Origin of the sequence: Curtobacterium sp. NPDC087082 (genome assembly GCF_044745045.1) — a bacterium.
Classification (GTDB): Bacteria; Actinomycetota; Actinomycetes; order Actinomycetales; family Microbacteriaceae; genus Curtobacterium.
Genome location: NZ_JBIUZN010000002.1, coordinates 265,951 through 466,418, shown reverse-complemented (window position 1 = coordinate 466,418; position 200,468 = coordinate 265,951). Strand labels below are relative to the sequence as shown.

Annotated in this window: 202 protein-coding genes and 2 pseudogenes (1 of these 204 running past the window's edge); 146 read left to right on the top strand and 58 right to left on the bottom strand. The window is 71.4% G+C overall.

Going from position 1 to position 200,468, the window contains the following annotated elements; genetic code table 11:
• Nucleotides 1-276 precede the first annotated feature (276 nt).
• From uraH to ACIPEP_RS07565, 4 genes and pseudogenes are all read right to left on the bottom strand, one after another.
• The gene (gene uraH, locus ACIPEP_RS07580; RefSeq protein ID WP_402717069.1) at nt 277-615 is read right to left on the bottom strand and encodes a hydroxyisourate hydrolase; all 339 of its coding nucleotides are present in this window, start codon (nt 613-615) and stop codon (nt 277-279) included.
• Nucleotides 616-1,074, bottom strand: a pseudogene (gene uraD, locus ACIPEP_RS07575) (2-oxo-4-hydroxy-4-carboxy-5-ureidoimidazoline decarboxylase); the annotation flags it as partial.
• Between the two features lie 206 nt (nt 1,075-1,280).
• Complete coding sequence (locus ACIPEP_RS07570; RefSeq protein ID WP_071302396.1) at nt 1,281-1,763, bottom strand: FBP domain-containing protein; 483 nt, start codon at nt 1,761-1,763, stop codon at nt 1,281-1,283.
• Between the two features lie 180 nt (nt 1,764-1,943).
• Nucleotides 1,944-2,675: a class I SAM-dependent methyltransferase gene (locus tag ACIPEP_RS07565; protein WP_402716904.1), complete on the bottom strand. Its 732-nt coding sequence runs from the start codon at nt 2,673-2,675 to the stop codon at nt 1,944-1,946.
• A gap of 38 nt (nt 2,676-2,713) precedes the next feature.
• Between ACIPEP_RS07565 and ACIPEP_RS07560 the strand changes: the two genes are divergently transcribed.
• The gene (locus ACIPEP_RS07560; protein ID WP_402716903.1) at nt 2,714-2,950 is read left to right on the top strand and encodes a hypothetical protein; all 237 of its coding nucleotides are present in this window, start codon (nt 2,714-2,716) and stop codon (nt 2,948-2,950) included.
• A gap of 18 nt (nt 2,951-2,968) precedes the next feature.
• On the opposite strand, the gene ACIPEP_RS07555 is transcribed toward ACIPEP_RS07560, so the two are convergent.
• The 3 genes from ACIPEP_RS07555 to ACIPEP_RS07545 form a co-directional block, all read right to left on the bottom strand.
• Complete coding sequence (locus ACIPEP_RS07555; RefSeq protein WP_070417554.1) at nt 2,969-3,874, bottom strand: helix-turn-helix transcriptional regulator; 906 nt, start codon at nt 3,872-3,874, stop codon at nt 2,969-2,971.
• A 164-nt stretch (nt 3,875-4,038) separates the two neighbouring features.
• Nucleotides 4,039-5,298 carry a hemolysin family protein gene (locus ACIPEP_RS07550; protein ID WP_071294176.1) on the bottom strand — a complete coding sequence of 420 codons (1,260 nt, stop codon included), beginning with the start codon at nt 5,296-5,298 and terminating at the stop codon, nt 4,039-4,041.
• A gap of 83 nt (nt 5,299-5,381) precedes the next feature.
• Nucleotides 5,382-6,353, bottom strand: coding sequence for a M23 family metallopeptidase (locus tag ACIPEP_RS07545; RefSeq protein ID WP_402716902.1), 972 nt, complete (start codon nt 6,351-6,353; stop codon nt 5,382-5,384).
• A gap of 162 nt (nt 6,354-6,515) precedes the next feature.
• Here ACIPEP_RS07545 and ACIPEP_RS07540 point away from each other — a divergent pair, with 162 nt between their 5' ends.
• On the top strand, nt 6,516-7,010 hold the full coding sequence (locus tag ACIPEP_RS07540; protein ID WP_070417557.1) for a hypothetical protein: 495 nt from the start codon (nt 6,516-6,518) through the stop codon (nt 7,008-7,010).
• Nucleotides 7,011-7,013: 3 nt separating this feature from the next.
• Here ACIPEP_RS07540 and ACIPEP_RS07535 read toward each other — a convergent pair whose 3' ends face one another.
• Complete coding sequence (locus tag ACIPEP_RS07535; RefSeq protein ID WP_402716901.1) at nt 7,014-8,705, bottom strand: cation:proton antiporter; 1,692 nt, start codon at nt 8,703-8,705, stop codon at nt 7,014-7,016.
• Nucleotides 8,706-8,733: 28 nt separating this feature from the next.
• Nucleotides 8,734-9,099 carry a hypothetical protein gene (locus ACIPEP_RS07530; protein WP_139219768.1) on the bottom strand — a complete coding sequence of 122 codons (366 nt, stop codon included), beginning with the start codon at nt 9,097-9,099 and terminating at the stop codon, nt 8,734-8,736.
• Between the two features lie 191 nt (nt 9,100-9,290).
• Between ACIPEP_RS07530 and ACIPEP_RS07525 the strand changes: the two genes are divergently transcribed.
• A complete protein-coding gene (locus ACIPEP_RS07525; RefSeq protein WP_402716900.1) occupies nt 9,291-11,501 on the top strand; it encodes an NADP-dependent isocitrate dehydrogenase in 2,211 nt (736 codons plus the stop codon).
• Between the two features lie 132 nt (nt 11,502-11,633).
• On the opposite strand, the gene ACIPEP_RS07520 is transcribed toward ACIPEP_RS07525, so the two are convergent.
• Nucleotides 11,634-12,104, bottom strand: coding sequence for a DUF3817 domain-containing protein (locus ACIPEP_RS07520; RefSeq protein WP_402716899.1), 471 nt, complete (start codon nt 12,102-12,104; stop codon nt 11,634-11,636).
• Between the two features lie 89 nt (nt 12,105-12,193).
• Here ACIPEP_RS07520 and ACIPEP_RS07515 point away from each other — a divergent pair, with 89 nt between their 5' ends.
• Together ACIPEP_RS07515 and ACIPEP_RS07510 are read left to right on the top strand one after the other, a co-directional pair.
• Entirely contained in the window at nt 12,194-12,970 is a 777-nt protein-coding gene (locus ACIPEP_RS07515; RefSeq protein WP_402716898.1) for a ThuA domain-containing protein, read from the top strand.
• Nucleotides 12,967-14,097 (top strand): GAF domain-containing protein, encoded by a 1,131-nt coding sequence (locus ACIPEP_RS07510; RefSeq protein ID WP_402716897.1) that lies wholly within the window; start codon nt 12,967-12,969, stop codon nt 14,095-14,097. Before ACIPEP_RS07515 ends, ACIPEP_RS07510 begins: the two co-directional genes overlap by 4 nt.
• A gap of 19 nt (nt 14,098-14,116) precedes the next feature.
• Here ACIPEP_RS07510 and ACIPEP_RS07505 read toward each other — a convergent pair whose 3' ends face one another.
• Complete coding sequence (locus tag ACIPEP_RS07505; RefSeq protein ID WP_402716896.1) at nt 14,117-14,542, bottom strand: hypothetical protein; 426 nt, start codon at nt 14,540-14,542, stop codon at nt 14,117-14,119.
• A gap of 90 nt (nt 14,543-14,632) precedes the next feature.
• Here ACIPEP_RS07505 and ACIPEP_RS07500 point away from each other — a divergent pair, with 90 nt between their 5' ends.
• The 8 genes from ACIPEP_RS07500 (at nt 14,633) to ACIPEP_RS07465 (ending at nt 21,609) form a co-directional block, all read left to right on the top strand.
• A complete protein-coding gene (locus ACIPEP_RS07500; protein ID WP_071302407.1) occupies nt 14,633-15,295 on the top strand; it encodes a ScbR family autoregulator-binding transcription factor in 663 nt (220 codons plus the stop codon).
• A gap of 129 nt (nt 15,296-15,424) precedes the next feature.
• Entirely contained in the window at nt 15,425-16,303 is an 879-nt protein-coding gene (locus ACIPEP_RS07495) for an aminoglycoside phosphotransferase family protein (RefSeq protein WP_402716895.1), read from the top strand.
• A 60-nt stretch (nt 16,304-16,363) separates the two neighbouring features.
• A complete protein-coding gene (locus ACIPEP_RS07490; RefSeq protein ID WP_139199256.1) occupies nt 16,364-16,975 on the top strand; it encodes a hypothetical protein in 612 nt (203 codons plus the stop codon).
• Complete coding sequence (locus tag ACIPEP_RS07485) at nt 16,972-17,667, top strand: DinB family protein (protein WP_071302410.1); 696 nt, start codon at nt 16,972-16,974, stop codon at nt 17,665-17,667. Before ACIPEP_RS07490 ends, ACIPEP_RS07485 begins: the two co-directional genes overlap by 4 nt.
• Before the next feature lie 208 nt (nt 17,668-17,875).
• Nucleotides 17,876-18,523, top strand: coding sequence for an ABC transporter permease (locus ACIPEP_RS07480; protein WP_070417568.1), 648 nt, complete (start codon nt 17,876-17,878; stop codon nt 18,521-18,523).
• On the top strand, nt 18,510-19,778 hold the full coding sequence (locus tag ACIPEP_RS07475) for an ABC transporter ATP-binding protein (protein WP_070417569.1): 1,269 nt from the start codon (nt 18,510-18,512) through the stop codon (nt 19,776-19,778). Before ACIPEP_RS07480 ends, ACIPEP_RS07475 begins: the two co-directional genes overlap by 14 nt.
• Nucleotides 19,775-20,536: an ABC transporter permease gene (locus ACIPEP_RS07470; protein ID WP_402716894.1), complete on the top strand. Its 762-nt coding sequence runs from the start codon at nt 19,775-19,777 to the stop codon at nt 20,534-20,536. Before ACIPEP_RS07475 ends, ACIPEP_RS07470 begins: the two co-directional genes overlap by 4 nt.
• Nucleotides 20,533-21,609, top strand: a complete 1,077-nt coding sequence (locus ACIPEP_RS07465) for a glycine betaine ABC transporter substrate-binding protein (protein ID WP_402716893.1) — start codon at nt 20,533-20,535, stop codon at nt 21,607-21,609. Before ACIPEP_RS07470 ends, ACIPEP_RS07465 begins: the two co-directional genes overlap by 4 nt.
• Before the next feature lie 138 nt (nt 21,610-21,747).
• Here ACIPEP_RS07465 and ACIPEP_RS07460 read toward each other — a convergent pair whose 3' ends face one another.
• Both ACIPEP_RS07460 and ACIPEP_RS07455 read right to left on the bottom strand, forming a co-directional pair.
• On the bottom strand, nt 21,748-23,337 hold the full coding sequence (locus ACIPEP_RS07460) for a glycosyltransferase family 39 protein (protein WP_402716892.1): 1,590 nt from the start codon (nt 23,335-23,337) through the stop codon (nt 21,748-21,750).
• Between the two features lie 31 nt (nt 23,338-23,368).
• A complete protein-coding gene (locus ACIPEP_RS07455; protein ID WP_336698725.1) occupies nt 23,369-24,001 on the bottom strand; it encodes a helix-turn-helix domain-containing protein in 633 nt (210 codons plus the stop codon).
• An 80-nt stretch (nt 24,002-24,081) separates the two neighbouring features.
• Here ACIPEP_RS07455 and ACIPEP_RS07450 point away from each other — a divergent pair, with 80 nt between their 5' ends.
• The 3 genes from ACIPEP_RS07450 to ACIPEP_RS07440 are packed head-to-tail and all read left to right on the top strand — an operon-like array spanning nt 24,082 to nt 26,637.
• Complete coding sequence (locus ACIPEP_RS07450; RefSeq protein WP_070417572.1) at nt 24,082-24,810, top strand: ABC transporter ATP-binding protein; 729 nt, start codon at nt 24,082-24,084, stop codon at nt 24,808-24,810.
• The gene (locus tag ACIPEP_RS07445) at nt 24,807-26,084 is read left to right on the top strand and encodes an ABC transporter permease (protein WP_261646861.1); all 1,278 of its coding nucleotides are present in this window, start codon (nt 24,807-24,809) and stop codon (nt 26,082-26,084) included. The genes ACIPEP_RS07450 and ACIPEP_RS07445 overlap by 4 nt, the downstream gene beginning before the upstream one ends.
• A gap of 25 nt (nt 26,085-26,109) precedes the next feature.
• Nucleotides 26,110-26,637 (top strand): GNAT family N-acetyltransferase, encoded by a 528-nt coding sequence (locus ACIPEP_RS07440; protein WP_070417574.1) that lies wholly within the window; start codon nt 26,110-26,112, stop codon nt 26,635-26,637.
• Nucleotides 26,638-26,669: 32 nt separating this feature from the next.
• Here ACIPEP_RS07440 and ACIPEP_RS07435 read toward each other — a convergent pair whose 3' ends face one another.
• Nucleotides 26,670-26,945: a hypothetical protein gene (locus ACIPEP_RS07435; RefSeq protein ID WP_229084846.1), complete on the bottom strand. Its 276-nt coding sequence runs from the start codon at nt 26,943-26,945 to the stop codon at nt 26,670-26,672.
• A 103-nt stretch (nt 26,946-27,048) separates the two neighbouring features.
• Between ACIPEP_RS07435 and ACIPEP_RS07430 the strand changes: the two genes are divergently transcribed.
• From ACIPEP_RS07430 to ACIPEP_RS07415, 4 genes are all read left to right on the top strand, one after another.
• Nucleotides 27,049-27,720 carry a hypothetical protein gene (locus ACIPEP_RS07430; RefSeq protein ID WP_071294162.1) on the top strand — a complete coding sequence of 224 codons (672 nt, stop codon included), beginning with the start codon at nt 27,049-27,051 and terminating at the stop codon, nt 27,718-27,720.
• A 364-nt stretch (nt 27,721-28,084) separates the two neighbouring features.
• Nucleotides 28,085-29,530 carry a phytoene desaturase family protein gene (locus ACIPEP_RS07425; RefSeq protein WP_402716891.1) on the top strand — a complete coding sequence of 482 codons (1,446 nt, stop codon included), beginning with the start codon at nt 28,085-28,087 and terminating at the stop codon, nt 29,528-29,530.
• Nucleotides 29,531-29,532: 2 nt separating this feature from the next.
• On the top strand, nt 29,533-29,976 hold the full coding sequence (locus ACIPEP_RS07420; RefSeq protein ID WP_092385440.1) for an SRPBCC family protein: 444 nt from the start codon (nt 29,533-29,535) through the stop codon (nt 29,974-29,976).
• 122 nt (nt 29,977-30,098) lie between these two features.
• Nucleotides 30,099-30,608 (top strand): hypothetical protein, encoded by a 510-nt coding sequence (locus ACIPEP_RS07415; protein WP_402716890.1) that lies wholly within the window; start codon nt 30,099-30,101, stop codon nt 30,606-30,608.
• A gap of 213 nt (nt 30,609-30,821) precedes the next feature.
• Here the strand turns inward: ACIPEP_RS07415 and ACIPEP_RS07410 are convergent, their stop codons facing one another.
• Nucleotides 30,822-31,184, bottom strand: a complete 363-nt coding sequence (locus ACIPEP_RS07410) for a hypothetical protein (RefSeq protein ID WP_070419333.1) — start codon at nt 31,182-31,184, stop codon at nt 30,822-30,824.
• A 238-nt stretch (nt 31,185-31,422) separates the two neighbouring features.
• Between ACIPEP_RS07410 and trpS the strand changes: the two genes are divergently transcribed.
• Nucleotides 31,423-32,463 (top strand): tryptophan--tRNA ligase, encoded by a 1,041-nt coding sequence (trpS, locus tag ACIPEP_RS07405; RefSeq protein ID WP_083413858.1) that lies wholly within the window; start codon nt 31,423-31,425, stop codon nt 32,461-32,463.
• Here trpS and ACIPEP_RS07400 read toward each other — a convergent pair.
• On the bottom strand, nt 32,444-33,265 hold the full coding sequence (locus tag ACIPEP_RS07400) for a shikimate 5-dehydrogenase (protein WP_402716889.1): 822 nt from the start codon (nt 33,263-33,265) through the stop codon (nt 32,444-32,446). The two genes, trpS and ACIPEP_RS07400, sit on opposite strands and share 20 nt — an antisense overlap.
• Before the next feature lie 135 nt (nt 33,266-33,400).
• On the opposite strand from ACIPEP_RS07400, the gene ACIPEP_RS07395 reads away from it, so the two are divergent.
• Both ACIPEP_RS07395 and ACIPEP_RS07390 read left to right on the top strand, forming a co-directional pair.
• Entirely contained in the window at nt 33,401-33,592 is a 192-nt protein-coding gene (locus ACIPEP_RS07395) for a PspC domain-containing protein (RefSeq protein ID WP_071302423.1), read from the top strand.
• A gap of 34 nt (nt 33,593-33,626) precedes the next feature.
• On the top strand, nt 33,627-35,000 hold the full coding sequence (locus ACIPEP_RS07390; protein WP_402716888.1) for an L-serine ammonia-lyase: 1,374 nt from the start codon (nt 33,627-33,629) through the stop codon (nt 34,998-35,000).
• An 18-nt stretch (nt 35,001-35,018) separates the two neighbouring features.
• On the opposite strand, the gene ACIPEP_RS07385 is transcribed toward ACIPEP_RS07390, so the two are convergent.
• Genes ACIPEP_RS07385 through ACIPEP_RS07365 form a run of 5 tightly spaced genes read right to left on the bottom strand, consistent with a single transcriptional unit; the run spans nt 35,019 to nt 39,781 of the window.
• Nucleotides 35,019-35,855, bottom strand: coding sequence for a class II fructose-bisphosphate aldolase (locus ACIPEP_RS07385; protein WP_402716887.1), 837 nt, complete (start codon nt 35,853-35,855; stop codon nt 35,019-35,021).
• Complete coding sequence (locus ACIPEP_RS07380) at nt 35,852-36,856, bottom strand: 1-phosphofructokinase family hexose kinase (RefSeq protein WP_402716886.1); 1,005 nt, start codon at nt 36,854-36,856, stop codon at nt 35,852-35,854. The genes ACIPEP_RS07385 and ACIPEP_RS07380 overlap by 4 nt, the downstream gene beginning before the upstream one ends.
• Nucleotides 36,853-38,001, bottom strand: a complete 1,149-nt coding sequence (gene nagA / locus ACIPEP_RS07375; protein WP_402716885.1) for an N-acetylglucosamine-6-phosphate deacetylase — start codon at nt 37,999-38,001, stop codon at nt 36,853-36,855. Before nagA ends, ACIPEP_RS07380 begins: the two co-directional genes overlap by 4 nt.
• Nucleotides 37,998-38,903 carry an ROK family protein gene (locus tag ACIPEP_RS07370; protein ID WP_402716884.1) on the bottom strand — a complete coding sequence of 302 codons (906 nt, stop codon included), beginning with the start codon at nt 38,901-38,903 and terminating at the stop codon, nt 37,998-38,000. The genes nagA and ACIPEP_RS07370 overlap by 4 nt, the downstream gene beginning before the upstream one ends.
• Nucleotides 38,903-39,781 carry an SIS domain-containing protein gene (locus tag ACIPEP_RS07365; protein WP_402716883.1) on the bottom strand — a complete coding sequence of 293 codons (879 nt, stop codon included), beginning with the start codon at nt 39,779-39,781 and terminating at the stop codon, nt 38,903-38,905. The genes ACIPEP_RS07370 and ACIPEP_RS07365 overlap by 1 nt, the downstream gene beginning before the upstream one ends.
• A 132-nt stretch (nt 39,782-39,913) precedes the next feature.
• On the opposite strand from ACIPEP_RS07365, the gene ACIPEP_RS07360 reads away from it, so the two are divergent.
• The 14 genes and pseudogenes from ACIPEP_RS07360 to ACIPEP_RS07295 all read left to right on the top strand — a co-directional run bounded on the left by ACIPEP_RS07360 (nt 39,914) and on the right by ACIPEP_RS07295 (nt 54,664).
• Nucleotides 39,914-40,702, top strand: a complete 789-nt coding sequence (locus ACIPEP_RS07360) for a DeoR/GlpR family DNA-binding transcription regulator (protein ID WP_070419335.1) — start codon at nt 39,914-39,916, stop codon at nt 40,700-40,702.
• 160 nt (nt 40,703-40,862) lie between these two features.
• Nucleotides 40,863-42,077 carry a Gfo/Idh/MocA family protein gene (locus ACIPEP_RS07355; protein ID WP_402716882.1) on the top strand — a complete coding sequence of 405 codons (1,215 nt, stop codon included), beginning with the start codon at nt 40,863-40,865 and terminating at the stop codon, nt 42,075-42,077.
• A 22-nt stretch (nt 42,078-42,099) separates the two neighbouring features.
• Nucleotides 42,100-43,425: a sugar ABC transporter substrate-binding protein gene (locus ACIPEP_RS07350; RefSeq protein WP_092385414.1), complete on the top strand. Its 1,326-nt coding sequence runs from the start codon at nt 42,100-42,102 to the stop codon at nt 43,423-43,425.
• 10 nt (nt 43,426-43,435) lie between these two features.
• On the top strand, nt 43,436-44,425 hold the full coding sequence (locus ACIPEP_RS07345) for a carbohydrate ABC transporter permease (protein WP_402716881.1): 990 nt from the start codon (nt 43,436-43,438) through the stop codon (nt 44,423-44,425).
• Entirely contained in the window at nt 44,422-45,282 is an 861-nt protein-coding gene (locus ACIPEP_RS07340) for a carbohydrate ABC transporter permease (RefSeq protein ID WP_071295636.1), read from the top strand. The genes ACIPEP_RS07345 and ACIPEP_RS07340 overlap by 4 nt, the downstream gene beginning before the upstream one ends.
• On the top strand, nt 45,279-46,160 hold the full coding sequence (locus tag ACIPEP_RS07335) for a hypothetical protein (RefSeq protein ID WP_402716880.1): 882 nt from the start codon (nt 45,279-45,281) through the stop codon (nt 46,158-46,160). The genes ACIPEP_RS07340 and ACIPEP_RS07335 overlap by 4 nt, the downstream gene beginning before the upstream one ends.
• Nucleotides 46,157-46,399 (top strand): hypothetical protein, encoded by a 243-nt coding sequence (locus ACIPEP_RS07330; RefSeq protein ID WP_402716879.1) that lies wholly within the window; start codon nt 46,157-46,159, stop codon nt 46,397-46,399. The genes ACIPEP_RS07335 and ACIPEP_RS07330 overlap by 4 nt, the downstream gene beginning before the upstream one ends.
• A 91-nt stretch (nt 46,400-46,490) precedes the next feature.
• Nucleotides 46,491-46,640 (top strand): annotated as a pseudogene (locus tag ACIPEP_RS07325) (YegP family protein); the annotation flags it as partial.
• 55 nt (nt 46,641-46,695) lie between these two features.
• A complete protein-coding gene (locus tag ACIPEP_RS07320) occupies nt 46,696-48,381 on the top strand; it encodes a bifunctional 3'-5' exonuclease/DNA polymerase (protein ID WP_402716878.1) in 1,686 nt (561 codons plus the stop codon).
• A gap of 113 nt (nt 48,382-48,494) precedes the next feature.
• A complete protein-coding gene (locus ACIPEP_RS07315; RefSeq protein ID WP_070417601.1) occupies nt 48,495-49,301 on the top strand; it encodes a phosphatase PAP2 family protein in 807 nt (268 codons plus the stop codon).
• Nucleotides 49,302-49,311: 10 nt separating this feature from the next.
• Nucleotides 49,312-50,937, top strand: coding sequence for a protein kinase (locus ACIPEP_RS07310; protein ID WP_402716877.1), 1,626 nt, complete (start codon nt 49,312-49,314; stop codon nt 50,935-50,937).
• 47 nt (nt 50,938-50,984) lie between these two features.
• Nucleotides 50,985-54,149: a GH92 family glycosyl hydrolase gene (locus ACIPEP_RS07305; RefSeq protein ID WP_402716876.1), complete on the top strand. Its 3,165-nt coding sequence runs from the start codon at nt 50,985-50,987 to the stop codon at nt 54,147-54,149.
• A gap of 34 nt (nt 54,150-54,183) precedes the next feature.
• On the top strand, nt 54,184-54,414 hold the full coding sequence (locus ACIPEP_RS07300) for a hypothetical protein (protein ID WP_402716875.1): 231 nt from the start codon (nt 54,184-54,186) through the stop codon (nt 54,412-54,414).
• A gap of 46 nt (nt 54,415-54,460) precedes the next feature.
• A complete protein-coding gene (locus ACIPEP_RS07295; protein ID WP_139201893.1) occupies nt 54,461-54,664 on the top strand; it encodes a hypothetical protein in 204 nt (67 codons plus the stop codon).
• Nucleotides 54,665-54,986: 322 nt separating this feature from the next.
• On the opposite strand, the gene ACIPEP_RS07290 is transcribed toward ACIPEP_RS07295, so the two are convergent.
• The 4 genes from ACIPEP_RS07290 to ACIPEP_RS07275 form a co-directional block, all read right to left on the bottom strand.
• Nucleotides 54,987-55,508 (bottom strand): GNAT family N-acetyltransferase, encoded by a 522-nt coding sequence (locus ACIPEP_RS07290; protein ID WP_402716874.1) that lies wholly within the window; start codon nt 55,506-55,508, stop codon nt 54,987-54,989.
• A 23-nt stretch (nt 55,509-55,531) separates the two neighbouring features.
• On the bottom strand, nt 55,532-56,470 hold the full coding sequence (locus ACIPEP_RS07285) for an aldo/keto reductase family oxidoreductase (protein WP_402716873.1): 939 nt from the start codon (nt 56,468-56,470) through the stop codon (nt 55,532-55,534).
• A 126-nt stretch (nt 56,471-56,596) separates the two neighbouring features.
• Entirely contained in the window at nt 56,597-57,208 is a 612-nt protein-coding gene (locus ACIPEP_RS07280; RefSeq protein ID WP_402716872.1) for a hypothetical protein, read from the bottom strand.
• Between the two features lie 18 nt (nt 57,209-57,226).
• Entirely contained in the window at nt 57,227-57,982 is a 756-nt protein-coding gene (locus tag ACIPEP_RS07275) for an SDR family NAD(P)-dependent oxidoreductase (RefSeq protein ID WP_402716871.1), read from the bottom strand.
• A 35-nt stretch (nt 57,983-58,017) separates the two neighbouring features.
• Between ACIPEP_RS07275 and ACIPEP_RS07270 the strand changes: the two genes are divergently transcribed.
• A complete protein-coding gene (locus tag ACIPEP_RS07270) occupies nt 58,018-58,827 on the top strand; it encodes a putative RNA methyltransferase (protein WP_402716870.1) in 810 nt (269 codons plus the stop codon).
• Between the two features lie 7 nt (nt 58,828-58,834).
• Here ACIPEP_RS07270 and ACIPEP_RS07265 read toward each other — a convergent pair whose 3' ends face one another.
• Together ACIPEP_RS07265 and ACIPEP_RS07260 are read right to left on the bottom strand one after the other, a co-directional pair.
• The gene (locus ACIPEP_RS07265) at nt 58,835-59,338 is read right to left on the bottom strand and encodes a hypothetical protein (protein WP_402716869.1); all 504 of its coding nucleotides are present in this window, start codon (nt 59,336-59,338) and stop codon (nt 58,835-58,837) included.
• A 122-nt stretch (nt 59,339-59,460) separates the two neighbouring features.
• The gene (locus ACIPEP_RS07260) at nt 59,461-59,880 is read right to left on the bottom strand and encodes a VOC family protein (protein ID WP_402716868.1); all 420 of its coding nucleotides are present in this window, start codon (nt 59,878-59,880) and stop codon (nt 59,461-59,463) included.
• Between the two features lie 61 nt (nt 59,881-59,941).
• Here ACIPEP_RS07260 and ACIPEP_RS07255 point away from each other — a divergent pair, with 61 nt between their 5' ends.
• The 5 genes from ACIPEP_RS07255 to kdpC all read left to right on the top strand — a co-directional run bounded on the left by ACIPEP_RS07255 (nt 59,942) and on the right by kdpC (nt 65,616).
• Complete coding sequence (locus tag ACIPEP_RS07255; RefSeq protein WP_402716867.1) at nt 59,942-60,886, top strand: helix-turn-helix transcriptional regulator; 945 nt, start codon at nt 59,942-59,944, stop codon at nt 60,884-60,886.
• A gap of 227 nt (nt 60,887-61,113) precedes the next feature.
• Nucleotides 61,114-61,203: a K(+)-transporting ATPase subunit F gene (gene kdpF, locus ACIPEP_RS07250; RefSeq protein WP_070417610.1), complete on the top strand. Its 90-nt coding sequence runs from the start codon at nt 61,114-61,116 to the stop codon at nt 61,201-61,203.
• Nucleotides 61,203-62,888: a potassium-transporting ATPase subunit KdpA gene (gene kdpA / locus ACIPEP_RS07245; protein WP_261646722.1), complete on the top strand. Its 1,686-nt coding sequence runs from the start codon at nt 61,203-61,205 to the stop codon at nt 62,886-62,888. Before kdpF ends, kdpA begins: the two co-directional genes overlap by 1 nt.
• A gap of 11 nt (nt 62,889-62,899) precedes the next feature.
• Nucleotides 62,900-65,014: a potassium-transporting ATPase subunit KdpB gene (kdpB, locus tag ACIPEP_RS07240; RefSeq protein ID WP_402716866.1), complete on the top strand. Its 2,115-nt coding sequence runs from the start codon at nt 62,900-62,902 to the stop codon at nt 65,012-65,014.
• Complete coding sequence (kdpC, locus tag ACIPEP_RS07235) at nt 65,011-65,616, top strand: potassium-transporting ATPase subunit KdpC (protein WP_402716865.1); 606 nt, start codon at nt 65,011-65,013, stop codon at nt 65,614-65,616. Before kdpB ends, kdpC begins: the two co-directional genes overlap by 4 nt.
• Before the next feature lie 8 nt (nt 65,617-65,624).
• Here the strand turns inward: kdpC and ACIPEP_RS07230 are convergent, their stop codons facing one another.
• The gene (locus tag ACIPEP_RS07230; protein WP_402716864.1) at nt 65,625-66,389 is read right to left on the bottom strand and encodes an Abi family protein; all 765 of its coding nucleotides are present in this window, start codon (nt 66,387-66,389) and stop codon (nt 65,625-65,627) included.
• A 233-nt stretch (nt 66,390-66,622) separates the two neighbouring features.
• Between ACIPEP_RS07230 and ACIPEP_RS07225 the strand changes: the two genes are divergently transcribed.
• The 3 genes from ACIPEP_RS07225 (at nt 66,623) to ACIPEP_RS07215 (ending at nt 70,416) form a co-directional block, all read left to right on the top strand.
• Nucleotides 66,623-69,115, top strand: coding sequence for an ATP-binding protein (locus ACIPEP_RS07225; RefSeq protein WP_402716863.1), 2,493 nt, complete (start codon nt 66,623-66,625; stop codon nt 69,113-69,115).
• Between the two features lie 13 nt (nt 69,116-69,128).
• The gene (locus ACIPEP_RS07220; RefSeq protein ID WP_402716862.1) at nt 69,129-69,821 is read left to right on the top strand and encodes a response regulator; all 693 of its coding nucleotides are present in this window, start codon (nt 69,129-69,131) and stop codon (nt 69,819-69,821) included.
• 109 nt (nt 69,822-69,930) lie between these two features.
• Complete coding sequence (locus ACIPEP_RS07215) at nt 69,931-70,416, top strand: helix-turn-helix domain-containing protein (protein ID WP_402716861.1); 486 nt, start codon at nt 69,931-69,933, stop codon at nt 70,414-70,416.
• A 67-nt stretch (nt 70,417-70,483) separates the two neighbouring features.
• Here the strand turns inward: ACIPEP_RS07215 and ACIPEP_RS07210 are convergent, their stop codons facing one another.
• Both ACIPEP_RS07210 and ACIPEP_RS07205 read right to left on the bottom strand, forming a co-directional pair.
• A complete protein-coding gene (locus ACIPEP_RS07210) occupies nt 70,484-71,485 on the bottom strand; it encodes a hypothetical protein (RefSeq protein ID WP_402716860.1) in 1,002 nt (333 codons plus the stop codon).
• A 63-nt stretch (nt 71,486-71,548) separates the two neighbouring features.
• Nucleotides 71,549-72,424: a LuxR C-terminal-related transcriptional regulator gene (locus ACIPEP_RS07205; RefSeq protein WP_402716859.1), complete on the bottom strand. Its 876-nt coding sequence runs from the start codon at nt 72,422-72,424 to the stop codon at nt 71,549-71,551.
• Between the two features lie 110 nt (nt 72,425-72,534).
• On the opposite strand from ACIPEP_RS07205, the gene hxlB reads away from it, so the two are divergent.
• The 7 genes from hxlB to ACIPEP_RS07170 all read left to right on the top strand — a co-directional run bounded on the left by hxlB (nt 72,535) and on the right by ACIPEP_RS07170 (nt 79,999).
• The gene (hxlB, locus tag ACIPEP_RS07200) at nt 72,535-73,095 is read left to right on the top strand and encodes a 6-phospho-3-hexuloisomerase (protein WP_402716858.1); all 561 of its coding nucleotides are present in this window, start codon (nt 72,535-72,537) and stop codon (nt 73,093-73,095) included.
• Between the two features lie 11 nt (nt 73,096-73,106).
• Nucleotides 73,107-73,745: a 3-hexulose-6-phosphate synthase gene (gene hxlA / locus ACIPEP_RS07195; RefSeq protein ID WP_070417617.1), complete on the top strand. Its 639-nt coding sequence runs from the start codon at nt 73,107-73,109 to the stop codon at nt 73,743-73,745.
• Nucleotides 73,746-73,812: 67 nt separating this feature from the next.
• Nucleotides 73,813-74,901, top strand: coding sequence for a GNAT family N-acetyltransferase (locus tag ACIPEP_RS07190; RefSeq protein WP_402716857.1), 1,089 nt, complete (start codon nt 73,813-73,815; stop codon nt 74,899-74,901).
• On the top strand, nt 74,898-75,638 hold the full coding sequence (locus ACIPEP_RS07185; protein ID WP_402716856.1) for an alpha/beta hydrolase: 741 nt from the start codon (nt 74,898-74,900) through the stop codon (nt 75,636-75,638). The genes ACIPEP_RS07190 and ACIPEP_RS07185 overlap by 4 nt, the downstream gene beginning before the upstream one ends.
• Before the next feature lie 130 nt (nt 75,639-75,768).
• Nucleotides 75,769-76,536, top strand: coding sequence for an HAD family phosphatase (locus tag ACIPEP_RS07180; RefSeq protein ID WP_092385370.1), 768 nt, complete (start codon nt 75,769-75,771; stop codon nt 76,534-76,536).
• A 79-nt stretch (nt 76,537-76,615) separates the two neighbouring features.
• Nucleotides 76,616-79,126: a glycoside hydrolase family 65 protein gene (locus tag ACIPEP_RS07175; RefSeq protein ID WP_071295176.1), complete on the top strand. Its 2,511-nt coding sequence runs from the start codon at nt 76,616-76,618 to the stop codon at nt 79,124-79,126.
• 105 nt (nt 79,127-79,231) lie between these two features.
• Nucleotides 79,232-79,999, top strand: a complete 768-nt coding sequence (locus ACIPEP_RS07170) for an SDR family NAD(P)-dependent oxidoreductase (protein ID WP_070417621.1) — start codon at nt 79,232-79,234, stop codon at nt 79,997-79,999.
• A gap of 30 nt (nt 80,000-80,029) precedes the next feature.
• On the opposite strand, the gene ACIPEP_RS07165 is transcribed toward ACIPEP_RS07170, so the two are convergent.
• Nucleotides 80,030-80,416: a VOC family protein gene (locus ACIPEP_RS07165; RefSeq protein WP_070417622.1), complete on the bottom strand. Its 387-nt coding sequence runs from the start codon at nt 80,414-80,416 to the stop codon at nt 80,030-80,032.
• A complete protein-coding gene (locus tag ACIPEP_RS07160; protein ID WP_402716855.1) occupies nt 80,413-80,928 on the bottom strand; it encodes a DUF1697 domain-containing protein in 516 nt (171 codons plus the stop codon). The genes ACIPEP_RS07165 and ACIPEP_RS07160 overlap by 4 nt, the downstream gene beginning before the upstream one ends.
• 72 nt (nt 80,929-81,000) lie before the next feature.
• Here ACIPEP_RS07160 and ACIPEP_RS07155 point away from each other — a divergent pair, with 72 nt between their 5' ends.
• From ACIPEP_RS07155 to ACIPEP_RS07145, 3 genes are read left to right on the top strand one after another with little or no spacing between them, the layout of a single operon-like run.
• Nucleotides 81,001-81,477 (top strand): prevent-host-death protein, encoded by a 477-nt coding sequence (locus ACIPEP_RS07155; RefSeq protein ID WP_336698678.1) that lies wholly within the window; start codon nt 81,001-81,003, stop codon nt 81,475-81,477.
• Nucleotides 81,478-81,480: 3 nt separating this feature from the next.
• Nucleotides 81,481-81,822: a hypothetical protein gene (locus tag ACIPEP_RS07150; RefSeq protein WP_070417625.1), complete on the top strand. Its 342-nt coding sequence runs from the start codon at nt 81,481-81,483 to the stop codon at nt 81,820-81,822.
• Between the two features lie 44 nt (nt 81,823-81,866).
• Complete coding sequence (locus ACIPEP_RS07145) at nt 81,867-82,334, top strand: hypothetical protein (RefSeq protein WP_070417626.1); 468 nt, start codon at nt 81,867-81,869, stop codon at nt 82,332-82,334.
• A gap of 122 nt (nt 82,335-82,456) precedes the next feature.
• Here the strand turns inward: ACIPEP_RS07145 and ACIPEP_RS07140 are convergent, their stop codons facing one another.
• Nucleotides 82,457-83,929: an NCS2 family permease gene (locus ACIPEP_RS07140; protein WP_071295179.1), complete on the bottom strand. Its 1,473-nt coding sequence runs from the start codon at nt 83,927-83,929 to the stop codon at nt 82,457-82,459.
• 145 nt (nt 83,930-84,074) lie between these two features.
• On the opposite strand from ACIPEP_RS07140, the gene folE reads away from it, so the two are divergent.
• The 5 genes from folE to ACIPEP_RS07115 all read left to right on the top strand — a co-directional run bounded on the left by folE (nt 84,075) and on the right by ACIPEP_RS07115 (nt 87,721).
• A complete protein-coding gene (gene folE, locus ACIPEP_RS07135) occupies nt 84,075-84,698 on the top strand; it encodes a GTP cyclohydrolase I (RefSeq protein WP_402716854.1) in 624 nt (207 codons plus the stop codon).
• A complete protein-coding gene (gene folP / locus ACIPEP_RS07130; protein WP_070417628.1) occupies nt 84,695-85,633 on the top strand; it encodes a dihydropteroate synthase in 939 nt (312 codons plus the stop codon). The genes folE and folP overlap by 4 nt, the downstream gene beginning before the upstream one ends.
• Nucleotides 85,630-86,397 (top strand): pyrimidine reductase family protein, encoded by a 768-nt coding sequence (locus ACIPEP_RS07125; RefSeq protein WP_402716853.1) that lies wholly within the window; start codon nt 85,630-85,632, stop codon nt 86,395-86,397. The genes folP and ACIPEP_RS07125 overlap by 4 nt, the downstream gene beginning before the upstream one ends.
• A gap of 27 nt (nt 86,398-86,424) precedes the next feature.
• Nucleotides 86,425-87,078, top strand: coding sequence for an HAD-IA family hydrolase (locus ACIPEP_RS07120; protein WP_071302454.1), 654 nt, complete (start codon nt 86,425-86,427; stop codon nt 87,076-87,078).
• 100 nt (nt 87,079-87,178) lie between these two features.
• The gene (locus ACIPEP_RS07115) at nt 87,179-87,721 is read left to right on the top strand and encodes a type 1 glutamine amidotransferase domain-containing protein (protein WP_402716852.1); all 543 of its coding nucleotides are present in this window, start codon (nt 87,179-87,181) and stop codon (nt 87,719-87,721) included.
• 27 nt (nt 87,722-87,748) lie between these two features.
• Here the strand turns inward: ACIPEP_RS07115 and ACIPEP_RS07110 are convergent, their stop codons facing one another.
• Nucleotides 87,749-88,318: an MOSC domain-containing protein gene (locus tag ACIPEP_RS07110; RefSeq protein WP_402716851.1), complete on the bottom strand. Its 570-nt coding sequence runs from the start codon at nt 88,316-88,318 to the stop codon at nt 87,749-87,751.
• 110 nt (nt 88,319-88,428) lie between these two features.
• Between ACIPEP_RS07110 and ACIPEP_RS07105 the strand changes: the two genes are divergently transcribed.
• From ACIPEP_RS07105 to ACIPEP_RS07085, 5 genes are all read left to right on the top strand, one after another.
• Nucleotides 88,429-89,988, top strand: a complete 1,560-nt coding sequence (locus tag ACIPEP_RS07105) for an AlkA N-terminal domain-containing protein (RefSeq protein ID WP_402716850.1) — start codon at nt 88,429-88,431, stop codon at nt 89,986-89,988.
• On the top strand, nt 89,985-90,497 hold the full coding sequence (locus ACIPEP_RS07100; protein WP_070417632.1) for a methylated-DNA--[protein]-cysteine S-methyltransferase: 513 nt from the start codon (nt 89,985-89,987) through the stop codon (nt 90,495-90,497). The genes ACIPEP_RS07105 and ACIPEP_RS07100 overlap by 4 nt, the downstream gene beginning before the upstream one ends.
• A gap of 159 nt (nt 90,498-90,656) precedes the next feature.
• The gene (locus ACIPEP_RS07095) at nt 90,657-91,475 is read left to right on the top strand and encodes an alpha/beta fold hydrolase (RefSeq protein ID WP_402716849.1); all 819 of its coding nucleotides are present in this window, start codon (nt 90,657-90,659) and stop codon (nt 91,473-91,475) included.
• A gap of 17 nt (nt 91,476-91,492) precedes the next feature.
• Nucleotides 91,493-92,374 carry a hypothetical protein gene (locus tag ACIPEP_RS07090; protein WP_070417634.1) on the top strand — a complete coding sequence of 294 codons (882 nt, stop codon included), beginning with the start codon at nt 91,493-91,495 and terminating at the stop codon, nt 92,372-92,374.
• Between the two features lie 144 nt (nt 92,375-92,518).
• A complete protein-coding gene (locus tag ACIPEP_RS07085) occupies nt 92,519-93,994 on the top strand; it encodes an amino acid permease (protein WP_402716848.1) in 1,476 nt (491 codons plus the stop codon).
• Nucleotides 93,995-94,135: 141 nt separating this feature from the next.
• On the opposite strand, the gene ACIPEP_RS07080 is transcribed toward ACIPEP_RS07085, so the two are convergent.
• Entirely contained in the window at nt 94,136-94,870 is a 735-nt protein-coding gene (locus ACIPEP_RS07080; RefSeq protein WP_071302460.1) for a LysE/ArgO family amino acid transporter, read from the bottom strand.
• Nucleotides 94,871-94,939: 69 nt separating this feature from the next.
• Between ACIPEP_RS07080 and ACIPEP_RS07075 the strand changes: the two genes are divergently transcribed.
• Complete coding sequence (locus ACIPEP_RS07075) at nt 94,940-95,863, top strand: LysR family transcriptional regulator ArgP (protein WP_070419344.1); 924 nt, start codon at nt 94,940-94,942, stop codon at nt 95,861-95,863.
• Here the strand turns inward: ACIPEP_RS07075 and ACIPEP_RS07070 are convergent.
• Nucleotides 95,845-96,390 (bottom strand): TetR/AcrR family transcriptional regulator, encoded by a 546-nt coding sequence (locus tag ACIPEP_RS07070; protein WP_083295158.1) that lies wholly within the window; start codon nt 96,388-96,390, stop codon nt 95,845-95,847. The genes ACIPEP_RS07075 and ACIPEP_RS07070 overlap by 19 nt on opposite strands.
• Before the next feature lie 116 nt (nt 96,391-96,506).
• Between ACIPEP_RS07070 and ACIPEP_RS07065 the strand changes: the two genes are divergently transcribed.
• The 8 genes from ACIPEP_RS07065 to ACIPEP_RS07030 all read left to right on the top strand — a co-directional run bounded on the left by ACIPEP_RS07065 (nt 96,507) and on the right by ACIPEP_RS07030 (nt 105,900).
• Nucleotides 96,507-97,541, top strand: a complete 1,035-nt coding sequence (locus tag ACIPEP_RS07065; protein WP_070417638.1) for an aldo/keto reductase — start codon at nt 96,507-96,509, stop codon at nt 97,539-97,541.
• Nucleotides 97,542-97,886: 345 nt separating this feature from the next.
• Complete coding sequence (locus ACIPEP_RS07060) at nt 97,887-99,647, top strand: glycosyltransferase (protein WP_071302464.1); 1,761 nt, start codon at nt 97,887-97,889, stop codon at nt 99,645-99,647.
• On the top strand, nt 99,644-100,384 hold the full coding sequence (locus ACIPEP_RS07055; RefSeq protein WP_092385340.1) for an HlyD family efflux transporter periplasmic adaptor subunit: 741 nt from the start codon (nt 99,644-99,646) through the stop codon (nt 100,382-100,384). The genes ACIPEP_RS07060 and ACIPEP_RS07055 overlap by 4 nt, the downstream gene beginning before the upstream one ends.
• Nucleotides 100,385-100,388: 4 nt before the next feature.
• Nucleotides 100,389-102,494: a glycosyl hydrolase gene (locus ACIPEP_RS07050; RefSeq protein WP_402716847.1), complete on the top strand. Its 2,106-nt coding sequence runs from the start codon at nt 100,389-100,391 to the stop codon at nt 102,492-102,494.
• A 72-nt stretch (nt 102,495-102,566) separates the two neighbouring features.
• A complete protein-coding gene (locus tag ACIPEP_RS07045) occupies nt 102,567-102,983 on the top strand; it encodes a hypothetical protein (protein ID WP_402716846.1) in 417 nt (138 codons plus the stop codon).
• Between the two features lie 90 nt (nt 102,984-103,073).
• Nucleotides 103,074-103,976 carry a hypothetical protein gene (locus ACIPEP_RS07040; RefSeq protein WP_402716845.1) on the top strand — a complete coding sequence of 301 codons (903 nt, stop codon included), beginning with the start codon at nt 103,074-103,076 and terminating at the stop codon, nt 103,974-103,976.
• Nucleotides 103,967-105,244 carry a hypothetical protein gene (locus ACIPEP_RS07035; protein ID WP_402716844.1) on the top strand — a complete coding sequence of 426 codons (1,278 nt, stop codon included), beginning with the start codon at nt 103,967-103,969 and terminating at the stop codon, nt 105,242-105,244. The genes ACIPEP_RS07040 and ACIPEP_RS07035 overlap by 10 nt, the downstream gene beginning before the upstream one ends.
• On the top strand, nt 105,241-105,900 hold the full coding sequence (locus ACIPEP_RS07030) for an ABC transporter ATP-binding protein (RefSeq protein ID WP_402716843.1): 660 nt from the start codon (nt 105,241-105,243) through the stop codon (nt 105,898-105,900). The genes ACIPEP_RS07035 and ACIPEP_RS07030 overlap by 4 nt, the downstream gene beginning before the upstream one ends.
• A 3-nt stretch (nt 105,901-105,903) precedes the next feature.
• Here ACIPEP_RS07030 and ACIPEP_RS07025 read toward each other — a convergent pair whose 3' ends face one another.
• Both ACIPEP_RS07025 and ACIPEP_RS07020 read right to left on the bottom strand, forming a co-directional pair.
• Nucleotides 105,904-106,683, bottom strand: a complete 780-nt coding sequence (locus ACIPEP_RS07025; RefSeq protein ID WP_402716842.1) for a DNA-formamidopyrimidine glycosylase family protein — start codon at nt 106,681-106,683, stop codon at nt 105,904-105,906.
• A gap of 20 nt (nt 106,684-106,703) precedes the next feature.
• The gene (locus tag ACIPEP_RS07020; protein ID WP_402716841.1) at nt 106,704-111,485 is read right to left on the bottom strand and encodes a DEAD/DEAH box helicase; all 4,782 of its coding nucleotides are present in this window, start codon (nt 111,483-111,485) and stop codon (nt 106,704-106,706) included.
• A 170-nt stretch (nt 111,486-111,655) separates the two neighbouring features.
• Here ACIPEP_RS07020 and ACIPEP_RS07015 point away from each other — a divergent pair, with 170 nt between their 5' ends.
• Nucleotides 111,656-112,294: a PadR family transcriptional regulator gene (locus ACIPEP_RS07015; RefSeq protein ID WP_070417644.1), complete on the top strand. Its 639-nt coding sequence runs from the start codon at nt 111,656-111,658 to the stop codon at nt 112,292-112,294.
• Between the two features lie 367 nt (nt 112,295-112,661).
• Here the strand turns inward: ACIPEP_RS07015 and ACIPEP_RS07010 are convergent, their stop codons facing one another.
• Nucleotides 112,662-113,279: an alpha/beta hydrolase gene (locus tag ACIPEP_RS07010; protein ID WP_402716840.1), complete on the bottom strand. Its 618-nt coding sequence runs from the start codon at nt 113,277-113,279 to the stop codon at nt 112,662-112,664.
• 85 nt (nt 113,280-113,364) lie between these two features.
• Between ACIPEP_RS07010 and ACIPEP_RS07005 the strand changes: the two genes are divergently transcribed.
• On the top strand, nt 113,365-113,907 hold the full coding sequence (locus tag ACIPEP_RS07005) for an NUDIX hydrolase family protein (RefSeq protein ID WP_070417646.1): 543 nt from the start codon (nt 113,365-113,367) through the stop codon (nt 113,905-113,907).
• An 80-nt stretch (nt 113,908-113,987) separates the two neighbouring features.
• Here ACIPEP_RS07005 and ACIPEP_RS07000 read toward each other — a convergent pair whose 3' ends face one another.
• Both ACIPEP_RS07000 and ACIPEP_RS06995 read right to left on the bottom strand, forming a co-directional pair.
• The gene (locus ACIPEP_RS07000; RefSeq protein WP_070417647.1) at nt 113,988-114,191 is read right to left on the bottom strand and encodes a CsbD family protein; all 204 of its coding nucleotides are present in this window, start codon (nt 114,189-114,191) and stop codon (nt 113,988-113,990) included.
• A gap of 181 nt (nt 114,192-114,372) precedes the next feature.
• Nucleotides 114,373-115,980, bottom strand: a complete 1,608-nt coding sequence (locus ACIPEP_RS06995; protein ID WP_402716839.1) for a DEAD/DEAH box helicase — start codon at nt 115,978-115,980, stop codon at nt 114,373-114,375.
• Nucleotides 115,981-116,253: 273 nt separating this feature from the next.
• Between ACIPEP_RS06995 and ACIPEP_RS06990 the strand changes: the two genes are divergently transcribed.
• Entirely contained in the window at nt 116,254-117,078 is an 825-nt protein-coding gene (locus ACIPEP_RS06990; RefSeq protein WP_402716838.1) for an endo alpha-1,4 polygalactosaminidase, read from the top strand.
• 19 nt (nt 117,079-117,097) lie between these two features.
• On the opposite strand, the gene ACIPEP_RS06985 is transcribed toward ACIPEP_RS06990, so the two are convergent.
• The 4 genes from ACIPEP_RS06985 to ACIPEP_RS06970 all read right to left on the bottom strand — a co-directional run bounded on the left by ACIPEP_RS06985 (nt 117,098) and on the right by ACIPEP_RS06970 (nt 119,350).
• Nucleotides 117,098-117,457: a GntR family transcriptional regulator gene (locus ACIPEP_RS06985; protein WP_071302511.1), complete on the bottom strand. Its 360-nt coding sequence runs from the start codon at nt 117,455-117,457 to the stop codon at nt 117,098-117,100.
• A gap of 10 nt (nt 117,458-117,467) precedes the next feature.
• Complete coding sequence (locus ACIPEP_RS06980; protein ID WP_071295230.1) at nt 117,468-118,037, bottom strand: DUF1684 domain-containing protein; 570 nt, start codon at nt 118,035-118,037, stop codon at nt 117,468-117,470.
• Between the two features lie 118 nt (nt 118,038-118,155).
• Nucleotides 118,156-118,647, bottom strand: a complete 492-nt coding sequence (locus ACIPEP_RS06975) for a hypothetical protein (RefSeq protein WP_070417649.1) — start codon at nt 118,645-118,647, stop codon at nt 118,156-118,158.
• 70 nt (nt 118,648-118,717) lie between these two features.
• A complete protein-coding gene (locus ACIPEP_RS06970; protein ID WP_402716837.1) occupies nt 118,718-119,350 on the bottom strand; it encodes a GNAT family N-acetyltransferase in 633 nt (210 codons plus the stop codon).
• Nucleotides 119,351-119,446: 96 nt separating this feature from the next.
• Here ACIPEP_RS06970 and ACIPEP_RS06965 point away from each other — a divergent pair, with 96 nt between their 5' ends.
• Both ACIPEP_RS06965 and ACIPEP_RS06960 read left to right on the top strand, forming a co-directional pair.
• Complete coding sequence (locus tag ACIPEP_RS06965) at nt 119,447-120,055, top strand: 2-phosphosulfolactate phosphatase (protein WP_402716836.1); 609 nt, start codon at nt 119,447-119,449, stop codon at nt 120,053-120,055.
• Nucleotides 120,056-120,109: 54 nt separating this feature from the next.
• Nucleotides 120,110-120,412 carry a DUF427 domain-containing protein gene (locus tag ACIPEP_RS06960; RefSeq protein ID WP_070417652.1) on the top strand — a complete coding sequence of 101 codons (303 nt, stop codon included), beginning with the start codon at nt 120,110-120,112 and terminating at the stop codon, nt 120,410-120,412.
• On the opposite strand, the gene ACIPEP_RS06955 is transcribed toward ACIPEP_RS06960, so the two are convergent.
• From ACIPEP_RS06955 to ACIPEP_RS06930, 6 genes are all read right to left on the bottom strand, one after another.
• Nucleotides 120,409-121,659, bottom strand: coding sequence for an Nramp family divalent metal transporter (locus ACIPEP_RS06955; protein ID WP_071295194.1), 1,251 nt, complete (start codon nt 121,657-121,659; stop codon nt 120,409-120,411). The two genes, ACIPEP_RS06960 and ACIPEP_RS06955, sit on opposite strands and share 4 nt — an antisense overlap.
• A 105-nt stretch (nt 121,660-121,764) precedes the next feature.
• Complete coding sequence (locus ACIPEP_RS06950) at nt 121,765-122,460, bottom strand: CGNR zinc finger domain-containing protein (RefSeq protein ID WP_402716835.1); 696 nt, start codon at nt 122,458-122,460, stop codon at nt 121,765-121,767.
• A gap of 47 nt (nt 122,461-122,507) precedes the next feature.
• Nucleotides 122,508-122,984 (bottom strand): SprT-like domain-containing protein, encoded by a 477-nt coding sequence (locus ACIPEP_RS06945; RefSeq protein WP_139199261.1) that lies wholly within the window; start codon nt 122,982-122,984, stop codon nt 122,508-122,510.
• Nucleotides 122,981-123,823 (bottom strand): hypothetical protein, encoded by an 843-nt coding sequence (locus ACIPEP_RS06940; RefSeq protein WP_070417655.1) that lies wholly within the window; start codon nt 123,821-123,823, stop codon nt 122,981-122,983. Before ACIPEP_RS06940 ends, ACIPEP_RS06945 begins: the two co-directional genes overlap by 4 nt.
• A 135-nt stretch (nt 123,824-123,958) precedes the next feature.
• Nucleotides 123,959-124,714 (bottom strand): hypothetical protein, encoded by a 756-nt coding sequence (locus tag ACIPEP_RS06935; RefSeq protein WP_336697340.1) that lies wholly within the window; start codon nt 124,712-124,714, stop codon nt 123,959-123,961.
• A gap of 126 nt (nt 124,715-124,840) precedes the next feature.
• Nucleotides 124,841-125,683: a spermidine synthase gene (locus ACIPEP_RS06930; RefSeq protein WP_070417657.1), complete on the bottom strand. Its 843-nt coding sequence runs from the start codon at nt 125,681-125,683 to the stop codon at nt 124,841-124,843.
• Nucleotides 125,684-125,816: 133 nt separating this feature from the next.
• Between ACIPEP_RS06930 and ACIPEP_RS06925 the strand changes: the two genes are divergently transcribed.
• The 6 genes from ACIPEP_RS06925 (at nt 125,817) to rpoC (ending at nt 136,875) form a co-directional block, all read left to right on the top strand.
• Nucleotides 125,817-126,326, top strand: a complete 510-nt coding sequence (locus tag ACIPEP_RS06925) for a hypothetical protein (protein ID WP_402716834.1) — start codon at nt 125,817-125,819, stop codon at nt 126,324-126,326.
• Nucleotides 126,323-127,534 (top strand): histidine kinase, encoded by a 1,212-nt coding sequence (locus ACIPEP_RS06920; RefSeq protein ID WP_229085558.1) that lies wholly within the window; start codon nt 126,323-126,325, stop codon nt 127,532-127,534. Before ACIPEP_RS06925 ends, ACIPEP_RS06920 begins: the two co-directional genes overlap by 4 nt.
• The gene (locus tag ACIPEP_RS06915) at nt 127,531-128,196 is read left to right on the top strand and encodes a response regulator (protein WP_402716833.1); all 666 of its coding nucleotides are present in this window, start codon (nt 127,531-127,533) and stop codon (nt 128,194-128,196) included. Before ACIPEP_RS06920 ends, ACIPEP_RS06915 begins: the two co-directional genes overlap by 4 nt.
• A 348-nt stretch (nt 128,197-128,544) precedes the next feature.
• A complete protein-coding gene (locus ACIPEP_RS06910) occupies nt 128,545-129,072 on the top strand; it encodes a hypothetical protein (RefSeq protein WP_402716832.1) in 528 nt (175 codons plus the stop codon).
• A gap of 390 nt (nt 129,073-129,462) precedes the next feature.
• On the top strand, nt 129,463-132,951 hold the full coding sequence (gene rpoB, locus ACIPEP_RS06905; protein ID WP_070417662.1) for a DNA-directed RNA polymerase subunit beta: 3,489 nt from the start codon (nt 129,463-129,465) through the stop codon (nt 132,949-132,951).
• A gap of 42 nt (nt 132,952-132,993) precedes the next feature.
• Entirely contained in the window at nt 132,994-136,875 is a 3,882-nt protein-coding gene (rpoC, locus tag ACIPEP_RS06900) for a DNA-directed RNA polymerase subunit beta' (protein WP_070417663.1), read from the top strand.
• A 70-nt stretch (nt 136,876-136,945) separates the two neighbouring features.
• Here the strand turns inward: rpoC and ACIPEP_RS06895 are convergent, their stop codons facing one another.
• Nucleotides 136,946-137,341: a VOC family protein gene (locus ACIPEP_RS06895; protein ID WP_402716831.1), complete on the bottom strand. Its 396-nt coding sequence runs from the start codon at nt 137,339-137,341 to the stop codon at nt 136,946-136,948.
• A gap of 79 nt (nt 137,342-137,420) precedes the next feature.
• Between ACIPEP_RS06895 and ACIPEP_RS06890 the strand changes: the two genes are divergently transcribed.
• The 20 genes from ACIPEP_RS06890 to ACIPEP_RS06795 all read left to right on the top strand — a co-directional run bounded on the left by ACIPEP_RS06890 (nt 137,421) and on the right by ACIPEP_RS06795 (nt 159,073).
• Complete coding sequence (locus ACIPEP_RS06890) at nt 137,421-138,443, top strand: GNAT family N-acetyltransferase (RefSeq protein ID WP_402716830.1); 1,023 nt, start codon at nt 137,421-137,423, stop codon at nt 138,441-138,443.
• A gap of 208 nt (nt 138,444-138,651) precedes the next feature.
• Complete coding sequence (locus ACIPEP_RS06885; RefSeq protein ID WP_071295202.1) at nt 138,652-140,322, top strand: GspE/PulE family protein; 1,671 nt, start codon at nt 138,652-138,654, stop codon at nt 140,320-140,322.
• A 16-nt stretch (nt 140,323-140,338) separates the two neighbouring features.
• A complete protein-coding gene (locus ACIPEP_RS06880; RefSeq protein ID WP_402716829.1) occupies nt 140,339-142,009 on the top strand; it encodes a PilT/PilU family type 4a pilus ATPase in 1,671 nt (556 codons plus the stop codon).
• The gene (locus tag ACIPEP_RS06875) at nt 142,009-143,232 is read left to right on the top strand and encodes a type II secretion system F family protein (protein WP_402716828.1); all 1,224 of its coding nucleotides are present in this window, start codon (nt 142,009-142,011) and stop codon (nt 143,230-143,232) included. The genes ACIPEP_RS06880 and ACIPEP_RS06875 overlap by 1 nt, the downstream gene beginning before the upstream one ends.
• A gap of 201 nt (nt 143,233-143,433) precedes the next feature.
• A complete protein-coding gene (locus ACIPEP_RS06870; protein WP_402716827.1) occupies nt 143,434-143,898 on the top strand; it encodes a type II secretion system protein in 465 nt (154 codons plus the stop codon).
• An 83-nt stretch (nt 143,899-143,981) separates the two neighbouring features.
• Nucleotides 143,982-145,346, top strand: coding sequence for a prepilin-type N-terminal cleavage/methylation domain-containing protein (locus ACIPEP_RS06865; RefSeq protein ID WP_402716826.1), 1,365 nt, complete (start codon nt 143,982-143,984; stop codon nt 145,344-145,346).
• A complete protein-coding gene (locus tag ACIPEP_RS06860) occupies nt 145,346-146,020 on the top strand; it encodes a type II secretion system protein J (RefSeq protein ID WP_402716825.1) in 675 nt (224 codons plus the stop codon). The genes ACIPEP_RS06865 and ACIPEP_RS06860 overlap by 1 nt, the downstream gene beginning before the upstream one ends.
• Nucleotides 146,017-147,939: a hypothetical protein gene (locus ACIPEP_RS06855; RefSeq protein ID WP_402716824.1), complete on the top strand. Its 1,923-nt coding sequence runs from the start codon at nt 146,017-146,019 to the stop codon at nt 147,937-147,939. Before ACIPEP_RS06860 ends, ACIPEP_RS06855 begins: the two co-directional genes overlap by 4 nt.
• Nucleotides 147,936-148,766: a prepilin peptidase gene (locus ACIPEP_RS06850; RefSeq protein ID WP_402716823.1), complete on the top strand. Its 831-nt coding sequence runs from the start codon at nt 147,936-147,938 to the stop codon at nt 148,764-148,766. Before ACIPEP_RS06855 ends, ACIPEP_RS06850 begins: the two co-directional genes overlap by 4 nt.
• Before the next feature lie 34 nt (nt 148,767-148,800).
• Nucleotides 148,801-149,853 carry a type IV pilus assembly protein PilM gene (gene pilM, locus ACIPEP_RS06845; protein WP_402716822.1) on the top strand — a complete coding sequence of 351 codons (1,053 nt, stop codon included), beginning with the start codon at nt 148,801-148,803 and terminating at the stop codon, nt 149,851-149,853.
• The gene (locus ACIPEP_RS06840; protein ID WP_402716821.1) at nt 149,850-150,578 is read left to right on the top strand and encodes a hypothetical protein; all 729 of its coding nucleotides are present in this window, start codon (nt 149,850-149,852) and stop codon (nt 150,576-150,578) included. The genes pilM and ACIPEP_RS06840 overlap by 4 nt, the downstream gene beginning before the upstream one ends.
• A gap of 1 nt (nt 150,579) precedes the next feature.
• On the top strand, nt 150,580-151,341 hold the full coding sequence (locus ACIPEP_RS06835; RefSeq protein WP_402716820.1) for a hypothetical protein: 762 nt from the start codon (nt 150,580-150,582) through the stop codon (nt 151,339-151,341).
• Nucleotides 151,342-151,517: 176 nt separating this feature from the next.
• A complete protein-coding gene (locus tag ACIPEP_RS06830; protein WP_402716819.1) occupies nt 151,518-152,228 on the top strand; it encodes a hypothetical protein in 711 nt (236 codons plus the stop codon).
• Nucleotides 152,229-152,253: 25 nt separating this feature from the next.
• Nucleotides 152,254-152,712 carry a DUF6121 family protein gene (locus tag ACIPEP_RS06825; RefSeq protein WP_070417675.1) on the top strand — a complete coding sequence of 153 codons (459 nt, stop codon included), beginning with the start codon at nt 152,254-152,256 and terminating at the stop codon, nt 152,710-152,712.
• Between the two features lie 34 nt (nt 152,713-152,746).
• Entirely contained in the window at nt 152,747-153,883 is a 1,137-nt protein-coding gene (locus ACIPEP_RS06820) for a hypothetical protein (RefSeq protein WP_402716818.1), read from the top strand.
• Nucleotides 153,884-154,269: 386 nt separating this feature from the next.
• On the top strand, nt 154,270-154,638 hold the full coding sequence (gene rpsL, locus ACIPEP_RS06815) for a 30S ribosomal protein S12 (protein WP_017885540.1): 369 nt from the start codon (nt 154,270-154,272) through the stop codon (nt 154,636-154,638).
• 4 nt (nt 154,639-154,642) lie between these two features.
• The gene (gene rpsG / locus ACIPEP_RS06810; protein ID WP_022903294.1) at nt 154,643-155,113 is read left to right on the top strand and encodes a 30S ribosomal protein S7; all 471 of its coding nucleotides are present in this window, start codon (nt 154,643-154,645) and stop codon (nt 155,111-155,113) included.
• 87 nt (nt 155,114-155,200) lie between these two features.
• On the top strand, nt 155,201-157,315 hold the full coding sequence (fusA, locus tag ACIPEP_RS06805; protein ID WP_070417677.1) for an elongation factor G: 2,115 nt from the start codon (nt 155,201-155,203) through the stop codon (nt 157,313-157,315).
• A 134-nt stretch (nt 157,316-157,449) separates the two neighbouring features.
• Nucleotides 157,450-158,637, top strand: a complete 1,188-nt coding sequence (gene tuf, locus ACIPEP_RS06800; protein ID WP_070417678.1) for an elongation factor Tu — start codon at nt 157,450-157,452, stop codon at nt 158,635-158,637.
• A 178-nt stretch (nt 158,638-158,815) separates the two neighbouring features.
• Complete coding sequence (locus ACIPEP_RS06795) at nt 158,816-159,073, top strand: Rv0909 family putative TA system antitoxin (RefSeq protein WP_071295208.1); 258 nt, start codon at nt 158,816-158,818, stop codon at nt 159,071-159,073.
• Between the two features lie 81 nt (nt 159,074-159,154).
• On the opposite strand, the gene ACIPEP_RS06790 is transcribed toward ACIPEP_RS06795, so the two are convergent.
• A complete protein-coding gene (locus tag ACIPEP_RS06790) occupies nt 159,155-159,721 on the bottom strand; it encodes a GNAT family N-acetyltransferase (protein ID WP_402716817.1) in 567 nt (188 codons plus the stop codon).
• A gap of 273 nt (nt 159,722-159,994) precedes the next feature.
• Here ACIPEP_RS06790 and ACIPEP_RS06785 point away from each other — a divergent pair, with 273 nt between their 5' ends.
• The 26 genes from ACIPEP_RS06785 to map all read left to right on the top strand — a co-directional run bounded on the left by ACIPEP_RS06785 (nt 159,995) and on the right by map (nt 178,698).
• A complete protein-coding gene (locus tag ACIPEP_RS06785) occupies nt 159,995-163,645 on the top strand; it encodes a beta strand repeat-containing protein (RefSeq protein WP_402716816.1) in 3,651 nt (1,216 codons plus the stop codon).
• Nucleotides 163,646-163,815: 170 nt separating this feature from the next.
• Complete coding sequence (locus tag ACIPEP_RS06780; RefSeq protein WP_402716815.1) at nt 163,816-164,793, top strand: DNA topoisomerase IB; 978 nt, start codon at nt 163,816-163,818, stop codon at nt 164,791-164,793.
• A gap of 80 nt (nt 164,794-164,873) precedes the next feature.
• On the top strand, nt 164,874-165,686 hold the full coding sequence (locus ACIPEP_RS06775; RefSeq protein WP_070417683.1) for a DarT ssDNA thymidine ADP-ribosyltransferase family protein: 813 nt from the start codon (nt 164,874-164,876) through the stop codon (nt 165,684-165,686).
• Between the two features lie 521 nt (nt 165,687-166,207).
• A complete protein-coding gene (rpsJ, locus tag ACIPEP_RS06770) occupies nt 166,208-166,516 on the top strand; it encodes a 30S ribosomal protein S10 (protein WP_022903286.1) in 309 nt (102 codons plus the stop codon).
• A 13-nt stretch (nt 166,517-166,529) separates the two neighbouring features.
• Entirely contained in the window at nt 166,530-167,183 is a 654-nt protein-coding gene (gene rplC, locus ACIPEP_RS06765) for a 50S ribosomal protein L3 (protein WP_070417684.1), read from the top strand.
• A 2-nt stretch (nt 167,184-167,185) separates the two neighbouring features.
• Nucleotides 167,186-167,845: a 50S ribosomal protein L4 gene (gene rplD / locus ACIPEP_RS06760; RefSeq protein WP_070417685.1), complete on the top strand. Its 660-nt coding sequence runs from the start codon at nt 167,186-167,188 to the stop codon at nt 167,843-167,845.
• Nucleotides 167,842-168,141, top strand: a complete 300-nt coding sequence (gene rplW / locus ACIPEP_RS06755) for a 50S ribosomal protein L23 (protein ID WP_022903283.1) — start codon at nt 167,842-167,844, stop codon at nt 168,139-168,141. The genes rplD and rplW overlap by 4 nt, the downstream gene beginning before the upstream one ends.
• 18 nt (nt 168,142-168,159) lie before the next feature.
• A complete protein-coding gene (gene rplB / locus ACIPEP_RS06750; protein ID WP_070417686.1) occupies nt 168,160-168,999 on the top strand; it encodes a 50S ribosomal protein L2 in 840 nt (279 codons plus the stop codon).
• Between the two features lie 11 nt (nt 169,000-169,010).
• Nucleotides 169,011-169,292: a 30S ribosomal protein S19 gene (gene rpsS / locus ACIPEP_RS06745; RefSeq protein WP_022906343.1), complete on the top strand. Its 282-nt coding sequence runs from the start codon at nt 169,011-169,013 to the stop codon at nt 169,290-169,292.
• Between the two features lie 25 nt (nt 169,293-169,317).
• Nucleotides 169,318-169,710, top strand: coding sequence for a 50S ribosomal protein L22 (rplV, locus tag ACIPEP_RS06740; RefSeq protein ID WP_022906344.1), 393 nt, complete (start codon nt 169,318-169,320; stop codon nt 169,708-169,710).
• Nucleotides 169,710-170,507: a 30S ribosomal protein S3 gene (gene rpsC, locus ACIPEP_RS06735; protein WP_022906345.1), complete on the top strand. Its 798-nt coding sequence runs from the start codon at nt 169,710-169,712 to the stop codon at nt 170,505-170,507. The genes rplV and rpsC overlap by 1 nt, the downstream gene beginning before the upstream one ends.
• Before the next feature lie 2 nt (nt 170,508-170,509).
• Nucleotides 170,510-170,929, top strand: coding sequence for a 50S ribosomal protein L16 (rplP, locus tag ACIPEP_RS06730; protein WP_022906346.1), 420 nt, complete (start codon nt 170,510-170,512; stop codon nt 170,927-170,929).
• On the top strand, nt 170,929-171,249 hold the full coding sequence (gene rpmC / locus ACIPEP_RS06725; RefSeq protein WP_022906347.1) for a 50S ribosomal protein L29: 321 nt from the start codon (nt 170,929-170,931) through the stop codon (nt 171,247-171,249). Before rplP ends, rpmC begins: the two co-directional genes overlap by 1 nt.
• Nucleotides 171,249-171,533 carry a 30S ribosomal protein S17 gene (rpsQ, locus tag ACIPEP_RS06720; RefSeq protein ID WP_022906348.1) on the top strand — a complete coding sequence of 95 codons (285 nt, stop codon included), beginning with the start codon at nt 171,249-171,251 and terminating at the stop codon, nt 171,531-171,533. The genes rpmC and rpsQ overlap by 1 nt, the downstream gene beginning before the upstream one ends.
• Nucleotides 171,534-171,564: 31 nt before the next feature.
• Nucleotides 171,565-171,933 carry a 50S ribosomal protein L14 gene (rplN, locus tag ACIPEP_RS06715; RefSeq protein WP_017885523.1) on the top strand — a complete coding sequence of 123 codons (369 nt, stop codon included), beginning with the start codon at nt 171,565-171,567 and terminating at the stop codon, nt 171,931-171,933.
• 3 nt (nt 171,934-171,936) lie between these two features.
• Nucleotides 171,937-172,296, top strand: coding sequence for a 50S ribosomal protein L24 (gene rplX / locus ACIPEP_RS06710; protein WP_022906349.1), 360 nt, complete (start codon nt 171,937-171,939; stop codon nt 172,294-172,296).
• A complete protein-coding gene (gene rplE / locus ACIPEP_RS06705) occupies nt 172,296-172,886 on the top strand; it encodes a 50S ribosomal protein L5 (protein ID WP_022906350.1) in 591 nt (196 codons plus the stop codon). Before rplX ends, rplE begins: the two co-directional genes overlap by 1 nt.
• A 153-nt stretch (nt 172,887-173,039) precedes the next feature.
• Nucleotides 173,040-173,438, top strand: a complete 399-nt coding sequence (gene rpsH / locus ACIPEP_RS06700) for a 30S ribosomal protein S8 (RefSeq protein ID WP_022906351.1) — start codon at nt 173,040-173,042, stop codon at nt 173,436-173,438.
• A 6-nt stretch (nt 173,439-173,444) separates the two neighbouring features.
• Nucleotides 173,445-173,981, top strand: coding sequence for a 50S ribosomal protein L6 (gene rplF / locus ACIPEP_RS06695; protein WP_031261772.1), 537 nt, complete (start codon nt 173,445-173,447; stop codon nt 173,979-173,981).
• Nucleotides 173,982-173,983: 2 nt separating this feature from the next.
• Nucleotides 173,984-174,358, top strand: coding sequence for a 50S ribosomal protein L18 (gene rplR / locus ACIPEP_RS06690; RefSeq protein WP_031261773.1), 375 nt, complete (start codon nt 173,984-173,986; stop codon nt 174,356-174,358).
• Nucleotides 174,355-175,155, top strand: a complete 801-nt coding sequence (gene rpsE / locus ACIPEP_RS06685) for a 30S ribosomal protein S5 (protein ID WP_070417687.1) — start codon at nt 174,355-174,357, stop codon at nt 175,153-175,155. The genes rplR and rpsE overlap by 4 nt, the downstream gene beginning before the upstream one ends.
• A complete protein-coding gene (rpmD, locus tag ACIPEP_RS06680) occupies nt 175,155-175,340 on the top strand; it encodes a 50S ribosomal protein L30 (protein WP_022906355.1) in 186 nt (61 codons plus the stop codon). The genes rpsE and rpmD overlap by 1 nt, the downstream gene beginning before the upstream one ends.
• Nucleotides 175,337-175,801 carry a 50S ribosomal protein L15 gene (gene rplO / locus ACIPEP_RS06675; RefSeq protein WP_022906356.1) on the top strand — a complete coding sequence of 155 codons (465 nt, stop codon included), beginning with the start codon at nt 175,337-175,339 and terminating at the stop codon, nt 175,799-175,801. The genes rpmD and rplO overlap by 4 nt, the downstream gene beginning before the upstream one ends.
• A gap of 146 nt (nt 175,802-175,947) precedes the next feature.
• Entirely contained in the window at nt 175,948-177,270 is a 1,323-nt protein-coding gene (gene secY, locus ACIPEP_RS06670; protein WP_022906357.1) for a preprotein translocase subunit SecY, read from the top strand.
• Nucleotides 177,267-177,857: an adenylate kinase gene (locus ACIPEP_RS06665; RefSeq protein ID WP_070417689.1), complete on the top strand. Its 591-nt coding sequence runs from the start codon at nt 177,267-177,269 to the stop codon at nt 177,855-177,857. Before secY ends, ACIPEP_RS06665 begins: the two co-directional genes overlap by 4 nt.
• Nucleotides 177,858-177,918: 61 nt before the next feature.
• Complete coding sequence (gene map / locus ACIPEP_RS06660; RefSeq protein WP_402717068.1) at nt 177,919-178,698, top strand: type I methionyl aminopeptidase; 780 nt, start codon at nt 177,919-177,921, stop codon at nt 178,696-178,698.
• Between the two features lie 250 nt (nt 178,699-178,948).
• On the opposite strand, the gene ACIPEP_RS06655 is transcribed toward map, so the two are convergent.
• Nucleotides 178,949-180,265 (bottom strand): LCP family protein, encoded by a 1,317-nt coding sequence (locus tag ACIPEP_RS06655; protein WP_070417690.1) that lies wholly within the window; start codon nt 180,263-180,265, stop codon nt 178,949-178,951.
• A 289-nt stretch (nt 180,266-180,554) separates the two neighbouring features.
• Between ACIPEP_RS06655 and infA the strand changes: the two genes are divergently transcribed.
• The 8 genes from infA (at nt 180,555) to ACIPEP_RS06615 (ending at nt 188,310) form a co-directional block, all read left to right on the top strand.
• A complete protein-coding gene (gene infA, locus ACIPEP_RS06650; RefSeq protein ID WP_017885509.1) occupies nt 180,555-180,776 on the top strand; it encodes a translation initiation factor IF-1 in 222 nt (73 codons plus the stop codon).
• Nucleotides 180,777-180,846: 70 nt separating this feature from the next.
• On the top strand, nt 180,847-180,963 hold the full coding sequence (gene rpmJ, locus ACIPEP_RS06645; protein WP_022903266.1) for a 50S ribosomal protein L36: 117 nt from the start codon (nt 180,847-180,849) through the stop codon (nt 180,961-180,963).
• 162 nt (nt 180,964-181,125) lie between these two features.
• Nucleotides 181,126-181,500, top strand: coding sequence for a 30S ribosomal protein S13 (gene rpsM / locus ACIPEP_RS06640; protein WP_058728274.1), 375 nt, complete (start codon nt 181,126-181,128; stop codon nt 181,498-181,500).
• Nucleotides 181,501-181,509: 9 nt separating this feature from the next.
• Nucleotides 181,510-181,908, top strand: a complete 399-nt coding sequence (gene rpsK, locus ACIPEP_RS06635; RefSeq protein ID WP_017885507.1) for a 30S ribosomal protein S11 — start codon at nt 181,510-181,512, stop codon at nt 181,906-181,908.
• Between the two features lie 208 nt (nt 181,909-182,116).
• Nucleotides 182,117-183,112, top strand: coding sequence for a DNA-directed RNA polymerase subunit alpha (locus tag ACIPEP_RS06630; RefSeq protein ID WP_022906362.1), 996 nt, complete (start codon nt 182,117-182,119; stop codon nt 183,110-183,112).
• A 66-nt stretch (nt 183,113-183,178) separates the two neighbouring features.
• The gene (gene rplQ / locus ACIPEP_RS06625) at nt 183,179-183,745 is read left to right on the top strand and encodes a 50S ribosomal protein L17 (RefSeq protein ID WP_070417691.1); all 567 of its coding nucleotides are present in this window, start codon (nt 183,179-183,181) and stop codon (nt 183,743-183,745) included.
• Between the two features lie 208 nt (nt 183,746-183,953).
• Nucleotides 183,954-185,072 (top strand): aromatic acid exporter family protein, encoded by a 1,119-nt coding sequence (locus ACIPEP_RS06620; RefSeq protein ID WP_402716814.1) that lies wholly within the window; start codon nt 183,954-183,956, stop codon nt 185,070-185,072.
• Between the two features lie 28 nt (nt 185,073-185,100).
• Entirely contained in the window at nt 185,101-188,310 is a 3,210-nt protein-coding gene (locus ACIPEP_RS06615; RefSeq protein WP_402716813.1) for a BTAD domain-containing putative transcriptional regulator, read from the top strand.
• Here ACIPEP_RS06615 and ACIPEP_RS06610 read toward each other — a convergent pair.
• Together ACIPEP_RS06610 and ACIPEP_RS06605 are read right to left on the bottom strand one after the other, a co-directional pair.
• The gene (locus tag ACIPEP_RS06610; protein WP_070417694.1) at nt 188,292-189,122 is read right to left on the bottom strand and encodes an ABC transporter permease; all 831 of its coding nucleotides are present in this window, start codon (nt 189,120-189,122) and stop codon (nt 188,292-188,294) included. The two genes, ACIPEP_RS06615 and ACIPEP_RS06610, sit on opposite strands and share 19 nt — an antisense overlap.
• A complete protein-coding gene (locus ACIPEP_RS06605) occupies nt 189,119-190,102 on the bottom strand; it encodes an ATP-binding cassette domain-containing protein (RefSeq protein WP_402716812.1) in 984 nt (327 codons plus the stop codon). Before ACIPEP_RS06605 ends, ACIPEP_RS06610 begins: the two co-directional genes overlap by 4 nt.
• A 161-nt stretch (nt 190,103-190,263) precedes the next feature.
• Here ACIPEP_RS06605 and truA point away from each other — a divergent pair, with 161 nt between their 5' ends.
• From truA to glmM, 6 genes are all read left to right on the top strand, one after another.
• Complete coding sequence (truA, locus tag ACIPEP_RS06600) at nt 190,264-191,181, top strand: tRNA pseudouridine(38-40) synthase TruA (RefSeq protein ID WP_402716811.1); 918 nt, start codon at nt 190,264-190,266, stop codon at nt 191,179-191,181.
• The gene (locus ACIPEP_RS06595) at nt 191,178-191,924 is read left to right on the top strand and encodes an MBL fold metallo-hydrolase (RefSeq protein ID WP_402716810.1); all 747 of its coding nucleotides are present in this window, start codon (nt 191,178-191,180) and stop codon (nt 191,922-191,924) included. Before truA ends, ACIPEP_RS06595 begins: the two co-directional genes overlap by 4 nt.
• A 106-nt stretch (nt 191,925-192,030) precedes the next feature.
• Nucleotides 192,031-194,736 carry an ExeM/NucH family extracellular endonuclease gene (locus ACIPEP_RS06590; protein WP_402716809.1) on the top strand — a complete coding sequence of 902 codons (2,706 nt, stop codon included), beginning with the start codon at nt 192,031-192,033 and terminating at the stop codon, nt 194,734-194,736.
• A 237-nt stretch (nt 194,737-194,973) separates the two neighbouring features.
• Entirely contained in the window at nt 194,974-195,420 is a 447-nt protein-coding gene (rplM, locus tag ACIPEP_RS06585) for a 50S ribosomal protein L13 (protein WP_022906970.1), read from the top strand.
• A gap of 38 nt (nt 195,421-195,458) precedes the next feature.
• A complete protein-coding gene (gene rpsI, locus ACIPEP_RS06580; RefSeq protein ID WP_022906971.1) occupies nt 195,459-195,944 on the top strand; it encodes a 30S ribosomal protein S9 in 486 nt (161 codons plus the stop codon).
• Nucleotides 195,945-195,966: 22 nt separating this feature from the next.
• The gene (gene glmM / locus ACIPEP_RS06575; protein WP_070417698.1) at nt 195,967-197,340 is read left to right on the top strand and encodes a phosphoglucosamine mutase; all 1,374 of its coding nucleotides are present in this window, start codon (nt 195,967-195,969) and stop codon (nt 197,338-197,340) included.
• Nucleotides 197,341-197,705: 365 nt separating this feature from the next.
• Here glmM and coaA read toward each other — a convergent pair whose 3' ends face one another.
• The gene (coaA, locus tag ACIPEP_RS06570; RefSeq protein WP_092385261.1) at nt 197,706-198,650 is read right to left on the bottom strand and encodes a type I pantothenate kinase; all 945 of its coding nucleotides are present in this window, start codon (nt 198,648-198,650) and stop codon (nt 197,706-197,708) included.
• A gap of 88 nt (nt 198,651-198,738) precedes the next feature.
• On the bottom strand, nt 198,739-200,468 hold the 3' portion of the coding sequence (locus ACIPEP_RS06565; RefSeq protein ID WP_402716808.1) for a hypothetical protein. The gene runs 208 nt beyond the window's last position; only the last 1,730 of its 1,938 coding nucleotides appear in the window; the start codon falls outside the window, past its right edge; it ends in the stop codon at nt 198,739-198,741.

Sequence of the window (200,468 nt, the reverse complement as noted above, 5' to 3'; positions counted from 1 at the left end):
GGCGGGGGGGGGGGGGGGGGGGCCGGGGGGGGGGGGGGGGGGGCGGGGGGGGGGCCCCCCCCCCGCCGCCCGGCCGGGGGGGGGGGGCCCGCCGCCCCCCCCGCCTCCAGGCCGTCTCGGCGTGCGTTCCGGGCGTCGGTCCGGCGACGGACGCGACACACGCCCGACAGCCCGGCTCGGCGAGCGGGCGGAACATGCGCCGTTCGCCATGGGAGCCGCGCACATTTCGCCCGCTCGTGCGCTGCGGGCGGGACACATGCCCCGCGCGGCATGGGATCAGCTTCCGCGGTAGGTGCTGTAGGCGAACGGGCTGAGCAGGAGCGGCACGTGGAGGTGCTCGGTCCCGTCCACGGTGAAGGCCACGACGACGAACGGGTGGAACGTCGGTACGCCGGCGGCGCGGTGGTACGCGCCGGTGTCGAAGCGCAGCTGGAGGTCGCCTCGCGGCAGGACGTCCGGCCCGAGGGCAGCGCGTCCGTCGGTGTCGGTGGTGCCGGTCGCGAGGACGTCGCCGTCGACGGTGCTCAGCACGAGGCTTACCCCCGCGGCAGGTGTGCCCCGGGTCGCGTCGAGGACGTGCGTGGTCAGCTGGGCGACGGCGAAGGTCGCGCGGATGCGGTGCAGTGCGATGTCCGCGAGGGCACCGGCGGCCTCCGCGACCTCCACGTCGGGATCGTTGCCGAGCCGCCGTCGGAGTTCGGCGAGGAGCTCCTCGGGCGTCCGGCCGGCCGCGCGCACGAGGAACACCCGGCCGAACCGCCGCTCGTACTCGGCGTTCCCCGCGGCGATCGCCCGGGCGACGTCGTCGTCCGCGGTGCGCATGGCCGACTGCTCCCGGGCTGACGAGGCATCGCTGCCCCGCTCACCGATCCGCGGGTGCTGGGCGAGGGCGGCGTCGAGCTCGGCGGCGCCCCACCCCCGGGCCTCGGCGGCGGCACGCGCCAGGAGCGCGGCGACGGAGCCGTACGGTCGTCCGGCGGCGAGTGCGTCGGCCCACGCCGGGACCGCCGCCCACCCGGTGGCCGTGGCGACCGCGTCGGAGACGGTCGCGTCGTCGAGCTCGCCGATGTCCATGCCGCCACGCTACGGAACGCCCGTTTCACGGGGGTTACGCGGCGGTTTCCCGCGCGACGTGGCCCACGGTCCCGGAACGGTCGCAGCTGCGGGACGGGAGGCGCGGGTCGGACCCGCACCGCGCCTCCCGAACCGCAGGTGCGCATCTCGACGACGTCTGCGCGCGCTGCACGCCGCGCACTCGTCGTCCGCGTGCGCAGTCGCGACTAGACCTCCGCGGCGAAGGACGCCGCGCGGAGCTGCAGGTCCTCGATCCGCTGCAGCCGTGCGGCCTCGACGTCGTAGCCCTCGTACGCGAGCGGCGGCGTCCGCCGGACGTTGCGCGAGCACTGGAAGTCCTGGCAGACGAGCGTGCCGACGGTGTTGCCGTTGCGACCCGCCTTGCCGGACCGCTTCGCGCTGTAGAACACGACGTCGTTGGGGAGCTTCACGTCCTGGCACCACGAGCACTGTGCCCGGGCACGGGGCGAGGCCTCGGCCTGCCGGAACAGGATGCCGACGAGGTCGCCCTCGAGGGTCGGCACGACGGCGTACGCGCGCCGGGCGAGCTTCGGGTCGCGCCAGCCGAGGTAGTCGAGCGCGTCCCAGTCGACGGTCTCGAGGTCGGCGGGCAGCGTGAGGTCGCCGGTCTCCTTGCGGGAGGCGTTGACGAAGGACGTGCGGATGGTCTTCTCGCTGATGGGCAGCATGGTGGTTCGCTCTCGGACGGGCCCGGGGCACGCGGACGCATGCCGCACCGGGCGGAGGGTTCAGGGTTCGATGACGGCGGCCGCACCGAACGGTGCGACCGGGGGCATCACGCCCTGATGTCGGCGAAACGGGCGCCGACCACCTCCTGGAAGCTCACCCGACCAGCCTACGTCGACGTGTCAAGCCGGGCGCGGCTGCGCGGTGAGGAGGACGAGCGAGCCCTCGAACGTCGGCTGCGTGCGGAGGGCGCCGTGGGCTCGGTCCCACTCGCCGGACTCGAGGGCCGTGCGGAGCGCGGCGACGGATCGCCGTGCGGTCATCTCGTCGACGGAGCTCCACGCCGGGTCCGCCCGTCGCGCGCCCGGGTCGAGGAGGCGTTCCGGTCGCGCGTAGTACGCCTCGGAGAACCCGTCGACGCACGTGAACGGGATCGGCAGGCGCGTGGTCGTCACCGCGTCGTCGGCGAGGGCGGCCGCGATCCGGGCGAGCGAGGGGTACCGCCGGGCCTCGGTCGCCATGACCTCGGGGGCGTACTCGGCGAGCCAGAAGTCCTCGACACGGTCGGGGTCGCACGTCAGGATCACGATCGGGCCCCGCGTCACCCGGCGCAGCTCGGCCAGCCCACGCTCGAGGTCGCCCCACTCGTGCACGGAGAAGGTCGTCATCGCGGCGTCGAACGTGTCGTCGGCGAACGGCAGGTCCTCGGCGGTGGCGTCGACCGCGGTCACCTCGCGGTCGGTGGGCTCGTAGGACCCGGCGCCGGCGCCCACGTCGAGGACCGTCCGGGCGTCACCGAGGGCCTTCGCGATCGCCCGGGCGAAGGACGGCTCCGGCCGACGGTACTTCCGGTGGTCCTGACCGATGCGGGCGGAGTCGGCATCCCCCGCTGAACCGTCCGTCGTCCTCGTCACGGCCCCAGCCTACGGACCGGGCCTGTTACGGTCGGGCCATGGTCTCCGGGGGATTCGCCGTCGTCAGTGTCCTGTACATCGCGTTCGTCGTGGCGCTCGCCGTGCTGACGGTCGCGCTCATCGTGCTCGTGTTCGCCGCGATCCGCGTGCTGCGGCTGTCCGCGACGGAGCGGCAGCTGCGCATCGAGCGGCTGCGGTACGACGCCGTCGTCGACGGGATCGAGGACGGTGGCGCCGGCCCGGACGCGACCGGTCCCACGACCTCCACCGTCTGACGCCCGTCGGGCGGGGGGTCAGTCGACCGACTCGGTCTCCGACTCGCGCAGCGCCGCGTAGTGCTCGGCACGCTCGGTCGCAGCCCACGACCCGAGGAGCGCCAGGGACCGCTCGGACTCGCTGCCGGGTTCGGCCGAGTACGAGAACATCACCAGGCCCGGGTCCGCGACGAGTTCCAGCGCCTCGTAGTCGAGCCGGAGCTCACCGACGATGGGGTGCACGAGCCGCTTCTTGCCGGTGCGGTGCATCCGGACGTCGTGGGCGGCCCACCACGTGCGGAACTCCTCGCTCCGGGTCGACAGCTCGCCGACGAGGGTCACGAGTCCGGGCTCGCACGGGTTCGAGACCGCGGCCGCACGGAGGATCGCCACCGCGTCCCGAGCGGTCTGCGCCCAGTCCGCGAAGAACTCCTTCGCCGCGGGGTCGAGGAACGTGAAGCGCGCGGTGTTCACCGGGCGACCGGGACCCGCGAACATCGGCGCGTACAGCGCGCGACCGAGCTCGTTCGTCGCGACCACGTCACCGCGCTCGTTCCGCACCCAGGCGGGCGCTCCCGTGATCGAGTCGAGCAGCCGCTGCACACCGGGGCGCACGCGGGTCGGGACGTTGCGGTGCATGACCTTCACGCCGGCGTTCGCCAGGCGGGCGAGGTCCCACAGGTGCACGCGCTCGTCCTCGTCGAGCTGCAGCGCACCGGCGAGCCCCTCGAGCACGCTGTCCGAGACGCCCTTGAGCGAACCCCGCTCGAGCCGCGTGTAGTAGTCGACGCTGACGCCGGCGAGCATGGCGACCTCGTGCCGACGCAGTCCCGGCACCCGTCGGACACCGCCGCCGAACGACGGCATGCCGACCTGCTCGGGAGTGAGCCGCGCCCGCCTCGAGGACAGGAAGTCGCGGATCTCGTTGCGCACGTCGATACCCATGCGACGAGCGTACGTCCCGTGGCTGGTACCGCGGCAGGCCCTGCCCGTACCCGGGACGGGACGGACGGGAGGCGCGGGGCGGGTCCGCGCCGTCCTCCCTCGCAGGCTCGGTCGGCGCGCCCCGCGCAACGCTCCGCGTTGCCGCCGAGCGGGGCGCGCCCGCGTCAGGCGGTTGCGTCGGCCGTGATGCGCACGCGCGCCACGCGGTGACCGTCCATGGCGGTCACCTCGAGCCGGTGGCCGCCGACCTCGACGACGTCCCCGACCTCGGGCACGCGGTCCAGCGCCACCTGCACCAGGCCGCCCACCGTCTCGTAGTCGCCGTCGGGGAGGGCCGGGCCGCCGTCGGCCACGAGGTCCTCGAGCACGGTCGCCCCGTCGACGCCGTCGTGCTCGGCCGCGGGCTCGTCGTACTCGTCGCGGATGCGTCCGACGAGGTCCTCGAGCAGCGCCTCGAGCGTCACCATGCCCGCGCTGCCGCCGTACTCGTCGACGACCAGGGCGATCTGGTGTCCCTCGGTGCGCATGTCCGCGATCGCGCTCGACAGCGACTTCGTCTCGGGCAGCGCGAGCACCGGACGCACGAGGGTCGACACCGGTGCGGTGGGGTCCTCCGGGCGCAGCAGGTCCCGCAGGTGGACGAACCCGTCGACGTGGTCCCGCGTGCCGTCGGTGACGAGGTACCGGGTGTGCCCGAGGTCGATGGCGTGGTCGGTGGCCGCGGCGATCGAAGTGCCCGCGTCGATCGTCGACACGTCGTACCAGGGCCGCATCGACTCGCGGAGGATCCGGTCGCCCGCGTCGAGGGCGCTCCGGGCGATCCGGCGTCCCTGGGCGTCGATGGCGTCGTGGTCCTCGACGAGACCGCGGAGTTCCTCGGTGCTCATCGACTCGCTCCGGGCGTTCGGGTCCCCGCCGAGCAGCCGCACGACGGTGTCGGTCGACTTCGAGAGCAGCCAGATCACCGGGCGCATGAGCGTGGCGAACCGGTCGAGCGTCGGGGCCACGGCCATCGAGAAGCCCTCGGCGCGCTGCAGGGCGAGCCGCTTCGGCACGAGCTCGCCGAAGACCAGCGACAGGTAGGCGATCACGAGGGTCATCAGCACCAGTGCCACCGTCTCGGCAGCACCCTGCTCGAGCCCGAGGCCCGTGAACAGCGGGGCGACGTCCGGAGCGATCGACGACGCGCCGTACGCGGCCGAGAAGAACCCGGCGACGGTCACGCCGATCTGCACGGCGGAGAGGAAGCGGTTCGGGTCGCGGCCGAGCTCGGCGACCCGCATCCCCCGGGACCCGCGGCGCTCGAGCTGCTGCAGCTGCGACTCACGGAGGGAGACGAGGGCGATCTCGGCTGCGGCGAACACGCCACCGACGAGCACGAAGAGGACCACGAGCCCGAAGGCGATCCAGGTGTCGGGTCCCATCAGCGGGCTGCCGGCTCAGATCGGCGACGGGCGGGCGGTCTGTGACAGTCGTCCATGCCTGTGAGCATGCACAGGGAACCTGATCAGGCGGTGAGGGAACGCCCGATGCGCGCTTCGAGCCAGGCTTCCGGGTCGATCGGGGTCTCGCCGTCCATCAGGACCTCGAGGTGGAGGTGCGCCCCGGTCGAGACCCCGGAGGAGCCGACCTTGCCGATGAACTGTCCGGCCTCGACGGTGTCGCCGACCTTCAGTGGCGAGGAGCCGGGGATCATGTGGCCGTAGAGCGTCGAGACCTCGCGCCCGTCGATCACGTGGTCGATGATCACCGCGGTGCCGTACGAGAAGTACGTGCCGGAGACCCGGACGGTCCCCGCGGCCACGGCACCGATCGGCGCGCCCATGCCCGGGTTGAAGTCGAGGCCCTGGTGGAGCGACGAGCAGGCGCCGCACGGAGCCGAGCGGTAGCCGAAGCCCGAGCTCATCCGTACCGGCCCGGGGAACGGCGACCGGACCTCGCCGCCGTAGGACACCGACGTGCCCGGGGCCCCGGCCGAACCGCCGCCGACCGTGAAGCCGTCGCGGTCGAGGGCGGAGGCGGAGATCGCCTGCGTCACGGCGTAGTCCTGCGTGCGGACAGAGGGTGCGAGGGTCGCGGTCGCCATCGAGGTGCCGGCACTGGCGTGCGCGGGCATCGCGGACGCGGCGAACATCGCGAGGGCGGCGAGGGCGCTCGTGAGCGTCACGCGGCTGGCGCGGCGGGACCTGGAGGCGCGGGTCGCCCGGGCGACGGCGGGCACGCTGGGTGCGGGGCGACGGACGACGCGCTGGATGCGGGCGTCGACGTGCTCGGTCGTCGCACGCGCGGCGGCCGCTCGGCGACCGGTGCGCTCGGGCTTCGGCGCGCGAGGCGGCGCGGGCGTGCGCTCGGCCTTCGGCGTCCGCTCGCGGCGGGCCGGCTTGCGGGCTGCGGCGCGCTCGGCCTCGAGGGCGGCGCGACGGGACAGGTGCACCACCGGGGTGTCCGGGTGCTGGTCGAGTTCGCGTGCAGTCGTCATGGCCGCCCACCATTCTGCACGACTCTGTCGCTTTGTACAGGTCCTTTCGTGATCTCATCGTTACCGAAGTGCTGGGAGGCTGCTGATCCCACAGCCCGCCCCGGCCCCGGATGCCGCCCGATCAGTAGTGTCCGCAGTGAGCGAGCGGAAAGGACCCTCCACATGGCCCGAACACCGCGCGAGCGGCACGAACCGGTCGACCTGGCGTCGGCGCACGTCGTGCTCGCCGGGACGCAGGAGCTCCTGCCGGTGCTCCGGACCGCTGCCGTCCGGGCCGGGGTCGACGCCGCCCGGATGCGCGTGGTCGGGGTGGACGACCTGCCCGACCCCGAGGAGACCTGGGACGCCGAACTCGCCGTCATCGCGATCCGTCGGCCCGGTGACGACCCGGCGTTCCACCGTGCGCACGAGGCCGCCGAGATGATCGACCCGCTGCTCGCGCCGCACGCGGTCCGGATCGTCGTGACGGTCTCGGGGCTGACCCGGCTCGCGCCGAAGGTCGAGCGGACGCTGACGTCCGAGGTGCTCCACCAGATCGGCGCGGCGTCGGCACCGTCCGGGTTCGAGCGGCCGTTCCGGAACTTCCGGATGCGCGTGGGACTCGCGGCCCTGAAGACCGCCGGCGTCCGGGTCTTCCGGGTGCGCATCGGCGAGTGACCCTCACCGCGCGGGAGCGCCCCTGAGCTCGAGGGCGATCTGCTCGGCGTCGAGGTTCTGCAGCATCGACTCGAGCACCTCGGCGTCGAAGCTGCCGTCGTCGCGGGCATCGAGGATCGCGGCGCGCTGCGCTTCGAGCACCGCCAGGCGCCGAGCCTTCTCGCGCCCCATCCACGCCCGGAGTTCGGCGGGGTCGGCGGCCTCGAGCTCTTCCCGCGCGCGGGGTCCGGCCTCGCTCGTCCCGGGGACCTGCTCCGCCGCTGCCCGCATGAGCTCGAGGAGCCGCTTGCGTTCCTCGGTGTCCTGCGCGGCGGTGTCCGTCGTCGGTGCGGCGATGCGACGGAGGAGCGGCCCGATCGTCCCGCCCTGGACCACGAGCGACAGCAGTGCGACGGCGAACGCGACGAAGACGAGCAGCGACCGCTGGGGCGTGCCCTCGGGGAGCGTCTGGGCCGCCGCGACGGTCACCGCGCCGCGCATCCCCGCCCAGACCACCGCGGTGCCCTCCCGCCAGCCGAGCGGCGCCTTCGTGTAGTACGCGATGTCCGCCAGGGTGCGACGGACCCGCACCGCGAACCGGTCGAGTTCCCGTTCGGACGGCGCCCGGTTGCCCGGTCGGTGTTCGCGGATCACCTCGCTCATGGCGTCGCGGTCCTGCGCGTGCATCTCCGCGAAGCGGGTCTGCATCCGTTCGCCGCGCTTGGCGCTGGCGGACAGGGCGAGCAGCAGCGGCACGACGTAGGCGGCCCGGACGAGGACGGTGAGCACGAGGGCGCCGACGGCGATGAGGAGCGCCGGCCCGATCCCGGCGTGCTGGTCCTGCACGTCGCCGAGGATCGACGCGAGCTGCAGCCCCATCGTCAGGAACACGGCACCCTCGAGCACGAGCTCGATCGTCTGCCAGTTCTGGGCGTCCGACAGCCGGTGCCCCGGGGGGAGCCTGCGCGGGCCGACGATGCCCGTGAACAGCCCCGCGACGACGGCCGCGACCAGGCCGGACCCCTCGAAGTGCTCGGTCGGGATCGCGGCGACGAACGGCACCGCGAAGGACAGTGCCGTGTTCACCGCGGCGTTCGGCACCCGGGACCGCACCCAGACGTTGAGCCAGCCGACGAACCAGCCGATGACGACGGCGATCGCGACCGCCCGGGCGAAGTCCCCGAGCGCGCCCCAGAACGAGAACGACGCGCCCGCGGCGAAGATCGCGGTGCGGAGCAGCACGAGCGCGGTCGCGTCGTTGAGCAGCGACTCGCCGTCGAGGATCGAGATCGCCCGCCGTGACACCGAGGTCTGCTTGACGATCGAGGTCGCGACGGCGTCGGTGGGGCTGACGATCGCCCCGAGCGCGATGCCCCACCAGAAGCCCAGCCCCGGGACGACCCACGCGAAGAAGAGCCCGAGCACCAGGCTCGACGCGACGACGAGCAGGACCGACAGGCCGCTGATCGCGCCGAACTCCCGCCGGAAGTTCATCGACGGCATCGACACCGCCGCCGAGTACAGCAACGGCGGCAGCACCCCCGCGAGGATCCACTCCGGTTCGATCCGGGCGTGCGGGATCCACGGCACGAGGCTCGCGGCGACCCCCACCGCGACGAGGACGAGCGGCGCGGCGACCCCGATGCGCGGGCCGAGCACGGCGGCGCCCGCGATGGCGACCAGGGCGACCACACCGATGACGAGGAGTTCGTTCACTCCCCCAGCGTGGCACCGTTCCGGGCGATCAGTCCCGGTCCGGCTCCGCGCTGTGGACCGCCGAGGCGTTGACCGCGTGGTGTGGAGGAACGACGTGGGCGACGACCGCGACACTGCCGGCGGCCAGGACGAGCGCGAGCGTGCCCGCGGTCACGGCGGTCCCGATCCGCCGCAGCCGCGAGCCCGACCCACGGTCCCGCGGCGCGAAGCGGGCGAGCCCACGACGCGGCGTCGGACCGACCAACCACGGCCCGGAGCCGTCCTCGTCGTACGAGAACGGCCCGGACCCGTCCGGCGCGTACCGGTACGGCCCGCTGCCGTCCACGGCGTACGCCGAACGGAGGTCCTCCGCGGACCACCCGAAGTCCTCCGGTGTCTGCCGTGTCGTCGACATGCGCGCCTCCTGCGGTCGTGTGGTGCGGAAGACCACTCCACGCGACGTTCCTATGAGTCGACAGTGCGCCTCCAGGAAGCCATCCGAGCATCTGCTCCACGCAGGCGGCACCATGTATCTTGATGTCGAGACATCCCGTTGCGCGAGTAGCGTGGACGTACCGACGGTCGAACAAGGGAGTACCCGCCAGCATGGCCAAGATCATCTACACCCTCACGGACGAGGCGCCGTTCCTCGCCACCCACTCCTTCCTCCCGGTCATCCAGGCCTTCGCCGGCACCGCAGGTGTCGACGTCGAGACCCGCGACATCTCGCTCTCGGGCCGGATCATCGCCCAGTTCCCGGAGCGGCTCACCGCCGAGCAGCGCCTGGACGACGCCCTCGCCGAGCTCGGGGACCTCGCGAAGACCCCCGAGGCGAACATCATCAAGCTGCCGAACATCTCGGCGTCGATCCCGCAGCTCAAGGCCGCGATCAAGGAGCTCCAGGCGCAGGGCTACGACCTGCCGGACTACCCCGACGAGCCGACGACCGACGACGAGCGCGACGCCCGCGCCCGCTACGACCGCACCAAGGGCAGCGCCGTGAACCCGGTCCTGCGCGAGGGCAACTCCGACCGCCGCGCGCCGCTCTCCGTCAAGAACTACGCCCGCAAGCACCCGCACCGCATGGGCGCCTGGAGCCACGACTCGAAGACGAACGTCGTGACGATGGGCACGGACGACTTCCGCTCGAACGAGCAGTCCTGGATCGCCCCCGCCGACGACGTCCTGACGATCGAGTTCGTCGGTGCCGACGGTGCGACCTCGGTCCTCAAGCAGTCGATCCCCGTCCTCGCGGGCGAGGTCGTCGACGGCACGGTGCTGCACGTCCGCGCGCTCGAGGCCTTCCTGCAGGACCAGATCCGCGCGGCGCAGGAGCAGGGCATCCTGTTCTCGGTGCACCTCAAGGCCACGATGATGAAGGTCTCCGACCCGATCATCTTCGGCCACGTCATCCGGGCGTTCTTCCCGAGCGTCTTCGAGCGCTTCGGTGCCGACCTCGCCGCCGCCGGGCTCAACCCGAACGACGGCCTCGGCTCGATCCTCGCCGGGCTCGACGCCGTGCCGAACGGTGCGGAGATCAAGCAGGCGTTCGCGGACGGCATCGACGCGGGCCCCGAGCTCGCGATGGTCGACTCCGACAAGGGCATCACGAACCTGCACGTCCCGAGCGACGTCATCGTGGACGCCTCGATGCCCGCGATGATCCGCACCTCGGGCCACATGTGGGGTCCGGACGGCGAGGAGCACGACACCCTCGCGGTCATCCCGGACTCGAGCTACGCCGGCATCTACCAGGCCACGATCGAGGACTGCCGCGCCAACGGTGCGTTCGACCCGGCCACCATGGGCTCGGTGCCGAACGTCGGCCTGATGGCGCAGAAGGCCGAGGAGTACGGCTCGCACGACAAGACCTTCGAGGTCCCGGCAGCCGGCCGCGTCCGCGTGGTCACGAGCGGCGGCGAGACGGTCATCGAGCACGAGGTCGAGGCCGGCGACATCTGGCGCGCCTGCCAGACCAAGGACGTCGCGATCCGCGACTGGGTGAAGCTCGCCGTGACGCGTGCCCGTGCGACCGGGTCCCCCGCGGTGTTCTGGCTCGACGAGACCCGTGCGCACGACGCGAACCTCATCGGCCTGGTGCGGACCTACCTCGCCGAGCAGGACACCGACGGGCTGCAGATCGAGATCCTCTCCCCCGAGGACGCGATGCGCTTCTCGCTCGAGCGCATCCGCCGCGGCGAGGACACCATCTCCGTCACGGGCAACGTGCTCCGCGACTACCTCACCGACCTGTTCCCGATCATGGAGCTCGGCACCTCGGCGAAGATGCTCTCCGTCGTCCCGCTCCTCGGCGGCGGCGGTCTGTTCGAGACCGGTGCCGGCGGTTCGGCGCCGAAGCACGTGCAGCAGCTCGTCGAGCAGAACTACCTGCGCTGGGACAGCCTCGGCGAGTTCCTCGCCCTCGCGGTCAGCCTCGAGCACCTCGCCGGTGTGACGGGCAACGAGCGGGCGAAGATCCTCGGCGAGACGCTCGACCGTGCGACCGGCACGTTCCTCGACGAGGACAAGTCGCCTGGGCGCAAGCTCGGGTCGATCGACAACCGCGGCAGCCACTTCTACCTGGCGAAGTACTGGGCCCAGGAGCTCGCGGCGCAGACGACCGACGCCCAGCTCGCCTCGGCGTTCGCCGAGATCGCGGCGACGCTCGACGAGCAGGAGTCGACGATCGTCGAGGAGCTGAACAGCGTGCAGGGGCACCCGGCGGACATCGGCGGGTACTACCGTCCGGACGACGCCAAGACGAGCGCCGTGATGCGCCCGTCCGCCACGTTGAACGGGATCCTCGCCGCGCTGTAGACGCGGGACGCACGAACGGGAGGCGCGGTGCCGGCTGGCACCGCGCCTCCCGTCCGTCGTGTGGTCGCGACCCGGGCCGCGCTTCGTGAGCAGGAACGGTCGGGTCCGCATCACGAACCCGACCGTTCCTGCTCACGAAGGCAGCGCGTCAGGACGGGACGGGACGGGCGGGCCGGCGGCCAGCAGCGCCACGAACACCAGGGCGACGGCCACGACGCCGACGAGGATCGACACCGCCGGGTGCCGCACCACGAAGAACAGCAGGCGGTCCCAGAAGCCGACGCGCCCCTCGGCACCGTGGCGCCACGGACCCTCGAGCATCCCGCGCCGGGCCACGGCGACCTCGAACGGCACCGTCGCGTACGGCACGACGGCACTCGCCCACCCGAGCACGAGCGCTCCGGCCGACCACCGCTGGTTCACCGCGACGACGGTCGTCACGACGAGGTACGCCAGGAACACGAACCCGTGCACCCCGCCCCCGATCCGGACGCCCCAGTCGCCGGCACCGAGGCCGTACTTGAGCACCATCCCGGCGATGAGCATGGTCCAGGTCACGAGTTCGGCGACCGCGGCGGCGCGGAACAGGGAGCGGGGAGTCATGCGGACATCGTCGCGGACGCCTCCCGGGAAAGCCCCGACACTCCGATGGTCGTATCGATTCGACGACCAGGCGGACTAGCGTGGGAGCCATGTCGACGCCGACCGAATCCCGTCCCCTGAACATCGTCGTCTGGAACGAGAACGTGCACGAGAGCCGGGGTGACGAGACCGTCGTCGGGCACTACCCCGACGGCATGCACACCGTGATCGCCGCCGCGCTCCGCGAGCACCACCCCGACGCGTCCGTGAGCACCGCCACCCTGCAGGAGCCCGACCACGGCATCACCGCCGAGCGCCTGGCCACCACCGACGTCCTGTTCTGGTGGGGCCACGCCGCCCACGACGAGGTCAGCGACGCCGTCGTCGACCTCGTGGTCGATGCCGTGCACGCGGGCATGGGCCTCGTGGTGCTGCACTCCGGGCACTACTCGAAGCCGTTCAAGCGCCTGATGGGCACGACCTGCTCCCTGAAGTGGCGGAACGACGGGGAGCGCGAGCTCGTCTGGACCGTGGCGCCCGAGCACCCGATCGCCGCGGGCGTCCCGCACCCGATCGTCATCGACCGCCAGGAGATGTACGGCGAGTACTTCGACATCCCGCGCCCCGACGAAGAGGTGTTCCTGTCGACGTTCGCCGGCGGCGAGGTCTTCCGCTCGGGCGTCGCGTACCGCCGGGGCCTCGGGAAGGTCTTCTACTTCTCCCCCGGTGACCAGGAGTACCCGGTGTACCACCACCCGGACATCCAGCGGGTGCTGTCGAACGCGGCCGCGTGGGCGGCGCCGGTGTCCGAGCGACGCGAACTGACCGCCGACCCCCACCCGCGGGACTGGTTCCTGGGCGAGGGTGCGGGTAGACAGGACGGGTGACCCACCTCGACGCCGCAGCGCACCGGTCGGCCGTGGTCGAGGCGCTCGGCGTCCTCGGCAGCGGCCCCGAGGAGCGCTTCGACCGCATCACCCGCATGACGCAGGAGGCCTTCGGGGTCCCGCTGTCCTTCCTCAACCTCGTGCACGACGGGCTCGTCACGGCGCAGTCCACGCAGGGCTGGCGTCAGGGCGGCAGCGCTCCGGCGGAGCAGGTGTTCTGCTCGACGACGGTCCTGACCGACGAGCCGATGGTGGTGCCGGACGCGACGCTCGACCCGCGGTTCGCCCACCTCGCCGCGGTCACCGAACAGGGCATCCGGTTCTACGCGGGCGCGCCGCTGTCGATGCTCGACGGCACGCGCGTCGGCACGCTCTGCATCATGGACGCGACGCCGCGCACGCTGACGGCCGAGGACATCGACCTGCTCCGCGACCTCGCGCGCTGGGCGGAGCGGGAGCTCGGGCACACGATCGAGCGCGACCGGGTCCGGCGGGTCGTGGAGGGCCTCGTCCCCGGACCCGTCGAGGTCCCCGGGTACTCGCTGGAGGTGCTGACGCTCCCCCGCGAGGACTCCGGTGACGTCGCGGACTGGCGGGTCGCCGCCGACGGCCGCCTGCACTGCACCGTCGGAGCCGTCCCGGCAGCCGGTCGCGCCTCGGCACTGCTGGCAGCAGCGGTCCGGGCAGCCGTGATCGCGCGGACCGACATCGACATGGAGACCGCGATCGTCGGCCTGGAGGCGCAGGTCGCCGCCGACCTGTCGGCTGCGGACACCGTCGGGTCGCTCTTCCACCTGCGGCTCGACCCCGCGTCGGGTCACGTCGTGTACGGGGACGCGGGGCACGGCCTCGCGGCCGTCGTGCGCGCCGACGGCGGTGCCACGGTGCTCCGGTCGCACGACCTGCCGATCGGCCTGCAACCGGACGGGACGCCGCGGACCCCCGGTGCGCTCGACCTCGTGTCGGGAGACCGCGTCGTGCTGTGCACCGACGGACTGCTGGCCGCGGTCGGGGACCTCGAGACGCTGATCGGATGGGTGCGAGGCGCCGACGACACCGCGAGCCTGGTCGACCGGGTCCGGGGCGTCGCCACGGCCGGCACGCTCCTCGTCCTCACGCGCGACTGAGCGCCCGCGCCCGCGGTCGTCAGCGCTGCGCGGGCCTCGCGGTCAGGGACACGACCAGCAGCGTCGCGAGCATCCCGAACCCGGCGAGCTCGATCCCGAGGCCGGCGAGCTGCCAGTAGGCGCTCCCCACGACCTGCGGCAGCGTGATCGACTCCGGCCACCACCCGTCGATGAACGGGATCGACGACGGGAACGGATCGAGGCCGAACACGACGAGCCCGCCGAGCAGGAGCACCACCCCGAGCGCCGCCATCGCACCCCGCGACCGTCGGAGCATCCGGGCGACGAGCGCCGCGGCGATGCCGGCCAGCCCGACCACGGCGATCGCGAACGCCAGCACGACGACGGTCTGCGGCGCCAGCGCGACCCAGTCGAGCACGGCGATCGGCAGCAGCAGCCACCGACCCGTCCGTGCCCAGCGCACCGGGTTCCGCCATCCGTCCATGCCGGGAACCGTACGACAGCCCGCCGGGGAGGTTCCCGGACGTCACCCGGACACCGCCTGGGACGGCCGCATCGGTACGCTTGCAGGATCATGGCGCAGGACGGTGGCACGCGGCAGCAGCGGGCGGTCGCCACCCGTGCCGCGATCCTCGACGCGGCGGCGGGCGAGTTCGACGAGCGCGGGTACCTCGGCACCTCGATGGACGCCGTCGCCGAGCGGGCCGGCCTCACCAAGGGTGCGCTGTACTTCCACTTCACGTCGAAGGCCGACCTCGCCGGCGCGGTGATCGCCCGGCAGCACGAGGTCTCCCGGCGGTACGGCGAGGCGGCGGCCGCCCGCGGGACGACCCCGCTCGAGGTGCTCATGTGGATGTCCCAGGGCCTCGCGTCGCAGATGATCCACGAGACCGTCGTGAGCGCCGGCATCCGTCTGTCCACCGAGGCCGCGACGGCGGACGTGGCCCGGCAGGACCCGTACGCCGACTGGATCGCCGTGGTGACCGACCTCGTCCGACAGGGCATCGACGCCGGCGAGGTCGACCCCGCGTGGGACCCCGAACTCGTCGGCCGCGTCGTCATCCCCGCGTACACGGGGGTGCAGACCGTCTCGGACGTCCTCGCCGATCGGTCGGACCTGTACGTCCGGCTCCGTGAGCTCTGGACGGTCCTGCTCGCGGCCATCGTCTCCGACCGGGTACGCCCCGAGATCCCCCGGCTCGTCGCGCTCATCGCCCCGCTGCCCGACGACGCCTGACCCGACCGCCACGCGACGCGGGTCCCCCCATGGACACCCACGTCGCTGGTCCCTCGAGGCTACCGAGCGCCCGCCCCGCCCGGCTCTCCCCAGTTCACGGGTGTGCGCGCCCCCGGCTACCCTGACCCGATGGCCACCCCCGCCGCCGAGGTCGACGTCGACGTCCCGCTCGTCGCCGCCCTGCTCCGCGACCAGCACCCGGACCTCGCGGACCTCCCGCTCGCGATCGTGGCGAGCGGCTGGGACAACGTCGTGGTCCGGCTCGGCGAGCTGCTCGCCGTGCGGCTCCCCCGCCGGGCGGCCGCTGCGGCGCTCATCGAGCACGAGCAGCGGTGGTTGCCGGAGATCGCGCACCGGGTGGCGGCGATCGTGCCCGTCCCCGATCCGGTCCGCACCGGACGCCCGGCCCTCGGGTACCCGTGGTCGTGGAGCGTCGTCCGCTGGCTGCCCGGCACCCCGGCGGGCGAACGCGCCGGCGGCGTGCACGTGGCCGAGGCGCTCGCCGCGTTCGTCGAGCTGCTGCACGTCCCCGCGCCGCCGGACGCTCCCGTGAACCCCGTCCGCGCGGTGCCGCTCGCCACGCGCAGCGACAGCGTCCTGACGCGACTCGCGACGGCGGACGTGCCCCGGGCCCGTGAACTCGCGGCAGTCTGGCGGACCGCGGCGGCGCTGCCCGCGTACGCCGGGCCTCCCGTCTGGGTGCACGGCGACCTGCACCCCTTCAACGTGCTCTTCGACGCCGCGCCGGACGGCGGGACCCGCCTGGCGGCGGTCGTCGACTTCGGCGACGTGACGGCGGGCGACCCGGCCGTCGACCTCGCCACCGCGTGGCTCACGCTCGACCGGGAGGCGCGGCGCACCTTCCGCGCGCGCGTCGCGGCCGACGACGACACCTGGGAACGGGCGCGTGCCTGGGCCGTCTCGATCGGTTCGGCACTCCACCTGTCCGACGACCGCGCGTTCCGCGCGGTCGCACGCCGGGTGATCGGAGAAGTGCTGGACGACTGAGTCCGCGCGGGGCTATCGTGACCGCACCAATCCGTGCACGTGAAGATCGGAGGGGCCGTCATGACCCTCGAGTTCCGCGTCCAGCACGACGTCGCCACCGACGCCTCTCCCGTCCCGTCCACCCCGACCCGCACCGGCTTCCGCGGGCTCCTCGACCGGTTCTCCGCACGCCGTTCCGCTGCGCGCGACCGTCGCGTCGAGGCCCGGTTGCAGGAGCTGGACGACCTCGCCCGGCTGCTCTCCGGGGCGCGCGGCGTCATCGAACGGGGGTGGATCCAGCACGCGTGGTTCGCGTACGTCGACGAGCACGGTCGGATGCGGAAGGCCTCCAGCGCCGCGGCGATGGACGTGCAGGGCCGCCCCCTCGTCGCCGCGTGCCTGGTCGGCTCCGTGGTCTCCGCTGCCGGTGGCCCGCACGCCGTGCACTCGCAGCAGGTCCAGCGTGCCCTCGACCTGGTGTGGCACGCCCTCGCCGTCGACGAGGGACAGCCGGTCCTCTGGTGCCCGGCGCCGGACGTCCGGATGGGACGGGTCCGCGACCTGACCAGCTGGAACGACGCCCCGGCGCGGAACTCCGGCGAGGTCGCCGGGCTCCTCCTCACCGCCGAACGGGTCGCCGTGCAGGAGTCGGAGCGCGTCCGCGAGCGTTCGGTGGCACGATCGAGGGCATGACGAGCGCCGACCCGGTCCCCGAGGTCCACCCCGCACCGGCAGCACCGACCATCGCCTCGAGCGGCGGCTCGATGCTGTCGGACGAGGGGTCGACGACCGGCATCGACGCCGAGGTCCTCAAGCGGACGCTGCACCGGTACCTGCAGAAGCACCGCGCGGCACTGGTCGCCAAGCTCGACGGGCTCGCCGAACGGCAGGCGCGGTGGCCGGTCACGCCGACCGGGACGAACGTGCTCGGTCTCGTGAAGCACGTCGCAGGCGTGCAGGCCATGTACTTCGGCGAGGTCTTCGGACGCCCGCTGCCGGACCCGCCCGCCTGGCTCGAGTCCGAGGACGGCGACGACATGTACGCGACGCTCGACGAGACCCTGGACGACGTCGTCGCGTTCCACCACCGCAGTGCCGCGCACGCCGACGCCACGATCGAGGCGCTCGACCTCGACGCCCGCGGGGTCGTTCCCTGGTGGCCGGAGGACCGCCGGCGGGTGACCCTGCACCGGATCCTCGTGCACATGGGGTACGAGACGGCCCGGCACGCGGGGCACGCCGACATCGTGCGCGAGATGCTCGACGGGCTCGCGGGCGACGGGGACGGCAACCTCGCCGAGAAGACCCCGGACGAGTGGGTCCTCTGGCGCGAGCACCTCGTCGACGTCGCCGAGCGGTCGGGACTCCGCGACCTCGGCGCATAGCCGACGACTGCTCGGGATCGTTACCGTTCTCCCAGGGTCGGGGCGCTGCACCTGTCCTGACCGGGTGTTTCCGGCTTCGCGGATCCGCAGGGAGTCGCTCCGGCGCCCGTCCTCGGTTGTGCGGTGACCTGGCCCCCTGCGTAGGTTCGAACCCACTTGTGCCCCGACCCGTGGGCAGTTCGGCCGACCGGAGGGGAGCGTTCTGCGCGTGTTCCAGTACATCGGGGAGCGGTGGGACCAGATCTGGTTCGCGTCGTGGCAGCACTTCTCACTGGTCGTCCAGTGCACGGTGCTCGCGACGCTCATCGCCGTGGTCCTCGCCACACTCGTCTACCGCAGCGAACGGCTCACCTCCGTCGCGAACGGGGTCTCGGCGATCGGCCTGACGCTCCCGTCCTTCGCGGTCATCGGTCTGCTCATCGTTCCGCTCGGCTTCGGCGTCGTGCCGTCCGTGGTGACGGTCGTCTTCTTCGCGACGCTGCCGATCCTGCGCAACGCCGTCGTCGGCCTCGCCGAGATCCCGCCGACGGTCGTCGAGTCGGCGCGGGGCATCGGCATGAGCCGGTTCCGCACCCTGCTCCAGGTCGAGCTGCCGATGGCGTGGCCGATCATCCTCAGCGGTGTGCGGGTGTCCGCGCAGATGGTGATGGGCATCGCCGCGATCGCCGCCTACGCGCTCGGCCCCGGGCTCGGCGGTTTCATCTTCTCCGGGCTGTCCCGCCTCGGCGGTGCGAACGCCCTCTTCTCCGTGACGGTCGGGGTGGTGGGGGTCGTCCTGCTCGCCCTCGTCCTCGACCTGCTCCTCCTCGGCCTCGGCCGTCTGACCATCTCGAGAGGTATCCGTGTCCAGCACTGACTCCGCCACCACCACCGCTCCCGCCGGCGACGTCACCGGCCGCCGCATCCTGCTCGACGAGGTCACGAAGCGGTACCCCGGTCAGACGAAGCCCGCGGTCGACGGCATCACGCTCGAGATCCCGGCCGGCAAGATCGTCATGCTCGTCGGCCCGTCCGGCTGCGGCAAGACGACCACGCTCAAGATGATCAACCGCCTGATCGAACCGACCGAGGGACGCATCGTCGTCGGCGAGGACGACGTCACGGGGATCGACGCGGACGAGCTCCGTCGCCGCATGGGCTACGTGATCCAGGCCGGCGGACTCTTCCCGCACATGACCGTGGCGGCGAACATCGCGATCGTCCCGAAGATGCTCGGGTGGTCGAAGGAGAAGATCGCGGCCCGCGTCGACGAGCTCCTCGACCTCGTCTCGCTCGACCCCGACACCTACCGCGACCGGTTCCCCCGCGAGCTCTCCGGCGGTCAGCAGCAGCGCGTCGGCGTCGCCCGGGCGCTCGCCGCGGACCCGCCCGTCCTGCTCATGGACGAGCCGTTCGGCGCGGTCGACCCGATCACCCGCCAGCGCCTGCAGGACGAGCTCCTCCGCATCCAGGAGGAGTTGCACAAGACGATCGTCATCGTGAGCCACGACTTCGACGAGGCCGTGAAGCTCGGCGACTGGATCGTGATCTTCACCGAGGGCGCCCACATCGTGCAGTACGACACCCCGGAGCGGATCCTCGCGGAGCCAGCGAACGAGTTCGTCGAGAACTTCATCGGGTCCGGCGCCGGGCTCAAGCAGCTCACGCTGAACCGGGTCCGCGACGTCGAGCTCGCCCCCGCGGTGACCTGCTCGCCGGGCGAGGAGGCGAAGGCCGTGCTGCAGCGCATGCAGGAGGCCGGTGGCCACGGGCACGCCGTCGTCGTCGACCGCCGACAGCGTCCGATCGGGTGGCCGACGCGTCGTCAGCTCGAGCGGCTCGACCGGATCCCGGAGGGCATCGAGCCCGACCTGCCCGTCGTGGGCGGGGCCGCCACCCTGAACGACGCGCTCGACACCATGCTCGTGTCGAGTGCCGGCGCCGCACTCGTGACCGGCCGCGGCGAGGCCTTCCAGGGCGTCATCACCGTCGAGACGGTCATGGACGCGATCACCCGGTCGCGCGCCGCCGCCGCCCAGGAGCAGGCCTACACGCCGGTCGGGACGAACACGAACCCGATCGAGACCATGCCGTCGTCGCCCGTGGTGGCGACCAGCGGGGAGGACCTGTGAGCGCGGTCGCCGCCGGGGCGGGGACGGGCAGCCGCACCGGGTGGAAGGGGCTGCTCGTGCAGCCGATCGCCATCCTCGTGGTGCTCGCCGGGTTCGCGGTCTGGCTCGCCACGGCGAACCTCACGCCGACCGAGCGCACCACGCTCAACCCGGCGGACATCCTCGCGCTCACCGGGCAGCACCTCGTGCTGACCCTCGAGTCGACTGTGCTCGTGCTCGTGATCGGCATCCCGCTCGGCGTCCTGCTCACCCGCGGGCCGCTCCGCCGTGCGAGCGTGTACGTGCTCGCCGTCGCCAACTTCGGGCAGGCGGCACCGGCCGTCGGGCTCATCGTGCTGCTCGCCGCGTGGCTCGGCCTGAACTCGTGGTCAGCCGTCGTCGCCCTCGTGCTCTACGCGATCCTGCCGGTGCTCCGGAACACCATGATCGGCATCCAGAGCGTCGACTCGCGGTTGGTCGAGGCCGGGCGGGGCATGGGCATGAGCGCGTTCAGCGTGCTCGTGAAGGTCGAGCTGCCGCTGGCCGTGCCGGTCATGCTCTCCGGCATCCGCACCGCGCTGGTGCTGCTCGTCGGCACCGCGAGCCTGGCGACGTTCGTCGGCGCCGGTGGCCTCGGACTGCTCATCACCACGGGCGTGAACCTGTTCCTGCCGAAGGTCCTCGTCTCCGGGGCGCTCCTGGTGGCGCTCCTCGCCCTGTCCATCGACTGGATCGGCCGCGTGGTCGAGACGGTCGCACGACCGAAGGGACTCCGATGACCCACGACGCCCCGAACGCGACCCACGACGTGCCGCGCGCCGATCTGCGGGGCGCACGCCGCGCCTCCCGTCCGACCGTCCGTCGCCGGGTCGCGACCGCCACCGCCGTGGCGGGCGCGGCCGCCCTCGTCCTGACCGGCTGCGGCCTGCAGCCGGCGACGTCCTTCGTCCCCGCCGCGGACCCCGGTTCGATCCAGCGCATCGACGACCTGCCGGACGGCGCGCACATCACCGTGACCTCGAAGAACTTCACCGAGCAGCTGGTGCTCGGCAAGATCGCCGTGCTCGCCGCGAAGGCCGCCGGGTTCGACGTCACCGACGAGACGAACGTGCCGGGCAGCGTCGCCGTCCGCGAGCTGATGACCTCGCACGGCGCCGACTTCACGTACGAGTACACGGGCACGGCCTGGCTGACCTTCATGGGCCACAGCGAGGGCATCCCGGACAAGACCGAGCAGTGGGAAGCGGTGAAGGAGGAGGACGCCGGCAACGGCCTCACCTGGCTCGAGCCGGCGCCGATGAACAACACGTACGCCTTCGCCGTCCGCGACGAGGCCGTGTCGGAACTCGGTGACATCAAGACCCTCTCCGACATCACGAAGCTCCCCGTCAGCGATCGCACGTTCTGCGTCGAGTCCGAGTTCAACTCCCGTGCCGACGGCTTCAAGCCGATGCTGAAGAAGTACGGGCTCGAGCTCGGCGGCTCGGGCGACAACGGCATCCCGACGAAGAACGTCAGCATCCTCGACACCGGCACCGTCTACACGGCGACCGATCGTGGCAAGTGCAACTTCGGCGAGGTCTTCACCACCGACGGCCGCATCAAGTCGCTCGGGCTCACCGTGCTCGAGGACGACAAGGGCTTCTTCCCGGCGTACAACGTCGCGCCCGTGCTCGACTCGGCGACGCTGAAGGAGTACCCGCAGCTCGAGGACGTCTACGACCAGATCTCGCCGAAGCTCACGGACGCCGTGCTGCAGGAGCTGAACCGGCAGGTCGACGTCGAGGGTCGGGAGCCCGCCGACGTCGCCTTCGACTGGATGGTCAAGGAGGGCTTCATCACGAAGCCGTGACGGCGGCGCGCGCGCCGCGCGCCGCGCGCTCGCATCGTGAGCAGAAAAGGTCGGGTCCCCGAGCGGCACCCGACCATTGCTGCTCACCATGCGACGGACGGGAGGCGCGTGGCGGCCCCGCCCCGCGCCTCCCGTCCGCTACTGGCCCGTGATGCGCTCCCACCGATCGACCACGCCGGCGCCCACGACGGTCCGGTCCGCGCGCTCGAAGCCGAGGTCCTCGAGCGTCGCCGCGACCTGACGGCCCTCGGCGTCACCGCGCTCGTTGCCGAGGAACCACACCCGGTCGAGGTCGGCCGTCCGTTCGGGGAGCAGTCGTGCCGGGACGCCGTTCGACTCCCAGAGGTGCCCGTCACGGGCCGCGTCGGTCACCGTGCCGAGGTCGCGCATGCCGTCGAACGCCCGCGGGTAGGCGATCGAGACGAGGTGCGAGTTGGCCCAGTGCGCGTCGTCGAGCGAGCCGAACCACACACCCTCGGTGTCGCCCGGGTGGCGCTGCTCGGCCACGGTCGCGGCGGTCGGTGCCCAGTACCCGTCGGCCTTCGTCGCCGGGAGCCGCAGGGCCACGAGGTTCGGGACCGCGGTCGCCACGAGGAGGGCACCGGCCAGGACGCGGAGCCACCGGCGACCGAGCGCGAGCACGCCCGCAGCGAGGAGGACCGCGACGAACGGCGCACTCATCGACGCGTACTGCGGGGCGTAGGTCCGGATGCCGGCAGCGGTGGCGGTGATGAGCAGGAGGCTCGGCAGGAACGCGAGCGGCAGCACGAGCAGCACCGGCTCGACCGGCGCGGCGCCCGTCCGGTCGGGACGAGCCGGCGCCGGGCGAGGGCTCCGGATGCGGATGCGGTGGCGGATCGTCGCGGCCACCGCGATGCCGATCAGGGTCCAGGCGACGGGGACGACGGCGAGCGTCACGATGCCCGCGGGCGTGAAGTCGATCGCCGAGCGGAACCACCCGTCCACGACGAAGAACCGGACGGTCCGCGCGGACACCGACTCGATCCAGGCGACCTGCTGCGCCTGCGACATGAGCACGACGGCGTACGGGACGGTCGCGAGGCCGACGGCACCGGCGGCCACGGCCCAGGCGACGAGGGCTCGAGGTGCGACGCGGACGACGCCCGGGGTCGTCCCGCGCGCCGACGACCGCGCCACGAGCAGCAGCGCGGCACCGTGCGCGACGACGAGCAGCACGAGCCAGAGGTTGAGGAGGACGCCGAGGGCCGCGACCAGCCCGTACACCGCCCATGCCCGGCGCGCCGGGCCTCCGGTGCGTCGTGCAGCGGTGAGCAGCAGCAGGGTCGAGCCGACCGCGACCAGCATGACGAAGCCGTACATGCGGCCCTCGCCCGCTGCCCACACGACGCGGGGAACCAGGGCGAAGGCGAGCCCGCTCGCGAAGCCGAGGCGTGCGCCGCCCAGGGTCCGCCCGAGGACGACGAGCAGCGCGGCGGTGACGGCCACGGCGGCGGCCGAGACGAGGCGGATCGTCAGGATCGAGTGTCCGGCGACGGCCGTGATCAGCTTGACGACGGCGTAGTACAGGCCGTGCACCGCGTCGATCGTGCCGAGCTCGGCCCAGAGCTCGCGCCAGGTCCGACCGGTGCTCGTGAGGGTCGCTGCCTCGTCCGACCAGGCGGACGGTACCCAGATGCCGACGCAGGTGACCAGGAACACGAGGACGCCGATGGACACCGGAGCGCGCCACATCATGTTGTATTTCACATATTGAGTGTGTGGGATATATCGAACTGTGTCAACGGCTGCCCGTGATGCGGGCCGCGGTGTCGCGGATCGTGGCGACCACCCGCGCGCGGACCTCCTCCGGGTCCGACCCCTCGTGGCGCGCCGAGCTCCGCAGCCCGGTCATGCACATGCCGAGCAGCATCTCGGCCGCCTGGGGCGTGGCCGCGTCCGGCCCCCAGGCCGGGTCCCGCTCGAGGATCGTCCGGACCGCGCCCGTCATCGCCTCGGCGACCGTGGTCATCCGGGAGACCTGGCGGCGCATGAGCTGCGGGAAGCGCACGATCACCTCCTTCCGGGCGAGCCGCTCGTGCTCGTCACCGAAGGACTCCCCGAACACCAGGAACGCCAGGTCCACCACGGCCTGTGCCGCGGGCTCCCCCGCGACGGCGGCCAGGTGGGCGTCGAGCGTCTCGGGCGCGAGGTCGAGCTCGGTGTGCCCGAGGACCGCGTCCTCCTTGCTCTCGAAGTAGTTGAAGAACGTGCGCGGGGAGACCTCGGCGCGCGCGGCGATCTGCTCGATCGTGGTGCGGTCGATGTCCTGTTCGAGTGCGAGGGAGCGTGCCGCCTCGGCGATCCGGTGCCGGGTCTCGAGGCGTTTGCGGTCGCGGAGGCCCATCTCGGAGGCGGGCGCGGTGTCGGGCATGGCCCGACTGTAACCGGAACGTCACATCGTTTACAGCAAACGCAAACTTGCAGTCGTGCAGCGGACAGTACGGTGGGCGCATGACCACTCCCGTGCTCGAGGCCCGTGGCCTCGCCAGGACCTACGGCCGCGGCGCGACGCGGTTCGACGCGCTCAAGGGGGTGTCGCTGCAGGTGAACCAGGGCGAGAGCCTCGCGATCGTCGGCAAGTCCGGCTCCGGGAAGTCCACGCTCATGCACCTCCTCGCGCTGCTCGACAAGCCGTCGGCGGGTCAGGTGCTCCTCGACGGCACCGACGCCGCGACGCTCAGCGCGCGGCAGGTGAACCGCACGCGGAACAGCACCTTCGGGTTCGTCTTCCAGCAGTTCTTCCTCACGCCGAAGACCTCGGTGCTCGAGAACGTCGTGCTCCCGTTGAAGATCGCCGGCGTCTCCGGTGCCGAGCGGAAGCGCCGGGGCATGGCCGCACTCGACGCCCTCGGCCTGGCCGACAAGGCGAAGAACGACGCCAACGACCTGTCCGGCGGGCAGAAGCAGCGCGTGGTCATCGCGCGTGCACTCGTCGGGGAGCCGAGCGTCATCTTCGCGGACGAGCCGACCGGCAACCTCGACACGAACACCGGGCAGGTGGTCGAGGACATGCTCTTCGGGCTGCAGCGCGACCGGGGCATCACCCTCGTGGTCGTCACCCACGACGAGGAACTCGCCGAACGCTGCGACCGGCGCGTCAACGTGCGCGACGGACTCATCGTGGGCGGGAGCGACGACGCCGTCGACGCGCCGGCCACCCACGGAAGGCACTCCGCATGAACGTCCTCGACCTCTTCCGCACCGCGGTCGCGAACACCTTCCGGTCGAAGCTGCGCACGACGCTGACGGTCATCGCGATCTTCATCGGCGCGTTCACGATCACCCTGACCTCGGCCATCGGCACGGGCGTCAGCAACTACATCGACACCCAGGTGGCCTCCATCGGCGACACCGGGTCGCTGACGATCACCAAGGCCGTCGAGTCGTCGACCGACTCCGGGCCGGCGAAGTACGACCCCGACGAGTCGAGCCAGAGCGTGGACCGCGGGCCGGCCTCGTTCGCGTACCTGTCCCAGTCGGACGTCGCCAAGATCACGGACGTCTCGGGGGTGAAGAGCGTCCGCCCCGCCGTCGCCCTGAGCACGAAGTGGGTCGAGTACGACGGCAAGGGCAAGTACGTCGTCGACATCGCCGCCAACGCCGGGGAGCTCGACGCCGACCTCGCCGCCGGGAAGCAGCTCGACGACGCGTCCTCCGCCGGCAACCAGGTGCTCCTGCCGACGAACTACCTGGAGAACCTCGGGCTCGGCAGCGCGAAGGCCGCCGTGGGCAAGGAGCTGACGGTCGCGGTCGACGACTACCAGGGCAAGGAGCACACCCTGACCGCCACGATCGCGGGGGTGCAGAACGAGTCGCTGTTCGGCGGCGGTGCCGGTGCGAACGCCGCGCTCACCGACGCGATGCAGGCCGCGCAGGAGACCGGCAAGCCCTCGTCGATCGCCACCTCGTACGCCAGCGCCACCGCCACGCTCGACAGCGGTGCGTCGGCCAGCAGCGTGAAGAGCGCCCTGTCGAAGGACGGCTACACCGGGCAGACCATCCAGGACCAGCTCGGCCAGTTCCAGACGGTCATCAACGGCATCGTCGGCGTGCTCAACGCCTTCGCCGTGATCGCGCTCGTCGCGGCCGGGTTCGGCATCATCAACACGCTGCTCATGAGTGTGCAGGAGCGCACGCGTGAGATCGGGCTGATGAAGGCGATGGGCATGGGCGGCGGGAAGGTCTACACGCTGTTCTCGCTCGAGGCCGTGTTCATCGGGTTCCTCGGCAGTGCGATCGGTGCGGGCGTGGCGATCCTGCTCGGCACGGGGATCTCGAACGTCCTCGCCGGGACCGTCCTCAAGGACCTGCCGGGGCTGCAGATCATGCAGTTCGCGCCGTCCTCGGTGATCACGATCATCCTCGTGGTGATGTTCATCGCCTTCCTCGCGGGCACGCTGCCGGCGCGTCGGGCGGCCCGGCAGAACCCGATCGAGGCGCTCCGGTACGAATAGCGGAGCGCGTGCCTAGTCTCGAGGGGTGGCGGCGTTCGGACGGGACCTCGGGGACGGGTACACGCTGACGCTGCGCGACCTCACCACCGTCCGGCCGCTGCACGAGCTCGTCGTCGCGAACGCCGACCGGCTCCGTGCCGCGGAGCCGTGGGCGTGGCAGGAGCAGACCGTCGAGACGATCGGCCTGCACACCGAACACCTGCTCGGCCAGTACGCGATGGACCGCGCGCTGCCCTGCGTCATCCGGCAGGACGACCGGGTCGTGGGTGCCGCCTCGCTCGCCTTCGACCCCTACCTGGGGCAGGCATCGCTCGGCTACTGGGTGGACGCGGGCCAGGAGGGACGGGGTGTCGCCCGGCGCGCCGCCACCGTCCTCGTCGGGGTGGCCCGGGCGCGGGGCGCCGCGCGTGCCGAGATCCGGACGGCGGTCGACAACGTGCGCAGCCGGGGCCTCGCCGAGCGGCTCGGCTTCACGCACGAGGGCACCCTGCGGAGCGCGATGCCCCTGGGGCCGGTGCGGGTGGACGTCGCCGTGTACGGCCTCGTGTTCTGAGCGGGCAGCCCCGGGGCCCAGGGCCGACCGGGTCAGCGGCCCTGCGTCGCGCCCGACCACACGGCGAACGCGCCGCCCACCACGAGCAGCACGAGCAGCAGGATCCACACCGCCAGTGCGACGAGGTTCAGGAAGATCCCCCACCCGGCACGCCCGCGGGCGAACGGTTCGCGGCTCCGCGAGGCGACGCCGAGGCACAGCCCGACGATCGGCGCGACGAACGTCCAGCCGGCGAGCAACGAGCAGACGCCGAGGACGAGACTCGCCGTGCCGAGCCCGGTGCGGGGGGATTCCGAGTACGTGACCATGCACCCGACGCTACGGGTCCGTGGGAGGCGGGTCGTCCCTCCAGGGCCTGATCCGGGTCCACCTGCGGACGGATGGTCACCGGACGCCGGTATCGTCGACTGCATGGCCTTGTTCGGACGACGCAGCAAGCACGACGTGCGCGACCGACCCGTCAGTCAGGTCGAACTGAAGCGCGCCGTCGACGAGGGCTTCCTCATCGCGAAGGCCGCGGTCACCATCGCCGTGGGCAACCGGATCATCACGAACGCCCTCCGCGACGAGGGGTACTTCGACCACGCCGTCATCGCCGACGCCGCGCGCGAGGAACTCCACCGCATGGCCGAGGAACAGCGCGGCGACGCTGCCCGGATGCGCGAGATCCGCTCGAGGTCGAGCAAGCAGAAGGGCCGTTCGCGGCACCAGCACGACTACCGCCGCGGTGACGACCTCAAGCTCCGCACGCGTGAGGCGACGTACGAGCAGCTCGCGACGATGCTCGACAAGCGCCGGGACGACCAGGGCTTCGTCGACGGCATCGTCCTCGCCGCCCGTGCCCGCGCCTGGGACGACATCGGCACGACCGTCGTCGGGCGGCTCGGGTGGGCGCAGCGTCCGGCGGACGACTACGAGGTCGGGCGCGACGACCGGCTGCAGCAGATGCTCGACGAGGACTTCGCGGCGCTGCTGGCGGAGCACCCGGTGGGGTCGACCCCGGTGGACGCCGACGAGCCCGACGCAGCGGACGCGGGCGACGACGGGTCGGACCCGGCGGACCCGGACGCGGCGCGCGTCTGACCGGACCGGCCATCGGAGCGCAGCGATCTCGACGGCGTTGCGGCCCGTCGCCGGCAACCGGCCCGCGCCTGATGCCCGGCACCTCGGTCCACGCGCTGCGGCTCGGAGCGGATCTGCTGAAGTCGTCCGCGCCGTGACCGTTCCGGTTCGCGGATCACGGGGTTCGCGAACCGGAACGGTCATCTGCAGGACCGGGAACGGCCCTGGAACGGACGCGATGACGGGCTGCACGCGGGGGCGTGGCAGACCCGCGCCTCCAGGGCGCCGAACGGTGCGGAGCGCGCCTCGATCACCGTTCGCCGTGAGGGGGATGCGGGCGCGCTGCCCGAGACGGCGCGCAGCAGCGGTCCCTAGGCTCGGGGGCATGGTGGATGCGGTGGTCGTCGGAGCCGGACCGAACGGACTCGCGGCGGCGGTGACGCTCGCGCGTGCCGGGCTGTCGGTCGAGGTCGTCGAACGCGCCGACACGATCGGCGGTGGTGCGCGGACCGCCGAACTCACGCTGCCCGGGTTCCTGCACGACGTGTGCTCCGCCGTGCACCCGATGGCGCTGCAGTCCGAGTTCTTCCGGCGCTTCCGCCTCGAGGACCGCATCGAACTCCGCTTGCCCGAGGTCCAGTACGGGCACCCGCTCGACGGCGGCCGTGCCGGGATCGCGTACCAGGACCTCGCGCGCACCGCCGAGTCGCTCGGCATCGACGGCCCGGCGTTCCGGCAGCTCATGGCCCCCCTGTCCGGCAACGCCGACCAGGTCGCCGACTTCGCCACCGACGCCCTGCTGCACGTCCCGCGGCACCCGCTGAGCGTCCTCCGGTTCGGGTTGCGGGCGCTGGAGCAGGGCACGAGTGCGTGGAACCTCCGTTTCCGCGACGAGGTCGCCCCCGCCATGGTCTCCGGCGTCGCGGCCCACTCGATCCAGCACATGCCGTCCCTCGCCACGGCCGCCGCCGCGCTGTCCCTCGGCGCCTACGCGCACGCGCGGGGCTGGCCCGTCCCGATCGGCGGCAGCCAGGCGATCGTCGACGCGCTCGCCGCCGACCTCGTCGCGCACGGCGGCCGGATCGAGACCGGGCGCGAGGTCCGCTCGCTCGCCGACCTCACCCCGGCCAAGGCAGTGCTGTTCGACACGAGCGTCCCCGGGATGCTGCGGATCGCCGGGAAGCAGATCCCGACGCCGCGACGGGGTGCCCTCCGGCGCTTCCGGTTCGGCAACGCCGCCGCGAAGGTCGACTTCGCGCTCTCCGACCCGGTCCCGTGGACGAACGAGGCGCTCCGCCGTGCCGGCACGGTGCACATCGGCGGGACCCGCGCCGAGATCGCGGCCGCCGAGGGCGCGGTCGCACGCGGCCAGCACGCCGAGCGACCGTACGTGCTCGGCTCGGAGCCCACCGTGGTCGACCCGAGCCGCGCGCCCGCGGGCAAGCACGTCTTCTGGGCGTACGCGCACGTCCCCGCCGGGTCGGACGTCGACCAGACCGAGGCGATCACGCGGCAGATCGAGCGGTTCGCGCCCGGCTTCCGCGACACCGTCCTGCAGTCGAGCAGCCGCACCGCGGTCGAGATGGGCGCGTACAACCCGAACTACGTCGGCGGTGACATCGCCGCGGGGGCCGCGAGCTTCTGGCAGCTGGTCAAGCGCCCGGTGCTGTCGTCCGACCCGTGGCGCATGGGCGGCGGCATGTACCTCTGCTCCGAGGCGTCCGCCCCCGGCCCCGGTGTGCACGGCATGGCCGGCTGGCACGCGGCCCGGAGCGCACTGCGACACACGTTCGGGCTGCCCGAGCACGTCGATCTCACACCGGAGGACTGACCATGGCGAAGAACGTCCGCATCCTGCACTGCCGCCCGGAGGACGTCTTCGACGTGCTCGCGGACGGCTGGCTCTTCACGACGTGGGTCGTCGGCGCCTCGCGGATGCGCGGGCAGGACCCGGGCTGGCCGGCGGTCGGCACCCGCCTGCACCACTCGTTCGGCGTCTGGCCGCTCGTGATCGACGACGTGACGACGGTCCTCGAGTGGGACGCCCCGCACCGCATGGTCATCCAGCCGAAGGGGTGGCCCCTCGGCGAGGCCCGGGTCGAGCTCGTCGTCGAGGAGCACCGCCGTGGCTGCAAGGTCACCATCGTGGAGAACGCCGTGGCGGGGCCGGGCGCCTGGGTGCCGGACCTCCTGATGCAGCCGATGATCTGGATCCGCAACCGCGAGACGCTGCGGCGGCTCGGCTGGGTGGCCGCGGGTCGCGTCGCGACGTCCTGAGGGACGGGAGGCGCGGTGCGGGCCCGCACCGCGCCTCCCGTCCGTCCTGTGGTCGCCTCGGCACCGGCCCCGCGAACGGGGACGCTGTGGCGGGGTCCTGGGTCCGCCAGACTGACCGGGACATGCTCGCTGCACCCGACCACCACCCCCTCCGGCCCCGACGCACGACCCTCGTGGTCGGCCTGGCGCTGATCGCCGCGACCGCCGTCTCCGGGTGCTCGCACCGAGCCGAGCCCGTGGGCCTCGACGATGCGTTCCCGGACTGGGCGAAGGGCGTGCAGGACCGCTGGGCGGGACAGCCGGGCGAACTCGGCAGCGGCACCGGCTCGAACGACTCGTCGAGCCGACTGTCCCTCGGCACCGGCGAGGACGGGGCACCTGCCCGGGTGAGGGTGTCGATCACGTGCCAGGGCGACGGCACCGTCCACATGGCGGTGTGGGCCGGCCGGATCGTGGACGGGGCCGAGAGCGGCAAGCGGCTCGCCTCGGGCGAGATCCGGTGCGGACACGACGAGGACCTGTACCTGCGCACCCGGAGCGAGTACGTCACCATCGGTCCGACGTCCGGGGACTCGACCGTCGGCTGGTACGCGGCCACCTACAGCGACCTCGCGGCGACCGCCGCCGACTGACCGCGGGGCCGGGGTACACACCGGTCCGCCGCGTGCCCGACCGACCCGATCCGGTGCGGATCCGGCTGCTTCCCCGAGCCGGTGCGGATCGACGCGGCGCACGCGCCGGGGTGGGGTGCCGACCGGACCTGGCGAATGCCTCCGAGCAGGCGCGGCGCGGGTACGTCTTGGTGCGGGTGCGGCCGCGGGTGCGGGGTGCGGGTGTGCTCCGCGCTACGGCCGGGTGTCGACGAGCGCGACGAAGCGGCTGCCGATGCCCTCGACCTCGTGCCGGGTGAAGCCCGCGACGGGGTCCGGCGCCTGGTAGGGCTCGTGGTAGTCGCACATCAGGTGATCCCAGTCGGGCCACCACTTCTTCGGACGTGCCTCTTCCGCGAAGCCGCAGACCACGCACTCGAGGCGGACCCAGACCTTCTTGGTGCCGGTGCGGTTGGCTCGGGACTGCACGAGCCAGGCGGGCGGGTCCTGCTCGATCGCCGTGAGTTCGGCCTCGCTGAGGTGCGAGGGGATCCCGTGCCGGGTCGCCATCTCGAGGGAGATGTCGAGCCGGACGGCGGCGTCACGTCGGGAGAGCATCCGACCAGCGTAGAGCGCCGACATCGAGCGGTGGGGACGGGTGTCGCTGCGCCGACGCTCGCGCTACGATCCCGACATGCGTTCTCCTCGTTCTTCGTGGTGGCTGCGGTAGCAGCCTCCTGACGCATGGTCGCGGGCTGCACGGCAGCTCGCAGACCGCAGACCGCAGGACCGTCGTGCAGCCCTTTCTCTCGAGAGGGCAACTCCAGTGGACACGTTCACCGCCACACAACACCGCATGCACGACCTCGACGCCCGCATCCGGGCGCGACCGGACCGGTTCCGCGTCCTGACCGGCGAACGGCCGACCGGTCGGCTGCACCTCGGGCACTTCTTCGGCACGATCGCCGAGCGCGTCGCGCTGCAGCGGCGCGGCGTCGAGACCTTCCTGGTGCTCGCCGACTACCAGGTCATCACCGATCGAGACACCGCTGACCACGTCGCCTCGAACGTCCGCGAGGCTGTGCTCGACTACCTCGCAGCCGGACTCGACCCGGCCGCGACGACGGTCTTCACGCACTCGTCGGTGCCGGCGCTGAACCAGCTGCTGCTGCCGTTCCTCAGCCTCGTCACCGAAGCGGAGCTGCACCGCAACCCGACCGTGAAGGCCGAGGTCGCGGCATCCGGTCGCGCGCTCAGCGGCCTGATGCTCACCTACCCCGTCCACCAGGCCGCGGACATCCTGTTCTGCAAGGGCAACCTCGTCCCGGTCGGGAAGGACAACCTGCCGCACGTCGAGATGACACGGACGATCGCTCGGCGGTTCAACGACCGGTTCGGCGCGCTGTTCCCCGAGCCGGAACCGCTCGTCACGACGTCCCCCGAGGTCCCCGGTGTCGACGGCCGGAAGATGAGCAAGAGCTACGGCAACGCCATCGCGCTCGGCATGACCGCCGACGAGACCGCGGACGTCATCCGACGGGCACGCACGGACGGTGATCGGCACATCACCTTCGACCCCGAGCGCCGGCCGGGGGTCGCAGCGCTCCTCACGACCGCGGCGCTCTGCACGGGCTCGACCCCGGAGGCCATCGCCGACGGGATCGGCTCAGCGGGCGCGGCGGCGGTGAAGCGTGTCGCGGTCGAGGCGGTCAACGAGCGCTTCGCCGCGTACCGACGCCGTCGTGCCGAACTCGCTCGCGACCCGTCGATCGTCACCGCGGTGCTGGCGGCCGGGAACCGTCGGGCGAACGAGATCGCCGAGGCGACCCTCGACGAGGTCCGCACCCGGATGGGCATGCGGTACACCGACGAGCCGATCAGGCCTCGCTGCGACTGAACTCGCTCGCCCGGCGGACCTGGTCGTCCGTCAGCGCGACGCCCGTGTACCGCTCGAACTGCCGCGCCGCCTGCAGCGCGATCACCTCGGCACCGGTGATGACCTGCTTGTCCGCAGCGCGACCGGCGCGGATCAGCGGGGTCTCGGACGGGAACGCGACCACGTCGAACACGGTCGTCGCCGCCCCGACGCGATCCTGGTCGAAGGCGAGCGTGTCCTGCTGGTCGCCGCGCATGCCGAGGGGCGTGACGTTCACCAGGACGTCGGTGACCGGCGCGTCCCGCTCGTCGGCGACCCACTCGTACCCGTACTGCGCCGCGAGGGCCGGCCCCGCCTGCCCGTTGCGTGCGACCACGGTGAGGTCGTCGAACCCGGCACCCCGGAACGCCGCAGTGACCGCCTTGGCCATGCCGCCGGAGCCGCGGAGCAGCACGCTCGCGGACGGATCGACGGCGTGCGAGGCGAGCAGCGACGCGACTGCCTCGTAGTCGGTGTTCGACGCCGTGAGGACGCCGTCGTCGTTCACCACGGTGTTGATCGACTCGATCGCCGCCGCGGACTCCTCGATGACGTCGACGAGCGGGATGATCGCTTCCTTGAAGGGCATCGAGACCGAGCAGCCGCGGATGCCGAGTGCCCGGATGCCGGTCACCGCGCCGGGGAGGTCGGTCGTGGTGAACGCCTTGTAGACGAACTCCAGCCCGAGCTCGTCGTAGAGGAAGTTGTGGAAGCGGGTGCCGATGTTGCTCGGTCGAGCGGCGAGTGAGATGCAGACCTGCATGTCCTTGTTGAGGATGGGCATGTCGTCAGTCTCCCATGGCAGCAGGGATGGAGCGGTCCACATATGTCAGATGTGGAGGGGGTGGGGTTGTCCCCACCACGGATGCGGGTGTCCCCCGGATTCGATGTCGGATCGATCCTCCGTACCGTCGACGACATGAACACACTCATCCGCCCCCGCACCGGCCGCCTCCTCGCCGGGGTCTGTGCCGGCATCGCCGACCGGTTCGGCTGGTCCCGCACCGTCGTCCGCATCGCCTGGGTCATCCTGAGCCTCTTCCCGGGGCCGCTCTGGATCGCCTACGTCGTCCTCTGGATCCTCATGCCGAACCAGGGATCCCGGCGCTGATCCCCCACCCGTCCGGACGGGTTAGTGTGGCGGGGTGCCGGTCTCCGTCTTCGATCTGTTCAGCATCGGGATCGGTCCGTCGAGTTCCCACACCGTCGGACCGATGCGGGCCGGACGCGCCTTCGCCGCCCGCGTGGCCGAGGCCCCCGTCGCGACGATCGCCGTCGACCTCTACGGCTCGCTGGCCTCGACCGGCCAGGGCCACGGGACGCTCGGCGCGGTCGTCGCCGGCCTGATGGGGTCGGACCCCGAGACCGTGGACCCCGACGCGATGACCCGATCGCTCGCCGAGCTCGAGGAGACCGGCGTGCTCCGGCTCCAGGGTGGGGCGAGCGTCCCGTTCCGGCTCGCCGACATCGTGCTCCACCCGCTGACGATGCTCCCCCGCCACCCGAACGCGATGCGCCTCCGCGCCGACGACGCGTCCGGGGCGACCATCGCCGAGGAGACGTACTACTCGATCGGCGGCGGCTTCGTCACGAACGACTCCGAGGGGGACGTCGCCGAGACCGCGATCCCCGTCGACGACGCCGTGCCGTACCCGTTCTCGAGCGGCGCCGAGCTGCTCGCGGCCTGCGCGGCGAGCGGGCTGCCGGTCAGCGGGGTCGCACTCGCCAACGAGACCGCCACGCGCAGCACCGACGACGTCCGGGCCGGCCTCCTCCGCATCCACGGCGTCATGGAGTCCTGCGTCGAACGGTCCGTCGAACGCTCCGGCACGCTCCCGGGCGGGCTCACCGTGCGACGCCGCGCCGCGAACTGGTTCGAGCAGCTCACCGCCGACGACCCCGGGCACGACCCGCTCTTCGCGATGGAGTGGGTGAACCTCATGGCGATGGCCGTCAACGAGGAGAACGCCACCGGTGGACGGGTGGTCACCGCTCCGACGAACGGTGCCGCCGGCATCATCCCCGCCGTCCTGTACTACGCGCTCACCTACATGCCGACGGTCACGACGGCGAACCGCGACGACACCGTGGTGCGCTTCCTGCTGACCGCGGGCGCCGTCGGTTCGATCTACAAGGAGCGCGCCTCGATCTCCGGCGCCGAGGTCGGCTGCCAGGGCGAGGTCGGATCGGCGGCGTCGATGGCCGCCGCAGGGCTCGCCGAAGTGCTCGGAGGAACGCCCGAGCAGGTCGAGAACGCCGCCGAGATCGCCATGGAGCACAACCTCGGGCTCACCTGCGACCCGATCGGCGGGCTCGTCCAGATCCCGTGCATCGAGCGGAACGCCATCGCCGCGAACAAGGCGATCAACGCGGCGCGGATGGCGCTGCGGGGTGACGGCGTGCACCACGTGTCGCTCGACCAGGTCGTCGAGACGATGCGGCAGACCGGCGCCGACATGTCCACGAAGTACAAGGAGACCGCGATGGGCGGGCTCGCGGTGAACGTCCCGCTCTGCTGAGCTCCGCCCTCGGGCGGGTCAGCCGTGCAGCAGCGTCAGCAGCCGGGCGGTCTCGGTGGCGATGGCGTCGCGCCCCGCGGAGACGTACTTGCGCGGATCGACCACGTCCGGACCTTCGTCGAGCACCGCTCGCAGGGCCCGGGTGAAGAGGCCGTTCAGGTGCGTGGAGATGTTGATCTTCGTCATGCCCGCCCGGACGGCTGCCCGCAGCTCGTCGTCCGACAGCCCCGAGGACCCGTGGAGGACGAGCGGGACCGGCACCGTGGCGCGGAGCTGCTCGACGAGCGTCCGGTCCACCGATGCCTCGCGCGTCTGCATCGCGTGGGACGTCCCGACGGCGACCGCCAGCGCGTCCACACCGGTGTCGGCGACGAAGGCAGCGGCGTCGTGCGGATCCGTGCGCACACCGGGAGCGTGCACGCCGTCCTTGCCGCCCACCTCACCGAGCTCGGCCTCGATCGCGACCCCGGCGTCGTGGCACCGGACTGCGAGTCGACGGGTGGCCTCCACGTTCGCGGCGAAGTCGAGGTGCGATCCGTCGTACATGATCGAGTCCACCCCGAGGTCGATGCCGGCGAGCACGAGCTCGGGGTCCTCGATGTGGTCGAGGTGCACGAGGACCTCGACGTCCGCGGACCGCGCGATCGCCGCGGTCGCCGTCGTGATCGGGGCGAGGCCGCCGTGGTAGCGGACGCAGTTCTCGCTGATCTGCAGGACCACGGGGAGCCCCGCTCGCTCGGCGCCGGCGACGATCGCCTCGGCGTGTTCCAGCAGCACCACGTTGAACGCCCCGACGCCGCGGTGTGCGGTCCGTGCGGAGTCGAGCAGTCCGGTGAGGGCGAGGTCGGTGATCATGCGTGGCTCCAGGTCGGGTCGGAGGGTCGTGCGTCGGACCGGGCACCGTCGTCGTCCGCGAGGAACCGGCGGACGGCGTCGACGTCGACCTCGCCGGCGACGGGCCGGAGGACGGCGGCGGCGCCGAACGCGGCAGCGGATCGGAGCGCGGCGTGGTCGACGCGGGGCGTGGACGGCGCGGTCGTGGTCGTGGTCGGACTCGTCGGGCCGTCGGACGACCCGCGCAACAGCGCGGCGAGGAGCCCGGCGGTGGCCGCGTCGCCGGCACCCGTGGGGTTGCCGGAGACTCCCGGGACGGCGCGCACCTCGGTGACCCCGGTGCGCGTGTGTGCCGCCAGACCGTCCGCGCCACGGGACACCACGACGGCGCCCGCGCCACGGTCGAGCAGCTGCAGGGCGCCGCTCCGCTCGTCGTCGGCGCCGGTCGCCTCGAGCAGTTCGTCGCGGTTGGGCTTGCAGATCGTCGCCCCGGCGTCGGCGGCCGCGAGGAGCGCACCACCCGGACAATCGACGAGGCTCGGCACCCCGCGCATCCGAGCGGCGGCCACCCAGTCCGCGACGACGCCCGGATCGGCGCGGTGCGGCAGGGACCCCGAGACGACGAGGAACTCGACGTCGCCGTCGAGCTGCTGACCGATCACGTCCGTGACGGCGACCCACTCGTCGGTGGTCACCTCGGGTCCGGGCTCGCCGAACATCGTCGGGTGCGCGACGTCGTCGACGACGGTGACCGTGGTGCGGGTCTCCCCCGTCACCGCGATGTCGACGTGCGTGAGACCGAGGGCGTCGAGGCCGTCGGCGATCCACCGACCGGGAGCCGCGCCGAGCGGCAGGACGGCGCGGGACGGGATCCCGACCGCGTCGAGCACCCGCCCGACGTTGAGGCCCTTGCCACCCGGACGACGGGCGACGTCCAGGACGCGCTGCGTCGTCCCGACGTGCTGACGGGCGACACGGTACGTCACGTCCACCGCCGGGTTGGGCGTCACGATGAGGATCACCGGTGCACCGCCGCGGTCGTCTGCAGGTCGAGGACGCGCCAGGGCTCCGACCGCGCGGCACTGCTGGGGCCCTCGTCGATCACGAGCAGGTCGGCGGGAGCGCCGACCGAGAGCGGCGACGGGAGACCGAGCAGGCGTGCCGGTCGCGCCGACGTCGCCGCGACGACCTCGGGCAGCGGGGTGCCACCGTCGAGGAGCCGTCGGGCGGCGTCCTGCACGGTGATGGTGCTGCCGGCGAGGGACGAGCCGTCGGTGAGTAGCGCGACGCCGTCACGGACCGAGACCGCCGAACCCGCGATCGCGTGCTCGCCGTCGCCGCAGCCCGTGGCGGCCATCGCGTCCGAGACGAGCACGAGGCGGTCCGGCGCGGCTCGCCGCACGAGTTCGACCGCCGCGGGATCGAGGTGGTGCCCGTCGACGATGCACTCGACCAGGACGCGGTCGTCGGTCAGGGCGACGCCGACCGGGCCCGGCCGGCGGTGGTGCAGTGGGGGCATGCCGTTGAAGAGGTGCGTGACGAGGGTGGCACCGGCGTCGATCGCCGCGCGCGTCTCGTCGGCGGAGGCATCGGTGTGACCGATCGCGACGACGACACCGGCGTCGACGAGGCGGCCGACGGCGTCGATCGCTCCGGGGAGTTCCGGTGCGAGCGTGACGATCCGGAGCGCGCCGTCCGCCGCTGTGAGGAAGCCGTCGAGCTCCGCCGGGTCCGGTGCGTGCAGGAGGTCCGACCGGTGGGCACCGCGGCGCGCGCGTGACAGCCACGGTCCCTCGAGGTGGAGCCCGGCGAGCGTGCCCTCGGCGACGAGGACGTGGAGGCGTCCGAGTGCTGCGATCGTCTCGGCGACCGGGCCCGTCGCGACGGACGCGATGAGCGACGTCGTCCCGCGTGCGCGGTGGTGGCCCGCAGCGAGCGCGGCACCGTCCGTCGTGGCCGTGGCGAAGTCGTGCCCGAGCGCCCCGTGGGCGTGCAGGTCGACCGCCCCCGGCAGCAGCGTTCCCTCGATCGTCACCGCGGTGTCGGTCCGCGGGGGCGTCCCGGATCCGCTCTCGAGGACCGAGCCGGCGTCGTCGACCGCCAGCCACCCGTCGTGGAGGTCGTGCGTCGCGGTGAGGATCCGCCGCGCACGCACCAGGGTGCTCATGCGTGCACCTCGGCGTCGAGCGCCGTGCGCGCCAACAGCCCGGCACCGATGGCACCGGCCGCATCGCCGTGCCGTGCCGGGGCGAGGACCGGGACGCGCAACCCCGGGAGCCGTTCGACGAGGGCGGTCCGGAGCGGATCGAACAGCAGCGGGCCGGACTCGGCCAGTCCCCCGCCCACGATGATCGTGTGGCAGCCGGCGACCGTCGTGGTCCACGCCAGGGCGTCCGCGAGCACGTCGATGCACTCGTGCCAGACCCTGGTGGCCACCGGGTCCCCGGCGCGGACGCGGAGCATCGCCTCGTGTGCCGAGGTGGAGCCCGACCGACGGGCGACTCCCCCTGCGGACGCGATCTCCTCGACGCGGCGCCCCGCGTGCGGCCCGGCGGGGATCCGGACCTGTCCGATCTCCCCCGCCCAACCGCCGCCCGCGACGACCACGCCGTCGACGACGAGGGCACTCGCGAGTCCGGTGCCGACCGGGACGAAGGCGACGGAACCACGGGTGAGCGCCGGTGCCGCGCCGGAGGTCTCCGCCAGGGCGCCGGCACGCACGTCGTGTCCGAAGGCCAGCGGGACGCCGATCCCCCGTGCGGCGAACTCGGCCCGGACCCGGTCCCGCACCGGGACGTCCCGCCACCCGAGGTTCACCGCGAGGACGACGGTGCCGGCCCCGTCGTCCACGACACCCGGCGTCACGAGGCCCACCGCATCGAGGTCGCCACGGCGCAGCGCCCGTTCGGCGAGCTCCGCCACGACGGTGGCGAGCATCGTCGCGTCGGTGTCGCCGCGCGGCGTCGGGACGCGGGTCTCGTCGAGGACGAGTCCGTCGGCGCCGGTCAGTCGGGCCTTGATGCCCGTGCCGCCGACGTCGACCCCGAGCACCGCGCCTGCACCGCGCATCAGGTGAGGATGACCGAACGGGTGAGCGAGCGGGGGTTGTCCGGGTCGAGGCCGCGTCCCTCGGCGAGGGCGACCGCGAACCGGTGCACCACGACGAGCCCGGCGATCGGGTCGAGGTCGTGCTGGACGAAGCGCGCACCGGTCGCAGCGACCTCGTCCGCGAGCCCTTCCGGCGCGGTTCCGAGCGACCAGACGAGTCGGCCGGGCTGGGCGATCGCGATCGGACCGTGCCGGTAGTCCATGGCGGGGTAGGACTCCGCCCAGAACTGCGCTGCCTCGCGCGTCTTGAGGGCGGCCTCGAACGTGAGGCCGACCGCCGGACCGCGGCCCACGAAGGTGACCTGCTCAGCATCGAGGAGGTCGTCGATCGGGAGGCCGAGGGCGGTTTCGGCCTGTACTGCGAGGGCGTCCACGTCGTCACCGATCGACGCACGGAGGAGCGCGAGCGTGGTCGTCGCGAAGCGCGTCTGCACGACCGAGCGCTCGTCCGCGAAGGGCAGTGCCACGACGACGTCGGCGACGGCGGCGGCCGGGCTGTCCGGGACCGCGGTGACGAGCACGGTGCGTCGACCGCGCAGGGCCTGCAACAGGTCCACGATCTCGGTCGTGGTGCCCGACCGGCTGATCGTCACGACCCGGTCGTAGTCGCGGCCGATCGGGTACTCCGAACCGGCGAAGGCGTCCGTCACGCCCAGACCCGCCTGCTCACGGGCGACGGCGTAGCTCATCGCGATGAACCAGCTCGTCCCGCAGCCGACCACGGCCACGCGTTCTCCGGGCTGGGGGAGCGACGCCTCGAACGACGAGAGGAGCGCGGCGGCAGCGCGCCACGTCTCCGGCTGCGACGTCAGTTCTGCGCTCACGAAGGTGTCGGTCATGGGTGCCTTCCGGTCCGGTTCGATCCGGGTGATCGATGATGAGGAAGCGTAGCGAGCGATCGTGCGCGATGGAATAGCAAAACGTCATTCCCGATCATCAGGGGTGCGCGGTAACGCCATAAGATGGCCGACATGACCCCTCAACAGCGGCTCAACGCCCTGCTCGAACTGGTGAGCGAACGCGGCAACGTGTCGATCGCCGAGATCGGGGAGCTGCTCGGGATCTCGCCCGCGACCGCCCGACGCGACCTCGCGACGCTGGCGGACCAGCGCCTGGTCACCCGCACCCACGGCGGTGCCGCGGCGCTCGGGGCAGGCTACGAACTGCCACTGCAGTACAAGATCGCCCGTCAGGCCGAGGCGAAGACCGCGATCGCCCGCGCCGCCTCGCGGCTGGTGCAGCCCGGCGACACCGTCGGGTTGAACGGGGGGACGACGACGACCGAGGTCGCCCGTGAGCTCGGCAAGAGCGAGCGCTTCACCCGGGCGGACGGCGAGTACGGGGTGACGATCGTCACCAACGCGTTGAACATCGGGTACGAGCTGTCGGTCCGCGCCAACGTCAAGATCGTGGTCACGGGCGGCGTCGCGCGGCGGCAGTCCTACGAGCTCGTGGGCCCGCTCGTCCGGGACACCCTGGACGAGTTCGCGCTCGACGTGGTCGTGCTCGGTGTCGACGGGCTGAGCGGCCAGTACGGCGCCACGACCATGCACGAGGGCGAGGCGGAGGTCAGCCGGCACTTCGCGTCCGTCGGGCGCCGGGTGATCGTGGTCGCCGACTCGACCAAGATCGAACGGGCGACCTTCGCGCGGATCTGTCCGCTCGACCGGATCGACGCACTCGTCACCGACCAGCCCGTCCCGTCGGCGTTCGCCGCGGAGCTCGCCAGTGCCGGTGTGGAGCTCGTCGTCGCCGACTGAGCGGACGAGTCCTCCGGGGGACTCCCCGGCGTAGGTCTGTGCACGACGTTTCGATCGTGTAAAACCATCCACACCCTCCCCATGAGCGTTCGTTGAGCGCCTATTGTGCATTCATGATCGATTCGGCATCATGGGCGTCACAATCACGCAAGGGAGCGAGATGAGCATGGGTGACGCGTTGACAGGACGACCACTACGGGTCGGCATCGTCGGCATGGGGCAGCGTGCGGCGATCGCCCGCCACGTGGCCGAGGCGGCTGCCGCCGCTCCCGACCTGGAGGCGCGGGTCGTCGCCGTCGCCGAGGTCACCGAGCAGGGGCGCGAGCGTGCCCGGGCCGAGTACCCGGACGCCCTCGTCGTCGAGCACCACGGGGGACTCGTCGGGGTCGTCGACGCGGCGATCGTGACGACCCCCGACTGGACGCACGCCGCGATCGCGATCGACCTGCTCCGCGCCGGCATCGCGGTCTACCTCGAGAAGCCCATGGCCATCACGGTCGAGGACGCCGATGCCGTCCTCGACACCGCTGCGGAGACCGGCACGCCGCTGTACGTCGGGCACAACTTCCGTCACGCCGCGGTCGTGCGGCTGATGCGCGAGATCGTCGACCGCGGGGAGATCGGCCAGGTCAAGGCGGTCTGGTGCCGGCACTTCGTCGGCAACGGCGGCGACTACTACTTCAAGGACTGGCACGCCGACCGCACCAAGGTGAACTCCCTGCTCCTGCAGAAGGCCAGCCACGACCTCGACGTCATCCACGCGCTCGGCGGTGGGGACACCGCGCGGGTCGTCGGCATGGGGTCGCTGTCGGTCTACGGCGACGTCACCGACCGTCGCGACCGCAGCGGCAAGCTCATGGGGGACTGGTTCTCCCTCGACAACTGGCCGCCCCTCGAGCAGACCGGGTTGAACCCCGTCGTCGACGTCGAGGACGTGTCGATGGTGATGATGACCCTCGACAACGGTGTGCAGGCGAGTTACGAGCAGTGCCACTTCACGCCGGACTACTGGCGCAACTACACGGTCATCGGGACCGAGGGACGGCTCGAGAACATCGGCGACACCGGCGGTGGCGTCGTGAAGGTCTGGAGCCGTCGTCGCGGCTGGGACGTCGCGGGGGACCGCGAGTACCCGATCGACGGGGTCGCCGCCGGCCACGCCGATGCCGACCTCCTCACGATGACCGAGTTCCTCCGGCACGTCGCGCTGGGGGAGCCGACGACCCTCTCGCCGATCGCGGCCCGTGCCGCCGTCGCCGCAGGAGCGCTCGCGACCCGGTCGCTCCGGAACGGCTCCGTCCCCATCGACGTCCCGCCGCTCGCGGCCGCGACGATCGCCCACTTCACCGACCCCACCCCGGCCGTCACCCGCTGACGGACTCGCGAAAGGACACCCGATGCACGCACCCACCTCTGCCAAGGGCCGCGGCCGTCGCCGTGCGCTCCTCGGCGCCGTCGCCGCGATCGGCGCAGCCGTGCTCCTCGCCGGCTGCAGCACGTCCTCCGGCGCCTCCAGCGCCGGCGGCGACTACGAGAAGGCCGCCAAGGACACCAAGGCGACCCTGACGTACGCCGTCTGGGACGAGAACCAGGTCAAGGCGATCAAGGCGAACCTCGAAGGCTTCAACGAGGAGTACCCGGACATCAAGGTCAACGTGGACGTGACCCCGTTCGCCAGCTACTGGACGAAGCTGCAGACGCAGGGCTCGAGCAACACCCTGCCCGACGTGTTCTGGATGAACGGCCCGAACTTCCAGCTCTACGCGGCGAACGGCAAGCTCGCGCCGATCACCGGTGAGGTCGAGGCCGGCGCGATCGACCCCGCGAAGTACTCGTCCGCCCTCAACGACCTGTACACGTACGACAAGACCCAGTACGGCGTCCCCAAGGACTTCGACACCATCGGCGTCTGGATGAACAAGGCGCTCTTCGAGAAGGCCGGGGTCGCCATGCCCTCGAAGGACTGGACCTGGGACGACTTCCAGAAGACCGGAGCCGAGCTCTCCGAGAAGCTCACGGCCGACGGCGCGTACGGCGCGGCCGGCGGCATGGACGGACAGACCACCTACTACGACACGATCTTCCAGGCCGGTGGGAACGTGATCGACGCGGACGGCACGAAGTCCGAGTACGACACCGCCGCCGCCGAGGCCGGGCTGCAGTTCTGGACCGACCTCATCGCGTCCGGGGCGTCGCCCTCGATCAAGCAGCTGACCGACACCACCGCCGACCAGTGGTTCACCTCGGGCAAGCTCGCCATGTACCAGGGCGGCAGCTGGTTCCGCTCCGCGTTGACCGGCACCGACCTCGAGAAGGACGTCGTCGTGTACCCGCTCCCCAAGGGCAAGGAGCAGGCGACGGTCATCCACGGTGTCTCCAACGTCGTTTCCGCGAACACGAAGAACAAGGCCGCTGCACAGGCGCTCCAGGTCTACCTCGCGAGCAAGCAGGCCCAGCAGCAACAGGGCGACATGGGTGCGGTGATCCCGGCGTACGAGGGCACGCAGAGCGCCTTCACGAAGACGATGCCGGACGCCGACCTGCAGGTCTTCCTCGACGCGGTGGACTACGCCAAGCCGCTCCCGGTCTCGAAGAACACGGCGGCGTGGAACACCCTCGAGACGAACCTGCTGCCGAGTGCCTTCGACGGATCGACCCCGGTCGACGACGTGGCGAAGCAGCTCGCGCAGAAGATGGACGCCGCCCTCACCAAGGAACAGTGAGCCCCACACCGTGACGATCCACACCGAGCGACACCCGACCTCGGACGCCCCGGCCCGGGCGCAGCGCGCGTCCGGGCCCGGGGCCCCGGGCTCCCGGCGTCCGTCCGCCGGCACGACCAGACCTCGGGCGCACCGGACCGACGGGTTCTGGCCGTGGCTGTTCGTCCTCCCGTTGCTCGTCGGCGTCGGGACGTTCTACATCTGGCCGATCATCCAGACGTTCTGGTACTCCTTCACCACCTGGGGTGTGTTCGGCGGCGCCACCTTCTCCGGCATCGCGAACTACGTCCGGCTGGTCTCCGATCCGCAGCTCTACCAGTCGCTGCTCAACACGGTGATCTACACCGTGATCGTCCTGCTCGGCATCCCCGTGGCGGTCTGGCTCGCCAGTCTGCTCAACACCCCGGGCCTGCGGTTCGCGCAGTTCTACCGTGTGCTCTTCTTCCTGCCCTACGTCGCCATGCCCGCCGCGATCGCACTCGTCTGGCGGATCATGTTCAACGGCGACTACGGCATCGTGAACTGGTTCATCGGGCTGTTCGGGATCGATGGGCCGTACTGGATCTCGACGCCCGGCTTCGCACTCGTCGCGGTGAGCCTCGTCGGGCTGTGGTCCTCGCTCGGGTTCTCGATGATCATCCTCGGCGCCGGCCTCAAGGACATCCCGCCCGAGCTGTACGAGGCAGCCGAGCTCGACGGCGCCTCTCGCTGGCGGCAGTTCCGGTCGGTGACGGTGCCGCTCCTCAGCCCGAGCATCTTCTTCGTGGTGATCGTCACGACCATCTCGAGCTTCCAGCTGTTCGACCTGCTCTACGCGATCCTCGGCAGCACCAACCCGGTGATCCCGAAGACGATGTCCCTCGTCTTCTACTTCTACAGCGCCGGTTTCATCGACAACGACAAGGGCTTCGCGGCGGCGATCGCGATGGTGATCTTCGTCCTCATCGGCATCGTCACGCTCGTGCAGTTCCGGTTCCAGCGGAAGTGGGTCCAGGCATGACCGCCACCGTCACACCGACCAGGACCGGCCGCCGGCCGGGGCGCCGCGGCGGCAGCCACTGGTGGATCCACGTCGTCCTCGGCGTCGGCGGGTTCGTCATGGCGTTCCCGTTCCTCTGGCAGATCATCATGTCCCTGTCGACGAACGCGCAGGTGCAGTCCGTCACACCGACGTTCTGGCCGGGGGAGCTGCAGTGGCAGAACTACGCGCAGGTGTTCGAACGCCTGCCGTTCCTGAGCCAGCTCGGGACGTCGGTGATGGTCACGATCATCCGGACGCTCGCGCAGATCGTGCTCTGCACCCTCGCCGGCTACGCGTTCGCCCGCATGCGGTTCCGCGGCCGGGCGATCCTGCTCGCGATCGTCCTGTCGATCCTGCTCGTCCCGTCGCAGGTGTACCTGATCTCCCAGTACCAGATCGTGCAGGGGCTCGGATGGTTGGACACCCTGATGGGCATCGTCGCACCGGGGCTGTTCAGTGCCTTCGGGACGTTCCTGATGCGGACCGCGTTCCTGAACCTCCCCCCGGAGCTCGAGGAAGCCGCTCGGATGGACGGCGCGAACCCGTTCCAGACCTTCTGGCGCATCATGCTGCCGTTGGCCCGCCCGTCGATCAGCGTGCTGGCGATCACCACGGTCCTCTGGTCGTGGAACGAGCTGCTCTGGCCGCTCGTCGTATCGACCCGTGCCGAGGACATGCCGCTCGCCGCAGGCCTCGCGACCCTCTCCAGCGACCGCACGATCGACTACCCCGTGCTCATGGCCGCGAGCCTCATGGCCATGGCACCGGTGCTGATCATGTTCGTCGTGCTGCAACGCCGCGTGATCGACGGCCTGGCCGCGTCCGGACTGAAGTGACGCCCGACCACGACCGGCCCGACCACGACCGGCCCGACCACGACCGGATCGTGCACGACGGGACCGAGCTCCTCGCCGCGGCGATCGGGACCGTCCCCGACCCGGGAGAGCTGGCCGCCGCACTCGAGTCGACCGTCCGCGGTCTGCCCGACAGCGCGATCGTCGACGTCCTCCGCGCCGTCCGACCCCGGACGGCGGCCTGGTTCCGTGCCCACGGCGCCTCGGCCGACCAAGCGGCCGACAGCATCGCGGACGTCGACCGCAAGCTCGCGCGGTACGGCCTCCGGGGAACCGGTCTGGACTGGTTCTGCGCGGTCCTCACCGCCCGCGTGGTGACGGTGGGGCGCCTCCAGTTCGAGATCGGCGACACGGCGGCCGACGGCTCCGCGGCCTGGGGCGTCCACGTCCCCGAGACGGGTCCCCTCGACGCCCCCGCGTGCGACCGATCGTTCGACGAAGCGCCTGCGCTCCTCCGTGCCGTGGCACCGGCGCACGTGGCCGGCTGGTGGCAGTGCCGCTCGTGGATCCTCGACCCCGGGCTCGCCGACGTGCTCGGCCCGGACGCGAACCTCGTACGGTTCGCCCGCCGCTTCGAACTGGGACCGACCTCGTCCGCTGACGCCGCCGAAGGGGACGGCGGTGTCGCGAAGTTCGTCCTCGGCACGACGCTGCCCGACGCCCGCTCGGCGGTGTCACGCGGGTCGATCCCTTCCGGCCGCCTCGCCGCCGGGGTCGCAGCCCGGTGGCGGTCGGACGAGCACTGGACGGCCCGCACCGGGACGATCCGGGTCGCCGACCCGGGGCGACCGCCCGGAGCGCGATCGTCCGGAGCCGCCCGACACGGTGCCAGCACCCCGGGCGTACCGTCCCTCCCATGACGAAGCCCGACCGCGACCACCTCGACGACGGTGTCGACATGTCCTTCGAAGAACGCCGCCAGGACACCTTCCGACGCATGTCCGGCTCCGACGAGCACGACGCCGACCCACGGGTCGAGGTGTCCCGCGCCGAGGACGGCGACGTCCGCATCGACGTCTCCGACAGCGCCGCGGTCCGCCCCGGCGGCGGGACCTCGCAGCGACCCCGCGGTGACGGGGACGCGAACACCGCGGCTTGAGGCTTCCGCGATCCGGTCCCGGCCAGTAGCGTGCGGAGCAGACCGCGTTCCGCGGACAACGGGCACCATCGGATCGACGCGAGGAGTCGACATGGCCGGCAAGTTCGAGATCTGGACCGACGCCAAGGGGGAGTACCGCTTCCACCTCAAGGCGGGCAACGGCGAGGTCATCGCCACGTCCGAGGGGTACGCCTCGAAGGCGGGTGCGAAGAACGGCATCGCCTCCGTGCAGCAGAACGCGCCCGGCGCGGAGGTCGTCGAGCTCGACTGACGGTGGCGCACGGCATGATCGTTCCGTGCACCTCGTCCTCCGCCGCGTCGACGGCGGCGTCCTCGCGACGCCCCTGACCGACGCGGGGACCGCAGACGGCGAGCCGATCCGGGTGGACGAGCCGCGCCTCCCGGCGTTCGTCGCGTCCCGGGACGCGCCCGACGTGCGCTGGGTGTGGGACGACACCGCGCGCTGGTACCCGGCCGTGCTCGCGGCCGGCGGCCGGGTCGGGCGCTGCATCGACCTGCGCCTGTGCCGCCGCATCCTGCGATCGGCCCTCGCGGCACGGGCCACCGCGCTCGCCGCCGCGCCCGTCGACGCGTGGGACGCCGCCGTCCAGGAGGCGCGGGTCACCCGCCCGACGCACGCCCGCCTCTTCGACGACGCGCTCTTCGACGTGTCGCCTCCCGACGACGAGCTGGACCCGGTGGCAGAGCTGCGGGCGCAGCTCGACGCGGTCGCGTCGTCGACCGCGCCGGGTGCGCTGCGGCTCCTGGTGACGGCGGAGTCCGCCGGCGCGCTCGTGGCGGCGGAGATGCTCCACGCCGGGCTGCCCTGGCGCGCCGACGTGCACGAACGACTGCTCGAGGACGCGCTCGGACCGCGGGTGCCGTACGGCGTGCGCCCTCGGCGGCTCGAGGAGATCGCTGCCGTCGTGCGCGAGCGGCTCGGTGACCCGTCGCTCAACCCGGACTCGCCCGCCGACGTCCTGAAGTCCCTGCGCCGGGCCGGCCTCATGGTCACGAGCACGCGGAAGTGGGAGCTGCAGGAGATCGAGCACCCGGTCATCGAACCGCTGCTCGAGTACAAGCGGCTCGCGCGGTTGCTGACCGCGAACGGCTGGACCTGGCTCGACGAGTGGGTGCACGACGGTCGGTTCCACCCGAAGTACCTGGTCGGCGGGGTCGTCACCGGGCGATGGGCGGCCGACGGCGGGGGAGCGATGCAGCTGCCGAAGGGCATCCGCGCCGCCGTGGTCGCGGACGACGGGTGGAAGCTCGTGGTGGCCGACGCGGCGCAGCTGGAGCCCCGGGTGCTCGCGGCGATGGCGGGCGACCGGGCGATGGCGGCGGCCGGCGACGGGCGCGACCTGTACGACGGCGTCGTGGCCTCCGGCGCGGTCGAGACCCGGCAGCAGGCCAAGGGCGCGATGCTCGGCGCGATGTACGGGGCGACCCAGGGCGAGGGCGGGCGGCTCGTCCCGCGGCTCGAGCGGGCGTTCCCTGCTGCCCTCGGACTCGTCAGCCGGGCAGCCCGGGCGGGGGAGCGGGGCGAACCCGTGACGACCTTGCTCGGCCGGACGTCACCGGTGCCGGACGCCTCCTGGTTCGCGGCGCGGAACCAGGCCTACACGGTCGAGGGGACGCCGGCGATGCAGCGGGCGGTGGAGTCGCGGGCACGGAGCTGGGGGCGGTTCACCCGGAACTTCATCGTGCAGGGCACCGCTGCCGAGTGGGCGCTCGCGTGGATGGGCTCGTTGCGCTCGCGGCTCGCCGAGCGCTTCCGGGGGCCGGTGACGGACGGCCCGCACCTGGTGTTCTTCGTGCACGACGAGATCGTGGTGCACACCCCGGCCGAGCACGCCGAGTGGGTGGCCGAGCAGATCCGGGCCGCCGCTGCCGATGCCGGGCGGCTGCTGTTCCGCGACTTCCCGGTGGTGTTCCCGCTCTCGGTGGCGGTCGTCGACGACTACGGCGCCGCGAAGGACTGACGCCGCGCACCTGCGCGCCCGGTGCCCGGCGCACCTGCGCGCCCGGTGCCCGGCGCACCGGCGGCGCCCGGGCGCACCGCACCCGCACACCGGGACTCGGGCAGGGTGGGTCGATGCAGACCGATCACCCCGAGGCCCCCGACCAACGCGTCGGCGACGTCGACCTCACGACGTGGCGCACCCGCGCCGGCCGGGCGTCCGCGGACGGCTGGGCAGCGCTCGGCCACCGATGGGGCGCGCTCCCGCTGCTCGTGGTCACCCTCGCGATCGGCATCGGGGTCGCCGTGACCGCGACCTGGGCGGCCTCCGAGGTCTACGACGCCGTGCGCGAGGCCGACGACGTCGCCGTGCTCGACCGCCCCGTGCTCGACTGGATGCTCACGCTCCGGTCGCCGACGGCCGACACCCTCGTGACCTGGTGGACGGACGTCGCCGGCACCATCGGGATGCCGATCGTCGCCCTGGGGTTCCTCGTCGGGTTCACGATCCAGCGTCGTGCCTGGACGCCCCTCGTGCTGCTCGTCGCTGCCGCGGGCGGGTCCCTGCTCATGACGGTCGCGGGCAAGGACCTCATCGGCCGTGCCCGCCCGCCGCTGCGCGATGCCGTCCCGCCGTACGAGCACTCGCCGTCGTTCCCGTCCGGGCACACGCTCAACGCGACCGTCATCGTCGGGACGATCGTGTACCTGCTGCTCCTCCGGCAGTCGAAGCTCGTGACCCGGGTGCTGACGATCGTCGCCGGCACCTTCTTCGTCGTGTCGGTCGGCATCTCGCGGGTGTTCCTCGGCCACCACTGGCTGACCGACGTCCTGGCGGCGTGGGCGCTCGGGCTCGCCTGGCTGGCGCTGGTGATCACCGCGCACCGCCTCTACCTCACGGCGCTCCGCCGCGGTGCGCGACCCGTCAGGTCGTCCCGGTAGGTTGCCCCGCATGGAAGAACGGGTCTTCGGCGGTCGGTACCGCGTCACGGGAACGCTCGGGCACGGTGGCATGGCCTCCGTCTACCGGGCGGTCGACGAGCAGCTCGGGCGTGAGGTGGCGGTCAAGGTCTTCCGCATCGGAGCGGTCGACCACGGCGAACGCGCCCGTGCCGAGGCGGAGATCCAGACCCTCGCGGCGCTCCGCAGCCCGGCACTCGTGACCCTGTACGACGCCGCGCTCGACGACGTCGACGGCGACTCGTACCTCGTGATGGAACTCGTCCCGGGCAGCGACCTCGCGACGCGACTGCGCGAGGGGCCGCTCGACCGTGCCACCGCCGCCGGTGTCGGGGCGCAAGTCGCGGACGGCCTCGCGGCGGCGCACGCGCAGGGCATCGTCCACCGCGACGTGAAGCCGGCGAACGTGCTGCTCGAGAGCGACGGCGTCCACGTCAAGCTCGCCGACTTCGGCATCGCCCTGCTGCGGGACGGCGCCCGGGCCACCCAGACCGGCACGGTGATGGGCACGGCGGCGTACATCGCACCGGAGCAGGTCCTGGCGCAGCCGATCACCGGCAAGGCCGACGTGTACGCGCTCGGCCTCATGCTCCTCGAGGCGCTCACCGGCAAGCAGCCGTTCCCGGGCAGCGCGGTCGAGTCCGCGACCGCTCGCCTCACCCGCGGTCCGGAGATCGACCCGCACCTGCCCACTGCCTGGCGCACGCTCCTGCACGTCACGACCGCGCAGGACCCGGCGGACCGGCCCTCGGCGGCCGAGGCCGCACAGCGACTCCGTGCGCTCGGCCACGACGACGCCGCTCCGGCCACGCAGCTCCTCCCCGGCGGTCCCGGCACGGTCACGCCGGCCGTGGCGGGTGCGGCGGCCGGTGCCGCGGCGGCGGGCGCTGCGGGTGCCGCCCGTGCGGACGAGGCGACGCAGGCGATGCCGGCGAGTCGCGCCTCCGGGGCCGACGACGCCACGCGAGCCATGCCGACCGCGCAGCCCGGCGGCACCGACGACGCGACGCGTGTCCTGGACGCGCAGCGGCCGAACGCCTCCGACGACGTCGCGACCACGGTGCTCGGCGCGCAGGGGGGCCGCAGTGCGGACGGCGCGACCGGCGCGGTCGGCCGTGCCGGAGGCCCCCGTGGCCCGGTCGCGGCCCCCCCGGCCCCGGCTCCGGACGACCGACCTCGGCGCCGACGCGGGCCGATCATCGCCGCCGTGGTGATCGGTGTGCTCGTGCTCGCCGGCATCGTCGTCGCCGTGTTCGCCCTGAACGGGGACGACGGGTCGACGCCGGTGCCGACCGAGTCGAGCTCGCCCTCGACCGACGACCAGCAGCCGAGTGAGCCGGCGGAGCAGCCGTCCGAGCCGGCTGAGCAGCCCTCCGAACCGGCCGAGCAGCCGTCCGAGCCCGCACAGCAGCCGTCCGAACCGGCCGAGCAGCCGTCCGAGCCGGCACAGCCGAGCGATCCGGCGGACGACCCCTCGGTGGGGCCGCAGCCGTCGAGCCCGGCGTCCAACCCCGTGCAGGCCCCGCAGGACGGCGCCGACCCGGCCGTCGACACGAGCGGTCCAGGCAGCTCCGGTCCCGGGAACTCGGCGAACGCACCGGGGCACAACCGGGGCTGACACGCCGAGGGTTTTCCTCCAGACGGTGGACCAAATACGCTGGGCCGGTGCGAGAACTGCAACGGAGCGGTGGCCCGACGACGGCCGTCGCCGCGCGGAACGGTGTCGGCTTCGGTTCGGCGGAGGGCTGGCTGGTCGAACGACCCGCGGGGGAGCACGTCGCCGCCGCGGTCGTCCCAGAGTTCGCCGGTCGGACGATCGAGTCGGGTGACGAACTCTCGTGGGTGTGGTTCCCGGAGCGCGTGCTGCCGGACGGTGCGACGGAACCCACCGAGGACGACCTGCCGCACTTCTGGGACGCGACGGCGTTCGCGCTCGACCTGGTCTGCACCGACGGCACGCGGCTGAGCGACGCGGCGCGCGACCAGTACGGCGACACGCTCACGCCGGAGGCGCAGGACGCCGCGCGCAAGCAGTGGGTCGACCAGTGGAACCGTCGGGCGGTGGACCTCACGCCGCTCGCGGGCCGGGTCGTCGACCGCCTGGAGGCGCGGCTCGGCTCCGCCCCGCACCCCACGACCGCAGACGGGTCGCGCCCGCACCTCCGCGGCTGGCTCGACGCCGTCCGCATCGGTCCCGCGCGCCCCGTCCCGCGCACCCCGCTCGACCACGTCCGCACGACCCGCGGCACGCAGGCGTCATCCCGGTTCTCCCGCGGCAACAACGCCCCGCTGGTCGGCATCCCGCACGGCGGGGTCTTCGGCCTGCCCATGACGGACGCCTCGAGCAACCGCTGGCCGTACGCCTACCAGGAGCACGACCGCACCGACGCGACCGGCCGGGTCCGCCCGGCGATCCAGGCCTTCGCGACGAGCCACATCCCGTCACCGTGGATGGGGGACCGGGGCGTCTTCCAGGTCATGCCCTCCCCGCTCGACACCCCCGATCCCGACCGGGCCGCCCGCGCCCTCGGCTTCGACCACGACGATGAGCAGGACGGTCCGCACCGCTACCGGGTCGACCTCGACGAGGGCGTCACGGCCGAGATGACCGCGGGGGAGTTCGCCCTCGGCTTCCGGTTCACCGGCACCCGGAGCATCGTGCTCGACCACCACGGCCGGGTCTCGGACGTCTCGGTGACGGTCACGGACGGCACCGCCGTGGTCGAGGCCCTGCTCGACGACCGTCCGGGCACCCCGCCCCACTTCGTGCACGTCCGGGTCCCCGGAGTGACGGCCGACCACACCACCGTCGGCGAGCAGCAGCTCCGCGGCTGGTTGTCGCTGTCCGACCAGGCCGAGGGCACCGACGTGCTGCTCGGGATCTCCACGGTCTCGTTCGAGGACGCCCGCGCGAACCTCGACGCCGCCGGCCCGTTCGACACCATGCGCGCCCGTGCCGAGCGGCTCTGGACGGACGAGCTCGCCACGCTCTCCGTCGAGGGTGCGACCCCCGACCAGCTGACGAGCCTGTACTCGGGGCTCTACCGCCTGTTCCTCTACCCGAACCGTGCCGGCGAGACCGCGCGCGACGGGGTCCCCCGGCACCGCTCCCCGTACGGCTCCGTGCAGGCCGAGCCGATCCGCGACGAGCCCGGACCCGAGGTCGTCGACGGGCCGTTCACCACCACGAACGGCTTCTGGGACACCTACCGGACCGCCTGGCCGCTGCTCGCCCTGCTCACCCCGGAGACGGCGGGCGACCTCGCGCAGGGCTTCGTCGAGCACCACCACGACGGCGGGTGGACGCCCCGGTGGAGTGCCCCCGGCGCCGAGGACTGCATGACCGGCACCACGAGCGACACCGTCTTCGCGGACCTCGCGGTGAAGGGCGTCACCGGGTTCGACCTCGCGCAGGCGTACCGCAGCGCACTGCGGAACGCGACCGTCCCGCCGCGCGACGAGCGTGTCGGACGCAAGGGGAGCCTCCCGGGTGCCTTCCGCGGCCACGTCGACACCGCGACCCACGAGGGGATGAGCTGGACCCTCGACGCAGCCATCAACGACTGGGGCCTCGCCGTCATGGCGGGCCTGCTCGCCTCGCGCGCCCGGACACCCGCCGACCTCGCCCGCTACGAGGCCGAGTCGGAGTGGTTCGCCCGTCGCTCCCTGCAGTACCGGAACGTGTTCGACTCCGAACGGGGCTTCTTCATCGGGCGCGACCCCGACGGGTCGTGGCGGGTCGGCACCGAGTTCGACCCGCGGGACTGGGGCGACGACTACACCGAGACGAACGCGTGGGGGACCGCCTTCACCGCTCCGCACGACGGCGCCGGCGTCGTCGACCTGCACGGCGGCCCGTCCCGCTTCGACGCCGCGCTCGACGCGTTCTTCACCACCCCGGAGACCGGCGCGACCGTCCGCTCCGGCTCGTACGGCTTCCCGATCCACGAGATGACCGAGGCCCGCGACGTGCGGATGGGGATGCTCGGGCTCTCCAACCAGCCCGCGCACCACATCCCGTTCTTCCCGATGTTCACCGGGCGGCACGACGAGGCGCACCGCATCGTCCGCGAGGCGCTGCACCGGCTCTTCGTCGGGTCCGACCTCGGGCAGGGCTACCCCGGCGACGAGGACAACGGCGAGATGAGCGCCTGGTACGTCTTCGCGACGATCGGCCTCTACCCGCTGGCGCCGTCCACGGGCACCTACGTCCTCGTGCCGCCGTCGGTCCGCAGGACGGTGCTGCAGCAGCCGGGAGGCGCGCCCACCGTCATCGAGGTCGCCGACGGCTCCGAGGGCGCGTACGTCGCGTCGGTGACGGTCGACGGCTCACCCTGGACGTCGGTGAGCATCCCCCACTCGGTGGTGGTGTCGGCGTCGCGGATCGTGTTCACGCTGTCGCCCGAGCCGCAGGGCTGGGCATCGGACACCCGCCCGGTGTCCGCGTCCGACGTGCACGGGTACCGGGACACCCCCGTCGACCTGCTGCCGGTCGGCCTGTCGTCCGCCGACCTCCCGTCGCCCGCCTCCTCGCTCGTCGACGACACCGGGCGGACGGTCACGGTGCTCGCCGCGGGGACCTCGGTGTCGTTCGACGTCCCCGACGTCCCGACCTCGCTCTACACGGTCACCGCGGCGGAACCCGGGGTCCACTCGTGGGAGGCCGCGCTCGGGGACACCCGTGTCGCCGTGCAGGACGCCGTGTTCGACTGGGCCGGGCAGACCCGGGTGTTCCGGTTGCAGGGCTCCGGGACGGCCTTCACGTTCACGGCCGTCTCCGACCTGCCGCTCACCCAGCTCGAGCTGATCGCGGCGGACGGACAGCGTTGACCCGCCGTTCACCGGGAGGGGGCATGCTCGGCCCATGTCGATGAGCACACCCTTCGATCCCGAACAGGACGGCCGCTCGATCCCTGTGGACGGCTCCGACGAGGACGAGCTGCAGATCGAGGAGGACCGCGGCGCCGACGTCGGCGAGCACTCCGCCGACCCGAGCGTCTCGCCGGTCCGTCACGACGACGAGGACGAGGCCGGCGGCGGTCCGGTGTTCCGGCGACCGCAGGCCGGCGACCGCCTGCACCCGGACGATCTCTGACGCGCTTCCAGGGCGATTGCCAAGCGGACCGGGCATGCTCGGGCGCATGTCGATCGCGAACTCGTGGGACCCGTCCGGTGGCCGTGCCATCCCCGAGGACCAGGTGAAGGAAGACGGCCTCGAGCTCGACGAGGAGTCGGCCGCCGAGCTCGGCATCACGTTCGACGTCGTCGGCGGAGCGTCGGCCGACCCCGCGGGGGTGTCGCCCGTGGACGTGGCGGTCCCGAGCGCCCCCACCCGCGCCGACTGACCCGCGCGCTGCCCGCGCGGCGCTGCTGCTGCCCGCGCGCCGCGCCCCGCGCGGCTGCCCGCCCCGCGCGCTGCTGCCCGCCCCGCGCGCTGCTGCCCGCGCCGCGCGCTGCCGCCCGCGCGGCAGCGCTCGTGCTGCGCACAACCAAACGCACCACGAACCGCGCGGAACCGCGGTTCGTCGCGCGTTCGGTTGTGCGACGGCAAGCGACGCCGCGGCCGCGGGCCGCGGCCGCGGCCGCGAGCCGCGGCCGCGGCCGCGGGCCGCGGGCCGCGGGCCGCGGGCCGCGGCCGCGGGCCGCGACCGCGGGCCCCGCGCCGCGTCAGCGCCCGGCGGGCACGCGGTACTTGAACCCGACGTGCGAGCCCGTGAACCCCAGCCGCTCGTAGAACCGGTGCGCGTCCGTCCGGTCCGCGTCCGAGGTCAACTGCACGAGCGGCGTCCCGAGTTCCCGGGCGGCGACGTCGACCACCCACCGCATCACCGCGCTGCCGATCCCGCCCGAGCGCACGGCACTGCTCACCCGGACGGCCTCGACGAGCAGCCGGGCGGATCCACGCCGGGCCATCCCGGGGATCCGCGTGAGCTGCAGTGTCCCGACGACGACGTCCCGCTCGTCCGTCACGACGAGGAGCGCGTTCGCCGGGTCCTCGACGATCGCCCGGAGCGCGGCGGCGTACAGCGGCTCGTCCTCCGGCGCGGCGACGTCCCCGCGTGCGGCACTGATCGGGTCGTCCGACAGCAGCGCCATCAGGGCGTCGAGGTCGTCGGGCGAGGCGTCCCGGACGGTGACCGGGCCGGAGCGGGCGACGAGGGTGACGGGCAGGGTGAGGTCGTGGAGCACGGGTCCCACCCTGCCCGATCCGCTCACGGGACGGTGTGCCCCGCTGCGGTGAACACGCGGTACCACTCCTCGCGCGAGAGCACGACGTCCGACCCGGCGGCCGAGTCCCGGACGCGCTGCGGGTTCGTCGTGCCGAGGACGACCTGGAAGTGCGCCGGGTGGCGGGTGATCCACGCCACGGCGATGCCCGTCGGGGTGACCCCGTGCGCGGCCGCGAGCTCCTCGAGCACGTCGTTCAGTTCGGCGTAGTGCTCGCGGTCGCCGAGGAAGACGCCGTCGAAGAAGCCCTTCTGGAACGGCGACCAGGCCTGCAGCGTGATGTCGTTGCTGCGCGAGTGGTTGAGGATGTCGTTGTCGCGGTCGATCGACTGGTCGAGGCCGCCCATGTTCGCCGTGACGCCCTGCGCGATGACGTTCGCGTGCGTGATGCTCAGCTGCACCTGGTTGAACGCGAGCGGCTGCTGCACCGAGCGGCGCAGCAGGTCGACCTGCCCCGGCGTGTGGTTCGAGACGCCGAAGTGGTGGACCTTGCCGGCGGCGTGCAGCTCGTCGAAGGCCTTCGCGACCTCTTCCGGCTCGACGAGGGCGTCGGGACGGTGCAGCAGCAGGACGTCGATGTGGTCGGTCTGCAGCGCCGTGAGGGACTCGTGCACGGACTCGATGATGTGCTCGTACGAGAAGTCGAAGTACGCGCCGTTCGGGGTCGGGCGGATGCCGACCTTGGTCTGCAGCACGATCTCGGCGCGCTCGGCGGGGGAGAGGGTGACGGCTGAGCCGAACCGCTCCTCGCAGCCGTGCCACCCGCCGTACACCGCGGCGTGGTCGAACATGGTCACGCCCGCGTCGCGCGAGGCGCGGTAAAGCGCGCGGATGTCCTCGTCGCTCATGTCGTTGATCCGCATCAGGCCGACGACGACGTCGGAGGCGGTGAGGTCCGTCTGTGGCAACTCCAGTGTCTTCACGCCCTCGATCCTGCCATCGGCGTGCCCGGGCAGGCAGGCCCTGTCCGTACCGGCATCGGCGCGAGCGACGGACGGGAGGCGCGGCTCGGCCCCGCCACGGGCGTCGCGGCCGTCAGGTGGTCCGGTTCAGGGCACCAGGACCGCGAGCACGCCGGTCCCGTCGGACCAGCTGCCGGTGAGCGTGCGACCAGCGGGCAGCTCCGCCCCGACGGCACGGGCGACGACGAGCGTCCCGTGGTCGGTCGCGACGGAGGTCAGGGCGCCGGAGGTCTGCGCGTCCACGGTCGTCACGGTGGGGGAGTCGGCGTCGGACCCGCTGCCCGATGCCGTCCCCTCGGCGTCCCACGCCCCGGATCCGTCGGCGCGCTCGAGGGTGGCCTCGTGCCCGCCCGTGGCGATCGCCCGGCGCAGGACGTCGGCGTACACCGGGTCACCCACGGCGTCGTAGACCCAGCGTCGTCCGAGCACGGAGTGGTCCATCTCGGTCACGAGGAAGGCCTCGGCGCCGTCGAGCGGTGCCCCGCGGTAGGTCAGCGGTGCCTGGAGCACCCGGCCGTCCGTGGTGCGCACGAGCACCGTCTCGACGCCGACCTCGCCCGCGGGGTCGTCGAACCGGAACTTCCCCGCGATCGCGAGGTCGTCGCCGGCGGACACCCCGCTCCAGGGCTGGTCCGGCAGCCAGGCGGCGAGCGCCTCGAGCTTCGACGGGCGGAGTTCTGCACGGTGGATGACGGCCATGCCCCGACCGTACCGGGGTCAGTGCACGGAGAACCCGCCGTCGATCGCGATCGACTGCCCCGTGACGTACGCCGAACCGGGGCCGGCGAGGAACACCGCGGCGGCAGCGAAGTCCGAGGCGAGCCCGTTCCGCCCGACCAGGGTCCGTGCCGCGAGGGCGGCGACGGTCGCGGGGTCGGCACCGAGCCGTTCGTTGAGCGGGGTCCGGACGAAACCGGGGACGAGGATGTTCGAGGTGACCCCGTGCCCAGACCAGGCCTCTGCCTGGGACCGGGCCAGCGCCTCCAGGCCCGCCTTCGAGACCCCGTACGCGCCGCTGGCGGCGAAGGGTCGGTGCGCCTGCTGGGAGCTGATGCCGATGATGCGACCGTACCCGCGGGCCGCCATGCCGGGCGCGAGCCGCTGCCCGAGCACGAACGGCGCGTCGAGGTTCACGGCCATCGTGGCGTCCCAGGTGTCCTCGTCGAGGTCGGCCATGGCCGGCCGCAGGTTGATCCCCGCGGAGTTGACGAGCACGTCGACATCGCCCGCAGTGTCGGCGAGGGCGTGGGCTCCGGCGCGCGTGGACAGGTCTGCGACGATGCCGTCGGCCGAGCCACCCGCCTGCCGGATCGCAGCGACGGTGGCGTCGATGGTCGCCGCGGTCCGGGCAGCGACGAGCACGTGTGCGCCGGCGTCCGCGAGGGCGGTGGCGATCGCTCGCCCGATGCCGGAACTGCCTCCCGTCACCAGGGCGGTGCGTCCGTCGAGGCCGAAGAGCTGCTGCAGCGACATCCGGCCAGGCTAGCGAGGCCCCGTACGCTGGGCCGGTGCGTGACGACCTGCTGCCGATGCTCGCCTGCCCCGTCTGCGCCGAGCCCGTCGGCCGTGTCGACGGTGGCCAGGTCGGCTGTGCGACCGGACACCGGTTCGACGAGGCCAAGCAGGGGCACCTCACGCTGCTGCCCGCGAAGCGTCGTGCGCTGACGGCGGACACCCCGGAGATGGTCGACGCCCGACTCCGATTCCTGGGGCGGGGGCACTACGCGCCGGTCGAACGGGCCGTGGCCCGGGCGGTCGCGTCGGTGGACGTGCCCGGTGTCGTCCTCGACGTCGGGTCCGGGCCGGGCACGTACCTCGCGCACGCGCTCGAGGCCGTCTCGCGGCTCGGGGTCGCGCTCGACCTGTCCGCGGTCGCGATCCGACGGGCCGCTCGCATCCACGAGCGTGCGGGGGCCGTCGTCGGGGACGTGACCGAGCGCCTCCCGGTCGTCGACGGCGCAGCCGCGGTCGTGCTGGACGTCTTCGCGCCACGCAACCAGACGGAGTACGCGCGGGTGCTGCACCCCGAGGGCCTCCTCGTGGTGGTGACCCCGCGCACCGGACACCTGGCGGAGCTGGCCGAGGCGACGATCACGGTGGACCCCGAGAAGGAACGGCGGCTGCACGACTCCCTCACGCCCGCGTTCGAGCAGCGGTCGGCCGAGGACCTCACGTGGACGATGGAGCTGTCCGCCGAGGACGTCCACGACGTGGTGCACATGGGGCCGAGCCACCACCACGTCGACCCGGGGCAGGTGTTCGCGCCGACGAGCGTCACCGCTGCCGTGACGGTCAGCACGTGGAGTCCCGCGCGCTGACCACCCGTCACCGCGGTCGTAGCCGGGCGTCGTGGGCTCGACCACGTGCACGGTCGACCGCGATCCCGATCCGGGCGAGCAGGAGCACGGCGCCGACACCACCCGCGCCGATCGGCGTCACGAACAGCCCGAGGTCCGTCCCCGGCAGCCGCCACCAGTCGATCGACCACGCCGCGACGACGGCAAACCCGAGCAGGAGCGCAGCGCGCCACCACCATCGCCCCGGCAGCCGTCCGACGCCGAGCGTGGCCAGCACCAGGAGCGCCCAGCACCCCTCCGGCGCGAAGGACCGCGGGTCGTTCGTCCCGCAGGTGGACACGGCGCACTCCCACCGGACCTGGTCGGCCACGCCCGCGTACCAGCGGAACAGCAGCACGGCCGCGACGAGGGCGAGGAGCGCCACCGGCGGGCCGGCCCAGCGCCACACCCGGCCGAACCGGGAGCGACGTCGACGCGCGGCCACCCACCCGTCGCCGAGCTCGTAGCCGGGCATCGGACGGAACTCGGGCATGCCGGCACGCTACCGGCGGTCGGATTTCGTGGGGAAGTGGCTCGGAAACGTCGTGGCGTGCGGCCCGGGGGTCGCCCTGGGCCGCACAGCGTCGTTGATCGAGCCGCGCTACTCGGCCGGCGCTACTCGGTCCGCGCCGCGACGTCGAGCGCCCAGATCACGCCGAAGCGGTCGCGGAGCTGTCCGGCCAGCGGCGCCCAGGCCGACGGACCGAGCGGCTGCCGGATCTCGGCGCCCTCGGACAGCGCTGCCCAGTACCGCTCGAGCTCGGCCGCGTCGTCGCCGTGCACGTACACGTAGAAGGCGTTCGTGCCCTGGTCGTACGGCTGCCCCGGCCAGACGTCGAAGGCCATCACGCGCAGCCCGGCGTCGGTGGCGACCTGACCCCAGACGATGCGGTCGGCCCAGTCCGGCTCGTCCGAGGCGCCCATCGCGCCGTAGGTCATGGACGCGACCTCGCCGCCGAAGACCGAGGCGTAGAAGTCGAGGGCCGCGCGGGCCTGTCCGTCGAAGTTGAGGTGGGTTGTCGTTTCGATGCTCATGGGACCAGCATCCCGGGCATTGCGGTCAGATCCTGTCCGCTTCTCCACCGATACTGGAGGCATGTCCGGACCGTCCTCGCGCATGCTCGCGCTGCTCTCGCTGCTGCAGGTGCACCGGGACTGGCCCGGCGACGAGCTCGCCGGACGGCTCGAGGTCAGCCCGCGCACGCTCCGCCGCGACGTCGACCGGCTCCGCGGCCTCGGCTACCGAGTGGAGGCACTGCGCGGCCCGGCCGGCGGGTACCGGCTGGCGGCCGGTGCGGACCTGCCCCCGCTGCTGTTCGACGACGACCAGGCGGTCGCGATCGCCATCGCGCTCGCCGTGGCACCCGCGTCCGGCGCGGACATCGCCGAGTCGGCCGCCCGGGCGCTCGCGACGGTGCGGCAGGTGATGCCCGCGCGTCTGCGCACACGGGTGGACGCGATCGACGCGGTCACGTCAACCGGTCGCACCCCCGTCGACCCGGAGGTCCTCGTCGCGGTGAGCGAGGCCGTCCACCTCGGCGAGGTCCTCCGCTTCGGGTACGGCCCCGACGAGACGCCCCACCGGGTCGAGCCGCACGCGGTGGTCGCCCGGAACGGCCGCTGGTACCTGTTGGACTGGGACCTCGACCGCGATGACTGGCGCACCCACCGCGTCGACCGCATCACCCCGCGGATGCGGACGCGCGTGCCGTTCACACCGCGTCCCGTGCCCGGTGGCGATCCGGCAGCGTTCGTGGCCGCGCGGTTCAAGGGGTCCGACCGCGAGGACGTCTGGCCCTGCACCGGCACCGCCGTCCTCGAGGTGCCGGCCGAGACCGTCGCGCCGTACCTCCCCGACGACGCCGTGCTCGAGCCGCTCGGCCCGGACCGGTGCCGTCTCACGCGAGGCTCCTGGTCGTGGGAGGGCCTCGCGGCGGCGTTCGCCGGTGCCACCGCGGACTTCACCGTCGAGGGGCCCGACGAACTCCGTGCGGCGACGGCCGTGCTCGCCGAGCGGCTGGGGCGAGCGAGCGGGCGTTAGCGACGCGCATGCGTGTGTCAGGAGCGCGTCAGGAAACCGTTAGGGACGGGTCTGGAGGTGCGGTGCCGGATCCAGCATCGGTTCGGCACCACACGTGGTGCTGTCCGCGTCGCCCGGCGCGGACCCCGTGAACCTCTGGAGTCCCTCGTGTTCGACGTCTTCGTCGTCGCCGGTGTCCTCGCCGTGTTCGGCGTGGTGGCACTCATCGCCAAGGCGGTGGAACGGCTGTGATCGTCATCACCATCGCCGCCGCCGTCCTCGGCGTCGCCTCGCTCGTGTACCTCGTCTGGGCCCTCGTGCGCCCGGAGAAGTTCTGATGAGCACCGCGGACACGTGGGCCGGGATCGTCCAGGTCGCCACCCTCGTGCTGCTGCTCGTCGTCGCCTACCGGCCGCTCGGCGACTGGATGGCGCGGGTGTTCACGCCGACGCGGCACAGCCGGATCGAGCGCGGGGTCTACCGGGTGATCGGCGTCGACCCCGACGCTGAGCAGTCGTGGCCCGCGTACCTGCGCGGCGTGCTGCTCTTCAGTGCCGTGGGGCTGCTGCTCGTGTACCTCCTGCAGCGCATCCAGGTCGTGCTGCCCGGCGACCTCGGGCTGCCGAACGTCGGGCCGTCGCTCGCGTTCAACACGGCGGCGTCGTTCGTCGCGAACACGAACTGGCAGTCGTACTCGCCCGAGGTCACCGTCGGGTACACGGTGCAGATGGCCGGCCTCGCGGTGCAGAACTTCCTCTCCGCGGCGGTCGGGCTCGCCGTCGCCGTGGCGCTCGTCCGCGGCTTCGCCCGTCGACGCTCCGGCACGCTCGGCAACGTCTGGGTGGACGTCGTCCGCGGGACCGGCCGGCTCCTGCTGCCGGGAGCGTTCGTGTTCGCGATCGTGCTCGTCGCCGGTGGTGTCATCCAGTCGTGGGGGAGCGGCACCGACGTCACGACCCTGATCGGCGGGACGCAGCACATCCCGGACGGGTTCGTCGCCTCGCAGGAGGCCATCAAGGAACTCGGCACGAACGGCGGCGGCTACTTCAACGCGAACTCGGCGCACCCGTTCGAGAACCCCCAGGCGTGGACGAACCTCGTCGAGGTCTTCCTCATGCTCGTCATCCCGTTCTCGCTGCCGCGCACGTTCGGCCGCATGGTGGACGACGACCGTCAGGGCTACGCGATCCTCGCCGTGATGGGCGCGATCTTCCTCGTCTCGCTCTCGGTGATGTCGATCGCCGAGCTCGGTGGCGGCGGCAGCGCGACCCACGCCGCCGGGGCCGCCATGGAGGGCAAGGAGGTGCGGTTCGGCATCCTCGGCACGACGCTCTTCGGGACGACCTCGACCGCGACGTCGACCGGCGCCGTGAACGGCATGTTCGACAGCTTCACGCCGATCGGCGGGATGATGGCGCTCGTCAACATGATGCTCGGCGAGGTCACCCCCGGCGGCGTCGGCTCCGGGCTGTACGGGATGCTCGTGCTCGCGGTCATCACGGTGTTCATCGGCGGGCTGCTCGTCGGTCGGACCCCCGAGTACCTCGGCAAGAAGATCCGGGCCCGCGAGATGACCTTCGCGTCGCTCTACATCCTCGTCACCCCGACCCTGGTGCTCCTCGGCACCGGCCTGTCCCTGGTGCTCCCGGGCGTCCGCGAGCAGGTCGTCGGCACGTCGATCTTCAACCCGGGCAACCACGGCCTGTCCGAGCTCCTCTACGCCTTCACCTCGGGCGCGAACAACAACGGCTCGGCGTTCGGCGGCCTGACGGCGAACACGACGTGGATGAACTCCGCGCTCGGCGTCGTGATGCTGCTCGGCCGGTTCGTCCCGATGGTGTTCGTGCTGGCGCTCGCCGGATCCCTCGCGACCCAGGACCGGGTGCCGGAGACCGTCGGCACGCTGCCCACGCACCGGCCGCTGTTCATCGTCCTGCTCGGCGGCGTCGCCGTCGTCGTGACCGCACTCACCTACTTCCCGGTGCTCGCACTGGGACCGCTCGCAGAAGCCCTCGCCCGATGAAAGCCGAGACCATGACCACCGCGACCTCCGAGCACGAGGCGACCAGCGCCTCCAGGCCGGCCACACGCTCGTCCGCCTTCGGACCCCGTCAACTCGTGGCGGGCCTCCCGGGTGCCCTGCGCAAACTCGACCCGCGACTGATGTGGCGGAACCCCGTCATGTTCATCGTCGAGGTCGGCGCCGCGCTGACGACGGCAGCAGCCGTCGTCGAGCCGTCCGCGTTCACCATCTCCATCGCCGTGTGGCTCTGGCTCACCGTCGTCTTCGCGAACCTCGCGGAGTCGGTGGCCGAGGGCCGGGGCAAGGCGCAGGCCGACACGCTGCGGAAGACCCGCTCGACCACGAGTGCCCGTCGGGTGCTCCGGTACGACCGGTCCGACGCGGCGGCGACCGGCAACGAGACCGAGGAGGTCGCGTCCGTCGACCTCGCCAAGGGCGACGTCGTGGTCGTCGTCGCGGGCGAGGTGATCCCGGGCGACGGCGACGTCGTGGACGGCATCGCGTCCGTCGACGAGTCGGCCGTGACCGGTGAGTCCGCCCCGGTCATCCGCGAGTCCGGCGGCGACCGGAGTGCCGTCACCGGCGGCACCCGGGTGCTCTCGGACCGCATCGTCGTGCGCATCACGTCGACCCCCGGTGAGACCTTCATCGACCGGATGATCCGGCTCGTCGAGGGTGCCGCCCGGCAGAAGACGCCGAACGAGATCGCGCTGAACATCCTGCTCGCCTCGCTGTCGATCGTGTTCGTGATCGTCTGCCTGACGATGCAGCCGATCGCCGGGCTCGTCGGGGCGACCGTGAGCGTGCCGGTGCTCATCGCCCTGCTCGTCTGCCTCATCCCGACGACGATCGGTGCGCTGCTCTCCGCGATCGGCATCGCGGGCATGGACCGACTCGTGCAGCACAACGTCCTGGCGATGTCCGGCCGTGCGGTCGAGGCCGCCGGGGACATCACGACCCTGCTGCTCGACAAGACCGGGACGATCACGTACGGCAACCGTCGGGCGTCGCGCGTGGTGCCGGTCCCCGGTGTCACGGAGCCGGCCCTGATGGAGGCGGCTGCCCTGTCGTCTGCCGCGGACGGGACCCCCGAGGGACGGTCCATCGTCGACCTCGCCGCGGGAGCGGGCGTCGCCCCGGACCTCCCCGCCGGTGCCGTCGAGGTGCCCTTCACGGCACAGACGCGCATGTCCGGCGTCGACCTGCCCGACGGCAGCTCCGTGCGCAAGGGTGCCGCGTCGGCAGTGCTCGCCTGGGCTGCAACCGGTTCAGCCGGTGTTCCCGATGCGGTCGCGCAGGCCATCGACGCCACGGTCGTCGAGGTCTCGGACCAGGGCGGTACCCCGCTCGTCGTCGGACGCCGCGCACCCTCCGGTGCGGTCACGCTGCTCGGGGTCGTCCACCTCAAGGACGTCGTCAAGGACGGCATGGCGGCACGGTTCGCCGAGCTGCGCGAGATGGGGATCCGCACGGTGATGATCACCGGCGACAACCCGCGCACCGCGAAGGCGATCGCCGCCGAGGCCGGTGTGGACGACTTCCTCGCCGAGGCCACCCCCGAGGACAAGCTCGCCCTGATCCGCAAGGAACAGGAGGGCGGCAACCTCGTCGCGATGACCGGTGACGGCACGAACGACGCCCCGGCCCTGGCGCAGGCGGACGTCGGCGTGGCGATGAACACCGGGACGACCGCGGCGAAGGAGGCCGGCAACATGGTCGACCTCGACTCGGACCCGACGAAGCTCATCGACGTCGTCCGGATCGGCAAGCAGCTGCTCATCACCCGCGGGGCGCTCACGACGTTCTCGATCGCGAACGACATCGCCAAGTACTTCGCGATCATCCCCGCGATGTTCCAGATGGCGTTCCCCGGGCTCGCCGCGCTCAACGTCATGGGGCTGCACAGTCCCGCGTCCGCGATCCTCAGCGCCGTCATCTTCAACGCGCTCGTGATCGTGGCGCTCATCCCGCTGTCCCTCCGTGGCGTCGCCTACCGCGCCGCCTCGGCATCGTCGATCCTCGGCCGGAACCTGCTCCTCTACGGGCTCGGCGGCGTGGTCGTCCCCTTCATCGGCATCAAGCTCATCGACCTCGTGGTCGGTCTCATCCCGGGGTTCTCCTCATGACGTCTGCATCTCGTTCCTCGTTCCGCTCCCTCGGGGTGGCCGTCCGGCTCACCCTCCTCAGCACCGTGGTGCTCGGCATCGCCTACCCGCTCGCGGTGTGGGGCGTCGGCCAGGCCGCGTTCCACGACCAGGCGAACGGCTCGATGGTGACGTCGTCGGACGGCACCGTCGTCGGGTCGTCGCTCATCGGGCAGTCGTTCGACGGCCGCGGAGCCGACCGGTGGTTCCAGTCGCGGCCGAGCGCCGCGGGGGAGAAGGGCTACGACGCCGGGGCGTCGAGCGGGTCGAACCTCGGGCCGTCGAACCCCGACCTCCTCCGCAGCGTGCAGGAGCGGCGTGCGGCGGTCGCGAAGGCCGACGGGGTGCCCGCCTCCGAGGTGCCGGCGGACGCGGTGACGGCGTCGGGCTCCGGCCTCGACCCGGACATCAGCCCGGAGTACGCGCTGCAGCAGGTGTCCCGCGTGGCCGCTGCTCGGGGGATGTCGGAGTCGGCGGTGCGCACGCTCGTGGAGCAGCACACCGAGGCGCGGCAGCTCGGGTTCCTCGGGGAGCCCGTGGTGAACGTGCTCGAGCTGAACCTGGCGCTCGCGAAGGCGTCCTGACCGTGCCGTCACGCCGCTGCCCAAGTCGGCCGCCCGCCGATGCCGACGACCAGGTCGTCGTGCTCGTCGACGAGGCGCCGGACGGCTGCGGCGTGGCGGTCGCACGGTCCGACCGTCTCGGCGAGGTGGGCCAGGAGCTCGAGCGAGTGCACCGGGGTCCGCTTCGGCAGGCTCGACAGTCGTGCGACGAGGTCGGGTGGGGAGCCGAACGTCGGCGGCGGGATCCGGAACTTCCGGGCCCAGATCCGCGTGTGGTGCGCGCAGCAGTTGCGCACGTGCGTCAGGTGCTGCAGGCAGGGGCGGAGCGTCGCAGGTGGGAGCCGGAACGCTGCGGCGATCTCGTCGCGGGTGGCCGGCTCGACACCTGCGGCGATCCGGGACAGTTCGCCGAGGCTGAGCGCTTCGGCGAGCATCCCGAACGGGACGCGTTCGAACCGCCGCTCGCGCCATGCCGACCCGACGGCGGGATCGGCCGCGTGCTCGAGTGCCGATCGAACGCGGCGGAGCATCGCACCGTGGTCGAACGTCGCGCGGAAGGACCGCGGGTCGACGTACCAGCGCGATCCGAAACGGGCTCCGGCTGCGACGTCGAGCCGACCACGGAGCGCGAGTTCGACCTGCTCGACCAGACCGAGCGTGACCGATCGCAGCGAGCTGTCGAAGTCGTGCACCCGCCAGACCGAGGACGCGGAGTCATCGAGCCCCTGCGCCTGCAACGCCTGCCGGAACTGCGCGTGGCGGTAGCGGGACATCGCGACCGTTGGGTCTGGCATCGATCGGCTCCGAGATCGGGGGAACGTGTGATCTCGGGCAAGCCGGCAGCAACTACAGCGCAGGGAACGAACGTGAGCGGGGAAGAACACCGTCCCGCGTCCGAGACGGACGCGGGACGGGACAGTCCCACCCGATTTGAGGAAGCTGATGCTCGAGCCTTGATGGGAACGGTTGTGGGGAGAATATCAGTCGATCGGTCGTGGAGCAAGGGTGGACGCGAGAGGATGAGCACGTGAAGCGCGGGAAGCTGCGGGTCCTGCTCGGTGCGGCGCCCGGTGTCGGCAAGACGTTCACGATGCTCGAAGAGGGGCACCGACTGCGCGCCGAGGGCCGCGACGTGGTCGTCGCCGTCGTCGAGACCCACGGCCGCGCCGCCACGGCCACACTGGTCGACGGGCTCGAGGTCGTCCCCCGACGCATCGTGGAGCACCGCGGCGTCCAGCTCGACGACCTCGACCTCGAGGCCGTGCTGGCCCGCCGGCCCGACATCGCCCTCGTCGACGAACTCGCCCACACCAACGCGCCCGGCAGCACGAACGAGAAGCGCTGGCAGGACGTCGAGGCGATGCGGGACGCCGGGATCGACGTCATCTCCACCGTGAACGTGCAGCACATGCAGTCCCTCGGCGACGTCGTCCGCGAGATCACCGGCACCGTCCAGCGCGAGACCGTCCCGGACGCCGTGGTGCGCGCGGCGGACCAGATCGAGGTGGTCGACCTCGCCCCGGCGGCGCTGCGCGAGCGGCTGTCGGACGGGCTCGTCTACCCGGCGACCCGGATCGACGCGGCGCTGTCGAACTACTTCCGGCTCGGCAACCTCACCGCCCTGCGCGAGATCGCCCTGCTCTGGCTCGCCGACGAGGTCGACGACGCACTCAAGGCCTACCGCGCCGAGCACGGCATCGACCACCGGTGGGAGACCCGGGAACGCGTCCTCGTCGCCCTGACCGGCGGTCCCGAGGGCGAGACCCTGCTGCGCCGCGGCGCCCGGATCGCCGCCCGCAGCGCCGGCGGCGAGCTCGCCGCCGTGCACGTCACGACGAACGACGGCCTCCGCGAGCGCCACCCGGGGGCGCTCGGGAAGCAGCGCACCCTGCTCGAACAGCTCGGCGGGACGTACCACCAGGTGGTCGGCGACGACGTGCCGACGACCCTGGTGCGGTTCGCGAAGTCGATCGACGCGACGCAGATCGTCATCGGGGTGAGCCGCCGCAGTCGGCTCGCCGCGGCGATCACGGGCCCGGGCATCGGCAACACCGTCATCCGCGAGTCCGGCGACATCGACGTCCACGTCGTCACCCACGAGCGGGCCGGCGGTGGCTTCGCCCTGCCGAGGCTCGGCGGCAGCCTGTCCCGCGGCCGGATCGTCGCCGCGTTCGTGCTCTCCCTCGTCGCCGGTCCACTGCTCACCTGGCTGCTGTCGTTCAGCACCGACCCCGACTCGATCACCGTGGACGTGCTCGCCTACCAGCTGCTCGTGCTCGTGGTGGCGCTCGTCGGCGGGATGTGGCCGGCCGTCTTCGCCGCCGTGCTGTCCGGGCTGAGCCTCGACTTCTTCTTCGTGCAACCCCTGCACCGGGTCACCGTGCAGCAGCCGTGGCACCTGGTCGCCCTCGTCATGTACGTCATCAGCGCCGTGCTCGTGAGCTTCGTCGTGGACCGCTCGGCCCGTCGATCGCGAGCCGCCCGCCGCGCCGCCGCCGAGTCGGGCCTCCTGATGGGGATCGCCGGCAGCGTGCTCCGTGGCGACGACGCCCTGCAGGCGCTGCTCGACCGGACGCGCGAGGCCTTCGGCTTCGCCGGCGTCCGGATCCGGCAGGGCGACGAGGTGCCGGCCACGTCCGGGACGTTCGGCGAGACGCCGGACGCCGCCACGTCCCTCCCGTCCGGCGCCGTCCTGGAGTTCGCGGGCGCCCCCGACGACCCGACCCAGCGCCGACTGCTGCGCGTCGTCGAGCAGCAGCTCGACGCCGCCGTCGAGCACCGCGACCTCACCCGCGCGGCTGTCGACGCCGAGCGCATCGCGGCGGTGGACCGGGTGCGGAGCGCGATCCTCGCGGCCGTCGGCCACGACGTGCGGCGGCCGATCGCGGCCGCCTCGGCGGCCGTGCAGACGCTGGGGGCGCCGGACATCGAGTTGTCGGCGGACGACCAGGAGGCGCTGCTCGCCACCGCCGACGAGAGCCTGCGTCAGCTCGCGGTGCTGTTGGCGGACCTGCTGGACGTCAGTCGCGTGCAGGCCGGGGTGCTCGCCGTGACGCCGGTGCCGCTCGCCCTCGAGACGGTGGTGGCCCCCGCGCTCGACGAGCTCGAGCTCGGTCCGGACGACGTCGACCTCGACCTGCCCGCCGACCTCCCGCCGGTGCTCGCCGACGCCGTGCTGCTGCAGCGCGTGGTGGTGAACCTCCTCGCCAACGCCGTGCGGTACGCCCCGGAGGACACCCGGGTCCGCATCGCCGCGAGCGCGTTCGGCGGCGGCGTCGAGCTCCGGGTGGCCGACCACGGTCCCGGCATCCCGTCGGACCGCGTCGACGAGGTGTTCCAGCCGTTCCAGCGCCTCGGCGACACCGACAACGACACCGGACTCGGACTCGGACTGGCCCTCGCCCGCGGGTTCACCGAGGGCATGGGCGGCACGATCGAGGTCGACGACACCCCCGGCGGCGGACTCACCGTCGTGGTGCGGCTGCCGATCGCCGGACACCTGGGAGTGGAGATCCGATGAAGGGCCGTGCGCGATGAAGGTCTTGATCGCCGACGACGACGTGCAGCTCGTCCGGGCGCTCGCCGTGACGCTCGCCGCCCGCGGGTACGACGTCGTCACCGCCCGGGACGGCCGGGCCGCGATCGACGCGGTCATCACCGAGCGGCCCGACCTCGTGCTGCTCGACCTCGGGATGCCCCGGCTCGACGGCATCGGGGTGCTCGAGGGCATCCGGGCCTGGTCGCAGGTCCCGGTGCTCGTGCTCTCCGGTCGGACCGACTCGTCGGACAAGGTCGACGCACTCGACGCCGGCGCGGACGACTACGTCACGAAGCCCTTCCAGATGGACGAGCTGCTCGCCCGACTCCGGGCGCTCGGACGGCGGCAGGTCGCGGCAGCGTCGGCCGCGGGTGCGACGCCCTCGGTGTCGATCGGGGACCTCGTCGTCGACCTCGTCGCGAAGCAGGTCACCCCGCCGTCCGGTCCGGCCATCCGACTGACCCCGACCGAGTGGCGGCTGCTCGAGGTCCTCGTGACGAACCCCGACCGGCTCATGACGCGCGAGATGCTCCTCACCGACGTGTGGGGACCGTCGCACGGCAACGACTCCGGGTACCTGCGGCTGTACATGGCGCAGCTGCGGCGGAAGCTCGAGCCGGACCCGGGACACCCGCGCTACCTGGTGACCGAGTCGGGCATGGGGTACCGCTTCAGCCCCGCCGGGTAGCGCCTCCGCGGGCCGGACACACGCTGTCGTGTCCATGTCGTCTCCTTGTCGTGCAGGTGACGTGTCCGTGTCGTGGTCCGTCGGCAGGCTGCTCCGTAGAGTTCACGACATGAGCGAGATGCGGATCGGCGAACTGCGACGACTGCGTGGGTGGACCCAGGAACGGCTGGCGGAAGCGAGTGGCCTCGCTGTCCGGACGGTGCAACGAATGGAGAGCGGGAAGGACGCGAGTCTCGATTCGCTCTCCTCGGTGGCGGCCGCCCTCGAGGTCACCGTGCGGGACCTGTTCGTCGAGTCGGAACCCGCTTCGCTCGACCCGGGGGTCCGTGGACTCGACGAGCGGGCCGAGCGTGAGCAGGTGCAGCGCGAGTCGGCCCAACGAGGTTGGCAGTTCCTGTACTCCGGCGTCGGGATCGTGGTGACGCTCGGCACCGTCGCGCTGATCGGGACCGGCGCCTGGGTGGGATCGGCGATCTTCGTGATCCCCGCCTACTGGGCAGGCGGGGCGGTGCTCGCCCGGTTCGTGATGGCGACGGTCGTCCACCCTGCGCTCGATCGGCGGTACCCGCTCTCCCGCCGCACCGCGGACCACTGACGGGTCATCGCGGCCGCCACCGTGCCCGGACCCGCGGGAGCGGTACCGGGCACGGTGGGAGCACGTGTCAGAGGGTGTACGTGACCGCCTCGGAGTCGAGTCCGAGCAGGGTCTGGTGGACGGTCAGCGGGCCGGTGAGCCCGGTGATGTCGATGACCCAGCGCTCGCCGTTGCCGGAGGTGCGGGTGGTGCCGTTCGCGTCGGTGATGGTGACGGTGGCGTAGCGCTCGCCGGACCCGACGAGGTTGTCGCCGGACCGGTAGTCGACGGTCGGTGCTGCGGGTGCCTCGCCCCAGGTGACCTTCTCGGAGTCGAGCCCGAGCAGGCTCTGGTGGACGGTCAGCGGACCGGTGAGCCCGCTGACGTCGATCTTCCAGCGATCGGCGTCCGCGGTGCTGCGCGTCTCCCCGTTCGCGTCCGTCACCGTGACCGTCGCGAAGCGCGTCCCGTCGCCGACGAGCAGGTCCCCGGAGCGGTACGACACGACGGGGGCGTCCGGAGCCGAACCGAACTTCACGGCCTTCGAGGTGTGCCCGAGGATGCGCTGCCGGATGACCAGCTGGGCGACCAGGCCGTCCGAGGGGACGGACCAGGAGCCGTCGGCACCGACGGTCGTCGTGAGCCGTGTGCCGTTCGCATCCCGGACGATGATCGTGGCGGACGGGGTGCCGGTCCCGACGACGGCGCCGGTCGTGACCCGCACGTCGGCGACCTTCGCGTCGCCGAAGGCCACGACGGTCGAGGCGGTGCCGAGCAGGGTCTGCCGGATCGCGAGCGGCCCGGTGAGGCCCTTCGCCGACACCTCCCACTCGCCGAGCTTCGAGACCCGGGCCTCGCGGACCTGGTCGTTCGCGTCCGTCACGGTCACCGTGGCACCGAGGACGCCGGTGCCGACCAGCTGCTTGCCGGCCTCGAGCCGGACCGAGCCGACGGGCGCGAGCGACGCCGCGGTCTGGGACTGCGAGGTCGGGGCCTCGGAGGTGGCGGCGGTCGCGGTGACGGCGGGTGCGATCGCGAGCCCGATGCCGAGGACGGCGACGGCGCAGACGCGGGAAGGGCGGATGGTCATGGTGGTGCTCCTTCTGGTGGGGAGCGCCGATCGTCTCGATCGCGGACGAACATATTCCGTGTGTCAGGGTGTCCGGGAGCTGACCGCGGCGAGCTCCGCCCGGGTCCGCGCGCCGAGCTTCCGGAGCAGGTTCGCCACGTGGTACTTCACCGTGTTCGGGCTGATCCCGAGCCCGTCGGCGATCTCCCGGTTGCCGATCCCGGTGGCGACGAGTCGCAGCACGTCCTGCTCCCGCGGCGTGAGGTCGGACGCCTCCGACGACACCGGCGTCCCCGCCGGCGGGTCGAGCGGGATCGCGATGTCGAGCACGGACCCCCAGCCCGCAGTGGACGCCACGTGCAGTTCGCCGTCGAGGGTCGCGACCCGCTCGGCGATCGGCCGGACGGTGTCGTCGTGCACGTCGAGCGTGCCAGCTCCGTCGTCGCGGAGCTGCATGAGCAGGTTCCGGCCGTCGCAGTCCCACTGGATCCGGACGCGCCGCGCAGCTCCCTCGTCCACGAGGGCGAGCACCGCCGTCCGCACGATCGCCCGGGCGCTGTGTGCGACGTCGCCGGGGAGTGCTCGACCGGTCGCCGGCGGTTCCACGAACTGCACGTCGAGGTCCCCGAACCGGACGAGCGGACGGAGGTCGGCCCGGAGCCGCGAGAACGCCCCCGTGACCGGTTCGAGCAGGGCTCCGCGCTGCCGGTCCGTCACGGTCCGGAGGTCGACGAGCGCTGCCGACGCGATCTCGACGGCCTCGGCACGGGCGGCCGCGTCGCCCACGCGCGGCGACCGGAGCACGGCGAGCACCGACTCCAGGGTGAGTGCGTGCCGGTCCGCCTGCTCCGCGACGGTGCGCGCGTGGTCGGCGGCGGCGAGGCGTCCTGCGGGGTCGCGCCGCGCCTCCTGGACGGCCGACGGAGCCGCCGTCCCGTCGTCGCGCGCGTTGTCGGTCACGTGACCAACCGTACGACTCCCACCCGAGCGGGTGGGGCCACCCGATCGGACGGGGACCCCGCCGTGTCGGGTAGCGGCGGCGGACCCGCGTCCCGACCACGATCGTTGGCATGCCCGCTGACACCGTGACCGACGCCCTCGCCCTGATCGTCCGCGAGTCCGCCGACCTCGCCGAGACGGTCCGGGGCGACACCGATGCCGCGCTCGAGCTGCTCGGCGGTGCCGAGCGCGTGTTCGTCCACGGGGCCGGCCGCTCCGGCCTCGCGCTGCGGATGACGGCCATGCGGCTCATGCACCTCGGACTCGACGTGCACGTCGTCGGCGAGGTGACGACCCCGGCCATCCGGACGGGGGACGTCCTGCTCGTCGCGAGCGGCTCCGGCACGACCACCGGCATCGTCCAGGCGGCGCGCACCGCGGTCGACGTCGGCGCTGACGTGCTCGCCGTGTCGACGACCGACGACTCGCCGCTCGGCGCGCTCGCCGCCGTCACCCTCGTCGTGCCCGCCGCGACGAAGACGGACCGGTCGGCCAGCGCCTCCGAGCAGTACGCGGGCAGCCGCTTCGAACAGGCCGTGGTCCTGCTCGGCGACGCACTCTTCCACGCCCTGTGGACCCGGAGCGGACGCTCCGCCGACGACCTGTGGCCCAGCCACGCCAACCTCGAGTGAAAGGCACACCCATGCAGATCCAGTTCGCCATCGACACCCTCACCACCGAGGCCGCGCTCGACCTCGCCGCGAAGGCCGCCCCGAGCGTCGACGTCCTCGAGCTCGGCACACCGCTCATCAAGAGCGCCGGGCTCTCCGTCATCACCGCGATGAAGGAGGCCCACCCGGACAAGACCGTGTTCGCCGACCTCAAGACCATGGACGCCGGCGAGCTCGAGGCGGACATCGCGTTCGCCGCGGGCGCCGACCTGGTCACCGTCCTCGGCGTCGCCGGGGACTCCACCATCGCGGGCGCCGTCGCCGCTGCCGAGAAGCACGGCAAGGGCGTCGTCGTCGACCTCATCGGCGTCGCGGACAAGCCCGCCCGGGCCCGTGAGGTCGTCGCCCTCGGCGCGCAGTTCGTCGAGGTGCACGCGGGGCTCGACGAGCAGGCCGAGGAAGGCTTCACCTTCTCCACCCTGCTCGAGGCCGGCGAGGCCTCCGGCGTCCCCTTCTCGATCGCGGGCGGCGTGAACGCGTCGTCGATCGCGGCCGTGCAGGCGTCCGGAGCGATCATCGCCGTCGCCGGGAGCGCCATCTACAGCGCGGACGACGTCGCAGCCGCGGCGGCGGAGCTGCGTGCGGCCGTCACGGAGGCGGCGGCGGTCTGATCCGGTCCAGGAGGCGCTGGTCGGCCCGGCAGGGTCGGCTCGCACCCGCGGGCGGTAGCGTCGGGGCGTGACGATCGCGCTGCGCCGGGTGACGGCAGATGACTGGGAGACCTGGCGGCCGGTCCGGCTCGCGGCGCTCGCGGACGCTCCCGAGGCCTTCGGGTCGACGCTCGCCGACTGGGCCGACGCGCCCGAGCACCGGTGGCGGACCCGCCTCTCGATCCCCGGAGCGCTCGACCTGCTCGCCCACGCCGAGGACGACTCCGTCGTCGGCATGGCCAGCGGCGTCCCGGGCGAGGACCCCGGCACCGCCGAACTCATCTCGATGTGGGTCGACCCCGCCGCCCGCGGCCGAGGGGTCGCGGCCGCGCTCATCCGTGCGGTCGCGACCTGGGCCGCGAGCGCCGGGGCCGACACCCTCGAGCTGTCGGTCATGCCGGACAACGCCACGGCCCGTCGCACGTACGAGCGCTGTGGCTTCACCGCGACCGACGAGCCCGGTGACCCGCTGCCCGACGGTCGGCACGAGGTCGTGATGCGTCGTGACCTCGCCGCCGAGCGCACGCTGGACGCCTACGAGCGTGCGGCCGACCGCTACGCCGAGCGCACCGACGACCACCGTGCCGGGCTCGTCGACGACCTGCTCGCACTCGTCCCGGTCGGGGCGCGGGTGCTCGAGCTCGGGTCGGGCCCGGGGCGTGACGCCCTCGCGCTCGAGGCGGCCGGACTCGTCGTCGACCGGACCGACGGAGCGCGGTCGTTCGTGGACGCGCTGCGGTCCGCGGGGCATGAGGCGCGCCTCGTCGACGTGCGCTCGGACGCGTTCGGCGGCCCGTACGACGCCGTGTTCGCGAACGCCGTGCTGCTGCACGTCGGGCGGACGGAGCTCGAGGGCGTCCTCGTGCGGCTCCGCGACGCCGTGCACCCCGGCGGTGTGCTGGCCGCCACCGTGAAGCTCGGCGACGGCGACGCGTGGAGCACGCGGAAGCTCGACCTCGCCCGGCACTTCACCTACTGGACGCCAGGACCCCTGGCCGAGGTCGTCACCCGTTCCGGCTGGACCGACGTCGACGTCCGTGAGACCACGCGCCCGGGTGCCGACGAGCGCTGGCTCACCGTCACCGCCCGACGCCCGCAGGAAGCAGGGAGACCATGAACCGAGCACTCCGCTGGACCGCGTGGGTCGTCGCCGTGATCGTGCTGATCGCGGTGGTGTTCCTCGTCTGGGCGAACATCGTCATGCAGGGCACCCGGAGCGCGGCGCTGCAGGTCTGGCGGGACGACCGTGTGGCCGTCCGGGACGCCGGGGACGCCGTGGTGATGACGCCGACCGGCACCGAGAACGGCGCGGGCATCGTGTTCATCCCGGGCGCGAAGGTCGACCCGTACGCGTACATGGCGACGTTCCGGCAGGTGGTCGCCAGCGGGACGACCGTCGTCATCACCAAGCCGACGCTGCACCTCGCCTTCTTCGACACCCGCCCGCTGTCGACCTTCGAGTCCCACGCCCCCGACGTCCGGTCCTGGGCGGTCGGCGGGCACTCGCTCGGTGGCGTGCGCGCGTGCCAGCTCGCGCCGGACGCCGACGGGCTGCTCCTGCTCGGCAGCTACTGCGCGAACGACATCAGCAAGTCCTACATCAGCGTGCTCAGCGTCTCGGGGTCGCGTGACGGGCTCTCCACCCCCGAGAAGGTCGACGCCGCGCGGCACCTGCTGCCGTCGAACGCGATGACGGTCGAGGTGCAGGGCGCGAACCACGCCGACTTCGGTGCGTACGGTGCGCAGCCCGGCGACGACACCGCGACGATCTCGCGGACCGACGCCCGGCAGCAGATCGGTTCGGCGATCGAGGAGTGGGTGCGGACGCTGCCGTCGGGCGCTGCGCTGCGCTGAACCTCCTGCACAGCGAACGAGTGTGTGAACTCTTTCCACAGGGGCCCGGCGCGCCTGAACGCCGGTCCTGGAGCGGTCCTAGACTCGTCCGGAAGCAACGTCGACGACCCCGTCCCCCGGAGGGCAGCACATGACGACGCCGGACCGGCGCACACCCGCGCGACTCGCTGACCAGCGAGCGCTCCTGTTCGACCTGGACGGTGTCCTCACCCCCACCGCCGACGTCCACATGCGTGCGTGGAGCCGGCTGTTCACGCCTTTCCTCGCCCAGCACGGCGTCGCTCCGTACACGGAACAGGACTACTTCGCGTACGTCGACGGCAAGCCCCGGTACGACGGGGTGCGTTCCTTGCTCGAGTCCCGCGGCATCGACCTGCCGCAGGGCACCCCGGACGACCCGCCGGACGCCGACACGGTGTGCGGGCTCGGCAACCGGAAGAACGCCGAGTTCACGGCCGAGCTGACCGAGCACGGGGTGGAGCCCTACCCCGGTTCGCTCCGGTTCCTCGTCGCCGCCATCGACGCCGGGTTGTCCGTCGCCGTCGTGTCGAGCTCCGCCAACGCCGTGCAGGTGCTCCGCACGGCCGGCATCCTCGAGCGCTTCCCCGTGGTGGTCGACGGCCTCGTCGCCCGCGAAGACGGTCTGGCCGGCAAGCCCGCGCCCGACACCTACCTCGACGCCGCGAGCCGGTTCGGCCTGACCGCTGCCGAGTGCGTCGTTGTCGAGGACGCCACGAGCGGGGTCGAGGCGGGACGGAACGGTGCCTTCGGGCTCGTCATCGGCGTCGATCGCGGAGCCGGGGCCGACGCGCTCCGGGCGCACGGTGCCGACGTCGTGGTCGGCGACCTCGACGAACTCGTCGACGAGCTGCCGGAACCGGCCACGAGCACGACGTAGGCGCCAGCGGCCGGGGCGATCCGCGCCTCCAGGCCCTCCCGACCCTCCCCACGAACACCCTCCTCCCCCACGGAGCACCATGAACCCCATCACCTCCGACCCGCTGGACCGCGTCCGCTACCCGATCGACGAGTGGGCCCTCGTCGAGACCGAGTACGCGCCCGACGAGCAGGGCGTCGCCGAGACGAACTTCGCCGTCGGCAACGGGTACCTGGGCCTGCGCGGCAACCTCGACGAGGGTCGTGGCGGCGTGCAGTACGGCACGTACATCAACGGTTTCCACGAGACCTGGCCGATCCGCCACGCCGAGGACGCCTTCGGCTTCGCGAAGACCGGGCAGACGATCATCAACGCGCCCGACGCCAAGGTGATCCGCCTGTACGTCGACGACGAACCGCTCGTCCTGGCCGAGGCGGACATCCTCCGGCACACCCGGCGGCTCGACTTCCGGGGCGGGTACCTGTTCCGCGAGACCGAGTGGTCGACACCCTCGGGCAAGCGCGTCCTCATCCGGTCGCGGCGGCTGGTGTCGTTCACGGACCGGCACCTGGCGGTCATCGACTACGAGGTGACCGTGCTCGACGCGGACGCCTCGATCCTGCTGTCGAGCCAGATCCTCAACCGGCAGGACGTGCAGGACGAGTACCACGCGGGGATGCGTGCGGCGGCGAACGCGTTCGACCCGCGCAAGGCCGAGGCGTTCACCGAGCGGGTGCTCGAGCCGAAGCTCAAGCGCAGCACCGGCGGCCGTTCGCTGCTCGGGTACCAGGCGGCGAGCTCGGGCATGACGATCTGCGTCGGCGTCGAGCACCACCTCGAGACCGAGAACAGCTGGGACGAGTCCTCGTCGATCGAGGACGACCTGGCGAAGCACGTCTACCGCGTGCAGGCGCGCGCCGGGCAGCCGATCCGCCTGACGAAGCACGTGGTCTACCACACGTCCCGCGGGGTCCCGGCGCGCGAACTCGCCGACCGCTGCGAGCGGACCCTCGATCGCTCGCGTGCCGAGTCCGTCGACGCCGCGTTCGCGCGGCAGGCCGAGTGGATGGACGACTTCTGGGCGCGGAGCGACGTCGAGATCGTCGGGCAGCCCGCGCTCCAGCAGGCCGTCCGGTGGAACCTGTTCATGCTCGCGCAGGCCACGGCCCGGACCGACGGGCACGGCATCGCGGCGAAGGGCGTCACGGGCTCCGGGTACGGCGGCCACTACTTCTGGGACATGGAGATCTACGTCCTGCCGTTCCTGTCGTACACGGCGCCGATCGTCGCCCGGAACGCCCTGCGGTTCCGCTACAACATGCTCGACGCAGCTCGGTCCCGCGCCCGCGAGCTGAACCAGCACGGCGCGCTGTTCCCCTGGCGGACGATCAACGGCGAGGAGTCCAGCGCCTACTACGCCGCCGGCACCGCGCAGTACCACATCGACGCGGACATCGCGCATGCGCTCATGCAGTACGTCCGCGCCTCGGACGACCGCGAATTCCTCAAGCGCGGTGCGATCGACATCCTCGTCGAGACCGCCCGACTGTGGGAGGACCTCGGGTTCTGGCGGTCGAACGGCGACAAGAAGTTCCACATCGACGGCGTCACCGGTCCCGACGAGTACACGACGGTCGTCGACGACAACCTCTACACGAACGTGATGGCCCGGGCGAACCTGTGGTTCGCCGTGAACGCCTGCCGCGAGCTCGCAGCCGACGATCCGGAAGAGTACGAGCGCATGGTGCGGCGGACCGGGCTGCAGGCGCAAGAGGTCACCGACTGGGAGCACGCGGCCGAGTCGATGGAGATCCCGTTCGACCCGCACCGTGGCATCCACCCGCAGGACGCCCAGTTCCTCGACAAGGAACTCTGGGACCTCGACAACACCCCCGAGAGCAAGCGCCCGCTGCTGCTCCACTACCACCCGCTGGTGATCTACCGGTTCCAGGTGCTCAAGCAGGCCGACGTCGTGCTCGCGCTGTTCCTGCAGGGGCACGAGTTCACCGCTGCCGAGAAGCGTCGCGACTTCGACTACTACGACGCCCTCACGACGGGCGACTCCACGCTGTCGGCGGTCGTGCAGTCGATCATGGCGGCCGAGGTCGGGTACCACGACCTCGCGCTGCAGTACTTCCAGACGGCGCTGTACGTCGACCTCGCCGACCTGCACGGCAACACGACCGACGGGGTGCACATCGCCTCGACGGGCGGCATCTGGGGTGCGGTCGTGAACGGGTTCGGCGGCATGCGGGACCACGGCGGCCGGATGACCTTCAACCCGCGGCTGCCGAAGGACTGGGAGCGGATCACCTACCGCCTGACGGTGCGCGGATCGCGTGTGCGCGTCGACCTCGAGCAGGACGCCATGACCTTCACGGTCGAGTCGGGCTCCGGGTTCACCGCGTGGGTGCACAACCAGCAGTGGGACGTCACCGCCGGTGAGCCGACCGTCGTGCCGCTGCCGCACCAGGGCCCGCGGATGTCCGGGCGCGCGCCGACGACGGCCGACATCCAGGGCACCCTCCGTGCCGACGGATCGGTCGTCACGGCGTCGATCCCGACGATCTCGCTCGACCGCGACCTGGAGCCGGACGACACGACCGCCTGACACCCTCCGAACGCGCCCAGGCGGGTGCGGGCACCATGGCTCGCCGTGCCCCGCTGGGCCGATGGCGTCTCCCCGGGCACGGATCGTGCAACGAGAGGAGACACCATGGGCAACCGGTTCGAGGGCAGGGTGGCGATCGTCACGGGTGCCGGGTCCGGCATCGGCGAGGCGACCGCGCGGGCGTTCGTCGACGAGGGCGCGTCCGTCGTCCTGACCGACAGCGTCGACGAGAAGGTGCGAGCGGTCGGCGACAGCCTGCCGAGCGACCGGGTCGTGGCGCTCCACGCGGACGTCGCGAGCCCGGCCGACTGGCAGCGGGTCGTCGACACGGCCATCGAGCGGTTCGACCGCATCGACGTGCTCGTGAACAACGCCGGCACCTTCAGCTCCGGCGACATCACGGACATCACGCCGGACGAGTGGCACCGCGTGATCGAGACCGACCTCTCCAGCGTGTTCTACGGCACCCGTGCGGCGCTGCCGTTCCTCCGGGCCACGAAGGGGTCGATCGTGAACACCTCGTCGGTGTCCGGCGAGGACGCGGACTGGCGGATGAGCCCCTACAACGCGGCGAAGGGCGGGGTCTCGAACTTCACCAAGGCCGCCGCGCTCGACAACGGGCAGTTCGGCGTCCGCGTGAACGCCGTGGCGCCCGGGCTCGTGTGGACGGACCTCACGCAGGACCAGGCGGAGGACGAGGAGCTGCAGGAGAAGTTCGAGGAGCGGATCGCCCTCGGCCGCGCGGGTCGTGCGCACGAGGTCGCGGCGGCCGTGCTGTTCCTGGCGAGTGACGCGGCGTCGTTCATCACCGGGGCGATCCTGCCGGTCGACGGTGGCACCACCGCGAGCAACGGGCAGCCCCCGCAGTCCTGATGGTGGCTGTCCGCGGCCGGTCGTCGCCGCTCAGTCGGCGACGAGTTCGACCTTGAACCGTTCGGCGTCCTCGAGGAACGCCGCGTGGTGATCCGGCCCGCCGGCGTGCGGATGGCGGTCCTCGTAGAGGCGTCGCCATCCGTGCGCGGGCGCGGCCGCCCAGATCCGGGCCACGTCGTCGGTGCCACCGGCGTGGAACGCGAGGTGGCTCAGGCCCGGGCGTCGTCGATCGTGCTCGCCCGGCAGCGGGGCGGTCTCGAGCACGACGTACAGGTCGCCGAGCCGCCAGCTCCGCCCGTCTGGCCACCGCTGGAAGGGCTCGTGGCCGAGCTCGGTCAGGAGCCAGTCCCACGCGGGACCGGACGCGTCGAGGTCGGCGGTGCGCAGTTCGACGTGGTGCAGACCACCCCGGCTCACAGGAGCTTCCGGAGCGTGTTCGCGTTGCGGGTCGTCGTCGTCCGCTTGAAGCGTGCGGCACCGGCCCGCTTGGCGAACACCGTGTCCGTGCTCGACCCCTTCGGGCACGACCAGTAGACGACCCCCACGCCGCGTGCGACGCGCTCGACGGACTCGTCGACCTCGAGGTCGGCCAGCAGGTCGTCGAGGGCGTCCTCGTCGGAGCCGAACACGACGTAGTCGTGGTGGTCCTCTGCGGCGGGGAACGGGAAGCCGTCCACGACGGCGGCGAGCTCGTCGTGGGGGACGAGCACGATCCAGGCGTCGTAGCCGAAGCGGTCCCGGAGCGACTGCTCGATGTCGGTCTTCAGGGCGGCGGCCGTGCCGTCCGAGCCGAACACCACGTTCCCGGAGGCGAGGACGGTCCGGACGTCCTGGTACCCGCGTTCCCGGAACAACGCCGCGAGTTCGGCGCTCCTGATCGTGATCCCGTTGACGTTCACCCCGCGCAGCAGCGCGACCCACCTGGTCATGCCCGAACCGTACCGCCCGCGGCCGACCCCTGGCCACTTGTGTTCAGAACGCGTTCTGAATAGCCTTGATCCGTGACGATCCTCGCCCCTGCTCCCGCACCGTCTCGGCCTCGTCGCGCGGTGCAGTCCTCCGACCTCTCGCGCCATGCGAAGGAGGTGTTCGCCGCGGCCGAGCAGGAACCGCTCGAGGTGACCCGTCGCGACGGCAAGCCGCTCGTGCTGACGACGAAGGAGCGCTCGGACGACGACGAGGCCGTGCTCGACATCGCCGCGCAGCTCATCGCCGCGGTGACGATCAACGAGCAGTTGCCGCTGCACGACCGTCTGGCGATCCCCTACCCGTGGCTGAAGCTCCTGAGCCGCGCCGATCAGCAGCGGTTCGCGAAGGAGATCGTCGAGGTCGCACGGGGTTCGTTCTCGCTGCGGCAGCCGCGCCGGCTCCTGCTCGAGATGCAGGCATGGCGGAACTCCGCCGAAGCCATCGCCGCCGGCTGGGACACCTCCGAGGTCGAGGTGACCGACAGCCCCGTCGTCGTCGAGAAGCCCTGACGGGTGGCCCGTCGTTCCGGCGTGGTGCGGCCGGTCCGCACCACCGAGTACACGATCGTCTTCGGGAACCGAGCAGCGGAGCAGGGATGGCGGGACGTCGTCGCCACGCAGCGGAACGCCGTGGCGGCAGCATGGGAACGCCTGACGACCGACCCGCTGACCGAGGACCTCGCGTGTCACGCGCTCCGTGGTGAGCTCGGGTCCGTGACGCACTCCGGGCGGGTGTGGGTCCGCCGGCAGTACGAGCTGCGTCGCGGTGCTCGGCTGTGGTTCACGGTCGACGAAGCGCAGATGGTCGTCCATCTCCTCGCGGTGCACACTCACCACCCGAACGCCACGAAGTGAGGCACCTCGGAGCGGTGGGAGCAGCGGTCCGGTAGACGGGACCCATGACGAACGACGCACCGCACGACGACGCACAGGGCCCCGACGAGCAGCACCGCGTGCCCGAGGGGGTCTCGGACGCCACGGTCGAGGCGCTCGGCACCCTGTCGGCAGCGGTCGAGGTGATCGAGCACGCCCGCGGACTGCTCTACGGGTTCCACCGGCTGACCGGGATGGCGGACCTGAACCTCGGCGAGGCCGTCGAGCAGCTCCGGGACGCCGGCCACACTGAGCTGGCGGACCGCATCGACTCGGAGCTCGTCGGACGCAACGTCATCGCCGGCCGGTGGACGTTCCAGGTCGTCGAGGACTACGACGACGGGTACTACGCCCTCGCGAAGGAGCTCGAACGGACCGCGCGGGACGAGCTCGTGCAGGGACGCAAGCACCTGTTCGAGGCGGGCATGAAGGAGGACCGGCGCTCCCGGGGCCGACGCCACCACGAGGCGACGCCGGCCGACCTGGCGGACTGAGGCCGCGCCTCCCGGGCACGGTGCCCACGCACAACGCAAGTCGCCCCGAACCACGACTGTCCGTGGTTCGGGGCGACTTTCGTTGTGCGAAACGCGAGCGCAGCGAGCGCCCGCGCCGCGCCTCAGCCGACGCCGAGCAGCACCTCGAGCGGCCCCCGCGCGAAGTACAGCAGGAAGCCCGCCGCCACGACGTACAGCAGCCACGACACCTGACGGCCGCGACCGGACAGCAGCTTGATGAGCACCCAGCTGATGAAGCCCGCACCGATGCCGTTCGCGATCGAGTAGGTCAGCGGCATGATCACGATCGTCAGGAACGCCGGCAGCGCCGCCCCGAAGTCGGTCCAGTCGATGTCCTTCACCTGCGCCACCATGAGCGCACCGACGACCACGAGCCCGGCGGCTGCGACCTCGAGCGGGACGACCTGCGTGAGCGGCGTGAGGAACATCGACGCCAGGAACAGCAGACCGGTGACGACGGAGGCCATGCCGGTCCGGGCGCCCTCGCCGATGCCGGCGGCGGAGTCGATGAACACGGTGTTCGACGACACCGAGGCGCCACCACCCGCGATCGCGCCGGCACCCTCGACGACGAGCGCCGACTTCAGGCGCGGGAAGGTGCCGTCGGGGTTCGCGACACCGGCGGCCTTCGCGAGGCCGGTCATCGTGCCCATGGCGTCGAAGAAGTTCGTGAAGACGAGGGTGAAGACGAGCATCGACGCGGCGATGGGGCCGATGCGGGTGAAGGCACCGAAGACGTCCGCGTGACCGACGAGCGACAGGTCGGGCACCGCGAACAGCGCGGAGGGCAGCCCCGGCGCGTTGAGGTTCCAGCCGGTGGGCGAGTCGACCGAGGTCGGTACCTTGAAGATCGCCTGCAGGATGATCGCGATGACCGTGGTCGCCACGATGCCGATGAGCAGGGCGCCCCGGACCTTGCGGGCCATCAGCGTGCCGATGATGACGAGGCCGATCAGGAAGACGATGGTCGGCAGTGCTGCGATGGAGCCGTCCTCGCCGAGCTGCAGCGGCGGCGAGGCGTTCTTCGTGGTGCGGACGAACCCGGAGTCGACCAGGCCGATGAACGCGATGAACAGGCCGATGCCGACGGTGATGGCCGCCTTGAGCTGCGCGGGCACGGCCGTGAAGATCATCGTCCGGATGCCCGTCAACGCCAGGATCACGATCACGACGCCGTTGATGACGACGAGGCCCATCGCCTCGGCCCAGGTGACCTGGTGCACGACGCTGACGGCGAGGAACGAGTTGATCCCGAGCCCCGCGGCGATGCCGAACGGCAGGTTCGCGATGAGGCCCATCGCGATCGTCATGAGCCCGGCGACGAGTCCGGTGGCCGCGGCGACCTGGGCGTTCTGCAGCCAGCCGCCGAGGACGTCCTGCGGCGCCTGGTCCTGGCTGAACCCGCCGAGGATGAGCGGGTTGAGGATGACGATGTAGGCCATCGTCACGAAGGAGACGAGGCCGCCCCGGATCTCGCGAGGGATCGTCGATCCGCGGTGCGTGATGGAGAAGAAGCGGTCGAGGCCGGTCGCGAAGCGGTTCCGGGGCGTGGTGTCGGTCTGCGGGGCGCTCACCGAACAAGCTTAAAGGGCGCTGGGTTTCCGGCACGTCACAGCTTCCTTCCAGGGGATTTCCTGGAGGCGCGGCTCGCCTCGACGGGGTACGTCACGCCCGGTGGCCGGTCGCGTTCTGCGGCCAGGGCTGGTGTTGGATGGACGGGTGAACCAACGTCTGGACCGTGCGCGCATCGAGTCCGCCGTGCGGGAGCTCCTGCTCGCGATCGGCGAGGATCCCGACCGCGCGGAACTCGCCCGCACGCCCGCTCGTGTGGCCGAGTCGTACGCCGAGTTCTTCTCCGGCATCGGGACGGACGCGGTGACGATCGCCCGCGACGGCACGGTACACGCCGAACCGGGCGACCGCGGGCAGCTCGTCATCGTGCGCGACGTGAAGTTCCGGTCCGTGTGCGAGCACCACCTGCTCCCGTTCCTCGGTGTGGCGCACCTCGCGTACGCGCCGGGGGACCGGCTCATCGGCCTCGGCACGCTGTCGCGCGTGCTCGACGCGGTGGCCTCCCGTCCGCAGCTGCAGGAGCGGCTCGGCGAGCAGGTCGCGGCGACCATCGCCGAGGGGCTCGGGGCCGCCGGCGTCCTCGTGGTCCTCGACGCGCAGCACCAGTGCGTGACGACCCGTGGGGAGCGGCAGACCGGGTCGACGACCGTGACCGTGGCGGCGACCGGCACCCTGGCCGAGGCCGCCGGTCGGGCCGAGGCGATCGCCCTGATCGGTGCAGGTGCCGGTGCAGGCGCGGACGTCGGAGCCGGCCGCGGGGCGGACGCGTGACGACCGAGCGAGGCGGGGCGCGCCAGGGCCCCGCTGCCACCGCACCCGGGTGGGTCGTCCCCGACCTGCGCGAGCCCGTGCGAACCATCGGCCGCCGGACCTTCGACTTCGACCACCGCATCGCCGTCATGGCGATCGTGAACCGCACGCCCGACTCGTTCCACGACCGCGGCGCGACCTTCGCACTCGACCGTGCCGTCGAGGCCGCCGTGCACGCGGCCGAGCAGGGCGCGGACTGGGTCGACATCGGCGGCGTGAAGTTCGCGCCGGGGCCGGAGCTGCCCGCCGCCGACGAGATCGACCGCGTCGTGCCCGTCGTCCGGCAGCTCGCGCAGGAGTCCGACGTGACGATCAGCGTCGACACCTTCCGGCCCGAGGTCGCCGCAGCGGCGATCGAGGCCGGTGCGAGCGTCGTCAACGACACGACCGGGCTGTCCGACCCCCGGATGGCGGCCGTCGTGGCGGACTCCGACGCGACGATCGTGATCACGCACTCGCTGGCGGAGCCCCGTCGTCCGCTGCCGGCCCCGCCGCAGTACGGCGACGTGACGACCGAGGTCGTCGGGTTCCTGCGCGAGCGGGTCGACCGGGCCCTCGCGGCCGGCATCCCGGAGTCGCGGATCATCGTCGACCCGGGGCACGACCTCAACAAGAACACGGTGCACACGCTCGAGCTCACCCGACGCCTGCCCGAGGTGGTCGCGCTCGGCTACCCGGTGCTCGCGGCGGTCTCGAACAAGGACTTCGTGGGGGAGTCCCTCGGGCGTCCCCGCGGTGAGCGACTGGCCGGGTCGTTGGCGGTCGCGACCGTGAGCGCGATGCTCGGCGCGCGGATCGTCCGGATGCACGACGTCGCCGAGAGCGTGGACGCGATGCGCATGGTCGAGGCGACGCTCGGCTGGCGGGCACCGGTGGAAGCGCGGCACAACACGTGAGCGTCCTCCCGCCGTCGATCGCCGACCTGTCCGACGACGAGCTGCTCGCGCTGTACACGGCGGGGGCGGTCGCGCCCTGGCTGCGGGTGAACTTCGTGACGACGCTCGACGGCTCGGCGACGGCCGCGGGTGACGGGGTCTCGGGATCGCTCGGCGGGCCGGACGACCTGCGCGTGTTCGACCTGCTGCGCCGGGTGGCCGACGCGGTGCTGGTCGCCGCGGGGACCGTCCGTGACGAGGGCTACGGGCCGATGGTGCTGCACGACGCCGACGTGGCCTGGCGGCGGGCACACGGGCTGCCCGACCACCCGGTGTTCGCGATCGTCTCGGGCTCGCTGTCCCTCGACCCGGCGTCCCGGGTGTTCACCGAGGCGCCGGTGCGTCCGATCGTCCTCACCTCGACGACCGCAGCGTCGTCGCCCCCGGCCGCGGCGCTCGCGGCGGTCGCGGACGTCGTGCCGTGCAGCTCCGACGACGACCCGGACACGGTCGACCCCGTCGCCCTGCGGGACGCCCTGGTGTCGCGCGGCCTCGGCACGGTGCACTGCGAGGGCGGACCGACGTTCTTCGGGGCGCTCGTGGCGGCGGACCTCGTGGACGAACTCACGCTGACGGTCGACCCGTCGCTCGAGGGTGGCGCGGGCCCACGCATCACCCACGGCGGTTCGCCCGACCTCCGGCGCTTCCGGCCGGCCCACGTGCTCCTCGGGCGTGACGGTGTGCTGCTCACCCGGTACGTACGGGCGCCGGACCCCGGCGAGTGACCGGGGTGGCACGCTAGGGTCGGGCGCGTGATCGACATCGTGGCGTCCGGGGTCCTCTTCGACATGGACGGGACGCTCGTCGACTCGACCGCGGTGGTCGAGGCGACCTGGACCCGGTTCGGCGTCGAGCACGGCATCGACCCCGCGGAGATCCTCGCCTTCTCGCACGGCCGCCAGGCGATCAGCACGATCCAGCGCTTCCTGCCCGACCTCGACCACGACGAGCAGCTGCGGATCGCCGCCGGGCTCGTCGCCGAGGAGCGCGAGAGCACCGAGGGCATCTCGGAGGTCCCGGGCGCCGGGGCGTTCGTGTCCCGTCTGGTCGACGCCGGGGTGCCGGTCGCGATCGTCACGAGTGCGCCCCGCGACCTCGCGGTGGAGCGGATGCAGGCCGCCGGGGTGCACGTGCCCGAGGCGCTCGTCGCCTCCGAGGACGTCGAGCACGGCAAGCCGCACCCGGACGGGTACCTGCGCGGTGCGGCGCTGCTCGGTGTCGACGCCGCCGACTGCGTGGCCTTCGAGGACGCACCCGCCGGGCTCGAGGCCGCCATCGCCTCCGGGGCGACCACGGTCGTCGTGGGGACGCTCGAGGCGGACGTCACCGCGGGGCTGTACCGGGTGGGCGGCTACGACGGCATCTCCGTGGAGCGCGAGGGAACGGCCTTCCGCATCCGCGGCTGACCTGACCGCTGCCCGCGGCTGTCCACCTGCGGACGCTTCCAGCGCTCCCCGACGACGCTGGTCGTGCGGCCGGAACGACCGGGCCGCGGAAGGAACGACCATGGCAGCACTCGACGGCAAGAAGATCCTCGTCATCGCGACGAACTACGGCGTGGAGCAGGACGAGATCGTCGTCCCGATCGACCAGCTCCGCGAGCGCGGCGCGACGGTGACGGTGGCGGCGCAGGAGACCGGGGCGATCGCGACCCTCGTCGGCGACAAGGACCCGGGCCAGCACGTCGACCCGGACACCACCATCGCCGGTGTCAACGCCGGCTCGTTCGACGCGCTCGTCGTCCCCGGGGGCACGATCAACGCCGACACCCTCCGCACCGACCAGCAGGCGGTCTCCCTCGTGCAGGCGTTCGCGGAGGCCGGCAAGCCCGTCGCCGCGATCTGCCACGGGCCGTGGACCCTCATCGAGGCCGGTGTCGTGGCGGGGAAGACGATCACGTCGTTCCCGTCGCTGCAGACCGACGTGCGGAACGCCGGGGCCGAGTGGGTCGACCAGGAGGTCCAGGTCGACGGCGGGCTCATCACCTCGCGGAACCCGGACGACCTGCCGGCGTTCGTCGACGCGATCGAGTTCGCACTGACGGCCTGACCGTCTGACCGGCACTGCGCCGGCGCGTCAGGGGAGCGCGACGGGGCGGGCCGTGCGGAGCACCGCGGGTCCGAGGGCGAGGACGCCGTCGGACTCCGGGTCGCACCGCACCCCGCCCCGCCCGCGCATCGCCCGGAACGCCCCCGGGGCCACCTCGTGGTCCATCCAGGCGCACGGGTTCGCCGGCCGGTACCCGCGGAAGCGGACCACCCCCTGCCCGGAGTCGAGCGCGAACGGCTCGCCCCGGAGCGCCTCGACGTCCACCCCGCGGAGGAACACGTTCCGCCGGGTCGCGACCGGGTCGACGGCCGCACCGAGTTCGGCGGCGACGGCGTCGAGCCCCTCGAGACCGATCACGGTCACCGAGGCGTGCACGTGCGCCCGCGACGCGAAGTACCGGTCACCGACGATCCCGAGCCCCGCGCGCAGCTCGACGCGATCGCGCAGGTCGTCCGGCTCGCCGTCCACGGCGGGCAGCGCCCCGTCCGCCGGTCGCCCCTCGTAGCGGTGCCGCCGGGACACCAGCAGCAGCGCGATCTCGACGTCGGTCCGGAAGGGCAGGTCGCCGGAGCCGGCCACGTCGTCCACGTCGGTCACGCACCCCACGCTAGCCGCGCCTCCAGACCGCCGTTCCCGCGCGGACGGGTGTCCGCTGCCCTGTCTGATTTCCGCCAGTCGATGTCGGTGAGCCGTGTCAGGCTGTGGGCATGTCCATCGCACCAGACGCACTGCACGCCGAGCGCTACCGGGTCGTCGCCTCCCGCGATGCCCGGTTCGACGGGCAGTTCGTCACCGCCGTGCACTCCACCGGCATCTACTGCCGCCCCTCGTGCCCGGCCCGGACGCCCCGGGAGTCCGGCGTCACCTTCTACCGCACCAGTGCCGCCGCGCACCTCGCCGGCTTCCGCGCTTGCAAGCGCTGCCTACCCGAGGCGACACCGGGCAGCCCCGAGTGGGACCTCCGCGAGGACGTCGCCGGACGCGCCATGCGCCTCGTCCTCGACGGCGTCGTCGAACGCGACGGCGTGCCCGGCCTCGCCGCCCGCGTCGGGTACTCCGAGCGGCAGCTCAACCGCATCATGACCGCCGAGCTCGGTGCCGGGCCCAAGGCGCTCAGCCGGGCGCACCGCGCACAGACCGCGCGGACGCTGCTCACCTCGTCCGACCTGCCCGTCGCGGACGTCGCGTTCGCCGCCGGGTTCGCGAGCGTCCGCCAGTTCAACGAGACCGTGCGCGAGGTCTTCGCGGTCACGCCGACCGAGCTCCGCGCACGCCGCACGCTCCGACCGGTCGCGGACGGAGCACTGCACGTGCACCTGCCGGCGCGCGCGCCGTTCGACGCGCAGGGGCTCCTCGACTGGCACGCGCTGCACGCCCTGGCGGGCACGGAGCAGGTGGAGGTCGACGACACCGGGCGGGTCACGTCGTACGGACGGGTGCTCGACCTGCCAGGAGGCGCGGCCTGGTTCAGCGCCTCGGCCACCGTCCCCGGGGTGGCCGGGCGGGGGACCGGGATCGACCTGCGCGTGCGGGTCACGGACCTCTCCGACCTCCCGACGCTCGTGGCGCGGGTGCGCTCGTACTTCGACCTCGACGCCGATCCGGAAGCCGTCGATGCCGTGCTCGGCGCGGTGCCCGAGCTGGCCGACGCCGTCGCCCGGGTCCCCGGCATCCGGCTGCCCGGCGCCGTGGACCCGCACGAGATCGTCGTCCGGACCCTCATCGGCCAGCAGGTGTCCGTCGCGGCGGCCCGGACGGCGCAGACACGGTTGGTCGCGGCGCTCGGTGCGCCCGTGCCGTCCGCGATCGCGCCGGACGGCCTGCTGTTCCCGTCCGCCGCCGTCATCGCGGCCCGCGGGCACGAGGTGCTCCGTGGCCCGGCTGCCCGCGTCGACACGATCCTCCGGGTGGCCGCGGCGCTCGCCGACGGGTCGCTCGTGGTCGACGGCGGGCAGTCGCTCGACGAGCTGCGCGCCGGACTCCTCGCGGTGAAGGGCATCGGGCCCTGGACCGCCGACTACGTGGCGCTCCGGGTCCGCCACCACCCGGACGTCTTCCTCCACAGCGACCTCGCCGTGCGCAACGGTGCACAGGAACTCGGGCTGCCCGGTTCGGCGCGCGAGCTCTCCCTATGGTCGGAGCAGGTGGCGCCGTGGCGGAGCTACCTCACGATGCACTGCTGGCGACCGATCATCGACCGCGCGACGGCGACGACCGGTGCGACCCACACGACCGCGGCTCCGGCCGCCCGGAAGGACGAACGATGACCGATGCGACGATCCAGACGCTGGACACCCCCGACGGCCCCTTCACCGTGCTCGAGGACACCGAGGGCCGCGTCCTCGCCTCGGGCTGGACGGACGACGCGGAGCGCATCCTCGCGCGCCTCGCCGACCGGCACCGGCCGGAACGCGTGGTCGACGGCCGGGTGGCCTCGGCGGACGCCGTCGACGCGTTCTACGCGGGCGAGGTCGAGCACGCGATGCAGGTGCCGGTGCGCCAGTTCGGCACCGAGCTCTTCGCCGAGGGCTGGCGGCAGCTCCGACTGATCCCTGCCGGTGGGACGTTGACCTACACCGGGTTCGCCGCGGCGATGGGGCGACCCGACGCCGTCCGGGCCGCGGCGAGCGTGTGTGCGCGGAACGCCCCGGCGCTGTTCGTGCCGTGCCACCGCGTGCTGCGGACCGACGGCACGCTCGGCGGCTTCGCGTGGGGGCTCGACGTGAAGCGGTCCCTGCTCGAACGGGAGTCGGTGGGCACGACGGCGCTCGTCTGAGTCGAGAGGGGCCGGACCGGTGTTCTCCCCCTGGTTGCGGGTGTCGACGCGGGGGCACGGGGCTGTCATGCTCGACACAACCGACCCGCCAAGGACCAGACCCGAAGGACCCCACGCGCGCCAGCGGCGCACCGCGGTCGACCCACCTTCGAGGACCCCATGGACCAGCACGTCGACCGCACGGTCGTCTCCGCGGACGGCACGGTGCTCGCCGTGTCCGACGCCGGGACGGGCCCCGCGCTCGTCGTCGTCGGCGGGGCGTTCGACCACCACGGCACCCCGTTCGTCACCGGCCTGACCGCGGCCCTGCAGGACCGCTACCGGGTCATCACCTACGACCGACGCGGCCGCGGCGCGAGCGGCGACACCGACCCGTGGGCGATCGAGCGCGAGGTCGAGGACCTCGCGGCCGTCGTCGCCGACGTCGAGGGTCCCGTCACGGCGGTCGGCCTCTGCGTGGGTGCGGGCGTGGTGCTGCACGGCCTCGCGGGCGGGGTCCGACTCGACGCCGCCGTGCTCTGGGAACCGCCCTACCGCGCCACCGTCGACCCGCACGCCGACGACGTCGTCTTCGCGGACGTCCTCGACGAGCACGTCGCGGTCGGACGTCGCGCCCAGGCCGTCCGGGCGTTCCTCGCGCACGTCCTCGGCGTCCCCATGGGCCAGATCACCGCACTCCGCCTGAAGGGTGCGCTGTGGCGGTCCCTCGTCGTCGACGCGCACGTGCTGAGCCGTGACGTCCGGGTCCTCAACGGTCTCGCGATCCCCGAGCGGGTGGCTGCAGCCGTGGGCGTGCCCGTCCTCGTCGCGGCCGGTGGCGACGGCCTCGAGTGGATGCGGCAGGCGGCCCGGGCGGTCGTCGAGGCCGTCCCGGGGTCGGAGTACGCCGAGGTGCCGGGGCAGGGACACGTGCCCGCGCCCGTGGCCCTCGGCCAGCTGCTCGACCGCTTCACCGCGCGGACGGCCGCACGGCGCTGACCACCGGGGCTGCAAGGATGGTCGTCGTGAACGCACCTCGCCTCGGACTCCTGCTCGACGTCGACGGGCCCATCGCCAGCCCCGTCTCGCGCACCATCGCGATCCCGAGCATCATCGAGGACCTCGTCGCGCTCGCGGCCGAGGGGATCCCCGTCGTGTTCAACACGGGGCGGAGCGACGCCTTCATCCGGCAGGAGGTCGTCGGACCGCTGCTCGCCGGCGGTCTCGCGGCGGGCGGCCGCGTGCACGCCGTCTGCGAGAAGGGCGCCGTCTGGTGCTCGATCGGCCCGCAGTACGAGGGCGGCATGGGCGAGCTGACCGTCGCCGAGGACCTGGCGCTGCCGCGGGACTACGCCGACGAGATGCGCGAGCTCGTCCGCGACGAGTACGCCGACCTGGTCTTCTTCGACGAGACGAAGCGCGCGATGGTCTCGATCGAGCAGCGCGTCGAGGTGCCGAACGCGACGTACCTCGCCCGCCAGCCGGAGTTCGACGCGAAGGCCATGGCCGCGCTCCAGCGCCGCGGGCTCGGGGTCCGCCGGCTCGACGACGTCCGCCCCGACGCCGACGGTGCCGTGCAGTGGCGGATCGACCCGACGATCATCTCGACCGACGTCGAGTCCGACCGCAGCGGCAAGGACATGGGCGCCGAGCGGTCGCTCGAGCTCCTCGCGCAGGACGGCGAGCTGCCCCTGGCCTGGCGGACGATGGGCGACTCCCGGAGCGACTACGCGATGGCGGACTGGCTGCACGCGAACGGCCACGAGGTGGCGCACGTCGACGTCCGCCCGTCCGACGGGGTCCCGGCGACGCCCTACCCGGTGCTCACGGCACCCGACGGCGTGATCCACGACGACGCCGGAGCGCGGTTCCTGTCGGACTGGCGCCGGTCCGTCTGAGCCGAGCCGCGCCTCCCGGGCCCCGGACCACGCGCTGTCGGAGGCCGCGCTGCCGGGCCACACCCGTCCACGGTGTTTGCGTGTCGGGGTGGTACACCAGTAATGTCGCGGGGTCCGCCGCCAGCCGATGACGGGATCCACCCCATGGCACAGAAGCTCCGCATCAAGTCGATCGAGGCCTCACTGGCCGACTCCGAGGAGCAGGGCCGGTCCCTGAAACGCTCCCTGAAGACGTTCGACATCGCCGCGATGGGGATCGCGGTCGCCGTCGGCGCCGGCATCTTCTCGGTCGGAGCGAACGCCGCCGCGAACTTCGCCGGACCCGGCGTCATCATCTCGTTCCTGCTCGCCGCCGTCACCTGCGGCCTCGCGATCATGTGCTACGCCGAATTCGCCTCGACGATCCCCGTCGCCGGCTCCGCGTACACGTTCACCTACGCCACGATGGGCGAGCTGCTCGCCTGGATCGTCGGGTGGGACCTCATCCTCGAGACCCTCACCGCCAGCGCCGTCATCGCGAAGTACTGGGGCATCTACCTCAGCACCGCGTTCGAGGTGTTCGGCGTCGACCTGCCGAGCACGATCCAGCTCGGGCCGATCCCGTTCACCTGGGGCCCGGTCTTGATCGTCGGCATCTTCACGGTGCTGCTCGCGTTCGGCACCCGGCTGTCGTCGCGGGTCTCGGCCGTCATCACGGTCATCAAGGTCGCCATCGTCGTGTTCGTCATCGTCGCCGGTGCGTTCTTCGTCAAGGCCGCGAACTTCACCCCCTTCATCCCGCCGGCGTCGCCCGCCCGCGGTTCGGAGGGGAGTGTCTGGACCCAGTCGCTCGTGTCCTGGTTCACCGGCTCGGAGCCCGCCCAGTACGGCGTCTTCGGCCTGCTCGCCGCGGCCTCCCTCGTGTTCTTCGCGTTCATCGGCTTCGACGTCGTCGCGACCAGCGCCGAGGAGACCGAGAACCCGCAGAAGACCCTGCCGCGCGGCATCTTCATCGGCCTCGGCATCGTGACGCTGCTCTACGTCGGCGTCAGCGTCGTCATCACGGGCATGGTGTCGTACCAGCGCCTGGCCGAGGAGAAGACGCCGTCGCTGGCATCGGCCTTCTACATCGTCGGACTGCCGTGGGCCGCCGGCATCATCGCGATCGGCTCCCTGATCGGTCTGACCACGGTCGTCATGGTGCTGCTGCTCGGCCTGTCCCGCATCGTCTTCGCGATGAGCCGTGACGGCCTGCTGCCGCGCTGGTTCTCGAAGACGAACGAGAAGACGCAGACGCCGGTGCGCGTGCAGGTCGTCGCGGGTGTCGTCGTCGCGCTGCTCGCCGGCTTCACCGCGGTCGACAAGCTCGAGGGCATGATCAACATCGGCACCCTGTCCGCGTTCGTGCTCGTGTCGATCGGGATCATCGTGCTCCGTCGTTCGCGTCCCGACGCGCCGCGTGCCTTCCGGGTGCCGTGGTCGCCGGTGCTGCCGATCGTCTCGGCGGTGCTGTGCTTCTGGTTGATGTTGAACCTCGAGGTCGAGACGTGGCTCCGGTTCGTCATCTGGCTCGTGGTCGGGTTCGCGATCTACTTCGGGTACAGCCGTCGCAACAGCCGGGTGGGCAAGGGCCTGCAGTAGGGCGCGCGGGGGCGCGCGGGCGCGGGCGCTGGCGGGCGGGTCGAACCACGTTTCCGACACCGAACCACGCGCGGGGGCTGGTTCGGTGTCGGAAACGTGGTTCCACGCGGGCGTGGGCGCGGCCAGTCGCCGCGCGCCGCGTCAGGCGCCCAGTGCGAGCGCCGCGCCGAACCCGAGCATGACGAGCGCGACGAGCCCGTCGAACACGCGCCACGTCAGCGGCTTCGCGAACAACGGTCGCAGCAGCCGTCCGCCGAACCCGAGCGCGCCGAACCACAGGCAACTCGCGAGGACCGCCCCCACCGTCCACCACCACCGCTCCGCCGGCCCCTGCTGGTTCGCGACGGACCCGAGGAACACGAGCGTGTCCAGGTAGACGTGCGGGTTGGCCCACGTGAACAGGAGCATCGTCACGACGGCCGTCCGGATGGTGACGGCGCGGTCGGTTCGTCGGGGTCCTGGAGGCGCGGTGCGCGTCCGCCCCGCACCCACCGTCGCCGAGGTGGCCGGTCCCACCGCCGCGGTCGCCACCGGCACGCCGTCGTCCGCCGCCGCCGACTCCACCCGCATCGCCGCGCCGGACGGCCACAGCGCCCGCCGAGCCGCGAGCACCCCGTAGGTCACCAGGAACGCCGCACCGACGAAGCGGATCACCACGAGCGCCACCGGGAACCGCTCGACCACGACCCCGACGCCGAGCACCCCCGCGAGGATCAGCACGGCATCCGAGAGCGCGCAGACCACCACCGCCGCTGCGACGACCCGTACCGACGAGGTCACCGCGAGCCGGAGCAGGTACGTGTTCTGCACACCGATCGCCACGATGAGCGCGAGCCCGGTACCGAGGCCCGCGAGCAGGGGAAGGAGTGTGGTCACGGTCCGACCGTACGGCCGCGGCTACGTGCAGTACAGCTCACGTTCCTGATGCTGCGTAAGCTCAGCTGCATGCCACGACTGCAGCGCGAACACCTCGAGACCCTGCTCGCCGCGGTCGACCACGGGACGCTCGACGCCGCGGCCAGAGCGCTGTCGATCACGCCGTCGGCGGTGTCGCAGCGCATCAAGTCGATGGAGCAGCAGGTGGGCCGGGTGCTCCTGCAGCGGACGACGCCGGTCCGCCCGACCCCCGACGGCGAGGTCGTCCTCCGCCATGCACGACAGGCCCGGTTGCTCGACGAGGAGACCACCCGGGCGCTCGGCGGCGGCGACTCGGTCGTCCCGTCGATCCCGCTCGCGGTGAACGCCGACTCGCTGGGCACCTGGTTCCTCGACGCGCTCGCCCTCGTGCGTGCCGACACCGAGGTCGTGTTCGACCTCCACCGCGAGGACCAGGACCGCACCGCCGAACTCCTCCGCGCGGGCACGGTGATGGCGGCGGTCACGGCCGAGGCCGAGCCGGTGCAAGGGTGCTCCTCGGTGCCGCTGGGGATCGACCGGTACCGGGCGGTCGCCTCCCCGTCGTTCGTCGCCCGGTACCTGCCGGGTGTCGACAGCGAGCAGCGGATGACACGGCTCCTCGACCGGGTGCCCCTCGTGGACTACGACCGCGACGACGACCTGCAGCAGGGGTACCTCCGGCGGGTGCTCGGCCACGCACCGTCCGGGCCGCGGCACTTCGTCCCGACCTCGGCGGACTTCGCCCGTGCGGTGTCGCTCGGCTTCGGCTGGGGGATGCTGCCGGAGGCGCAGTGCCTCGATGCCCTCGACCGGGGCGACCTCGTCGAGCTCACTCCCGGCCGTCGGGCGGACGTGGCGCTCTGGTGGCAGCGCTGGAACCTGGCCTCACCGCTGCTCGAGCGCGTGACCGAGGCCGTCCGGGCGACCGCGGCCGAGCGGCTCCACCCCGCCGGTCAGGCCGTCGCGCGGTAGCGGAGCCCGTCCACGAGCAGCCCGACGAGCAGCTGGCTCTGCTCGATCGTCGGAGCCCCGTGGCACAGGTCGGCCACCGCGTGCAGGAGCTGCTGCGCGTCGACGTCGGGGCGGATCGTCCCCGCGGCCGCCGCGGCGTCGAGGAGTCCACCGAGGGCGCCACCGAGCCGCGCGAGGAAGTAGTCCGGCAGCGCCTCGAACGCCGGGTCGCCCGAGTGCAGGGCGGCGGCGAGCCCGCGCTTCGTCGCGACGAACTCGGTGAACCGCTGCAGCCACAGGGCGAGCGCCTCGTCGGGGGCGTGCGCGGCGGCGAGCTCGTCCGCGGCAGCCGCCGTCGACTCGACCGCCCGCTGGAACACTGCGACGACGAGGTCCGAGCGCTGCGGGAACCGCCTGTACAGCGTGCCGACGCCGACCCCGGCCCGGTCCGCGATCAGCTTCGCGGGGGCGTCCACTCCGTCGGTCGCGAAGACGGCCTTGGCGGCGTCGGTCAGGGCGTCGGCATTGCGTCGGGCGTCGGCGCGCACGGAGTCCTCCTCTTGCGTAAACGGAAAGCCGTTCCGTATAGTTCCGGAAGAGCGTTCCACTTCGGGCCACGATACGGCACCGACACCCGGAACGCCATCGACAGGAGGAACCGCACATGCAGTACCGCACCCTCGGCCGCACCGGCATCCAGGTCAGCCCCTTCGCCCTCGGCGCCATGATGCTCGGCACCGACGGCAGCATCGGCAACGGCGACGAGCAGGACTCGATCCGCATCGTCCACCGCGCACTCGACGCGGGCATCAACTTCATCGACACCGCCGACCGCTACTCGCAGGGCGGCTCCGAGGAACTGCTCGGCAAGGCGCTCGCCGGCCGCCGGGACGACGTCGTCATCGCCACCAAGTTCAACGGCCCGATGGGCGACGACCCGAACCGGCGCGGCAACTCCCGGCGGTGGATCACGCAGGCCGTCGAGGGGTCGCTGCGGCGCCTCCGGACCGACCACATCGACCTGTACCAGGCGCACCGACCCGACGACACGGTCGACCTCGAGGAGACCCTGTCCGCCCTGACCGACCTGATCCGCAGCGGCAAGGTCCGGGCGATCGGCAGCTCGGACTTCCCCGCGTCGATGCAGGTCGAGGCGCAGTGGACGTCGGAGCGTCGCGGACTCGAGCGTTTCCGGACCGAGCAGCCCACGTACTCGATCCTCAACCGCGGCATCGAGCGGGAGGTCCTCCCGGTCGTCCAGCGGTACGGCATGGGGTCCCTCGTGTGGAGTCCCCTCGCCGGCGGCATGCTGACCGGCCGCTTCCGGAAGGGCCAGGACACCGACCTCGCCCGCGCGACCATGTTCCGGCACAACCGCGACGAGCGACGGATCGACGCCGTGGAACAGGTGGTCGCACTGTCCGAGGAGACCGGCATCCGGATGACCCACCTCGCGATGGCCTTCGCGATCGCGCACCCCGGCGTCACGAGCGCCCTGATCGGCCCGCGCTCCGTGGAGCAACTCGACGACCTGCTCGCCGGCGCCGACGTGGTGCTCTCCGACGAGGTCCTCGACCGCATCGACGCGATCGTCCCGCCGGGCACCGACGTCGGACGGCTCGACCAGCAGTACCAGCCGCCGGCCGTGCTCGACGCCACCCTGCGCCGACGCCCCGCCGCGGGACGCTCCGCGGCCTGACGTCGCGTCGGGGGCGGCCGCTTGCGGGAAACCGCACGATCGCCGCCCCCGGGGCCGTGTTCACACGTTCGTCACGCAACCGGCCCGATCGCGGCCCTACGATCGCAGGACCGACGGCGACGGGCCGTCGACAGCACGACCGCACCACGACACGACACACCGAACACCGCGACCGCACCCACGGTCGTGAGCACCGCCGGCGCAGGATCCCTAGTCCCTCGCCGGCCGGACCTCCCGAGGGTCCGGATCCATGTCGCCGCAGCCGCCGACGCCCGTCTCACGATGCGTCGGCGCCTGCGCTCGACCCCGCGTGAGTCCTCTCCGAACCCGACAGGAGACCACGCCATGTCCGCACCACCCGACGTCCGTCGTACCCAGACGCCACTCCGAGCACCGGAGGCGACCGACGAGCTGCAGTCCTTCGACTTCCAGCTCCCGGCACCACTCACGCCGCGCGACCGCGAGCGCGCCCGACGCCGCCGGCAGACCGAGCCGGTGCCCTACGTCCGACCACGTGCCGAGAGCCGGGCGCACAGCCCCGTGATGGTCCTCATCGTTCTCGTCGCCACGCTCGGCGTGATGGCGTACGCGGTGTTCCTCCTCGACCCGGCGAACCGGGGCGACTTCCTGCCGTACGGGCTCGTGATCGTCGCCGAGAGCGTGCTCGTGGGGCAGGCGCTCCTGTCCATGTGGACGATCCTCTCCGGCGGCTCCGACCCCCGGGACTTCGCGTTCCACCACACCCAGGACACCCTGTTCGACCGCGACACCATCGCCCGCAGCGGCGCCGCCGACCAGCCCCACCGCTGGCCGATGCACGTGCGCGGACGCCGGGTGGACGTCGACGTCTTCATCACCGTCTACGGCGAGGAGCTCACTAAGGTGGCCGCGACCGTGCAGGCCGCGGTGGCCATGCGCGGTGAGCACCGCACGTGGGTGCTCGACGACGGGCGGAGCGACGAGGTGCGGGCGCTCGCCGAGGAGCTCGGCGCCCGGTACGTCCGTCGGCTCTCGTCGCACGGCGCGAAGGCGGGCAACATCAACCACGCGCTGACGCTCGCCAAGGGCGACTACTTCGCGGTCTTCGACGCGGACTTCGTGCCGAAGCCGGACTTCCTGTTCGAGACGGTGCCGTTCTTCGCCGACGACGGGATCGCCTTCGTGCAGACCCCGCAGTCGTACGGCAACCTCCACAACCTCGTCTCGCGGGGTGCCGGGTACATGCAGACGGTGTTCTACCGGTTCATCCAGCCCGGCCGGAACCGGTTCAACGCGGCGTTCTGCGTCGGGACGAACGTCATCTTCCGCCGCGAGGCCATCGACGAGATCGGGGGCATGTACACCGACTCGAAGTCCGAGGACGTCTGGACGAGCCTGATGCTGCACGAGCGCGGCTGGAAGACCGTCTTCATCCCGATGACCCTCGCCGTCGGCGACGCCCCGGAGACCATCGAGGGCTTCACGAAGCAGCAGCTCCGGTGGGCCACGGGCGGCTTCGAGATCCTGCTCACGCACTTCCCGTTCCGCCCGAAGCACCGGCTGACGATGGACCAGCGACTGCAGTACCTCGTCACCGCGAGCTTCTACCTGACGGGCATCGTCCCCGGGCTCCTCCTGCTCGTACCGCCGCTCGAGATCTACTTCGATCTGCGCCCGATGAACCTGACGATCGGGGCCGGCGAGTGGGTGCTGTTCTACCTCGGCTTCTACGGTGCGCAGGTGCTCCTCGCGTTCTACGCCCTCGGGTCGTTCCGGTACGAGACGCTCCTGCTCGCCGCGGTCTCGTTCCCGATATACGCGAGCGCGCTCTGGAACGTCGTCTGCGGCAAGGAGCAGGCGTGGCACGTCACCGGCGCCTCCCGTGGTCGGACGCCCTCCCCGTTCAACTTCATCGTCCCGCAGGTGCTCGTGTTCGTGTTCCTGGCGTTGACGAGCGTCGTGGCGGTCTGGCGTGACCTCGACAACGGGCAGCTGACGCTCGCGACGGCCTGGAACACCACGAACACCCTCGTGTTCCTCGCGTTCATCATCGCCGCGTTCCGCGAACAGGCCCGGAACCGTGTGACGGACCGGCTGACCGCGATGCTGGACGGGGTGACGGCATGACCTGGACGAACCGACTCCGGCTGTTCGCAGGGCTCATCGTGGTGCTCGTCGTCGTGGCGGCGTGCACGCTCGTCTTCAACCAGCGGCAGAGCGCCGTGGCGAGCACCTCGGCGGCGATCGCCGCGCAGGAGTACGCCGTCGGCACCGACTACGGCGGGACCGTCACCGAGGAGTACGTCGAGGAGGGCGACACCGTCCGGAAGGGCGACCAGCTCCTGCAGGTGCAGAGCCTCCAGCTCGCGCAGGACATCCGGAAGGGCGTCGTGGGCGCGAACACGCAGACGAGCGCGTACGACATCGGCGCCGACGGCTTCATCACGTTCAAGGCCGAGGTCTCCGGCACCGTCGCCAAGGTCGACGTGAAGACCGGTGGCTACGTGCAGGCCGGCTCCGAGCTCGGCACGATCCACAAGGAGGACAGCCTCTTCGTCACCTCGAGCTTCATCGTGACGGCCCGGGACTACGGGCGGATCCGGAACGGCGCCGCGGTCGACCTCGTGCTCCCGAACGACACGACGATCCGGGGCACCGTGAAGAGCGTCAGCGTCGAGACCAACGACCAGGGGCAGGCGAAGACCACGGTCGACGTCGAGAGCCCCGAGCTCTCCGCGTCGCCGTCGAGCGGGATCACGAGCCCCGGGACGCCGGTGGACGCCACCCTGCACCTGCGGGACGACGGCCGGCTCGCGGGCGTCACGGACCTCGTCCGTGACTTCGCGCGGCAGATCGGACTGTAGCCCCATGCTCCGGCTGCCTCGGTCTGCCCGTCGCGACCAGGCGCCGGACGCGCGCCGTCGGGTCGGCGTGCGCCGTGCCTCCAGGCTGTCCACCAGCGTCACCGTCGTGACGGCCGTCGCGATGCTCGTGACCGCGTGCACCGGTCCTGGAGGCACGGATCACCCCGGCGAGACCACCTCGCCCACCACGAACGGTGCGGCACAGGCGCGCGCGGTCGCCGCTCTCGGCGACGTCGCGTCGTCGAAGGCGGGCGCGATGCGCCTCGCCGACGGCCTGCTGCCGCCGACGAACCGCTGGTTCTCGGGACTCGTCTTCGGCGCGGCACCGCAGCCGGTGTTCCCCAGCCCGATCTCGTGGCAGGTGACCGACGACGGCTTCGCGGCCGGGCTCCCCACCGTCACGGCCACCGAGAAGACCATCGCCGGCGGCGCGACGCAGCAGGTCGGACTCGACCTCGGTGCGACCTCGACCCTGGTGTCCGACTACGACTCGGTGTCCGTGACCGTCGAGCACCGTGACGGCTCCACCGTCCTCGGGCACACGGTGGTCGCCGAGGGCTCGCCGCTCGTGACGTACACCGCCGCGCGTGCCGGCACCGTCACCGCGACCACCCCGATCGACGGCACCGGGGACGGCACCGGGACCGTCACGAGCGGTGGCCGGACCTGGCAGCTCGTCGTCCGCGACGGGACGATCGACGGCGACGCGATCGACCTGCGGTCCGGCGGCAGCGTCGTGCTCCTGCCGGTCCCGGACGGCGCGACCGCGGCACAGACGGCCCGGCTCGTCGCCGCCGCCCGTCCGCTCACGGGGGTCGCGCTCGACCGCAGCGCCTCGCGGGGGAAGCAGCGCACGACGCTGACGTACGACTTCGGCTCCGGCGACCGGGGCGTGCTCGTCCCGCAGCCGGGGCAGGGCACGACCGGCCTGGAGTGCACCGGCCTGCACTACGGGACCGTCCAGGGACCGGCCCCGGTCTGCACCGGCACCGCCCTGCGGTTCGCGGTCGACACAGTCCGGCCCTCGGACACCCTCGACCTGTCGGGGCTGTCGTCCTCGGAGCGAGCGGCGCTCGTGACCCAGGTCCGCGCCGACGCGTCCACGGTGGATGCCTCGTCCTACGCCGCGGACAGCTACGGCGGCGGGAAGGACCTGTACCGCGTCGCGAACCTGTACCGGCTCGCGACGCAGCTCGACCTCTCGTCGGTGGCGGACGCGCTGAAGACCTCGGTCGTCGACGAGCTCGACCAGTGGTTCGACCCCGCCGGGTGCGGGACCCGCACGGCGCGGTGCTTCGCGTACGACCCCACGCTGCACGGGGTCGTCGGGCAGGAGGCCTCGTTCGGCTCCGACGAGTTCAACGACCACCACTTCCACTACGGCTACGTCCTGTCTGCAGCCGCCGTCCTCGCCGCCGACGACCCGGCGCTTGTCAGCCGGTGGCGGACCGTGGCCGACCTCGTCGCGGCGGACATCGCCTCGCCGGAGGCCACCGCCTCGTTCCCGGCGCTCCGGGTCTACGACCCGTACGTGCAGCACTCGTGGGCGTCCGGGTTCTCGCCGTTCGCCGACGGCAACAACCAGGAGTCGTCGTCCGAGGCCGTCTCGGCGTGGAACGGCGTCGCGCTCTGGGGAGCGGTGTCCGGCTCGTCGTCGGGGTCGTCGTCGCTCCGGTCCGTCGGGACGTGGCTGCTCTCGAACGAGGCGGCCTCGGCCGGGCGGGACGTGCTCGACCCGGACCTCTCCGCGTTCCCGGAGTTCCGGCACCGGGTGGTCTCGCTGACCTGGGGCGGCAAGCGCGACCACGCGACCTGGTTCAGCGCCGCGGCGGCCGCTCCCGCGGGGATCGAGCTCATCCCGATGCCGGCCGTGGCGGCCTCGTACGTCGATGCCGGCGGGGCGGCGCAGATCCGCCGGGTGCTGGCCGAGGCCGTGCCGGACGGCAGGTACGACGTGCAGTTCGGCGACTACCTGCTCATGTACCGGGCGCTGGCATCACGGGCCGATGCGGCCACGGCGCTGCGGGAGGCGCGGGCGTTGCCGGAGGCGGTGGTCGACTCGGCGAACTCGCGGTCGTACATGCTGGCGTGGATCATGTCGCGCGAATGATTGGACATTCTCCGCCCCTCGTGCAATGTTAACTCCGCCGGTGAAACATCAGCGGCTGAGTTGGAGGGAATCATGGGGAAGAAGATCGATCGCGCCCGCACGGTGGCGACGCTGTGTGCGGCGCTCACCGTCGGAGGGACCGCGCTGATCGCAGCGGCGCCGGCGAACGCGACAGCCGGTGGGACAGGCGTCGTCGGCGGCTGGAGCGAAGCGCAGGGAGCGTCCAGCGCAGGTGTCGGAGTCTTCGCGACGGTGAACCACGTGGGGAAAGCCGAGACCAAGACGATCTCGGGCACGTCGAACAAGCGCGCGCACGGCTGGACCACCTGGGCTGGTACCAGGCACTACACGACCGCGCAGTTGGAGCACTACTGGCCGAACAGCGGAGTGATCGCCACTTCCGGTCGGAAGTACGGCACCGGGGGTACCGAAGCGGTCTCCCCGTGGCGGGCGTTCAACCCGAACGCATCGAGCAGCGGCTTCGGGTAGGCACGAACGTACTACGGGCGCTGATCGGCTGAGCGGACGGGAGTGGACTCGTGGCCACTCCCGTCCAGCGCTCGCGGAGGGGGGAGAGCGATGACTCGGACACAGATGTGCGTCGTCGCATCACTGCTGTTGGTGGCGATGACGATCGCGGTACTCGTGGGCGTGCTGTCTGACCGGAAGACGGCCCTCGCGGCGGAAGGAGCCGATCTCCGGACGGCCGAGAGCATCTGGGTATCGGCCAGCCTGCCAGAGCTCCGACTCCAGGCGAGCCGGTTCAGTGCGGGAACACGAGTGTTCAAGTCGATGGACGACACCACTCGCGCCGTGGCGCTCCTGACAGGAGAGTGGGACGACGTCCCACTCCACCGTGGCTCACCGTTGGACGGAACTGCTGGTGAGGCGCTGGCAGGCTCCCGACGTGCCCCTGGCCACGACGTCGTCGAAGTGGACGGGAAGCGGTACAGGGTCGTGGGCCGCCTCGGCGTCCGCGCCGACAGCCTGCTCGCCGACGAGGCGATCGTCGCGGATCCCGACCTGTTCGCCGACCACCGAGAACGTCTGCGGTTGGATGGTCCGCGGATCGCTGATCAGTACCGCGTCGCGTTCGCGGGGCGTTCGTTCGAAGTCGTCGACTCCGGTGTGAACCGTCGGACCAACGTAGACGTCGTCACGCCGTTCCTCTTGGTAGCCGGAAAGGTGACCGCGCTGCTCGTCACGGTCGGTGCAGCGTCGTACGCCGTGCGTCGCGAAGGCCGGGCCGCACGGTTGCGCGTCCTGGTCGGTCAGCGGCGCCGTCGGCTCCTCGTGACGGCCGCACTGCGGGTCGCGTTGGCGACGGTCGTTCCCGCGGTCACTGCACACGAGCTCGGCCGGATGATCGGAAATTCGTTGTTCGTACGGCCTGAACTCGTCCCGCAGGTGGCCGTCATCAGCGTGGTCGCGATGCTCGTGTTCCTCGTCGGTGCACGGAACGGAGCCCGACGGTGGAGCTGATCCGAGACCTCCGCAACAACGGCACAGTGCTGCTCTCGAAGGTGGTGACACTGACCGTCCTCGCGATGTCGCTCTACAGCTACGGGACCTTCGTGCAGTCGACCTCGATCGCGGTCGACCACGGACTCTCCGACGACGCTGACGTCGACGTCTACACGGTCATCGATCGGTTCACCGGCGATCCGGATGGGTTCGAACGGTTCCGGGCCTCGCCCGAGAAACTCGAGGACCTCGCGGCGTTCGTGGAGCGCCTCGACGATGAACCGGGGATCCGGTTCATCTCCGCGTACGACCAGCCGCTCCCGGTGGCGGACTTCCGCGGCGACGAGCGGTTCGACGTCGGCTACGGCACCGAGTACTCGCTGCGAGGTGAGTACCCGGATGAGTCCGGTCGACTCGTCCGAGACCTCAAGTCGATCCAGATGAACGAGACTGCATTCGACTTCGCCGGCCTCAGCGTCGTCGAAGGGGCCGAACCGGACTGGGGAGCTGTGGACTACGGGGCAGCGTCGGTCCCGGTTCTGCTCGGAGCCGATTACGAGGGCGTCTACGCCGTGGGTGACACGCTCGACGGCTCGCTGCTCTTCCGAGAGCTCACGTTCGAAGTGCGCGGATTCCTCGAACCGGACTCGAGCATGTACTTCCGTGGCGACCTCAACCACTTCGTCGATGATGCGGTCATCCTGCCGTACCCCACGGAGTTGTCGGGGCTTGCCGCCTCCGACCAGGAGTTCGCGGGGATGCTCGAGTTCCAGATGCTGGGAGCGGACCTGGCTGTGGACAGGAACCTGACCGTCGATGACGTGTTGACACGCCTGGATCGCCTCGCCGGCGAGACGGGGTTCACTGACTACTCGTTAACCGGTGTCCCCACGTACGTCGTTCAGCTGTCGCAGGTGCGGATCCTCGTGCAGGACAACCTCGCGTTGCTCAGCACGATCCTGGTCGTGCTCGTGGTGGCCGCGGCCATCGCGAGCGTGTTCCTCAACGCACGTCTCGCCGAGCGACGGCGGCCGATCGTGAACGCGCACTGGCTCACCGGTCGGAACGGACGGAGCCTCACCTGGCTGCTCCTCCCGAGCTGGCTGCTCGAGCACGGCATGACGCTCATCGGGTTCGTCGTCGGCTGTGCACTGCTGCCCAACCAGCACGCGTACCCGTTCCTGGCCGTCGTCGGCTTCCTGCTCGTGTGGATGCTGCTCGATGGTCTCACGCAGCGTCAGGCCGTCGTCACTCGCTCCGCTGAACACCGAAAGGTCACACGATGATCCGTCTGACGTCGCTCTCGAAGTCGATCCGCGAGCGGAACGGCGACGTACGGACGCTCTTCCGCGACCTCGACTTCGACATGAGCGCCTCGGAGCGGTCGGTGGCGATCCTCGGGCGGAGCGGATCCGGGAAGAGCACGCTCCTCCGGATACTGGCCGGCTTGGACGTCGACTTCGGTGGCCTGTACTCGTACGACGGAACGCAGCTCCCGAAGTCGCCGTCGTCGATGGCCGCGCACCGGCTGGAACGCATCGGGATCGTCACGCAGGCGTACGACCTGCTGCCCGACCGGACCGTCGCGGCGAACGTCGCGATCGGGTGTGCGCGACGCCGTGGCGCATCGGCCCGCGTCGCGGAAGCGCTGGAGCTCGTCGGGATCGACCACCTTGCCAGCAAACGCCCGACGCACCTCTCCGGAGGAGAAGCGCAGCGCGTCGCGATAGCTCGCGCCATCGTGAAGCGCCCCTCGGTGGTGTTGGCAGACGAGCCGACGGGGGCTCTCGACGAAGGCACGGAAGAGGAGGTGCTGCACCTCTTCGAGCGGTTGCAGGACGGCGGTACCCAGTTCGTCATCGTCACGCACAGCGACCGCGTCGCGCAGCGCTGTGGCCGCCGGAAGCGGATCTCCGAGTACCGGTTGGTCGACGTCGACTGATGGTCAGGTCTGGCAGCGCGGACACCAGTACGTGTCCCGCAGGGTCAGCTCCGACTCACCGAGCTCCCCGTACCGGATCGGCGTCCCGCAGCGCAGGCACGGCTTCCCCGCCCGGCCGTACACCCAGAAGCGCCGACCGGGCCGATCGACCCCGGTGGTCACACGGGCACTGCGGTCACGGTTGGCGAGGATGAGCCGGCTCGCCAGGGCGATCATCCGCGCCAGGTCGTGCACCTCGCGCACCGGACGGGTCGGCAGGACGCCGCGCAGGAAACACAGTTCGTTGCGGTAGACGTTCCCGAGGCCGGCGAGCACCCGCTGGTCGAGCAGTGCGAGGCCGACCGGACGATCAGGGTCCCGCGTCAGGTTCGCCAGCGCGAGGTCGGCGTCCCAGTCCGGACCGAGCAGGTCGGGGCCGAGGTACCCGACGATCTCGGACTCCTGGTCGCGGGCGACGACCTCGAGCACCCCGAGCGCGAAGCCGACCGTCGAGACGTCCGCAGCGTCGAGCACCACCCGCGCCTGGTGCGCCGGGCGACGCCAGCGGTCCCCGGGCGCGTAGACGTCCCACCGCCCCTCCATCTTGAGGTGCGAGTGCACGGTGAGGTCGCCGATCCGGTGCAGCAGGTGCTTGCCACGCGGGACGACCTCGTCCACCGTGCGGCCGACGAGGTCGAGCGTGGCGAACGCCGGCACCCGGAAGTCGCTGCGGGTGAGGACCTTCCCCGCCAGTGCGGCGTGGAGCCGGCGGGCGGCACGGAAGACGGTGTCGCCCTCAGGCACCGGGCACCCCCGTCGTACGCTCAGACACGGAGGCGCAGCCCCTGCGGCGTGGCGGTGAACCCGGCTTCGCGCAGCGCCGAACCGAGCGGGGTCTCGAGGACGAAGTCGCCGTCCACCCGCTCGACCGAGAGCTTCCGCAGGCCGCTCCGCACGGTCGCGGCGATCGACGCCGCCGCCACGGCGAGGTCCGCCGGGTCGTCGGTGAAGGTCAGCACCAACTTGCCACCGCGTTCGACGTACACCGCGAGGTGCCCGTCGACCGTCGTGACGAGCGCACCCGCCTTGCGCCCGGGCCGGTGCCCGCGGCCCGTCGTCTTCGCGGGAGCGGAGTCGGCGGCCCCACCGGGACGACCAGCGGTACCGTCGGCGCTGCCCGGACCGTCGTCGGGCCCGGCGGCGGCGTCGGACGGCCACGGCAACGATGCCCCGTACGCGTTCGCCGGGTCGGTCGCCGCGAGGGTCAGGGCATCACGCGACCGGTCCGGGTCGGCCCGTTCGTCGTCGTCGATGTCGCGCGCGTACGTGCGGAGCCGGTCGACGGTGGGCCCCGTCGCGAACTGCGCGGCGCCGAGGCCCTCGACGAAGTAGCCCCGGCGGGCCCGGCCGGACTCCTCGAAGCGGGAGAGCACCCGGTACACGCCGGCGAACCCGCCCCGGACGCCCTCGACCTGCACGGCGCCGCGGGTGACGACGCCGTACCGCTCGAGCAGCTGTTCGGCGGTCGCGGCGGCACGGACGGTCGCGTCGGACTCGGCGAGGGGGAGCAGGGACCACCGGCCGCCGACGGACGGCGGACCGGACTGCGTCGGCATCGTCGGCCGACGACGTCCGCGGTACGCCCGTGCGCGGGGTGCGCTCGAGCTCTTCGCCTTCCCACCGAGCATCGCGCGCAACGGCGCGAAGGTGTCGTTCGTGATCTGCCCGGCCCACACCAGGTCCCACAGCGCGGTCGACAAGGCGGTGTCGTCGGTGCTGCCCACGGCCTGCCCGAGCTGCCGGAAGAAGTACGCGCCGCCGCCCGCGAGCGCACCGAGCACGTCCCGCTGGAGCTCGGTCGTCTCGTCGCCGGAGGGCTCCGCCAGAGTCGTGGCCGCGGTGTCGGCGAGGTGCAGGCGGATCCAGCCGTCGTTGCCCGGCAGGGTGCCGCCGCCGGACCAGAGGACCTCGCCCGTGGCGGTGAGCTCGTCGAGCATGCTCGGCGCGTAGTCGCCGACGCGTGCCGGCAGCACGAGGGTCTCCCACGCGCTCGCGGGCAGTGCCACCCCGGCGAGCTGGTCGACGACCTGGAGCACCCCGTCGACGCCACGCAGCCCACCGCGGGTGCCGGCGGTCCGGACGTGCTGCCACGCGGGCAGGAACCGCGCGAGGGCGTCCGGCGCGACCGGCTCGACCTCGTGCCGGAGCGCCGCGAGCGACTTCGTGCGGATGCGGCGGAGCACCTCGGCGTCGCACCACTCGGCACCCTGGCGGTCGGGACGGAACTCGCCCTCGACCACGCGACGGTCGGCGACGAGGCGGCGCAGGGTGTCCTGCACGACGGCGATCCCGAGCCCCAGCCGTCCGGCGGCGTCCTGCGCGGAGAACGGCCCGTGCGACCGGGCGTACCGGCCGACCAGGTCGCCGAGCGGGTCGGCCACCGGTTCGACGAACGCCGTCGGCACGCCGATCGGCAGGGGCACCCCGAGGGCGTCGCGCAGGCGGGAGGCGTCCTCGATCACGGCCCACCGGGTCGCGCCGGCGTGCGAGAACGCGAGCACGCGGCGGTCCCGCTCGAGCGCGGCGAGCACGGTCTGCACCTCGGTCGTGGCTGCGGCGCGGTCGTCCGCCTCCGCCAGCCAGCTCCGGTCCACGATCTCGTCGAGGTCGAGCGCGCCCACGAGCCGCAGGACGTCGACGATCCCCTCGGCGTCGCGCGCGCGGCGGTCCGGCGAGAGCCGCTGCAGGTCACGCTCGACCGAGGCGATGACCGCCGGGTCGAGCAGCTCGCGGAGCTCGGCACGACCGAGCAGCTCGCCGAGCAGCGTCGAGTCGAGGGACAGTGCGGCCGCCCGACGCTCGGCGAGGGGGGAGTCCCCCTCGTACATGAACGCGGCGACGTACCCGAAGAGCAGCGAGCGCGCGAACGGTGACGGCGTCTCCGTCTCGGTCTCGACCAACCGGATGCGCCGGCCCGCGATGTCGTCGGCGATCCCCAGCAGGGCGGGCACGTCGTACACGTCCTGAAGGACCTCGCGCACGGTCTCGAGCACGATCGGGAAGGTCGGGTACTTCTGGGCGACCTCGAGCAGCTGCGAGGCCCGCTGCCGTTGCTGCCAGAGCGGGGACCGCTGCCCGGGGTTCCGGCGGGGCAGCAGGAGCGCCCGCGCGGCGCACTCACGGAAGCGCGCGGCGAACAGCGCCGACGCCCCGACCTCGTCCGTCACGAGCGCTTCGAGGTCGTCCCGCTCGAACACGAACAGGTCGGCGCCGGGAGGCTCGGCATCGGTCTCGGGGATGCGCACGACGATCCCGTCGTCGGCGGCCATGGCGTCGCCGTCGATCCCGTGGCGCTCGCGGAGTCGTGCGGCGACCGCCAAGGCCCACGGCGCGTGCACCTGCATGCCGTACGGCGAGTGCAGGATGAGCCGCCAGTCGCCGAGCTCGTCACGGAAGCGCTCGATCACGAGGGTCGTGTCGTTCGGCACGTGTCCGGTCGCGGCGCGCTGGTCGCGGAGGAAGGTGAGCAGGTTCGCCACGGCCCGTTCGTCGAGCCCGCCGGCGGCGACCCTGGCGCATGCGTCGTCGTCGGAAGCCCCCTCGACCTCGCGCACGAAGGCCCCGGTGGCGCGGCCGAGTTCCGCGGGGCGACCGATGCCGTCGCCCTTCCAGAACGGCACGCGGCCCGGCTGCCCGAACGCGGGGCTGACGATCACCCGGTCGTGGGTGATCTCCTCGATGCGCCAGCTCGTCGCACCCAGCGCGAAGACGTCACCGACGCGGGACTCGTAGACCATCTCCTCGTCGAGCTCGCCGACGCGCGAGGCCTTCTCGCCGACCATGAACACGCCGAACATGCCGCGGTCGGGGATCGTCCCGCCGCTGGTGACCGCGAGCCGCTGGGCACCCGGACGCCCGGTCAGGGTGCCGTGCACGCGGTCCCACACCAGGCGCGGGCGGAGCTCGGCGAACTCGTCGCTCGGGTAGCGCCCGGTCACGAGGTCGAGCGTGGCCTCGAACGCGGAGCGGGGCAGACCGCTGAACGGGGCGCTCCGCCGCACGAGCTCGAACCAGTGCTCGACGTCGACCGTGTCGATCGCCCCCGCTGCCACGGTGTGCTGCGCGAGGACGTCGAGCGGGTTCGCCGGCACCGAGATCGACTCGATCTGCCCGGCGACCATCCGCTCGACCGTCACGGCGCTGTTCACCAGGTCGGCGCGGTGCTTCGGGAACAGCACGCCGCGCGAGATCTCGCCGACCTGGTGCCCGGCGCGACCGACGCGCTGGAGACCGCTCGCGACCGAGGGCGGCGCCTCGACCTGCACGACGAGGTCGACCTCGCCCATGTCGATGCCGAGCTCGAGCGAACTCGTCGCGACGACGCAGCGCAGTCGACCGGACTTCAGGTCGTCCTCGATGATGGCGCGCTGGTCCTTCGAGACGGAACCGTGGTGGGCGCGGGCGAGCACCGGCACGGCGGCGTCGGAGCCCCCGCCACCGGTCTGCCCGGACGCGCCGATCACCTGCGCCGGGGGCCGCTTCGTGCCCTGCGGGGCGACGGCGTGCGCCGAGGTCCGTGCCGGCGACTGCGGACGCCCGCGCGCGACCGGCAGGCCGTCGTCGGCGGGGGAGGCCCCCGCCGGCACCAGCGCCCCGTCACCGACCGAGCCCGCCGCCGCGAGCACGCGTTCCTCGTGGATCTCGTTCAGCCGTGCCGTCAACCGCTCGGCCAGGCGGCGGGAGTTCGCGAACACGATGGTCGACCGGTGTTCCTCGACCAGGTCGACCACGCGTTCCTCGACGTGGGGCCAGATCGACCCGTTCGTCGGTGACTCGGTCGCGTCCGCACCGACGGGCGGTGCACCGAGCTCGGCCATGTCGTCGACCGGCACGACGACCCGCAGGTCGAACGTCTTCTGCGCCGGCGGGGCGATGATCGACACCGGTGCGCGTCCGCCGAGGAACCGCGCCACCTCTTCCGGGGGGCGCACCGTCGCCGACAGCCCGATCCGCTGCACGGGCTTCTCGAGCAGGTCGTCGAGCCGTTCGAGCGAGACCGCCAGGTGGGCGCCGCGCTTGGTGGACGCGACGGCGTGCACCTCGTCCACGATGACGGTGTCGACGTTCACCAGGGTCTCGCGCGCCTGCGAGGTGAGCATGAGGTACAGCGACTCCGGCGTCGTGATGAGGATGTCCGGCGGCTGCCGCAGCAGCTTCTGCCGATCGGACGACGGGGTGTCACCGCTGCGGACCCCGACCGTGACGTCGGGTGGTTCGAGCCCGAGGCGCCGTGCGGTCTGGGTGATGCCGACCAGCGGGCTGCGCAGGTTCCGTTCGACGTCGACGCCGAGGGCCTTCAGCGGGGACACGTAGAGCACCCGGGTGCGCTGCTTCGCGGGCGGACGGTCGGTCGAGCTGATGAGTCGGTCGATCGACCACAGGAACGATGCCAGCGTCTTGCCGGACCCCGTCGGGGCGATCACGAGCGCGTGCTGCCCGGTGGAGACGGCGTCCCACGCACCGGCCTGCGCCGGGGTCGGGGCGGCGAAGGCGCCGCGGAACCACTCCGCGGTGGCGGGGGAGAAGCGCTCGAGGACGTCCGTCATGGTCCGTCCCATCCTGCCCGCCACCACCGACAGCGGCCCGTGCGGACGTACCCCTTGACAGAGCGATAGTTACCGATCTATCGTTAACACATCGCGATACGACGAAGACGATTCCGGTCAGACCGTTCGCGAGCCGACTCAGCACGACGGAAGGACGCATCATGCGACCCATGCACAACGACTTCGACACCACCCAGCACCCGCGCGGCCCCCGCTTCGGCGGCCCGCGGCAGCACCACGGCGCCGGCTTCCCCGGCCGCGACCGCGGTGACCACGACCACGGCGGACGCGGCGGTTTCGGCCCCGGCTTCGGTCGCGGCTTCGGACCCGGCTTCGGCGGCCCGGGGTTCGGCGGTCCCGGCTTCGGCCGCGAACGCCGTCGCCGCGGCGACGTCCGCCTCGCGATCCTCGGCCTGCTGGCCGAGGGCCCGCAGAACGGCTACGCCGTCATCAAGACCATCGCCGAACGCACCGGCGGCGCCTGGAAGCCGAGCCCCGGTTCGGTCTACCCGACGCTCCAGCAGCTCGTGGACGAGGACCTCGTCGTCTCCACGGGTGACGGCCGGAAGACGCTCTTCGAGCTCACCGACGCCGGCAAGGCCGAGGCAGAGGCGAAGGCGGACGAGATCGCCGCGGCCTTCGACGCGCCGGGCCTCCCGGACTCGTCCCGCGAGTTCATCGAGGCGCTCCGGAAGACCATGGGCGTCCTGCACATGTACCGCACCAGCGCGACGGAGGAGCAGGCGAAGGCGGCGACCGCCAAGATCGACCAGCTCCGCAAGGACCTCCTGCAGATCCTCGCCGACTGACGTCGGAACCCGTGACGGGAGGCGCGGGGGCCCCGGGCCCCCCCCCCCCCCGCCCCCGGGGGGGCGGGCGGCCCGGGGTCCGGACGTCGGGGCCCACCCATTCTGGGAACCCAACGGGGCGGGCGCGGCGGGCGGTGTCGGGGGCGCGGGGGGCCCCCCCCACGACCCCCCCGCGCGCCACGCCCCCCCGGCTTAGCCGCCCCGCCCCCCCCCCCCCCCGGTGCGGGGGGGGGGGGGCCCCGCGGCCCCCGCGCCTCCCGTCCGCATCGTGAGCAGCAATGGTCGAGTCCGCACGTCGGACCCGACCATTTCTGCTCACCAAGCGGGGCGAGCGCGCCGAGCGCGCCGCGGGACGCGCCGAGCGCGCCTACGCGCCGATGAACGCGGCCACGTCCGCCAGCTCCGCTGCGGACACCGCGTGGGGCAGGCCCTCGTACGTGCGATCCGTCACCGTGGTGTTCGTCGCCGCCCACGCCTGCGTCCGGGCGGTGGCCTCGCCGGGGATCACCGGGTCGAGGTCGCCGTGCCCGAGGAACACCCGGGGCCGGACGGCGGCGACGGCCTCGTCACGGGAGTCCGTCACGCCCGGCACGACGAAGCCGGACAGCGACACCGCGAACGCGAACGCAGCGGGCCGTGCCCGGAGCAGTTGCAGCGCCATCGACCCGCCCTGCGAGAACCCGAGCAGCCCGATCCGCGGGTGATCGGCCGCGACCGAGTCGATCCACTCGAGGACTCCGGCGACGGACTCGTCGACGGGCCCGAGTGCCGGGGAGCCCGGCGTGCCGAGCGGGTACCAGCTGTACCCCTGCCCGAACGGCATCGGCGCACGCAGCGACGCCATGGTCCACGACGGCGGCAGCGCCGGGGCGAGTCCGAGCAGGTCGCGCTCGTTCGACCCCACTCCGTGCATCGTCACGAGCAGCGGGGTCCCCGCACGCTCGGAGGGGCTCCGGGTCCACTGCACGGCATCGCGATCGATCATGTGGACGACAGTAGTTGACGCATCAACCATCCCCAACCCCCGCGCCTTCCGCCGAACTCGCCGCGGTGACTGGTAGACACGGTGCATGGCCTCGCTGCGCACCCCCGACCCCGACTCCGGCTGGCTGTCCGACGAGGAGCTCGCGAACGTCCGCCGTCGACTGCCGATCTGCTACGTCGAGGCGGTGCCCGTCCGCACCGACGGCCTCGGCGTCGTCACCGAGGTGGGCGTGCTGCTGCGCGTCGCCCCGAGCGGTTCCATCGCCCGCACCCTCGTGTCCGGGCGCGTGATGTTCGGCGAGTCGATCCGGACCGCGCTGTTCCGGCACCTCGAGAAGGACCTCGGGCCGATGGCGTTCCCGCAGCTGCCGTCGAGCCCCACCCCGTTCACCGTGGCCGAGTACTTCCCGCTGCCCGGCGCGTCCGTCTACACGGACGAACGGCAGCACGCGATCTCCCTCGCGTACGTCGTCCCCGTGACCGGCACGTGCGAGCCCCGGCAGGACGCCCTCGAGCTGACCTGGATGAGCCCGATGGAGGCAGCCTCCGACGCCGTCGCCGACGAGATGGAGGGCGGTCGCGGAGCGCTCCTCCGCGCCGGACTCGCATCGGTCGGCGCCCTCATGTAGCAGCCGCCGCCACCCGCACACGACGAAGCCCCCGGATCCGAATCGGACCCGGGGGCTTCGCAGCGCGGTACTGGACCGGCTTACTTGTTGTCGTTCTTGAGGCTGTCGGCCACGCCTGAAGCGGCGTCCTTGACGTTCGTACCTGCCTGCTTGGTGTCGGCCTTGACCTGATCGGTCTTGCCTTCAGCCTTGAGGCGGTCGTTGTCCGTCACGTTCCCGACGGCTTCCTTGGCCTTGCCAGCTGCCTTCGCAGCGGCGTTCTTGACGTCTTCGATCCCAGCCATAGGCTCTCCTTCCGACAGCGGACAGTTCCCCGTCAGCCGCTCGCGCGGCATCCGGTGAAGGAGAACCTACGCCCGTGGAGTGCATCCGTGCTCAGGCGGCGTGGAGGTTCCCCACGCCACAGGATCAGCGCGCGGAACCCGCCGGACCGCGGTTGGTCGACGCTGTGCGCGGCGCGAGCCGTCAGCGCGCGGATCCGGCGGGACGGGAGGCGCGGCGCGAGCCACCACGACGGTTGCCACCCGACTCGGTGCCGGACCCACGACCGGCGGCGTAGCCGCCCTCCGAGGACCAGACCGGAGCGGACCCGCCGCGGACGGTGTCGCTCGACGCACGACGGCTGCCACCACTGCGGCGACCGCCGGACGCGGCACCCGAGCGCTGCCCACCGGCGGAGCCGGTCGACGCGCCGGCGCCGGCCTCGGCGGGACGACCGCCGCGACGCCCTGCACCGGACGACCCGGAAGCCGAGCCGGTGCGCGCGGGCTGCGCCGCGCCTCCGGGACGACCGCCGCGACCACGGCGACGACCGCCGCCCGCGTTGTCGGACTCGGCGGTGCGCTGCTTGGGCTGGCGCTGCTGCTGTGCCGGCTGCTCCGGGGCGACGTGGCGGACCGGAGCGACCTCGCCGACGAGCTCCGTGACGGCGGGGGAGTTCGCCGTGACCTGCTGCGGCGTGACCTTGATCGCGGCCGCACGCATCATCTGCGCGACGTCGCGACGCTCGGCGGGCATCGTCACGGTGACGACGTCGCCGGACGAACCGGCGCGGGCGGTGCGCCCCGAGCGGTGCAGGTACGCCTTGTGTTCGGTCGGCGGGTCGACGTGGACGACGAGCTCGACGTGGTCGACGTGCACACCGCGGGCGGCGACGTCGGTGGCGACGAGCACGAGGGCCTCGCCGGAGGAGAACTTCGCGAGGTTCCGCTCACGGGCACCCTGCGACAGGTTGCCCTGCAGGTCGACGGCCGGGATGCCCTGGCTGCTGAGCTGCTTGGCGAGGCGCTTGGCGTGGTGCTTCGTGCGCATGAAGAGGATGCGACGACCGGTGCCGCTCGCGAGCGTCCGGACGAGGTCCTTCTTCGCGTCGGCGTCGGCGACCTCGAACAGGTGGTGGGTCATCGCCTCGACGGGGCTGTTCGCCTCGTCGACCGAGTGCATGACCGGGTTGTGCAGGAACTTCTTGACGAGCTTGTCCACGCCGTTGTCGAGCGTGGCGGAGAACAGCAGACGCTGCCCCTGCTCGGGCGTGGCCTGCATGATCTTGGTCACACCGGGGAGGAAGCCCATGTCGGCCATGTGGTCGGCCTCGTCGAGGACGGTCACCTCGATGTCGCCGAGGTTGACGTGGCCCTGCTGCATGAGGTCGGCGAGACGGCCGGGGCACGCCACGACGACGTCCACGCCGCCGCGCAGGGCGTCGACCTGACGACCCTGCCCGACGCCGCCGAAGACGGTCGTGGTGTTCAGGCCCATGGCCTTGGCGAGCGGGGCGAGGGCGACGTCGATCTGGGTCGCGAGCTCACGGGTAGGGGCGAGCACCAGGGCACGGGGCCGGCCGGCGCGGCGCTTGCGGCCACTGGCGGCGAGGCGGGCGACGAGCGGGATCGCGAACGCGATCGTCTTGCCGGAGCCGGTGCGGCCACGGCCGAGCACGTCCTTGCCCTGCAGGGAGTCGGGGAGCGTGTCCTCCTGGATGGGGAACGCGGTCTCCTTGCCCTGGTCGGCGAGGACGGCGACCATCGGCGCGGGGACGCCGAGGTCGGAGAAACGGATGTCTTCGTTGGTCATGGTGACCTTTCCAACCGGAGTGCTCCGGCTGTGGTCGCGCTTGCGAGGCAGCGCGCGGGCGGGATGCGCGCCAACGGGTGTGGCTGGCGCAGTCGCCGCAGCAGAGAAGCCTGGCACCTTCGGGAGGTGCTCGATCATCGGTCCGTGGACCGGGAGTTCGGGGGCGTCCGTACGACGCACGAGGCGATCGGCGCCTCGAGTACGTCCAGCATAACGTGCGCGGGTCGGATCCCCCAGGCCGAGGTGTCCGCCGGCTCGTGCGAGGATGCACCGGTGCGCACCAGAACCGTCCTGCTGACCGTCGCGACGGCCCTCGTCGCCGTCCTGGGGACGGCGTCCTGCGCCGCCGCGGTGCCCGCCGCGTCGTACCGGAACCTGCCCACCTCGGGCGTCCCCGACTACCAGCTGGGCGGCTCGTACGCGCCGCCGGCAGGTGTCACGATCGTCGAGCGCGACAGCACCGCACGACCAGCGACGGGGAAGTACTCGATCTGCTACGTCAACGGCTTCCAGACCCAGCCGGAGGACGCCGCGATGTGGAAGCGGGACCACCCGACGGCGATCCTCCGCGACCGATCGGGCAAGCCGGTGTCCGACCCGGGCTGGCCGGACGAGATGTTGCTCGACACGACGACCGCTGCGAAGCGCGCGACGATCGTGCGGGTCCTCACGAAGTCCGTCGCCCGGTGCGCCGATCGCGGGTTCGCCGCCGTCGAGTTCGACAACCTCGACTCGTGGACGCGCTCGAAGGGGAAGCTGACGCGGTCCGGGAACCTCGCACTCGCCGCCGCGCTCGTCCGTCTCGGGCACGGCGAGGGGCTCGCGGTCGGGCAGAAGAACACGCCGCAGCTCGGGGCGTCCGGGCGGAAGCAGACCGGCTTCGACTTCGTGGTCGCCGAGGAGTGCTTCGTCTACCAGGAGTGCGGCGAGTACACGAAGGCGTACGGCAAGCGGGTCATCGACGTCGAGTACTCGGACAACAGCGAGCAGCCGTGGTCGTCGGTGTGTGCCTCGGCGAAGCGGCCGGCGATGACGATCCTCCGCGACCGGGACCTCGTGACGCCGTCGAGCGACGACTACGTGTTCGAGCGCTGCTGACGCAGCGCCCGCGTCCGCTTCAGGCGGGCCAGGCGTCCCGCAGGGCGGCAGCGGCCTGGTCAGCGGACAGCCCCGCGGCCCGTGCGGCGGCAGCGAGGGCACGGGCGGCATCGGTCACCGTCGACGGCACCTCGGCCGGTCGGATCACCCGGGTTCCGGCGCCGCGTGCGGTCTGCACGAGCCCGGCCTCTTCCAGCAACTGGTACGCCCGCGCCACCGTCCCGGCGGCGAGCCCGAGCTCGTCCGCGAGTCCACGGACGCTCGGCAGCCGTTCACCGTCCACGAGGTACCCGGCGCTGATCTGCGCGGCGATCTGGGACCGGACCTGCTCGAACGGCGGGATGCGCCCTCCGGCGTCGATCGCGACGAGACCCGACATGTGCTCCACCCTAGAAGTCGTACTGCTCGCCGACGGGGATCGGGACCGCGACGGTGTTGCCGGGAGGCGCGAGCGGGCACGCCCACGCCGGGTCGTACGCGCACGACGGGTTGTAGGCGAAGTTGAAGTCGAGGACGAGCTCGCCGTCGTCGCCCCCGAGGTCCGCGCCCTTGATCGTGTCGACGAGGTAGCGTCCGCCGCCGTAGGTCCCGCGGGCCTTGCCGGCGCTCGAGTCCTTGACTGGGATGAACACGCCGCCCGCGTAGCCGCCGTGCGACCACACGTCGAGCGAACCGATGCCGGCCAGGGTGACGACGCCGAGCCGGTCGAAGTGCACGATGCCGTCGGTGCCCGTCTCGACGTCCATCGCGAGGGGCTCCGCCGGCTCGATCCGGGCCCGGAAGCGCCACGACGGGTCGTAGTCCGGGACGGGCAGGGACTCGAAGTCGCGGGCGTCCTCGTCGAGGAGCGGGCTGGCCGGGTGCTCGCCGAACATCGCGTCACGGGTCTCGCGCCACAGCGCGTGGGCGGTCTCCGGGTCGTTCGTCGCCCGCACCCGTCGGTACAGGTCGAAGGTCATCCGCCGCCAGTCCACGGTGGCGAGCGTGCTGTGCACGCGGTCGTCGGTTGCCGGCTCATGCGTCTGGCTCACGGTACGAGCGTACGCCCTGCCCGGAGGAACGGCGCGGGTCCGGCGGTCAGGCCGCGGCTCGTCGGGCGCGCCGCCAACCGGGCGCGAGGGCGCGCATCCGCAGCGCGCGCCACTGCCAGATCACCCACATCCCCGGCCAGAGCAGGACTCCGAGCACCGCGGGCCGCATCCGGTACGAGAGCCGGTCGACGAGGAGCGTCCGACCGTCCCCGAGGTCGACGGTCGCCATCCGGTGCTGCATCGACATCCGTCCGAACAGCCCGCTCGTGCCACCGCCGTTGTCGCGTTGCACGGGCACACCGCGCACCTCGTACAGGTCGAGGTCGACGTGCGTGTCACCGCTCGGGACCACGCCGAAGGCGCTCGCGGTGATCGGGTGCGGCTCGCCCGGCACCCAGCGCACCGGGAACCCCTGCGGATCGCGTGACCGGTAGACCAGGAACGGCTTCGTCACGGCGACCATCACCGCCGGGGACAGCAGGGCGTCACGCACGGCCTCGACCGGTGCGTCGAGGGTGATCCGGATGCCCACGTGCATGCCGCGAACGCTACTCGTGCGCGGTGGACGAGCGGCGGGCCCGGCGGCAGACGTGCCGGACGGCACCATGTCAGGCGTGCCGGGCGGATCGACGTCGAGCGCCCTCGGCGCGGTCGTGCCGACGGAGCCGTTCGGCGAGGGACAACCGGACGGTCGGCCACTCCGACGCGATGACGGAGAACACCACGGTGTCCCGCAGCGTGCCGTCACGACCGATCGAGTGGTTCCGGAGCACCCCGTCCTGCTTCGCACCGAGTGCCGCGATGGCCGTGCGGGACTGGAGGTTGTGCCAGTGGGTCCGGAACTCGACCGCGATGCACTGCCAGACGTCGAACGCGTGCGAGAGCATGAGCAGCTTCGCCTCGGTGTTGATGCCCGTGCGCTGCGTCGACCGCGACAGGAACGTCGCACCGATCTCGACCCGACGGTTGCCCGTGTCGGGGTTGAGGAACGTCGTCGACCCCACGACCCGGCCGGTCGGGCGGTCGCGCACCGCCAACGGCACCATCCGTCCCGCTGCCTGCTCGGCGAGCCGCCGGTCGATCTCGTCGTCGACCTGCGCCGGAGCGGGGATCGAGGTGTACCAGGTGCGCCACAGATCGCCGTCCGCGACCGCCGCCCGCAGGTCGTCCGCGTGCTCGGAGCCGAGGGGCTCGAGCGTCACGCGGTCGCCGGTCAGGGTGGGTGCGGGGGCGATCTCCATGGCACCAGATCCTACGGTCGCCGACCCTGACGAACCCCGGACGGCGGAGCACCTGTGGAAAGGATCAGGGACCCGCCGACGGCTATCGTGTCGCAGGTGGCAGCACGCACGCAGGAGAAGTACCAGGTCCGCTTCGCATGGGGGACCGGCGGCGCGGCGCGGATCGCCCCGGGGACGCACCTGGTCGTCTGGGTCGACGTCCTCCCGGCGTCCGCGGTGCACGACGGACCCGCCCGCCGACGGGCGCTCCGCGCGGTCGCCGCGCAGGTGCCGGACGGTCCGGAGGTCGTGCTCGGCCACCTCGGCAACGCGACGGCGGTCGCGGAACGCGTGATGCGCCTCCAGGCCGAACGCGGTGACCGGTGCGTCGTCGCGATCGTCGCCGCCGGACGCCACCACGCACCCGGTGACGACGCCGCGGAAGCGGCGGGCGAGGCCGCGGACGTGCCGGACGCACCGGACTTCGCGGTCGAGGACCTGCTCGCGGCCGGTGCCGTGGCCGACGCGCTCGCCGAGGTCGGGATCGACCACACCTCGCCCGAGGCGGCGGCCGCCTGTGCGGCGTACACGGGACTGCGACGGGCGGTGAAGCACCTGGTCAGCGCCTCCGAGGCGGCCGCGGCGCTCGAGCCGGCCGACGTGCACGCGGCGCTCGCGGTGGACGGCCGGCTGGAGACCCTGCGGGAATCGAGTTCGCGCGCGTAGCGTTCGACCTCCACATCCGGTACCCCGCCGGACCGCAGAGCGAAGGAGCGTGCCGTGAAGGCAGTCGTCGGAGACACCGTGATCGCCGAGGCCCCGCAGGAGGACCTCATCCAGATCGAGGGCAACTGGTACTTCCCACCGTCGAGCGTGAAGAGCGAGCTGTTCACCGAGAGCCCCACCCAGTACCACTGCCCGTGGAAGGGCGACACGCAGTACTACACGGTGAACGTCGACGGGCAGGCGCTGCAGGACAACGCCTGGTCGTACCCGACGCCCATCCCGTCGTCGTTCGACCGCGTCGGCAAGGACTACTCGGGCTACGTGGCGTTCTGGAAGGGCGTGCGCGTCGTCGACTAGCCGGCCAGCGTCAGCGCGATGAGCGCCACGTTGAGCGCGACGATCACCAACGCGATGACCCCCGCGACGACGCGGGTGGTCATCGCGTTGACGTCCGCACCCATCACGCTGCGGCGGGACGTGTAGACGACCAGCGGCACGATCGCGAAGGCGATCCCGAAGCTCAGCACGACCTGGCTCACCACGAGCAGCATCGTCGCGTCGGCGTTCACCGCGAGCAGGACGATGGCCGGCACGAGCGTGACCAGCCGTCGGGCCAGCAGCGGGATCCGCACGTGCAGCAGTCCCTTCATGATCTCGGCGCCGGCCATGCAGCCCACCGAGGTCGAGGCGAGTCCCGACGCCAGCAGCCCCACCGCGAACAGGACGCCCACGACGGGGCCGACGTGCTCGGCGATCGCCCGCTGCGCTCCGGGGATCGAGTCCGTGTCGGCGACCCCGGGCAGCGTCGCCGCCGCGAGGACGAGCATGCAGATGTTCACCCCGCCGGCCACCAGGAGCGCCAGTCCGACGTCCCAGCGCGTCGCGACGAGCACCCGACGACGCTCCGGGCCCGCCGGGACGTCGCCGTGCCGGTCGCGCGCCAGGGCGGAGTGCAGGTAGACCGCGTGCGGCATCACCGTCGCGCCGAGCATCGAGGCGGCGAGCATCACCGACTCGGACCCCTCGAACCGCGGGACGAGCCCCGAGACGAGCTCGCCCGGTGACACCTGCGCGAACAGCAGCCCGGCGCAGAACCCCACCGTGAGGATCGCGAGCATCGCCGTCACCACGGCCTCGAACGTCCGGGTGCCGCGGTGGCTCTGCAGGGTGAGGATCGCCATCGAGACCACGCCGGTGATCACCCCGCCGGCGACCAGCGGCAGCCCGAACAGCAGGTGCAGCGCGAGTGCGCCGCCGATGACCTCGGCGATGTCGGTGGCGGCGGCCACGACCTCGGCCTGCGCCCAGAACAGCAGTCGGGGCGTGCGCTTCATCCGCAGGCCGAGGTGCTCCGGCAGGGACTTGCCGGTGACGACGCCGAGCTTGGCGGAGAGGTACTGCACGACGACCGCGCTGGCGTTCGCGGCGACGAGGACCCAGAGCAGCAGGTAGCCGTACTTCGCGCCCGCGGTGAGGTTCGCGGCGACGTTGCCGGGGTCGACGTAGGCGATGGCCGCCACGAACGCGGGGCCGAGCAGGGTCAGGCCGGCCGCGCGCTTCCGAGGCGTCGTCGTCTCGGCGGGACGGGCAGCGGTGTCGGTCATGCAGACAGCATGCCAGAGGATTCGGCACGCCGAATCCTTTTTTTCGTGTCGCACGCGAATCGGCCCGGACCGGAGCCACGAGCAGGCCAGGAGGCGCGGGTCGGCTCAGACCGCCGCGCGTCGGGCCCGGTGCGCCCGCACCTTCGCCCGGTTGCCGCACCGCTGCATCGAGCACCACCGGCGTGTGCCCCCGCGCGACGAGTCGTAGAAGACGAGGCCGCAGTCGTCCGCCGAGCAGCGGCTCAACCGCGTCGGCTGTCCGTCCGCGGCGACGTCGTCGAAGCCGACCTCGGTGAACAGGGCCACGGCGTCCCGTGCCACGCTCGACAGCGCCTGGGCGAGCCGCACCCGGTTCGCGCCCGCACGACGACGACCACCGGGCAGGCTCGGCGGCACGTCCGGCAGCGCGGCGAACAGGTTGACCGTGTCGATGTCGTCCGGTGCCGGGCGCGTGCGACCCGTCCCGGCGCGGAGGCCGGCAGCCACCGCGGTCCGTTCCGCCGCGGTCGAGGTCGGCCCCGGAGCCGCGGCGACGGCCAGCCGGGCGATCGCTGCGCGGAGGGCACGGGCGTCCTGCAGCTCGCGGGCGGTCGCGCCGACGTCGATCGGCTCGGTGTGGTCGCTCAGCCACTCGTCGAGGTCGGCCGGTGTGGCGAGCAGTTCGCCGAGCTGCGCACGCGGACGTCGGCCGTCCGGGTCGTCGGCGAACCCGCCGGTGTGCGCGAAGTCGAGGGCGATCCGTCCGGCGTCGAAGAACCACGTGGAACCGGTGTCCGTGCGGATGTGCTGCCCCGTGTGCATCCGCCCAGGCTAACGGGTTACCGGCGCGCCTCCGCATGCGATCGGCATCATGCGGTAGCTCGGCTGGCCTCCGCCGCTCGGCGCTCCCACGCGATGACGTTCCGGGCGTCGAACCGGCGGGAGCACTTCGCGCACGCCAGCGGTCGGGTCGGGGTGCGGTAGCGGAAGTGCTCGTGCCCGGCCGGACAGGTGCCGATCCACGGTGCGAGTTCGCTCGCGACGGGGCCGTCGTACAGGCGCGAGCCCGTGTAGCCGAGTGCCTTCGCCGTCCGGCGCCACGTGGGTCCGTGGCCGGCGCGGGCCCCGGCCACCGCGTGCGCGATCTCGTGCAGGAGCACCTGGTCGACGTCGTCCTCGGAGAACCGCACGGCGAGGTGGCGGCTCACCGTGATGCGCTTGCGGGCGAAGTCGCACTGGCCCGCCCGGGTCTTCGCGTGGTCGAACCCGAACGACCAGCTGCCCGCCCCGAGGTGTGCCGTCATCAGGTGTTCGGCGCGGGCCCGGACGGCCTCGAGCGTCGTCACCGTTCGTCGTCGCCGGGTTCGTCGCGTCCGGCCTGGCCCTTCTGCGCGGCACGTGCGGCGATGCGGCCCCAGAGTTCGTCCGCCTCGGTCCGGGCGGCGTCCGGCGCACCGAGGACCCGGCGGCGCACCGTCGGGGTCTGCTGCACGGGCTCCGGAGCGCGGGGTGCGGCCGGTTCGTCCTCGTCCGCGCGACGTGCGGCGACGTCGCGGGCGGTGCGCGGCTTGTCCTCGGCCGGGGGCTGCGCGACCGAGGCCCGGAGCGCTGCCTCGACCGCCGTGCGGAGCGCCTCGGTGCGCTCCGACGGCGCACCGGCCTGGCGGAACGCCTGGTACGCCCGGGACAGCGCGGCACGGGCCTCGTCGAAGCGGGAGAGCTCGAACAGCGACCAGCCCTCGAGCTCGGCCGCTGCGCCCTCGAGCTCCGGCCACTCCTCGGTCCGGGCGGTGTCCCGTGCCAGGGCCGACTCGGTCGCGGCACGCTCGTACCGCCCGAGGTCGTGCAGGACGTGCGCGCGACGGATCCGTGCGGAGACCTTGTCCGAGCGCTCCCCCGTGAACATCGTCAGGCGGAAGACCTCCTCGGCGATGACGAGCGACTCGTCGAGCCGACCGAGCAGGCGGAGGAGCTCGGCACGCTCCGCGAGCGCGTCGGTGCTGCGGCTCTGCCCGAGGTCGCGCAGCCGCTGCTGGACGGCGTCGGCGTCGACCGCGGGGCGCAGGCTGATCGGAGCGAAGGTGCTGCCGGGGCTCACGCCGGCCGTCACGGGCGCCGCATGACGCGGTTCCCGGGCGCGGTCGGTGCGGTCGGGCTGCTGGCGGTCGTCGGGCGGGAGGGACATCGGTTCGAGGGTAACCGCGCCGCCCCGAGAGCGAGCGGTGCCACGCGCACGGGGGTCACGCTCGTGTCGCCCTCGGGGACGAGGACGGCCCGCCGTGCGGGTGCACGACGGGCCGTCCGGGACGATCTGGTCGGGTCAGGACATCCCGCTGGCCGAGACGGCCGAGATGAGGATGGCCACCACGAACGCGATCGCCGCGACGACCGCGAGGATGATCGCGAAGACACCCCAGCCGCGTCCGCGCTTCGTGACCGCGGCGACGATGCCCTGCACGATCGCCCACAGGCCGAGCGCCGAGCCGAGGTAGAACAGCAGCGACCCGGTGACGGCGCTCGACGACGTCGTGAGCGCCATGATGTCGGACTCGCTCGGGGTCGCCCCGCCGTTCTGCACGGACTCGCGGAACGCCTCGGAGCCGCCGAAGACGCCACCGAACAGCGCGCCGCCGATGATGCCGACCACGAGCGCGACGACGGCCACGACGAAGGCGATGACGCCGACGGTCTTCTTCTTGGCCTTCGGCTCCTCGTAGCCCTGCCACGAGGGGGCACCGGCGCTCGCCGGAGCCGCCGCGTAGGGCTGCTGGCCGTACTGGGGCTGCCCGTGCTGCGGCTGCCCGTACTGGCCCTGCTGCTCGGCGTACTGCGTCGACCCGTACTGCGGGGTCTCGCCCTGCGGGGCCTGGTGCTGCTGGGCCTGTTCGCCCCAGCGCGGCGCGTCGGCCTGCGGGGCCGGCTCGCCGTACTGCGGCGTGGAGGCGGGAGCGGGGTCGACCCGCTCGCCGTAGCGCGGCTCGTCGGCCGAGGGAGCGGGCTGCTGCGGCGCTCCGCCCCAGCTCGGCGCCTGGCCGTCGCCCGTCCGGTCCTCGTTGCTCCGGTCGTCGTTCGTCATCAGGGATCCCCTTGCTCGGTCGCGCACCTGCGCGGTCGTTCAGACCCATCCTGGCAGGCGGACCCTCCGCGTGCGCGGCATCCGCCCGATCGCACGGCGACCGTCGGCCCGACCCGCGGTCGCGCGTCAGCCGCCGAAGACGCTCCGGTTCGGCTCCGGCGACGCCACCGCGGTCTGGTCCGTGACGATCGGCGCCCCGGCGATGAACGCCCGCAGTTCCGCCCCGTGCACGACCTTCGCCGGCATCGGGTCGGAGGAGTACCGACGAGGCATCTCCGCCACGGGCAGGTCCGTCGGCGACCCGAGCAGCACGATGTTCCCGAACCGCCGGCCCTTGAGCATCCCGGTGTCCGCGACGGCCGCCACCGACGGCAGCACCGCCTGCAGCGTCGACGCCTGCCCCCGGGCGAACGCGAGCCCGGCCCCGTCCGCCACGTTCACGGCCACGATGCCGGTGGGCGACAGGAACTCCGCGACCTCGCGGTAGAACTCGATGCTCGTCACGTGCGCGGGGATCTGCGAGCCGCCGAACACGTCCACCACGGCCAGGTCCACCGTGCCGCGCAGTCCGGCGGGGAGCTTGCCGAGGACCTCGCGGGCGTCGCCGTACCGCACCCGGATCGAGGCCCCGCGGGGGAAGGGCAGCGCGTCCCGCACGTGGTCGACGAGGTCCCGCTCCAGTTCGATGACCTGCTGCCGGGAGCCCGGCCGCGTGACCGCGACGTACCGGGGGAGCGTCAGGGCCCCGGCGCCGAGGTGCAGCGCCGTGACCGGGCCGTCCGGGAGCAGGTCGATGGCGTGCCCGATCCGCCGGATGTACTCGAACGCCAGGTGCGTCGGGTCCTCGAGGTCGACGTGCGACTGCGGCGTCCCGTCGACGACGAGCGTGAACGACCCCGGGCGGTGCCGGTCCGGCTCGACCACCGCGTACCCCGCACCGATCCGGAACCCGTCGAACGCATCAGCCATGGCACCAATCGAACACCACCGCGATCACCACCCGCGTCCCCACCCCTGGTTGGTGTGCCCGCCGACGCCGTCGATCGAGGCTGGTACCACCGGCCGGGAGACGCCCGCCGGACCTCCTCGGAAGGCGGACACCATGTCGGTCCAGCTCCTCGTGAACATCCTCGTCGGCATCGCGCTGGTCGCGTTCCTCGGGTACCGCCAGGCGACCTGGCAGTACCTCGACCCGGCGCGCATCTGGCGCACGCCGCTCATCATGGCGATCGTCGGCGTGGTCGTCCTCGCCCAGACGAAGGCGACGATCACGACCACCGACGTGGTGTTCCTCGGGATCGAGGCGCTCATCACGATCGGGGTCGGCCTGACCATGGGCAGCATCACCCGCTTCCGCACGGTCGGCACCCCGGACGCCAAGGGCCGCACGATCCAGTCCCGCACGGGCTTCGTCGGCGCTGGCCTCTGGTTCGTCCTCATCGCCGTCCGCATCGGTCTCGACGTGCTCGGCGGCCACCTCGGCGCGCACCTGCTCACGTCGACCGGCACGATCCTGCTCGTCCTCGCGCTGAACCGCGCCGCACGCGCCGTCGTCATCGACGGCCGCATCCCCCGCGGCGACCGCCAGCCGCGCGGCATGATGGTCCGGTGACCCTGCTGACCGGCCAGGACGAGACCGACCTCCCCGGAGGCCGGTCCCGTTCGGGCGCCGCCTGGGGGCTCAACGCCCTCGGCATCGCGATCGTCGCGTTCTGGTTCGTGAAGAACGGCATCGCCCTGCAGCACCCCGCGTGGGTGTGGGTGCTCGGCGCGGTGGCGCTCGCCGCGTGGGCGCTCCGCGAGTTCGGTCGCACACCCCGGCTCCTCGTCGTCGCCGGGGTCCTGATGATCGCCGCGGGCACCCTGACGGTGGTGCCGACGGACTCGCTCATGATCGTCCCCGTGATCGTCGGGATCGTCCTGCTCGGCGCGAACCTCCGCGTCCCCGTCTGGGCGGCATCCGTCGCCGCACTGGCCGCGATCGTGGTCGTCGCGGTGTCCGCCTCGATCGAGCACGCCTCGGTCCAGTTCGTCCTCGGGACGAGCGGCGGCATGCTCCTGGGCGTCCTCATCGGCTTCAGCCGGCGGCAGTTCCGCATCGCGGCGGAACGGGCGCGCGAGGCCGAGCGGGACCAGCAGCGCGCCGAACTCCTCGCGGACCGGTCCCGCGCCGCCCGGGACATCCACGACGTGCTCGCGCACTCCCTCGGCGGCCTGGTGCTCCAGCTCGACGCGGTCGAAGCCCTGCTCGAGGCCGGCCGGGTCGACGACGCCACGAAGCGCGCCGCCGAGGCCCGCGCGCTCGCCGCGGACGGCCTGGCCGAGGCGCGACGTGCGGTGCACGCCCTGCGGGACGACGCCGAGACCGAGACCGACGCCGAGGCGGACGCGGGCCGGTCCGCGGTCCCGCACCGTGCCTCCCGTCCGACCACCGACCCCGCGACGGGCCTGGCGGCCCTCGTCGACGCGCACCGGTCGTTCGGCGGCGAGATCGTGACGCAGGGCGACACGGCGCTCACCGACCTCGATGCGGCCCACCGCGCCGCCGTGGTCCAGGTGGTCCGGGAGGCGCTCAGCAACGCCCGCAGGCACGCCCCCGGCCGTCCCGTGTCCCTGTCCGTCATCCGGGACGGCGACGCCGTGGACGTCGTGGTCGCGAACCCGCTGTCCGGCGGCGGCCACGGCCTGCTCGGGATGCGCGAACGCTTCGCGGAGCTCGGCAGCGGCGCCGCGGTCGAGGCGGACCGGTCGGACGACGAGTTCGTCGTGGCGATGCACCTGCCGGTCGACGAGCTGGCCGCCGAGGGGGACCGCCCGTGACCATCCGCGTCGTCGTCGTCGACGACCAGGCCATCGTGCGCGACGGGCTGGTGACGGTGCTCTCCCTCGTGGACGACCTCGAGGTCGTCGGTGAGGCGTCGGACGGCGCCGAGGCGGTCGCCGCGGTCGAGCGGGAGTCCCCGGACGTCGTGCTCATGGACCTCCGGATGCCCGGCGTCGACGGCCCGACGGCGACGGCACGCATCACCGAGGGGCACCCCGGGGTCGCCGTGCTCGTCCTCACCACGTTCGCCGACGACGAGTCGATCCTGACCGCGCTGCGGGCCGGCGCGCGCGGGTACCTGACCAAGGACGCCGGCCGTGGCGAGATCGCGACGGCGATCCGTGCGGTGGCGTCCGGGCAGTCGACGTTCGACGCCACCGTGGGCGCCCGGCTCGTCGCCCAGCTGGCCGGCGGCACCGTGTCCGCGTCCGCGCCCGTCGCGACGCCGGACCCGATCGAGTCGCTCCGTGCACGCTTCCCGACGCTCACCCCGCGCGAGGCGGACGTGCTCGGGCGCATCGCCGAGGGCCGGTCGAACCCGCAGATCGCCGCCGAGCTCTTCCTCACCGTGCCCACCGTGAAGTCCTACGTGAACCAGGTGTTCACGAAGCTCGGCGTCCGCACCCGCGCGGAGGCCGTCGCCCTCGTCCTGCGCTGACCCGGGTCCGCGGTCCCGACCGGCCGGTCCACCCGGCGCAGGTGAATGCGTGCACATGCACCACCAGCGGACGCCAAGGGTCGTCGCCTACCGTTCACCGGGTCGTCACCTCGGTGCGTCGATCCGCGCAGTGCCCCACACCTCGCGCGCTTCCGCACCCCGCTCGTGACCGCGGCGCGACCGTCCGGCACCCCCACTGCCCCTCGTGTGCGCGCCGTCGGCGTGCGCCGGGCTCCCCGCTCTCCTGCGCGCCGCCCGTGGTCCGCCCGCCGTGACCATTGATCACATTGCGTGCGCTATGTAAAATATGAGCACGAACGGACCCGATCCCACGAGGAGTCGACCCGCATGACCGACACCATGAGCGTGCCCACGTACCGCCGCGCCACCGCGAGCCGTCCCGCGGTCGCCACCCGCGCCTCCCGTCCGTCCACCCACACCGAGCGCGAGCACGCGCCGACCTGGATGCGTGCGGTGGGTGCGGTCCTGCTGGTGGGCGGGCTCGGGCTGACCGCAGCGGTGCTCGGATGGCCGGGCGACGCTCCGGAGACGGCGCTGCTGGTGCCGGCGCTCGTCGGCGTCGCGGTCGGGTTCCTGCTCCTCGTCGCCCGCTCGGGGTGGACGGTGACGGACAGCCACGTCGTCCTGCACTTCCGGCCGCTGCCCGCGCGACGGATCGCCCGCGACCGGATCACCGACGTGCGACTCGTCGAGGCGGACGCGTCGACGTACGGCGGCATCGGGCTCCGGATCGGACGCGGCGTCCGCGCGCTCATCCTCACGCCGGGGCTCGGGATCGAGTTCACCGACGACCGCGGACGTGTCACGTTCGTGCGGACGCAGCAGCCCGAGGCGGCGTTCCGCGCCCTGCGCTGACGGGCGTTGCGCGTCCTGCGCTGGCGGGCGTGGCCGAGCTGCGGAGCAGGGAATACCCACGCTGTCCACCGGCTTATACACGGCACTGCCGAATTCGGTCAAGCCAGGACTGGACATCCGCGACGAGCCCGACCTATGATGGCAGTTCGCGCTCCCTGGCATCCGTGTCGTCATATTGCGGTCGACGCAGCGTTCTTCCAGAACGTGCCCTGGTGGTGCCGGTCCCGTATATGTCGGCGGGTCCCGTCCACCCAGATCATCGCACACGTGCACAGCTCACCGGCCGTCGCGTGATCGCGTGTCTTCGAGGGGTGCGCTGAAGCGTCAATCCACTCACCTACGTGCTGCTCGTCAGTACCGGCCCGACGGGGCCTACCGGAGGTCAAACCCTTGGCTGCTGCGCCCAACGCATCCACCAACCCCAAGAACGGTCGCAACCACTCGCGACTCTCGTTCGCCAAGATCACGGACACCCTCACGGTTCCTGATCTGCTCGCACTCCAGACGGAGAGCTTCGACTGGCTCGTCGGCAACGACGTCTGGAAGGCCCGCCTCGCCGAAGGCCAGGAGCAGGGTCGCACCGACCTCGCACTGCACTCCGGGCTCGAGGAGATCTTCGAGGAGATCTCCCCGATCGAGGACCTCGGCGAGACCATGCAGCTCGGCTTCACGTCGCCCGAGCTCGAGGACCCGAAGTACTCGATCGACGAGTGCAAGGAGCGTGGCAAGACCTACGCTGCCCCGCTCTACGTCAACGCCGAGTTCATGAACCACATGACCGGTGAGATCAAGACGCAGACCGTCTTCATGGGCGACTTCCCGCTCATGACCGAGCGCGGCACGTTCATCATCAACGGCACCGAGCGTGTCGTGGTCTCGCAGCTCGTCCGCTCGCCGGGCGTGTACTTCGAGCGTCAGCAGGAGAAGACCTCCGACAAGGACATCTACTCCGCCCGCGTGATCCCGTCGCGTGGTGCCTGGCTCGAGTTCGAGATCGACAAGCGCGACCAGGTGGGCGTGCGCATCGACCGCAAGCGCAAGCAGTCGGTCACCGTGTTCCTCAAGGCGCTCGGCATGACGAGCGAAGAGATCATGGACGAGTTCCAGGGCTTCGCCTCGATCGAGTCGACCCTCGAGAAGGACGCCATCCTCACCAAGGAAGAGGCGCTCAAGGACATCTACCGCAAGCTGCGTCCGGGCGAGCAGGTCGCCGCCGAGGCCGCGCGTGCGCTCCTCGACAACTTCTACTTCAACCCGAAGCGCTACGACCTCGCGAAGGTCGGCCGCTACAAGGTCAACCGCAAGCTCGGCATCGACGCGCCGCTCAGCGACTCGGTCCTGACCGTGCAGGACATCGTCCGCACGATCAAGTACCTGGTCTCGCTGCACGCCGAGAAGACCACGCTCGACGGTGTCCGTGACGGCGAGCCGGTGCAGCTGCGCCTCGACGTGGACGACATCGACCACTTCGGCAACCGTCGCATCCGCGCCGTCGGCGAGCTCATCCAGAACCAGGTCCGCACCGGTCTGTCCCGCATGGAGCGCGTCGTCCGCGAGCGCATGACCACGCAGGACATCGAGGCGATCACGCCGCAGACCCTGATCAACGTGCGCCCCGTCGTCGCCGCGATCAAGGAGTTCTTCGGGACGTCCCAGCTGTCGCAGTTCATGGACCAGAACAACCCGCTCGCGGGCCTGACGCACAAGCGTCGCCTCTCGGCCCTCGGCCCGGGTGGTCTGTCCCGTGAGCGTGCCGGCGTCGAGGTCCGTGACGTCCACCCGTCGCACTACGGCCGCATGTGCCCGATCGAGACCCCGGAAGGCCCGAACATCGGCCTGATCGGCTCGCTCGCGTCGTTCGGTCGGATCAACTCCTTCGGCTTCATCGAGACGCCGTACCGTCGCGTCGTGAACGGTCAGGTCACCACGACCATCGACTACCTCACGGCCTCGGAAGAGGACGACTTCGTCGTCGCGCAGGCGAACGCCCCGCTCACCGACTCCTTCCACTTCCAGGACGACAAGGTGCTCGTCCGGAAGAAGGGCGGCGAGGTCGAGCTCGTCGGCAAGGACGAGGTCGACTACATGGACGTCTCCCCGCGCCAGATGGTGTCGGTCGCGACGTCGCTCATCCCGTTCCTCGAGCACGACGACGCGAACCGCGCCCTCATGGGTGCGAACATGCAGCGTCAGGCAGTCCCGCTGCTCCGCTCCGAGTCGCCGCTCGTCGGCACCGGCATGGAGGGCTACACCGCCATCGACGCCGGCGACGTCGTCACCGCCGACAAGGCCGGTGTCGTCTCCGAGGTCTCGGCCGACGCCGTGACCCTGCAGCTCGACGAGGGCGGCACGCAGACCTACTACCTGCGCAAGTTCGACCGCTCGAACCAGGGCACGAGCTACAACCACCGTGTGGTCGTCTCGGCCGGTGAGCGTGTGGAGCAGGGCGAGGTCATCGCCGACGGCCCCGCGACGGAGAACGGCGAGCTCGCGCTCGGCAAGAACCTCCTCGTCGCGTTCATGCCGTGGGAGGGCTACAACTACGAGGACGCGATGATCCTGTCGCAGAACCTCGTGAAGGACGACACGCTCTCCTCGATCCACATCGAGGAGTACGAGGTCGACGCCCGCGACACGAAGCTCGGCAAGGAAGAGATCACCCGCGACCTCCCGAACGTCAGCCCGGACCTCCTGGCCGACCTCGACGAGCGCGGCATCATCCGCATCGGTGCCGAGGTCCGCCCCGGCGACATCCTGGTCGGCAAGGTCACGCCGAAGGGCGAGACCGAGCTCAGCGCCGAAGAGCGTCTCCTCCGCGCCATCTTCAACGAGAAGTCGCGCGAAGTCCGCGACACCTCGCTCAAGGTGCCCCACGGTGAAGAGGGCACGATCATCGGCGTCAAGGTGTTCGACTCGCAGGACGGCGACGACGAGCTCGGCTCGGGCGTCAACCAGCGCGTGGTCGTGTACATCGCCCAGAAGCGCAAGATCACCGCGGGTGACAAGCTCGCCGGTCGTCACGGCAACAAGGGCGTCATCTCGACCATCCTCCCGGTCGAGGACATGCCGTTCCTCGCCGACGGCACCCCCGTCGACATCGTGCTCAACCCGCTCGGCGTCCCCGGCCGCATGAACTTCGGCCAGGTCCTCGAGATCCACCTCGGGTGGCTCGCGAAGCAGGGCTGGAACGTCGAGGGCATCCAGGAGTGGGCTTCTGCCCTCCCCGAGGCCGCCCGCAGCGCGGAGCCCGGCACGAAGGTCGCCACCCCGGTGTTCGACGGTGCCTACGAGCGCGAGATCGAGGGTCTCCTCGACTCGACCCTCCCGAACCGCGACGGCGAGCGCCTGATCGGTTCGTCCGGCAAGGCGCAGCTCTTCGACGGCCGCTCCGGCGAGCCGTTCCCGGAGCCCGTGTCGGTCGGCTACATGTACATCCTCAAGCTGCACCACCTGGTCGACGACAAGATCCACGCCCGTTCGACCGGTCCGTACTCGATGATCACGCAGCAGCCGCTGGGTGGTAAGGCGCAGTTCGGTGGACAGCGCTTCGGCGAGATGGAGGTGTGGGCGCTCGAGGCGTACGGCGCCGCCTACGCCCTCCAGGAGCTCCTGACGATCAAGTCCGACGACATCCTCGGCCGCGTGAAGGTCTACGAGGCGATCGTCAAGGGCGAGAACATCCAGGAGCCGGGTATCCCGGAGTCGTTCAAGGTCCTCATGAAGGAGATGCAGTCGCTCTGCCTGAACGTCGAGGTCCTCTCGGCCGACGGCCAGGCGGTCAGCCTCCGCGACACGGACGACGAGGTCTTCCGTGCCGCTGAAGAGCTCGGCATCAACATCTCCTCGCGGTTCGAGTCGTCGTCCGTCGACGACATCTGATCCCGCCCGTACTCGTAACGAATCCAGCTAGAGAGAAGAACATTGCTCGAAGCAACTTCATTTGACGCACTGCGGATCGGTCTCGCCACGGCCGAGGACATCCGCCAGTGGTCGTACGGCGAGGTCAAGAAGCCGGAGACCATCAACTACCGCACCCTCAAGCCCGAGAAGGACGGTCTGTTCGGCGAGCAGATCTTCGGTCCGTCCCGCGACTGGGAGTGCGCCTGCGGCAAGTACAAGCGTGTCCGGTTCAAGGGCATCGTCTGCGAGCGCTGCGGCGTCGAGGTCACCAAGTCCTCGGTCCGCCGTGAGCGCATGGGCCACATCGAGCTCGCCGCGCCCGTCACGCACATCTGGTACTTCAAGGGCGTCCCGTCGCGCCTCGGTTACCTCCTCGACATGGCGCCGAAGGACCTCGAGAAGGTCATCTACTTCGCGGCGTACATGATCATCGACATCGATGAAGAGGGCCGTCACGCCGACATGCCGGGTCTCGAGAACGAGATGCGCCTCGAGATCAAGAACCTCGAGGGGCAGCGCGACTCGATCATCGCCGACCGCCTCAAGAAGCTCGAGGACGACCTCGCAGCGCTCGAGGAAGAGGGCGCCAAGGCCGACGTCAAGCGCCGCACCAAGGACACCGCCGAGAAGGAGATGTCCCAGGTCCGCAAGTCGTTCGACGAGGACATCACCCGCCTCGAGCGCGTGTGGGAGGACTTCCGCAACCTCAAGGTGGGCGACCTCAAGCCCGAGGACGCCGTCTTCCACGAGCTCCAGGACCGCTTCGGGATCTACTTCGACGCCTACATGGGCGCCGAGGCGATCAAGCTGCGGCTCGAGGCGTTCGACCTGGCCGCCGAGGCCGAGGCGCTGCGCCTGCAGATCGCCGAGGGCAAGGGCCAGAAGAAGATCCGCGCGATCAAGCGTCTGCGCGTCGTCAGCTCCTTCCTCGCCACCGGCAACTCGCCGGCCGCGATGGTGCTCGACGTCGTGCCGGTCATCCCGCCGGAGCTGCGCCCGATGGTGCAGCTCGACGGTGGCCGCTTCGCCACGAGTGACCTCAACGACCTCTACCGTCGTGTGATCAACCGCAACAACCGTCTCCGCCGCCTGCTCGACCTCGGTGCCCCCGAGATCATCGTGAACAACGAGAAGCGCATGCTGCAGGAAGCGGTCGACGCGCTGTTCGACAACGGTCGTCGTGGTCGTCCGGTCACGGGTACCGGCAACCGCGCCCTGAAGTCCCTGAGCGACATGCTCAAGGGCAAGCAGGGTCGTTTCCGCCAGAACCTGCTCGGCAAGCGCGTCGACTACTCGGGCCGTTCGGTCATCATCGTCGGCCCGCAGCTGAAGCTGCACCAGTGCGGTCTGCCCAAGCAGATGGCGCTCGAGCTCTTCAAGCCGTTCGTGATCAAGCGCCTGATCGACCTGTCGCACGCGCAGAACATCAAGTCGGCCAAGCGCATGGTCGAGCGTTCGCGTCCGCAGGTGTGGGACGTGCTCGAGGAGATCATCCGCGAGCGCCCCGTGCTGCTGAACCGTGCGCCGACGCTGCACCGTCTGGGCATCCAGGCGTTCGAGCCGCAGCTCGTCGAGGGCAAGGCCATCCAGCTCCACCCGCTCGTGTGTGCTGCGTTCAACGCGGACTTCGACGGTGACCAGATGGCCGTGCACCTGCCGCTGTCGGTCGAGGCCCAGGCCGAGGCCCGCATCCTGATGCTCGCCTCGAACAACATCCTGAAGCCGTCCGACGGCCGTCCGGTGACCCTGCCCGCACAGGACATGATCATCGGTCTGCACCACCTCACGACCGTCCGCGAGGGCGCCGTGGGTGAAGGCCGTGCGTTCTCCTCCGTCGCCGAGGCCATCCTCGCGAAGGACCAGGGCACGCTGCACCTCAACGCGCTCGTGAAGATCCGCATGGCGGATGTCCACTTCGCCGAGGGTGAAGCTCCCGAGGGCTACGAGCAGGGCGACACCGTGCTGCTCGAGACGACCCTGGGCCGTGCGCTCTTCAACGAGACCCTCCCGGCGAACTACCCGTTCGTCCAGAAGGTCACCGACAAGGGCGTGCTCTCCGCGATCGTCAACGACCTCGCCGAGCGCTACTCCAAGACCGAGACGGCCGCCGCGCTGGACCGGATCAAGGACGCGGGCTTCTACTGGGGCACGCGCTCCGGTGTGACCGTGGCGCTCTCCGACGTCGTGACGCCTCCTCGGAAGAAGGAGATCATCGCGGGCTACGAGGTCCAGGCCGCCAAGGTGCAGGGCGAGTTCGACAAGGGTCTGATCACCGACGCCGAGCGTCGCGCCGACCTGATCAAGATCTGGACCGAGGCCACGAACGAGATCGCGCAGGAGATGCGCGACAACTTCCCGGTCGACAACACCATCAACCGCATGGTGTCGTCCGGTGCTCGTGGTAACTGGCTCCAGGTCCGCAACATCGCCGGTATGCGTGGTCTGGTGAACAACCCGAAGGGCGAGATCATCGCCCGCCCGATCATCAACTCGTACCGCGAGGGCCTGACCGTGGCGGAGTACTTCATCGCCACGCACGGTGCTCGCAAGGGTCTTGCCGACACCGCGCTCCGTACCGCGGACTCCGGGTACCTCACCCGTCGTCTCGTGGACGTCTCGCAGGACGTCATCATCCGCGAGGACGACTGCGGCACGACCCGGGGCCTCGAGCTCCCGATCGCGACCGTGGGCGCCGACGGCAAGCTCGTGCGCGACCCGCGCGTCGAGAACACCGTGTACTCCCGCACCCTGGCCACCCCGGCCGTGGACGCGAAGGGCACGGTCGTCGCCGAGGCCGGCGAGGACGTCGGTGACGTCCTCATCGACAAGCTGCTCGCGGCCGGTGTCGAGAGCATCAAGGTGCGCTCGGTCCTGACCTGCGAGTCGAGCGTCGGTGTCTGCGCGAAGTGCTACGGCCGTTCGCTCGCCACGGGCAACCTCGTCGACATCGGCGAGGCGGTCGGCATCATCGCCGCCCAGTCCATCGGTGAGCCCGGTACCCAGCTGACGATGCGTACCTTCCACACGGGTGGTTCGGCCTCGGCCGACGACATCACCCAGGGTCTGCCGCGTGTCACGGAGCTCTTCGAGGCGCGTACCCCCAAGGGCGCGTCCCCGATCGCCGAGGCCCCCGGCCGCGCCACGATCGAGGACACCGACAAGGGTCGTCGCATCATCCTCACGCCGGACAACGGTGACGAGCCGTTCATCTACCCGGTGCTGAAGCGTGCGACGCTCCTCATCGAGGACGGCCAGCACGTCGAGCTCGGCGAGCAGTTCATCGCCGGCACCGTCGACCCGAAGGAAGTCCTCCGCGTCAAGGGTGTCCGTGAGGTCCAGAAGCACCTCGTCAACGGTGTGCAGGACGTGTACGGCTCGCAGGGCGTGCCGATCCACGACAAGCACATCGAGGTCATCGTGCGCCAGATGCTCCGCAAGGTCACCGTCGTCGACCACGGCGACACCGACCTGCTCCCGGGCGAGCTCGTGGACCGTTCGCGGTACAACGAGCTCAACCGTGCGGCGCTGCAGGAGGGTCGCAAGACCGCTTCCGCTCGCCAGGAGGTCATGGGCATCACGAAGGCGTCCCTCGCGACCGAGTCGTGGCTGTCCGCCGCGTCCTTCCAGGAGACCACCCGCGTGCTCACGCAGGCGGCCATGGAGGGCAAGCAGGACCACCTCGTCGGCCTCAAGGAGAACGTCATCATCGGTAAGCTCATCCCCGCCGGGACGGGCCTCAGCCGGTACCGCGACGTGGACGTGAACGCGACGGAAGAAGCGAAGGCGGAGCGGTACCCGAACCGCATCTTCGCGGACGACTCGTCGTTCTCGGACGCCGACCTGAGCTTCGTCGACTTCGACAGCTTCTCGTCGGACGACTTCACGCCGGGCACCTACAACTGAGCCTGAGCTCCACCGGAACGGCCCCCGCATCCTCGGATGCGGGGGCCGTTCCCGTTGGTGGCGTGACGGCTCAGATCGCGCGGTCCGCCCCGTTGTCGCGTCCGGAGCCCCGGCCGGTCTCGTCGACGAGGGAGAACAGGCTCAGGACGTTGCCGTCGGGATCGCGGACGTCGAACCAGTCGACGGCTCCGTCGACGCACTCGACCGGGCCGATGTCGATCCCGAGTGCGCCGATGCGTGCGTGCTGGGCGGCGACGTCGTCGACGCCGAAGCGGACGCTCACGGGGTTCTCCTCGGCGTCGGCGTCCTCGTAGAGCTGGATCCAGATGCCGCCGACCTCGTACTCGGCGATGCCCTCGTCGGGCTCGAGGTCCGGTTCGGCACGTTCGAACACGGCGCCGTACCAGAGGCAGGACGCCTCGATGTCGGTGACGGGCAGCCCCACGGTCACGCTCGTGATGTCCATGACTCATCATGTCCCGGAGCAGGGCTGCGCGTCGAGCACTTTCCGCCGTCGCGCCCGTCACGGCTGGCAGGCTGGTCGGATGGCAACGCTGCGCGAACGGATCACCGCCCCGGCCCACCTCGAGCTCCCGGTCCCGATCGCCGGGCTGACCTTCCGGGCGGCGACCCGGGACGACCTGGCGGCCGTGCACGCCCTCGCCGTGGCGGCGGCCGCGGTGGACGACCCACACGCTCGTCCCTCCACAGCGAGCCTGGAGCGGACGTTCTCCACCGAAGGGCTCGACCTCGCTCGGGACACCCTCGTCGGCGTCGATGCTGAGGGGCATGTGCAGGCGTACGGCATCGTCATCGACGTCCCCTCCCGGGTCACCGCTGCTCGGGTGGTGCTCGAGGGGGCGGTCCACCCCGCGCTGCGCGGCCGGGGGATCGGCCGTCGTGTGCTCGCGTGGCTCATCGGGCGCGCGCGGCAGCGACTCGCCGCGCTCGACCTCGACCTGCCGGCGACGATCGAGGTCGGCGCCGCGCAGGGGACCGGTGCGCTCCGTCTGGCGGCCCACTTCGAGTTCGAGCCGGTCCGGCACTGGGTGGACATGCAGGCGGTGCTCGACGAGCGCACCGGGCCCGCGGTCCCGCCGGTGCCGGACGGGTACGTCGTGCGTGCGACGACGTCCGACGACATCGAGCCGCTGCGGATCGCGAAGAACGACGCCTTCCGCGACCACTGGGGATCGCAACCGATGGTCGAGTCCGACTGGCGCGGGTTCCTCACCGCGGCGACGGCCCGGCTCGACCTCGGCCGCGTCGTCGTCGACCCGTCGGGCCGGATCGTGGCGTTCGCGCTCGTCGAGGTGGATCCGGACGGCTTCGCCGCTCGCGGCCGGTCGTTCGGGTACGTGCACTGGGTCGGTGTCGTGCGGGCGGCACGTGGGACGGGACTCGCGCCGATCGTCCTCGACGCCGCGCTGCAGGGGATGCGTGCCGAGGGGCTGTCCGCCGCGGTCCTGCACGTCGACGCGGAGAACCCGACCGGCGCCGGACGCATCTACGAGCGGCTCGGGTTCGTCCCGGGGCCGGTGCACGTCACCGCGTCGACGACCCTCTGACGGGGGTCGTCGCGGCCCTCGGCGCGCACGCCGTCGGCGGTGTCGATACCCGCGGGTACCCCTGCACTGGGGCCACCGAACACCCCCTCGCCCCCTCGTTGTGGGACTGCGGTGGCCGTTCCGTGCGGACGTAGCGTGGTCGGGCGTCGAACCCCTGCGGCGCTCGTCCCCACGAACCGCGCGCGACCCGAAGGAGGCTCCGCAGCTCATGGCCACGCTGTCCGAGATCCTCATCCTCAACGGAGCCCTGCCGATCGAGCACCTCGACTCGATGACCGGCGACGAGGAGATCGACGACCGTTCGATCCGTTCGCTCGTCGACCAGGGCCTCGTCAGCGAGGCGCAGTACATCACCGCGCGCGCTGCGTCGAACAACTCCAAGACCGTCCCGCTCACGGACTACCCGGTCGACGGCACCGCGGTGTCGATGCTCCCGGCGGCCCTGTGCCGTCGGCACGGCGTGCTCGGCGTCGGGTTCGAGGGCGACGTCCTCGTCCTCGCGATGGTGAACCCGACGAACGTGCTGGCGATCGACGACGCCCGGACCGCCTCCGGACGCCCCGTGAAGCCGCTGCAGGTCGACGAGCGCGACCTCGCCGCAGCACTCGACCGCTACCTGCGTGCCGACGACGAGCTGAACGACCTGACCTCCTCGCTCGAGGAAGAGGCATCGGCGCAGACCCAGCAGCAGGTCGACCTCACCGACGGCGCGCTCGACGACGTCCCGATCGTCCGGTTCGTCAACCTGCTCGTGTCCCAGGCCATCCAGGACCACGCGTCCGACATCCACATCGAGCCCGGCGAGCACGAGGTCCGGGTGCGCTACCGCATCGACGGCGTGCTGCACGAGATGGCCCCGGCGCCGAAGAACATCCAGAACGGCGTCATCAGCCGGCTCAAGATCATGAGCGACATCGACATCGCCGAGCGTCGGAAGCCGCAGGACGGCCGCATGTCGGTTCGCCACGGCGGCAGGCAGATCGACCTCCGCGTCGCGACGCTCCCCACCGTGTGGGGCGAGAAGGTCGTCATGCGGATCCTCGACAACACGAACACGTCGATGTCCCTCAAGGACCTCAACCTGCTCGAGCAGAACTTCCAGGCGTACCAGCGCTCCTACTCGAAGCCGTACGGCATGATCCTCGTCACCGGTCCCACCGGGTCCGGCAAGTCGACGACGCTCTACACGACCCTCAACGCGGTCGCCCGTCCCGAGATCAACGTCATCACCGTCGAGGACCCGGTCGAGTACCGGATGGCCGGCATCAACCAGGTGCAGGTCAACCCGAAGGCCGGACTCACGTTCGCGTCGGCCCTGCGGTCGATCCTCCGGTCCGACCCCGACGTCGTGCTCCTCGGCGAGATCCGCGACCACGAGACCGCGCAGATCGCGATCGAGGCTTCGCTCACCGGCCACCTCGTGCTGTCCACGCTGCACACGAACGACGCCCCGTCGGCGGTGACGCGACTGACGGAGATGGACATCGAGCCGTTCCTCGTCGGGTCCGCACTCGACTCCGTGGTCGCCCAGCGTCTGGCACGACGGCTCTGCGACCGCTGCAAGGCCCCGGCGCAGTACACGCCGGCGCAGCTCGTGGCGCTCGGCTTCGTGGGCACCGAGGACACCGCCGTGCCGGAGTTCTTCGGCCCGGTCGGCTGCGCCGTGTGCTCGAACACCGGGTACCGCGGCCGCATCGCCCTGCACGAGGTCATGACCGTGACCGAGGAGATCGAGCGCCTCGCCGTCTCGCGTGCCTCGAGCGCCGAGATCGGCCGCGTCGCCCAGCAGCAGGGCATGCTCACCCTCCGCCAGGACGGGTGGGAGAAGGTCAAGCTCGGCATGACGAGCATCGACGAGATCCTGCGCGTGGTCGCGTAGGCGTGGGAGTGGAACGATGACCGATTCCGTCTACGACATCTCCGTGCCCGGCGACGAGCCGGTCGCGGGGTGGCACCCGGGTGGTCCCGGCCACGAGGTCCGCGGTCGCCGCGCCGCCCGGCTCGCGGCCGCAGCGGCGCAGCAGCCGACGTCGCCGGCCGTGGAGGCGCAGATCACCCCCGCCTCGGCCGCGCCGGTCTACGACCTGTCGGGTGACACCGCCTGGCCGGCTCCGGCTGCGCCCGTCGCCGGTGCCGCCGCGCCCTCCGCGTCCGTCCCGAGCGGGTCCTGGCCGGCTCCGTCCGGCGACCCCGTCGCCGTGCCGGTCGCGCAGCCGCACGCTCGCCCCGCGACGCCGTCGGCAGCCGTCCCGCCGTCGACCGCGTCCTACGGCTACGCCGACGCGGTGACCCAGCACCTGCCGGTCGTGCCTGCGGAACCGACCACGATCCTCCCGACCGTCGCCCACGTCGCGGCCACCCACGTGCCCGCGCCCGCCGGCCACGACGAGATCAACTTCACCCGACACGCGCGTGAGGTCGCCGACCCCGACCTCATCACCGCGCTCGCCCAGGTCGTCTACCAGGGTGCGTCGGACCTCCACCTCACCGCGGACGCGGCCCCGACCGTGCGCGTCGACGGCTCCCTGCGACCGGCGGTCCCCGGCGGGCCGTGGGCGCGGAACAAGGTGATCGCCGCCCTCAAGACCCTGCTCTCGGTGGAGCAGGCCGGGCAGTTCGACCACGAGCAGGAACTCGACTTCGCGTACTCGCTGTCGCCCGAGTACCGCTTCCGCGTGAACTACTACCAGCAGCGCGGGAACTGGGGCGCGGCCTTCCGCATCATCCCGACCAAGATCAAGACCCTCAAGCAGCTCGGCATCCCCGAGCACGTGGGGGAGTTCGCCAAGCTCCCGCGCGGACTCGTGCTCGTGACCGGGCCGACCGGTTCCGGCAAGTCGACCACGCTCGCCGCGCTCATCGACCTCGTCAACGAGACCCGGGCCGACCACATCGTGACGGTCGAGGACCCGATCGAGTTCATGCACGACCACAAGAAGGCGATCATCAACCAGCGCGAGGTCGGGGCCGACACGCACTCGTTCGCCGCCGCCCTCAAGCACGTGCTGCGCCAGGACCCGGACGTCATCCTGATCGGCGAGCTCCGCGACCTCGAGACGATCTCCGTCGCCTTGACCGCGGCCGAGACCGGCCACCTCGTGTTCGCCACCCTGCACACCCAGAGCGCACCCGGCACGATCGACCGCGTCATCGACGTCTTCCCGCCGCACCAGCAGGGGCAGATCCGGACGCAGCTCGCCTCGACGCTCGAGGGCGTCGTCTGCCAGACGCTCGTGCCGAAGGCGAACGGTGCCGGCCGGGTCGTCGCCACCGAGATCATGAGGACCACCCCGGCCATCGGGAACCTCGTGCGCGAGGGCAAGACGTACCAGATCACCTCCGCCATGCAGGCCGGGCGTGACATGGGGATGCACACGATGGACCAGGACCTCGCCGAGCTCGTCAACGTCGGCACCGTCACGCGGGCTGCCGCGATGGAGAAGGTGCACGACCACGAGGGCTTCGACCGCCTCGTGCAGCGCGTCGAGTCCCCGTCCGACTCCTCGGCCGCCGCGATCGCCGCGTCCGAGATCGACTTCGGCGACAAGTACTCAGGAGGTCACTGATGTCGCTCGCCTACGACTACCGGGGGCGCGACGGCGCCGGGAAGCTCGTCAAGGGACGGCTCGACGCGTCCTCCGAAGGAGCGGTCGTCCAGCGTCTGCGGGGCATGGGCGTCTCGCCGATCGCCATCACCGAGGCGAAGCCCGGCACCGGACTGCAGACCGAGATCAAGATCCCGGGGTTCGAGAAGGGTGTGGGGCTCAAGGACCTGGCGATCATGTCGCGTCAGGCTGCGACGATGCTCGCCTCGGGGCTCTCGCTCCTGCGTGCGCTCACGATCCTCGCCGAGCAGAGCGAGAACAAGAAGCTGAAGGAGATCCTCGGCAAGGTCCGCGCCGAGGTCGAGCAGGGTGTGTCGCTGTCCGACGCCGTCGGCAAGTACCCGGTCGACTTCCCGCCGATCATGATCAACATGATCCGGGCCGGTGAGACGGGCGGCTTCCTCGACCGCGCCATGGACTCGATCGCGACGAACTTCGAGAAGGAGCACAAGCTCCGCTCAACGATCAAGTCGGCGATGACCTACCCGGTGGTCGTGCTCGCCATGTCACTCGTCGCCGTCGTGGTGATGCTCGTGTTCATCGTCCCGATCTTCCAGAACATGTTCTCGTCGCTCGGCGGGCAGCTCCCGCTGCCGACGATGATGCTCGTCTACGCGTCGCACGCGATGGTCTGGGTCGGTCCGATCCTGGCCGTCGCGATCGCGGTCGGCGCGCTTTGGTACCGGGCGAACAAGAACACGGACCGTGTCCGGTCGTTCCTCGATCCGATCCGACTCCGGTTGCCGGTGTTCGGCGCGTTGAACAAGAAGATCGTTGTCGCACGGTTCGCGCGGAACTTCTCGAACATGATCGGGGCCGGCGTCCCGATCCTCCAAGCATTGAAGATCGTCGGCGAGGTCTCGAACAACTTCGTCGTCCAGAAAGCACTCGACCGGGTTGCGGAATCCGTTCGGAAAGGCGAATCCATCGCCGTTCCGATCACCCGCGAGAAAGTGTTCCCGGACATGGTCTCGCAAATGATCGCGGTCGGTGAGGATGCCGGTTCGCTCGAAACGATGCTCGAACGCATCGCCGAGTTCTACGACGCCGAAGTGCAATCCACGACCGAGGCGTTGACCTCGCTCATCGAGCCGCTGCTCATCGCATTCCTCGGCGTCGTGGTCGGCGGGATGATCGTCGCGCTGTACCTGCCGATCTTCCAGATCACCTCGCTCATCCACTGAGCCGGCTCGCACCTTCGCCTTGGCACCCGTTCGGGGGTTTCTCCCCGAACGGGTGCCCCTGTGAATGGGGGTATTTCGCACCCCAGAAGCCCCCCGTTGTTGGGATTATGCCGTGAAACGGCGGTCCATACGCTTGACCGCGGCGGCAGAGCACAGCCCCGAAACAATTCCCCGTCTACATTCCCGAAAGAGTGGAAAACCATGTACGCAGCTCTCATGGGCAAGCTGAACGCTCGCCGCAAGGGTCTCCTCGAAGAGAACGACAAGGGCTTCACGCTCATCGAGCTCCTCGTCGTGGTCATCATCATCGGCATCCTCGCCGCGATCGCCATCCCGATCTACATCGGCGTGCAGAACAACGCCAAGGACTCGTCGGTCCAGAACGACGTCTCGAACCTCAAGACGGCCGTCGTGGCGCAGCAGACCAACAGCGGCTCCTACCCCGACGCCATCGCTGGCATCGACGGTACGAAGGCAACGCCGGACGCGTTCCCGAACACGACCTGGACCGACGCGGGCGCCACTCTCGGTACGAACACCTCGAAGCTCCAGTACGGGAAGGTCGGCACCTCGGGGTTCTGCATCATCGGGACGAGCACGACCACCAAGAAGTTCTACGCGACGGACTCGAAGGGCGTCTCCACGACACCCTGCACGATCTCCTAGGTCTGAGAACGCATGGGGCGGGACGTTCAGTTGATGAACGTCCCGCCCTTCTCCGCACACCGACACCGCGAGAGGGGATGACGATGATCCGCAGCCTGGCTGCCCGACTCCGTCCGGTCGACCCGGACGACCGCGAAGCGGGCTTCAGCATCGCCGAGGTCCTCGTCGCGATGATGGTGTTCGCCGTGATCTCGGTGGGCGTCGCCGCCGGTGTCATCAACTCCCTCGTCCTCACGAACGACTCGAAGGCGCGCACCGTCGCCACGCACCTCGCGAACCAGGCGATGGACATCGAGCGTGGCAAGACCGACATCTTCCAGGTGGTCTCGAAGTCCTCGACCCAGACGGTCGGGCGGATCCAGTACACGATCGCGGTCACCGCTGCCTGGGCCGACGCGGCTGGCACCATCGGCAACTGCGGCCTCAGCGGATCGACGACCACCATCGCGAACAAGTCCGTCGACGTGAAGGTCTCGTGGACCTCGAGCTCCGGCGCTGCGAAGTACGCTCCCGTCCGCATGACGGCACTCGTCTCGCCGGGCAGCGACTCCAGCAGCCCGGACTCCGGCGTCATCTTCGTCGGCGTCGTCGGCGCCACCGGTACCGGCAGCGCCGGTGTGTCCGTCGCCATCGTGCCGAGCCCGACCGACCCGGCGGGAGCCAAGTCGCTCACGGCGCAGCCGGTTGCGACGTCGGCGACCGGATGCTCGGTGGCCCGAGGCGTGACCCCGGGGAACTACGTCGTCACGATCACCCGGACCGGGGGCATCAGCAGTTCGCAGGAGGTGTCTCCCACCTCGGCGGTCACGGTCACGGGCGGCGGGACCGCGACCGCGTCCTTCCAGTACGACACCGCTGCGACCTACACGCCGTCGCTCCAGACGTCGGGCGCCGCGACACCGACCAACCTCACCATGACCTACCGGAACCCGACGAACGACACCGTCGTCCCGAGCACGGGCGCACAGCGGCTCTTCCCGTTCCCGGACGGGTACAACGCGATGACGGGTTCGTACGTCGGCAGCCCGGTCGCGAGCGCGTGCACCGACGTCGACTGGACATCCTGGACGACCGCCGCGAGTGACGGCAAGGTGGCCCCGGCCGCCGCGAACGTCGCGGCGTCGCCGGGCGGGACGGGCGCGGTCAGCGTCCCGATGGGGACCTTCACCGTGAAGACCGCGATCGGTGCCGCAGTCATCACCGCGACCCCGACGACCGTGCTCGACCCGGCGGATCCGGGGTGCAAGACGGCGCCGGCGACGAGCTACACCTTTGCCAGGGGAACCGGGACGACGCAGACCCTCGCGTTGCCCTACGGCACGTACAGCATCTCGGCGACCGTGCTCAACGTGGCGGGGCTCTCGATCGGCACGAGTGTCACACTCGCGGGCAAGTCGAAAGCGACGGTCAGCGGATCCACGATCATGCTCGATCCGAGGAGCTCGTGATGCGCGCCTGGATCGCGCGGGTACGACGCGACGATCGGGGGATCACGCTCGCAGAGCTCCTCGTTGCGATGGCCCTGTCGATGATCATCGTCGCCACCGCTGCCGGGTTCCTCGGCGCCGCGCAGAAGGCACAGGGATCAGTGAACAGGATCGACCAGAACACGCGAGTCTCCTCGAACGTCCTCAACGAGATGAGTCGGATGTTCCGTGGTGCGACCGAGAACCCGATCGTCAACGACGAGTCCGACCCGGCCTTCATCGTCGCGTCGCCGACCCTGGTCAGGTTCTTCGCGTTCGTGAACCTGACGTCCGCGGAGACGAAGCCGGTGATGGTCCAGTTCGAGGTGACGGGCGGCCAGCTCGTCGAGACCCAGTGGCCCGCCACTGCCGTCACGGGGTCCGACGGGTACTGGACCTTCCCTGCCTACCCCGGTTCGCCGAGCTCACGGCGCGTCCTCGCCCCGGCCGTCGCGTCCTCGACGGCGACGCCGTTCGCGTACCTCGGCGTCGACCAGACCACGCCGCTCGACCCGGTGGCCGACCCGGGTCAGCTCGACGACGTCCGCTACGTGCAGGTCAACCTCGAGGTCGGTTCCACCACCGTCGGCGCTTACTCGAACGTCCTGACGGCGACCACCGTCGGGCTCCCCAACGTCATGCAGGAGAACCTATGAGCGGCGGCCTGTTCAGGCGTTTCCGCGCCCTCCACCAGGACGGCGAACGGGGCGCGGTGCTCGTCACGGTCATCGGCACCGCAGCCGTGCTCATGATCATCGTCACCACCGTGCTCGCAACGGCAGTGAGCGGGACCATCAAGTCGAACCGCGACGAGGACTGGAACAACGCGGGGGCCGCGGCGTACGCGGGCCTCGCCGACTACCAGAGCCGGATCAGCGCGGACAACTCCTATGAGCAGTACGGCGCGCTCGGCACGTCGTTCAGCACCGGGAGCACCTTCTCGAGCACGAAGGGCAACAAGGCCTTCTCGACCTCGACGAACGGCGAGTGGGTGGGAGTGCCCGGAAGCGACAACGTCGCCGCTGACGGGTCACGCGACGGCAAGTACCGTCAGTCGTTCCGGTACGAGGTGAACAACGCGAACTACTACGGGCAGGGCGTCGTCAAGGTCCGTGTGACCGGCAAGGCCGGGACCGTCACACGGTCACTCGTCGCGAACCTCAAGGGCACCGGCTTCATCAACTACCTGTACTTCACCGACTACGAATCTGGTGACCCGGCGATCACGGGCGACAGCTGTACACCGCTCCACTGGAACGAGACGGCGCCCCGGGGCGTCACGAAGTGCGCTGCGATCCAGTTCGCGGCCCGCGACACGCTCGCCGGTCCGGTGCGCTCGAACGACCAGTTCACGATCTGCGGTGCGACCTTCCAGAACGATGTCCAGTCGACGACGGCGGACGGGGTCTACAGCAAGCCGAGCGGGTGCAGCAGCGCGATCTTCGCCAAGAACTCGACGACCGGCCTCAAGCAGGTCCAGCACGTCTCATCCATCGGACTGCCGCCGACGAACACGAACCTCATGCAGGAGACACGGAGCGACCTCAAGACGTCGACTGTTCCGCAACCCGGATGTCTCTACACGGGTCCGACCACGATCAAGTTCACGAGCGCGGGCAAGATGACGGTCTACTCACCGTGGACGAAGGCGGTCCAGATCACCGGAGACCCGGCGAGCGGATCCACGGCCGCACCCGCGTGCGGGACCCCGGGCTACAGCTCCTCCGGCAACACTCTGGGAAGTCCCGGCGGGCAGACGCTCGACGTCTTGCCCAACAACCTCGCCTACGTGCAGAACGTGCCCTCGACGACCGGTGACCCGAACCGTTGGGGCTCCACGACGCCGTCCAACTACTCCTGCAAGAGCGCGGACGGCAGCCAGAGCGGGAATGGCGTCGGGTACCCGGCAGCCGGCGAGACCACCAAGACCCTGAGCGTCAGCACGCCGTACGGATGCCAGAGCGGCGACGTGTTCGTGCAGGGGCAGTTCAAGGGCGCGATGACGGTGGCCGCGCAGAACTACGTGTACGTCACCGGAGACCTGACCTACGTGAACTCCGGCGCGAGCGCGAACCCGAACCTGCTCGGCCTCGTCGGGCAGAAAGCGGTGTGGGTCTACAACCCGGTCGCGTCCTCCATGTGCACTGACTTCACCTCGACCTACTGGGACCGCCAGGGCTACTCCTCGTGGGGCTACCAGTGCGTCCCGATGAACTGGGTCAGCGGGAGCCGCGCTGCGAAGGACTTCGAGATCGACGCCGCGATCGCCTCGAACAACGGCACGTTCACCGTCCAGAACTACGACCAGGGTCGCTACGCGGCCTCGAACAGCCCCAGTGCCATCCGGACGTACGGTCAGGGCACGCTCACGGTGCTCGGGTCCATCGCCCAGAAGTACCGCGGCCCGGTGGCGACGACCGGCGGGACGGGTTTCAGCAAGGCGTACTCGTACGACAAGCGACTCCTGACCACAGCTCCTCCGAAGTTCCTCCAGCCGGTCGCGACGACGTACGGGGCGACGACCCAGGTCGAGGTCAAGCCAGCCTTCAGCGCAGACGGGACCCCAGCCTCATGAGCGGCATCGTCATCGCACTCGCCACGCTGAGCGGGGCGCTCGGGCTCGCAGTCGGCTCCTTCTTAAACGTCGTCGTGCACCGTGTTCCGGCGGGACTCTCGGTCGTCTCGCCGGCGAGCGCGTGCCCGAACTGCGGACACGGCATCCGACGGCGGGACAACGTGCCCGTCATCTCCTGGCTGGTGCTCCGCGCACGGTGCCGGGACTGCGGCACGGGGATCTCCGCCCGGTACCCGGTCGTCGAGCTGATCACCGGTGTCGCGTTCGTCCTCGTCCTGTTCCGCTTCGCGCCGGGATCCACCACGGGTTGGCGACCACTGGTCGCGGGGGTGCTCATCCTGATCGCCTTCGGGTACCTGATGGCAGTGAGCGTGGCGCTCGCCGCTATCGACCTCGACACCGCTCGGCTCCCGAACGCGATCACGTACCCGACCGCTGTCGTCATCGCCGTCCTGCTCACCGCGGCCGCAGCGATCGGCGGAGACCTCGAGGCCTGCCTCCGCGCCGCTCTCGGTGCGATCGTGCTCGGGGGCGCGTACCTCGTCCTCGCGGTCGCGGTACCCGGCGGCATGGGCCTCGGCGACGTCAAACTCGCCGTCGTCATCGGGTTCGCGCTCGCGTACCTCGGATGGGGACCCCTCGCTGTGGGTGCTTTCGCTGCCTTCGTCCTCGGCGGTACCTTCGCGATCGGAGTCCTGATCGTCCGCGCGGGCAACCGCCGGTCCGGGATCCCGTTCGGCCCCTGGATGCTCGCCGGCGCATGGATCGGCGTCTTCTTCGGCGCACCCTTGTGGAACGCCTACCTGTCGCTCCTCGGCCTCGCCTGAATCCCTGCCCCACCCACTCTCGAAAGCGTCGAACATGGCAAAGAGCATCGTCGGTCTGGACATCTCGTCCGCCGCGATCCGTGGCGTCGAGGTCAGTGACCCACACGGGTCGCGTCCGACGGTCGTCCGCATCGCCGAGGTCCCCACGCCTGACGGGTCCGTGAGCCGCGGGGAGGTCCTCGAGCCGAACACCGTCGCCGGAGCCCTGAAGGAACTCTGGTCGATCGGACGCTTCCGCTCGCGCAACGTGGTGCTCGGCATGGGCAACCAGCGCGTGCTCTCCCGCGACCTGACGGTGCCGAAGGCGCCGATCGCCCAGGTCCGACAATCGCTGCCCTTTCAGGTGCAGGACATGCTGCCCGTCCCGGTCGGTGACGCGATCCTCGACTTCTACCCCACGTCCGAAGGGGTCAGCGAGAGCGGCCCGGTCCTCCACGGCCTCCTGGTCGCGGCTGTGAAGGACGCGGTCCTCGCGAACGTCAAGGCCGCGCAGCAGGCCGGACTCAACCCGGCAGGCGTGGACCTGATCCCCTTCGCGATGACCCGTGCGCTCGTCAGCCGGCCGGGGCACGGCGGGACCATCGCGCTCATCGAGCTCGGCGCGGACACGACGAGCGTGGTGATCGCACTCGACGGCATCCCCCAGTTCGTCCGCATCATCCCGACCGGCGGCGAGGACGTGACCACTCGACTCGCGACGAGCCTCGACATCCATCGTGACCAGGCGGAGCTCGTCAAGCGGCACCTGGGGATCGCGGGGAGCGGGCGCACCGCCGACGACATGCGCGCGATCTCCGTCGCGCAGGAGGCGGTCGGCGAAGTCCTCTCGAGTCTCCGGAACACGATCAACTACTACGTCAACACGCGGCCCACGGAACGCGTCGACCGGATCGTCCTCGCAGGGGGAGGCGCCCGGCTGGCGGGGCTCGCGCAGTCCCTGTCCGAGCAGACCGGACTCCCCGTCGTGGTCGGGGACGTCTTCGCCGGCGCGGCGCTCGCTCGGAGCATCGACGCTGCTGACGTCTCAGCACGCGGACACGACGTCGCGGTCGCGTACGGGCTCGCCATCGGGAGCAGGGCAGCATGACACAGACGTCCATGGCGGGTCGGATCCTCCGGACCACTCCGCGCGCGAAGGTCACCGCACCGATCCCACCGAGCAAGGCCGGCAAGGGTGCCGCGGTCGTCGGGGGCGAGCCCCGCGTCGATCTCCTCCCGATCGAGGTCCACATCGGACGGCGTCAGCGAGCGCTGGCTCGTCGCGCTTGGCTCGGGGTCGTGGTGGTCGGGGTCGCCGCGGCGCTCGCCATCGCCGGGGCAGGGCTGTCCGCGGCGCAGTCCGCGAGCGAGTTGGCGTCGGCGGAGAGCGAGACGAACGCGCTGCTGCAACAGCAGCAGAAGTACGGCGAAGTCCGGTCGACGGAGCAACAGTCCGCCCTCATCGAAGCCGGTCAGCGAGTGGGCGGCGCGACCGAGATCGACTGGAGCACGTACATCGCAGGTCTGCAGCGGGCGCTGCCGTCGGGGGTCACGATCTCCAGCCTCGGGGTCGACTCAGCCGGACCGATCTCCGCCTACACGCAGTCGTCGACGCCGTTGCAGGGGCAGCGCATCGCCACGATCTCCGTGACGGTCGACAGCCCGACCATCCCGTCCGTCCCCGATTGGACGGACTCGCTCAGCGCCCTGCCGGGCTACGTCGATTCGTCGATCGCGTCGATCACGAAGCAGTCGTCGGGCGGGTACACGGCCGACATCACCGTGCACATCAACGAGAAGGCGTACGACGGCAAGTACGCGAAGGGCGACTGACGTGGACCGCAACAAGCTCTCCCTCATCGTCGCAGGGTTCGCGGCGCTGGCGCTCGCGCTCGGTGGTTGGTTCGTCGGCGTGCAACCACAGCTCGCGGCGGCGTCCACGTCAGCCCAGCAGCGGTCGGACATCGACAGCCGGAACGACACCGTGCGGGCGGAGCTCGCTCGACTCGAGAAGCAGTACAGCGAGCTCGGCACGCTGAAGGCCGACCTCGCGACGCTCGAGGCCTCCATCCCGGAGTCGACGGACACGACGCCCTTCATCAAGGAGCTCAACCAACTCGCCGAGGCGAACGGTCTGACGATCTCGTCCTTGACCTTCGGAGACGCGCAGGCGTACGTCCCTCCTGCGTCGACGGCGGCCCCGGCCGACGGCAGCGCGACAGCCGCGGCGATCCCGGCTCCCTCCGCAACGGCGGAACCCACCGGCGGGAGCAGCACTGCGGTCGCAGCACCGAAGACGGTGACGGATCCACTCATCACGGCGAGCAACTTCATCGTGATCCCGGTGTCGGTGTCGGTCGACGGTTCCGATGCCCAGGCGATGGCGTTCACGTCGGGCGTGCAGAAGGGTGCGCGGCTGTTCCTCGTCAACTCCATCGGGACCGGGTCGACCCAGGGGGAGACCACCGGGGACGAGGCCCCGGCGTCCGCTGACACGGGTTCGACGACCTGGACGCTCTCGGGCTTCATCTTCGTACTCGACGGCGCTTCCGGAGGCACGTCGGGGACCGTCGCGGACCCCGCCACGAACGGCTGACCCGACCCCCACCAACTGGGGTCCGACGCGCCACGCCGCACCCTCTTCCGCACGGCCTCCCGCTGTGCTTACGATGCTCCTGAGCCCGCGCTCGCGGCTGCTCGTCCCTCTCTCGAACGGTCGCTCGAAACGGCCGTTCCTCGTCGTGCCCGGAGTCGCGCGTGTTGGCTGGAATCGTGGAGTTCCTCGGTTGGTTCGGAGCCGTAACCGTCCTTGCTGGTTACCTGCTCTTCTCGATGGGCAAGCTCCCGAACGGCCCGGTGTACCAGCTGTTCAACCTCGTGGGCGGGCTCGCCGTGGCGATCAACGTCGCGGCGCACCACGCCGTCCCGTCGACGATCGTGAACGGCATCTGGGCGATCGTCGCGGTCGTCGTGCTCGTCAAGATGGCAGGGGCCCGTCATGCGGCGAAGCGGGGTGCCCCGTCGACCGAGACGCCGGTCCTCCACGCCGAGCCGCCGGCGACCACGGCGGTCCTGCCGATCGTCGGACCGGCGCTGCGCGACCACGAGGCGGAGGCGACGCTCACCGCGGCACCCGCGCCGCGCCTCCAGGGCCCGGACGCCGACGGCGACGCGACCACCACGCCCGACGCGACGCACGCGACCGACGCGACGCACGCGACCGACGCGACGCACGCGACCAGCGTGCCCGACGCGACCAGCACGGCCGACGCCCCGACCGCAGCCGCGCCGATGACCGAGTCCATCCCGGTGATCACGGCGACGATCGCCCTCGCGCTCGTCGCCGCAGCGCAGGAGCACGCCGACCAGCAGGAGCTCGCAACGCAGGAGCACGCCGACCAGGCGACCCACGCCGACCCGACCCACGCCGACCAGCAGACGCACACCAACCAGCCGCAGCGCGCAGACGCCACCCCCGCCTGAGCCCCGCCAGCGATACGATCACCGCATGTCCCGGTGGTTGATCGCGACGATGACGTCGATCCTGTTCATCGCGCTCGTCATCGCGGTGACCGGCTTCGAGGCCCTCCTCGCCGACGTCGAGGTCATCTCCCAGCCCGACGCCACCCCGTACCTCGGCCCCGCGATGGTGCTCGGCGGTGCCGTGGTGGTGTTCCTCGCGACCGCCGTCGGCTCCCGCGAGGGCAACCCCGGCGTCACCGGCCTCGTCGCCGCGGCGACCTGCTACCTGGTGATGCTCGGCGTCGGGGCGGTCGGCTACAGCCTGGTCCGCAGCGACCTCACCGAGCTGCTCGTGTTCCCTGCCGGCTACGCACTCGGCCCGTTCGTCGTCGGTTCGGTGGTCGTGGCACTCCTGTGCGTCGTCGGCGGGATCGCCGCAGCACGGCACCAGTCGCGCGCGTCGGGGGTGCGCCCGGAGCCCGGCGATGACGGTGCCCGCCGGTAGTCTTCCTGCAGCACCACAGGACGACGGGGGACCGATGACCGACCAGCACCAGGCCGACGGATGGGGATCCGTCCCGGCCGTGGACTCGATCCGCGGCACGCGGGACGCACCACCGGCGGGGGCGTCCGGAGCGCAGCCCCGGCCCCGTCGTCGACTCGGTCGCGGTCGGCTCGTCAGCATCGTCGCGGGTGGCGCGGCCGTCGTGCTGCTCCTGGTCGCGGGCGTGGTCGGCTACTCGGTCGGCACGTCGACGCACGCCGCCGACCGTCCGGTCCGTGCCTTCCTCGACGACCTCACGGCGGGTCGGGTGGGCGCCGCGCTCGACGTGGCGGGCATCGAGCACGACGAACGCGACCTGCTCCTCACCAAGGCCGCCTACGCGAAGGCGAAGGACCGCGTCACGGGCTACCGGATCGCCGCCACGCGTGCGGACGGTGACACCGCCACGGTCACGGCCTACCTGCGGCAGGCGGGGCGCGACGTCTCGTCCACCTTCACGCTCGACAAGACGGGCACCGACTGGGGCGTGTTCCCGGTCTGGGAGCTCGAGGCACCGCGGCTCGGTGCGGTGGACGTCAGCCTGCGCGGCCCCACGGGCACGAAGGTGTCGGTGGCCGGGCAGTCCGTGGTCACGTCGAAGGACGGCACGGCGACGCTCACGGCCCTCCCCGGCACGTACGACGTCGCGGTGGACGGTGGCGAGTGGTACTCCGCCAAGGCCGCGACGGCGACGGTCACCGGGTTCGGGGGCACCGCCTCGAGCCCCGTCTCGATGACGACGGAGCTCACCGCAGCGGGCAAGCGGTCCGCCCAGGCGGCGGTGGACGCGTGGGTCGACGGCTGCATCGCCTCGACCGAGGCGGCACCGGCCGGGTGCAGCTTCTACGCCTACGGGCAGGACGCCGCCTACACGTACACGAACCAGAAGTGGACGCTGGACACCCGCCCCACCGTGTCGATCGGCGGGTGGGTGTCGAACGGGTGGCTCGTCACGACGACGTCCTTCGGGCGTGCCACGTTCACGGCGGACATCTCCGGCCCGGGCGGGGTGGGCACGGCGTCCGCCGGACCGATGAACGTGAACGCCAGCGGGTACGTCACGGAGTTCACGGACGCGGGGGCGACGTTCCGCTCGGCGGTGGGCAACGGCTCGTCCGACACGGGCTCCTGACGCCGCGCACGACGGCGGCCCGGGGCGTCCAGGAGGCGCGGTGCCAGCCCGCCACGTCCGTCCAGCGGCCGTGGGTCCGGTCCACCGCGCCCGGCCGGACGGAGCGCCCCGCGCCCCGCGTGACCACCCACGCGACGCCTGTTCGCCCAGGGCACTCAGCACGCGCCTCCGGGGCGACGCGCCCGGATTGATTTCGCCGGGTTACGCGGGTAATCTCTTCCGGGTGTGCGCCTTCGGGCGTGCCCGAAAAGTCCGGTCCGACCAACGGTCGGCCGGAACACTCCGTCCCCCACTCGTCATCCGCCGTCAGGCGGTGATCAGCGTGGGACGAGGAAGTCGGCGGACCGCGCCGGCCGGAGAACACGAGCGAAGAACCAGGAGAACAGTTGCCTACTATTCAGCAGCTGGTTCGCAAGGGTCGTACGCCGAAGGTCACCAAGACCAAGGCGCCCGCCCTGAAGGCGAACCCCCAGCAGCGTGGTGTGTGCACCCGCGTCTACACCACCACCCCGAAGAAGCCGAACTCGGCACTGCGCAAGGTCGCTCGTGTCAAGCTCTCGAACGGCACCGAGGTCACGGCCTACATCCCCGGTGAGGGCCACAACCTCCAGGAGCACTCGATGGTGCTCGTGCGCGGCGGTCGCGTGAAGGACCTCCCCGGTGTCCGCTACAAGATCATCCGCGGTGCGCTCGACACGCAGGCCGTGAAGAACCGTAAGCAGGCACGTAGCCGCTACGGCGCGAAGAAGGGTTGAGCCAATGCCTCGTAAGGGTCCCGCCCCCAAGCGTCCCGTCGTCGCAGACCCGGTCTACGGCGCACCGATCGTCTCGCAGCTCGTGAACAAGATCCTGCTCGACGGCAAGAAGGGCCTCGCCGAGCGCATCGTCTACGGTGCCCTCGAAGGCGTTTCCGCCAAGAACCAGCAGGACGCCGTCGCGACGCTCAAGAAGGCGCTCGACAACGTCCGTCCCACCCTCGAGGTCCGTAGCCGCCGCGTCGGTGGCTCGACCTACCAGGTCCCGGTCGAGGTCAAGCCGCACCGCGCGAACACCCTCGCGCTCCGCTGGCTGACCTCGTACGCCAAGGCCCGTCGCGAGAAGACGATGACCGAGCGTCTCATGAACGAGATCCTCGACGCGTCGAACGGTCTCGGTGCCGCGGTCAAGCGCCGTGAGGACACGCACAAGATGGCCGAGTCGAACAAGGCCTTCGCCCACTACCGCTGGTAGTCCCGGCACCGTCCGGGCGCCGGTGGTCATGAACCCCGGCGCCCGCACGGACGCCAACCTCTCCTACAACTCTTCCGGAGGAACCCTGTGGCACAGGACGTGCTCACCGACCTGAACAAGGTCCGCAACATCGGCATCATGGCGCACATCGATGCCGGCAAGACCACGACGACCGAGCGCATCCTGTTCTACACGGGCATCACGCACAAGATCGGTGAGGTCCACGACGGCGCTGCCACGATGGACTGGATGGCGCAGGAGCAGGAGCGCGGCATCACGATCACGTCGGCCGCGACGACCTGCTTCTGGGACAACAACCAGATCAACATCATCGACACCCCCGGTCACGTGGACTTCACGGTCGAGGTGGAGCGTTCGCTCCGCGTGCTCGACGGTGCGGTCGCCGTCTTCGACGGCAAGGAGGGCGTCGAGCCCCAGTCCGAGACCGTCTGGCGTCAGGCCGACAAGTACGACGTCCCGCGCATCTGCTTCGTCAACAAGATGGACAAGCTGGGCGCCGACTTCTACTTCACGGTCGACACCATCATCAACCGCCTCGGCGCGGAGCCCCTCGTGCTCCAGCTCCCGATCGGCGCCGAGAACGACTTCGTCGGGATCGTCGACCTCATCGAGATGCACGCCAAGGTCTGGCCGGGCGACTCCAAGGGTGACGTCACCATGGGCGCCCAGTACGAGGTCCAGGAGATCCCCGCGGACCTCAAGGACCGTGCGGACGAGTACCGCGCCAAGCTGATCGAGCGCGTCGCCGAGACCGACGACGCCCTGCTCGAGAAGTACTTCGGCGGCGAGGAGCTCACCAAGGACGAGATCAAGGCTGCGATCCGCAAGCTCACGATCGCGTCCGAGGTCTACCCCGTCCTGTGCGGCTCGGCCTTCAAGAACCGCGGTGTCCAGCCGATGCTCGACGCCGTCATCGACTACCTCCCGTCCCCGCTCGACGTGCCGCCGATGATCGGCCACGACGTCAAGGACGAGGAGAAGGAGATCATCCGCAAGCCCGACGCGTCGGAGCCGTTCTCGGCCCTCGCGTTCAAGGTCGCGGTGCACCCCTTCTTCGGTCGTCTCACCTACGTCCGCGTCTACTCGGGCTCGATCGAGTCGGGTGCCCAGGTCATCAACTCGACCAAGGGCAAGAAGGAGCGCATTGGGAAGATCTTCCAGATGCACTCCAACAAGGAGAACCCGGTCGACAACGTGACCGCCGGCCACATCTACGCGGTCATCGGCCTCAAGGACACCACCACCGGTGACACCCTGTGCGACCCGACCAACCAGGTCGTCCTGGAGTCGATGACGTTCCCGGAGCCGGTCATCGAGGTCGCCATCGAGCCGAACACGAAGGCCGACCAGGAGAAGCTCTCCACGGCCATCCAGAAGCTCGCCGAAGAGGACCCGACGTTCCGCGTCGAGCTCAACGCCGAGACCGGTCAGACGACGATCAAGGGCATGGGCGAGCTCCACCTCGACATCCTCGTCGACCGCATGAAGCGCGAGTTCAAGGTCGAGGCGTCGGTCGGCAAGCCCCAAGTGGCCTACCGCGAGACCCTGACCAAGGTCGTCGAGCGCTACGACTACACGCACAAGAAGCAGACCGGTGGTTCCGGCCAGTTCGCGAAGGTGCAGATCGCCCTCGAGCCGATGGAAGTCACGGCCGAGAAGGTCTACGAGTTCGAGAACGCCGTCACCGGTGGTCGCGTCCCGCGTGAGTACATCCCGTCGGTCGACGCCGGTATCCAGGACGCCATGCAGGTCGGCATCCTGGCCGGGTACCCGACCGTCGGCGTGAAGGCCATCCTCAAGGACGGCGCGGCGCACGACGTCGACTCGTCCGAGATGGCGTTCAAGATCGCCGGTTCGATCGCCTACAAGGAAGCGGCCCGCAAGGCCGGTCCGGCGATCCTCGAGCCGATCATGGCCGTCGAGGTCCGTACTCCGGAGGAGTACATGGGCGACGTCATCGGTGACCTGAACTCCCGTCGTGGCCAGATCGCCTCGATGGAGGACGCCTCGGGCGTCAAGGTGGTCCGCGCGAGCGTGCCGCTGTCCGAGATGTTCGGCTACGTCGGCGACCTGCGGTCGAAGACCTCTGGTCGTGCGGTCTACTCGATGACCTTCGAGACCTACAGCCAGGTCCCGGCCAAGGTCGCCGAGGAGATCATCGCGAAGAACGCGGGGGAGTGACGCTCCAGCGTCTCTCCACAGGCGGGGGTGCCCGGCGACGGGCCCCTCGCCACCAAGTACAGTAAAGACACACACTGCACGCCAACGGTTCACGAACCGGGGGCATGCTCTCCGAGTCCTGAGGAGGACCCACAGTGGCCAAGGCCAAGTTCGAGCGGACCAAGCCGCACGTCAACATCGGAACCATCGGTCACGTCGACCACGGCAAGACCACGCTCACGGCGGCGATCACCAAGGTTCTGCACGACCAGTACCCGGACCTCAACGAGGCCCGTGACTTCGCTCAGATCGACAACGCTCCCGAGGAGCGCGAGCGCGGCATCACGATCAACATCTCGCACGTCGAGTACCAGACCGAGAAGCGCCACTACGCGCACGTCGACGCTCCTGGTCACGCTGACTACGTGAAGAACATGATCACGGGTGCGGCGCAGATGGACGGCGCGATCCTCGTGGTCGCCGCCACCGACGGTCCGATGCCCCAGACGCGTGAGCACGTGCTGCTCGCCCGCCAGGTCGGCGTCCCCTACATCGTCGTCGCGCTGAACAAGTCCGACATGGTGGACGACGAGGAGATCCTGGAGCTCGTCGAGCTCGAGGTCCGTGAGCTCCTCGGCTCGCAGGAGTTCGACGAGGACGCCCCCGTCGTGCAGGTCTCGGCGCTCAAGGCGCTCGAGGGCGACGAGAAGTGGGTCAAGTCCGTTCAGGACCTCATGGCCCAGGTCGACGAGCACGTGCCGGACCCGGTGCGCGCCACCGACCAGCCGTTCCTGATGCCGATCGAGGACGTCTTCACGATCACCGGTCGTGGCACGGTCGTCACCGGTCGTGTCGAGCGTGGCACGCTCGACCTCAACTCCGAGGTCGAGATCGTCGGCATCCGCCCGACGCAGAAGACCACGGTCACGGGCATCGAGATGTTCCGCAAGCTGCTCGACAAGGCCGAGGCTGGTGACAACACCGGTCTGCTCATCCGTGGCCTCAAGCGCGAGGACGTGGAGCGCGGCCAGGTCGTCGTGAAGCCGGGTTCGGTCACGCCGCACACCGAGTTCAAGGCGAACGCCTACATCCTGACCAAGGAAGAGGGCGGGCGTCACAACCCGTTCTACGCGAACTACCGTCCGCAGTTCTACTTCCGCACCACGGACGTCACCGGCGTCATCACGCTGCCCGAGGGCACCGAGATGGTCATGCCCGGCGACACCGTGTCGATGGCCGTCGAGCTGATCCAGCCGATCGCCATGGAGCCGGGTCTCCGTTTCGCCATCCGTGAGGGTGGTCGTACGGTCGGCGCCGGTACGGTCGAGGAGATCGTCAAGTAACTCCGGTTACCACGCGTCAGCGGGGTCGGACCTTCGGGTCCGGCCCCGCTTTCCGTTTCCCGGGAGTTCGCTCGCGTTCGGCGGACAGATCGCGGGGATCGGAGCACGATGTGGGCCAAGCGGCCGGATCGACCGGCCATCGAGCGGCCGGGTCACCTCCGGCCGGCAGGGAGGCAGCATGGCCGGCTTCGACGACATCCAGAAGAACGTCTCCGCCAAGGCGGAGGAGGTCACCGACCGCGCGAAGGCGTTCGTGGACGAGAACAAGGACAAGATCGAGGAGGCGCTGCAGAGCGACAAGGCGGAGGACGTCTCCGACAAGATCATCCACGGCCTGGCCGACGGCATCAAGAAGGTCACGGGCGGCAAGTTCGACGAGCAGATCGACAAGACCGCGCAGGACCTGGACGACAAGATCGGCAACAACGGCGAGTAGGTCCGACGCCGACGGCGGACTGGAGGCGCTGCGCACGACGTGCGCAGCGCCTCCAGTACCGTCTCGGGCCCGGTTCGATCGTCAGGCCGGTTCGACCGTCGTGGTGACGACCCAGCGGTGCTTGCCGATCGCGCGCTGGCGCGCGAACCCGAACCGCTCGAACGTCGAGAGCGCGCCGTGGAAGAGGAAGCCGGCCGGCACCGTCCCGGCGGGTTCCGGGTAGCCCTCGACGGTCCCGCCGCCGGCGGCGGCGATGAGCGCGAGCGCACCGCCGAGCGCCTCGGTGGCGACCCCCTGTCGGCGGTACCCGGCGCGGACGTAGGTGCAGCCGATGCGCCAGGCGGGATCCGGACCGACCTGCGTCCGGTCGTACACGCGACGGTTCTTGATGCGGACGACCTCGGAGACCGGCCCGTACTGGCACCAGCCGACGCACCGCTCCCCGTCGAGGACGAGCGCAGCGTGGGTGGTGCCGGCGAGGACGCGGGCGTGCTTGCGCTCCCGGTTGCACGCGGCGTCCCGTGTCGGCCCCTCGTCGTGGAAGCCGATGCAGAAGCAGCCGCTCGGGAAGCCGTCGCTCGTGCGGCAGAGCTCGTCGAAGGCGTCCCACGTGGACGCGTCGAGAGGACGTACGGTGTACGACGCCATGGCGGCAGCGTAGACGTGCCGGAGGCCTCCTGGGAGGACCGGCGCAGTTGTCCCCACAAGGTGGGACGCGATGTACCCCACTCGGGGTGTTGTTGCGGTTTCCCGCGACTCGATACCGTGGAGTCGCGGGACCGCACCGGTCACGCGTGGTGACCCGAACACCCGCCGTCTCCCGACGCAGGGCCCTGCCTGCGCGGACACTGTCGCGCGCGCTCTGCGGGTCGCCGATCCTCGACCCGAAGGACAAGCGTGTCTGCACTGCACCGTGCCCCCGTGCGCCGCCGCCCCGCCCGACTGCTCGCAGGAGCTGCCGTCACCGCGCTGGTCGCGGGGAGCGCAGTCCTCCTGACGCCGCAGCTGGCATCGGCCGCGTCCCCGTTCCCGACGACGCAGCTCTACGCGACCGTCTCGGGCTCGTCCACGGTGTACGCCGTGGACCGGACGAGCGGCGCTGCGACCCCCGCCGTGACGGCGCCGAACAACGCGACCGGTCTCAACCAGATCGGCATCTCGGGCGACGGCGACAAGCTGTTCATGACGAACAGCACGACCGTGTTCGAGTACACCGCGTCGACGGAGACGTGGGAGACCGCCACCCGTCCGAACTCGCCGTCGGTCGCAAACCAGATGGGCGGCGTCGACCCGAAGAGCGGCAAGTTCTTCTTCGGTGGTCTCTCGAGCGGCTCGACGTTCACCTTCACGTCGTACGACCCGGACACGAACACCGTCTCGTCGAACGTCACCTCGGTGACGGCGCCGAACCCGCCCGGCACCAACGGCGACCTCGCCTTCGACCGGCAGGGCAACCTGTACTTCATCTCGAGCAGTGCGAGCACGGCGCAGCTGTACCGCGTCAACGCCGAGGACCTCGGTGGGGGCGCCACCACCGCGACCGCGGTCGGCCCGGCCATCACGCCGGCGGCCGCGCTGACGTCGCTGGCGTTCGGCGACGACGGCTACATCTACATCGCCGGCTCGTCGGCCAACACGTTCCTGCAGGTGAACCCGGTCACCGGTGGCACCGTCGCCAAGCGCAGCGTCAACCAGGGTGGCACCGCGCTGAACGTCACGGACCTCGGCTCGCGCGCGGTGCCGTCGACCGGTTCCGCGTCGGGCGGCTTCACCGACGGGAAGGCCAAGCCCGGCGACCAGCTGACGATCGGTGTCGGCGGCGGCGACGTGCCGAAGCCGGCGACCGCCACCACGTCCGACAACAACGACACCGTCACCGCGGGCCCGATCATCCTGCTGCCGGGCCAGTCCTACACCGTCACGCAGTCGCCCGGGAACCAGGCGACGAACCCCGGTGACTACGACACGTCGTACGTCTGCACCGACCTGACGAGCAACGCCGTCGTGTCCTCCGGCAAGGGGACCTCGGCGCCGTTCACGGTCCCGACGGCCGGCGGAGACGTGAGCTGCGCGTTCTCGAACCCGCTGAAGCCGAAGGTCGAGAACAGCTCCTCCACCGCGAACACCCCCGGCCAGCCCGCGACCGTCGACGTGCTGCAGGGCGCGACGGGTGACATCGACGCCACCACCGTGCAGCTGACGGCTCCCGACGTCGCCGGCGCCACGGTGACCGACGGCGGCAAGACCCTCACCGTCCCCGGCCAGGGCGTCTGGACCGTCGACCGGAGCAGCGGTGCCGTGACCTTCACCCCGGAGTCCGGCTTCACCCGGAACCCGACCCCGGTCACCTACACCGTCGAGGACACCCGCGGGAACCAGACCCAGGGGCAGGTGTCCGTCAGCTACCGGGGCACGGCGCAGGACGACGCGGCGACCACGGACCAGGGCGAGGCGGTCACCATCGACGTCCTCCGCAACGACGAGGGCGGGACGGTCGCGACGTCGGTCGTGTTCCCGTCCGCGGGCCAGCCGTCCGGCGCGGCCGTCTCCGACGATGGTCGGACGCTGACGGTGCCCGGAACGGGCGTCTACACCGTGGACGCGACGACGGGTGCGGTCACGTTCACCCCTGAGCCGACGTTCCGCGGAGACGCGTCGCCGGTGACCTACCGTGTGGCGGACGCCGACGGCGGCACGTCCACGGCGCAGATCGTGGTCACCGCGAAGCCCGTGGGCCCGAAGGCGGCCGACGACACCGCGACCACGCAGCAGAACACCCCGGTCACGGTCGACGTCGCCGGTGGCACCGCTGCCGGCGTCGACCGCGGCACGCCGATCGACCCGACGTCCGTGGTGTTCCCGCGGTCCGGCCAGCCCGACGGCGCGATCGTGTCGGAGGACGGCAAGCAGATCACCGTGCCCGGACAGGGCGTCTCCACGATCGACCCGGACAGCGGGAAGGTGACCTTCACGCCCGCGCAGGGCTACACCGGCACCACCACTCCGGTGACCTACCAGGTCGGCGACACCGGCGGCGAATCGGGCACCGGCACCATCGTGGTGACCGTCACCCCGGTCTCCCCGAAGGCGAACCCGGACACCGCGAAGGTGGCGCAGGGCGAACCGACCACCGTCGACGTCCTCGGTGACGACACCGCGGGCAACGCGGGCACGCCCTTCGACCCCGCCACCGTGGTGTTCCCGACCGCCGGCCAGCCGAACGGCTCGACGGTCTCGGAGGACGGCCGGAAGGTCACCGTCCCCGGTGAGGGTGCCTACGTCGTCGACCCGGACAGCGGGAAGGTGACGTTCACCCCGGAGCCGACGTTCCGCGGAGTCGGCTCGGCGGTGACCTACCAGGTCGCCGACGTCGACGGGACCACGACCTCGTCCACGATCACGATCACCGTCGCACCGGTCGGCCCGGTCGCGGAGGACGACGTCACCACCACCGGGCAGAACACCCCCGTGTCGATCGCCGTCCCGGCGAACGACCGGCCCGGGATCCGGGGCGGGACCCCGATCGACCCGACGACGGTCGTGTTCCCGACCACCGGCCAGCCCGCGGGCGCGGTCGTGTCCGAGGACGGACGCACCCTGACCGTCGCCGGCCAGGGCGTCTACACCGCCGACCCGACGACCGGTTCGGTGCTCTTCGCCCCGGCGCAGGGCTGGTCCGGTACCGCGTCGACCGTCACGTACCAGATCGGTGACACGGGTAAGGTGGCGGCGACCGCGACCATCACCGTCACCGTCATCCCGGTGGCGCCCACCGCTGCTCCGGACACCGCCCGGACCGCTCAGGACACCCCCGTGACGATCCCGGTGCTCGGCAACGACACGGCCGGCAACGCCCGCACGTCGATCGTGCCCGGGTCGGTCCGGCTCCTGGGCGCTGACGGCGAACCGGTCACGACGCGCACGGTGCCCGGGAAGGGCGTCTTCACGGTCGACACCACGACCGGTGCGGTCACCTTCACCCCGGCGAAGGGCTTCACGGGAACGCTCGAGGTGCCGTACGCGCTCGCCGACGTCGACGGGGGGACGGCCTCCTCCACGGTCACCGTGACCGTCGGTGCAGCGCCGACGGCAGCGAACGACACCCGGACCGGTACCCCCGGCGAGCCGCTGACCGTCGACGTGCTCGGCAACGACGCGGCCGGCTCGACCCCGATCGACCCCGAGTCCGTGCGCCTGGTCGACCCGGAGACGGGCGAGCTCGTCACCACCGTGACGATCCCGGAGCAGGGCACGTTCACGGTGGGCCCCGACGGGACGATCACGTTCACGCCGGTTCCCGGCTTCAGCGGCACGGTGACGGTCCCGTACTCGGTCGCGGGTGACGACGGGAGCCGCACCACCGCGACCCTGACGATCACGTACCCGGCCGCGCCGGCGGTCGCAGCCGACCCCGCAGCGGGCGCCGGTGTGGTCGCGACGGGCCCGGGTACCGGCCAGCTCGCGTTCACCGGCACCGACATCGCGTGGCAGGGGTCCATCGCGGCGCTCCTGCTCCTCGCGGCCGGCGGCACGATCCTGTTCCTGCGTCGCCGGAAGCAGGCGAACGGGTAGTCCGGTCGGATCCGACCCATCGGCGGACGGGAGGCGCGGTGCCGGCTGGCACCGTCCCTCCCGTCTCGGCCGTCACCCCGCTGGCGCGGTGCGCCGGAACCGGCGGGTGGGGCCCACCTCCCGTCCGTCGCCGGGCCGGGTCACAGGCGGTGGCGAGTTGCATCGAGAGCGTGACCCGTCTCCGCCGCTCCGCGACCAACGGTCGCGGCTACCACCGCGTCCGCAGCGGGCGTGGCTTCTCCTACCGCGACCCGGACGGCACCACCGTCACCGACGCCGCTGTCCGGCAGCGTCTCGAGGACCTCGTCATCCCACCCGCGTGGGACGACGTCTGGATCTCCCCGTACGAGAACGGGCACGTGCTCGCGACCGGCGTCGACGGCGCCGGTCGGCGGCAGTACATGTACCACCCGTCCTGGCGCGAACGGATGGACCGCATCAAGTACGACCGTGCGCTGGCGCTCGCCGAATCCCTGCCGGTCGCACGACGCGGGGTCACCATGGACCTCCGGCGGCCTGAGCCCGACCGGCAGCGTGCCCTCGCGGCGGCCTTCCGGATGCTCGACCAGGGTTCCCTGCGGGTCGGGTCGGAGCGGTACGCCACCGAGCACGGCAGCCGTGGTCTGTCCACCCTGCTGTGCGCGCACGCCCACGTCTCCGGCGACGACATCGAGCTCGACTTCCCGGGCAAGAGCGGCCAGGAGTGGTCGTCCTCGATCCACGACCCGGACCTCGCGACCGTCATCGCGGGCATGAAGCGGCGCGGACCGAACGCCCGGCTGCTCTCGTTCCGTGCACGCCGCGGCGCCGAGTGGGAGCCCCTCTCCGCCGAGGACATCAACGAGTACGTGAAGGAACGGGCCGGTGACGAGTTCACCGCGAAGGACTTCCGCACCCTGCACGGCACCGTCGCCGCCGCGGTCGACCTCGCGGCGACCGGACCGCAGTCGTCCGTGACGAAACGGAAGAAGGCGGTGTCGCACGCGGTGAAGGTCGCGAGCGAGGAACTCGGCAACACCCCGACGGTGTGCCGGCAGAGCTACATCGACCCGCGCCTGCTCGACGCCTACGACCACGGCGAGACCATCGACCCCGACCGCACGCACGCGGCCGAGTCGGAGGTCCGCGCACTGCTCTACCGACAGTGACCGGGAAGGGGCCGGGATGACGTACCGTTGGACCTCGTGCCCGAACACCCCCACCCGGGCACGGAAGGACCCCACCAGTCGTGACTGACGAGTGCATCCACGGATTCCCCACCGAACTCTGCGACATCTGCGCGCCACGGCAGCGCGAGGCCGCAGAACTCCCCACCACCCCGACCCCGCGCCGCACCCGGATCACCACCTCGCTCCGGACCGTGCCCGGCCAGGCGGCGACCCCGGCGTCCTCGCTGCGGTCCCCGGTGCCCGACCTGCCCGAGGCGCGTGACTTCGCCTCGCTCCGCGCGCACCACGTGACGCACGTGGACAACCTCGACGACATCGTGGGGTCCGGTGCGATCCTCGCGTCGGACGCCGTGACGCCGGTCGTCGACGTCGCTTCCGCCGCTGCCCGGGCCGCCCGCGCCGAGGCACACGCCCCCGACGGCTCCCCGGTCGCCGCGCACGTCCCGTTCACGCTGTCGCCCGACGCGACCCGCTGGGACGAGCTGCGCACCGGCGCCGAGGGCGAGCGGTGGTCCGACGCGGCCCGCCGGACCCGGGCGACGGAGTACATCATGCTCGTCGTGCCGGTGTCGGCCTTCGGGGCGTCGGTCATCGTCGCCGACCAGGACGCCGATGCCGAGGACGTCCGGTTCGCGGTCGGGCCCGAGGCCGCGACGAACCTCATCCGTCGCACGGACTTCACCGACCCGGAGATGCTCGGCCTCGAGCTGCTCGCCGGCCCGAGCGTGCCGTTCTCCGCCGTCGCGGTCATCGGCGTCCCCAACGACCGCGTCCGCCAGACGGTCAAGGCCGTGCTCAAGGACCACGGCGGACACGCTCCCCGGGTCGCGGTCTTCCCCCCGTGGTTCGTCCCCCCGGTCGTCGCGGAGTAGTCCCGACCGACCCCTGCGACGTGCCCTCCGGACCGGCTCCGGAGGGCACGTCGTGCGTCGGGGGCGACCCGCGCCTCCTGGCCCTCGATCCGCGTGGATCCGGGGAAGCGGGCCGATCCCGACACGCCCGTGATTCGCGACACGCCCGGGTTGCACGGATGCCGTGCCTATGCGAGACTTGTCCGGTTCCGAAATTCCGCGCGCGTTCGCGTGCGCAGGATCACTGCTCTGGCAGTGCACAACCCCCCTGTCCAGCAGGGCTGGGTTGGGCCGCAGGCAGCAGAACACGATCGACTCCCTACCAAGCGTGACGGGCACTGCTGTGCCCAGAGCGTGCGGGAGACGACATGCCCACGCTGAACGGCCCAGGTCGTCCCGCGCGGTTGACACGAGAACAGCGGTCATCCCCAGCGGATGCGGCCGGTTGGTTCACAGAAAACAGCCAAGCCCTGCAGGAATGCACGGTGGCGGCGGCGTCAGGCGGCCCGAGGGTGCGCGGCGCAGAGAGGACAAAGAGACACATGGCGGGACAGAAGATCCGCATCCGGCTCAAGTCGTACGACCACGAGGTCATCGACACGTCGGCCCGGAAGATCGTCGACACGGTGACCCGTGCCGGTGCGACCGTGGTCGGCCCGGTGCCGCTCCCCACCGAGAAGAACGTGGTCACCGTGATCCGTTCTCCTCACAAGTACAAGGACTCGCGCGAGCACTTCGAGAAGCGCACGCACAAGCGGGTCATCGACATCGTCGACCCGACGCCGAAGGCCGTCGACTCGCTCATGCGACTCGACCTCCCGGCCGACGTCAACATCGAGATCAAGCTGTAAGGGGGCTGGACTGATGGCGAACTCAACCAAGACCGTCAAGGGCCTCCTCGGCAAGAAGCTCGGGATGACCCAGGTGTGGGACGAGAACAACAAGTTCATCCCCGTCACCGTGATCGAGGTCGGCCCGAACGTGGTCACCCAGATCCGCAACGTCGAGCGCGACGGCTACGAGGCGATCCAGATCGCCGCCGGCGCCATCGACCCGCGCAAGGTCAACAAGCCGGCCGCCGGCCACTTCGAGGCAGCCGGGGTCACCCCGCGCCGCACCCTCACGGAGATCCGCACCAACGACTCCGCTGAGTACACGCTCGGCCAGGAGCTCACCGTCGACACGTTCGAGGCGGGCCAGAAGGTCGACGTCGTCGGCACCTCCAAGGGCAAGGGCTTCGCCGGTGTCATGAAGCGCCACGGCTTCGCCGGTGTGTCCGCTTCGCACGGTGCCCACCGCAACCACCGCAAGCCCGGTTCGATCGGTGCTTCGTCGACCCCGTCGCGTGTCTTCAAGGGCATGCGCATGGCGGGTCGCATGGGTGGCGAGCGTGTGACCGTCCTCAACCTCACGGTGCACGCCGTCGACGCCGAGAAGGGTCTGCTGCTCGTCAAGGGCGCGATCCCCGGTGCTCGCGGTCGCTCCGTCTTCGTCCGCACCGCCGTGAAGGGTAAGTGATCATGGCCACCACGACCGCAACCACGATCGACGTCCTCGACGCATCGGGCGTCAAGTCCGGCACCGTCGAGCTCCCCGCCGAGCTCTTCGACGTCGAGACCAACGTCCCGCTGATCCACCAGGTCGTCACCGCGCAGCTCGCAGCCGCGCGTCAGGGCACCCACAAGACCAAGAACCGCGGCGAGGTCCGCGGTGCTGGTCGCAAGCCGTTCAAGCAGAAGGGCACCGGCCGCTCCCGTCAGGGTTCGGTCCGCGCTCCGGAGCACACCGGCGGTGGCGTCGTCCACGGACCGACCCCGCGCGACTACTCGCAGCGCACCCCGAAGAAGATGATCGCCGCTGCTCTGCTCGGCTCGCTCTCGGACCGCGCCCGCGGTGGCCGCATCTCCGCTGTGGAGGGCTTCGTCGCGGCCGAGGTGCCGTCGACCAAGACCGCCCGCACGCTCATCGAGAAGGTCGCGCCCGTCAAGCACGTGCTCGTCGTGCTCGAGCAGGACGACGAGCTCACGCTCAAGTCGATCCGCAACCTGCCGAACGTCCACGCGCTCTCGTACGGCCAGCTCAACGCCTACGACGTGCTCAAGGCCGACGCGCTCGTCTTCAGCAAGAGCGCACTCGACGCCTTCATCGCGTCGAAGACCGCGAAGGAGATCTCCGCATGAGCGGCTTCAACAAGGACCCGCGCGACATCATCATCTCGCCGGTCGTCTCGGAGAAGAGCTACGGCCTGATCGACCAGGGCAAGTACACGTTCATCGTGGACCCCCGTTCGAACAAGACCGAGATCAAGCTCGCCATCGAGAAGATCTTCGACGTCAAGGTCGCGAGCATCAACACGCTGAACCGTCCGGGCAAGACCCGTCGCACGCGCTTCGGCATGGGCAAGCGCAAGGACACCAAGCGTGCCATCGTGACGCTCAAGTCCGGTTCGATCGACATCTTCACGGCTGTCGGCTGAGGACCAGAGGGATAAATCATGGCTATTCGTAACTACAAGCCGACGACCCCCGGTCGTCGCGGCTCGTCGGTCGCCGACTTCGCTGAGATCACCCGTTCGACGCCGGAGAAGTCGCTGCTTCGTCCGCTGCCGAAGACCGGTGGCCGCAACAGCTCCGGCCGTATCACCACCCGTCACATCGGTGGTGGCCACAAGCGTCAGTACCGCGTGATCGACTTCCGTCGTCACGACAAGGACGGCATCGACGCCAAGGTCGCGCACATCGAGTACGACCCGAACCGCACGGCGCGCATCGCGCTCCTGCACTACGTGGACGGCACGAAGCGCTACATCATCGCGCCGAACAAGCTCAAGCAGGGCGACGTCATCGAGCAGGGCGCCGGCGCGGACATCAAGCCGGGCAACAACCTGCCGCTGCGCAACATCCCCGTGGGTACCGTCGTGCACGCGATCGAGCTCCGCCCCGGTGGCGGCGCCAAGCTCGCGCGTTCGGCCGGCGCCTCGGTGCGTCTCGTCGCCAAGGACGGCCCCTACGCGCAGCTCCGTCTGCCGTCGGGCGAGGTCCGCAACGTCGACGCACGCTGCCGCGCCACGATCGGCGAGGTCGGCAACGCCGAGCAGTCGAACATCAACTGGGGCAAGGCCGGCCGCATGCGCTGGAAGGGCGTCCGCCCGACCGTGCGTGGTGTCGCGATGAACCCGGTCGACCACCCGCACGGTGGTGGCGAGGGCAAGACCTCCGGTGGCCGTCACCCGGTCAGCCCGTGGGGTCAGGCCGAGGGTCGCACGCGCAAGCCGAACAAGCCGAGCGACAAGCTCATCGTCCGTCGCCGTAACGCCGGCAAGAAGCGCAAGTAGGAGTTCAGAAGATGCCACGCAGTCTGAAGAAGGGCCCCTTCGTCGACGAGCACCTGCTCCGCAAGGTCGTCACGCAGAACGAGGCCAACACCAAGAACGTGATCCGCACCTGGTCGCGTCGCTCGATGATCATCCCGAACATGCTCGGGCACACGATCGCCGTGCACGACGGCCGCAAGCACATCCCGGTGTTCGTCACCGAGTCGATGGTCGGTCACAAGCTCGGCGAGTTCGCGCCGACCCGCACCTTCCGTGGTCACGTGAAGGACGACAAGAAGGGCCGTCGCCGCTAAGGCGGCGACGCAGAGGAGGAACGAAATGGTGGAGTCGATCGCACGCGTGCGACACATCCGCGTCACGCCTCAGAAGGCCCGTCGCGTCATCGAGCTGATCCGCGGCAAGCAGGCCCACGAGGCCCTCGCCATCCTGAAGTTCGCCCCCCAGGGCGCTTCGGAGCCCGTGTACAAGCTGGTCGCCTCGGCGATCGCGAACGCACGGGTCAAGGCGGACTCGACGAACAGCTTCCTCGACGAGCGCGACCTCTACGTGAGCCGCGTCTTCGTCGACGAAGGTACGACCCTGAAGCGGTTCCAGCCGCGCGCCCAGGGCCGCGCCTTCCGCATCAACAAGCGCACCAGCCACATCACGGTCGTCCTCGCGACGCCGGATGAGGTCGAGGCTGCCGCGACGAGCAAGAAGGCGAGCAAGTAATGGGCCAGAAGGTCAACCCGTACGGCTTCCGTCTCGGGATCACGACGGACCACGTCTCGCACTGGTTCACCGACAGCACGAAGCCGGGTCAGCGCTACGCCGACTACGTGGCCGAGGACATCAAGGTGCGCGAGTACCTGAAGAAGACCCTCGACCGCGCCGGCGTCGCCCGCATCGAGCTCGAGCGCACCCGTGACCGCGTCCGCGTGGACATCCACACCGCGCGTCCGGGCATCGTCATCGGTCGCCGTGGCGCCGAGGCGGAGCGCGTCCGTGGCGAGCTCGAGAAGCTCACCAAGAAGCAGATCCAGCTCAACATCCTCGAGGTCAAGAACCCCGAGACCGAGGCCCAGCTCGTCGCGCAGGGCATCGCCGAGCAGCTCTCCGCTCGTGTCGCGTTCCGTCGCGCCATGCGCAAGGGCCTGCAGGGTGCGCAGCGCGCCGGCGCCAAGGGTGTCCGCATCCAGGTGTCGGGTCGTCTCGGCGGCGCCGAGATGTCGCGCTCGGAGTTCTACCGCGAGGGCCGCGTGCCCCTGCACACGCTCCGCGCGAACATCGACTACGGCTTCTACGAGGCCCGGACCACGTTCGGCCGCATCGGCGTGAAGGTCTGGATCTACAAGGGCGACATCACGAACAAGGAGCTCGCTCGCGAGCAGGCGAACCAGCGTTCGTCGCGCCCGGAGCGTCGTGGCGGCCCCCGTGGCGAGCGCGGCGACCGCCGTGGCGGCGACCGTGGCGGCCGTCAGCAGCAGGCCCCGCAGGACGCGCCGGCCGGCGCAGGAGTTGAGGCGTAACCATGCTTATTCCCCGTCGAGTCAAGCACCGCAAGCAGCACCACCCGAAGCGTTCGGGCCAGGCCACCGGTGGCACCAAGGTGTCGTTCGGTGACTACGGCATCCAGGCGCTGACGCCCGCTTACGTGACCAACCGTCAGATCGAGTCCGCTCGTATCGCCATGACGCGTCACATCAAGCGTGGCGGCAAGGTGTGGATCAACATCTACCCGGACCGTCCGCTCACGAAGAAGCCCGCCGAGACCCGCATGGGTTCCGGTAAGGGTTCCCCCGAGTGGTGGGTCGCCAACGTCAAGCCGGGCCGTGTGCTCTTCGAGCTCTCCGGCGTCAACGAGGACATCGCCCGTGAGGCGCTGACCCGTGCAATCCACAAGCTGCCCCTCAAGGCACGCATCATCAAGCGCGAGGAGGGCGACGCATAATGGCGATCGGTTCCAAGGAGCTCCGTCCGACGGAGCTCGACACGTTCGAGAACGAGCGTCTTGCTGACGAACTGAAGAAGGCCAAGGAGGAGCTCTTCAACCTCCGCTTCCAGTCGGCCACCGGCCAGCTGGAGAGCCACGGTCGTCTCCGTGCCGTCAAGCGCGACATCGCTCGCATCTACACCGTCCTCCGCGAGCGCGAGCTCGGCATCCGTGCCACTCCCGCGCCCGTCGAGACCGCCCCCAAGGCCAAGAAGACGACCAAGAAGGCTGAGAAGCCGGCTGAGTCGGCCGAGGCCGAGACCGCCGAGGAGAAGTAATGGCGAACGAAGAGAAGACCTCCGCCGCCTCCGCTCGCGGCTACCGCAAGACGCGTCGTGGCTACGTCACGAGCGACAAGATGGACAAGACCATCGTGGTCGAGGTCGAGGACCGCGTGAAGCACGCGCTCTACGGCAAGATCATCCGTCGCACGTCCAAGGTGAAGGCCCACGACGAGCTCGGCACCGCTGGTGTCGGCGACCTCGTCGTGATCAGCGAGACCCGTCCCCTCAGCGCTTCCAAGCGCTGGCGCCTGGTCGAGATCCTCGAGAAGGCCAAGTAGGCCCCGGCCTGCTTCGGAATAGGAGACAGCAGTGATTCAGCAGGAATCCCGCCTCAAGGTCGCCGACAACACGGGTGCCAAGGAGATCTTGACCATCCGCGTGCTCGGTGGCTCGGGTCGTCGCTACGCCGGTCTCGGTGACGTCATCGTCGCCACGGTGAAGGACGCCATCCCCGGCGGCAACGTGAAGAAGGGTGACGTCGTCAAGGCGGTCATCGTTCGCACCAAGAAGGAGACCCGTCGTCAGGACGGCTCCTACATCAAGTTCGACGAGAACGCGGCAGTGATCCTCAAGGCTGACGGCGACCCGCGCGGCACGCGCATCTTCGGTCCGGTCGGTCGCGAGCTCCGTGACAAGAAGTTCATGAAGATCATCTCGCTCGCGCCGGAGGTGCTGTAAGCCATGGCGAACATCAAGAAGGGTGACCTGGTCCAGGTCATCACGGGTGCCAAGCAGGAGCGCGGCGGTGACCGTGGCAAGCAGGGCAAGGTCATCGAGGTCCTCAAGGACAAGAACCGCGTCGTCGTCGAGGGCGTGAACTTCGTCACGAAGCACGTCCGCGTCGGCCAGACGCAGCGCGGCTCGAAGACCGGTGGCATCGAGCAGCACGAGGCTCCGATCCACGTGTCGAACGTCGCCATCGTCGACCCGAAGACCAAGAAGCCGACCCGCGTCGGTTTCCGCAACGAAGAGGTGGAGAAGGACGGCGTCAAGAAGACCGTCCGAGTCCGCTACGCCAAGAAGTCGGGTGAGAAGCTCTGATGACCGACACGACTGCCGCGCCGGCGACCAAGGTCGAGCCGCGCCTCAAGCAGAAGTACAAGAACGAGATCAAGGCTGCCCTCACCGAGCAGTTCGGGTACGCGAACGTCAACCAGGTCCCCGGCCTGGTCAAGGTCGTCGTGAACACCGGTGTCGGTGAGGCCGCTCGCGACTCGAAGATCATCGAGGGGGCCATCAAGGACCTCACGGCGATCACGGGTCAGAAGCCCCAGGTCACGAAGGCCCGCAAGTCCATCGCGCAGTTCAAGCTGCGTGAGGGCCAGGCCATCGGCGCGCACGTCACCCTCCGTGGTGACCGCGCGTGGGAGTTCATCGACCGTCTCGTGACCCTCGCACTGCCCCGCATCCGCGACTTCCGCGGTCTCAGCGACAAGCAGTTCGACGGCAACGGCAACTACACGTTCGGTCTCACGGAGCAGTCCGTGTTCCACGAGATCGACCAGGACCGCATCGACCGCGTGCGTGGCTTCGACATCACCGTCGTGACCACCGCGAAGTCGGACGACGAGGGCCGCGCGCTGCTCCGCCAGCTCGGGTTCCCGTTCCGTTCTGCCGAGCAGACGGTCTAAGATACTTCGGGCGGTGCGGGCCGGAGGATTCACGTCCTCCGGCCCGCACGCACGAACACAACGATCCAGGGGAATCGCCCCAGGATCACCCGATCGCTCAGGTCGGCATTCGTGGAACGGGTGTCGAAACCAGGCGAAGAATGGACGACCATCATGACGATGACCGATCCGGTCGCAGACATGCTGACCAGATTGCGGAACGCGAACTCGGCGCACCACGACGCCGTCTCGCTTCCCAGCTCCAAGCTGAAGAAGAACATCGCTGAGATCCTCAAGCGCGAGGGCTACATCAGCGAGTGGAAGATCGAGGACGCCCGCGTGGGCGAGACCCTCACGATCGACCTGAAGTACGGCCCCGAGCGCGAGCGTTCGATCGCCGGCATCAAGCGCGTCTCGAAGCCCGGTCTCCGGGTCTACGCGAAGTCGACGGAGATCCCCCAGGTCCTCGGTGGCCTCGGCGTGGCGATCCTCTCGACCTCGTCGGGACTGCTCACCGACCGTGAAGCCGAGCAGAAGGGCGTGGGTGGGGAAGTCCTCGCCTACGTGTGGTGATCGACAATGTCTCGTATCGGACGTCTTCCCATTGACATCCCCGCTGGCGTGACCGTCTCCATCGATGGTCAGAACGTCGCGGTCAAGGGCCCGAAGGGCGAGCTCGCGCTCGTCGTCGCCGAGCCCATCCAGGCCAAGGTCGAGGAGAACCAGGTCCTCGTCACCCGTCCGGACGACGAGCGCAGCTCGCGTGCGCTGCACGGCCTGACCCGCACCCTCATCGCGAACAACATCGTCGGCGTGACCCAGGGCTACTCCAAGGGCCTCGAGGTCGTCGGCACCGGTTACCGCGTGCAGGCGAAGGGCAACAACGTCGAGTTCGCGCTCGGCTACTCCCACCCGATCACGGTCGAGCCGCCCGCGGGCATCAGCTTCGCCGTCGAGGGCAACAACAAGCTGACCGTCAACGGCATCGACAAGCAGTCCGTCGGCGAGGTCGCTGCAAACATCCGCAAGCTGCGCAAGCCCGAGCCCTACAAGGGCAAGGGTGTCCGCTACGCCGGCGAGATCGTGCGCCGCAAGGCCGGAAAGTCAGGTAAGTGATCATGGGTCTCCTCAAGACACGAGGCAAGAGCAAGTCGGCCGCCAAGGCGCGCCGTCACAACCGCCTCCGCAAGAAGATCACCGGCACCGAGGCCCGTCCGCGTCTCGCTGTCACCCGTTCGGCGCGTCACGTGTTCGTCCAGGTCATCGACGACGCCAAGGGCCACACGCTGGCCAGCGCGTCGACGATGGAGGCCGACCTCCGTACGTTCGACGGCGACAAGACCGCCAAGGCCCGTCGTGTCGGCGAACTCCTCGCCGAGCGCGCGAAGGCCGCTGGCGTCGAGGCCGTGGTCTTCGACCGCGGTGGTAGCAAGTACGCCGGTCGCGTCGCCGCGATCGCCGATGGTGCCCGTGAAGGAGGGCTGAACCTGTGAGCGACATCGCGAACACGAACGAAGACGCCAACGTCGAAACGACCGAGGCCGCTGAGGCGACCGAGGCCGAGGCCACGAGCACCACGGCCCCCGCGGCCAAGGAGCCCGAGGTCCCCGTCGTCGAGCGCCCCGTCGAGACCGCAGCCGGTTCGGCATCGAACAACCGCGACTCCGCCGACAACCGTGGCCGCCGTGGTGGCGGTCGCGACCGTCAGCAGGGTGGCGGCCGTGGCAACGACCGCAACGGTCGGGGTGGCGACAGCCAGTTCCTCGAGCGCGTCGTGACCATCAACCGCGTCTCCAAGGTCGTCAAGGGTGGTCGTCGCTTCAGCTTCACCGCGCTCGTCGTCGTCGGTGACGGCAACGGTCTCGTGGGTGTCGGCTACGGCAAGGCCCGCGAGGTCCCGACCGCCATCTCGAAGGGCGTCGAGGAAGCGAAGAAGAACTTCTTCCGCGTCCCGCGCGTCGGCAACACGATCCCGCACCCGGTGCAGGGCGAGGCCGCTGCCGGCGTCGTGCTCCTCCGTCCGGCCGCTGCCGGTACCGGTGTCATCGCCGGTGGTCCGGTCCGCGCCGTCCTCGAGTGCGCCGGTATCCACGACGTCCTGAGCAAGTCGCTCGGTTCGTCGAACACCATCAACATCGTGCACGCGACCGTCACGGCGCTGCAGCAGCTCGAGGAGCCCCGTGCGGTCGCAAGCCGTCGCGGTCTCCCCGTCGACCGGGTCGTCCCGGACCGTCTGCTCCAGGCCGAGGCCGCTGCTCTGCGTGCCGCGTCCGAGAAGGCAGGTGCGTGATGGCGATGCTGAAGATCACGCAGACGAAGTCCGTTATCAGCGAGAAGCAGTACCAGCGCGACACGCTCCGCAGCCTGGGTCTCAAGCGCATCGGCCGTACGGTCCTGCGTGAGGACAACGCCCAGAACCGCGGGTACGTCGCGACGGTCGCGCACCTCGTGAAGGTCGAGGAGGTCGACGCATGAGCGACGAGAAGAACGAGCGCGTGCAGGTCCTGAAGCTGCACCACCTCCGTCCGGCAGAGGGCGCCAAGAAGGCTCGCACCCGCGTCGGTCGTGGTGAGGGCTCCAAGGGCAAGACCGCCGGCCGTGGTACCAAGGGCCAGAAGGCTCGTTACCAGGTCAAGGTCGGCTTCGAGGGTGGGCAGATGCCGCTGCACATGCGCACCCCGAAGCTCCGCGGGTTCAAGAACCCGTTCCGCGTCGAGTACCAGGTCGTGAACCTGGACAAGATCGCGGAGCTCTACCCCAACGGTGGCGACGTCACCGTCGCGGACCTGGTCGCCAAGGGCGCCGTCCGCAAGAACGAGAAGGTCAAGGTTCTCGGTCAGGGTGACATCAGCGTGAAGCTCACGGTCTCGGTCGACAAGGTCTCGGCGTCCGCCGCCGAGAAGATCGCGGCTGCTGGCGGCACCGTCTCCCAGTAACCCCGTCGGCGGCCCGTGCGTTTGCGCACGGGCCGCCGTTACGGTTTCCTTGACAGTGGTCGGCGTCCGCCGGCCAGGTCGGTCCTGCCGACCACACCGGTGACGGCCCCTCGACGGGCCGCCGGTCCCAGAAGTTCGGAGTCCTCGTGTTCAGAGCGGTCGCGCGCATCATGCGCACCCCAGATCTTCGCAAGAAGATCGGCTTCACCCTCGCGATCATCGCGCTGTTCCGCCTGGGGTCGTACATCCCCGCGCCGTTCGTCGACTACGCATCCGTGCAGACCTGTCTCGCCAGCGCTTCGTCGCAGCAGGGTCTGTACGACCTGATCAACCTGTTCTCCGGCGGCGCGCTGCTGAAGCTCTCGGTCTTCGCGCTCGGCATCATGCCGTACATCACGTCGTCGATCATCGTGCAGCTGCTCCGCGTGGTCATCCCGCACTTCGACGCCCTCTACAAGGAGGGGCAGTCCGGTCAGGCGAAGCTGACGCAGTACACGCGCTACCTCACCATCGCGCTCGGCGTGCTGCAGTCCACCACCCTGATCACGGTCGCCCGCTCCGGCGCCCTGTTCGGCACCAACGCCTCGGCCTCCTGCTCGTCGATCATCTCGAACGACAGCTGGTACGCCATCATGCTCATGGTCGTCACCCTGACCGCCGGTACCGGCCTCATCATGTGGATGGGCGAGCTCGTCACCGAGCGCGGCATCGGCAACGGCATGTCGCTCCTCATCTTCACGTCCATCGCGGCGCAGTTCCCCTCGGCGCTCTGGGCGATCGAGCAGTCGAACGGCTTCGAGCTGTTCCTGTTCGTCATCCTCGTCGGCCTGGTCATCATGATGGCCGTCGTGTTCGTCGAGCAGTCGCAGCGGCGGATCCCCGTGCAGTACGCCAAGCGCATGGTCGGTCGCCGCACCTACGGCGGCAACAACACGTACATCCCGATCAAGGTGAACATGGCCGGCGTCGTGCCCGTCATCTTCGCCTCGTCGCTGCTGTACCTGCCGGCCCTGGTCGCGCAGTTCAACCAGCCCTCCGACGGCAGCGAGCCGGCGGCGTGGGTGACCTGGATCCAGAACAACCTGACCTCGGGTGACAACTGGTTCTACATGGTCCTGTACTTCCTGCTCATCGTCGGCTTCACGTACTTCTACGTCGCGATCACCTTCAACCCCGAAGAGGTCGCCGACAACATGAAGAAGTACGGCGGCTTCATCCCGGGCATCCGGGCCGGTCGTCCGACGGCCGAGTACCTCGACTACGTTCTCACCCGGGTGACGTTGCCCGGCTCCCTGTACCTCGGTCTCATCGCCCTGATCCCGCTGGCGGCGCTGGCGTTCTTCGGTGCGAACCAGAACTTCCCGTTCGGCGGCGCGAGCATCCTCATCATCGTGGGTGTCGGCCTCGAGACCGTGAAGCAGATCGACTCGCAGCTGCAGCAGCGTCACTACGAAGGGCTTCTCCGTTGAGCGCACGTCTCATCATCGTCGGACCTCCCGGAGCCGGGAAGGGCACCCAGGCCGGTCGCATCGCCGACGCGTTCGGGATCCCCGCCGTCTCGACGGGCGACATCTTCCGCAAGAACGTCGCAGAGGGCACCCCGCTCGGCGTCCAGGCGAAGGCGATCATGGACGCGGGCGACTACGTCCCCGACTCGCTCACGAACGAGCTCGTGAAGTCGCGTCTGCACGAGGCCGACGCCGAGAACGGCTTCCTGCTCGACGGCTACCCCCGCACGGTCGGGCAGGTCGAGTACCTCGACGCGCTCCTCGCCGAGCAGGGCACCGGCATCGACGCGGTCGTGCAGCTCGTCGCCGACCAGGACGAGCTCGTCGGCCGCCTCCTGAAGCGCGCCGAGGAACAGGGCCGCAGTGACGACAACGAGGAGACCATCCGTCGTCGGCAGCAGGTCTACACCGAGCAGACCGCTCCGATCGTGGCGGCGTACGGCGAGCGTGGGCTCGTCGTCGACGTCGACGGCCTCGGTGGCATCGACGAGGTCGGCGACCGGATCCAGGCCGCGCTGTCCTCGCGTGGGCTGACCGCGGGCGTCTGACGCCAGCGTGGTGCGGTTCCGCAAGCCCTCGATCTACAAGACGCCGGACGAGCTCCGCGCCATGGTGCGTCCGGGTCTGCTGACCCACGACGCGCTGGCGGCGGTCCGCGGCGCGATCCGTCCGGGCATCACCACGGGCGAGCTCGACGCGATCGCCGAACGGGTCATCCGTGACGGCGGCGGCATCCCGAACTTCCAGCTCGTCCCGGGCTACCGGCACACGCTCTGCGTGTCGGTGAACGACGAGATCGTGCACGGGATCCCGGGGGAGCGTGTGCTCCAGCCCGGTGACGTCGTGTCGGTCGACGCCGGTGCCGAGGTCGACGGCTGGAACGGTGACAGCGCCTTCACGGTCGTCATCCCGGGTGGCGACGCCGGTTTGAGTGCGGCCCGGCAGACGCTCTCGGACACCACCGAGCGCGCGCTCTGGCACGGCATCGCCGCGCTCGCGCACGCGAAGCACCTGCACGAGGTCGGCGCCGTCATCGAGGACGCCATCGACGAGACCGGCGCGTGGGGGATCGTCGAGGACTACACCGGCCACGGCATCGGCCGCTCGATGCACGAGGACCCGCCCGTCTTCAACTACCGCGTCCGTGGCGCCGGTCCGGCGGTCAAGCCCGGACTCGTGGTCGCGATCGAGCCGATGGTCACGGCCGGCACGATCGACAGCTCGACGGACGACGACGACTGGACCGTCCGCACGCTCGACGGTTCCGACGCGGCGCACTGGGAGCACAGCATCGCGGTGCACGCCGACGGCATCTGGGTGCTGACGGCGGCCGACGGCGGTGCCGCGGGCCTCGCCCCGCTGGGTGTGACGCCGGTCCCGATCCCGTAGGCAGTGCCTCCCGTCGGTCGCGTCTCCCGCAGGCGGCACTGCCTGAACCGGCGCGTCAGCGCCGTCGCGTCCGGTCCCGTCGGACGGCCAGGAGGCGCGGTGCGGGCCCGCCACGCGCCTCCGGTCCGTCCCTGCGCACGTCCACGACGTCTGCACCGTGTGGACCACGTGCACTCGTCGTCAGCGTGCGCACCCGCGCGCGACGCGCGACGCGCAACGGGCACCGCGCGACGCGCTCTGCGCGCCGGTCTCAGTCGTTGCCGACGGAGCAGGTCTCCTCGGACGCGCTCTGTCCGGTGATCGACGAGGGCAGCGGCGTCGCCGAACCGGTCGCGGCGCTCGTGGCGGTGCCGGATGCCGATCCGGACGCCGTGCCGGTGCCGGCCGCGGTACCCGAGGACGTCCCGGCCGAGGACCCACCGGCCGACGAGGTGCCGGTCGAGGTCCCCGTGGACGGAGCAGCGGTCGCCGTCCCGCTCGACCCGGAGGACTCCTCCGACGCGCGCCCCGTGCTCGAGTCGCTCAGCGAGGTCTTCTGGTCGTTCTGCAGCGCGACGTTGAGGGTGTGTGCGGCGTCCTGGTCGACGATCACGCGTGCGCTGTCCTCGGGGTCGTCCGCGACCGGGTACTGCACGAACAGCATGTTCGCCGTGCTCATCCCGCGCAGGGCCCCGGCCAGTCCGACGAGCGTGCGCGCCTGGGCGAGGCCGTCGGACAGCGTCATGTTCGACAGCGCGGCGCCGGCGAGCTTGTAGAGGGTGATCGGGTTCGAGAGCGTCCCGTCCGAGGTGACCTTGCGCAGCAGGGCCGACAGGAACACCTGCTGCGAGCTGATGCGCGCGAGGTCGCTCCCGTCGCCGACGCCGTGCCGGGTGCGGAGGAACGCGAGCGCGTCCGTGCCCTCGAGCTTGTGCGAGCCGGCCGTCAGGTGCAGGTTCGTGTAGGAGTCGTTGATCGGGTCCGCGACGCACACGTCCACGCCGCCGAGGGCGTTGGACATCTCGATGACGCCGTCGAACGTGATGAGCCCGGCGTACGGGATGCTCAGGCCGGTGAGGTTCTCGACGGTGTCGACGACGCACGAGACCCCGCCGTTCCCGAGTGCCGTGTTGAACTGCGCGGACGTGGCCGCCGGGTACGTGGTCCCGCTCTCGGGGTTCGTGCACGCCGGGATCGGCACCATGAGGTCGCGCGGGAAGCTCACCGCGGTCAGCTGGGTGTGGTCCTGCGAGATGTGGATGAGCATCGTGACGTCGTTGCGGGCCCCCTCGACGTCCTCGTCCGAGTCGAACTGCCCGATGCGGGTGTCGCTGCCGATGAGCAGGATGTTCGCACCGCCCTTGATGGCCGTGATGTCGGCCGTCTGCGCGGTGCTCTGGTCGTCCGTGCTGAGCTTCACCGTCCTCGGCGCCGTGGCGAGCTGCGCACCCGCGATGGCGGCGACGCTCGTCCCGCTCACGAGGACGACGGCGAGGGTGGACGCCACGATCGACGCGAGCGTGCCCCATCCGCGGCGGCGCGGAAGGCGGCCGTGGCGGGCGAACGGGCGTCGGGTGGCGTCGGGCACGTGGTCTCCGTTCGGTGGTCCGTGCGGCGCGGTCTGCACGGGCGGGGGGCGACGGCCACGCTAGGGGCCGGTGACCAACGGGACCCCGGAGCGCGCCGTCAAACCACTGTGGAACGCTCAGACAGCGCTGTGAAGCCCCAGACGTGGGGACTTCGCCGTCTCCACTTGGCAATCCTGGGTTTACCACATAGGATCGATCTTTGGTGTGTCATGCCCATTGGGCGTGGCGCCCGACCCGCAGACCGGCTCGGGGATCACACCGGTAATCCAACCAAGCGACAGTGAGGCTATGGCCAAGAAAGACGGCGTCATCGAGATCGAGGGCTCGGTGCTCGAAGCTCTGCCCAACGCGATGTTCCGCGTTGAGCTGACCAACGGACACAAGGTCCTTGCGCACATCTCCGGGAAGATGCGCCAGCACTACATCCGCATCCTCCCCGAGGACCGCGTGATCGTGGAGCTGAGCCCGTACGACCTGACCCGCGGCCGGATCGTCTACCGCTACAAGTGATCCGCGAGCTGGAAAGGAACGGCCCGGCAACCCTGCCGAGCACGAAGCCAGCGAGCACGAGGAAAGAACAATGAAGGTCAACCCCAGCGTCAAGCCCATCTGCGAGCACTGCCGTGTCATTCGCCGCAAGGGCCGCGTCATGGTGATCTGCAAGAGCAACCCGCGTCACAAGCAGCGCCAGGGCTAGTCCCGGCTGCCTGACGCGATCGCCCTCGGGCGGCTGCGAGCAGGATCCACAACTCAACATCGAACGCAGTACCAAGATCCGCGCGAGCGGGGACACCTCGGGTCGGAGGCCCGAGCACCGGTACTGCTCCACACCTCCATCGACAACAGGAGCAGCCATCACATGGCACGTCTAGCAGGCGTCGACATCCCGCGCGAGAAGCGCGTGGAGATCGCACTCACGTACATCTACGGCGTCGGCCGTACCCGCGCGGTCCAGGCACTCGCCGAGACCGGTATCTCCGGTGACATCCGCGTCAAGGACCTGACCGACGACCAGCTCGTCGCCCTCCGTGACTTCATCGAGGGCAACTTCAAGGTGGAGGGTGACCTCCGCCGTGAGGTCGCAGCCGACATCCGCCGCAAGGTCGAGATCGGTAGCTACGAGGGTCTTCGCCACCGTCGTGGTCTCCCGGTGCGCGGTCAGCGCACCAAGACCAACGCGCGTACCCGCAAGGGACCGAAGCGCACCGTGGCAGGCAAGAAGAAGGCTCGATAGGAGACCCCGATGGCTACCCCCAAGACTGCCGCGCGCAAGCCGCGCCGCAAGGAGAAGAAGAACGTCGCCGTGGGCCAGGCCCACATCAAGAGCACGTTCAACAACACGATCGTCAGCATCACCGACCCGTCCGGTGCCGTCCTCAGCTGGGCGTCCTCGGGTGCCGTGGGCTTCAAGGGTTCGCGCAAGTCGACGCCGTTCGCGGCGCAGCTCGCCGCCGAGTCCGCTGCGCGTCAGGCGCAGGAGCACGGCGTCAAGAAGGTCGACGTCTTCGTGAAGGGTCCGGGTTCGGGCCGCGAGACCGCGATCCGCTCGCTCCAGGCCGCTGGCCTCGAGGTGGGTTCGATCAACGACGTCACGCCGCAGGCGCACAACGGGTGCCGCCCGCCCAAGCGCCGTCGCGTCTGACGCGAGGAGCAACCGGCCGCGCCCTGCTCGTCCCCTGACGGGAGCGAGCAGGGCCCGCGGCCATTCCTGGTCGTTCGATCGCGCAGGCCGTGCCGTCCTGGCAAGCGCGTGCGCGTGATCACAACTCAACAGACCCGTCGGGGCCCGGTCGGCCCCGTCGTACCGCCGAGTGTCATATAGCGGACACTCCGCCGAAAGGAATCCCACAGTGCTCATTGCACAGCGCCCCACCCTGACCGAGGAGACGATCTCCGAGTTCCGCTCGCGCTTCGTCATCGAGCCGCTCGAGCCGGGCTTCGGTTACACCCTCGGCAACTCGCTGCGCCGCACGCTCCTCTCCTCGATCCCCGGCGCGGCTGTCACCAGCATCCGCATCGACGGCGTCCTCCACGAGTTCAGCACCGTTCCCGGTGTCAAGGAAGACGTCACCGAGATCATCCTCAACATCAAGAGCCTGGTCGTCTCCAGCGAGCACGACGAGCCGATCACGGCGTACCTGCGCAAGCAGGGTGCCGGTCAGGTCACCGCAGCGGACATCTCCGCTCCGGCCGGCGTCGAGATCCACAACCCGGACCTCGTCATCGCGACCCTGAACGACACCGCGCGCTTCGAGCTCGAGCTGACGATCGAGCGTGGCCGTGGCTACGTCTCGGCGACGCAGAACCGTTCGGAGTTCAGCGAGGCCGGTCAGATCCCGATCGACTCGATCTACTCGCCGGTCCTCAAGGTCACCTACCGCGTCGAGGCGACGCGTGCCGGTGAGCGCACGGACTTCGACCGCCTGGTCGTCGACGTCGAGTCGAAGCCGGCCATCACGCCGCGCGACGCCATCGCGTCGGCAGGTCGGACGCTCGTCGAGCTGTTCGGGCTCGCCCGCGAGCTCAACACCGCGGCCGAGGGCATCGAGATCGGCCCCGCGCCGGTCGACGCCGTGCTCTCGAACGAGCTGCAGACCCCGATCGAGGACCTGGACCTGTCGGTCCGCAGCTACAACTGCCTCAAGCGGGAGGGCATCAACACGGTGTCCGAGCTCGTCGCCCTGTCGGAGACGCAGCTCATGAACATCCGCAACTTCGGTCAGAAGTCGGTGGACGAGGTCAAGGACAAGCTCACCGAGCTCGGCCTGTCCCTCAAGGACACCGTCCCCGGATTCGACGGCGCCCACTTCTACAGCGGGTACGACGAGGACGAGTCCAACAACTGACCTCGCGCTGACGCGCACGCGCGCCGCTGACGCAGCGCGCAACACTTTCACCACTGGAGAACTGACATGCCGAAGCCCACCAAGGGCCCCCGCCTCGGTGGCGGCCCCGCCCACGAGCGCCTGCTCCTGAGCAACCTCGCCAACGCCCTCTTCACGCACGGTCGCATCACGACCACCGAGACGAAGGCCAAGCGCCTCCGTCCCGTCGCCGAGCGTCTCATCACGTTCGCGAAGCGTGGCGACCTGCACGCGCGTCGTCGCGTGATCAGCATCCTGCGCGACAAGTCCGTCGTGCACACGCTGTTCACCGAGATCGCCCCGCAGGTCGAGGACCGTCAGGGCGGCTACACCCGCATCACGAAGCTCGGTTTCCGCAAGGGCGACAACGCTCCCCTCGCGTCGATCGAGCTCGTCCTCGAGCCGGTGTCGAGCACGCCGGCCCCGGTCAAGCGCGACGCGGCCCCGGCCGCTGCTGCTCCGGTCGAGGAGCCCGCCGCCGAGGACACCACCGACGAGGCCCCGGTCGAGGAGACCGAGACCACCGAGGAGTCCGCTCCCGTCGCCGAGGAGACCGAGACCGAGGCAGCTGCCGAGGTCGAGGCCGACGCCGCCGAGAAGTCGGACGACAAGTAGTCACAGCCCCACCACGACGAAGCCCCCGCAACACGCGTTGCGGGGGCTTCGTCGCGTCCTGGGGGTGACCGGACGGCGGCCTGGAGGCGCGGTGCGGGCCCGCCACGTTCCTCCTGGCCCGCAGGCGGCCGAGCCGCAGAACGCGGACGGGCTCCGTCTCACAGGCGCGGCACCGTATCGTGACCGGCCGACACGACGAGAGGGACCGATGCAGTTCGAGCACATCGCGGGTGTGGGGACCCGGGTCTGGCGGTGGAGCCGGACCTCCGGGACGCAACCGCGCCTGCTCCACGCCGCGAAGGCCGCCGTCGCAGCGGTCCTCGCGTGGTTCATCGCGCGACACATGCCCGGGGTCGCGGCGGAGTACCCGTACTACGCTCCGCTCGGTGCCGTCGTGGCGATGCAGACGACGGTGTTCGCGGGCATCCGGAGCGGGGTCCAGACGCTCGTCGGCATCGCGCTCGGCATCGTCATCGCCGGGTTCACGATGTGGGTCGGTGACCCGGGTTTCCTGGCGATCGCGCTGGCGGTCGGCATCGGGGTGCTCGTGGGCGGGTTCCGCGTCCTCGGCGAGGGCAGCTCCTGGGTGTCCACCGCCGCGCTCTTCGTCCTGCTCGTCGGTGGCGCCCATGCCGAGGGGTACTCGCTCGGGTACCTCGTGCAGATGGCCGTCGGGGTCGTGGTGGGCCTCCTGGTGAACTTCCTCGTCTTCCCGCCCCTGCGCTTCTGGGACGCCGAGCACCGGATCGACGCGGTCAACCAGGTGCTCGCGGACCACCTGGACGGGCTCGCCGAGGTCCTCGCAGGGGGCGAGCGCGACGAGAAGGCCTGGGACCGTCAGCAGGACCGACTGGACCGTGCCATCGCCGACGTCCGCTCCCGGGTGTCGATCGCGCACGAGAGCCGGCGGCTGAACCCACGCGGAGCACTCCGTGGGTCCCGTGCACGGCTCGAGCAGGACGGCGCCCGCTTCCGTGCCCTCGAGCGGGTCGCCTGGTACACGACGGACCTCACCGAGCTCGTCGCCCGGTCGGGTCCGGTGTCGGAGGGGCTCGGGCGACCGGACCCCGAGTTCGCCGAGCCGCTCGCGACGGCCCTCCGCGAGCTCGCGTGCATGGTCCGCGGCGAGTGCCCCGAAGAGGCGGGCGACGACGCGATCGCCGAGGTCGAGCGGGCGCTGGACGCGTCGCGCGAGAACCCGTCGCACGTCGCGGTCACGTCCGCCGCGCTCGTGGCGATGCGCGGCATCGTGGAGTCCGAGCGCCGGGCGACGAACGACCTCGACACCCGCACGGGGCCGTCCGCCTTCCGGAACGCCCACGGCTGACCCTCGACGCTCGACCTAGACTCGGGACGTGCCCGTCCTCTCTCGTGTCGCCGTCCTCGGGCCGGTCGAGGTCGAGGACCAGCAGGGGCGCCCGACCGCCGTCCCCGGGGCCCTGGCGCGTGGGTTCCTCGTCGCGCTGGTGCTCGCGCGCGGACACGCCGTGACGACCGAGGCGCTCATCGACGAGCTCTGGGGCGACGACCAGCCGCGCGGCGCCCGTGCAGCGCTGCAGACCCTCGTCTCCCGGCTCCGGCGCAGCACGGCCGACGGCGTCGTCGTGTCGACGAGCACCGGGTACGCACTCGGGGTCGACCCCGGCTCGGTCGACCTGACGGCCGCCGAGCGCGCGGCTGCCAGCGAGGACGTCGCGGTGGTCCGGGCAGCGCTCGACGGCTGGCGGGGCGACCCCGGCGCGGACGTCGACGGGGACCTCGGCGCCGCGCTCGCCGACCGCGCGGCCACTGCCCGCCGTGCGCTCCGACGCCGGCTGGGCGAACTCCTCCTCGACCGCGGGGACGCGGCCGAAGCGGCCGCGCTGTGGCTCGCCGAGTCCGAGGCGAACCCGTTCGACGAGGTCGCCGTCGCCGGGTGCATGCGCGCGCTGGTCGCCGCCGGCCGGAACGCCGAGGCGCTCGCCGCGTTCGCGACGCACCGCGACCGCCTCGCCGACGAGCTCGGCGCGGACCCCTCGGCCGACCTGGTGCGGCTGAACGCCGATCTGCTCCGCCGGTCCGCCGCCGACTCCGGTCGCGCTCGTCGGGTCGGGCTGCGGGCCGCGCCGAACACGCTCGTCGGGCGGCTGGAGGACCTCGCCGCCGTCACGGACCTCCTGTCCCGCAACCGGCTGGTCACGATCCTCGGTGCGGGTGGGCTCGGCAAGACCCGCCTCGCGCAGGCGGTCGCCGCCGGTGTGCCGCCGACCACCGGCGTGGTGGTGTTCGAGCTCGCGCCGATCGCCACCGCCGAGGACGTCGTCCCCGCGCTCGGTGCCCTGCTCGGGGTGGCCGAGTTCCGGTCCGCCCGGGCGCTGCGGGAGGTCGTCGTCGCCGACCTGCGAGCGCGGGTGGGGCGGGCGCTCGGGGAAGCCCCGACGGTCCTCGTCCTGGACAACTGCGAGCACCTCGTCGGCGACGTCGCCGGGTTCGCCGCCGACCTGCTCGCGAGCATCCCCGACCTCCGGATCCTCACGACCTCGCGCGCACCGCTCGCGATCGCCGGCGAGGTCGTGGCACCCCTCGCGCCCCTCCCGGTCGAGGCCGACGGCGCCGCGGTCCGGCTGTTCACCGAGCGCGCCCGGGCCGCCCGACCCGGGGCCGTGCTGCCCGTGGACACCGTCCGCCGCATCTGCACGCGGCTCGACGGGTCGCCGCTCGCGATCGAGCTGGCCGCGGCGCGGATCCGGGGGATGAGCATCGACGAGATCGAGCGCCGGCTCGACGACCGGTTCGCGCTCCTCCGGGGCGGCGACCGCAGCGCCCCGGAGCGGCACCGCACGCTCCTGGCGGTCATCGAGTGGAGCTGGCGCCTGCTCGACGCGGGCGCGCAGGACCTCCTGACCCGCCTGGCACTGTTCCCGGACGGCCTGGCGGTCGACGCCGTCGAGGCCGTGGCCGCGCCGGACCGCCGGGACGACGCGCTCGACGACCTCGCCGAACTCGTCGAGCAGTCCCTCGTGCAGCTCGTCGAGGTCGAGGGGGAGCCGGTCCGCTACCGCCTGCTCGAGACCGTCCGCGAGTTCGGGGCCGCACGGCTCGACGAACGCGGTGCCACCGAGGCCGTGCGCACGGCGATGATCCGCTGGGGGCGGGACTTCGCCGCCGCCAGGAACCTCTTCACGCTCACCGGCCCGGAGCAGCTCGACCGCTTCCACGAGGTCCAGCGCGAGGCCGACAACCTCGTGACCCTGCTCCGCTGGAGCCTCCGCGCCGACGACGCCTCGGCGACCGCGCACGTCTTCGCCGCCCTCGGGGCCTACTGGACGCTCCGGGGTGCCCACGGCGAGGTCACCGCGATCGCGTCCGACGTGGTCGCGGTGCTGCGCTCGGGTCCGCCCGCGGCCGAGGACGTCGCCGCGGTGCACGTCGGACTCGTCGTCGCCGGGGCCTCCTCGGCGTTCGACGACCGCCGGACCGCCGCGTGGGCGATCTCCACGCTCCGGCGCCTCCGCCGCGTCGGGACGACGGGGTTCCCGGTGCTCGACGCACAGGCGGCGCTGCTCCTGACGCTCGGGCGTCCGGCGGCGGGCACCGCGCTCCTCGCGCGCCTCCGCGACGACCCCGACGAGGGCGTGGCCGGCACCGCCAACATGCTCAGCGCGCCCCTCGCCGAGAACGACGGCGAGTTCGCGGCGGCCCTCCGGTACGCCACCCGGGCGCAGACGCTCGCGGAGCGCACCGCCGACGCGTGGACGATCGGCACCGTGGCCGTCACCATGACGCAGCTCCTCGCCCAGACCGGCCGGTACGCGGACGCCCTCGCGAACGCCGACCGCGCCCGTGAGCAGCTCGAGCGCTTCGGCGCCGAGGACGACCTGTACGAGATCGGCTGGACCGTCGGGCTCTGCTCGGCCGCGACCGGCGCCGTGGACACCGCCCGGTCGATCGCCGCCGAGCTGCAGCACCGACCGGTCTCGGGGCGCGGCGGCTTCGACGGCGACCGCTCCCAGATCGGCGTGCTCGCCGTCGCGATCGGCGCGGAGTGCCTCCGGTTCGAGGGCGACCTCGACGCCGCTGCAGCGCAGTACACGGCGGCGTGGGACTGGGTGCTGCCGCACCGGAAGGCGACTCCGCACTGGACCGTGATGGCGGGCGCGGCGCGGATCGCAGCGGTCGACGAGGCGGCGCTCGGCGCGCCCGACGGAGCCGCACCGCGCCTCCAGGCCGACGAACGCGCGGTCGCTCGCCGCATCCGGAAGGCCGCACTCGTGATGATCCGCGTCCACCCGTGGTGGCTCGACCTGCCCGTCATCGGCACGACGCTGGCGGGACTCGCGGTCGCGGCGGCGCGCAGCGACCGTCCGGCCGAGGCGGCCCGGTGCTGGGGTGCCGCGATGCGGTTCGGCACCCGGCAGGACTTCGCGGTGCTCGCCCACGGACGGCTCCGGCCGCTCCTCGTCGACGCGCTCGGCGCGGCCCGCGTCGCGGACGCCGAGACGGCCTCGGCCGGATGGGACCGGACCGAGGCCGTCGCGCGGGCGAGGACGCTGCTGGAGGACCTCCGCTACGCCTTCCGCATGTAGGCGCGGACCGTCAGCGGCGCGAACACGGCGACCACCACGGCGGCACCGAGCAGGCTGATCCAGAGGTCACCGGTGACGGCGCCGTGGTTGATCAGCTCGCGGACGGCGGTGATGAGGTGCGAGATGGGGTTGACCTCGGTGAACCAGCGCAGCCAGCCGGGCAGGGTGTCCGTGGGGACGAACGCGTTCGACAGGAACGTCAGCGGGAAGAGCACCAGGTTGGCGATGCCGGAGACGCTCGACGCGGTGCGGGCGACCACGCCGAAGTAGGCGAAGATCCAGCTGATCGACCAGGCGACGACGATCACGAGCACGCCGGCCAGCACGACCGCCGCGGCACCGCCCTCGGGACGCAGGCCCATGATGATCCCGACCGTGAACGTGATGGCGGTGGCGATCGCGTACCGGACCGTGTCGGCGAGCAGCGCACCGGCGAGCGGCGCGATGCGGGCGATCGGCAGGGACTTGAAGCGGTCGAACACGCCCTTGTCCATGTCCTCGCGGAGCTGGACGCCGGTGACGATCGAGGACGTGATGTTCGTCTGCACGAGGATGCCGGGGATGATGACGGGCAGGTAGCTGGACACGTCGCCGGCGATCGCGCCGCCGAAGATGTACGTGAACATCACGGTGAAGACGATCGGCATGAGCGTCACGTCGAACAGCTGCTCGGGCGTGCGACGGACCTTCACCAGGCCGCGGTACGCCATCGTGAAGGACTGTCGGACGGTCGCGCCGAGTCCGGAGCCGCCGATGCCGGGGCGTGGGGCGACCCGCGGTGCCGAGGTGGGGGTGGGGGCGATGGTGGTCATGCGATGCTCCATTCGGCGGCGGCGGACGCGTCAGCGACCACCGCTTCGCCGGTAATTTGCAGGAAGACCTCGTCGAGCGTGGGCTTCTGCACGCTCATCTCGGCGAGGGAGATGCCGGCGTCGCGGAACGACACGAGCAGGTCGGTCACGCGGTCCGGGTCGGACATCGGCGCGGTGAGGCGCGAGCCCTCGGGGCTGGCCACCGCGTCGACGCCGAGGCTGTTCCGCACGATGGTGCGGGCGGCGTCGAGCCGGAGCGGGTCGGCCAGCCGGAGCTGGAGCGAGCTCGACCCGATGGACGCCTTCAGCTCGTCGCCCGTGCCCTCGGCGACGACGCGGCCGTGGTCGATCACGGCGATGCGGTCGGCCAGCTGGTCGGCCTCGTCGAGGTACTGCGTCGTCAGCAGGACGGTGGAGCCGGTCGCGACGAGCTCCCGGATCGTGTCCCACATCTGGGCGCGGGTGCGGGGGTCGAGACCCGTCGTGGGCTCGTCGAGGAACAGCAGCGGGGGCTGTGCGATGAGGCTCGCGGCGAGGTCGAGACGACGACGCATGCCCCCGGAGAAGTTCTTCAACGGACGCGACGCAGCCTCGGTCAGCCCGAAGCGCTCGAGCAGCTCGGCGGCCTTCCGCTTCGACTCGGCGCGGCCCAGGCCGAGCAGGCGCGAGAAGATGACGAGGTTCTCGGTCGCGCTGAGCGTCTCGTCGACGCTCGCGTACTGGCCGGTCACCCCGATGAGGGAGCGGACGGCCTGCGCCTCGCGGCGGACGTCCCGCCCGAAGATGCGGGCCTCGCCGGCGTCCGCCTTGAGCAGCGTCGCGAGCATCGAGATGGTGGTGGTCTTGCCGGCGCCGTTGGGGCCGAGCACGCCGTAGACCGAGCCGGCCTCCACGCGGAGGTCGACACCGTCCACTGCGCGGTTCGTCCCGAAGGTCTTCACGAGGCCGGTGGCCTCGACCGCGAGCGGTGTGGTGGTCATTCGCGCAGGTCCTTTCGTGGTGACTCGACGTGGTTCGTCGATGTCGAGGACGATGGTGCCGCGGCCCGCTCACGCGCCACTGACGTGGCACTGACACCGGGGCGGGGTGCGTGTCAGCACGGGGGCCAGGAGGCGCGGTCCGGCCCCGGTACGGTGGCCTGGTGGACGAGACGGCGGGCCCGCAGGGCGGCGGTGACGGTGACGGCGTGCGGCTGCGGCTGGACATCGCGTACGACGGTGCCGCGTTCTCCGGGTGGGCCCGGCAGCCGGGTCTCCGGACCGTGCAGGGCGCGCTCGAGGCCGCGCTCGCCACCGTCTTCACCCGGTGGGGCGAGCCGCCGCTGCTCACCGTGGCCGGGCGCACCGACGCGGGCGTGCACGCCACCGGGCAGGTCGCCCACCTCGACCTCACGTCGGCGCAGTGGGACGCGCTGGCCGCCAAGCGGGGGTCGGGGCGCTCGCCGCTGGACGGGCTCGTCAAGCGCGTGAACGGCATCGCGGCGCCGGAGGGGGACGTCGTCGTCACCCGGGCCTCGGTCGCGCCGGAGGGGTTCGACGCCCGGTTCTCGCCGCTGTGGCGCCGCTACTCGTACCGGATCGCGGACGCCGACGCCTGGCGCGATCCACGTCGACGGGGACACACGGTCTGGCACCCGACGCGGTTGGACCCGGCGGCGATGGAGCGCGGTGCGCTGCGGCTGCTGGGGCTGCACGACTTCGCGACGTTCTGCAAGCCGCGCGAGGGGGCGACGACCATCCGGACGCTGCAAGAGTTCCGCTGGGACCGCGAGCCGGACGGCGTGCTGGTGGCGCGCCTCCAGGCCGACGCCTTCTGCCACTCGATGGTGCGCGCGATGGTGGGGGCGACGATCGCCGTCGGCGAGGGCCGGTTCGGCGCCGACCGGCTCGAGGAACTGCGGGTCGCCGAGGCGCGGACGAGCGAATTCAAGGTCGCGCCGGCGAAGGGCCTCACCCTGACCGAGGTCGGGTACCCGGCCGACGACGACCTCGCGGCGCGGGCGTCGCAGACCCGCGCGCGACGCGGAGCGCCCGACGACGGCGGTACCGTCGGGGGATGACCTCCCGCGAACCCCGCTCCGTCGTGTCCGTCGCACCCGGGGTGGTGTTCGTCGAGGGGCCCGTCTCGAACTGGGTGGTCCTCGCCGAGGAGGACGGTGTCGCACTGATCGACGCCGGCTACCCGGCCGACACCGACCTCGTGCTCGACACCGTGCGGTACGCCGGCCACGAGCTCGACGACCTGCGCCGGGTGTACGTCACGCACGGGCACGTCGACCACGTCGGCGGCATCCCCGGCATCCTCGAGCGCTACCCGCACGTCGAGGTGCTCGCCCACGCCGACGAGCTCGACAACGTGCGCGGGCCCGCGCGGCAGCAGGTGACGCCGGCCGAGATCGGCGGACGACTGGCCGCGCCCCGGGTCCTCCGGTGGCTCGCCCGCGCAGTGCGCTCCGACGCGCTGCGACCCACCGCGGTGCCGACCGCCCGCGCGTTCACGGGTGCGGACTTCGTCGGCCGGGCGATCGCGCCGCTGCCGGCCACCGGGCACACCGACGGGTCCACGGCCTACCTGCTGCCCGCCGCGAACGCGATCGTCACCGGGGACGCCATCGTCAGCCGGCACGACACGCAGCCGTCGTCGTGGGAGCCGCGGCCGCGCATGATCACGTCGTTCTTCACGGCCGACCAGGAACGAGCGCTCGAGTCCGCGCGGGCGCTGCCGATCCCGGACGTCCTGCTCCCCGGACACGGGCCGGCCGTGCACCGCGTCGGGTCCACCTGGCGGCCGATCGGGTCCTGATCCCCGGGCACCGCGCACCGCCGCCGCCTGCACCCCGATCAGGGGTGGAACGGATCGTTCACCCGCCGGAAACCTGAGGGGCCCCGCAGGTCGGTACCGTGCGACCATGCACAGATCCGTCGGGCGCACTCTGCTGTGCGCCACCGCTGCAGCCGCGCTCGTCGCCGCTCCGCTCGTCTCCGTCTCCTCGGCCAGCGCGAACCCCCAGGGCTCCGGGCTCGTCATCGCCGAGGCCTACCTCAAGGGCGGCAGCGCGAACCAGCCCTTCACGAACAAGTTCGTCGAACTCGGCAACCCCACCGACAGCCCCGTCAGCGTCGACGGCTGGTCGGTGCAGTACCGCGCGGCGACCGGTACCGGAGCGCCCTCGGTCGGCAAGCTCGCCGGCTCCGTGCCCGCGCACGGCACCTACCTCGTGCAGATGGGCTCGAACGGCACGAACGGCGAGGCGCTGCCCGAGCCGGACGCCGTCACCGGGCTGAACCCCTCCGGGTCGACCGGCACCCTCGTCCTCGCCGACCAGGCGACGGCGCTGACGCTCCCCGCCGGCGCCGTGACGACGGGCACCCCCGGCGTCGTCGACCTGCTCGGCTACGGCACGTCGAACACCTTCGAGACCGCGGTCGCCCCGACCGGCACGGCGAACGCCGTCCCGGACGCGCTCACCCGTCAGGGCACGACCGACACCGACTCGAACGCCGCCGACTTCCGGGTGACGACGACCGTCACGCCGGAGAACGCCGCGGGCGAGACCACGCAGCCGACGGACCCGACCGACCCCACGGACCCCACCGACCCCGGTGACGGCGGCACGACCCCGGCCGAACGGGTCACGATCGCGCAGCTGCAGGGCACCGGCGACGCCTCGCCGTACGCCGGGAAGACCGTCACGACCGACGGCGTCGTCACCGCGGTGTACGCCACCGGCGGCTTCAACGGCTACACGGTCCAGACCGCCGGCACCGGCGGCGCGCTCGACCTCGGGAAGCACACCGCCTCCGACGCCGTCTTCGTCTACTCGTCGGCGACCGTCGGCAGCGTGGCGATCGGGGACGCGGTGCGCCTCACCGGCACGGTGTCCGAGTTCAACGGCCTGACCGAGCTGACCGTGCCCACCGCGTCCGGCCTGACGAAGCTCCCCGCCGCGGGGGTCGTCCAGCCGGTCCCGGCCACGCTGACCTTCCCGCGCACCGACGCACAGCGTGAGTCGCTCGAGAGCATGCTCGTGGCGCCGCAGGGCGACTACACCGTCGCGGACAACTACACGACGAACCAGTACGGCGAGGTCGTGCTGGCATCGGGGAAGCAGCGCCTGCTCCAGCCGACCGAGGTCGCCCGTCCGGGCAGTGCCGAGGCCGCCGCCGTCACCGCGGACAACGCGGCGCGCAAGGTCGTCCTCGACGACGGTGCCAGCACGAACTTCCTCAGCGCGGCGAACCAGTCGATCCCGGTGTCGTGGCTCACGCAGGGCCCGGTCACGGTCGGCGCCGCTGCGACCTTCCACGAGCCGGTCGTCCTCGACTACCGGAACGACTCGTGGAAGTTCCAGCCGACGTCGCCGATCACCGGCGCCACCCCGGCTGCCGACCTGCCGGCGTCGTTCTCGGACGTCCGCACCGCCGCGCCGGAGAACGTCGGCGGTGACATCCGCCTCGCCGGGTTCAACGTCCTGAACTACTTCCCGACGACCGGCGACCAGCTCACCGGCTGCACCTACTACACCGACCGCGACGGCGACCCCGTGACCGTCCGGGGCGGCTGCGACGCCCGCGGTGCCGCGAACGCCGACGACCTCGCCCGCCAGCAGGTGAAGATCGTCAAGGCGATCAACGGCCTCGGCGCCGACGTCGTCTCCCTCGAGGAGATCGAGAACTCGGCGCGCTTCGGCCAGGACCGTGACGCGGCCGTGGCGACCCTCGTGGCCGCGCTCAACGCCGCGACCGGCAAGGACACCTGGGCCTACGCGAAGTCCCCGTCGAAGCTCCCGTCGAGCGAGGACGTCATCCGCCTCGCGCTCATCTACAAGAAGGACCGCGTGCAGCCGGTCGGCTCGTCGACGATCCTCACCGACTCGACGGCCTTCACGAACGCCCGCCAGCCGCTCGCGCAGGCCTTCGCCCCGGTCGTCGCGAAGCCCGGCAAGGGCAAGGGCGCGCAGAAGCCGAGTGCGAAGGACACCTTCCTGGTCATCGCCAACCACTTCAAGTCGAAGGGCTCGGGCGAGGGCGTCGACGCCGACCAGGGCGACGGGCAGGGTGCGTCGAACCACTCGCGCGTCGAGCAGGCGAAGGCGCTCGTGACGTTCTCGACCGCGATGCAGCGCCAGGCGCGGACCGACAAGGTGTTCATGCTCGGCGACTTCAACGCCTACAGCGAGGAGGACCCGGTCGTCGCCCTCGAGGACGCCGGCTACACGGACCTCGGCCCGACCGAGGACGCGTCCGAGTGGTCGTACGTCTTCAGCGGGCTGAGCGGGTCGCTCGACCACGTGTTCGCGTCCCCTGCTGCACTGGAGACCGTCACCGGCGTGGACATCTGGAACATCAACTCGGTCGAGTCTGTGGGCCTCGAGTACAGCCGGTACGACTACAACGTCACGGACCTGTACCAGGACGACGTGTACCGGGCGAGCGACCACGACCCGGTCGTGGTGGGCATCGACCTGCCGGGCGTCGGCACCCCGGGAGGCGGGAACCCCGGCCACGGCGGCGACCCCGGACACGGCGGGAACCCGGGCCACGGCGGTCCGGTCGCGGACGCGCTGGCGGCGCTCGCCGCCCTGCTCGCGTGGTTGCGGAGCCTCTTCGGCTGACGTTCGCTGCACCGGACGGGAGGCGCGGTGCCAGCCGGCACCGCGCCTCCCGTCCGTCCTGTCTCCGTTTGACCGCCGTCACGTGCGTCGGGTAGGCTCTCACCTTGGTCTGCGCGCTCTGTGCGCCGGACAGTCAGATGAGCCCTCCACCGGGCCGTTCACACGGGTTCTCCCACGTGAACACCCACCGGAGCGGGATTCACGGACTCCTCACCTCGACACGAAAGCAGCACCACTGTGACTCGTACGTTCTCCCCGAAGCCGGCAGACGTCCAGCACGACTGGATCGTCATCGACGCCACCGACGTCGTCCTCGGCCGCCTCGCCACCCACGCCGCGGCGCTCCTGCGCGGCAAGCACAAGGCCACCTTCGCCCAGCACATGGACATGGGTGACTACGTCATCATCGTGAACGCCGACAAGGTCGCCCTGACCGGTTCGAAGCTCGCGAAGAAGGTCTACTACCGCCACTCGGGCTACCCGGGCGGCCTCACGGCGACCTCCTACCCGGAGATGCTCGAGAAGCACCCGACCCGCGCCGTCGAGAAGGCGATCCGCGGCATGCTCCCGAAGAACACCCTCGGTCGCGAGCAGCTCAAGAAGCTGAAGGTCTACGCCGGCGCGGAGCACCCGCACTCGGCGCAGCAGCCCAAGGCGTACACCTTCGACCAGGTCGCACAGTAGTTCCGGCCACGACGACTTCCAAGGACTAGGTAAAACTCATGGCTCAGATCGCTGACTCCCTCGACCAGACCCCGGAGAGCTTCACCACGGAGAGCGCACCCGCCGCTTCCGAGGCTGCTCCCCGTCAGATCCTCAACGTCTCGGGCGGTGCCGTCGGGCGCCGCAAGGAGGCCATCGCACGCGTCCGTCTCGTCCCGGGCTCCGGCTCGTTCGTCGTGAACGGCCGCTCGCTCGAGGACTACTTCCCGAACAAGCTGCACCAGCAGCTCATCAACGACCCGTTCAAGGTGCTCGAGCTGCTCGGCGCCTACGACGTCGTCGCCCGCATCACCGGTGGTGGCCCCTCGGGTCAGGCTGGTGCGCTCCGTCTCGCCATCGCCCGTTCGCTGAACGAGATCGACCGCGAGAACAACCGCGCCACCCTCAAGAAGGCCGGCTTCCTCACCCGCGACGCCCGCGTCATCGAGCGCAAGAAGGCCGGTCTCAAGAAGGCCCGCAAGGCTTCGCAGTTCTCGAAGCGCTAGTCGTCACCGGCTGAAGATCGCAATGCCGCGTCTGTTCGGTACCGACGGGGTTCGTGGTCTCGCCAACGGCGAGCTGACGGCCGCGCTCGCACTGGGTCTTGCCCAGGCGAGCGCGGCCGTCCTCACACACGGACACCACGCGGACGCCCGCCGGGCGTCCGGTCGACCGCGCCCTCGTGCGGTCCTCGCGCGCGACCCGCGCGTCTCCGGCGAGTTCCTCGGTGCTGCGGTCGCGGCCGGGCTCGCCTCCGCCGGCGTCGACGTGCTCGACGCCGGGGTCATCCCCACCCCCGCTGCGGCGTTCCTCGTCGCGGACATCGACGCCGACTTCGGCGTGATGATCTCCGCGTCGCACAACCCCGCTCCCGACAACGGGATCAAGTTCTTCGCCACGGGTGGCCGGAAGCTCCCGGACGAGGTCGAGGACCGCATCGAAGCGGCCATGCACGACCACTCCGCACCGACCCCCACCGGTGGCGACGTCGGCCGGATCACCCGGTTCGCCGACGCCGAGGACCGCTACGTCGTCCACCTGCTCGGCACGCTGCCGCACCGGCTCGACGGCATCCACGTCGTGCTCGACTGCGCGAACGGCGCCGCCGCGGGTGTCTCGCCCGAGGTGTTCGTCAACGCCGGGGCCCGCGTGACCCTGATCGGTGCCGACCCGGACGGCATGAACATCAACGACGGTGTCGGTTCCACCCACATCGACAACCTCGCCCGCGCGGTGCTCTCGCACGGTGCGGACGTCGGCATCGCCCACGACGGTGACGCGGACCGCTGCCTCGCGGTCGACGCCGCCGGCAACGCGATCGACGGCGACCAGATCATGGCGATCCTCGCGCTGTCGCTGCAGGAGCGCGGGCGCCTGGCGTCCGACACCCTCGTCGCGACGGTGATGTCGAACCTCGGGCTGAAGCGGGCCATGGCGGACGCGGGCATCACGATGCTCGAGACCGGTGTCGGCGACCGCTACGTCCTCGAGAAGATGACCGAGGGCGGGTACTCGCTCGGTGGCGAGCAGTCCGGCCACATCATCTTCAACGAGTTCGCGACCACCGGCGACGGCATCCTCACCGGGTTGCACCTCGTCGCCGAGATGGCCCGGACGGGCAAGACGCTCGAGCAACTCGCATCGTGCATGACGGTGTTCCCGCAGGTGCTCGTGAACGTGCGCGGGGTGGACCGGCACGGCCTGGCCGACCAGGGCGTGCAGGACGCCGTCGCCGCTGCGACCGCCGCACTCGGCGACGCGGGGCGCGTGTTGCTCCGGCCGTCCGGCACCGAGCCCGTCGTGCGGGTCATGGTCGAGGCGGCCTCCCAGGCCGATGCCGAGCGGATCGCCGAGGAGCTCGCGGCCGTGGTGCGCGAGCGCCTGGCGCTCGACGCGGCGTAGGCGCGCGGCGCGCTGGCGCGCGGCGCGCTGGCGCGCTCGGCGCTCGGCGCGTTGGCGCGCGCGGCGCGCGTTGGCGCGCGCGGCGCGCGCTCGCACAGCCAAAGTCCGTCGGAACCACGCAGATGCGTGGTTCCGACGGACTTTGCTTGTGCGGCGGCAGCTCGAGCCGCCCCGCGTCGGCGGCCCGCGGCCCGGGGCGGCGCCCCGCGGCGGCGGCCGCACCGGCCGAGCCGCGTCGAACCACGGATGCGACATCGCACCAGCCCCCGCGCCCGGTTCCACGTCGGATTCGTGGTTCGTCGTTCCCGCCCGCCGCCGGCGGCGCCCCGCGCCCCGCGGCGCCGCGGCGTCGGCCGCCCCGCGCGTCAGATCTTGCGGAGCAACACCGACGACACCTTGTGGTCCGCCGCCTTCTTCAACACGAGGGTCGCCCGGGAGCGCGTCGGCAACACGTTCTCGATGAGGTTCGGCTCGTTGATCGCCCGCCACACCTCGGTCGCCGTCCGCACCGCATCCGACCGGGAGAGCGAGGCGAACCGGTGGAAGAACGAGTCCGGGCTCGCGAAGGCCTCTTCCTGCAGCGCGAGGAACCGGTCGACGTACCAGGCCTCGATGTCCTTCGTCTTCGCGTCGACGTAGATCGTGAAGTCGAAGAGGTCGGACAGCGCCAGGCGCCCGTGCACCGGCGGCGCGAGGACGTTCAGGCCCTCGACGATGAGGATGTCCGGCTGTCGCACCACGATCTCGGCGTCCGGCACGATGTCGTACACGAGGTGCGAGTAGTACGGCGCTCGGACCTCGGTCGCGCCGCTCTTCACCTGGCTCACGAAGCGCAGCAGGGCCCGGCGGTCGTAGGACTCCGGGAAGCCCTTGCGGTCCATGATCCCGCGCCGCTCGAGCTCGGCGTTGGAGTAGAGGAACCCGTCGGTGGTCACGAGCTCCACGCGCGGGGTGTCCGGCCAGCGCTTCGTCAGCTCGCGGAGCAGTCGTGCGACGGTCGACTTGCCGACGGCGACCGACCCGGCGACACCGATCACGAACGGCGTCCGCCCGGCTCGGTCACCCAGGAAGGCCGACGTCGACGCGTGCAGGTTCCGTGCGCCCGCCGCGTAGAGCGTCAGCAGGCGGGACAGCGGCAGGTAGACCTCCTGCACCTCCTGCATGTCGAGGCGGTCACCGAGACCGCGCAGCTGCACGATCTCGGTCTCGGTGAGGGACAGGTGCTCCTTCGGAGCGAGCTGCGACCACTCGCCACGCGGGATCTCCACGAAGGGGGTCGGGTGCGCGACGGTGGTCTCCGGGATCGGCATGGGAACGAGCGTACAGACGGGAGGCGCGGATCACGTGAGCCGACCGGCTCGCGTGATCCGCGCCTCCCGATCCGTGCTGTCGGCGCGCCTACTGCGCGTTCAGGGTGAAGGTGACGTCCTTCGCTCCCGCGGACTTGAGGGTCCGCGTGAACGTGTCGCCGGTGATGGCGGCGCCGGTCGTGTAGGACCACGTGCCAGCCTCGTCGGCGGTCACGTTCATGAGGTACTTCGACCCGGAGTAGATGTCGACGCGGGCCTTCGGCGCGGCCGTGCCCTCGATCAGCTGCTTCTGCCCCTGCACGAAGGTCTTGGTCGCGACCGTGATCGGCGCCGTCTGCTCCTGCTCGGCGGCGTTCAGGGTGAACGTGAGGTCCTTCGCGCCCGCGGACTTGAGCGTCCGCGTGAACGTGTCACCGGTGATCGCTGCGCCGGTCGTGTACGACCACGTGCCGTCCTCGCCGCCAGTCACGTGCATCAGGTACTTCGACCCGGAGTAGATGTCGACGCGGGCCTTCGGCGCGGCCGTTCCCTCGATGCGCTGCTTCTGCCCCTTCACGAAGGTCTCTGTGGTGACCGAGATCTGCGCTGCCGCGGTCAGCGTGAACGTCAGGTCCTCGGCACCCGCGGACTTGAGCGTCCGCGTGAACGTGTCACCGGTGATGGCGGCGCCGGTCGTGTACGACCACTTCCCGTCCTCGCCGGCCACGACGTTCATGAGGTACTTCGACCCGGAGTAGACGTCGACGCGGGCCTTCGGCGCGGCCGTGCCCTCGATGCGCTGCTTCTGACCCTTCACGAACGTCTTGGTCGCGACCGCGAGCTCCTTCGTCGGTGCGGGCGCCGCCGCCGTGAACGTCTCGGTCAGTTCGTCCTTGCCGGCGACGAACGTGAGGTCGAACGAGTCCTCGTCGACACCGGTGAACTTCTCCGGGGTGGTGAAGGACCACTCGCCGGCCTCGTTGACGACCGGTCCGCCGATGACCTTGCCCTCCGAGCGGACGAGGATGCTGTTGACGCGGCGGGTGGTCGTGCCGGTCACGGTGAACTGCTCGCCCCGCTCGTACTCGGTGGCCGAGGTGATGGTGATCTTCGGCGTGATGAGCCCGTCGGCCGCGGTGAACGTCTGCTCGAGGGACTTGTCACGGGCGACGAAGCGGAAGTCGAACGAGTCTTCGTCGAGGATCGGCGCGCCCGCGGGGATGGTGAAGGACCAGTTGCCATCGGCATCCACCAGGGGGGAGAACGGGATGTCCGAGCCGGCCCGCACCTGGATCGCGGTGACCTGCTGCGTGGTGGTCCCGGCGATGGTGAACGCCTTGCCGCGCTCGTACTCGTTCGCCGAGGTGATCGTGATGTGCGGCGTGACGATGCCGTCGGACGCGGTGAACTTCTGGGTGAAGGGCTCCTGGAGATTGCTGCGGAACTCGAACTCGAGCTCGTCCGCACCGGTGACGCGGCCCGGAACGGTGACCTGCCAGTTCCCGTCCTCGTCAGCCTGCCCGGAGAAGGCCGGGTTCTTGCCGGCCCACAGCGTGACGTCTCGGTGGGCGCTGGCGCCCCTGCCGGTGATGAGCAGGTCCTCGCCGCGCTCGTAGGTCGTGCCCGAGGTCAGGGCGAACGACGGGATGATCTGGCCGTCCTCCGCGGTGAACTGCTGCGTGAACGACGTGTTGTATCCCGTGCGGAACTCGTACGTCAGGCTGTCCGCCGTGGTGAGCCGACCGGGGACGGTGAACGCCCACTCTCCCTCGGCACCCGCGGCCACGGAGAGCGCGTGGTTGCCGCCCGCCCACATCGAGACGTTCTGGTAGGGCAGGG

What these genes read in the sequence shown, in the direction of transcription:
- ACIPEP_RS06825 (WP_070417675.1), top strand. Translation starts at nt 152,254, where the DNA reads ATGTCCCGGTGGTTGATCGCGACGATGACGTCGATCCTGTTCATCGCG.
- ACIPEP_RS07445 (WP_261646861.1), top strand. Translation starts at nt 24,807, where the DNA reads ATGAACGTCCTCGACCTCTTCCGCACCGCGGTCGCGAACACCTTCCGG.
- ACIPEP_RS07430 (WP_071294162.1), top strand. Translation starts at nt 27,049, where the DNA reads ATGGCCTTGTTCGGACGACGCAGCAAGCACGACGTGCGCGACCGACCC.
- rplE (WP_022906350.1), top strand. Translation starts at nt 172,296, where the DNA reads ATGACCGACACGACTGCCGCGCCGGCGACCAAGGTCGAGCCGCGCCTC.
- rplX (WP_022906349.1), top strand. Translation starts at nt 171,937, where the DNA reads ATGGCGAACATCAAGAAGGGTGACCTGGTCCAGGTCATCACGGGTGCC.
- ACIPEP_RS06855 (WP_402716824.1), top strand. Translation starts at nt 146,017, where the DNA reads ATGAGCGGCGGCCTGTTCAGGCGTTTCCGCGCCCTCCACCAGGACGGC.
- ACIPEP_RS06970 (WP_402716837.1), bottom strand. Translation starts at nt 119,350, where the DNA reads ATGGAGATCGCCCCCGCACCCACCCTGACCGGCGACCGCGTGACGCTC.
- ACIPEP_RS06595 (WP_402716810.1), top strand. Translation starts at nt 191,178, where the DNA reads ATGACCTCCCGCGAACCCCGCTCCGTCGTGTCCGTCGCACCCGGGGTG.
- ACIPEP_RS07420 (WP_092385440.1), top strand. Translation starts at nt 29,533, where the DNA reads ATGGCGAAGAACGTCCGCATCCTGCACTGCCGCCCGGAGGACGTCTTC.
- ACIPEP_RS07315 (WP_070417601.1), top strand. Translation starts at nt 48,495, where the DNA reads ATGCAGACCGATCACCCCGAGGCCCCCGACCAACGCGTCGGCGACGTC.
- ACIPEP_RS06940 (WP_070417655.1), bottom strand. Translation starts at nt 123,823, where the DNA reads ATGTCCCTCCCGCCCGACGACCGCCAGCAGCCCGACCGCACCGACCGC.
- ACIPEP_RS07550 (WP_071294176.1), bottom strand. Translation starts at nt 5,298, where the DNA reads ATGGGACCCGACACCTGGATCGCCTTCGGGCTCGTGGTCCTCTTCGTG.
- ACIPEP_RS07355 (WP_402716882.1), top strand. Translation starts at nt 40,863, where the DNA reads ATGAGCATGGGTGACGCGTTGACAGGACGACCACTACGGGTCGGCATC.
- ACIPEP_RS07520 (WP_402716899.1), bottom strand. Translation starts at nt 12,104, where the DNA reads ATGACTCCCCGCTCCCTGTTCCGCGCCGCCGCGGTCGCCGAACTCGTG.
- ACIPEP_RS07055 (WP_092385340.1), top strand. Translation starts at nt 99,644, where the DNA reads ATGACCTGGACGAACCGACTCCGGCTGTTCGCAGGGCTCATCGTGGTG.
- ACIPEP_RS07365 (WP_402716883.1), bottom strand. Translation starts at nt 39,781, where the DNA reads ATGACCGACACCTTCGTGAGCGCAGAACTGACGTCGCAGCCGGAGACG.
- glmM (WP_070417698.1), top strand. Translation starts at nt 195,967, where the DNA reads ATGCCGCGTCTGTTCGGTACCGACGGGGTTCGTGGTCTCGCCAACGGC.
- rpsQ (WP_022906348.1), top strand. Translation starts at nt 171,249, where the DNA reads ATGGCGAACGAAGAGAAGACCTCCGCCGCCTCCGCTCGCGGCTACCGC.
- ACIPEP_RS07545 (WP_402716902.1), bottom strand. Translation starts at nt 6,353, where the DNA reads ATGACGACTGCACGCGAACTCGACCAGCACCCGGACACCCCGGTGGTG.
- ACIPEP_RS07090 (WP_070417634.1), top strand. Translation starts at nt 91,493, where the DNA reads ATGGTCGTCGTGAACGCACCTCGCCTCGGACTCCTGCTCGACGTCGAC.
- ACIPEP_RS07310 (WP_402716877.1), top strand. Translation starts at nt 49,312, where the DNA reads ATGGAAGAACGGGTCTTCGGCGGTCGGTACCGCGTCACGGGAACGCTC.
- rplQ (WP_070417691.1), top strand. Translation starts at nt 183,179, where the DNA reads ATGCCGAAGCCCACCAAGGGCCCCCGCCTCGGTGGCGGCCCCGCCCAC.
- pilM (WP_402716822.1), top strand. Translation starts at nt 148,801, where the DNA reads ATGGCAAAGAGCATCGTCGGTCTGGACATCTCGTCCGCCGCGATCCGT.
- ACIPEP_RS07030 (WP_402716843.1), top strand. Translation starts at nt 105,241, where the DNA reads ATGATCCGTCTGACGTCGCTCTCGAAGTCGATCCGCGAGCGGAACGGC.
- ACIPEP_RS07410 (WP_070419333.1), bottom strand. Translation starts at nt 31,184, where the DNA reads ATGCTCTCCCGACGTGACGCCGCCGTCCGGCTCGACATCTCCCTCGAG.
- rpsS (WP_022906343.1), top strand. Translation starts at nt 169,011, where the DNA reads ATGCCACGCAGTCTGAAGAAGGGCCCCTTCGTCGACGAGCACCTGCTC.
- ACIPEP_RS07065 (WP_070417638.1), top strand. Translation starts at nt 96,507, where the DNA reads ATGCAGTACCGCACCCTCGGCCGCACCGGCATCCAGGTCAGCCCCTTC.
- ACIPEP_RS07045 (WP_402716846.1), top strand. Translation starts at nt 102,567, where the DNA reads ATGGGGAAGAAGATCGATCGCGCCCGCACGGTGGCGACGCTGTGTGCG.
- ACIPEP_RS06820 (WP_402716818.1), top strand. Translation starts at nt 152,747, where the DNA reads ATGACCGACCAGCACCAGGCCGACGGATGGGGATCCGTCCCGGCCGTG.
- ACIPEP_RS07495 (WP_402716895.1), top strand. Translation starts at nt 15,425, where the DNA reads ATGGCCACCCCCGCCGCCGAGGTCGACGTCGACGTCCCGCTCGTCGCC.
- ACIPEP_RS07500 (WP_071302407.1), top strand. Translation starts at nt 14,633, where the DNA reads ATGGCGCAGGACGGTGGCACGCGGCAGCAGCGGGCGGTCGCCACCCGT.
- ACIPEP_RS06895 (WP_402716831.1), bottom strand. Translation starts at nt 137,341, where the DNA reads ATGGACATCACGAGCGTGACCGTGGGGCTGCCCGTCACCGACATCGAG.
- ACIPEP_RS07360 (WP_070419335.1), top strand. Translation starts at nt 39,914, where the DNA reads ATGACCCCTCAACAGCGGCTCAACGCCCTGCTCGAACTGGTGAGCGAA.
- ACIPEP_RS07000 (WP_070417647.1), bottom strand. Translation starts at nt 114,191, where the DNA reads ATGGCTGGGATCGAAGACGTCAAGAACGCCGCTGCGAAGGCAGCTGGC.
- nagA (WP_402716885.1), bottom strand. Translation starts at nt 38,001, where the DNA reads ATGAGCACCCTGGTGCGTGCGCGGCGGATCCTCACCGCGACGCACGAC.
- ACIPEP_RS07075 (WP_070419344.1), top strand. Translation starts at nt 94,940, where the DNA reads ATGCCACGACTGCAGCGCGAACACCTCGAGACCCTGCTCGCCGCGGTC.
- ACIPEP_RS07515 (WP_402716898.1), top strand. Translation starts at nt 12,194, where the DNA reads ATGTCGACGCCGACCGAATCCCGTCCCCTGAACATCGTCGTCTGGAAC.
- ACIPEP_RS07040 (WP_402716845.1), top strand. Translation starts at nt 103,074, where the DNA reads ATGACTCGGACACAGATGTGCGTCGTCGCATCACTGCTGTTGGTGGCG.
- ACIPEP_RS07085 (WP_402716848.1), top strand. Translation starts at nt 92,519, where the DNA reads ATGGCACAGAAGCTCCGCATCAAGTCGATCGAGGCCTCACTGGCCGAC.
- ACIPEP_RS07350 (WP_092385414.1), top strand. Translation starts at nt 42,100, where the DNA reads ATGCACGCACCCACCTCTGCCAAGGGCCGCGGCCGTCGCCGTGCGCTC.
- ACIPEP_RS07450 (WP_070417572.1), top strand. Translation starts at nt 24,082, where the DNA reads ATGACCACTCCCGTGCTCGAGGCCCGTGGCCTCGCCAGGACCTACGGC.
- infA (WP_017885509.1), top strand. Translation starts at nt 180,555, where the DNA reads ATGGCCAAGAAAGACGGCGTCATCGAGATCGAGGGCTCGGTGCTCGAA.
- ACIPEP_RS07175 (WP_071295176.1), top strand. Translation starts at nt 76,616, where the DNA reads ATGAACCCCATCACCTCCGACCCGCTGGACCGCGTCCGCTACCCGATC.
- ACIPEP_RS06980 (WP_071295230.1), bottom strand. Translation starts at nt 118,037, where the DNA reads ATGACCTTCGACCTGTACCGACGGGTGCGGGCGACGAACGACCCGGAG.
- ACIPEP_RS07185 (WP_402716856.1), top strand. Translation starts at nt 74,898, where the DNA reads ATGAACCGAGCACTCCGCTGGACCGCGTGGGTCGTCGCCGTGATCGTG.
- hxlB (WP_402716858.1), top strand. Translation starts at nt 72,535, where the DNA reads ATGCCCGCTGACACCGTGACCGACGCCCTCGCCCTGATCGTCCGCGAG.
- ACIPEP_RS06995 (WP_402716839.1), bottom strand. Translation starts at nt 115,980, where the DNA reads ATGACCAACGAAGACATCCGTTTCTCCGACCTCGGCGTCCCCGCGCCG.
- map (WP_402717068.1), top strand. Translation starts at nt 177,919, where the DNA reads ATGGTGCGTCCGGGTCTGCTGACCCACGACGCGCTGGCGGCGGTCCGC.
- ACIPEP_RS07255 (WP_402716867.1), top strand. Translation starts at nt 59,942, where the DNA reads ATGTCCGGACCGTCCTCGCGCATGCTCGCGCTGCTCTCGCTGCTGCAG.
- ACIPEP_RS07170 (WP_070417621.1), top strand. Translation starts at nt 79,232, where the DNA reads ATGGGCAACCGGTTCGAGGGCAGGGTGGCGATCGTCACGGGTGCCGGG.
- ACIPEP_RS07100 (WP_070417632.1), top strand. Translation starts at nt 89,985, where the DNA reads ATGACCGATGCGACGATCCAGACGCTGGACACCCCCGACGGCCCCTTC.
- rpmD (WP_022906355.1), top strand. Translation starts at nt 175,155, where the DNA reads ATGGCGATGCTGAAGATCACGCAGACGAAGTCCGTTATCAGCGAGAAG.
- ACIPEP_RS07465 (WP_402716893.1), top strand. Translation starts at nt 20,533, where the DNA reads ATGACCCACGACGCCCCGAACGCGACCCACGACGTGCCGCGCGCCGAT.
- rpsM (WP_058728274.1), top strand. Translation starts at nt 181,126, where the DNA reads ATGGCACGTCTAGCAGGCGTCGACATCCCGCGCGAGAAGCGCGTGGAG.
- ACIPEP_RS07145 (WP_070417626.1), top strand. Translation starts at nt 81,867, where the DNA reads ATGACGAACGACGCACCGCACGACGACGCACAGGGCCCCGACGAGCAG.
- trpS (WP_083413858.1), top strand. Translation starts at nt 31,423, where the DNA reads ATGCACGACCTCGACGCCCGCATCCGGGCGCGACCGGACCGGTTCCGC.
- ACIPEP_RS07220 (WP_402716862.1), top strand. Translation starts at nt 69,129, where the DNA reads ATGAAGGTCTTGATCGCCGACGACGACGTGCAGCTCGTCCGGGCGCTC.
- ACIPEP_RS07050 (WP_402716847.1), top strand. Translation starts at nt 100,389, where the DNA reads ATGCTCCGGCTGCCTCGGTCTGCCCGTCGCGACCAGGCGCCGGACGCG.
- ACIPEP_RS07370 (WP_402716884.1), bottom strand. Translation starts at nt 38,903, where the DNA reads ATGCGCGGTGCAGGCGCGGTGCTCGGGGTCGACGTCGGCGGCACGGGC.
- ACIPEP_RS06840 (WP_402716821.1), top strand. Translation starts at nt 149,850, where the DNA reads ATGACACAGACGTCCATGGCGGGTCGGATCCTCCGGACCACTCCGCGC.
- ACIPEP_RS06850 (WP_402716823.1), top strand. Translation starts at nt 147,936, where the DNA reads ATGAGCGGCATCGTCATCGCACTCGCCACGCTGAGCGGGGCGCTCGGG.
- ACIPEP_RS07395 (WP_071302423.1), top strand. Translation starts at nt 33,401, where the DNA reads ATGAACACACTCATCCGCCCCCGCACCGGCCGCCTCCTCGCCGGGGTC.
- ACIPEP_RS06985 (WP_071302511.1), bottom strand. Translation starts at nt 117,457, where the DNA reads ATGTCGGGTCTCGTCGCGATCGACGCCGGAGGGCGCATCCCGCCGTTC.
- ACIPEP_RS07105 (WP_402716850.1), top strand. Translation starts at nt 88,429, where the DNA reads ATGTCCATCGCACCAGACGCACTGCACGCCGAGCGCTACCGGGTCGTC.
- ACIPEP_RS06610 (WP_070417694.1), bottom strand. Translation starts at nt 189,122, where the DNA reads ATGACCACCATCGCCCCCACCCCCACCTCGGCACCGCGGGTCGCCCCA.
- ACIPEP_RS07265 (WP_402716869.1), bottom strand. Translation starts at nt 59,338, where the DNA reads ATGCCCGAGTTCCGTCCGATGCCCGGCTACGAGCTCGGCGACGGGTGG.
- ACIPEP_RS06790 (WP_402716817.1), bottom strand. Translation starts at nt 159,721, where the DNA reads ATGGCGTCGTACACCGTACGTCCTCTCGACGCGTCCACGTGGGACGCC.
- ACIPEP_RS07300 (WP_402716875.1), top strand. Translation starts at nt 54,184, where the DNA reads ATGTCGATGAGCACACCCTTCGATCCCGAACAGGACGGCCGCTCGATC.
- ACIPEP_RS06890 (WP_402716830.1), top strand. Translation starts at nt 137,421, where the DNA reads ATGGCAACGCTGCGCGAACGGATCACCGCCCCGGCCCACCTCGAGCTC.
- kdpA (WP_261646722.1), top strand. Translation starts at nt 61,203, where the DNA reads ATGAGCACCGCGGACACGTGGGCCGGGATCGTCCAGGTCGCCACCCTC.
- rplP (WP_022906346.1), top strand. Translation starts at nt 170,510, where the DNA reads ATGCTTATTCCCCGTCGAGTCAAGCACCGCAAGCAGCACCACCCGAAG.
- ACIPEP_RS07095 (WP_402716849.1), top strand. Translation starts at nt 90,657, where the DNA reads ATGGACCAGCACGTCGACCGCACGGTCGTCTCCGCGGACGGCACGGTG.
- ACIPEP_RS07010 (WP_402716840.1), bottom strand. Translation starts at nt 113,279, where the DNA reads ATGATCGATCGCGATGCCGTGCAGTGGACCCGGAGCCCCTCCGAGCGT.
- rplC (WP_070417684.1), top strand. Translation starts at nt 166,530, where the DNA reads ATGGCGAACTCAACCAAGACCGTCAAGGGCCTCCTCGGCAAGAAGCTC.
- ACIPEP_RS07230 (WP_402716864.1), bottom strand. Translation starts at nt 66,389, where the DNA reads ATGCCAGACCCAACGGTCGCGATGTCCCGCTACCGCCACGCGCAGTTC.
- ACIPEP_RS06950 (WP_402716835.1), bottom strand. Translation starts at nt 122,460, where the DNA reads ATGCACACGGGGCAGCACATCCGCACGGACACCGGTTCCACGTGGTTC.
- ACIPEP_RS07180 (WP_092385370.1), top strand. Translation starts at nt 75,769, where the DNA reads ATGACGACGCCGGACCGGCGCACACCCGCGCGACTCGCTGACCAGCGA.
- rplW (WP_022903283.1), top strand. Translation starts at nt 167,842, where the DNA reads ATGAGCGGCTTCAACAAGGACCCGCGCGACATCATCATCTCGCCGGTC.
- ACIPEP_RS06880 (WP_402716829.1), top strand. Translation starts at nt 140,339, where the DNA reads ATGACCGATTCCGTCTACGACATCTCCGTGCCCGGCGACGAGCCGGTC.
- rpmC (WP_022906347.1), top strand. Translation starts at nt 170,929, where the DNA reads ATGGCGATCGGTTCCAAGGAGCTCCGTCCGACGGAGCTCGACACGTTC.
- ACIPEP_RS07530 (WP_139219768.1), bottom strand. Translation starts at nt 9,099, where the DNA reads ATGTCGACGACACGGCAGACACCGGAGGACTTCGGGTGGTCCGCGGAG.
- ACIPEP_RS07275 (WP_402716871.1), bottom strand. Translation starts at nt 57,982, where the DNA reads ATGTCGCTGCAGCAGCTCTTCGGCCTCGACGGACGCACCGCCCTGGTG.
- ACIPEP_RS07525 (WP_402716900.1), top strand. Translation starts at nt 9,291, where the DNA reads ATGGCCAAGATCATCTACACCCTCACGGACGAGGCGCCGTTCCTCGCC.
- ACIPEP_RS07435 (WP_229084846.1), bottom strand. Translation starts at nt 26,945, where the DNA reads ATGGTCACGTACTCGGAATCCCCCCGCACCGGGCTCGGCACGGCGAGT.
- ACIPEP_RS07330 (WP_402716879.1), top strand. Translation starts at nt 46,157, where the DNA reads ATGACGAAGCCCGACCGCGACCACCTCGACGACGGTGTCGACATGTCC.
- ACIPEP_RS07160 (WP_402716855.1), bottom strand. Translation starts at nt 80,928, where the DNA reads ATGACCAGGTGGGTCGCGCTGCTGCGCGGGGTGAACGTCAACGGGATC.
- rpsI (WP_022906971.1), top strand. Translation starts at nt 195,459, where the DNA reads ATGGCTCAGATCGCTGACTCCCTCGACCAGACCCCGGAGAGCTTCACC.
- ACIPEP_RS07215 (WP_402716861.1), top strand. Translation starts at nt 69,931, where the DNA reads ATGAGCGAGATGCGGATCGGCGAACTGCGACGACTGCGTGGGTGGACC.
- rpsK (WP_017885507.1), top strand. Translation starts at nt 181,510, where the DNA reads ATGGCTACCCCCAAGACTGCCGCGCGCAAGCCGCGCCGCAAGGAGAAG.
- ACIPEP_RS07560 (WP_402716903.1), top strand. Translation starts at nt 2,714, where the DNA reads ATGGTCTCCGGGGGATTCGCCGTCGTCAGTGTCCTGTACATCGCGTTC.
- rpsG (WP_022903294.1), top strand. Translation starts at nt 154,643, where the DNA reads ATGCCTCGTAAGGGTCCCGCCCCCAAGCGTCCCGTCGTCGCAGACCCG.
- ACIPEP_RS07115 (WP_402716852.1), top strand. Translation starts at nt 87,179, where the DNA reads ATGGCAGCACTCGACGGCAAGAAGATCCTCGTCATCGCGACGAACTAC.
- ACIPEP_RS06910 (WP_402716832.1), top strand. Translation starts at nt 128,545, where the DNA reads ATGACCGACACCATGAGCGTGCCCACGTACCGCCGCGCCACCGCGAGC.
- ACIPEP_RS07280 (WP_402716872.1), bottom strand. Translation starts at nt 57,208, where the DNA reads ATGGCCGTCATCCACCGTGCAGAACTCCGCCCGTCGAAGCTCGAGGCG.
- ACIPEP_RS07570 (WP_071302396.1), bottom strand. Translation starts at nt 1,763, where the DNA reads ATGCTGCCCATCAGCGAGAAGACCATCCGCACGTCCTTCGTCAACGCC.
- ACIPEP_RS07005 (WP_070417646.1), top strand. Translation starts at nt 113,365, where the DNA reads ATGGCCTCGCTGCGCACCCCCGACCCCGACTCCGGCTGGCTGTCCGAC.
- rplV (WP_022906344.1), top strand. Translation starts at nt 169,318, where the DNA reads ATGGTGGAGTCGATCGCACGCGTGCGACACATCCGCGTCACGCCTCAG.
- ACIPEP_RS06870 (WP_402716827.1), top strand. Translation starts at nt 143,434, where the DNA reads ATGTACGCAGCTCTCATGGGCAAGCTGAACGCTCGCCGCAAGGGTCTC.
- ACIPEP_RS06860 (WP_402716825.1), top strand. Translation starts at nt 145,346, where the DNA reads ATGCGCGCCTGGATCGCGCGGGTACGACGCGACGATCGGGGGATCACG.
- ACIPEP_RS07425 (WP_402716891.1), top strand. Translation starts at nt 28,085, where the DNA reads ATGGTGGATGCGGTGGTCGTCGGAGCCGGACCGAACGGACTCGCGGCG.
- ACIPEP_RS06620 (WP_402716814.1), top strand. Translation starts at nt 183,954, where the DNA reads ATGCAGTTCGAGCACATCGCGGGTGTGGGGACCCGGGTCTGGCGGTGG.
- rplF (WP_031261772.1), top strand. Translation starts at nt 173,445, where the DNA reads ATGTCTCGTATCGGACGTCTTCCCATTGACATCCCCGCTGGCGTGACC.
- ACIPEP_RS07295 (WP_139201893.1), top strand. Translation starts at nt 54,461, where the DNA reads ATGTCGATCGCGAACTCGTGGGACCCGTCCGGTGGCCGTGCCATCCCC.
- rplO (WP_022906356.1), top strand. Translation starts at nt 175,337, where the DNA reads ATGAGCGACGAGAAGAACGAGCGCGTGCAGGTCCTGAAGCTGCACCAC.
- rpmJ (WP_022903266.1), top strand. Translation starts at nt 180,847, where the DNA reads ATGAAGGTCAACCCCAGCGTCAAGCCCATCTGCGAGCACTGCCGTGTC.
- ACIPEP_RS07260 (WP_402716868.1), bottom strand. Translation starts at nt 59,880, where the DNA reads ATGAGCATCGAAACGACAACCCACCTCAACTTCGACGGACAGGCCCGC.
- ACIPEP_RS07020 (WP_402716841.1), bottom strand. Translation starts at nt 111,485, where the DNA reads ATGACGGACGTCCTCGAGCGCTTCTCCCCCGCCACCGCGGAGTGGTTC.
- ACIPEP_RS07210 (WP_402716860.1), bottom strand. Translation starts at nt 71,485, where the DNA reads ATGACCATCCGCCCTTCCCGCGTCTGCGCCGTCGCCGTCCTCGGCATC.
- kdpC (WP_402716865.1), top strand. Translation starts at nt 65,011, where the DNA reads ATGACGTCTGCATCTCGTTCCTCGTTCCGCTCCCTCGGGGTGGCCGTC.
- ACIPEP_RS07540 (WP_070417557.1), top strand. Translation starts at nt 6,516, where the DNA reads ATGGCCCGAACACCGCGCGAGCGGCACGAACCGGTCGACCTGGCGTCG.
- rplD (WP_070417685.1), top strand. Translation starts at nt 167,186, where the DNA reads ATGGCCACCACGACCGCAACCACGATCGACGTCCTCGACGCATCGGGC.
- ACIPEP_RS07415 (WP_402716890.1), top strand. Translation starts at nt 30,099, where the DNA reads ATGCTCGCTGCACCCGACCACCACCCCCTCCGGCCCCGACGCACGACC.
- ACIPEP_RS07555 (WP_070417554.1), bottom strand. Translation starts at nt 3,874, where the DNA reads ATGGGTATCGACGTGCGCAACGAGATCCGCGACTTCCTGTCCTCGAGG.
- rpsH (WP_022906351.1), top strand. Translation starts at nt 173,040, where the DNA reads ATGACGATGACCGATCCGGTCGCAGACATGCTGACCAGATTGCGGAAC.
- ACIPEP_RS06865 (WP_402716826.1), top strand. Translation starts at nt 143,982, where the DNA reads ATGATCCGCAGCCTGGCTGCCCGACTCCGTCCGGTCGACCCGGACGAC.
- rplB (WP_070417686.1), top strand. Translation starts at nt 168,160, where the DNA reads ATGGCTATTCGTAACTACAAGCCGACGACCCCCGGTCGTCGCGGCTCG.
- ACIPEP_RS06925 (WP_402716834.1), top strand. Translation starts at nt 125,817, where the DNA reads ATGTCGGTCCAGCTCCTCGTGAACATCCTCGTCGGCATCGCGCTGGTC.
- ACIPEP_RS06605 (WP_402716812.1), bottom strand. Translation starts at nt 190,102, where the DNA reads ATGACCACCACACCGCTCGCGGTCGAGGCCACCGGCCTCGTGAAGACC.
- ACIPEP_RS07455 (WP_336698725.1), bottom strand. Translation starts at nt 24,001, where the DNA reads ATGCCCGACACCGCGCCCGCCTCCGAGATGGGCCTCCGCGACCGCAAA.
- ACIPEP_RS07385 (WP_402716887.1), bottom strand. Translation starts at nt 35,855, where the DNA reads ATGATCACCGACCTCGCCCTCACCGGACTGCTCGACTCCGCACGGACC.
- ACIPEP_RS06875 (WP_402716828.1), top strand. Translation starts at nt 142,009, where the DNA reads ATGTCGCTCGCCTACGACTACCGGGGGCGCGACGGCGCCGGGAAGCTC.
- ACIPEP_RS06955 (WP_071295194.1), bottom strand. Translation starts at nt 121,659, where the DNA reads ATGACCGACACCGCTGCCCGTCCCGCCGAGACGACGACGCCTCGGAAG.
- hxlA (WP_070417617.1), top strand. Translation starts at nt 73,107, where the DNA reads ATGCAGATCCAGTTCGCCATCGACACCCTCACCACCGAGGCCGCGCTC.
- rpsC (WP_022906345.1), top strand. Translation starts at nt 169,710, where the DNA reads ATGGGCCAGAAGGTCAACCCGTACGGCTTCCGTCTCGGGATCACGACG.
- ACIPEP_RS06590 (WP_402716809.1), top strand. Translation starts at nt 192,031, where the DNA reads ATGCACAGATCCGTCGGGCGCACTCTGCTGTGCGCCACCGCTGCAGCC.
- ACIPEP_RS07400 (WP_402716889.1), bottom strand. Translation starts at nt 33,265, where the DNA reads ATGCCCATCCTCAACAAGGACATGCAGGTCTGCATCTCACTCGCCGCT.
- ACIPEP_RS06930 (WP_070417657.1), bottom strand. Translation starts at nt 125,683, where the DNA reads ATGGCTGATGCGTTCGACGGGTTCCGGATCGGTGCGGGGTACGCGGTG.
- kdpB (WP_402716866.1), top strand. Translation starts at nt 62,900, where the DNA reads ATGACCACCGCGACCTCCGAGCACGAGGCGACCAGCGCCTCCAGGCCG.
- ACIPEP_RS07490 (WP_139199256.1), top strand. Translation starts at nt 16,364, where the DNA reads ATGACCCTCGAGTTCCGCGTCCAGCACGACGTCGCCACCGACGCCTCT.
- ACIPEP_RS07340 (WP_071295636.1), top strand. Translation starts at nt 44,422, where the DNA reads ATGACCGCCACCGTCACACCGACCAGGACCGGCCGCCGGCCGGGGCGC.
- ACIPEP_RS07015 (WP_070417644.1), top strand. Translation starts at nt 111,656, where the DNA reads ATGCACAACGACTTCGACACCACCCAGCACCCGCGCGGCCCCCGCTTC.
- coaA (WP_092385261.1), bottom strand. Translation starts at nt 198,650, where the DNA reads ATGCCGATCCCGGAGACCACCGTCGCGCACCCGACCCCCTTCGTGGAG.
- rplR (WP_031261773.1), top strand. Translation starts at nt 173,984, where the DNA reads ATGGGTCTCCTCAAGACACGAGGCAAGAGCAAGTCGGCCGCCAAGGCG.
- rpsJ (WP_022903286.1), top strand. Translation starts at nt 166,208, where the DNA reads ATGGCGGGACAGAAGATCCGCATCCGGCTCAAGTCGTACGACCACGAG.
- ACIPEP_RS06975 (WP_070417649.1), bottom strand. Translation starts at nt 118,647, where the DNA reads ATGCACGTGGGCATCCGGATCACCCTCGACGCACCGGTCGAGGCCGTG.
- ACIPEP_RS07060 (WP_071302464.1), top strand. Translation starts at nt 97,887, where the DNA reads ATGTCCGCACCACCCGACGTCCGTCGTACCCAGACGCCACTCCGAGCA.
- ACIPEP_RS07505 (WP_402716896.1), bottom strand. Translation starts at nt 14,542, where the DNA reads ATGGACGGATGGCGGAACCCGGTGCGCTGGGCACGGACGGGTCGGTGG.
- ACIPEP_RS06935 (WP_336697340.1), bottom strand. Translation starts at nt 124,714, where the DNA reads ATGACGAACGACGACCGGAGCAACGAGGACCGGACGGGCGACGGCCAG.
- ACIPEP_RS07485 (WP_071302410.1), top strand. Translation starts at nt 16,972, where the DNA reads ATGACGAGCGCCGACCCGGTCCCCGAGGTCCACCCCGCACCGGCAGCA.
- ACIPEP_RS06795 (WP_071295208.1), top strand. Translation starts at nt 158,816, where the DNA reads ATGGCCGGCTTCGACGACATCCAGAAGAACGTCTCCGCCAAGGCGGAG.
- ACIPEP_RS06885 (WP_071295202.1), top strand. Translation starts at nt 138,652, where the DNA reads ATGGCCACGCTGTCCGAGATCCTCATCCTCAACGGAGCCCTGCCGATC.